182 protein-coding genes, 1 tRNA gene, 4 pseudogenes, 1 CRISPR repeat array and 1 riboswitch (2 of these 189 cut by a window edge) are annotated in these 230,686 nt (G+C 73.8%); of the genes and pseudogenes, 94 read left to right on the top strand and 93 right to left on the bottom strand.

The genetic code is table 11. The features are described from left to right. Positions 1-149, bottom strand: a pseudogene (locus ABD385_RS09370) (MarR family winged helix-turn-helix transcriptional regulator); its annotated part reaches 178 nt to the left of the window's first position; the annotation flags it as partial. 149 nt (positions 150-298) lie between these two features. Here ABD385_RS09370 and ABD385_RS09365 point away from each other — a divergent pair. From ABD385_RS09365 to ABD385_RS09350, 4 genes are all read left to right on the top strand, one after another. After that, positions 299-742: a helix-turn-helix transcriptional regulator gene (locus tag ABD385_RS09365; RefSeq protein WP_344574601.1), complete on the top strand. Its 444-nt coding sequence runs from the start codon at positions 299-301 to the stop codon at positions 740-742. 10 nt (positions 743-752) lie between these two features. Further along, complete coding sequence (locus ABD385_RS09360; protein WP_344574600.1) at positions 753-1,163, top strand: VOC family protein; 411 nt, start codon at positions 753-755, stop codon at positions 1,161-1,163. A 64-nt stretch (positions 1,164-1,227) separates the two neighbouring features. Continuing rightward, positions 1,228-3,609, top strand: a complete 2,382-nt coding sequence (locus ABD385_RS09355; protein WP_344574599.1) for an ATP-binding cassette domain-containing protein — start codon at positions 1,228-1,230, stop codon at positions 3,607-3,609. Positions 3,610-3,737: 128 nt separating this feature from the next. Beyond that, positions 3,738-4,142 (top strand): VOC family protein, encoded by a 405-nt coding sequence (locus tag ABD385_RS09350; protein WP_344574598.1) that lies wholly within the window; start codon positions 3,738-3,740, stop codon positions 4,140-4,142. 50 nt (positions 4,143-4,192) lie between these two features. Here ABD385_RS09350 and ABD385_RS09345 read toward each other — a convergent pair whose 3' ends face one another. From ABD385_RS09345 to ABD385_RS09335, 3 genes are all read right to left on the bottom strand, one after another. Further along, the gene (locus ABD385_RS09345; protein WP_344574597.1) at positions 4,193-4,864 is read right to left on the bottom strand and encodes a hypothetical protein; all 672 of its coding nucleotides are present in this window, start codon (positions 4,862-4,864) and stop codon (positions 4,193-4,195) included. A 314-nt stretch (positions 4,865-5,178) separates the two neighbouring features. Beyond that, positions 5,179-5,577: a DUF6114 domain-containing protein gene (locus ABD385_RS09340; protein ID WP_344574596.1), complete on the bottom strand. Its 399-nt coding sequence runs from the start codon at positions 5,575-5,577 to the stop codon at positions 5,179-5,181. A 1-nt stretch (position 5,578) separates the two neighbouring features. Continuing rightward, positions 5,579-6,196: a DUF6230 family protein gene (locus ABD385_RS09335; protein ID WP_344574595.1), complete on the bottom strand. Its 618-nt coding sequence runs from the start codon at positions 6,194-6,196 to the stop codon at positions 5,579-5,581. A 523-nt stretch (positions 6,197-6,719) separates the two neighbouring features. On the opposite strand from ABD385_RS09335, the gene ABD385_RS09330 reads away from it, so the two are divergent. Genes ABD385_RS09330 through ABD385_RS09320 form a run of 3 tightly spaced genes read left to right on the top strand, consistent with a single transcriptional unit; the run spans position 6,720 to position 9,172 of the window. Then, entirely contained in the window at positions 6,720-7,670 is a 951-nt protein-coding gene (locus tag ABD385_RS09330) for a hypothetical protein (protein ID WP_344574594.1), read from the top strand. A gap of 19 nt (positions 7,671-7,689) precedes the next feature. Beyond that, a complete protein-coding gene (locus ABD385_RS09325) occupies positions 7,690-8,349 on the top strand; it encodes a hypothetical protein (RefSeq protein WP_344574593.1) in 660 nt (219 codons plus the stop codon). Further along, positions 8,330-9,172 carry an inositol monophosphatase family protein gene (locus ABD385_RS09320; RefSeq protein ID WP_344574592.1) on the top strand — a complete coding sequence of 281 codons (843 nt, stop codon included), beginning with the start codon at positions 8,330-8,332 and terminating at the stop codon, positions 9,170-9,172. The genes ABD385_RS09325 and ABD385_RS09320 overlap by 20 nt, the downstream gene beginning before the upstream one ends. A gap of 20 nt (positions 9,173-9,192) precedes the next feature. On the opposite strand, the gene ABD385_RS09315 is transcribed toward ABD385_RS09320, so the two are convergent. Further along, on the bottom strand, positions 9,193-10,380 hold the full coding sequence (locus ABD385_RS09315) for an ArsB/NhaD family transporter (protein ID WP_344574591.1): 1,188 nt from the start codon (positions 10,378-10,380) through the stop codon (positions 9,193-9,195). A 130-nt stretch (positions 10,381-10,510) separates the two neighbouring features. Here ABD385_RS09315 and ABD385_RS09310 point away from each other — a divergent pair, with 130 nt between their 5' ends. Further along, complete coding sequence (locus ABD385_RS09310; RefSeq protein WP_344574590.1) at positions 10,511-16,333, top strand: WD40 domain-containing protein; 5,823 nt, start codon at positions 10,511-10,513, stop codon at positions 16,331-16,333. A gap of 285 nt (positions 16,334-16,618) precedes the next feature. Here ABD385_RS09310 and ABD385_RS09305 read toward each other — a convergent pair whose 3' ends face one another. The 3 genes from ABD385_RS09305 to ABD385_RS09295 form a co-directional block, all read right to left on the bottom strand. Next, positions 16,619-18,055 carry an FAD-dependent monooxygenase gene (locus ABD385_RS09305; RefSeq protein WP_344574589.1) on the bottom strand — a complete coding sequence of 479 codons (1,437 nt, stop codon included), beginning with the start codon at positions 18,053-18,055 and terminating at the stop codon, positions 16,619-16,621. 327 nt (positions 18,056-18,382) lie between these two features. Further along, positions 18,383-19,699 (bottom strand): MFS transporter, encoded by a 1,317-nt coding sequence (locus tag ABD385_RS09300; protein ID WP_344574588.1) that lies wholly within the window; start codon positions 19,697-19,699, stop codon positions 18,383-18,385. Positions 19,700-19,717: 18 nt separating this feature from the next. Further along, positions 19,718-20,419, bottom strand: a complete 702-nt coding sequence (locus ABD385_RS09295; protein ID WP_344574587.1) for a tyrosine-protein phosphatase — start codon at positions 20,417-20,419, stop codon at positions 19,718-19,720. 146 nt (positions 20,420-20,565) lie between these two features. On the opposite strand from ABD385_RS09295, the gene ABD385_RS09290 reads away from it, so the two are divergent. Beyond that, entirely contained in the window at positions 20,566-21,273 is a 708-nt protein-coding gene (locus ABD385_RS09290; protein ID WP_344574586.1) for a GntR family transcriptional regulator, read from the top strand. A gap of 85 nt (positions 21,274-21,358) precedes the next feature. Here the strand turns inward: ABD385_RS09290 and ABD385_RS09285 are convergent, their stop codons facing one another. Then, positions 21,359-22,207: a metallophosphoesterase gene (locus ABD385_RS09285; protein WP_344574585.1), complete on the bottom strand. Its 849-nt coding sequence runs from the start codon at positions 22,205-22,207 to the stop codon at positions 21,359-21,361. Between the two features lie 186 nt (positions 22,208-22,393). Between ABD385_RS09285 and ilvA the strand changes: the two genes are divergently transcribed. Next, positions 22,394-23,644, top strand: a complete 1,251-nt coding sequence (gene ilvA / locus ABD385_RS09280; protein WP_344574584.1) for a threonine ammonia-lyase IlvA — start codon at positions 22,394-22,396, stop codon at positions 23,642-23,644. Between the two features lie 46 nt (positions 23,645-23,690). On the opposite strand, the gene ABD385_RS09275 is transcribed toward ilvA, so the two are convergent. After that, positions 23,691-24,380, bottom strand: a complete 690-nt coding sequence (locus ABD385_RS09275; RefSeq protein WP_344574583.1) for a FadR/GntR family transcriptional regulator — start codon at positions 24,378-24,380, stop codon at positions 23,691-23,693. A 353-nt stretch (positions 24,381-24,733) separates the two neighbouring features. Here ABD385_RS09275 and leuA point away from each other — a divergent pair, with 353 nt between their 5' ends. Further along, positions 24,734-26,524, top strand: coding sequence for a 2-isopropylmalate synthase (gene leuA, locus ABD385_RS09270; protein WP_344574582.1), 1,791 nt, complete (start codon positions 24,734-24,736; stop codon positions 26,522-26,524). A gap of 162 nt (positions 26,525-26,686) precedes the next feature. Here the strand turns inward: leuA and ABD385_RS09265 are convergent, their stop codons facing one another. Then, a complete protein-coding gene (locus tag ABD385_RS09265; RefSeq protein WP_344574581.1) occupies positions 26,687-27,382 on the bottom strand; it encodes a DUF4232 domain-containing protein in 696 nt (231 codons plus the stop codon). Between the two features lie 499 nt (positions 27,383-27,881). On the opposite strand from ABD385_RS09265, the gene ABD385_RS09260 reads away from it, so the two are divergent. After that, positions 27,882-28,280, top strand: coding sequence for a DUF3592 domain-containing protein (locus tag ABD385_RS09260; RefSeq protein ID WP_344574580.1), 399 nt, complete (start codon positions 27,882-27,884; stop codon positions 28,278-28,280). A gap of 119 nt (positions 28,281-28,399) precedes the next feature. Then, a complete protein-coding gene (locus ABD385_RS09255; protein WP_344574579.1) occupies positions 28,400-28,834 on the top strand; it encodes a helix-turn-helix domain-containing protein in 435 nt (144 codons plus the stop codon). Positions 28,835-28,907: 73 nt separating this feature from the next. Here the strand turns inward: ABD385_RS09255 and ABD385_RS09250 are convergent, their stop codons facing one another. Then, on the bottom strand, positions 28,908-29,510 hold the full coding sequence (locus ABD385_RS09250) for a ClpP family protease (RefSeq protein WP_344574578.1): 603 nt from the start codon (positions 29,508-29,510) through the stop codon (positions 28,908-28,910). A 1-nt stretch (position 29,511) separates the two neighbouring features. Further along, entirely contained in the window at positions 29,512-30,150 is a 639-nt protein-coding gene (locus tag ABD385_RS09245; RefSeq protein WP_344574577.1) for an ATP-dependent Clp protease proteolytic subunit, read from the bottom strand. 255 nt (positions 30,151-30,405) lie between these two features. Here ABD385_RS09245 and ABD385_RS09240 point away from each other — a divergent pair, with 255 nt between their 5' ends. Beyond that, on the top strand, positions 30,406-31,137 hold the full coding sequence (locus tag ABD385_RS09240) for a hypothetical protein (RefSeq protein ID WP_344574576.1): 732 nt from the start codon (positions 30,406-30,408) through the stop codon (positions 31,135-31,137). 260 nt (positions 31,138-31,397) lie between these two features. Here the strand turns inward: ABD385_RS09240 and ABD385_RS09235 are convergent, their stop codons facing one another. The 4 genes from ABD385_RS09235 to ABD385_RS09220 form a co-directional block, all read right to left on the bottom strand. After that, a complete protein-coding gene (locus tag ABD385_RS09235) occupies positions 31,398-32,237 on the bottom strand; it encodes a dioxygenase family protein (RefSeq protein ID WP_344574575.1) in 840 nt (279 codons plus the stop codon). Positions 32,238-32,712: 475 nt separating this feature from the next. Next, a complete protein-coding gene (locus ABD385_RS09230; protein WP_344574574.1) occupies positions 32,713-33,708 on the bottom strand; it encodes a LysR family transcriptional regulator in 996 nt (331 codons plus the stop codon). A gap of 489 nt (positions 33,709-34,197) precedes the next feature. Then, complete coding sequence (locus ABD385_RS09225) at positions 34,198-34,731, bottom strand: GNAT family N-acetyltransferase (protein ID WP_344574573.1); 534 nt, start codon at positions 34,729-34,731, stop codon at positions 34,198-34,200. A gap of 60 nt (positions 34,732-34,791) precedes the next feature. Further along, positions 34,792-35,496 (bottom strand): hypothetical protein, encoded by a 705-nt coding sequence (locus ABD385_RS09220; RefSeq protein WP_344574572.1) that lies wholly within the window; start codon positions 35,494-35,496, stop codon positions 34,792-34,794. Between the two features lie 535 nt (positions 35,497-36,031). Between ABD385_RS09220 and ABD385_RS09215 the strand changes: the two genes are divergently transcribed. From ABD385_RS09215 to ABD385_RS09185, 7 genes and pseudogenes are all read left to right on the top strand, one after another. Next, positions 36,032-36,853 (top strand): HipA family kinase, encoded by an 822-nt coding sequence (locus ABD385_RS09215; protein ID WP_344574571.1) that lies wholly within the window; start codon positions 36,032-36,034, stop codon positions 36,851-36,853. Further along, positions 36,850-37,245 carry a DUF3037 domain-containing protein gene (locus tag ABD385_RS09210; protein ID WP_344574570.1) on the top strand — a complete coding sequence of 132 codons (396 nt, stop codon included), beginning with the start codon at positions 36,850-36,852 and terminating at the stop codon, positions 37,243-37,245. The genes ABD385_RS09215 and ABD385_RS09210 overlap by 4 nt, the downstream gene beginning before the upstream one ends. A gap of 222 nt (positions 37,246-37,467) precedes the next feature. Continuing rightward, a complete protein-coding gene (fabG, locus tag ABD385_RS09205) occupies positions 37,468-38,229 on the top strand; it encodes a 3-oxoacyl-ACP reductase FabG (protein ID WP_344574569.1) in 762 nt (253 codons plus the stop codon). A 43-nt stretch (positions 38,230-38,272) separates the two neighbouring features. Next, positions 38,273-39,043 (top strand): SDR family oxidoreductase, encoded by a 771-nt coding sequence (locus ABD385_RS09200; protein ID WP_344574568.1) that lies wholly within the window; start codon positions 38,273-38,275, stop codon positions 39,041-39,043. A 138-nt stretch (positions 39,044-39,181) separates the two neighbouring features. Further along, a pseudogene (locus ABD385_RS09195) lies at positions 39,182-40,148 on the top strand (aldo/keto reductase). A 78-nt stretch (positions 40,149-40,226) separates the two neighbouring features. Next, positions 40,227-40,940, top strand: coding sequence for a uracil-DNA glycosylase (locus ABD385_RS09190; RefSeq protein ID WP_344574567.1), 714 nt, complete (start codon positions 40,227-40,229; stop codon positions 40,938-40,940). A 68-nt stretch (positions 40,941-41,008) separates the two neighbouring features. Further along, entirely contained in the window at positions 41,009-41,587 is a 579-nt protein-coding gene (locus ABD385_RS09185; protein ID WP_344574566.1) for a hypothetical protein, read from the top strand. 23 nt (positions 41,588-41,610) lie between these two features. On the opposite strand, the gene ABD385_RS09180 is transcribed toward ABD385_RS09185, so the two are convergent. Further along, positions 41,611-42,228: a TetR/AcrR family transcriptional regulator gene (locus ABD385_RS09180; protein ID WP_344574565.1), complete on the bottom strand. Its 618-nt coding sequence runs from the start codon at positions 42,226-42,228 to the stop codon at positions 41,611-41,613. A gap of 237 nt (positions 42,229-42,465) precedes the next feature. Between ABD385_RS09180 and ABD385_RS09175 the strand changes: the two genes are divergently transcribed. Further along, positions 42,466-43,677, top strand: coding sequence for an FAD-dependent monooxygenase (locus tag ABD385_RS09175; protein ID WP_344574563.1), 1,212 nt, complete (start codon positions 42,466-42,468; stop codon positions 43,675-43,677). 70 nt (positions 43,678-43,747) lie between these two features. After that, positions 43,748-44,671: a Gfo/Idh/MocA family protein gene (locus ABD385_RS09170; RefSeq protein WP_344574562.1), complete on the top strand. Its 924-nt coding sequence runs from the start codon at positions 43,748-43,750 to the stop codon at positions 44,669-44,671. A 40-nt stretch (positions 44,672-44,711) separates the two neighbouring features. On the opposite strand, the gene lnt is transcribed toward ABD385_RS09170, so the two are convergent. The 3 genes from lnt to ABD385_RS09155 form a co-directional block, all read right to left on the bottom strand. After that, positions 44,712-46,292: an apolipoprotein N-acyltransferase gene (lnt, locus tag ABD385_RS09165; protein ID WP_344574561.1), complete on the bottom strand. Its 1,581-nt coding sequence runs from the start codon at positions 46,290-46,292 to the stop codon at positions 44,712-44,714. A gap of 192 nt (positions 46,293-46,484) precedes the next feature. Further along, positions 46,485-48,452: an ABC transporter ATP-binding protein gene (locus ABD385_RS09160; protein WP_344574560.1), complete on the bottom strand. Its 1,968-nt coding sequence runs from the start codon at positions 48,450-48,452 to the stop codon at positions 46,485-46,487. Positions 48,453-48,700: 248 nt separating this feature from the next. Then, entirely contained in the window at positions 48,701-50,326 is a 1,626-nt protein-coding gene (locus ABD385_RS09155) for a sensor histidine kinase (protein WP_344574559.1), read from the bottom strand. A gap of 164 nt (positions 50,327-50,490) precedes the next feature. On the opposite strand from ABD385_RS09155, the pseudogene ABD385_RS09150 reads away from it, so the two are divergent. The 3 genes and pseudogenes from ABD385_RS09150 to ABD385_RS09140 form a co-directional block, all read left to right on the top strand. Beyond that, positions 50,491-51,015, top strand: a pseudogene (locus tag ABD385_RS09150) (CRISPR-associated endonuclease Cas1); the annotation flags it as partial. Beyond that, the gene (gene cas2e, locus ABD385_RS09145) at positions 51,012-51,362 is read left to right on the top strand and encodes a type I-E CRISPR-associated endoribonuclease Cas2e (protein WP_344574558.1); all 351 of its coding nucleotides are present in this window, start codon (positions 51,012-51,014) and stop codon (positions 51,360-51,362) included. The pseudogene ABD385_RS09150 and the gene cas2e, both read left to right, overlap by 4 nt. Positions 51,363-51,802: 440 nt before the next feature. Beyond that, a CRISPR array of direct repeats spans positions 51,803-53,175; the repeat unit is 29 nt; unit sequence CCGCTCCCCGCGCCTGCGGGGATGAGCCC. Positions 53,176-53,340: 165 nt separating this feature from the next. Further along, positions 53,341-53,838: a DinB family protein gene (locus tag ABD385_RS09140; RefSeq protein WP_344574555.1), complete on the top strand. Its 498-nt coding sequence runs from the start codon at positions 53,341-53,343 to the stop codon at positions 53,836-53,838. Positions 53,839-55,905: 2,067 nt separating this feature from the next. Here the strand turns inward: ABD385_RS09140 and ABD385_RS41325 are convergent. Beyond that, positions 55,906-56,121: pseudogene (locus ABD385_RS41325) on the bottom strand (hypothetical protein); the annotation flags it as partial. Between the two features lie 985 nt (positions 56,122-57,106). Here ABD385_RS41325 and ABD385_RS09135 point away from each other — a divergent pair. Continuing rightward, complete coding sequence (locus tag ABD385_RS09135; protein WP_344574554.1) at positions 57,107-57,556, top strand: hypothetical protein; 450 nt, start codon at positions 57,107-57,109, stop codon at positions 57,554-57,556. A gap of 359 nt (positions 57,557-57,915) precedes the next feature. Here ABD385_RS09135 and ABD385_RS09130 read toward each other — a convergent pair whose 3' ends face one another. Further along, the gene (locus ABD385_RS09130; RefSeq protein ID WP_344574553.1) at positions 57,916-58,404 is read right to left on the bottom strand and encodes a glutathione peroxidase; all 489 of its coding nucleotides are present in this window, start codon (positions 58,402-58,404) and stop codon (positions 57,916-57,918) included. A gap of 417 nt (positions 58,405-58,821) precedes the next feature. Continuing rightward, entirely contained in the window at positions 58,822-60,456 is a 1,635-nt protein-coding gene (locus tag ABD385_RS09125; protein ID WP_344574552.1) for an FAD-dependent oxidoreductase, read from the bottom strand. Between the two features lie 294 nt (positions 60,457-60,750). On the opposite strand from ABD385_RS09125, the gene ABD385_RS09120 reads away from it, so the two are divergent. The 7 genes from ABD385_RS09120 (at position 60,751) to ABD385_RS09090 (ending at position 66,062) form a co-directional block, all read left to right on the top strand. Further along, entirely contained in the window at positions 60,751-61,878 is a 1,128-nt protein-coding gene (locus ABD385_RS09120) for a SchA/CurD-like domain-containing protein (RefSeq protein ID WP_344574551.1), read from the top strand. An 88-nt stretch (positions 61,879-61,966) separates the two neighbouring features. Continuing rightward, positions 61,967-62,407: a cupin domain-containing protein gene (locus ABD385_RS09115; RefSeq protein WP_344574550.1), complete on the top strand. Its 441-nt coding sequence runs from the start codon at positions 61,967-61,969 to the stop codon at positions 62,405-62,407. Next, positions 62,404-63,672, top strand: coding sequence for a beta-ketoacyl-[acyl-carrier-protein] synthase family protein (locus ABD385_RS09110; RefSeq protein ID WP_344574549.1), 1,269 nt, complete (start codon positions 62,404-62,406; stop codon positions 63,670-63,672). The genes ABD385_RS09115 and ABD385_RS09110 overlap by 4 nt, the downstream gene beginning before the upstream one ends. Further along, complete coding sequence (locus tag ABD385_RS09105; protein ID WP_344574548.1) at positions 63,669-64,919, top strand: beta-ketoacyl synthase N-terminal-like domain-containing protein; 1,251 nt, start codon at positions 63,669-63,671, stop codon at positions 64,917-64,919. Before ABD385_RS09110 ends, ABD385_RS09105 begins: the two co-directional genes overlap by 4 nt. A gap of 12 nt (positions 64,920-64,931) precedes the next feature. Next, positions 64,932-65,195 carry an acyl carrier protein gene (locus tag ABD385_RS09100; RefSeq protein ID WP_016573738.1) on the top strand — a complete coding sequence of 88 codons (264 nt, stop codon included), beginning with the start codon at positions 64,932-64,934 and terminating at the stop codon, positions 65,193-65,195. A 1-nt stretch (position 65,196) separates the two neighbouring features. Further along, the gene (locus ABD385_RS09095; RefSeq protein ID WP_016573737.1) at positions 65,197-65,673 is read left to right on the top strand and encodes an SRPBCC family protein; all 477 of its coding nucleotides are present in this window, start codon (positions 65,197-65,199) and stop codon (positions 65,671-65,673) included. Between the two features lie 56 nt (positions 65,674-65,729). Next, entirely contained in the window at positions 65,730-66,062 is a 333-nt protein-coding gene (locus ABD385_RS09090) for a TcmI family type II polyketide cyclase (RefSeq protein WP_344574544.1), read from the top strand. A gap of 115 nt (positions 66,063-66,177) precedes the next feature. Here ABD385_RS09090 and ABD385_RS09085 read toward each other — a convergent pair whose 3' ends face one another. After that, positions 66,178-67,209, bottom strand: coding sequence for a methyltransferase (locus ABD385_RS09085; RefSeq protein WP_344574543.1), 1,032 nt, complete (start codon positions 67,207-67,209; stop codon positions 66,178-66,180). Positions 67,210-67,265: 56 nt separating this feature from the next. After that, on the bottom strand, positions 67,266-68,366 hold the full coding sequence (locus ABD385_RS09080) for a right-handed parallel beta-helix repeat-containing protein (protein ID WP_425585375.1): 1,101 nt from the start codon (positions 68,364-68,366) through the stop codon (positions 67,266-67,268). Positions 68,367-69,155: 789 nt separating this feature from the next. On the opposite strand from ABD385_RS09080, the gene ABD385_RS09075 reads away from it, so the two are divergent. Continuing rightward, entirely contained in the window at positions 69,156-69,356 is a 201-nt protein-coding gene (locus tag ABD385_RS09075) for a hypothetical protein (protein ID WP_344574542.1), read from the top strand. A gap of 57 nt (positions 69,357-69,413) precedes the next feature. Then, positions 69,414-69,815 (top strand): DUF6126 family protein, encoded by a 402-nt coding sequence (locus ABD385_RS09070; RefSeq protein WP_344574541.1) that lies wholly within the window; start codon positions 69,414-69,416, stop codon positions 69,813-69,815. A 72-nt stretch (positions 69,816-69,887) separates the two neighbouring features. Here ABD385_RS09070 and ABD385_RS09065 read toward each other — a convergent pair whose 3' ends face one another. Continuing rightward, the gene (locus ABD385_RS09065) at positions 69,888-70,691 is read right to left on the bottom strand and encodes a CDP-alcohol phosphatidyltransferase family protein (protein WP_344574540.1); all 804 of its coding nucleotides are present in this window, start codon (positions 70,689-70,691) and stop codon (positions 69,888-69,890) included. 123 nt (positions 70,692-70,814) lie between these two features. Between ABD385_RS09065 and ABD385_RS09060 the strand changes: the two genes are divergently transcribed. The 6 genes from ABD385_RS09060 (at position 70,815) to ABD385_RS09035 (ending at position 75,980) form a co-directional block, all read left to right on the top strand. After that, entirely contained in the window at positions 70,815-71,819 is a 1,005-nt protein-coding gene (locus ABD385_RS09060; RefSeq protein WP_344574637.1) for a zinc-dependent alcohol dehydrogenase, read from the top strand. A gap of 64 nt (positions 71,820-71,883) precedes the next feature. Continuing rightward, positions 71,884-72,282, top strand: a complete 399-nt coding sequence (locus ABD385_RS09055) for a 6-pyruvoyl trahydropterin synthase family protein (protein ID WP_344574539.1) — start codon at positions 71,884-71,886, stop codon at positions 72,280-72,282. Between the two features lie 19 nt (positions 72,283-72,301). Continuing rightward, complete coding sequence (locus tag ABD385_RS09050; protein ID WP_344574538.1) at positions 72,302-73,414, top strand: glycosyltransferase family 4 protein; 1,113 nt, start codon at positions 72,302-72,304, stop codon at positions 73,412-73,414. Further along, complete coding sequence (locus tag ABD385_RS09045) at positions 73,411-74,298, top strand: class I SAM-dependent methyltransferase (protein ID WP_344574636.1); 888 nt, start codon at positions 73,411-73,413, stop codon at positions 74,296-74,298. The genes ABD385_RS09050 and ABD385_RS09045 overlap by 4 nt, the downstream gene beginning before the upstream one ends. Continuing rightward, positions 74,298-75,329 carry a lysylphosphatidylglycerol synthase transmembrane domain-containing protein gene (locus ABD385_RS09040; RefSeq protein ID WP_344574537.1) on the top strand — a complete coding sequence of 344 codons (1,032 nt, stop codon included), beginning with the start codon at positions 74,298-74,300 and terminating at the stop codon, positions 75,327-75,329. The genes ABD385_RS09045 and ABD385_RS09040 overlap by 1 nt, the downstream gene beginning before the upstream one ends. Before the next feature lie 210 nt (positions 75,330-75,539). Further along, entirely contained in the window at positions 75,540-75,980 is a 441-nt protein-coding gene (locus tag ABD385_RS09035) for an SPW repeat protein (RefSeq protein ID WP_344574536.1), read from the top strand. Positions 75,981-76,093: 113 nt separating this feature from the next. On the opposite strand, the gene ABD385_RS09030 is transcribed toward ABD385_RS09035, so the two are convergent. Continuing rightward, entirely contained in the window at positions 76,094-76,363 is a 270-nt protein-coding gene (locus ABD385_RS09030; protein WP_344574535.1) for a hypothetical protein, read from the bottom strand. Positions 76,364-76,573: 210 nt separating this feature from the next. On the opposite strand from ABD385_RS09030, the gene ABD385_RS09025 reads away from it, so the two are divergent. From ABD385_RS09025 to ABD385_RS09015, 3 genes are all read left to right on the top strand, one after another. Beyond that, positions 76,574-77,653, top strand: coding sequence for a methyltransferase (locus ABD385_RS09025; RefSeq protein ID WP_344574534.1), 1,080 nt, complete (start codon positions 76,574-76,576; stop codon positions 77,651-77,653). 202 nt (positions 77,654-77,855) lie between these two features. After that, the gene (locus ABD385_RS09020; protein WP_425585379.1) at positions 77,856-79,703 is read left to right on the top strand and encodes an alkyl/aryl-sulfatase; all 1,848 of its coding nucleotides are present in this window, start codon (positions 77,856-77,858) and stop codon (positions 79,701-79,703) included. 57 nt (positions 79,704-79,760) lie between these two features. Continuing rightward, positions 79,761-81,800, top strand: a complete 2,040-nt coding sequence (locus tag ABD385_RS09015; RefSeq protein WP_344574532.1) for an ATP-binding protein — start codon at positions 79,761-79,763, stop codon at positions 81,798-81,800. Positions 81,801-81,817: 17 nt separating this feature from the next. Here ABD385_RS09015 and ABD385_RS09010 read toward each other — a convergent pair whose 3' ends face one another. The 5 genes from ABD385_RS09010 to ABD385_RS08990 are packed head-to-tail and all read right to left on the bottom strand — an operon-like array spanning position 81,818 to position 85,674. After that, positions 81,818-82,855, bottom strand: coding sequence for a serine hydrolase domain-containing protein (locus ABD385_RS09010; RefSeq protein ID WP_344574531.1), 1,038 nt, complete (start codon positions 82,853-82,855; stop codon positions 81,818-81,820). Next, on the bottom strand, positions 82,855-83,790 hold the full coding sequence (locus tag ABD385_RS09005; RefSeq protein ID WP_344574530.1) for a DUF6895 family protein: 936 nt from the start codon (positions 83,788-83,790) through the stop codon (positions 82,855-82,857). Before ABD385_RS09005 ends, ABD385_RS09010 begins: the two co-directional genes overlap by 1 nt. Beyond that, positions 83,787-84,779, bottom strand: a complete 993-nt coding sequence (locus tag ABD385_RS09000) for a DUF6895 family protein (RefSeq protein WP_344574529.1) — start codon at positions 84,777-84,779, stop codon at positions 83,787-83,789. The genes ABD385_RS09005 and ABD385_RS09000 overlap by 4 nt, the downstream gene beginning before the upstream one ends. Beyond that, positions 84,776-85,477: a hypothetical protein gene (locus tag ABD385_RS08995; RefSeq protein ID WP_344574528.1), complete on the bottom strand. Its 702-nt coding sequence runs from the start codon at positions 85,475-85,477 to the stop codon at positions 84,776-84,778. Before ABD385_RS08995 ends, ABD385_RS09000 begins: the two co-directional genes overlap by 4 nt. Before the next feature lie 11 nt (positions 85,478-85,488). After that, positions 85,489-85,674: a hypothetical protein gene (locus ABD385_RS08990; protein WP_344574527.1), complete on the bottom strand. Its 186-nt coding sequence runs from the start codon at positions 85,672-85,674 to the stop codon at positions 85,489-85,491. Between the two features lie 388 nt (positions 85,675-86,062). Here ABD385_RS08990 and ABD385_RS08985 point away from each other — a divergent pair, with 388 nt between their 5' ends. Genes ABD385_RS08985 through ABD385_RS08975 form a run of 3 tightly spaced genes read left to right on the top strand, consistent with a single transcriptional unit; the run spans position 86,063 to position 88,341 of the window. Continuing rightward, the gene (locus tag ABD385_RS08985) at positions 86,063-87,382 is read left to right on the top strand and encodes an MFS transporter (RefSeq protein ID WP_425585374.1); all 1,320 of its coding nucleotides are present in this window, start codon (positions 86,063-86,065) and stop codon (positions 87,380-87,382) included. Further along, positions 87,375-87,896 (top strand): MarR family winged helix-turn-helix transcriptional regulator, encoded by a 522-nt coding sequence (locus tag ABD385_RS08980; RefSeq protein WP_344574526.1) that lies wholly within the window; start codon positions 87,375-87,377, stop codon positions 87,894-87,896. The genes ABD385_RS08985 and ABD385_RS08980 overlap by 8 nt, the downstream gene beginning before the upstream one ends. A gap of 37 nt (positions 87,897-87,933) precedes the next feature. Further along, complete coding sequence (locus ABD385_RS08975; RefSeq protein ID WP_344574525.1) at positions 87,934-88,341, top strand: TOBE domain-containing protein; 408 nt, start codon at positions 87,934-87,936, stop codon at positions 88,339-88,341. Positions 88,342-88,366: 25 nt separating this feature from the next. Here the strand turns inward: ABD385_RS08975 and ABD385_RS08970 are convergent, their stop codons facing one another. Next, entirely contained in the window at positions 88,367-89,878 is a 1,512-nt protein-coding gene (locus tag ABD385_RS08970; protein WP_344574524.1) for a helix-turn-helix domain-containing protein, read from the bottom strand. Between the two features lie 205 nt (positions 89,879-90,083). On the opposite strand from ABD385_RS08970, the gene ABD385_RS08965 reads away from it, so the two are divergent. From ABD385_RS08965 to ABD385_RS08955, 3 genes are all read left to right on the top strand, one after another. After that, on the top strand, positions 90,084-90,926 hold the full coding sequence (locus ABD385_RS08965) for an FAD binding domain-containing protein (RefSeq protein ID WP_344574522.1): 843 nt from the start codon (positions 90,084-90,086) through the stop codon (positions 90,924-90,926). Next, the gene (locus tag ABD385_RS08960) at positions 90,923-93,721 is read left to right on the top strand and encodes a molybdopterin-dependent oxidoreductase (RefSeq protein ID WP_344574521.1); all 2,799 of its coding nucleotides are present in this window, start codon (positions 90,923-90,925) and stop codon (positions 93,719-93,721) included. Before ABD385_RS08965 ends, ABD385_RS08960 begins: the two co-directional genes overlap by 4 nt. Before the next feature lie 199 nt (positions 93,722-93,920). Beyond that, positions 93,921-94,436 carry a molybdopterin-dependent oxidoreductase gene (locus tag ABD385_RS08955; protein WP_344574520.1) on the top strand — a complete coding sequence of 172 codons (516 nt, stop codon included), beginning with the start codon at positions 93,921-93,923 and terminating at the stop codon, positions 94,434-94,436. Positions 94,437-94,520: 84 nt separating this feature from the next. On the opposite strand, the gene ABD385_RS08950 is transcribed toward ABD385_RS08955, so the two are convergent. Then, positions 94,521-94,943: a TOBE domain-containing protein gene (locus ABD385_RS08950; RefSeq protein WP_344574519.1), complete on the bottom strand. Its 423-nt coding sequence runs from the start codon at positions 94,941-94,943 to the stop codon at positions 94,521-94,523. Positions 94,944-95,360: 417 nt separating this feature from the next. On the opposite strand from ABD385_RS08950, the gene ABD385_RS08945 reads away from it, so the two are divergent. From ABD385_RS08945 to ABD385_RS08935, 3 genes are all read left to right on the top strand, one after another. Next, entirely contained in the window at positions 95,361-95,756 is a 396-nt protein-coding gene (locus tag ABD385_RS08945) for a TOBE domain-containing protein (protein ID WP_248014480.1), read from the top strand. Positions 95,757-95,908: 152 nt separating this feature from the next. After that, the gene (modA, locus tag ABD385_RS08940) at positions 95,909-96,703 is read left to right on the top strand and encodes a molybdate ABC transporter substrate-binding protein (protein WP_344574518.1); all 795 of its coding nucleotides are present in this window, start codon (positions 95,909-95,911) and stop codon (positions 96,701-96,703) included. 112 nt (positions 96,704-96,815) lie between these two features. Next, complete coding sequence (locus ABD385_RS08935; protein WP_344574517.1) at positions 96,816-98,819, top strand: ABC transporter permease; 2,004 nt, start codon at positions 96,816-96,818, stop codon at positions 98,817-98,819. Positions 98,820-98,894: 75 nt separating this feature from the next. On the opposite strand, the gene ABD385_RS08930 is transcribed toward ABD385_RS08935, so the two are convergent. The 8 genes from ABD385_RS08930 to ABD385_RS08895 all read right to left on the bottom strand — a co-directional run bounded on the left by ABD385_RS08930 (position 98,895) and on the right by ABD385_RS08895 (position 105,666). Further along, the gene (locus ABD385_RS08930) at positions 98,895-99,341 is read right to left on the bottom strand and encodes a nitroreductase family deazaflavin-dependent oxidoreductase (protein WP_344574516.1); all 447 of its coding nucleotides are present in this window, start codon (positions 99,339-99,341) and stop codon (positions 98,895-98,897) included. 177 nt (positions 99,342-99,518) lie between these two features. Then, the gene (locus ABD385_RS08925) at positions 99,519-100,973 is read right to left on the bottom strand and encodes a SulP family inorganic anion transporter (protein WP_344574515.1); all 1,455 of its coding nucleotides are present in this window, start codon (positions 100,971-100,973) and stop codon (positions 99,519-99,521) included. A gap of 16 nt (positions 100,974-100,989) precedes the next feature. After that, entirely contained in the window at positions 100,990-101,592 is a 603-nt protein-coding gene (locus ABD385_RS08920) for a carbonic anhydrase (protein WP_344574514.1), read from the bottom strand. A 105-nt stretch (positions 101,593-101,697) separates the two neighbouring features. Next, the gene (locus ABD385_RS08915) at positions 101,698-102,111 is read right to left on the bottom strand and encodes a hypothetical protein (RefSeq protein WP_344574513.1); all 414 of its coding nucleotides are present in this window, start codon (positions 102,109-102,111) and stop codon (positions 101,698-101,700) included. 236 nt (positions 102,112-102,347) lie between these two features. Beyond that, on the bottom strand, positions 102,348-103,601 hold the full coding sequence (locus tag ABD385_RS08910; RefSeq protein WP_344574512.1) for an MFS transporter: 1,254 nt from the start codon (positions 103,599-103,601) through the stop codon (positions 102,348-102,350). After that, entirely contained in the window at positions 103,598-104,155 is a 558-nt protein-coding gene (locus tag ABD385_RS08905) for a glycine-rich domain-containing protein (protein WP_344574511.1), read from the bottom strand. The genes ABD385_RS08910 and ABD385_RS08905 overlap by 4 nt, the downstream gene beginning before the upstream one ends. Further along, complete coding sequence (locus tag ABD385_RS08900) at positions 104,152-105,393, bottom strand: phenylacetate--CoA ligase family protein (RefSeq protein WP_344574510.1); 1,242 nt, start codon at positions 105,391-105,393, stop codon at positions 104,152-104,154. The genes ABD385_RS08905 and ABD385_RS08900 overlap by 4 nt, the downstream gene beginning before the upstream one ends. A gap of 117 nt (positions 105,394-105,510) precedes the next feature. Continuing rightward, a complete protein-coding gene (locus tag ABD385_RS08895; RefSeq protein ID WP_344574509.1) occupies positions 105,511-105,666 on the bottom strand; it encodes a hypothetical protein in 156 nt (51 codons plus the stop codon). A gap of 363 nt (positions 105,667-106,029) precedes the next feature. Between ABD385_RS08895 and ABD385_RS08890 the strand changes: the two genes are divergently transcribed. Beyond that, positions 106,030-107,763, top strand: coding sequence for a hydrogenase maturation protein (locus tag ABD385_RS08890; protein ID WP_344574508.1), 1,734 nt, complete (start codon positions 106,030-106,032; stop codon positions 107,761-107,763). A 77-nt stretch (positions 107,764-107,840) separates the two neighbouring features. Here ABD385_RS08890 and ABD385_RS08885 read toward each other — a convergent pair whose 3' ends face one another. Beyond that, positions 107,841-108,293, bottom strand: a complete 453-nt coding sequence (locus ABD385_RS08885; protein ID WP_344574507.1) for a winged helix-turn-helix domain-containing protein — start codon at positions 108,291-108,293, stop codon at positions 107,841-107,843. 1,154 nt (positions 108,294-109,447) lie between these two features. Between ABD385_RS08885 and ABD385_RS08880 the strand changes: the two genes are divergently transcribed. The 3 genes from ABD385_RS08880 to ABD385_RS08870 all read left to right on the top strand — a co-directional run bounded on the left by ABD385_RS08880 (position 109,448) and on the right by ABD385_RS08870 (position 112,928). Then, complete coding sequence (locus ABD385_RS08880) at positions 109,448-110,404, top strand: serine/threonine-protein kinase (RefSeq protein ID WP_344574506.1); 957 nt, start codon at positions 109,448-109,450, stop codon at positions 110,402-110,404. Between the two features lie 159 nt (positions 110,405-110,563). Continuing rightward, positions 110,564-112,015, top strand: a complete 1,452-nt coding sequence (locus tag ABD385_RS08875; protein ID WP_344574505.1) for an amino acid permease — start codon at positions 110,564-110,566, stop codon at positions 112,013-112,015. A 34-nt stretch (positions 112,016-112,049) separates the two neighbouring features. Next, positions 112,050-112,928 (top strand): GNAT family N-acetyltransferase, encoded by an 879-nt coding sequence (locus ABD385_RS08870; RefSeq protein ID WP_344574504.1) that lies wholly within the window; start codon positions 112,050-112,052, stop codon positions 112,926-112,928. Between the two features lie 26 nt (positions 112,929-112,954). On the opposite strand, the gene ABD385_RS08865 is transcribed toward ABD385_RS08870, so the two are convergent. The 4 genes from ABD385_RS08865 to ABD385_RS08850 all read right to left on the bottom strand — a co-directional run bounded on the left by ABD385_RS08865 (position 112,955) and on the right by ABD385_RS08850 (position 116,407). Continuing rightward, the gene (locus tag ABD385_RS08865) at positions 112,955-113,842 is read right to left on the bottom strand and encodes a DUF2268 domain-containing putative Zn-dependent protease (protein WP_344574503.1); all 888 of its coding nucleotides are present in this window, start codon (positions 113,840-113,842) and stop codon (positions 112,955-112,957) included. Between the two features lie 101 nt (positions 113,843-113,943). Next, positions 113,944-114,684, bottom strand: coding sequence for a class I SAM-dependent methyltransferase (locus tag ABD385_RS08860; protein WP_344574502.1), 741 nt, complete (start codon positions 114,682-114,684; stop codon positions 113,944-113,946). Between the two features lie 100 nt (positions 114,685-114,784). Then, on the bottom strand, positions 114,785-115,324 hold the full coding sequence (locus ABD385_RS08855; protein WP_344574501.1) for a GNAT family N-acetyltransferase: 540 nt from the start codon (positions 115,322-115,324) through the stop codon (positions 114,785-114,787). Between the two features lie 66 nt (positions 115,325-115,390). Continuing rightward, the gene (locus ABD385_RS08850) at positions 115,391-116,407 is read right to left on the bottom strand and encodes a hypothetical protein (RefSeq protein WP_344574500.1); all 1,017 of its coding nucleotides are present in this window, start codon (positions 116,405-116,407) and stop codon (positions 115,391-115,393) included. Positions 116,408-116,610: 203 nt separating this feature from the next. Here ABD385_RS08850 and ABD385_RS08845 point away from each other — a divergent pair, with 203 nt between their 5' ends. Continuing rightward, complete coding sequence (locus ABD385_RS08845) at positions 116,611-116,844, top strand: hypothetical protein (protein ID WP_344574499.1); 234 nt, start codon at positions 116,611-116,613, stop codon at positions 116,842-116,844. Positions 116,845-117,036: 192 nt separating this feature from the next. Here ABD385_RS08845 and murJ read toward each other — a convergent pair whose 3' ends face one another. The 4 genes from murJ to ABD385_RS08825 all read right to left on the bottom strand — a co-directional run bounded on the left by murJ (position 117,037) and on the right by ABD385_RS08825 (position 122,535). Next, positions 117,037-118,812 carry a murein biosynthesis integral membrane protein MurJ gene (gene murJ, locus ABD385_RS08840; RefSeq protein WP_344574498.1) on the bottom strand — a complete coding sequence of 592 codons (1,776 nt, stop codon included), beginning with the start codon at positions 118,810-118,812 and terminating at the stop codon, positions 117,037-117,039. A gap of 396 nt (positions 118,813-119,208) precedes the next feature. Further along, positions 119,209-119,715 carry a DinB family protein gene (locus ABD385_RS08835; protein WP_344574497.1) on the bottom strand — a complete coding sequence of 169 codons (507 nt, stop codon included), beginning with the start codon at positions 119,713-119,715 and terminating at the stop codon, positions 119,209-119,211. Between the two features lie 118 nt (positions 119,716-119,833). Beyond that, positions 119,834-120,025: a hypothetical protein gene (locus tag ABD385_RS08830; RefSeq protein ID WP_344574496.1), complete on the bottom strand. Its 192-nt coding sequence runs from the start codon at positions 120,023-120,025 to the stop codon at positions 119,834-119,836. A 98-nt stretch (positions 120,026-120,123) separates the two neighbouring features. Next, complete coding sequence (locus ABD385_RS08825; protein WP_344574495.1) at positions 120,124-122,535, bottom strand: SpoIIE family protein phosphatase; 2,412 nt, start codon at positions 122,533-122,535, stop codon at positions 120,124-120,126. A gap of 282 nt (positions 122,536-122,817) precedes the next feature. On the opposite strand from ABD385_RS08825, the gene ABD385_RS08820 reads away from it, so the two are divergent. Continuing rightward, entirely contained in the window at positions 122,818-123,609 is a 792-nt protein-coding gene (locus tag ABD385_RS08820; RefSeq protein ID WP_344574494.1) for a VOC family protein, read from the top strand. Positions 123,610-123,627: 18 nt separating this feature from the next. Here the strand turns inward: ABD385_RS08820 and ABD385_RS08815 are convergent, their stop codons facing one another. Beyond that, positions 123,628-126,429: an ABC transporter substrate-binding protein gene (locus ABD385_RS08815; RefSeq protein ID WP_344574493.1), complete on the bottom strand. Its 2,802-nt coding sequence runs from the start codon at positions 126,427-126,429 to the stop codon at positions 123,628-123,630. Between the two features lie 530 nt (positions 126,430-126,959). On the opposite strand from ABD385_RS08815, the gene tdh reads away from it, so the two are divergent. The 3 genes from tdh to ABD385_RS08800 all read left to right on the top strand — a co-directional run bounded on the left by tdh (position 126,960) and on the right by ABD385_RS08800 (position 130,222). Then, positions 126,960-127,988, top strand: coding sequence for an L-threonine 3-dehydrogenase (gene tdh / locus ABD385_RS08810; protein ID WP_344574492.1), 1,029 nt, complete (start codon positions 126,960-126,962; stop codon positions 127,986-127,988). Between the two features lie 72 nt (positions 127,989-128,060). After that, on the top strand, positions 128,061-129,254 hold the full coding sequence (locus tag ABD385_RS08805) for a glycine C-acetyltransferase (protein ID WP_344574490.1): 1,194 nt from the start codon (positions 128,061-128,063) through the stop codon (positions 129,252-129,254). Between the two features lie 59 nt (positions 129,255-129,313). Then, positions 129,314-130,222, top strand: coding sequence for a LysR family transcriptional regulator (locus ABD385_RS08800; protein ID WP_344574489.1), 909 nt, complete (start codon positions 129,314-129,316; stop codon positions 130,220-130,222). 63 nt (positions 130,223-130,285) lie between these two features. Here the strand turns inward: ABD385_RS08800 and ABD385_RS08795 are convergent, their stop codons facing one another. Then, entirely contained in the window at positions 130,286-131,326 is a 1,041-nt protein-coding gene (locus ABD385_RS08795) for a PHP domain-containing protein (RefSeq protein WP_344574488.1), read from the bottom strand. A 685-nt stretch (positions 131,327-132,011) separates the two neighbouring features. Here ABD385_RS08795 and ABD385_RS08790 point away from each other — a divergent pair. The 8 genes from ABD385_RS08790 (at position 132,012) to ABD385_RS08755 (ending at position 142,014) form a co-directional block, all read left to right on the top strand. After that, the gene (locus tag ABD385_RS08790) at positions 132,012-132,227 is read left to right on the top strand and encodes a type A2 lanthipeptide (RefSeq protein ID WP_016576071.1); all 216 of its coding nucleotides are present in this window, start codon (positions 132,012-132,014) and stop codon (positions 132,225-132,227) included. 233 nt (positions 132,228-132,460) lie between these two features. Then, positions 132,461-133,267, top strand: coding sequence for an HlyD family efflux transporter periplasmic adaptor subunit (locus tag ABD385_RS08785; protein ID WP_344574486.1), 807 nt, complete (start codon positions 132,461-132,463; stop codon positions 133,265-133,267). Continuing rightward, positions 133,264-135,543 carry an NHLP family bacteriocin export ABC transporter peptidase/permease/ATPase subunit gene (locus tag ABD385_RS08780; RefSeq protein ID WP_344574484.1) on the top strand — a complete coding sequence of 760 codons (2,280 nt, stop codon included), beginning with the start codon at positions 133,264-133,266 and terminating at the stop codon, positions 135,541-135,543. The genes ABD385_RS08785 and ABD385_RS08780 overlap by 4 nt, the downstream gene beginning before the upstream one ends. A gap of 1 nt (position 135,544) precedes the next feature. After that, positions 135,545-138,412 carry an NHLP bacteriocin export ABC transporter permease/ATPase subunit gene (locus ABD385_RS08775; protein ID WP_344574483.1) on the top strand — a complete coding sequence of 956 codons (2,868 nt, stop codon included), beginning with the start codon at positions 135,545-135,547 and terminating at the stop codon, positions 138,410-138,412. A gap of 91 nt (positions 138,413-138,503) precedes the next feature. Then, positions 138,504-138,962, top strand: coding sequence for a cyclic nucleotide-binding domain-containing protein (locus ABD385_RS08770; RefSeq protein WP_344574482.1), 459 nt, complete (start codon positions 138,504-138,506; stop codon positions 138,960-138,962). A 144-nt stretch (positions 138,963-139,106) separates the two neighbouring features. Continuing rightward, complete coding sequence (locus tag ABD385_RS08765) at positions 139,107-140,177, top strand: ABC transporter substrate-binding protein (protein ID WP_344574481.1); 1,071 nt, start codon at positions 139,107-139,109, stop codon at positions 140,175-140,177. Continuing rightward, entirely contained in the window at positions 140,177-141,217 is a 1,041-nt protein-coding gene (locus ABD385_RS08760; RefSeq protein ID WP_344574480.1) for a FecCD family ABC transporter permease, read from the top strand. The genes ABD385_RS08765 and ABD385_RS08760 overlap by 1 nt, the downstream gene beginning before the upstream one ends. After that, entirely contained in the window at positions 141,214-142,014 is an 801-nt protein-coding gene (locus ABD385_RS08755; protein WP_344574479.1) for an ABC transporter ATP-binding protein, read from the top strand. Before ABD385_RS08760 ends, ABD385_RS08755 begins: the two co-directional genes overlap by 4 nt. A gap of 71 nt (positions 142,015-142,085) precedes the next feature. Here the strand turns inward: ABD385_RS08755 and ABD385_RS08750 are convergent, their stop codons facing one another. The 4 genes from ABD385_RS08750 to ABD385_RS08735 all read right to left on the bottom strand — a co-directional run bounded on the left by ABD385_RS08750 (position 142,086) and on the right by ABD385_RS08735 (position 147,811). After that, complete coding sequence (locus ABD385_RS08750; RefSeq protein WP_344574478.1) at positions 142,086-143,078, bottom strand: L-tyrosine/L-tryptophan isonitrile synthase family protein; 993 nt, start codon at positions 143,076-143,078, stop codon at positions 142,086-142,088. Further along, entirely contained in the window at positions 143,072-144,409 is a 1,338-nt protein-coding gene (locus ABD385_RS08745; protein ID WP_344574477.1) for a cytochrome P450 family protein, read from the bottom strand. Before ABD385_RS08745 ends, ABD385_RS08750 begins: the two co-directional genes overlap by 7 nt. An 89-nt stretch (positions 144,410-144,498) precedes the next feature. Then, a complete protein-coding gene (asnB, locus tag ABD385_RS08740; protein ID WP_344574476.1) occupies positions 144,499-146,382 on the bottom strand; it encodes an asparagine synthase (glutamine-hydrolyzing) in 1,884 nt (627 codons plus the stop codon). Positions 146,383-146,449: 67 nt separating this feature from the next. Continuing rightward, entirely contained in the window at positions 146,450-147,811 is a 1,362-nt protein-coding gene (locus ABD385_RS08735) for an MFS transporter (protein ID WP_344574475.1), read from the bottom strand. 295 nt (positions 147,812-148,106) lie between these two features. On the opposite strand from ABD385_RS08735, the gene ABD385_RS08730 reads away from it, so the two are divergent. From ABD385_RS08730 to ABD385_RS08720, 3 genes are read left to right on the top strand one after another with little or no spacing between them, the layout of a single operon-like run. Further along, positions 148,107-148,475 (top strand): hypothetical protein, encoded by a 369-nt coding sequence (locus tag ABD385_RS08730; protein ID WP_344574474.1) that lies wholly within the window; start codon positions 148,107-148,109, stop codon positions 148,473-148,475. Beyond that, entirely contained in the window at positions 148,472-150,946 is a 2,475-nt protein-coding gene (locus ABD385_RS08725; protein WP_344574473.1) for a heavy metal translocating P-type ATPase, read from the top strand. Before ABD385_RS08730 ends, ABD385_RS08725 begins: the two co-directional genes overlap by 4 nt. Continuing rightward, positions 150,943-151,413: a copper chaperone PCu(A)C gene (locus ABD385_RS08720; RefSeq protein ID WP_344574472.1), complete on the top strand. Its 471-nt coding sequence runs from the start codon at positions 150,943-150,945 to the stop codon at positions 151,411-151,413. Before ABD385_RS08725 ends, ABD385_RS08720 begins: the two co-directional genes overlap by 4 nt. An 85-nt stretch (positions 151,414-151,498) precedes the next feature. Here ABD385_RS08720 and ABD385_RS08715 read toward each other — a convergent pair whose 3' ends face one another. After that, positions 151,499-152,191: a sigma-70 family RNA polymerase sigma factor gene (locus ABD385_RS08715; RefSeq protein WP_344574471.1), complete on the bottom strand. Its 693-nt coding sequence runs from the start codon at positions 152,189-152,191 to the stop codon at positions 151,499-151,501. Positions 152,192-152,240: 49 nt separating this feature from the next. Between ABD385_RS08715 and ABD385_RS08710 the strand changes: the two genes are divergently transcribed. After that, a complete protein-coding gene (locus ABD385_RS08710) occupies positions 152,241-152,495 on the top strand; it encodes a zf-HC2 domain-containing protein (RefSeq protein ID WP_344574470.1) in 255 nt (84 codons plus the stop codon). 234 nt (positions 152,496-152,729) lie between these two features. On the opposite strand, the gene ABD385_RS08705 is transcribed toward ABD385_RS08710, so the two are convergent. Together ABD385_RS08705 and ABD385_RS08700 are read right to left on the bottom strand one after the other, a co-directional pair. Further along, entirely contained in the window at positions 152,730-153,518 is a 789-nt protein-coding gene (locus tag ABD385_RS08705; RefSeq protein ID WP_344574469.1) for a PE-PGRS family protein, read from the bottom strand. Positions 153,519-153,586: 68 nt separating this feature from the next. Further along, positions 153,587-154,882 (bottom strand): extracellular solute-binding protein, encoded by a 1,296-nt coding sequence (locus tag ABD385_RS08700; protein ID WP_344574467.1) that lies wholly within the window; start codon positions 154,880-154,882, stop codon positions 153,587-153,589. Between the two features lie 210 nt (positions 154,883-155,092). On the opposite strand from ABD385_RS08700, the gene ABD385_RS08695 reads away from it, so the two are divergent. Next, the gene (locus ABD385_RS08695) at positions 155,093-155,767 is read left to right on the top strand and encodes a class I SAM-dependent DNA methyltransferase (RefSeq protein WP_344574466.1); all 675 of its coding nucleotides are present in this window, start codon (positions 155,093-155,095) and stop codon (positions 155,765-155,767) included. Positions 155,768-155,844: 77 nt separating this feature from the next. On the opposite strand, the gene ABD385_RS08690 is transcribed toward ABD385_RS08695, so the two are convergent. The 12 genes from ABD385_RS08690 to ABD385_RS08635 all read right to left on the bottom strand — a co-directional run bounded on the left by ABD385_RS08690 (position 155,845) and on the right by ABD385_RS08635 (position 168,539). Beyond that, a complete protein-coding gene (locus ABD385_RS08690; RefSeq protein ID WP_344574464.1) occupies positions 155,845-156,363 on the bottom strand; it encodes a MarR family winged helix-turn-helix transcriptional regulator in 519 nt (172 codons plus the stop codon). Positions 156,364-156,410: 47 nt separating this feature from the next. Further along, positions 156,411-157,316, bottom strand: a complete 906-nt coding sequence (locus tag ABD385_RS08685; protein WP_344574463.1) for an alpha/beta fold hydrolase — start codon at positions 157,314-157,316, stop codon at positions 156,411-156,413. Positions 157,317-157,477: 161 nt separating this feature from the next. Beyond that, positions 157,478-158,128: an isochorismatase family protein gene (locus tag ABD385_RS08680; protein WP_344574462.1), complete on the bottom strand. Its 651-nt coding sequence runs from the start codon at positions 158,126-158,128 to the stop codon at positions 157,478-157,480. Further along, positions 158,125-158,880: an SRPBCC family protein gene (locus tag ABD385_RS08675; protein ID WP_344574461.1), complete on the bottom strand. Its 756-nt coding sequence runs from the start codon at positions 158,878-158,880 to the stop codon at positions 158,125-158,127. Before ABD385_RS08675 ends, ABD385_RS08680 begins: the two co-directional genes overlap by 4 nt. After that, positions 158,880-159,482 carry a (2Fe-2S)-binding protein gene (locus tag ABD385_RS08670; protein ID WP_425585373.1) on the bottom strand — a complete coding sequence of 201 codons (603 nt, stop codon included), beginning with the start codon at positions 159,480-159,482 and terminating at the stop codon, positions 158,880-158,882. Before ABD385_RS08670 ends, ABD385_RS08675 begins: the two co-directional genes overlap by 1 nt. After that, the gene (locus ABD385_RS08665) at positions 159,479-161,887 is read right to left on the bottom strand and encodes a xanthine dehydrogenase family protein molybdopterin-binding subunit (RefSeq protein WP_344574460.1); all 2,409 of its coding nucleotides are present in this window, start codon (positions 161,885-161,887) and stop codon (positions 159,479-159,481) included. Before ABD385_RS08665 ends, ABD385_RS08670 begins: the two co-directional genes overlap by 4 nt. Further along, positions 161,884-162,759 (bottom strand): FAD binding domain-containing protein, encoded by an 876-nt coding sequence (locus ABD385_RS08660; RefSeq protein WP_344574459.1) that lies wholly within the window; start codon positions 162,757-162,759, stop codon positions 161,884-161,886. The genes ABD385_RS08665 and ABD385_RS08660 overlap by 4 nt, the downstream gene beginning before the upstream one ends. A 43-nt stretch (positions 162,760-162,802) precedes the next feature. Then, a complete protein-coding gene (locus ABD385_RS08655) occupies positions 162,803-164,251 on the bottom strand; it encodes an MFS transporter (RefSeq protein WP_344574458.1) in 1,449 nt (482 codons plus the stop codon). A 115-nt stretch (positions 164,252-164,366) separates the two neighbouring features. Continuing rightward, the gene (locus ABD385_RS08650; RefSeq protein WP_344574457.1) at positions 164,367-165,635 is read right to left on the bottom strand and encodes an FAD-dependent monooxygenase; all 1,269 of its coding nucleotides are present in this window, start codon (positions 165,633-165,635) and stop codon (positions 164,367-164,369) included. 54 nt (positions 165,636-165,689) lie between these two features. Further along, positions 165,690-166,739, bottom strand: coding sequence for a 2,5-dihydroxypyridine 5,6-dioxygenase NicX family protein (locus tag ABD385_RS08645; protein ID WP_344574456.1), 1,050 nt, complete (start codon positions 166,737-166,739; stop codon positions 165,690-165,692). A 385-nt stretch (positions 166,740-167,124) separates the two neighbouring features. After that, the gene (locus tag ABD385_RS08640; RefSeq protein ID WP_344574455.1) at positions 167,125-167,352 is read right to left on the bottom strand and encodes a ferredoxin; all 228 of its coding nucleotides are present in this window, start codon (positions 167,350-167,352) and stop codon (positions 167,125-167,127) included. Continuing rightward, positions 167,349-168,539, bottom strand: a complete 1,191-nt coding sequence (locus ABD385_RS08635; protein ID WP_344574454.1) for a cytochrome P450 — start codon at positions 168,537-168,539, stop codon at positions 167,349-167,351. Before ABD385_RS08635 ends, ABD385_RS08640 begins: the two co-directional genes overlap by 4 nt. 139 nt (positions 168,540-168,678) lie before the next feature. On the opposite strand from ABD385_RS08635, the gene ABD385_RS08630 reads away from it, so the two are divergent. Together ABD385_RS08630 and ABD385_RS08625 are read left to right on the top strand one after the other, a co-directional pair. After that, complete coding sequence (locus ABD385_RS08630; RefSeq protein ID WP_344574453.1) at positions 168,679-169,299, top strand: TetR/AcrR family transcriptional regulator; 621 nt, start codon at positions 168,679-168,681, stop codon at positions 169,297-169,299. 157 nt (positions 169,300-169,456) lie between these two features. After that, a complete protein-coding gene (locus tag ABD385_RS08625; RefSeq protein ID WP_344574452.1) occupies positions 169,457-169,888 on the top strand; it encodes a hypothetical protein in 432 nt (143 codons plus the stop codon). A gap of 78 nt (positions 169,889-169,966) precedes the next feature. On the opposite strand, the gene ABD385_RS08620 is transcribed toward ABD385_RS08625, so the two are convergent. After that, positions 169,967-170,365 (bottom strand): hypothetical protein, encoded by a 399-nt coding sequence (locus ABD385_RS08620; protein ID WP_344574451.1) that lies wholly within the window; start codon positions 170,363-170,365, stop codon positions 169,967-169,969. 174 nt (positions 170,366-170,539) lie between these two features. On the opposite strand from ABD385_RS08620, the gene ABD385_RS08615 reads away from it, so the two are divergent. Together ABD385_RS08615 and ABD385_RS08610 are read left to right on the top strand one after the other, a co-directional pair. Then, entirely contained in the window at positions 170,540-171,622 is a 1,083-nt protein-coding gene (locus tag ABD385_RS08615) for a hypothetical protein (protein WP_344574450.1), read from the top strand. Positions 171,623-171,690: 68 nt separating this feature from the next. Beyond that, positions 171,691-171,778, top strand: a riboswitch (ZMP/ZTP riboswitch). A gap of 27 nt (positions 171,779-171,805) precedes the next feature. Further along, complete coding sequence (locus ABD385_RS08610; RefSeq protein WP_344574449.1) at positions 171,806-172,675, top strand: bifunctional 5,10-methylenetetrahydrofolate dehydrogenase/5,10-methenyltetrahydrofolate cyclohydrolase; 870 nt, start codon at positions 171,806-171,808, stop codon at positions 172,673-172,675. A gap of 6 nt (positions 172,676-172,681) precedes the next feature. Here ABD385_RS08610 and ABD385_RS08605 read toward each other — a convergent pair whose 3' ends face one another. Continuing rightward, a complete protein-coding gene (locus ABD385_RS08605) occupies positions 172,682-173,098 on the bottom strand; it encodes a hypothetical protein (RefSeq protein ID WP_344574448.1) in 417 nt (138 codons plus the stop codon). Positions 173,099-173,389: 291 nt separating this feature from the next. Between ABD385_RS08605 and ABD385_RS08600 the strand changes: the two genes are divergently transcribed. Together ABD385_RS08600 and ABD385_RS08595 are read left to right on the top strand one after the other, a co-directional pair. Then, complete coding sequence (locus tag ABD385_RS08600) at positions 173,390-174,823, top strand: DUF5685 family protein (RefSeq protein WP_344574446.1); 1,434 nt, start codon at positions 173,390-173,392, stop codon at positions 174,821-174,823. Positions 174,824-175,353: 530 nt separating this feature from the next. Next, complete coding sequence (locus ABD385_RS08595; protein ID WP_344574634.1) at positions 175,354-175,866, top strand: GNAT family N-acetyltransferase; 513 nt, start codon at positions 175,354-175,356, stop codon at positions 175,864-175,866. A gap of 45 nt (positions 175,867-175,911) precedes the next feature. On the opposite strand, the gene ABD385_RS08590 is transcribed toward ABD385_RS08595, so the two are convergent. The 3 genes from ABD385_RS08590 to ABD385_RS08580 form a co-directional block, all read right to left on the bottom strand. Further along, the gene (locus ABD385_RS08590) at positions 175,912-177,000 is read right to left on the bottom strand and encodes a cytochrome P450 (RefSeq protein ID WP_425585372.1); all 1,089 of its coding nucleotides are present in this window, start codon (positions 176,998-177,000) and stop codon (positions 175,912-175,914) included. 336 nt (positions 177,001-177,336) lie between these two features. Beyond that, entirely contained in the window at positions 177,337-177,537 is a 201-nt protein-coding gene (locus ABD385_RS08585) for a hypothetical protein (RefSeq protein ID WP_344574445.1), read from the bottom strand. 110 nt (positions 177,538-177,647) lie between these two features. Next, complete coding sequence (locus ABD385_RS08580) at positions 177,648-177,992, bottom strand: cupin domain-containing protein (protein ID WP_344574444.1); 345 nt, start codon at positions 177,990-177,992, stop codon at positions 177,648-177,650. 70 nt (positions 177,993-178,062) lie between these two features. Between ABD385_RS08580 and ABD385_RS08575 the strand changes: the two genes are divergently transcribed. After that, positions 178,063-179,019 carry a GlxA family transcriptional regulator gene (locus ABD385_RS08575; protein WP_344574443.1) on the top strand — a complete coding sequence of 319 codons (957 nt, stop codon included), beginning with the start codon at positions 178,063-178,065 and terminating at the stop codon, positions 179,017-179,019. 39 nt (positions 179,020-179,058) lie between these two features. Here ABD385_RS08575 and ABD385_RS08570 read toward each other — a convergent pair whose 3' ends face one another. Continuing rightward, complete coding sequence (locus tag ABD385_RS08570; RefSeq protein WP_344574442.1) at positions 179,059-180,099, bottom strand: alcohol dehydrogenase; 1,041 nt, start codon at positions 180,097-180,099, stop codon at positions 179,059-179,061. Between the two features lie 597 nt (positions 180,100-180,696). Between ABD385_RS08570 and gad the strand changes: the two genes are divergently transcribed. Both gad and ABD385_RS08560 read left to right on the top strand, forming a co-directional pair. Then, a complete protein-coding gene (gad, locus tag ABD385_RS08565; RefSeq protein ID WP_344574440.1) occupies positions 180,697-182,145 on the top strand; it encodes a glutamate decarboxylase in 1,449 nt (482 codons plus the stop codon). Between the two features lie 189 nt (positions 182,146-182,334). Beyond that, on the top strand, positions 182,335-183,066 hold the full coding sequence (locus ABD385_RS08560) for a DUF4389 domain-containing protein (RefSeq protein ID WP_344574439.1): 732 nt from the start codon (positions 182,335-182,337) through the stop codon (positions 183,064-183,066). Here ABD385_RS08560 and ABD385_RS08555 read toward each other — a convergent pair. The 3 genes from ABD385_RS08555 to ABD385_RS08545 form a co-directional block, all read right to left on the bottom strand. Continuing rightward, positions 183,053-183,814 (bottom strand): GNAT family N-acetyltransferase, encoded by a 762-nt coding sequence (locus ABD385_RS08555; RefSeq protein ID WP_344574438.1) that lies wholly within the window; start codon positions 183,812-183,814, stop codon positions 183,053-183,055. The genes ABD385_RS08560 and ABD385_RS08555 overlap by 14 nt on opposite strands. Before the next feature lie 215 nt (positions 183,815-184,029). After that, positions 184,030-188,403 (bottom strand): type VII secretion protein EccCb, encoded by a 4,374-nt coding sequence (gene eccCb / locus ABD385_RS08550; protein WP_344574437.1) that lies wholly within the window; start codon positions 188,401-188,403, stop codon positions 184,030-184,032. A gap of 57 nt (positions 188,404-188,460) precedes the next feature. Beyond that, entirely contained in the window at positions 188,461-188,901 is a 441-nt protein-coding gene (locus tag ABD385_RS08545; RefSeq protein ID WP_344574436.1) for a hypothetical protein, read from the bottom strand. A gap of 282 nt (positions 188,902-189,183) precedes the next feature. Between ABD385_RS08545 and ABD385_RS08540 the strand changes: the two genes are divergently transcribed. After that, positions 189,184-189,627 carry a hypothetical protein gene (locus ABD385_RS08540; protein WP_344574435.1) on the top strand — a complete coding sequence of 148 codons (444 nt, stop codon included), beginning with the start codon at positions 189,184-189,186 and terminating at the stop codon, positions 189,625-189,627. Between the two features lie 111 nt (positions 189,628-189,738). Here ABD385_RS08540 and rodA read toward each other — a convergent pair whose 3' ends face one another. The 7 genes from rodA to ABD385_RS08505 form a co-directional block, all read right to left on the bottom strand. Next, on the bottom strand, positions 189,739-190,935 hold the full coding sequence (rodA, locus tag ABD385_RS08535; RefSeq protein WP_344574434.1) for a rod shape-determining protein RodA: 1,197 nt from the start codon (positions 190,933-190,935) through the stop codon (positions 189,739-189,741). A gap of 169 nt (positions 190,936-191,104) precedes the next feature. After that, a complete protein-coding gene (locus ABD385_RS08530; RefSeq protein ID WP_344574433.1) occupies positions 191,105-191,917 on the bottom strand; it encodes a class I SAM-dependent methyltransferase in 813 nt (270 codons plus the stop codon). A gap of 295 nt (positions 191,918-192,212) precedes the next feature. Then, positions 192,213-193,862: an APC family permease gene (locus ABD385_RS08525; protein ID WP_344574432.1), complete on the bottom strand. Its 1,650-nt coding sequence runs from the start codon at positions 193,860-193,862 to the stop codon at positions 192,213-192,215. A 183-nt stretch (positions 193,863-194,045) separates the two neighbouring features. Continuing rightward, on the bottom strand, positions 194,046-194,258 hold the full coding sequence (locus ABD385_RS08520) for a hypothetical protein (protein WP_344574431.1): 213 nt from the start codon (positions 194,256-194,258) through the stop codon (positions 194,046-194,048). Positions 194,259-194,401: 143 nt separating this feature from the next. Continuing rightward, positions 194,402-195,040, bottom strand: coding sequence for a C39 family peptidase (locus ABD385_RS08515; protein WP_344574430.1), 639 nt, complete (start codon positions 195,038-195,040; stop codon positions 194,402-194,404). A gap of 71 nt (positions 195,041-195,111) precedes the next feature. Beyond that, entirely contained in the window at positions 195,112-195,828 is a 717-nt protein-coding gene (locus ABD385_RS08510; protein WP_344574429.1) for an MBL fold metallo-hydrolase, read from the bottom strand. Positions 195,829-195,922: 94 nt separating this feature from the next. Further along, a complete protein-coding gene (locus tag ABD385_RS08505) occupies positions 195,923-196,453 on the bottom strand; it encodes a nucleotide triphosphate diphosphatase NUDT15 (RefSeq protein WP_344574428.1) in 531 nt (176 codons plus the stop codon). Between the two features lie 136 nt (positions 196,454-196,589). On the opposite strand from ABD385_RS08505, the gene ABD385_RS08500 reads away from it, so the two are divergent. After that, complete coding sequence (locus ABD385_RS08500) at positions 196,590-197,627, top strand: DUF5954 family protein (RefSeq protein WP_344574427.1); 1,038 nt, start codon at positions 196,590-196,592, stop codon at positions 197,625-197,627. A 195-nt stretch (positions 197,628-197,822) separates the two neighbouring features. Here the strand turns inward: ABD385_RS08500 and ABD385_RS08495 are convergent. Then, a tRNA-Met gene (locus tag ABD385_RS08495) sits at positions 197,823-197,896 on the bottom strand. A 215-nt stretch (positions 197,897-198,111) separates the two neighbouring features. Between ABD385_RS08495 and ABD385_RS08490 the strand changes: the two genes are divergently transcribed. Further along, a complete protein-coding gene (locus ABD385_RS08490) occupies positions 198,112-199,323 on the top strand; it encodes an FAD-dependent monooxygenase (protein WP_344574425.1) in 1,212 nt (403 codons plus the stop codon). Between the two features lie 78 nt (positions 199,324-199,401). On the opposite strand, the gene ccrA is transcribed toward ABD385_RS08490, so the two are convergent. From ccrA to ABD385_RS08475, 3 genes are read right to left on the bottom strand one after another with little or no spacing between them, the layout of a single operon-like run. Then, complete coding sequence (ccrA, locus tag ABD385_RS08485) at positions 199,402-200,751, bottom strand: crotonyl-CoA carboxylase/reductase (RefSeq protein ID WP_344574423.1); 1,350 nt, start codon at positions 200,749-200,751, stop codon at positions 199,402-199,404. A 42-nt stretch (positions 200,752-200,793) separates the two neighbouring features. Continuing rightward, positions 200,794-202,602: an ABC transporter ATP-binding protein gene (locus ABD385_RS08480; RefSeq protein WP_344574422.1), complete on the bottom strand. Its 1,809-nt coding sequence runs from the start codon at positions 202,600-202,602 to the stop codon at positions 200,794-200,796. Continuing rightward, positions 202,580-204,388: an ABC transporter ATP-binding protein gene (locus tag ABD385_RS08475; RefSeq protein ID WP_344574421.1), complete on the bottom strand. Its 1,809-nt coding sequence runs from the start codon at positions 204,386-204,388 to the stop codon at positions 202,580-202,582. The genes ABD385_RS08480 and ABD385_RS08475 overlap by 23 nt, the downstream gene beginning before the upstream one ends. A gap of 373 nt (positions 204,389-204,761) precedes the next feature. Here ABD385_RS08475 and ABD385_RS08470 point away from each other — a divergent pair, with 373 nt between their 5' ends. The 6 genes from ABD385_RS08470 to ABD385_RS08445 form a co-directional block, all read left to right on the top strand. Next, positions 204,762-205,790, top strand: coding sequence for a GDP-mannose 4,6-dehydratase (locus ABD385_RS08470; RefSeq protein ID WP_344574420.1), 1,029 nt, complete (start codon positions 204,762-204,764; stop codon positions 205,788-205,790). Positions 205,791-206,230: 440 nt separating this feature from the next. After that, positions 206,231-209,086, top strand: coding sequence for a helix-turn-helix transcriptional regulator (locus ABD385_RS08465; protein WP_344574419.1), 2,856 nt, complete (start codon positions 206,231-206,233; stop codon positions 209,084-209,086). Positions 209,087-209,165: 79 nt separating this feature from the next. Then, positions 209,166-211,991: an AAA family ATPase gene (locus ABD385_RS08460; RefSeq protein WP_344574418.1), complete on the top strand. Its 2,826-nt coding sequence runs from the start codon at positions 209,166-209,168 to the stop codon at positions 211,989-211,991. Between the two features lie 3 nt (positions 211,992-211,994). Continuing rightward, entirely contained in the window at positions 211,995-214,703 is a 2,709-nt protein-coding gene (locus ABD385_RS08455; RefSeq protein ID WP_344574417.1) for an AAA family ATPase, read from the top strand. A gap of 333 nt (positions 214,704-215,036) precedes the next feature. Further along, positions 215,037-215,756, top strand: coding sequence for a LuxR C-terminal-related transcriptional regulator (locus ABD385_RS08450; RefSeq protein WP_425585371.1), 720 nt, complete (start codon positions 215,037-215,039; stop codon positions 215,754-215,756). 351 nt (positions 215,757-216,107) lie between these two features. After that, a protein-coding gene (locus ABD385_RS08445; RefSeq protein ID WP_344574416.1) for a type I polyketide synthase crosses the window boundary here: on the top strand, positions 216,108-230,686 show its 5' portion. Its footprint extends 13,894 nt past the window's final position; only the first 14,579 of its 28,473 coding nucleotides appear in the window; it begins with the start codon at positions 216,108-216,110; the stop codon falls past the right edge of the window.

Below are 230,686 nucleotides of genomic sequence, written 5' to 3'. Positions count from 1 at the left end.
ACCACCCGCCGGTCCTCGGCGTCCCGCTCCCGCACGATCAGCCCGTCCTTCTCCAGCCGGTCGATGCGCAGGGTGACGCCGGCGGACGACACCAGGCCCGAGTCGGCGAGCTGCCCCGCGGTCAGCCGGTACGGCCGGCCCGCCGCCTTCCCCGTCCCCTCACCCGACCCACGGGCCCACGGGAGCCCGCAGGTCATCCACGGCGTCCCGACCCCTTGACACCTGAAAATCCTCTCCCTGAGGCACCGCCACCGAGTGCGCCCGGTGCGGGGCCGCCCCCTGTGGCACGATTTTTCAGGTGACCGAAAGAAACCCTCCGCCGCAGCGCCTGCGGGACCTCGCGCTGCTGCGCCGGGTCCGCGACCGGATCGACCGGGAGTACGCGCGGCCGCTGGACGTCGAGGCCCTCGCCCGTGGCGTGCACATGTCGGCCGGACACCTCAGCCGCCAGTTCCGCCTGGCCTACGGCGAATCGCCGTACAGCTACCTCATGACGCGGCGCATCGAGCGCGCGATGGCCCTGCTGCGCCGCGGCGACCTCAGCGTCACGGAGGTCTGCTTCACGGTGGGCTGCGCGTCGCTGGGCACCTTCAGCACGCGCTTCACCGAACTGGTCGGGATGCCGCCCAGCGCCTACCGGCGGCAGGCCGCACGGTCGACGGCGGGCCTGCCGTCGTGCGTGGCGAAGCAGGTCACCCGACCGATCAGGAATCGAGAAGCGCCGCCCACGGGCCGCGGCTAGCGTGACGGCCATGGACATCACCATTCACGTCAGCTCCCTCCCGCACGACGACCCGGACGCCTCCCTCGCCTTCTACCGCGACGTCCTCGGCTTCGAGGTCCGCAACGACGTCGGCCAGGGCACCATGCGCTGGATCACCGTCGGCCCCGCCGGCCAGCCCGACACCGCCATCCTGCTGGCGCCGCCGGCCGCCGACCCCGGCATCACCGACGACGAGCGCCGCACCATCGCCGAGATGATGGCCAAGGGCACCTACGGCTGGATCCTGCTGGCCACCAAGGACCTCGACGCCACCTTCGCGCAGGTCCAGGCCAGCGACGCCGAGGTCGTCCAGGAACCGACCGAGCAGCCCTACGGCGTGCGCGACTGCGCGTTCCGCGACCCCGCCGGCAACCTGATCCGGATCCAGGAACTGAGCTGAGCCGCCCGGCCCCCGCCGCCGTCCCGACGGCCCCCGCACCGCACAGAGGGAGACCCGAACAGCCATGGCCAAGAGGACGGACCCGCAGGCGCCCGCACCGCACGCCGCCGACCGCCACGACCTGATCCGCGTGCACGGAGCGCGCGAGAACAACCTCAAGGACGTGGACGTCGAACTCCCCAAGCGCCGGCTGACGGTGTTCACCGGCGTCTCCGGCTCGGGCAAGAGCTCGTTGGTGTTCGACACCATCGCCGCCGAGTCGCAGCGGCTGATCAACGAGACCTACAGCGCCTTCGTGCAGGGCTTCATGCCGACGCTGGCGCGTCCCGAGGTCGACGTCCTCGACGGCCTGACCACCGTGATCACCGTCGACCAGCAGCGGATGGGCGCCGACCCCCGCTCGACCGTCGGCACCGCCACCGACGCCAACGCGATGCTGCGGATCCTCTTCAGCCGGCTCGGCACGCCACACATCGGACCGCCCAGCGCGTACGCGTTCAACGTCCCCTCGGTCCGGGCGTCCGGCGCGATCACCGTCGAGCGCGGCAACAAGAAGGCGGTCAAGGCGACCTTCCACCGCACCGGCGGGATGTGCCCGCGCTGCGAGGGCCGCGGTGCCGTCTCCGACATCGACCTCGGCCAGCTCTACGACGAGACCGCCTCGCTCGCCGAGGGCGCGCTCACCATCCCCGGCTACACCGCCGGCGGCTGGAACTACCGCCTCTACGCCGAATCGGGCCTCGTCGACCCCGACAAGCCGATCCGCAAGTACACCAAGAAGGAACTGCACGCCTTCCTCCACCACGAGCCGACCCGGATGAAGATCGCGGGCATCAACATGACCTACGAGGGTCTGCTCCCGCGGATCCAGAAGTCGATGCTCGCCAAGGACAAGGAGGCGATGCAGCCGCACATCCGGGCGTTCGTGGAGCGCGCGGTGACCTTCACGACGTGCCCCGACTGTGACGGCACCCGGCTCAGCGAGGGCGCCCGCGCCTCGAAGATCAAGCGGATCTCCATCGCGGACGCCTGCGCGATGGAGATCCGGGACCTGGCCGTCTGGGTCCGCCGACTCAAGGAGCCGTCGGTGGCGCCGCTGCTCGCGAAGCTCCAGCACACCCTGGAGTCGTTCGTCGAGATCGGCCTCGGCTACCTCTCGCTCGACCGGCCCGCGGGCACGCTCTCCGGCGGCGAGGCCCAGCGCGTCAAGATGATCCGCCACCTCGGCTCCCCGCTCACCGACACCACCTACGTCTTCGACGAGCCGACCACCGGCCTGCACCCGCACGACATCCAGCGGATGAACGACCTGCTGCTGCGGCTGCGGGACAAGGGCAACACGGTGCTGGTCGTGGAGCACAAGCCGGAGACGATCGCCATCGCCGACCACGTGGTCGACCTCGGCCCGGGCGCCGGCTCCGACGGCGGCAGCCTCTGCTTCGAGGGCACCGTCGAGGAACTGCGGGCCAGCGGCACCGTCACCGGCCGGCACTTCGACGACCGCGCCGGCCTGAAGGAGACCGTGCGCGAGCCCACCGGCGTGCTGGAGGTCCGCGGCGCCACGGCGCACAACCTCAAGGACGTCGACGTCGACCTCCCGCTCGGCGTGCTCACCGTCGTCACGGGCGTCGCCGGGTCCGGCAAGAGCTCACTCGTGCACGGGTCGATCCCGGCCGGCGAGGGCGTCGTCTCGGTCGACCAGAGCCCGATCCGCGGTTCGCGGCGCAGCAACCCGGCGACCTACACCGGTCTGCTCGACCCGATCCGCAAGGCGTTCGCCAAGGCCAACGGGGTGAAGCCGGCCCTGTTCAGCGCCAACTCCGAGGGCGCCTGCCCCACGTGCAACGGCGCCGGGGTCATCTACACCGACCTGGCGATGATGGCCGGCGTCGCCACCACCTGCGAGGACTGCGACGGCAAGCGGTTCGACGCGTCCGTACTGGAGTACCACCTCGCCGGCCGGGACATCAGCGAGGTGCTCGCGATGTCGGTGGCCGAGGCCGAGGAGTTCTTCGGCGACGGCGCGGCGCGCACCCCGGCCGCGCACCGGATCCTCGACCGGCTCGCCGACGTCGGCCTCGGCTACCTCAAGCTCGGACAGCCGCTCACCACGCTGTCGGGCGGCGAGCGGCAGCGCCTGAAGCTGGCCGTCCACATGGCCGAGAAGGGCGGCGTCTACGTCCTCGACGAGCCGACCGCCGGCCTGCACCTCGCCGACGTCGAGCAACTGCTGGGCCTGCTGGACCGGTTGGTCGACGCCGGCAAGTCGGTGATCGTCGTCGAGCACCACCAGGCGGTCATGGCGCACGCCGACTGGATCATCGACCTCGGCCCCGGCGCCGGCCACGACGGCGGCACGATCGTCTTCGAGGGCACCCCCGAGGAGTTGGTCGCGGCCCGCGCCACCCTGACCGGGGAGCACCTCGCGGCGTACGTGCGGGGCTGAGCGGCCGCAGGCGACGGCGGACGGCGGCCGTGCCACGGGCGGCACGGCCGCCGTCCGCCTATGGGGGAGCGGAAGGGAGGCGGGCGTTCCGCCGACGGTCCGCCCGGTGCGTGGATACGATCGCCCGCATGGACGTCCTGTACCCCCGGTTGCTCGTCGCGGACTTCGACACCGCGGTGCGTTTCTGGACCGAAGCGCTCCGCGATCTGCTGGGCATCGAACCCGTCAAGGTGATCTCCGCGGCCGGGTACGCCAATTGGGACCTGCGCGGCGAAGCGGTCCTCGTGCTCTACGCACGCGGGACCATCGCCCGGGCCATCGGCACCGAGGACCTGCCGTCGGCGGCGCCCGCTCAGGACGGCGCGATGCTCGTCCTGCGGGTCGACGACGTCGATGCTGCGGCGCGTTGCCTGGGCGGGCACGGCGCCGTGGTCCTCGCCGCGCCCCAGGACCGTCCCGAGTGGGGTGCTGACCTGCGCACCGCGCACCTGAGGACGCCGGACGGCACGCTGGTGGAGCTCCAGTCCTACTAGCGCGTCGGTGCGCGGCGCCCCGGGGTGCGGGCGGCCGTCGGCGGGGCGGGTCAGCCGGTGACGGTGATGGCGGACGCCGGGGCGGTGGTGTCGGTGACCTTGTAGGTGGCGTTGAACTTCGAGCTGGTCGCGGACGTCGGGCAGCCGAAGCCGCCCACCACCGTCACCGGCACCGACGCGTCGGTGAACTTCAGCGTGGACGGCGCGCCGTTGGTCCAGGTGCCGTTGACGGTCGCCGCCGCGGTCGGCGCGGCCGTCACCGTGCAGCTCGCCAGACCGCTGGTCTTGAGGACGAAACCGGCCGTCGGCATGGTCAGTCCGGCCGTCACCGTCGGGCCGTTCTGCATGGCGACGGACCAGTTGCCGGTCGTGGTGACGGTGGCGCTGACGCCCGGCATGCTGGTGGTGCAGGAGCCGTAGGTGGGCGCGGAGACCGCGCTGCTGACCGGCCCGGCGGCGTTGGTGTTCGCGGGCGCGGTCGGGACCGTGCCGCTGGCGCCGGAGGTGGAACAGGTCACCGTCACCGAACCGGCGGAGAACGTGGCGGAGCCGGTGAGCGTCGCGCCGAAGGCGTGCCCGGCGGGTGACACGGTGGTGGACGCCGCAGCGGTCCGGGCGCCGGGCGAGGCGGCCGCCGGGCCGGTCACGGCCAGGGTGAGCCCGAGGGCCGCCGCGAGACCGGCCGACGCGGTGAGCACGGTGCGGGGGAGGTGCTGTGCCATCACTGTCTCCTTCGTGCGGGTGTGCGCCCGGGGGCCCGGGCCGTCTGAGGGGGAGGGGAGGGGAGGTGCCGTGGTGGTGTGCGGGGGTGCGGGTGTGCGCGATCCGCAGGGTGTCGGGACGCGGAGGGAGGGGGCGCGGACGGCACGCCGTTCGGCGAGGGAGGGCGGGGACGGCTCGGCGCCGCGCGGGCGGGGCCGGGCCGGAGCGGTGTCGCGGGCGGGGGCGGCGGACGTCCTCCGCGCGGGCCGTCCGGGCGACCGGCGGGCAGCCGTCCGGACGGCGTCCTGACAGAACGGCCGTGGGCCCCGCCGCCCTAGGTGGACACGGCCGTCCCCGGGGCGTCGGGCGGCGGTCCGGCGTCCACCGGTTGCCAGGCGAAGATCAGCGCCCCGCCGAGGATGCCGAGGACGGTTCCGACCAGGAACCCGCCCAGGTTGGACATCACCAGGGCGGCCATGGCGCCCAGTACGGTCAGGACGCCCGCCAGGCCCCGGTAGTGCGGGGCGAACCACGCCGACAGGCCCATCAGGATCATCACCAGGCCCATCAGCACGGACGGGACGCCGGCGATGCCCTGTTGGAGCATGATCTTCAGCGGGGCCAGCGGCAGGGCGCAGATCTCCGCCCCGGCCAGCACCGCCGCCAGCCCGCCCCAGAAGGGACGGCCCCGGCGCCAGCGCCGCCAGCCGGCCAGGGCTCGGGCGGCGCCCATCTCAGAAGCATTCCTTCGTGCCCTTGGAGACCTTCATGCTGAGGCCGGACAGCCGGAACGTGCCGGCGTTGGTCGCCCAGGCGGTCTGCCGCAGGTGGTTGATGGTGACGTCGTCGGCCTGCTGCGCGAAGAGGTCCTGGAGGCCCTGCGCGTCGGCCGGCCCCTTCGTGAGCGTGGAGGCGTCCCGGCCGATCTCGATGTGGTGGAAGTTCGCGTCGCCGGACAGCTGGGTGGCGTCCACGAAGAGGTCGGTGGCCCGTACGGGAGTGCTGTTGCCCGCCGTCAGGTTGAGCGAGATGTCGCCGAGGACCGGCAGGTGGGTGACGACCGACTGGCACAGGTGGTGCAGTTCGGCGGATTTGATGGCGGTGACGGCGACGGGCAACAGGTCGCCGCGGGCGTTGGCGTCCACGCTGCCGTACTGGGCGAAGCCGTCGCCCGTGAGGCTGTCGGCGGACACCTTGAACTGCTGCCCGGAGACGGCGAACGAGGCCGCCAGGGCCCCGTTGGCCAGGGCGATGCCCAAGGCGGCGGTGCCGGCGACGGCCGGGACGGTCAGCACGGCGAACCGCCGCCAGCTGATGCGTCCCGTGACGTGTCTGCCGTGTGTGTCCTTCACGACGTGTCCCCTTCGAAGAGTCCGGTGGGCCGCGCTGTCGAACGTGTGGGGGCGTAGCGGGCTCCGCGTGCAGGGCACGGCGCCGCCGCGGGTGGGGCGGGGCGGGGCCGTGCGGAGGTGCGGGGCCGCGGCGGCGAACCGTGCACGCCGGTGGAGCATCGGGTGCGTCGTACGCGGCGGGGGTGGTGCGGGCACGCGGCGCCAGCGGGCGCCGCGTGCGTCGGTGGTGCCGAACTACGGGTGTTACCCCGGGTGTTACCGGCGAGTTGAATGTAAATCCGCCGCTGTCCGCTGACAAGGACGCGCGTGCGACGGTTTTCCGTCGACTGTGCGTGCCAGTGGCGCGAAAGGACCGGCCGCGGCGTGCTCGACGGCCGCCGGCGTGCGGCCCGCGCGGTCCTCGTGCGCCCCGGTCCCGCACCGCAACTCCCCGACCCCGGAAGGATCTTCCGACCGTCGGGTAGCCCTGGCCAGAGCCCTCCGGTTCCTCCTACGATGCAGGGAACGGGGAGGGGGACTCAACGTGGAACAGCGTGTGGGGCGGGTGGAGTTCGTCGTTGCCTGGGCCATCAGGAACCTGGACGGACTCATCGCCGTGGGGCTCGGCCTGACCATCGGCCTGATGGACGTCCTCGGCGACGTCATCAGCGACAAGGTCTCGTCCGGTGCGACGCTGCTGGTGCTCGGCACGCTCGCGGTCGGGTCGATGACCGAACGGCTGCGCCGCAAGTCCGACATCCACGAGGCGTACGCGGAGACCCGCCGCGCCCTGGAGGACCTCGCCATGGTCCGCTCCCTGTCGGGGGACCAGGTCGGCGACGCGCTGGAGCGGGCCCGCGCGCAGACCAACCGCTGGTACTTCAAGGGCGGCACCGGCACCTACCTGCGGGCCGTCACGCTGCCCCGGTGCGTCGAGGCCGCCACCCGCCAGCGCGCCCAACTCAGCATCAAGATCGACATCATCAACCCGGCGGAGGAACAGACCTGCGCCGCCTACGCCCGCTTCCGCCAGACCTTCGCCCGCCGCCGCAACGACGACGCGGCGTACGCCTGGACCGCCGACCGCACCCGCAAGGAGGCGTACGCCACGGTCCTGGCCGCCTGTTGGTTCCGCCAGCGGCTCGACACCCTGGAGATCAGCGTCCACCTCTCCTCGGGCGTCCCCACCCTCCGCTTCGACCTCTCCGAGACCTGCCTGATCATCACCCAGGACGACCCGAACCGCGTCAACCTCCTCGTCGCCCGCGACCAGCCGCTCTACGACTACTACGTCACCGAGCTGCACCAGAGCCGCGAACAGGCCGTCCGCCTCGACCTGCGCGGCGTCGCCCCGTTGGGCGACGAACCGACCGTCGACGAGGTCCGCGCGGTCTTCGACGACGTCGACCTGCCCCTGCCCTCGGTGTTCAGCGACGCCGACGTCGCGGAGATCGTCGAGAAAGCCCTGCACGCTGAGGACCCCTACCGGAGGTGAGACGCCTCGGGCGCGGCTCATGGACTACGACACGCTCGACCGACTGCTCCGGCCCGGCACCCCGCGGGAGGCGCCCCGCGCCAGCGTCACCGGCGCCCTGGAGGACATCGCCTGCGGCAAGCGGGAGTTACGCGCCGTCCGCCACCCGCTCGGCTTCCTGTGCCTGCCGCTGGTCCGCGACGGCGCCCACGGCGTCTGCGTCCACCTGTTCGGCACCGGCACCCCCGCCGACCCCACCGCCTCCCCCATGCACGCCCACAGCTGGGAGCTGCGCAGCTACGTCCTCTACGGCCGGGTGGGCAACCTCCCGGTCGCCGTGACGGACGAGGCGCGCACCCCCACCCACCGGATCTTCGAGGTCTTCAGCGCCCCTTCGGGCGTCGACGAACTGCGGCCCACCCCCCGGCTGGTGCACTGCGCACCAGGCCCCGCCGCCTCCAGCGGCAGCGGCGAGACGTACAGCCTGCCGGCCGGGGAGTTCCACGCCACCGTCGTCACCCGCGGACAGCCGGCCGCCACCTTGGTGCTCGGGCGGTCGCTGCCCGGCCACACCGACCTCTCCCTGGGGCCCCTGCACGGCCGCGGTCACCGTACGGTGCGCCGGCTGTGCGGGGCGGAGCACACCGAACGGACCGTCCGCACAGCACTCAGGAGGATCCATGCCGAGCAGCGCGAGTGACGTGGACGGCGCACCCTACGCGAGCGAGACGCGGGTGGCCGTCGCCGCGGCGGAGGAGGCCGGCGCCCTGCTGCGCGGCCGGTTCGGCGCGGCCCGCGCGGTGCGCGTCAAGGACGCCGAGGGCGACGTCGTCACCGACCTCGACCTGGCCGCGGAGAAGCTCATCCTCGCCCGCCTCCAGACGCACTTCCCGCACGACCGGATCCTGTCCGAGGAGGCCGGCCTCCTCGACGCAGTGGGGCGCCGCACCTGGCTGGTGGACCCGCTCGACGGCAGCAACAACGTCGCGATCGGCCTGACCGCCTACGCCGTCGGCATCGGGCTGTGCGTGGACGGCGCGCCGGTCGTCGGCGTGGTGCACGAACCGGTCACCGGCTCCACCTGGCGGGCCGTCCGCGGCCAGGGCGCCGCCTGCGGCCCCGACCCGCTGTCCGGGCCGCCCGGTGCGGTGCCGCGCAGCGGTCCGGTGGTGGCCTGGACCCAGGGCCACGCGGTGCGCCGCACCGACCCGGTGGCCGCGGGGCTGCGGGGCCACCTGGAGCGCCGCACCCGGCGGGTGCTCCAGCTCTGGGCGCCGCTGCTGGGCTGGAGCATGCTGGCGCGCGGCGCGATCGACGGCTTCGTCGGCTACCGCGCGGAGGGCATCGACTTCCCCGCCGGCGCCCTGCTGGCCGTCGAGGCGGGCGTGGAGTTCCGCACCCTGACCGGCGGCCCCTTCACGGTGGGCTCCACCGGCCCGGACACCGACCGCAGCTTCGTCGCCGCCCGCGGCGACACCCTGACGTACCTGCTCGACGTGGTCGCCGGCGCGCGGGCGGCCTGAGCGGGCCGGCGCCGCGCCGCTCAGCCCACCGCCAGTGCCGCCGTCGCCGCCAGCGTCGCCGTCACGGCCAGGACGAGCCCGGTCCCCATGAACCGCCGCAGCGGGATGACCGTGCCCTGGCCGCGGCACCGCTCGAACCACAACAGCGTCGCCAGCGACGCCCACGGCGTGACCAGCGGGCCGACGTTGGTGCCGATCAGCAGCGCCAGCAGCTGGTGGTGGTTGCCGACCGGCACCGCCGCCTCGCCCGCCATGTAGACCGGCAGGTTGTTGAGGACGTTGGACAGGCCCGCGCCCACGCCCGCCGACCGCAGCATGCCGCCCAGGCCGCCGTCCGGCCCGATGGCCGCCGTCAGCAGCGCGTGCAGCCCGTGCGCGTTCACCGTCTCGACGACCAGGAACATCCCCGGCACCAGCACCAGCAGCCGCCACGGCACCAGCGACCACCGCAGTTCTGCGGGGCGCCGCACCGCGAACGCGACGACCACGATCAGCATCGTGGTCAGCGACGCCGACCACAGCGGCACGTCCGCGACGAGGATCGCCACCAGGAAACCCGCACACGCCAGCGCACACACCCGGAACAGCACCGGATCGGCCGGCGCCCGCCGCTCGGGCGGCAGGTACCCGTCGGAGCCCCGCCGCCCGCGCCGCCAGTAGAACACCCACAGGCACGCCATCGTCGCGGCGACGGCGGCCAGTTGGGGCAGGCCCATCGTGGCGGCCATCGCGGTGGGGGAGAGGCCGACCCGGTTCGACGCCAGCAGGTTGGTCAGGTTCGACACCGGCAGCAACAGGCTCGCGGTGTTGGCCAGCCAGACCGTCGTCATCGCCAGCGGCACCGGCGCGATGCCCACCCGCCCGGCCAGCGCCAGCATCACCGGCGTCAGCAGCACCGCCGTGGTGTCCAGGTTCAACGCGATGGTGGTGACCGACGCGAAGAGCACGCACAGCCCGAACAGTCGCGGATAGCTGCCGTTCCCGGTCCGCGCCACCCAGGACGCCACCGCGTCGAACACCTCGGCCCGGCCGGTCAGCTCGGCCATCACGATGACCGTCGCCAAGAAGGCCAGCAGCGGCCCGATGCGCGCCATCGCCTCCCCGGCGGGCGCGGTCGGCAGCAGCCCCGTGGCCACGCACACCAGGCCGCCGGCGAGCAGCCCGCCGGCGAGCCAGTCCAAGGGATGCAGACGCTTGAGGAATCGCACGTCCGACAGCGTCGCACACGCGAGCGGAGGGGGCGGGGCGCGGGGGAGATCACCGAGCGTCGCCGGACGCCGCCGGCGTGATCCTTTCAACCGCCTGTCCCGCCACCCCCCGAACTCCTACGATGGGGACATGGCGACTGACGGGGAACTGCTCGGCCGGACACGTGACTTGGACTTCTTCATCAGCTACTCGCCCGCCGACGAACAATGGGCGTCGTGGATCGCGTGGACCCTGGAGGAAGCCGGGTACCGCACCGTCATCCAGGCGTGGGACTTCGTCGCCGGCACCAACTTCATCGATTTCATGGACCGTGGCGTCAGCGAATCCGTCGCCGTCATCGCCGTCCTCTCCGGCCACTACGGCCGCTCCACCTACGGCCGGATGGAATGGCAGGCCGCGCTCCGCGCCGAACCGGAGGAGCCGGAGCGCAAGCTGCTCACCGTCCGCGTGGAGGACATCCCCATCGAGGGCCTCCTCGCCACCATCACCTACGTCGACCTCGTCGGCGTCGCCGACGCCGCGACCGCCCGCAGCATGCTGCTCACCCGCGTCGGCCAGGCCGTCGACGGCCACGCCCGGCCCGGCCGCCGCCCCGGCTACCCCGGCTCCGCCACCCCCACCGCATCCGTCCACCTGCCCGGGCCCGCCACCCCCGCCGACGACCGGCAGCGTCCGCTGGGCCGCACCGGCTGGTCCGGCCGCCGCCGCCCGGCCCGCGCGCCCCGCTACCCCCAGGCCCCCGGCGCGGCCCGCGACCAGGGCGCGCTGACCGTCCTGCACCTCGCCGGCCCCGACTTCGGCCGCGGCCGCGAACCGGAGGCACTGCGCCGGGAGATCCGCGGCGACCTCGTCGAGCTGAAGGACGCCGGCGCCCCCGCGCCCGACCTCCTCGTCGTCACCGGCGACCTCACCGCCTCCGGCAGCCCCCGCGAATGCGACCAGGCGCTCAGCTTCCTCACCGGACTGCGCTCCCAGCTCGACCTGCCGCCGCAGCGCGTCGTGGTCGTCCCCGGCAACCAAGACGTCAGCCAGGCCGCCTGCCGCGGCTACTTCCACACCTGCGAGGCCGACGAGATCCCGCCGCAGCCCCCGTACTGGCCCAAGTGGCGCCACTACACCCGCCTCTTCCGCGGCCTCTACGAGGGCCTCGACACGGTCTTCGACAGCGACCAGCCCTGGACCCTCTTCCCGGTGCCCGAACTCCACACCGTCGTCGCCGGGTTCAACTCCTCCATCGCCGCCAGCCACCGCCCCGACGACCAGTACGGCTTCCTCGGCCGCGACCAGGCCGCCTGGTTCGCCGAGGCGCTGCGCGGCTACGAGGAGGAGGGCTGGCTGCGCATCGGCGCGCTCCGCCACCCGCTCACCGGCCGCCGCCGCCCCCAGGACGCCCCCGGCGGCCCCGGCACGCTCCGCGACGTCGACACCTTCACCCGCCTCGCCGCGCCCCGCCTCCACTTCGTGCTGCACGGCCCCAGCGGCGGCCCCCGCACCACCGGCGGCGAGCCGTCCCACGACCACCTGCCGCTCCACGACGGCAGCCTCCCGCTGTACGGTCCGGCCGCCCCCGCCGGGTTCGAGCTGCTGCGCGTCACGGCCGACGGCGTCACCCGCTGGACCGGCGACGGCGGCACCGAACCGGCCGTCTTCCCGATCAGTTGGCACGGCGCCGGACGGATCTTCGGCACGCCCGGCGAGCCCGCTGCCCCGCCCGCCGCCGCCCCGCCCGCCGACAACCGCGCCGTCGACGAGCCCGCCGACTCCCTCGCCGAACGCGTCAAGGACGTCTGCCGCGCCCGGCAGGAAGGCGTCCGCCTCCGCGACGTCCCGCGCGGCGCCCCCGACGACCTCACCCAGATCATGGTCACCTGGAGCGACGAGGGCGTCGTCCGCCAGCAGCGCATCGCCGTCCACCCCGGCACCCCCACCGACGCCGAACTCGACCGCTTCCTCGCCCAGGCGCACGCCACCGACACCGGTTCCGAGGCCGAGCTGGTCCACGACGGCCCGCCGCCCGAGCAGTCCCTGCGCGAACGCGCCGGGCGCCGCGGCGTCCGCGTTCGCAGCTTCCTGGAGTTCCAGGGCCTGCTCGACCTGCGCGGCTACGTCACCGCCCAGACCGCCCGGCTGAGCAACGACGACCGCTACGCCCCCGACCTCTACCTCCCGCAGCGCTACCGCGACGCCGAACGCCCCGACACCGACGAGCGCGACCACCTCGTCGAGGCGATGCTCCAGCTCCTGGAGACCGACCACGGCCGCTTCCTGCTGCTCCTCGGCGACTTCGGCCACGGCAAGACCTTCGCCCTGCGCGAACTCGCCCGCCGCATCCCCGAACGCCTCCCGCACCTCACCCCGCTGCTCATCCCGCTGCACACCCTCGACCGCGCCCACAGCCTCGAAGGGCTCGTCGCCGCCCACCTCGCCGGCCACGACGTCGACACCATCGACCTGCGCGCCCTGCGCTACATGCTCGGCCAGGGCCGCGTCGTGCTCCTCTTCGACGGCTTCGACGAACTCGTCAACCGCGTCAGCTACGACCGCGCCGCCGACCACCTCCAGGTCCTCCTCAACGCCGCCGTCGACAACGCCAAGATCGTCGTCAGCAGCCGCACCCAGCACTTCAAGTCGCAGGACCAGATCCTCACCGCCCTCGGCGAACGCGTCGGCCTGCTCCCGCAGCGCCGCATCCTCGCCGTCGAGGGTTTCGTCCCCGAACAGATCCGCGCCTACCTCGTCAACCGCTACGGCGACGAGGAGACCGCCGAGCGCCGCTTCGCGCTCCTCGGCAACATCCCCGACCTGCTCGCCCTGTGCGCCAACCCCCGGCTGCTCAGCTTCGTCGCCGACCTCGACCCCGACCAGCTGCGCGCCGTCGCCGGCGCCGGCCGCGCGCTGAGCCCCGCCCGGCTCTACGAGGACGTCTTCACCGCCTGGCTCGCCCACGAGGAGCGCCGCGGCCAGGGCGGCCCCGGCGCCGCCCCCGGCCTCACCCTCGACCACCTCTGGGCCGCCGTCACCGCCCTCGCCCGCCGCCTGTGGGAGACCGGCCGCAGCGGCCTGCACCTCGACGAACTCACCGACACCGTCGCCACCGCCCTCGCCGGGCTCGCCGGCACCACCCTCACCACCCAGGAGAGCGCCCAGGCCGTCGGTGCCGGAAGCCTGCTGATCCGCACCGACGACGGCCTGTTCCAGTTCATCCACGGCTCCGTCGTCGAATGGCTCGTCGCCCGCGCGGCCGCCGACCGCCTCGCCGACGGCGACAGCACCCTGCTCGCCGCCCGTCCGCTGAGCGCGCTGGCCGTCGAGTTCTTCTGCGACCTCGCCGACCACGACCTGAGCACCGCCTGGGTCCGCACCGTCCTCAACGCGCCCGGCCCCGGCGTCAGCGACGCGGCGCGCGCCAACGCCGTCCGCGTCATCGACCGGCTGCGCGTCCCCGCCGGCGCCGACCTGCGCGCCGCCCGCCTGTCCGGCGAGGACCTCTCCGGCCGCGACTTCTCCGGCGTCGACCTCACCGGCGCCGACCTCACCGACACCCGCCTCATCGGCGCCAACCTCTCCGGCGCCGTGCTGCGCGACGCCCGCCTCAACGGCGCCCGCCTCGACCACGCCGACCTGTCCGGCGCCGACCTCTCCGGCGCCGACCTGCGCGGCGCCCGCCTCACCCGCGCCGACCTGCGCGGCGCCCGCCTCACCCGCAGCCGCTGGCACCGCGCCGCGCTCATCGACCCGCTCACCGACGCAGGGGTCCGCGCCGCCCCCGAACTGCGCACCGCGGCCCTCGCCCCCGGCATGCCCGTCGAGGTCGGCTTCCGCCCCGCCGCCGTCGGCGTCCCCTACGGCTTCGACATGCGCACCAGCCGGCTGCCCGAACCCCTCTCGTACAGTCCCGAGGGCGAACTCCTCGCGGTGGGCAGCGAAGACGGCGGCGTGCTGGTCTGCGCCGCCGACACCGGCCGCGCGATGCGCACCCTGCACGGCCACGAAGGCCGCGTCTACGCCGTGAAGTTCCGCTCCCGGATCCTCGCCACCGGCGGCGCCGACGGCACCGTACGCCTGTGGGACCCGGTCTCCGGACGCCAACTGCACCGCCTCGACGTCCACCCCGGCGGCGTCTGGCCGGTCTCCCTCGACGACGCCGGGAGTGTCGTCGCCACCGGCGACGCCGACGGCCTGGTCACCCTCTGGGACGCCGCCACCGGCGAACCGCTGCACCAGCTCCCCGGCCACGCCGCCCCCGTCTACACCGCGGTGTTCAGCGCCGACGGGCGCACCCTCGTCACCGGCGACGCCGCCGCCAACCTCCGCATCTGGGACACCCGCACGGGAAAGTGCACCGGCCGTCTCGACGGCCACGAGGGCGCCGTGTTCCGCGCCCGGTTCAGCCCCGACGGCACCCTGTTGGCCACCGGCGACCACGGCGCCGACGGCCACGGCACGGTCCGTATCTGGCACGTTGCCGAACGCCGTCTGCTGCACGCCTTCACCGGCCACACCGGCCGGGTCTACACCCTCGACTTCCACCCCGAGGGCACCCTCCTCGTCAGCGGCGACACCGACGGCCAGGTCCGCCTGTGGGACCCCGTCGTCGGCGCGCCCGCCGGAGCCCTGGAACGCTGCACCGGCGCGGTCTACCAGGTGATGTTCGGCAACGGCGGACGGCTCCTCGCCGCCTGCGACAGCGACGGCACCGTCCGCCTGTGGCGCGTCGCCCTCTCCGGCGGCCACCGCGCCATCAGTCTGCTGCGCCAACAGCCCGTCGAGCACCGCGGCTCCGCCTGGGCCTGCCGCTTCCGCCCGCACGACAGCCAACTCGTCACCGTCGGCAACGACGGCGGCGCGCAGATCTGGAACGCCGACACCGGCCAGGGCCAGCGCATCCTGCGCGGCCACGGCCGCCGGGTCAACACCGTCGCCTTCAGTGCCGACGGCTCCCGCCTCGCCACCAGCGGCAACGACGGACTCGTCCGCCTGTGGGACGCCCGCACCGGTCGCCGCACCGCCGAACTCACCGGCCGCGGCGACCGGTTGATCTCCGGGGTCTTCAGCCCCGCCGGCCCGATCCTCGGCACCGCCAGCAACGACGGCGACGTCTACCTGTGGAACGCCCTGACCGGCGAGTACCTGCGCGAGATCGACGTGGAGACCGACCACACCTGGGCCGAGGCGTTCAGCGCCGACGGCACGCTGCTGGCCACCGCCAACGACGACGACTCCGTCCGCCTGTGGTGGCGCGCCACCGGAGCGCACGTCGTCACCCTCTCCGACCACCGCGGCCGGGTGCGGTCCATCGCCTTCCGCGGCGACGGCACCGCCCTCGCCACCGGCTGCGACGACGGCCGGGTCCGGCTCTGGAACCAGGAGGACGGCGGCCTGACGGCCGAACTCGACGGCCACCGCGACCGCGTCTACGCCGTCGCCTTCGGCTCCGACGACGACTGGTTGGCCAGTGCCTCCTGGGACGGCACCGCCATCGTCTGGCGCGACGGCGCCCCGCACCACGTCCTGACGGAACACCGCGGACGGCTCTGGGCGGCCGTCGCCCATCCCCGACTGCCGCTGCTCGCCACCGCCGGCGACGACCGCGTCATCCGCCTGTGGGACGCCCGCACCGGTCGCTGCACCGCCCGACTCACCGGCCACACCGGACGCATCTTCTCCCTCGCCTTCAGCCCCGACGGCACCCGTCTGGCCAGCGGCGGTGAGGACGGCACGGTCCGCCTGTGGAACGTGCCCGCCCCGGACGGCCCGCCGCCCACCCCGCACGCCACGCTCATCGGCGTCCCCGGCGGCTGGGCGGCGCTGACCCCCGAGGGCGGCTACAAGTACGAGGGCGAGGTGGCCGGCGAGTTCTGGCACGTCGTCGGCATGGCCCGCTTCACCCCCGGCGAACTGGACGAGTACCTCCCCGGCGTCCACCGCCTGTCGCTCGACGCGGAGTTGTGACGCCGCGGGGGCAGCACGCAGGCCGGGCAGGCAGCCGGTACCGCACCCGCCGTCGGCGCCCGTCCGATCCCTCCCCGGCGGCAAGGACCCTGCGGGGTAGCGAAGACGGGCCCGTTCGCCTCGCGGTCCACCGGCGCACGCCCTAGCGTCGGAGCCAGCCCGCCGGGACAGGACGGACGGGACGAGGCCGGGGCGCACTGCCCTCGCACGTCGGTGCGCCCCGGTCGCCCGGCCGCCGGTACCGGCCGTCACTCCAGGCCCCCGGGCCCCGTCGGGCAGCACACGTCACTTCGGCGCGCCGAACCAGTGCCCGAGCGCCGCCTCCGGTCCGTCCGGGCTGCCGGCCCAACACACGTACCCGTCCGGTCGCACGAGCATCGGCCGGGTGCCCTCGGCCCGGCACACCCGGTCCACCCGGTCCGACCAGAGGTCCGCGACCTTGGCGAACCCGTCGTCCGGGTCGAGCAGGACCCCGCGCCCGGACCGCAACAGCTCGTGCCACCGGACCGGCCCGCCGCCCGGGTCCGGCGCGGGCAGCCCGACCAGCGGCTCGTCCTCGGCGCCCGGCATCGCGTAGCGCAGGCCCATGCCGGACAGCATGTCGTCCAGGTGGTACTGGACGTCCCGCAGGTGCGTCATGCCCGCGAACAGTTCCCTGGCGGCCGTCACGTCCGGGGCGCGGGTGCCCTCCGAGTCCATCAGCAGGCTCTGTGCCTGGACGTTGCGCAGCACGCCCGCCCCGACCGGGTGCCGTTCCGCGTGATAGGTGTCCAACAGTCCCTCAGGGGCCCAACCGTGCACGGCGGCGCCGAGTTTCCACCCGAGGTTGAGCGCGTCCTGGATCCCGGTGTTCATGCCCTGCGCGCCGATCGGAAGGTGCACGTGGGCGGCGTCGCCGGCCAGGAACACCCGCCCGTGCCGGTACTGGGCGACCTGGCGGGCCGCGTTGGTGATCCGGCGGGCGTAGCGCAGTTCGAGCAGTTCCACCCGGGAGCCGAAGGCGCCGCGCAGGCCGTCACGGATCTCGTCCGCGGTGACCGGGACGTCCCGGGGCAGTGACCGGCCCGGCCCGCCCATCGCCAGCCGGCGCAGCGGCCGGCCCTGCGGATCGGTGCCCAACGGGAACACGTGCACCCAGTGCCCGTCCGGACTCCAGGTGTGCGTCGGGAGCTCGTCGCCGCCCAACCGCACGTCGGCGGCGACCGTGGTCGCCGTGCCCGGCCTGCCGGGGAACGCGGCCCGCAGCAGTGACCGCACCGTGCTGTGGCCACCGTCGGCGGCCACGAGGTACCGGCAACGGATCCGGGCACCGCCGGCGAAGGTCGCGGTGACCCCGTCCGCGTCCTGGGCGAGGTCGGTCAGTTCGTGGTCGCGCCGGACGCGGCTGCCGCGTGCGGCGAGGTGCGCTTCGAGGAACCCCTCGATCGCCACCTGGGGTATGGACCGCCAGGGCAGGCGGTGCCGGCCTCGGGTCAGCGTCAGGGTGATGCCGGCGAAGTGCGCGGTGCCGGCGGGGTAGTCGCCGGTGGCCAGCAACGGTTCCAGCAGTCCGCGCTGGTCGAACGCCTCCTGCGTGCGGGACTGCACGCCGCCGGCCTTCGACAACTCGCTGCGCCGCGCGAGCTTGTCGACCAGCACGGCCGACACGCCCGCCACCAGCAGCTCGTTGGCCAGCGTCATGCCGGTCGGACCCGCGCCGACGATCAACACATCGGTGTCCATGAATTCCCCTCCGGACCTCTCGATCAAGACGCCTGCCAGCCTCCGCCCACCGCGCCCGCCGAGCCACCAACCGGCCACCGCACGGCGCCATCCGACACCACCCCCCGCCCCCTCGGCGGAATCCGACCACACCACCCGCTTTCGCCGGCGCGCGCTCGGGGAAGCGGACGGCGTGCGGCGGCCCGTGCCCCGCTAGGCCATCTCGACGCTCAACTGGCAGCCCAGGTCATGACGGTGATGGTGCCAGCCGGCGCCGGACCGCCCGGGCGCGCAGACCTGCCCGTGCGGCGGCGCACCACACGGCGCCGCCGCACGGCCCGGCACCGGCTACGTGTCCGCGTTCCCCCGTAGGCGCGGCACCAGGACGGCGGCGACGGCGGTGACCGCGGTGCAGACCAGGAACAGCGCCAGGTAGTTCGCCCCGCCGGAGAAGGGATCGTGGCCGACGGCGAGCAGGGCCGGGGCCAGGGCCGGACCGATCGCCATGGGGAGGTTCTTGGCCAGGGCGAACGCGCCGAGGTACCGTCCGGCGTCCCGCTCGTCGGGCAGCACCTGGGAGACCAGGCCGAGGTCGACGGCGTAGTAGGCGCCCAGGGCGCCGCCGAAGACGGCACCGTAGAGGTAGACGGCGGTCAGGTCCGCGGTGACCGCCTTGACGGCGAGCATGGCGCCCATCAGCAACGTCGCCCACAGCAGCACGGACCGGCTGCGCCCCGTGCGGGTGGCCCACCTGCCGGCGAGGTAGGCGGTCAGCCCGGAGCACAGGGTGGTGAGGAGGGTGGTCGCGCCGACCAGCCGGGCCCCGGCCTCGGCGTTCAGGTGCAGGCGGTCCTGGACGTAGTAGAGCGAGTACGCCGAGATCATCGCGTAGCCGAAACTCACCAACAGGCGTTGGGTCCACAGGATGCGGAAGTCGTGCGCCGCGCGCGGCAGGACCAGCAGGGACGCGGCCAACGAGCGGGCGCTCACCCGCGGCCGGTCGCCGACGGCCAGGCGACGGTCGGCCAGTACCAGGCACAGCAGTGCGGCGGCCACCAGCGCCAACGCCCCGCACACCGTGAACTGGAGCGTGACCCGGCCGCGCAGCGTGGTGGCCAGGAGCATGGCGGGCACCACGCCGCCGATGTTGCACATGGAGAAGGTGCCGGCCACCCGCGTGCGACGGTGCGGTGGGTACTGGTCGACGACGACGGCGGTGAGGGCCGCGGCCAGTGTCTGGTAGCCGGCCACGGCGACCATCCAACTGAGCGCGAGGGCCGTGGTGTTCGGGGCGAGGGCGAGCAGGAACAGGCCGAGCAGGCCGGTCGCCGCGCCGGCGAGGATCCAGGGCCGGCGCCGCCCGAAGCGGCTGGTGGTGTGGTCCGAGAGGTGGCCCGCGAGCGGCGTGACGAGGATCGTGGTGACCCCGCCGAGCGCGGTGACCAGGCCCAGCACCGTGGTCTTGTCGTGCGGTGCGAGCTGTTGGATGCGTTGGCCCAGGCCGAGGACCAACGGCAGGGAGACGGCGGCCGCGTAGCACAGTTCGGTCAGGCCGATCAGCGTGGTCACGCCGCGCCGGGGCGCGGCCGGGGCCGGTCCGGCGGGCGCGTCCGGTGCGGTGCCGGGGGCGTGGTGGGGCGACGGGGCGGGGATCGAGGCGCTCATGGTGGTGTTCCGGTCCGGTCAGGCGGCCAGGGCCGCGCGCAGTCGGCCGACGTGGTCCCGGGGCAGGCCGTGTCGGGTGAGGAGGGCTTCGGCGCCGCCGCGTTCGGCCAGGGCGTCGAGGAAGGCGGTGATGGCGTCCTCGGGGGCGTCCAGCAGCCCGCCGACGGCGGCCGCTCCGGCGTAGCGCCGGTCGGCCGGCACGCCGTTGGCCGGGGCCAGTTCCAACGCCGCCAGGACCTCGGGCATGGCGGCCGCGGTGGCGGTGTAGTCGCGGATGATGTCCGCGCGTCCGACGCCCACCAGGTCCAGGACGAGGGCCACGGTGAGGCCGGTGCGGTCCTTGCCCGCCGCGCAACTCACCACGGCGGGCAGGCGGTCGGCGAGTTCGGCGACGACCGAGGCGAACCAGGCGGTGCGGTGGTCGAGCAGCAGGGTGTAGAGCCCGCCGAGCGTGGTGCCGGGGGGCAGGGCCGCCAGGTCGGTCGGGGACCCCTGGCCGGGCAGGTTGCGCACGGTGGCGCCGAGCGCGTCGGCGGCCGCCCAGTCGGCCTCGGTGCGCTCGTCCGGGCCGCGCAGGTCGACGACGCAGCGCAGTCCGGGAGCGGCGGCGGTCAGTTCGGCGGCGGTCAGTCCGGTCGGGCGGGCGGAGCGGTAGAGGAGGCCGGGGCGCAGGCGCGGGCCGGCGTTGTCCGCGACGTCGCGGAAGTTCACGAGAGGCATGGAGTCATCTATATGACTTTCCCGTCGTGGGGCGTCAGCCCTGGTGAGCGACGTGGGGATGAACGGCTCGGGAACACTCTCCCCGCCCGGTTCCGGGGCGCCGCCCGGCGCTCCGCGCGGCCCGCGCGGAGCCGTAGAGTGGCGTCGTGCCCAGAGAAGCCCGCTACCGCGCGATCGCCCGTGAGCTGGCCCAGCGCATCGAATCCGGCGACCTGCCCCCCGGCTCGCGACTGCCCACCGAGGAGGCGCTCGCCGACCGGTACGCCGTGCACCGACTGACGGCCCGTCAAGCCATGGTGGAGCTGCGCACCACCGGACTGGTGGAGACCCGGCACGGCAGCGGCAGCTACGTGCGCGCGGTGCAGCGCCGGTTCGAGGTGGCGATCGATCCGGAGACCCGACTGCACCGCCCCGGCGTGGCCGACGCCGTCGCCGCCCGCTTCACCGGCGGTGAGGAACTGCGCGCGGCCGGGCTGCGCGAGGACCCGGCCGGCGCCAGGGCCCTGGGGCTCGTCGGCGACGAGGTGTGGGAGGTCGCCACGCTGCTGCGGATGGACACGGTGCCCTGCGTGGCCAGTCGGTACGTCCTGCCGCCCCGCCTCGCCGACCTCGCCTTCGCGCCGGAGGAGGGCCTGTTGGGCGCGCTGCGGCGCCTGGGCCACGACGTCCGCTACCGCAGTCACACCGTCTCCGCCGACCTCGCGGGACTGGAGGACCGGGACGCGTTCCAGGCCGAGCCGGGCAGTGCCGTCCTCGTGCGCGAGGGGCTGCTCGTCGAGGACGAGCAGCCCCTGTGCCGGGTCGTGCGGCGGTGCCGGGGTGATCTGGTGGCCTTCACCACCCACTACGAATGACGCCGTCGCCCGCCGCCGGCGCTGCCGTGCCGGGGCGGGCGGGTGACCGCGAGGGGTCGCCGCGGCCGGTCGGTCCCGCCGGCCCTCAGTGCTCGCTCAGGTGGGAAACCAGCTGTTGCAGCGGCAGTTGGTAGACCGGCGGACCCTGCCGCAGCGGCACCAGCACGGTCCGCACGTCCGTCGCGGTGATCTCCACCTTGGTGCATGCCTGGAACGGCACGGCAGTGATCACGCCCGCCGGGGACAGCGGGTCCGCGGCGTAGGCGCTGCCCGGCCCCACCCACACCGGCACCCCGGCGAACTGGCCGGCGGCCGCGCTGTGGGTGTGGCCGGCCAGGACCAGTCGCACGTCGCTGCCCCGGACCACCTCGGCCAGGCGGTCCGGCTCGCGCAGGTCGATGTGCGGCGACAGTCGCGGGTCGTCGAAGCCGGGGGTCAGCCCGCCGAGCGGCGGGTGGTGCATGACCAGCACCGTGCCGTCCGCCGCCGGCTCCGCCAACCGCTCGGCCAGCCAGGCGAGTTGGGCGTCGTCGAGTTCCCCGTGGTGCCTGCCGGGCGCCGAGGTGTCCAGCACCACGAGGCGCAACCCGCCGACCAGCACGACGTGGTCGTACGGTTCCGTGGTGGGTGCCTGCCCGAACAGCCCGGCCCGCAGGGCGCCGCGGGCGTCGTGGTTGCCGGCCGCGTAGACGACCCGGGCGCCGAGCCGTTCCGCGGCGGCGTCCACCGCCTGCCCCAGGAGCCGGTAGGAGACCTCGTCACCGCTGTCGGTGTTGTCGCCGGAGAGGACGATCGCGTCGAACGTCGTGCCCGAGGCGACGGCCGAGTCGAGCGCGGCGGTCAGCCCGGCCCAGGGGTCGGCGGAACCGTGCAGCAGGCCCTCGGGCACGGCATGGACGTCTGTCAGGTGCAGCAAGGAATAGGAAGCAGCCATGGCCACACGCTGACCGGTCGAGTTGACCGCCCGAAGTCATCTATATGAATTCTCCGATCCTGGCGACGAGCCGGTGTCGTGCGTCGGAGGAGCGGTCACCGCGCCGCGCTGCGGGCGCACCGCGCACCCTGTCCGCATCGTGGTCGACGCGAAGGGGCCGCCGTTGCGCCGCGTTACGATCCGCGGATGTCAGGCACGTTGAACGCAGGCAGTATCGAACAGGCGGCGCGACGGCTTGCGCCGGTGGTGCGGCGGACGGCGTTGGAGGAGAACCAGCGGCTCTCGGAGCTGCTCGGCAGCCGGATCCTGCTGAAGCGGGAAGACAGTCAGCTCTGCCGTTCGTACAAGGTCCGTGGCGCCTTCAACCTGGTCTCGTCGCTCACCGACGAGGAGCAGCGGCGCGGTGTCGTCTGTGCCAGCGCCGGCAACCACGGCCAGGGCGTTGCCTTCGCCTGCCGCCGGCTCGGCATCCGCGGCCGGGTGTTCGTGCCCTCCAACACGCCGCGGCAGAAGCGCGAGCGCATCACGGCGTTCGGCGGCGACATGGTCGAACTCGTCGTGGTCGGCAGCACCTACGACGAGGCCAGCGCCGCGGCGCACTGGGACAGCGAGCGCACCGGCGCGGTGTACGTCCACCCCTTCGACGACGTGCGGACGATGGCCGGGCAGGGCACGGTCGCCCGCGAGATCACCCAGCAGTGCGACACCGCCGTCGACACGGTGGTGGTGCCGGTCGGCGGTGGCGGCCTGATCAGCGGAGTCGCCGTCTGGCTGCGCGCGCACGCGCCGCGCACCCGGATCGTCGGCGCCGAACCGGCCGGCGCCGCCAGCATGCGGGCCGCCTTGGCGCACGGCGGGCCCGTGGCGCTGTCCGAACTCGACTCGTTCGTCGACGGGGCAGCCGTGGGCAAGGTCGGCGAGCGGGCCTTCCCGCTGGTCAAGGAGTTGGTCGACGAGGTCGTCGCGGTCGACGAGGGCGCGGTGTGCACCGAGATGCTCGACCTCTACCAGAGCGACGGGATCATCGCCGAACCGGCCGGTGCGCTGGCGAGCGCGGCGGCCCGGCAGGTGGTGTCCGACACGGGACCGGGCACCGTGGTGTGCGTGGTGTCCGGTGGCAACAACGACGTGAGCCGCTACGCCGACGTGGTGGAACGCTCGCTGGTGCACGTGGGACTGCGCCACTACTTCCTGGTGACGTTCCCCCAACAGCCGGGCGCGCTGCGGCACTTCCTCGACGAGGTGCTGGACAAGGGCGAGGACATCGTGGCCTTCGAGTACGTCAAGAAGAACAACCGGGAGACCGGGCCGGCCCTCGTGGGCATCGAGCTGGAGCGTCCCCAGGACCTCGACAGCCTGCTGCGGCGCATGGGGGACAGCCCCCTGTCGATCGAACGGATCGCGCCGGGCTCCCCGTGGTTCTCCTTCCTGCTGTGAACCGCGCGGACCGCCGCGCCCGCCCCGGCGTCCCGCCCGCCGCGCCTCAGAGGCGGTACAGGCGGGCGAGGGTCCCCTCCAACTCGGCCTGCAACGTCCTGCTGGCAGTGTCGGCGTCGCCGCGTTCGACGGCCGCCATCAGGGCCTCGTGGGCCTCGTCCCCATCCTGGGGTTCGTGGGTCCGCAGGTCGAGGATGTCCATCAGGTCGATCAGGCCCGTGCGGAGCGCGGGGACGAATTCGGCGAAGAGCTCGCTCAGCACGGGGTTGTGGGCGGCGGTGACGACCGCGGTGTGCAGCGCGATGTCGGCGTCGACGAAGGCCGCGTCATCGCCGGCCGCCGCGGCCCGGCGGGCCTCCAACGCGGCCCGCATGGCGACGAGGTCGACCTTGGTGCGGCGCTGTGCCGCCAGGCGCGCGGCCTGCACCTCGACGAGCATCCGGACCTCGTAGACGTCGGTGACCGCGGCGCGCCGCAGCCGGGTGGGCCAGTCCTCCTCGGGCTCGGTGGCGATCACGAAGACGCCGGCGCCCTGCCGGGCCTGGACCAGCCCGGCCCCGGCCAGGGCGCGCAGCGCCTCGCGCACGGTGGAGCGGCCCACGCCCAACGTCTTGGCCAGGGCGGTCTCGGCCGGCAGTTTGGTCCCCACCGGCCACTGTCCACCGGTGATCTGGTCGCGCAGGTGCTGGGTGGCCTGCTCGACCAGGGGACTGGGACGGAGGGCGCCGAGCGGCATTCCGCCATCACCTCTCAGGTTGTCTGATGATTCGGGTGCCGAGTCTACTCCGGGCAAAGCTGCCGCCGAGCGCCGGCGGAGGTGGCTGGCGGTGCGCGCCGCGATGCTTCGCGGTGAGGCGCGGGGGCGGGGCGGGCGCAGTCCGGTCCGGCGCCCACCGGCCCTCGATCCGCCACCAGCGATCAGCCCCTCAGGTTGTCTGAGGAGTTGGAAGCGGCTACTGTGCTCGCCATGCTGCTGATCGACGTGCTCCTCCTCGGTTGCCGCTGCGGGGCCTGACACGACCGGCACCCCGCAGCGGGGTAGCAGGCTGCGCCGGTCGTCAGCCGGCCGACCGAGGGAAGTTCTGCCACATGGGCCCCAGTGAAACCACGACGTTCCCCACTCTGCGCACGCCGTCCGGCGAGATCCCGGCAGGTGCGCCGCGGTGGAATCCGCAACGACCGAGCGCGATGCCGCACCACCGCTACCGTCCGGTGCACGACCGGGTCGCAGTGCCCCTGACGGAACGCGACTGGCCGTCCCGCCGGATCGAGCGCGCCCCCCTGTGGGTTCCGGTGGACCTGCGCGACGGCAACCAGGCGCTGGCGGAACCGATGGACACCGCACGCAAGCGCCGGATGTTCGACCTCCTGGTCGCCATGGGGTTCAAGGAGATCGAGGTCGGCTACCCGTCCGCCAGCCAGACCGACTTCGACTTCGTCCGCCATCTCGCGGACAGCGGCGCGGTCCCCGACGACGTGACCGTCTCCGTCTTCACGGCGGCCCGCCGGGACCTCATCGACCGGACCGTCGCCTCGATCGAGGGGCTGCCCCGTACCCTCGTCCACCTCTACACCGCCACCGCACCGACCTGGCGGGACGTGGTGCTGGGCCGGTCCCGCTCCGAGGTGCACGCACTGATCCTGGAAGCGGCCACCCACCTGCTGCGCCGGGCCGAGGAACGGCCGGGGGCGGACATCCGGTTCGAGTTCTCGCCGGAGGTGTTCAACCTCACCGAACCGGACTTCGTCCTGGACGTCTGCAACAGCGTGACCGAACTGTGGGACGCCTGCGCCAGCCGTCCGGTGGTGCACAACCTGCCGGCGACGGTCGAGGTGGCGACCCCGAACGTGTACGCCGACCAGATCGCCTACATGGACGCCCACTTGGCCCGGCGCGAAGCGGTGATCCTCTCCGTCCATCCGCACAACGACCGCGGCACCGGCGTCGCCTGCGCGGAACTCGCCCTGCTGGCCGGTGCGCAGCGGGTGGAGGGCTGCCTGTTCGGCAACGGCGAACGGACCGGCAACGTCGACCTGGTCACCCTGGCCCTGAACCTCTACACCCAGGGCGTGAACCCGATGATCGACTTCTCCGACATCGACGCCGTCCGCGAGGTGGTGGAGCACTGCACCCGGCTGCCGCTCCACCCGCGTCACCCCTACGGCGGCGAACTCGTGCACACGGCCTTCTCCGGAACCCACCAGGACGCCATCGCCAAGGGCATGGCGCACCACGCGAAGCAGGCCGCCGACCGCGGGCTCGACGTCGCGGACGCGCCCTGGGCGGTCCCGTACCTGCCCATCGACCCCGGGGACGTCGGCCGCACGTACGAGGAGGTCATCCGCATCAACTCCCAGTCGGGCAAGGGCGGCATCGCCCACCTGCTGCGGACCCAGCACGGCCTGGACCTGCCCAGGACGATGCGTCCGGACTTCTCCCGCACCGTGCAGCAGGTCTCCGACAGCAGCGGTCGGGAACTGTCGCACAAGGACCTGTGGGAGCTGTTCCGCACCACCTACCTCAGCCCCGCCGAGGACGGCCCGGTCCGGCTGGTCTCCTGGAACACCACGGAAACCGCCCCGGGTGAGCACCGGTTCACCTGTGTCCTGCACGTCGACGAGGAGGAGCGGCACTGCCAGGGCTCCGGGAACGGGCCGCTGGCCGCACTCGCCGACGCCCTCGGAACCGTCGGCATCCCGGTCGACATCCTGCACTACGCGGAGCACGCCACCACCACCGGGCCGGGCAGCCACGCGGTCTCCTACGCCGAGTGCCGGGTCCGCGACGTGACCTGTTGGGGAGCGGGTTGGGACACGTCCCTCCTGGCTGCCTCGGTCCACTCCGTCATGGCCGCCGTCAACCGCGCCGCGATGAGCTGACCGGGTGCGCCAACACCGTTGAGGGCATTGCTCGTTGGGGCCTTCGACGTGGGAATGTTCCTGCTGCCTGGCGACCGTCAGTACGACGGCCGGGGGCGTGACGCCAGGCAACGGCCTACGGGCTGCCGTACCCGACCGGATACGGCAGCCCGCCGGCTGGCGTTACTGGTCCGTGCCGTCACCGGGGACGGTGCCGTCGGGGCTGGTGTGCCAGTTGGTGACGATCGGCTGGTCGACCTTGATGGGGCCGGTGTTGACGCTCGCGGGGTTGGGGTCGGAGTTGCCGATGGCCGCGATGAGGAAGGTGAACTCGACGCTGTTGTTGTCCTTGGTGGTCTTGGGGTTGATGCCGGCGTAGGCGGTCTTGGAGCCGCCGAGTTCGATCGCCGGGCCGACGGACTGCTCGGCGGGATGGGCTTCGATGCCGGCGGAGCCGAAGGAGATCGAGGGCAGGCCGCTGGGAATGGTGCAGGTGATGCCGGACTTGGCGCGGGCCGCGAGCAGGATGTAACCGCCTGCCTGGGACTTGGAACTCGCGCTGAACGTCAGGTCGTTGGCCCCGCAGGTCTGTCCGTGGCCCTTCTTGCCGCCCGACGGCGCCGATCCGGTGCCGGCGGAGGAACCCTCCTTCGCGGTCCTGCCGTTGCCGCTGCCGGAGGTGGCCTGGTCGGAGGGGCCGCTGCCGGAAGCGTCCTTGCCGGTGTCGCTCGACGCGGCGCTGGTGGCCTTGCCGGCGGCGGAGTCGTCGGAACCGCTGCCGTCGGCCGGACCGCAGGCGGTGACGGTCACCGCGAGTGCCGCACCGGCGGCCGCGGTGAGCGCTACGCGTCGGAGTCGGGCGGTGTAGGTGCGGTTCACGGTTGTTCCTCGTTTCGTTCGGGCACGCACAAGGGCCGGGCCACAACAGTCCCGTTGCCCCGTTCATCGGATGACTCCATCTTCTCCCACGCCGCTACCAATTCGCTAACGCGCCACTGATGCCCACTCAGGTCACCGTTAGAAGGGACTTTTCGACGCCGAGTGCCTGATCCCGATTAGGGCGCTTCTTTCAAAGCATCTGGTCACTAGTCCGATGTGTCGTCAACTGAGGCCCAATCGGCATGGCTTGAGCCGTCGATTCCGAATTGGGCTCCGAAGTCGTGATCACCACCACCATCGCCGTCTGATCGGCAAAATAAATCCGAAAGAAACGGTCCAGCACAGCCATAACGCCCATGAAGCGTGCGATTCGCCGGGCGTGCGCCTTTCTCGGGGCTTGGACGTCCAGGGAACCGCACGTCCTCGACGCAGCGTCCCCTTCCCCAAGGGGAGATGCCCGAAGAGAAGAGTCGCGCAAGCCAGGGAAGGAGAGCCCACGGTGTGGATCGCGTTGGCGCTACTGGCAGGTCTCACCGTCGTCGGTTTTGGCGCTCGTGAGGCCATGGCCCAGCGCCGTCTCCAACGCGAAGGGATCACCGCCAGGGGCCTGGTGGTCCGCCACCACGAGAGCAACTCGGGAAACGAGGGCGGCCCTTCCTATTTCGCGGTGGTCGAATTCGTCGATGCGCAGGGCACTCGTCACGAGTTCCAGTCCAAGTCATCGGGGGTCAAGGGCCTTCCGGTGGGCGGTCGGGTCCCGGTGCGCTACCTTTCCGACGCCCCGAAGGCCGCGCGCATCGACCTCGCCACGAGGCGGCTCTGGGACGTCGCGTTTCCGCTCGCAGCCGGCAGTCTGTTCACGGGCATCGGCATCTGGATGCTCGCCACCGGCCGTTGAAGCGGCGGCGCCCGGTCGGCCGGCACACGGCGCGCTCGATGAGCGCCCGACCGCACGGCTTCACCCAGGGCAGAACGCCGCTGCCTTCCCCCGGCGCCCCGGATCCCTAGGCTGAAGAGGTGACCACTCATGCGCCGAACGAAGCCCGCGTCCTGCCCCTGCGCACGCAGCCCTCGCCGCCCGATTCCGGTGGGGTGAACGGTGCCCCGCAGCGGTCGGCGGGAGCCCAGCGGACGCCCGCACCGAGGGAGCCGCTGTGGCGCGACCTCGTCGGCGACGTGCTGCGGCGCGAGCGGCTCGCCCAGGAACGCACGCTCAAGGACGTCGCGGAGGCGGCCCGGATCTCGATGCCGTACCTGTCGGAACTGGAGCGCGGACGCAAGGAAGCCTCCTCCGAGGTGCTCGCGGCCGCCGCCCGGGCCCTCGGCCTCGGCCTCGGCGACCTGCTCTCGCGCACCCAGGACCAACTGGCCCGCCACCCCCGGAGCAGCCGGACGGGCCGCGGCCGGACGTCCCCCACCGCGCAGTACGACGGCCTCTGCCTCGCCGCCTGACCGCGCCGACGGCCGGTACGTCGGGGCGCACCACCGTCGTACCGGCCGGCTCACCGTCCGCGGCCGCGCGCGGTCAGACGAACGCGAGCCGCCGGCTCAACACCTCGTCGGCCAGCCCGTAGGCGACGGCCTCCTCGGCGGTGAGCACCTTGTCCCGGTCCATGTCCGCACGCAGCGTCGCCACGTCGTGGTGCGTGTGGCGGGACAGGACCTCCTCCACCTGCGCGCGGATGCGGGCCATCTCCTTGGCCGCGAGGCTGAGGTCGGAGACCGTCCCTTGCTGCCCGCTGCTGGCCGGCTGGCCGAGCAGCACCCGTGCGTGCTGGAGCGCGAACCGCCGTCCGGGATCGCCGCCGGCCAGCAGCACCGCCGCCGTCGACGCCGCCTGGCCGACGCAGAACGTGGAGATCGGCGCCTGCACGAACGTCATCGTGTCGTAGATCGCCATCAGCGAAGTGAACGATCCACCAGGCGAGTTGAGGTAGATCGAGATCTCCCGCTCCGGGTTCGCCGACTCCAGGTGCAGGAGTTGCGCGATGACCACGTTGGCGACGCCGTCGTCGATCTCGGTGCCGAGGAAGATGATCCGCTCGTTCAGCAGCCGGCTGAAGACGTCGTAGGACCGCTCGCCCTGCGCGGTCCGCTCGACGACGTAGGGAACCGTGTACGACCCCATGTCACAACCCCATCCGTGGACGCGACGCGGCCGGGCGGATGTCGGCGAGCGACTCCACCACCCGGTCCACGATCCCGTACTCCTTGGCCTGTTCGGCCGTGAACCAGCGGTCCCGGTCGCCGTCCCGCCTGATCGTCTCCTCGCTCTGCCCGGTGTGTTCGGCCGTGATCCGCTCGATGGCCCGCTTGGTGAACTCCAGGTTCTCCGCCTGGATCTCGATGTCCGCGGCGCTGCCGCCGATGCCCGCCGACGGCTGGTGCATCATGATCCGCGCGTTCGGCAGCGCGAACCGTTTGCCGGGCGTCCCCACCGCGAGCAGGAACTGGCCCATGCTCGCGGCGAACCCCATCGCCAGCGTCGAGACGTCGTTGGGGATGAGCCGCAGCGTGTCGTAGATGGCCAGGCCCGCGGTGACCGAACCGCCGGGGCTGTTGATGTACAGGCTGATGTCGGTGCGCGGGTCCTCCGCCGACAGCAGCAGCAACTGCGCGCACACCCGGTTGGCCGACACGTCGTCGACCTGTGTGCCGAGGAGGACGATCCGTTGGGCGAGCAACTGTGCCGCGAGGTGGTCGTCGAAGCGGCTGGGCGGTGTGTCGCCCTCCTCCGCGCGCAGCGGCAGCGTGGCGAGTGGTGTCATCGGGTCTCCTTGTCGAGGCGGGTCTGCCGTCGACTCCACTCTTGACCTCGAACGGCCCCCGGATGCGGTTTCTCTGCCCGCAGCAGATTCGCCACGGGCAGAGCGGCGCCGGGGGCCGCCGTCAGGCTCTCCGCTACGCGAGAGCGCGAGGTTAGCGGGGTGTTAGCGGAGCGGCAGCCCCGCGATAGCGGTCCCGAGCAGAGTGGGTGTCGCACCGAGGAAATCTCGTCACCAACTGCCCCCGGGGGACCCCCAATGACTTCCCACACCGTTGCCCGCACCGCCCGCCGGCGCCGCACCCTGCGGGTGGCCGCGGCGGCCCTGACCGCGGCCGCTGCGCTGTCCCTGACCGCCTGCTCGGGTTCGGACGCCGGCGGCAGCAAGGCCGCGGGGCAGACGGCCACCGCCGGGGCCGACGGCGCGGGCTCCTCCGCCGCGGCGCCGGCCGACTCCCAGGCGGACTCCGGCGCGAAGGGCGACGCCAAGACCGGCGGCAAGGACGAGGCGAAGTCGAGCGCTGCGGGAGCGCAGTCGGGTGCCTCGCGTGCCGGCAAGGGCACCTCGCAATCCCCGACCCGCACCGTGAAGTTGGTGGACGGCAGCAAGGCGGAGGTCTACGACCTCGGCAAGCAGCGCTACCGCGCCAAGATCATCAGCCGTGGTTCGGTGCTGGCCACCCTGGAGACCACCGCGCAGGAGATCGACGCCGGGCTGGACGCCAACGACATGTTCGTGGTCCTCACGATGGGCGGCGAGGTCCACTCCTGGATGGGCGGTGGGCAGCAGGGCCCCGGCACGTTCCACCTGGCCGGTGGTTGGACCGCCAAGGTGACGAAGCTCGGCGAACTGCGCTACCGCGCGCAGATCATCGGCCACGACGGCTCGGTGGACGCCACGTTGGAGACCAAGGGCCACGACGTCGGCCTCGACGCCAACGGCATCCCCATCGTGCTCAGCACCGGCGGCATCATCAGCGCCCACGAGTGAACCCCGGCCCGCCCCGGGGCGGCGGACCAGCCTCGGGCAACGCCGTCGGCCGCGCACCCTGGCGCTGCCCGGACCCGGTGCCCGCAGATCGTCTACAGCTGCTGACGCGCTCCGCACGGCACGTGCACCCCTGAAGCAGCGACGGGCCCGCACCCGGACCAGCCGACCGGCTGACCCGGGTGCGGGCCCGCGTGCTGCCTCCCCGTCGTGCGGCCGGGCCGGCCGGGTCGGGTGGCCGGTGCCTGGCGCGGGACCGGTGGTCACTCGCGGCGCCACAGCGCCGAGACGTGCGGCGGTTCCCAGCCGGCCATCGACGTGTGGGCCTGTACGCAGCGGTAGGTGCCGCCCTGGTAGCCGACCCGGTCGCCCACGGCGTAGGAGCGGCCGGGCGCCCAGGCACCGCTCGGCGGATCGGTGGGCGGATCGGTGGGGTCACCGGGCCCCGGTGTCCCGTCGACGTCCAACACGAAGTCGAACGTGCCCTCCTTGCCGTTGCCGGCCCCGCGGACGTTCATCAGCAGCGCGGCGTCGAAGAGGGCGTCGGTGGCGTTCCGCGGCTCGCCGGGGAAGTACAACTGGCTGGTCAGCACGGGCCCTCCGGGTGCCTGTGCCTTGACGTGGAGGTGCCGAGTGCGGCCCGGGTACAGGCCCGGCACGATCGTGGTCAGCGAGAACGCTCCGCGGGCATCGGTGAACTGATGGCCGCGCAGCGTGTAGCCGGCCATGTCGTAGCTGCCGGCGTCGTCGGCCTGCCAGAAGTCGAGCAGCACACCGGCGAGGGGGGAGCAGTGCCGGCCGAAGACGTACCCGCTGACGGTCAGCGCGGTGCCGGGCATCCCGGCGTCCACCAGGTTCGTCCGCAGCGGGGAGTCGGGCTTGAAGTAGGGGCCCTCGATCTGGTCGTGGGTGGGGCCGTCCCCGTCGTCGCAGGCGGGCGTCACGGACAGCGGACGTCCCTGGCCGGCGGAGTCGCGGGCGAGCGCCCTCGTGCCCGACGACAGCAGCGGGACCGCGGCGCCGGCGGCGACGGCCGCCTTCAACAGGCTCTTGCGGCTGATCGGCCGGCCGGCGCCGGCGTCGCGGTGCGGAGGGGGTGTCATGGCGATTCCTCGGTCTTCTGAGTAGGGAAGGAAGAGGGTCGGGGCGTGCCTGACGGGTGACTGGCGCTGCGCGGAGGTGCGGACCGTGCGCACGACGACCGGCCGACACCGAGGCACCGCTGCGCACACCGCGCCATGCCGTTCGGAGGGCCGCCCTGGACGCGATCACCACCGACGACGGTAGGGGCAGCGGCGGTGGTTCAGCGAGATACCGCTCGATCCCCCTGGGCGGCGTTATGGAGCGGAACGAGCCTGCGGCGGTTTCCGCCCGCCCGCGATGCACGCCGGGGTGCGCTGGGCATCGTTGCGCCGTGGCCCGTCACGTGCCTCACAACGGCCACAGGAACCTCAACGAGGCGGTGGGGAAGGCGACTTGTTCGTGCCTGAGCAACGGGGAAGGGGTGTCTGAGACCGGATGGTCGGGCTGCTCCGCGGGTCGGGGCGTGGCGAGCGGCGCCGTTACTCGCCGCGGACGTCAGACGGCCCCTTCCTCCAACGCCACGGCGCAGCAGTCCGCCGGCCGGATCCCGTGGCCCGCCCGAGTCCGCCAGTCCGTGTAGGTGTCGCAGCGCGCCGCCGTACGCGCGTGGGCGCGCAGTGCCTGCGCCAACACCGTCGCCGCGACGTCGGGCCGCTGGTTCGCCGGGTGCCAGCCCAGCAAGTGCCGCCAGTGCAGGGGCGTTCCGGTGAGGGGGCGGGTGGTCAGGCCGGGGGTCGGCGGGAAGGTGGCCCGGCACAGGCCCACCGCGCGCCCCACCTGCACCAGGTGCGCGCAGGAGGCGGTGTCCGTCTCGTACATCCGGCGGGGGCTGAAGCCGGCCCGGGCGCAGGCCACGGTGAAACAGTCCCCGAAACAGCCGTCGCCCGGCACGCACGCCCACTTCTCATCGGCCAGGGCGGCCAGGTCGACCTCCCGTTGGTGGGCGAGCGGATGAGCGTCGGCGAGCATGACGAAGATGGGATCGACGGCGATGTCGCGCCAGACCAGGTGCGCGGCGCCGGGCGGGGGCGCCGACCCGCAGGCCCCGGCGAGGGCGAAGTCCGTGCGCCCGTCGGCCAGCAGCTCGGCCAACTCGCGCTCGGACCACGAGACGTGCGTGGTCACCGTGGTGTCCGGGGCGGCGTCGGCGAGCCGGTCCACCAGCGCGCCCAGCAGCGGACCGTGCGTCGCGCCCAACCGCAGCCGCTCGGTGTCCCGCCTGGTGAGCGCGAACCGGGCGGCCTCCCGCTGGAGTTCGCTCACCGCCGGCAGTACGACCCGGGTCCGCTCCAGCACGAGTTCCCCGAGCGCCGTGGCCCGCACGCCGTACCGCCCGCGTTCGAAGAGCGCGCCGCCGAAGGCGCGCTCGATCCGTCTGAGCTGTGCGCTGAGCGCGGGCTGCGCGAGCCCGAGCGCCGTCGCCGCTCTGGTCAGACTGCCCGCGTCGGCGATCGCGCGGAGGATCCTCAGATGTCTCAACTCCAGTTCCATGAAGGGAGCTTGCGCAATGCACGGACAGCGGGCAAGTAGTTGTTGAAAGTTCAGGCGTCGAGTCCGCGTGCGTCGCTCTCCAGCGGTGACGCCCGGCACCTGGCCGAATCCGCGCGTCGTGCGACCACCGTGAACGGCGTGCCGCCGCCCGCTCCCGGACGCCGCGGGCGCTCCCGCCGATCCGGGCGGCGGGCGATCCCGGGCGACGACGAGGGCCCTCGCCGCGCCACGACGAGGGCCCCGGTTCCCGCCGCCGGGCGGGCGGCGCGGGCTCCGACTCAGACTCCCGCGATCGACCGGATCCAGGAGCGGTACGCGGTCACGTTGCTGTACGCCGTGTTCGCCATGAACACGACCATGCTCGCGCAGGGATGCGTGACCGGAGCACTGACGCTTCCCCATAACGCGGAAGCTATGGAGCACCGCCCGACCGGACGAGGAGCGCGCTGCCGCAGCCTGCCTGTCCGGCTGCCTGTCCCCCTGCCCGGCTCACGCCTGGTACTCGGTGAGGTCGATGGCGTGCACGCGCAGCGGATGGCCGTGCACCGGGTGGGTCGTCTCGCGCTCCAGCACCATGCCGAGCTTGCGGATGACGTTCTCGGAGGCCGTGTCGCCCGCCCGGCTGATGCTGATGACGTGGTCGAGGCCACGGTCCTGGAGTGCGAACTCCAACGTGGCCTGGGCGGCTTCGGACGCGTATCCCTGGCCCCAGAACTGTTGGCCGAGCCGCCAGCCGATCGCCACGGCGGGCCCCACCTCCGGCAGGAAGTCAGGTACGTACAGTCCGGTGAACCCGGCCAGTTCCCCCGAGGCGAGCAGTTCGACGGCGAACAGCCCGAAGCCCTCCTCGTCCCACTCCTCCTCCCATCGCTCGATGGCCTCCGCCGTGTGGTCCAGGTCGTGCACCGCGCCGTCGTCGACCCAGTGCATGACCCGAGGGTCGGCGTTGATGTCGGCCATGGGCACGAGGTCGTCGTCGTCCCAGCGACGGAGCAGGAGGCGGGGGGTGCGGATCTCAGTCATGGGCCCCATCCTGCCGAAGGCGGGGACTCGTCGGAAATCGGGCCTGCGCCGCGCCGCGGGTCAGGTGCGGGTGCCCGAGGGGCCGAGCACGGTCCGCGAGGCGCGGGACTGGGCGCGCAGGACGTACGGCCCCGCCCACAGGCCGAGGAGGACCTCCGCCACGCCCACGCCGGCCGCGACGTGCGTGGTGTGGCTGCTCAACGGGACGAACACGAACCAGGCACCGTCGAAGGCGGGAGCCACGTACTCCCAGAGGTACGGCAGGGCGATGCCCAACGAGCCGTGGACGAGCAGGGCGAACGGGAGCAGCGCGAGGAACCCGAGGAAGGTCGGCGCCAACTGGGCCCAGCCCAGGTCGCGCCAGGTGGTCGGGGTCCGGAGCACGGACAGGGCGCGCTGCACGAGCGGCGGGGTGGAGCCTGAGGCGGACCGGAGCGTTGGCCCGGTGGTGCCGGATGCCGCCGCGACGGTCGGGGACATCCCGAACCAGCGACGACCGAGCTCGATTTGGCGACTCGTCAGAAAATGCAGCGCGCGGGCCGCCACGGGCACCAGTGCGAAGCCCAGCCAGACGCACAGCAGGCACATTGCGAGCAACAGTAACCAGGACGTCACCGCGGAGAGTAGGCCGAGGCCCAGCAGGACCAGTCCGCGCCACGGTGCCAGCAGGCGGCCGGACAAGGTCGGCCGCCAGCGCTCCGCCTCGGCCTGCTGCGCCTGCGCCACCGAGCCCGACTCGGTCCCGTACGCGAGGTGGTCTGCCATGTCCGCTGTCCCCGTTCCTGGTTGCCCCTTGCGGAAACGCCCGGTCCGGCGCACCGCTGCACGAGGAGTATTGCGGAAGCGGCATCACGGGATCACTGGGGCTAGCCCCACCTTTTCGGTCGGATGCCCGCCCGTTGCAGAAGGCATCCGAGCTCCGGGCGGTCCGGGTCGGCGTGCGCTCCTCGGAGTGCTCCTGCTGTCGTCGGCCGCGCACTCTGCGGCCTCGCGTCCTGGCCGCTCATCCGGGGGGCGCTGCGCACCCGGAGGCGGGGGAGTGCCTGGGGTGATCGCGCGGTGGCTCCTGCACTCACCCTCGCCCATCACGCTCGGTTACTATGCTCTCTTCATGCCGGAGGCCGGAAACGAAGGTCGAACGTCCTCGACGGGCCGCTCGGGCGAGCGGGGCGGGTCGTGCGCCAGCCGATTCTCCCCGGGTTCTCCCCGGGGCTGGTCGGGGCGGTGGTTCCGGGGCGTGTGCCACTGTGAAGCCGGCCGTTGACTCTAAGGAAAATGACCCGTGGGGCCTAGGAAAGCGTTGAGGGAGGTGGTTGCGACCCGCTATGTCACGCCCTTGCGTGAGGGTGGGTCGCTCCCGGGGATCGTCGAGGGGGACGACCTCGGTACCTACATCATGAAGTTCACCGGCGCCGGGCAGGGCCGCAAGACGCTGGTCGCGGAGGTGATCTGCGGGGAGTTGGGGCGGCGGCTCGGGCTGCGGGTGCCGGAGTTGGTGCAGATGGAGCTCGACCCGGTGATCGGGTTGAGCGAGCCGGACCAGGAGGTCCAGGCGCTGCTGAAGGGCAGCGGGGGGCTGAACCTGGGCATGGACTACCTCCCGGGGTCGCTGGGCTTCGATCCGCTCGCCTTCGAGGTGGGCGCGCGCGAGGCGGGCCGGGTCGTGTGGTTCGACGCGTTGATCAACAACGTGGACCGGTCCTGGCGCAATCCCAACATGTTGGTGTGGCACGGTGAGCTGTGGCTCATCGACCACGGTGCGGCGATGATCTGGCACCACAACTGGCCGACCGCGGAGCGGGCCTCGGCCCGGCCGTACGACGCCTCCGACCACGCGTTGGCCACGTTCGGGCCGGACGTCGCGGCGGCGGCCGAGGAGTTCGCGCCGTTGATCACCGAGGAACTGCTGACCGAGGTCGCCGCGGAGGTGCCGGACGCGTGGCTGGAGGGCGAGCCGGGCTTCGACGCACCGGACGAGCTGCGGCAGGCGTACGTGCGCACGCTGCTGGCGCGGGCGCGGACCGTCAGCGAGCGCCTCACCATCGGGGAACCGACGAAGGACAAGCCGTCCCAGGCACCGCAGTGGCTGACCGGCAAGGCGCCGCGGAGGGCCGTGAAGTGAGTGGACTGCACAACGGGCGCGACGTCTTCGAGTACGCGCTGCTGAAGGTCGTCCCGCGGGTCGAGCGCGGGGAGATGATCAACGCGGGAGTGGTGGTGTACTGCCGCGCGCGGCGGTTCGTCGAGGCCCGCACCCACCTGGACGAGGCCCGGCTGCTGGCGCTGGACCCGACGGTGGACGTCGCCGGCGTGCGCGCCGCACTGTGCGCCGTGGAGGGCATCTGCGAGGGCGGCGCGCGGGCCGGCCAGGCGTCCGGCGAGGACCCGGGGCAGCGCTTCCGCTGGCTGATCGCGCCGCGCAGCACCATCGTCCAACCGGGCCCGGTGCACACCGGACTGACCGCCGACCCCGCCGTGGAGGCCGAACGGCTGCTGGAACTGCTGGTGCGCTGAGCGCGCGGGCGCGCGGTGCGCGGGGCGGGCCTCCCTTCCGGGGAGCCCGCCCCGCGCGTCGTTCGCGGCCAGTGTGCGGTGGTGGGGCGTTGACAGGGGGTGGTCGGGCTTCTAGCGTCAGCCCTGCTGAGGCTACTAAGCGGTTGCTCACCCCGATCGGATCGGGGCCGACCGCCGGTCGAGGTGTTCGAGGTTTTCGACGATCGAGGGTGAGGAGAACCCATGTCCACCACCGAGCAGCGTGTCGCCATCGTGACGGGCGCGGCCCGCGGCATCGGCGCGGCCACCGCCGTCCGCCTGGCCGCCGAAGGCCGCGCCGTCGCCGTACTCGACCTCGACGAGGCGGCCTGCAAGGACACCGTCGAGAAGATCACCGCGGCCGGCGGCAAGGCCCTCGCGGTCGGCTGTGACGTGTCGGACAGCGACCAGGTCGCGGCCGCGGTCGAGCGCGTCGCGACGGAACTCGGCGCGCCCACCCTCCTCGTCAACAACGCCGGCGTGCTCCGCGACAACCTGCTGTTCAAGATGACCGACACCGACTGGGACACGGTCATGAACGTGCACCTGCGCGGTGCGTTCCTGATGTCGCGGGCCTGTCAGAAGCACATGGTGGACGCGAAGTTCGGGCGGATCGTCAACCTCTCCTCCAGCTCGGCGCTCGGCAACCGCGGCCAGGTCAACTACTCGGCGGCCAAGGCCGGTCTGCAGGGCTTCACCAAGACCCTCGCCATCGAACTCGGCAAGTTCGGCGTCACCGCGAACGCCGTCGCCCCCGGCTTCATCGCCACCGACATGACCGCCGCCACCGCCGAGCGGGTCGGGATGGACTTCGAGGACTTCAAGACCGCGGCCGCCACCCAGATCCCGGTGCAGCGCGTCGGCAACCCCGACGACATCGCCAACGCGGTCGCCTTCTTCACCGGTGAGGCGGCCGGCTTCGTCTCCGGCCAGGTCCTGTACGTCGCCGGCGGCCCGCTCTGCTGACCGCCCGACCGACCGCAGGAGCACCGGAGCAGGAGGACGCGACATGACAGCGCAGGACAGCGGGCTCCCCGAGCCCTCCGGCAAGGTGGCCCTGATCACCGGGGCCAGCCGCGGCATCGGGTACGGCATCGCCGAGGCCCTGATCGCCCGTGGGGACCGGGTCGTCATCACCGGGCGCAACGAGGACGCCCTGAAGGAGGCGGCCGGGAAGCTGGGCGCCGAGCGGGTGCTCACCGTCGCCGGCAAGGCGCACGACGAGGCGCACCAGGCCACCGCCGTCGAACGGGCCATGGAGACCTTCGGCCGGGTCGACTACCTGGTCAACAACGCCGGAACGAACCCGGTGTTCGGCCCGATCGCCGACCTCGACCTCAACGTGGCGCGCAAGGTCTTCGAGACCAACGTCGTCTCGGCGCTGGGCTTCGCCCAACGCACCTGGCACGCCTGGCAGAAGGACAACGGCGGCGCCATCGTCAACATCGCCTCGATCGCCGGCGTCGCGCCCTCACCGTTCATCGGCGCCTACGGGATGAGCAAGGCGGCGATGGTGAACCTCACCCTCCAACTGGCCCACGAGTTCGCACCGGTGGTGCGGGTCAACTCCATTGCCCCCGCGGTGATCAAGACGAAGTTCGCCGCGGCCCTCTACGAGGACCGCGAGGAGGAGGCGGCGGCCGGCTACCCGATGGGGCGGCTCGGCGTCCCCGAGGACATCGGCGGGGCCGCGGCCTTCCTGCTGTCCGAGGCGGCCGGCTGGATCACCGGGCAGACGCTCGTCGTCGACGGCGGACTGTTCCTGAACGCCGGGGTGTGACGCCCCGGGGGGCCGCCGGTGCGGGCGGCCCCCGACGGGCTTGCCTTCGTGTGCACTCCAAGCGGCAGAGTCCGTGGTGCCGGTCCCGGCCGGGGACCGGCACCACCCGCGTCCAAGGACCTGCCAGGGAGAGAAACCATGCACCACCGCACGCTCGGCGGCGACGACGGACCGCGGGTCAGCGCCCTCTGCCTGGGGGCGATGCCGTTCGGCACCACCGTGGACGAGCGGACCGCGTTCGCCCTCCTGGACCGCTTCGCCGAGGCCGGCGGGACGTTCGTCGACACCGCCAACAACTACGCCTGCTGGGTGCCCGGTGCGACCGGCGACGAGAGCGAGACGGTGCTCGGGCGCTGGTTGCGCAGTCGCCGCGCGCGCGAGCGCACGGTGCTCGCCACCAAGGCCGGCGCCCGGCCCGACCCGGCCCGCGGCCCCCACTGGCCCGCCAACGCCGAGGGACTCGGCGCCGGCGCCCTGCGCACCGCCCTCGACGGCAGCCTGCGCCGCCTGGGCACCGAGGCGGGTGGACCTCTTCTACGCGCACGTCGAGGACCGCACCGTGCCGCTCGCCGAGACCGTCGAGGCGCTGGCCGGGTGCGTCCAGGACGGCCGGGTCGGCACGCTGGGGGCCAGCAACCACGCCACCTGGCGGCTCGCCGAGGCCCGACAGCACGCCGCCGCGCGCGCACTGCCCGGCTTCTGCGCCGTGCAGCAGCGGCACACCTACCTCCGGCCGCGCCCGGAGCCGGCGGCCGGCCTCCAGCGGGAGACCGACGAGGAACTCCTCGACTACGCCGCCGCGCACCCCGACCTGACCCTGCTGGGCTACTCGCCCCTGATGGAGGGCGCCTACACCCGCCCCGACAAACCGCTCCCCGAGCGCTACGACCATCCGGGGACGGTGGTCCGCAGCCGGGTGCTGGCCGAAGTGGCGGCCGAGTGCGGGGCCACCGCGAACCAGGTGGTGCTGGCGTGGCTGATGGGCGGCCCGGTGCCGGTGGTGCCGGTGCTCGGGGTCAGCTCGGTGGCCCAGCTGGACGAGTGCCTGGCCGCGCTGGACCTCGCCCTGGACCCGTACCAGCGGGCCCGACTGGACACCGCCTGAGACGTCGGGGACGCTGTCGGGCGGGTCGGCGGACGGCCCGTTTCGGGGACTGTCAGTGGTCGCCGGTAGGTTCTCTCGATGAGAACGGAACGCACACCGGAGGTTGTTGACGTGGTCACCGACATGCTGCCCGAGTCCTGGCGCGGGGTCCTGGGCGAGGAGTTGGAGAAGCCCTACTTCAAGGAGCTGATCGACTTCGTCGAGCAGGAGCGGGCGGCGGGGCCGGTCTACCCGCCCCACGAGCAGGTCTTCGCGGCGCTGGAGGCCACGCCCTACGACCAGGTGAAGGTGCTCGTCCTCGGCCAGGACCCGTACCACGGCCCCGGCCAGGGGCACGGCCTGTGCTTCTCCGTGCAGCCCGGCGTCAAGACGCCCCCGTCGCTGCGGAACATCTACAAGGAGATGAAGGAGGAGCTGGGCCACCCGGTTCCGGACAACGGCTATCTGATGCCGTGGGCCCAGCAGGGCGTCCTGCTGCTGAACGCCGTGCTCACGGTCCGCGAGGGCGAGGCCAACTCGCACAAGGGCAAGGGCTGGGAGAAGGTCACCGACGCGGTGATCCGCGCGGTCGCCTCCCGCCCCGACCCGGCGGTCTTCGTCCTGTGGGGCAACTACGCCAAGAAGAAGCTGCCGCTGATCGACGAGGAGCGGCACGCCGTGGTGCAGGGCGCGCACCCCTCCCCGCTCTCCGCGAAGAAGTTCTTCGGCTCCCGCCCCTTCACCCAGATCAACGAGGCGATCGCCGCCCAGGGCCACACCCCGATCGACTGGCGCATCCCCGACCTGGGCTGACCGGCCGCCCGGCAGGTCGCGCACACCGCGCGGAGCGTCCCGGTGGCGGTTAGCGTCGGGAGGAGCCGGTGGTGGCGGGCGACGACGGGAAGTGCGCGGTGGTGGAGCAGCGGCCGGAGGCGGAGCCCGAGGACGGCGTGCCGACCCGGCTCGGCCAGGCGATCATGCTCCACCGCGCCGGCGACCGCGAGGAGGCCCGCAACCGGCTCGCCGCGCTCTGGCAGGAACTCGGCCCGCGCGGCGACGCCTTCCACCGCTGCGCCCTCGCGCACTACTTGGCCGGCACCCAGGACGATCTCCGGGACGCCCTGGACTGGGACCTGCGCGCCCTGGCGGCCGCGGAGGGCTTCGTCACGGAGCGCCCCGCCCGGGCCCGGCCCGCCGCCGCACCGGCCGGTGGCGCACCGGCCGGTGGTGCCGGCCCGCGCCACCCGCTCGCCGCGCTCCGGGCGTTCTTCCCCGCGCTCCACCTCAACCTCGCCGCCGACTACGCCGGACTCGACCGCCCGGCGGACGCCCACGCCCAGCTCCGGCGGGCCCGCGCCTCGGTGCGGGCGCTCGCCGACGGCGAGCACCGCCGGCGCCTCACCGCGGCGATCCTGCGCCTGGAACTGCGGATCGAGGGCGCCCCCGGGGCCTCCCGGTAGCGGCGGCCGCGCGGGCCGCCGCCTCAGTTCCGCAGCATCCCGTCGAGCAGTTCCGCGCACGAGGCACGCAGCGCGTCCCGGGTGGGCGGTGCGGGGTGGAACTGCCCCGCGACGCAGGAGAACAGCACCCCGTCGCACCAGGCCACCAGTGAAAGCGCGTGCCGTTCCGGCGCCGTGGACCCGGCCGCCGTCAGCAGCGCCACCACCGGCTCCCGGAAGGCCCGGCCGGCCCGGTCGTAGACCGCCCGCAGCTCCGGTCGGCGGGTGGCCTCCAGCGCCAGCTCGTAGCGGGCCACCAGGAGCCCGCGGTGGTGCGAGAGGTAGCGGTGCAGGGCGAGCGCCAGCGCGTCGGCCAGGGCTGCCGGGGCGGCGGCCGTCGGGTCGGCGGCGCCCGGCAGCTCGTCCGGGGCGAGCACCGCCGCCTCGCGGTCGGCCAGCCGCCGCACCGCGGTCTCCAGGAGCGCCGCCCTGGTCCGCGCGAGGTTGGACGTGGAGCCCTGCGGCAGCCCGGCCGCCTCGTCGACGGCCCGGTGCGTCAGCCCCCGCATGCCGCGCGCGGCGAGCAGGTCCAGCGCGGTGTCGGCGATCAACCGGTGGCGGGGGAGCGGGTCGGACGAAGCGGCGGCCTTCCGGACGTTCATGCAGGTGAGCCTACTGGCGCCGGGCAACGGTGACTACGTCCGTAGTGCGGCTGCCCCGCGTCTGCCACACGAGTACCCGAGGATGGCCCCGCGGCCACCCCACCCACCATCTCACTACAGGTGTAGTCTCCTTGGCATTCGGCATTCGACACTACAGGTGTAGTCGCGCCGGGGCGGGTGGCTCGGGGCAGGGCTCGGGGGCACGGCACCCGTCCGCGGCTATCGAGAGGCGGCACCATGCGGCAACGCACCGCGATCGTGATCGGCGGCGGAATCGGCGGGCTCACCGCCGCGGTGGCCCTGGACCGGCGGGGCTGGCGGGTCACCGTCCTGGAACGGGCCGCCGCCCTGGAGCCGGTCGGCGCGGGCATCGGACTGGCCCCCAACGCCCAGCGCGCCCTGGACACCATCGGCGTGGGCGACACGGTCCGCGCCATGGCCGCCCGCCACCTGACCGGCGAGATCCGCCGGCCCGACGGGCGCCTCCTGGCCCGCACGGACAACGCGGCGGCCGTCCGGCGGTTCGGCGGGCCGGTCGTCATCGCCCACCGCGCCGACCTCATCGCCCTGCTCGTCGGCCGGCTGCCCGCCACCGCGGTCCGCACCGGCACCCCCGCCACCCTCGTGGACCCCGGCGACCCGCTGCGCGACGACCGGCCGGCCCGGGTGCGGACCACCGCCCCGGACGGCGCGACCACCGACCTGACGGCGGACCTCGTCGTCGCCGCCGACGGCATCCACTCCGCCGTCCGCCGCACGCTCTTCCCCGACCACCCCGCACCCCGCTACGCCGGCTTCACCACCTGGCGCTTCGTGGTGCCCGCCGCCGGTGCCGCCGGGCTGGCCGCGCCCGACGCCGCGCACGAGACCTGGGGACCGGGCGGCCTGTGGGGCACCCTGCCGCTGCACGACGGGCGGATCTACGCGTACGCCACCGCGGCGGTCCCGCCCGGCGGCGGACGGCCCGGCGTCGACCAGCGCGCCGAACTGCTGCGCCGATTCGGCTCCTGGCACCGACCGATCCCCGAACTGCTCGCCGCCGTCGGCCCGGACGCCGTCCTGCGCAACGACGTGCACGCCGCGGCCGCCCCGCCGCCCGCCTTCCACCACGGCCGGGTCGCGCTGCTCGGCGACGCGGTGCACCCGATGACCCCCAACCTCGGCCAGGGCGGCTGCCAGGCCGTCGAGGACGCCGTGGTCCTCGCCCACGAGGCCGCGCCGGACGCCGCCCTCCCCGCCGCGCTCGCCGCCTACACCCGGCAGCGGCTGCCCCGCACCACGGCCGTGGTCCGCCGGTCGGGACGGATCGGCCGACTCACCACCTGGCGGTCCCGACCCGCCTGCGCACTGCGCGGCGCCCTGGTCGCGGCCACCGCCCGGCTGGCCCCCGACCTCGCGCTGCGCGCTCTGGACGGCATTGCCGACTGGCGGCCACCGACCGCCCCGTAAGCTGCGGAGACCGGACGCCCGGCCGCCCGAGACCCGGGCACCGGGACCGTGGGAACCAAAGGAGAGACGCGTGAAGGTCGGCTGCATCGGACTCGGCGACATCGCACGGAAGGCGTACCTGCCCGTGCTGGGCGCACGGCCCGGGATCGAGCTGCACCTGCAGACCCGCAACCCGGTCGCCCTCCAACAGGCCGGCGACGCCTACCGGCTGACCGCCGCGCACCTCCACGCCGACCTCGACTCGCTGCTGGCCGTCGGCCCGGACGCCGTCTTCGTGCACGCCGCGACGGTCGCCCACCCGGAGATCGTGACCCGGTTGATCGAGGCCGGGGTGCCGACCTACGTGGACAAGCCGATCGCCTACGACCTCGCCGACACCCGGCGGATCGTCACCCTCGCCGAGGAGCGCGGCGTCAGCCTGGCCGTCGGCTTCAACCGCCGCCACGCCCCCGGCTACGCGCAGTGCCGCGAGCACCCCCGCGAACTGATCCTGATGCAGAAGAACCGCACCGGCCTGCCCGAGGACCCGCGCACGCTCGTCCTGGACGACTTCATCCACGTCGTGGACACGCTGCGGTTCCTCGTGCCGGGCGAGATCGACCACGTCGACGTCCGGGCCCGGGTCCGGGACGGACTGATGGACCAGGTGGTGCTCCAACTCTCGGGCGACGGGCGCCTTCCCGGGCACGACGGGTTCACCGCGATCGGCATCATGAACCGCCGCAGCGGTTCGGCCGAGGAACGCCTCGAAGTGTCCGGCCAGGACACCAAGCGCGAGGTCGTGAACCTCGCGGAGGTCATCGACCACAAGGGACAGCCCACCGTCCGACGGCGCGGCGACTGGGAACCGGTCGCCCGACAGCGCGGCATCGAGCAGGTCGTGCTCGCGTTCCTCGACGCGGTGCGCACCGGCGAGACCGTGAGCGCCACCGACGCCCTGAAGACCCACGAACTCTGCGAACACATCGTGCGCGAGGTGACGCAGGGGACTTGAGGGCGGGGCACGCACCCGCCGCCCGACCGTGCCGTCACCGTCACCGCTGCCGCCCCGCCCCGGCCTCCCTTCCCGCATCGACCTCGCCCTCCCCGGAGCGGACGGCCGCCCGCCGCCGGCCGGCTCGCCCCGCCGTGGTGAGGCCGTAGGCGAGGAGGGCGGCGATCGCCCCGTAGACCGCCCAGTCGCCCCACCGGGTGTACGGGCTGGTGCCGCTGGCCAGTGGGATGTCGTAGACGGTGGCGGCGCTGCGGTCGGTGCCCAGGCGGGTGCCGATCGGTTCGCCGCGCGGGCCGTAGGCCGCGCTGACGCCGGTGAGCGTGGCGTGCACCATGGGGCGCCAGGTCTCCGCGGCCCGCAGGGCGCCCAGGGAGGCGTGCTGCGCCGGTGCCCAGCTGTCCTGGAACGTCGCCGTGGAGGACTGGGCGACCAGCACCTGCGCCCCGTCGGCGGCCAGATGGCGGCTCATGTCCGGGAACGCCGTCTCGAAGCAGACCAGGGGCCCGATCCGCAGCCCGGCCGCGGTGGGGACCGTCATCACCACCTGGTGGGTGCCGCGCCGGCGGTCGCTGGTGGCCGCCTTGCCCACCTTCGTCGCCCAGCCCAGCACCGAACGGGCCGGTATGTACTCGCCGAAGGGCACCAGCCGCATCTTCGCGTAACGGTCCCCGGTCGGGCCGTCCGGGCCGATGAGCACCGCGGTCTTGGCGATTCCGGACCCGTCGGAGCCCGGTGCGTCGGCGTTCACCAGCAGGTCGGCGCCGGTGCGTCGGGAGAGCGCGGCCAAGCGGGCGGCGAGCGCCGGATGGTCCGCCGGGTCCTGGTAAAGGCTGCTCTCGCCCCACACGACCAGGCGCACCCCGCGCCCGGCGAGCGCCGCGGTGAGCGCCGCGCTGCGGGCCAGCCGTTGGGTGGGGGTGCCGGTCGGGCCCGGCTGGACGACCGCGATCCGCACCGCCCCGGCGGGCCGGGGGAGTGGCGCCCACAGCCAGACCGCGGTACTGGCCAGCGCGCACACCAGCAGTCCCGCGACGGCCGGCCGTCGGGCCGTCGGGACGGCGAGCAGCCCGGCCAGCGCGGTGTTCACCGCCACGATCAGCAGGCTGATCAGCCACACCCCGCCGAGCGACGCCAGCCGCAGGGCGGGCGGCACCTGCCACTGGCTGGCGCCCAGCAGCCCCCAGGGCCCGCCCAAGTACTGCCAGGACCGCACCAGTTCGACCATCAGCCAGCCGGACGGCACCAGCACCAGCGCGGCGGCCGCCCGCCCCGGGCCCGGCCGCCCGCCCAGGAGCGCCCGCACCAGCACGCCCCAGGGCGCCCACAGCGCACCCAGCAGCAGCGCCAGGACCACGATGAAGACGTGCAGGCTCGGCAGCAGCCAGTGGTGCACCGCCACCATGAACCCGGCGCCGCCCCACCAGCCGTACAGCGCCGCCCGCCGGGCGGTCCGCGCCGACCGGACGAGCAGCAGCCACGGCACCAGCGCCACGTAGGCCAGCCACCACCAGGACGGCGCGGGGAAGGCGAGGGCGGGCACCGCACCGGCGAGTGCGGCGGCCGGGCCGCGCGCCCAGAGGGAGCCGAACCGGTGCGTCCGGTGGCCGAGCGGTACGTCCATCCGGGCTCCCTCTCGCCGTGTCGGTCCCCGTGCCTGCCGTGGTGCCCCGCGGATATCTCTTGCCACGTTCAAGGGTTGTCAGGCGTCGCGGCTCCCGCCACTTCTCGTGCACCCGTCCTGCCGCCGCCGATCCGGGCGCGCCGCGGCCCCCGTCCAGGGGGACGGGGGCCGGCGCCCGTGGGCGGGCGGGGGTCAGTTCACCAGCGAGGGTTCGGCGGACAGGTCCGGGTCGGCGTCCGGTGCGCCGCCGGCGCCCTCCGGGGAGTCGCCCGCGGCCGTGGTGTCGGCGGCTCCGGTCGACGCGCCGGCGAACTGCGTCCGGTACAGCTCGGCGTACCGACCGTCCGCCGCCAGCAGCGTGTCGTGCGTGCCGCGCTCGACGATCCGGCCGCCCTCGACCACCAGGATCAGGTCGGCGGCCCGGACGGTCGACAGCCGGTGCGCGATCACCAGCGCGGTCCGCCCGTCCAGCGCCTCGGTGAGCGCCTCCTGGACGGCCGCCTCCGAGGTGTTGTCCAGGTGGGCGGTGGCCTCGTCGAGGATCACCACCCGGGGGTGGGCCAGCAGCAGCCGGGCGATGGTCAGCCGCTGCCGCTCACCACCGGAGAGCCGGTAGCCGCGCTCGCCGACGACGGTGTCCAACCCGTCGGGCAGCGAGGCGATCAGCGCGTCCAGGCGGGCCCGGCGCAGCGCGTCCCACAGCTCCTCCTCGACCGCCTCGGGGGCGGCCAGCAGCAGGTTCTGCCGGATCGACTCGTGGAAGAGGTGACCGTCCTGGGTGACCATGCCCAGGGCGTCCCGCAGCGAGGCGGCAGTCAGTTCGCGGACGTCCACGCCGGCCAGCCGGACCGCCCCGGAATCCGGGTCGTACAGCCGCGGCAGCAGCTGGGCGATGGTCGACTTGCCGGCGCCCGAGGAGCCGACGAGGGCCACCATCTGGCCCGGTTCGGCGCGGAACGACACGTTGTGCAGGACCTCCTCGCCGCCCCGGGTGTCGAGGGTGGCGACCTCCTCCAGGGAGGCCAGCGACACCTTGTCGGCGGACGGGTAGCCGAACCGCACCGCGTCGAACTCCACCGACACCGGGCCCGCCGGCACTGGCCGGGCGTCCGGCCGCTCGGTGATCAGCGGCTTGAGGTCCAGCACCTCGAAGACCCGCTCGAAGCTGACCAGTGCGCTCATCACCTCGATGTGCGCGCCGGACAGTGCGGTCAGCGGGGCGTACAGCCGGGTGAGCAGCAGGGCCAGCGAGACGATCGCGCCCGGCTCCAACTGGCCGCGCAGGGCCAGGAACCCGCCCAGTCCGTACACCACGGCCAGCGCCAGCGCGGAGACCAGGGTGAGCGCGGTGACGAAGTACGTCTGCACCATCGCCGAGCGCACGCCGATGTCGCGCACTCGACGGGCCCGGGCGGCGAACTCCGCGGACTCGCGGGCCGGCCGGCCCATCAGCTTCACCAGGGTCGCGCCGGGCGCGGAGAACCGCTCGGTCATCTGGGTGCCCATCGCGGCGTTGTGGTCGGCGCCCTCCCGCCGGAGCGCCGCCAGCCGCCGCCCCACCAGACGGGCGGGCAGCACGAACACCGGCAGCAGCACCAGCGCGATCAGCGTGATCTGCCAGGACAGGGTGAGCATCACGCCCAGCGTGAGCAGCAGCGTCACGATGTTGCTGACCACGCCGGACAGGGTGTCGCTGAACGCCCGCTGGGCGCCGATCACGTCGTTGTTGAGCCGGCTGACCAGCGCGCCGGTGCGGGTGCGGGTGAAGAAGGCGATCGGCATCCGCTGGACGTGGTCGTAGACCGTGGTGCGCAGGTCGAGGATGAGCCCCTCGCCGATGCTCGCCGACAGCCAGCGGGTCAGCAGCCCCAGCCCGGCCTCGGCCAGGGCGATGGCCGCGATCAGCCCGGCGAGCTCCAGGACCAGCCGGGTCGATCCGCCGCCGACGATCGCGTCGACCACCCGCCCGGCGAGCAGCGGGGTGGCCACCGCGAGCAGTGCGGTGACGGTGCTCAGCACCAGGAACCACACCAGCATCCGGCGTCGCGGCCGGGCGAAGGCCGCGATCCGGCGCAGCGTCCCCCGGGAGAGGCGGCGCTTGCCCTGCTGAGCGGTCATCGTGCTGTGCAGCGAATGCCAGGCGGTGACTTCCATGTCCATCGCGGCCTCCTGAGTGCCGGTCGTCACGGGATCGCCGTGCGTGACCGGCGACAAGAAAGAACCTAGAACCTCAACCAATCTTGAGGTCAAGGCATTCCGTTCGATCCCGATCACCGTCACCCCTGGGAGTTACCCGGACGGTGTCTCCGGTCCGCGGGACGGCCCGGCGCGAACACCGCCAACACCGACCGCGCGGACGACGACGGGCCGGACGACGAAGCCAACGCACCCCCGAAGAACGCGAGTTCCTACGGCAGGAGGGGATGTTCCCACACCACCCGCGCACTCGGCCCGCCGTCGCCGCCCGCACCGTCCTCGTCGTCCTCTCCGTCCTCTCCGTCCGCGCCGGTCACCGTCAGCCGCACGCCGTCCGCACCGTCGGCCAGTGTGACGGTGGCGTCCACCACGACCCGGGCCGTGCCCGCCGTCCCCACCACCTCCGTCAGCGCCCGCCCGACCGCGGCCACCAGGGCCCGGGCGCACTCCGGGCCGACCCTGGCGTCCACCGGCCCGACGAACTGCACCGACGGCCGGTGGCCCAGCGCCGCCACGGCCGCGCCGGCCTCCCGCAGGATCCGGGTGCGCGGCCCGGCCGGCGCCTCCGGCGGCCCCTGCTGGAGCGCGATGATCGCGGTGCGTATCTCCTGGACCGTCGCCTCCAACTCGTCCACGGCCTGCCCCACGCCCTCCTTGACCTCCGGGAGGACGGCCGTGCGCCGTGCGCTCTCCAGCAGCATCCCGGTGGCGAACAGCCGCTGGATCACCAGGTCGTGCAGGTCGCGGGCGATCCGGTCGCGGTCCTCGTAGACCGCGAGCCGCTCCCGGTCGCGGTGGCGGTCGGCCAGGACCAGCGCCAGCGCCGCCTGCGACGCGAACTGGGTACCCAACGTCCGCTCCAGATGGGTGAAGCGCGGGCCGCCGGAGGCCCGGCACAGCGCGAGCGCACCCAGCACCCGGCCACCGCCGCGCAGCGGCAGCAGCATCGTCGGCCCGTAGTGGCGGGAGAGCGGGGAGATCGAGCGGGGGTCGCCCGCGAAGTCGTCGGAGAAGACCGCCAGCCCGCTGCGGATCTGGTGCAGCACCGGGCTCTCTGCCGGGATCGTGCCCCCGTACGTCTCGGCGCGCACGGCCTCGGACAGCACCGTGGAGATCGCCACCACCTCCATCGCGCCGTCGGCCTGCGGCAGCAGCACCGCCCCGGTCCCGGCCTCGGCCAGCTCCCGGCCCTTCTCGGCGACCACGGTCAGCGCGTGCTGCTTCGTGGAACCGGTCTCCGGCCCGGCCAGCAACGCCGTGGTCACCGACGCCGCGCCGTCGATCCAACGGCGGCGCTGCCGGGCGGCGGCGTGCATCCGGGCGTTGCCCATGGCGATCCCGGCCTCGGTGGCCAGCACCCGCACCAGTTGCAGGTCCACCTCGCCGAACCGCCCGGCACCCGCGGCGGCAGCGCCCGGCTTCCCGGCCAGGACGAGACTGCCGAACAGTTCGCCCCGCACCTTGATCGGCACCCGGAGCGTGCACGACGCCGCGGACCGGCCCTCGGGCGCACTGCCGTGGACGATCCGGTCGCGCAACCCGTCGCCGTCTTCGTCGAGCACCTCCACGGCGGCGTACCGGGCGCCGGTCAGCGACCCCGCGGTCTCGGCGATCCGGTGCAGCACCCGGTGCACGTCCAGGTCCGAACCGATCGCGACCATCGCCTCCAGCAACTGCGGCAGCCGCGACAGCGGTCCGCCCGCCACCTCCCGCAGACTCCGCGCGGTCCGCTCCGCGAGCTCCGCCGCCGTGCCCTCCCCCGAGCCCTCACCCGTGCCCTCCGCCGCGGCACCGTCATCCGGCTCGGTGGGCTCGGGGAGCTGCGACGGCTGCGGCATGGCGGCTGCTTCTGGTCTGGCGGGAACGGACACGGAACGGCTGCGACCAGTCTAATTCGCCCGGAAGCGGGCCATCGGCTGAGCGCCGGACCACGGGGGCCGGGCCGGTGGCGCGCACCCGGTCCGACCGTCCGGGGGCGGGACACCGGGGGCACGTCGTCCCCGCACGCGCAGGGGTAGCGGGGCAGCTCCTCCGCTTCCCCGAGGAGGATCCGGCCGGGTGCACCCGCCGCCAGCTCCTCGGCCGTGAGGGCGATCGGGTCAAGCGTTGTTACGCGGAGCAGGCCGCCCGCACCGGTGTCACCTGGCGCGGCCGCCGGTTCACCCCCGGCGACTTCGACTCCAGGGACGGCCCAGGGCTTAGTAAGACGGACATGGGCATTCCCGTCGCCTTCGAGGTTGCCGCAGAGGGCCCGGAAGACATCGGTTCCCGAACTCGGCGTGCGCTGCGTGACCGCATCAACAGTGCCGGGTTGCTGGACCGGTGCGTGCGTGACATCCAGGGGCTGCTCGCGCCCGCGGGAGTCGATCTCCCGGACGACGGTGACCGCGTCGCCCTTCTGTCCGACCGGGGTGCCGAGGTGGCCGCCGGCCGCAACTACGGCGATCACGGAGACAGTCGGGGTGGCACGTCGGCTCAGGAGGTCGGTATGCAGGATGCCCTCGCGCGAGACGGCGTCATCTGGTGACGGTCATCGTCCTCACGCACTGCCCGGTTGGTCTGCGGGGCTTCCTGACCCGCTGGCTCTTGGAAATCTCTCCGGGTGTCTTCCTGGGCAGCCCGTCCGCCCGCATCCGCGACGCCCTGTGGGACGAGGTGCGCCAGTACGCCGACAACGGCCGCGCCTTGCTCGCCTACTCCACCAACTCCGAACAGGGATACGCCTTCCGTACCCACGACCACACATGGCATCCCGTCGACCATGAGGGCCTCACCCTCATCTTCCGCCCTTCCAGCCGCCCGTCGCGCCCATCACCTTCCTCAGGCTGGAGCAAGGCCTCCAAGCGCCGTCGCTTCGGAAACCAGGCACCATAGCTCTGCCATCAACGGCTCCGCCTGCCGGACATGTTCGCGCGACGTGCCCGCACCGACAGGGCCGGTGCGGTTGAGGATCACTACATCGCGACTCCAGCGAGTTCACCTTCGGGCACTTGGCATCTCGTACGCGCCAGGTCTGCTGCGCCCGGCGAATGCTGGACGGCGGGAATCGGCCGCGCTGTCCTTCCTGCCGTTCGTGGCGAACCGCCTGACGGGCATGGGGTATCAGGCACGGCACTGTAGGAGGGGGAGTCGGGCGTCGACGGGGGTGTCTTTGGGGCCTTGGCCATTTCCCCCGAGGGCCCTCGGCATGAGCGCGTAGCCTGTGGCGTGGAGACATCTCTAACGGAACGGGTCCCTGTTTATCCCGTATGTCCTTTTCTCTCATCCTTGCTGAAACAAGCGACGCCCCTTGATAAACGCGCAGCTCACGAAGACCGCTCCCCGCGCCTGCGGGGATGAGCCCTCTCTGGCCCTAGGCGGACTTGGGAGCGGCAACCGCTCCCCGCGCCTGCGGGGATGAGCCCTCTGGGCCCGCCTCTGGAGGCAACCGTGGGCGCCGCTCCCCGCGCCTGCGGGGATGAGCCCGTCCGCCACGATTCCCGGGCGACCGTCAGTAGCCGCTCCCCGCGCCTGCGGGGATGAGCCCGAGGGTCAGTCCATTTGTTGAAGAAGGCGTTCCCGCTCCCCGCGCCTGCGGGGATGAGCCCGTCACCTTCATGTTCCGACCGTAGCGGCCTGCCCGCTCCCCGCGCCTGCGGGGATGAGCCCGACGGCGCAGCCTGGTTCGAGAACACCGACAACCCGCTCCCCGCGCCTGCGGGGATGAGCCCTTATTAGGACGAGAGGCTGCCTGCTGGGTGTGCCGCTCCCCGCGCCTGCGGGGATGAGCCCGAGGGTCAGTCCATTTGTTGAAGAAGGCGTTCCCGCTCCCCGCGCCTGCGGGGATGAGCCCGTCACCTTCATGTTCCGACCGTAGCGGCCTGCCCGCTCCCCGCGCCTGCGGGGATGAGCCCGACGGCGCAGCCTGGTTCGAGAACACCGACAACCCGCTCCCCGCGCCTGCGGGGATGAGCCCTTATTAGGACGAGAGGCTGCCTGCTGGGTGTGCCGCTCCCCGCGCCTGCGGGGATGAGCCCAGCACCGCCCCCACCCTCGGCCTGACCGGTTTCCGCTCCCCGCGCCTGCGGGGATGAGCCCATCGGTGTACACATGCGATTTCGGAGCCTCGACCGCTCCCCGCGCCTGCGGGGATGAGCCCCTGCTGGCTGGTTGCGCGCACGGGCCTGTCGACCGCTCCCCGCGCCTGCGGGGATGAGCCCAGGTCGGGCATCGAATCGAGCGGAGAGAAACGCCGCTCCCCGCGCCTGCGGGGATGAGCCCGATCAGTCCCGCGTGCGGGACTCCGAGCCAACCCGCTCCCCGCGCCTGCGGGGATGAGCCCAGGTCGGGCATCGAATCGAGCGGAGAGAAACGCCGCTCCCCGCGCCTGCGGGGATGAGCCCCTGCCCCGGAGTTGAGGGCGAGCCGTGCGGGCCCGCTCCCCGCGCCTGCGGGGATGAGCCCATGGGGAAGGGGGACAAGGACGCCGCCTCCTGCCGCTCCCCGCGCCTGCGGGGATGAGCCCCCGTCATCCATCACGATCGGCGAGGGGTATCCCCGCTCCCCGCGCCTGTGGGGATGAGCCCAGGCTGGCCTTGGTGTCGGTGCGGGAGATCTCCCGCACCCCGCGCCTGTGGGGATGAGCCCATCCGGCAGATCATGCGCCGCTCCCCGGACGGCCGCTCCCCGCCCCTGCGGGGATGAGCCCGCCTCCCCGGAGTGCGCGCCGTACTTCATCTCCCGCTCCCCGCGCCTGCGGGGGTAGCTCGGAAGTCGGGCTCCGCGCCCGCGGGGGGCCCTGGACTGGCTCAAGGGCGGCATCCCGAAAAGCGCAGTGAGCCGGATGTCAGTGGTACCGCATAGGGTCCGGCCCATGGCTGGCACTGAACTGACGACGCTGCTCGGCGTCCTGAACAGCAAGCGCGAGCACGTCTTGGACATCCTGGAAGGCCTGGACGAGGAAGCGCTCCGGCGCCCGGTTCTACCGTCCGGCTGGACATGCCTTGGACTGGTGCACCATCTCGCTCTGGACGACGAGAAGTTCTGGTTCCGCGCGGTTGCTGCGGGTGAGCAAGCGGCGATCGACGAGATCCTCGGGTCCCGGGAGAACGCGTGGCATCTCTCCACGGAGAAAACAGCCGAGGAGGTCTTCGCTCTCTACCGAAAGGAAGGGGAACTCGCCGACACTTTCCTGGCCAGCGCCGATTTGGAGGCGGCCCCGAGCTGGTGGCCCGACTTCTTCGGTGACTGGCGCCTCTACAGCCTGCGCGAGGTCATCCTGCACGTGATCACCGAGACCGCCACCCACGCCGGCCACTTGGACGCCGTGCGCGAACTCATCGACGGAAGGCAGAGGTTGGTTCTCACCTGACAGGAGAGCCACTTCACTCTGCCGACCAGGATCGTCGAACGTGAAGTCCAGAGCTCATCTCATTCTGAAACGATCAGTTAGGCGACTGGGCGTCGAACTTGCTGACTTCCGGGTCCTGGCTCCCTGTGTCAGCTGCGATAACGACTGGTCGGTTGACCTGGGGAAGGTGAGCATTCCGGATTTGCGAGAGATCGCACGCGCCATCGTTCACAGGATCGACATGCTAGAAGTTATCCAACAACAGCGGATCGCTGATAATCTCCGCTTCGCTGAGGTGGATGACCTGTAGCCCCCCGGTGCATCGATGCCGGGCGCGTTCCTCGAGTGAGGCCAATAACTATCTGGCCCCCGCTCCTTTGTGTCGAAACGCGGCGGAGCGAGAGGGGAACGCGGTAAGTCACCCCGCCCCCCCCGATCCCTGGCAATTTCGGTTTCCCGGGGCGAGTTTCCGAAGCAAGTTCCCTGAGGAAGTGGGCGACCTTGGCGTTCGGAGGGAAAGTGCAATGACGCCGTGAGTGCAGTGCAGAATGACGTCAAGCGGCTGGCCAACGGTGAAGAAACCACTTCCGGTCGCAAGCAACAGACGGCGGACCGTAGGGCGCTCCTGAAGGAGATGCCCAGCGATCTTAGTACGTAGGGGCGACGCGAATACACGCAGGATGAGGTTGATTTCCGGTGGGGGAAGTGGCACCCAGGCTCCGCCCAGCCGATCAACCCCGAGACGTTCTCCCCAGCCACGTACGTGCGCAAGAAGAGGGACGAGCCGGGGCTGCTTCCAGAATGCCGGATTCCGCCCTGTCGGTGTTCTCGGACTCCTGAGAGAATCGGCATGGCGGGCACGGCCCCGACCGTTCGGCGGGCGGGCCATCGAATCCCACCTATGACAGGGAGGACGCAATGGCGCTTTGTGCAGCACCACCCGAAATAGGTACCGAGGCTGACCCGCTTCTGATCCCGGCGTCTGGCCCGTTGTGCCCGGTGTGCCAGTCGGATATGACCTATACCGAGACTGACGAGAACATGGTCACCTGGATCGTTTGCCAGGCGCCCGGTTGCGGAGCGCGCTCCTGCTGAACCGCCTGCAACATGCCCCGTCTGTGTGTGGCTTCCGTGGTGCATCGACGGGGCGACTGTTCGATTCAACTGCCCCTTCAATTCAGCTACGGTGAGTGCATGAGTAGTCGCGACAGTGATCACATCCATCGCATTCTCAAGGCAGCGAAACAGGGCTGGAGCACTGGCGAGCCCGTTGAGTGCGAACGGTGTGGTGAACCGCTCGGTTTCACTGGACGTGAGCGTCCTGGGGGGCCGTCCATGGTGGTCGTCACGAGCTACTGCCAGAACGGTTCATGCCCCAGCAGGCCCGGTGAACAGCCACCATCCATCGGGGAGTAGGCGCTGCTCGCTCGCCTGTCCGCGCGTGGCCCCTGTGGCGCATGGGTGGGGGCTCTTGTCGTGATGTTCACCTGTACGCGGGCCATGGCGCGGGTGTGGGTACCCATGAGCCTGTGTGGCTGGGCCCGTTGATCCCTCCGTCAGCCAGCACGCAGGGCTAAGCAGCAAGGCCGGTCGGCGACAACCCTCAGCGGTCAGCAGGTCAAATGCCCTGCCACCAGCGACAAAAGTGGCCTGCTCCGACGTATCGGGGTGGGCGCCGGCTCTTCGGAACCTGCGGCGATACCTGCCCCGTCCGGCCGCCCCAGATGCACCAGGACACAACAGTGCTCCCTACGAACTCACGGACCTCGACTCTCTCATTGGCGAACTCGACGAACGCATCGTCGAGACCGGACTGCCCGGCGCCGCGGGGATCACCCTCCTGTGCTCCGAAGCGTGTACGGCATTGGATTGCGCTCGGTGCCGTGCCGCTCGGCATGCGTCTGCTGAGGGTCGGTACCGTTTCGGCCCCTGAACCGGGCCGCTGAACCAGGGGGGCGAGGGCGCCGTCGGTGCGCGTGAACCCGGCCTCAATCGTCCGGCGGATGCCCTCCAACTCCAAGGCGACCGCGGCCGGGTCCGACAGGGACGGGTGTGTGCGCACGCCCTCCGGCCCCCGTGCCCGCCCTGGCCCAGACCGACCTGTGCGAGCAACTGCTCGACCGCGGGCAGGGCCATGACGCGGGCCAGACCGCCGGCGCCGGCAGCCCACGGCAGTGACGCGGGCATGCCGGACGCGTCCACGATGCCGGGCAGGGCGGCGGCGAGGGCTTGCTCGGTGGGGGCGGCCTGCGGTGACGTAGTCCGCGATCTGCAGGGCGTCGCCGGCGTTGCTGCCGGAGCCAGTAGTCCTGAGTGCAGTACAGGCCGGCATGGTGCGTCGCGCCGCAGGTGCCGGATCTGGGTGAGGAACGCATCCGCAACTTCTCAACGAAGTGCGAGGCCTGGGTGGTCATGCACGGGTTGGCGTACGACATCCCCTCGGCTGCCTTGGCGAACACGAAGTCGAGCCGGCGGTCGGGTAGTTGCTCGGATGGTACGAGCTGACGTCGATGCCGCTAATGGGCATGGGCCTCCAAAGCGAAAGACCCCGACTTCGTGGAAGCGGAGCGGTGATTCCCTCATGGCCGTGACCGTGTGAAGTTGATCGAATGCTTAAAGTGATTTCGGGTGAGGGTGGGTGATGGCCCCCGTCAGGCCAGGGGGGTGACATGAGGTGCATCGTTCATGCGTGTGGAGTGGTGTTGGCGGGTGCTGTGCTTGCGCTGGGCGTGACGCAGTCCGCCTATGCGGCAACGGGCAACTGATCGTCAACGGGAAGAGCTACGGAAAACCGAAGGGCTGCTACGCGTCGGACCGGTGGGCACTTCACATCGTGAATCGCACCAACTCACCCGCATTTTTGTCTTCGGTTGCAGCGGCAGCGGCAGCGGCAGCGGTTGTCGTGGGCGTGTGGAACGGGTGGTGCGACCGGGGCGGAGCGTCGTCAGCGAGTTCGGGTAGAGCGTCCTAGTTCAGAATTGAGCGGCGTCGACTCGGTGTGGGCCATCCAACGTCTGCCTTCAGGGCGGATGTTGGGTGGTTTGTGTGTGGTGGTCGGTGTTCGCCCGGGATGGCCCAGTAGCAGGTTGGCCGTGTGGGCCATATCGGCCATGGAGTGATGGCGGTCAGTTTCAGCGTGGACTGTGTTCTTGATCAATGCCGTGCGGAGCTGGCGCTGCTCCGGGTCACCCGAATGGGCTAGTTGCATATGGCGCGTACATAGGTGCTTGGTCACTCTGATGGCGTAGGTGAAATCGCCAGATCCGCAGAGAGCGGAGGAGGACGTGCAATGTCGGACGCCGACAAGCAATTGATTGACGCACTACAGGCGAAGAACAAGGAGCTTGAGGACAGAATTGCCCAGCTGGAGAAACAGCAGGGTGCTCCGAGCCAGTCGAGCCAGCCCAGCAAGCCGGCAGCGAAGACACCGACCAGGCTCAAGGCCGGCGATGCGACCGGACACATCGGTCGGCTGGCCAGTGACACGGTCCTCGTACGCCTCACGGACGCGGACGGAGAGGGCATCGAGGGACAGACGGTCAGGTTCTATGTCGGCGGCAAGGAAGTCGGTTCGGATCTCACCGATGCCAATGGTGAGATAAGGACCAACTCCGGGCAGCACATCGGGCAGCCTCTCAACTGGGTCAACGCGCTCGGAAATGGCTATACGGCCGAATTCGAAGGCTCCAAGGAATACAAGCCTTCGCATACCCAAGCTGGTGTCGGAGTCGGTGCATGACGTGAGGCGGAAGCCTCAGCTCCACACGGCCACGGTCCGTCTGTAGTTCCGCAGCTACAGGCGGACCTGGTCTGCCTCGTCGCGGTGCGCGGTGTTGTCATCCGCGGATCCGTCGGTGACATACAACGACGGTTGCCGGTATCGGCAGTTCGTCGGGCTGGGATGAGCAGGGGCGTGCACGCACGTGCACGAGAGGCAGGGACAGTGTCCACCGTGCTGGTCCCGATCACTGGGCGACTGAGGGACTGAGGGACTGCGGGACTGCGGGACTGCGGGACTGAGGGACTGGGGGGTGTGTACTTCTACCGCTGCCGGGCACACGGCCGTGTGCCGTGTGCCCGCCGGCGGAAACTCGCAGATCAGGCCGGCAGTGTCGCCTCGATCGCGGCGACCAGTTCCGCTGCCTCCGGCTCGGTTCGTGGCCGGAAGCGGCCGGCCACCGCGCCCGAGGGGTCGATCAAGAACTTTTCGAAGTTCCACTGGACGTCGCCGGCCGCCCCCTCGGCGTCCGCGGTGCCGGACAGTTCGGCGTACAGCGGGTGCCGCTGCTCGCCGTTGACGTCGGTCTTCTCGAACAGCGGGAAGCTGACGCCGTACGTCGCCGAGCAGAACGTGGCGATCTCCTCGGCCGTGCCGGGCTCCTGGCCGGCGAACTGGTTGCTGGGGAAGCCCAGCACGCTGAAACCACGGTCGGCGAACCGCTGCTGGAGCTGCTCCAGCCCCGTGTACTGCGGGGTCAGCCCGCACTTGGACGCCACGTTCACCACCAGCAGGGCCTTGCCCCGGTAGTCGGCGAGGGAGGCGGGCTCACCGGTCAGGGTGCGCAGCGGGATGTCGTACAGGCTCATGCGGGGGTTCCTCCATGCGGTTCCGCGGACGGGGCCGTCCGTCATCGGCCCCAACAACCGTTCCCGGTCTGTTCTTCCCGGCATCGTCGACCGGCCAGGTGGCCACCGGCCGCAGTGCCCCGGCCCGCCACTCCCTGAGCAACTGGTCGAAGATCGGGGTGTCCTCGTCGACCGGGCGCCGGGCGGTCGGCGGCGGCAGGCGGGGCGGTTGCTGCGGCACCGAGACGCGCTGGAAGGGGTGGCCCGGGGTCTTCTTGACGTCCATGCCCGGACTCAACACCAATTCGCCCGGTGAGTTGCGGGACCGGGCCGCGGCGCACGCCAGATGCCCCTGGGCCGGTGACGGTCAGAAGATACGTTCCAGGGGCCGGCGGGGCGGTGCACGCCCCACCGGCCCCTGGGCGGGGCAGGATCGGATCAGGCTCGGCGGAGCAGGCCGCCGAGGACCTCGCGCAGTGCCCCCTCCGGGTCGGCCACCCGGCCGTCCGCGCGCCACGCCACGAAGCCGTCCGGCCGTACCAGCACCGCGCCCTCCGCCGTCGTCCCGTGCACCTCGGCCCAGTCGGTGCCGTCCTCCGGGATGAGGTCGGCGTCGGTGCCGATGCCGATCCGGTAGTGGTCCAGCCGGACCGACCAGTGCGCCGCGGCGGCCTCCGCAGCGCCGCGCCACGCCTTGCCGTCCTCGGTGCCGGTCAGCAGGACGAACGACCGCTCGTAGAGGTCCAGGGTGGAGCGCCGCGTGCCGTCCGCGTGCAGCCACAGGTGCGGGGCCCGGGTGCCCGGCTCGCCGGTCAGCCGCATCCGCTCGGGCACGACCGGGAGGTCGGGGTCGGCGCCGAGGACCGCGCCCCGCGGGTAGCAGTAGCCGAGGGCCACGGTCAGCACCCCGCGCTGCCGGCCGCCGCCGGCGGGCGCCGGGTCGTAGCCGGGGTGGCTGTGCTCGGCGGACCGGGCGGAGGCGCGGGCGCTGGTCACCTCGGCGACCGGCCGGCGCTCGTCCTCGTAGGTGTCCAGCAGCGCCGGGGAGGCGGCCCCGTCGAGGACGGCGGCGAGCTTCCAGGCGAGGTTGTGCGCGTCCTGGATGCCGGTGTTCGAGCCGAACGCCCCGGTGGGGGACATCTCGTGGGCGGAGTCGCCGGCGAGGAAGATCCGGCCAGCGGAGTACCGCTCGGCGACCCGCTCCGCGGCGTGCCAGGGCGCCTTGCCGGTGATCTCAACCGCCATGTCCGGCACGCCCGTTGCCCGCCGGATGTGGTCGATGCACCGCTCGTCGGTGAAGTCCTCCAGGGTCTCGCCCCGGTCGGGGTGCCAGGGCGCGTGGAAGACCCACTGCTCGGCGTTGTCCACCGGGAGCAGCGCGCCGTCGGCCTCCGGATCGGTCAGGTAGCAGGCGATGAAGCGCCGGTCGCCGACCGCGTCCGCCAGCTCCGGGGCCCGGAAGGTGATGCTGACGTTGTGGAAGAGGTCCCCGGGGCCCGTCTGGCCGATGCCCAGCCGCTCCCGCACCGGGCTGCGGGGGCCGTCCGCGGCGATCAGGTAGTCGGCGCGCAGGGTGGTGTGCTCACCGGTGTCCCGGGCCTTGACCACCGCACTCACTCCGTCGGCGTCCTGGTCGCAGCTGAGCAGCTCGGTGCTGAACCGCAGGTCGCCGCCGAGTTCACGGGCGCACCGCAGCAGCTCCGGCTCCAGGTCGTTCTGGCTGCACAGACACCAGGCGGACGGGCTGAACTTGGCCAGCCCGCCGCCCGGGTCGATCTCGCGGAACAGCCACTCCTGGTCGTCCCCGGTCAGCGAACGGGCCTGCAGGATGCCGTGGTTGTCGGCGAGCACCGAGGCGGCCGCACGGATCCGTTCCTCGGCGCCGGCAACCCGGTACAGCTCCATCGTGCGGACGTTGTTCCCCCGTCCGCGTGGATGCCGTGAGGTGTCCGCGTGCTTCTCCACCAGGACGTGCGGGACACCCAGGCGCCCCAGGAACAGCGAGGCGGACAGACCCACCAGGGACCCGCCCACGATGAGTACCGGCACCCGGTCTTCGACCTTGGGATTCATGTGCGTGCTCCAGCTGCAGCGGCGTGTACGGGAGATGGAGCAACGCATGCCCGGCCCGTCGCCCCTTCCATCACGGTTCACCTGCATGGCTCACACATCTCGCGCCGACCGTGGGTCTTGGCCACGATCGAAGCCGGACCGCCCCCCGCGACACGCCGGGCCGGAGGTCCGCCCATCCGGCTCAGTCGCCCGGAGCGCATCGGGAGTAATCGGAAGGCACCGGCAACACCCGGCGCGCGCCGGAACTGACGACGCACCACAGGGGCCTCGTGCCCTGGAGGAGATGCGTAGACGATGACAACGCTGTCGGAACGAATATCGCAGTCCGCCTTCGACGGTTCCAAGCTCCGGGTCGTGCTCATGCTGGATCTGGAGGAAGGGGCCCAGCAGCAGTTCCTGGAAGCCTACGAACAGCTGCGCAACCAGGTGGCCTCCGTGCCCGGGCACATCAGCGACCAGCTGTGCCAGTCCATCGAGAACCCCTCGCAGTGGTTGATCACCAGTGAGTGGGAGAGCGCCCCGCCGTTCCTCGCCTGGGTCAACAGCGAGGAGCACGTCAAGATGGTCCAGCCGCTGCACAGCTGCGTGCGCGACACCCGCTCCCTGCGCTTCAGCGTCCTGCGCGAGACCTCCAACGTCGCCGCACGCGCCCCCGAGCCCGCCAGGAGCCGGCTCCAGGCGAACCCCCGGGTCGGGGACGGCGTCGTGCGGCACGCCCTCACCTTCACCGTGAAGCCGGGCAGCGAAGCGATGGTGGCCGACATCCTCTCCGGCTACACCTCGCCCGCGGCGCGGGTCGACGACCGGACCCGGCTGCGCCGGACCTCGCTGTTCATGTACGGCAACCGCGTCGTGCGGGCCATCGAGGTGCAGGGCGACCTCATCGCCGCACTGCGCCACGTCTCCCAGCAGCCCGAGGTCCGGGCCGTCGAGGAGGCCATCAACCCGTACCTGGAACAGGACCGGGACCTCAACGACCCCAATTCCGCCCGGGTGTTCTTCACCCGCGCCGCGTTGCCGGCGGTGCACCACGTGGCGGCCGGCGGTCCGGAGTCCGAGGACCCCGAGGCCCTGTCCCGGCACGCGCTGTACTACCCGGCCAAGCCCGGCTTCGGTATGACGCTGGCCAAGATGCTGGCCCGCCAGGACGAGGAGGCCGCCGACGACCCGGCGTCCGCGGTGCACGGCAGCACCATCTTCCAGCGCGACGACACCGTCGTCCGCCTGATCGACCTGCGGGCGCCCATCGACCGCGACCCGCTGGTCTCCCTCGGCGCCCGTGGCCCCCGCAAGCTCGCCGTGCTGCGGCGGCTGCTCGACGGCGACGTGGCCGGCGGCCTGTCCACCGACCGCGAGCTGGCCCACTTCCTGGCCCGCGCCGACATGGACCTCATCACCGACCGTCGGGCCCCCGACGCCTGACCGTCCGCTCGCCGACCGACCGGCCGCCGGGCCGTCGCCGGGCCGCACCACCCCATCCGCCGGCATCACGCCACTGGAGGAACCAGCCATGACCACGCACCGCCCACGCATCGTGGACCTCAGCGAGACCCAGCCCAACCGCCGGCGCGGAGGTGACCTGCGCGCGATGCTGACACCCGGCGTGGTGGGCGCCACGAGCGGCTTCATGGGCATGGCACTCGTCCAGCCCGGCGAGCGCATCGGGGAGCACTACCACCCGTACTCCGAGGAGTTCGTCTACGTCGTCCAGGGCGCCTTGGAGGTCGACCTCGACGGCGAGACCTTCGCGCTCCGGCCGGACCAGGGGCTGATGATCCCGCCCTACATGCGGCACCGCTTCCGCAACGTCGGGGACGTCGAGGCCCGGATGGTCTTCCACCTCGGTCCGCTGGCCCCGCGCCCGGAGCTGGGCCACGTCGACACGGAGGGCGAGGCGGCCGAGCGGAGCACACCGGCCGCCCCACCCGAACGGACGGAGCCGGTGTCATGACCCGCCGCGTGGCGGTCACCGGCGTCGGCATCGTCGCCCCGGGCGGCGTGGGCGTCCCGGCCTTCTGGGACCTGCTCTCCGCCGGGCGGACGGCCACCCGTGGCATCACCCTCTTCGACCCGACCGGCTTCCGGTCCCGGATCGCCGCCGAGTGCGACTTCGATCCGGCCGAGCACGGGCTGAGCGAGGAACAGGTGGCCAAGTCGGACCGGTACGTGCAGTTCGCACTGGTCGCCGCGGCGGAGGCGCTGCGGGAGGCCGGCCTGGACGTGGCGCGGGAGGACCCGTGGCGGATCGGGGTGTCCCTGGGCACCGCGGTCGGCGGCACCACGCGCCTGGAGCACGACTACGTGGCGGTCAGCCAGTCCGGCCGCCGCTGGGACGTGGACCACCGACCCGCCGGACCGCATCTGCACCGCGCCTTCTCGCCCAGTTCGCTGGCGTCGGCGGTGGCGGAGCAGATCGGCGCGCACGGCCCGGTGCAGACCGTCTCGACGGGCTGCACCTCCGGCCTCGACGCCATCGGTTACGCCTTCCACACCATCGAGGAGGGCCGTGCCGACGTCTGCGTCGCCGGGGCGTCGGACTCGCCGATCTCCCCGATCACGGTGGCCTGCTTCGACGCCATCAAGGCGACCTCCGCGAACAACGACGACCCCGCCCACGCCTCCCGGCCGTTCGACGCCCGGCGCGACGGGTTCGTCATGGGGGAGGGCGGCGCCGTCCTCGTCCTGGAGGAACTGGAGCACGCCCGGGCGCGCGGCGCCACCGTCCACTGCGAGATCCGCGGCTACGCCACCTTCGGCAACGCCTACCACATGACCGGCCTGACCCAGGAGGGTCTGGAGATGGCCGAGGCGATCAACCGCTCACTGGCCCACGCGCAGCTCGACCGCACCCAGGTCGACTACGTCAACGCCCACGGCTCGGGCACCCAGCAGAACGACCGGCACGAGACCGCGGCGGTCAAGAAGTCGCTGGGCGACCACGCCTTCAAGGTGCCGATGAGCTCCATCAAGTCGATGGTGGGCCACTCGCTGGGCGCCATCGGGGCGATCGAGATCGTCGCCTGCGTCCTGGCGCTGACCCATCAGGTGGTCCCGCCGACCGCCAACTACGAGACCCCGGACCCGGAGTGCGACCTCGACTACGTGCCGAAGACCGCACGGGAGGTGCCGCTGCGTTCGGTGCTCTCCGTGGGCAGCGGATTCGGCGGGTTCCAGTCAGCCGTGGTCCTGACCAAGCCGGGTGGGAGGCCGAGATGAACTCCCCGCAAGAACGTTGTTCCGTCGTCACCGGCATCGGTGTGATCGCCCCGAACGGGGCCAACACCGAGGCCTTCTGGAAGGCCACCAAGGAGGGCATCAGCGTTCTCGACACGGTCACCCGCGAGGGGTGCGAGGAACTGCCCCTGAAGGTCGCCGGCGAGGTCCGCGACTTTGATCCGGGCGAGCTGATCGAGGAGCGCTTCCTCGTCCAGACCGACCGGTTCACGCACTTCGCGATGGCCGCGGCCAACCTCGCGCTGGACGACGCCCTGCTGGGCCGGGCCGACTACAACCGTTCGCCGTTCGCGGTGGGGGTGGTGACCGCGGCCGGCTCCGGCGGCGGCGAGTTCGGCCAGCGGGAGTTGCAGCACCTGTGGGGCCAGGGCTCGCGCCACGTCGGCCCGTACCAGTCCATCGCCTGGTTCTACGCGGCCAGCACCGGCCAGATCTCCATCCGCGGCGGCTTCAAGGGGCCGTGCGGCGTGGTGGCCAGTGACGAGGCCGGGGGACTGGACGCGTTGGCGCACGCCACCCGCACCATCCGCCGCGGCACCGCGGCGGTGGTGGTGGGCGCCGCCGAGGCCCCGCTCGCCCCGTACTCGGTCGTCTGCCAGCTCGGGTACGAGGACCTCAGCCGGTGCGCCGAACCCGACCGCGCCTACCGTCCGTTCACGGATGCGGCGTGCGGGTTCGTGCCCGCCGAGGGCGGCGCGATGCTGGTCGTCGAGGAACGGACGGCGGCCGAGGAGCGTGGCTCCCGGCCCCGGGCCGTGCTCGCCGGCCACGCCGCCACCTTCACCGGCGCCGCCCTCTGGGAGCGGTCCCGGGAGGGGCTGGCCCGGGCGATCGAGGGCGCGCTGGCGGACGCCGGGTGCGCGCCCGAGGAGATCGACGTGGTCTTCGCGGACGCCCTCGGGGTGGCCGCGGCGGACCGGGCCGAGGCGTCGGCGCTCGCCGACGCCCTGGGCCGGCATGCGTCGGAGGTGCCGGTGACCGCGCCCAAGACCGGCATCGGCCGGGCGTACTGCGGCGCACCCGTCCTGGACATCGCAGCCGCGGTGCTCTCCATGGAGGGTTCCGTCGTGCCGCCGACCCCCAACGTCGTCGACGTCAGCGTGGACCTCGACGTGGTGACCGGGAAGTCCCGGCCCGCGGAGCTGCAGACGGCGCTGGTGCTGAGCCGGGGACTGATGGGCTCCAACGCGGCGATGGTGCTGCGTCGGTGCGAGAAGTCCCCCTCCTGAGAGGAGATTGCCATGACCGCTCAACTGACCCTCGACGAACTGGCCGCGCTGATGAAGTCGGCCGCCGGCCTGACCGTCGACCCGGAGGAGATGGCGAACCGGCCCGAAGTGACCTTCGCCGAGTACGGGCTGGACTCGCTGGGCCTGCTCGGCATCGTCGGCGAACTGGAGAACCGCTACGAGCGGTCGCTGCCCCCGGACGCCGAGCGCGCCAAGACGCCGCACGACTTCCTCGACCTCGTCAACACCGACACCGTCACCACGACAGGAGCCTGACATGCCCGGCCACACCGAGAACGAGATCACCATCGCCGCCCCGCTCAGCCTCGTCTGGGACATGACCAACGACCTGGAGAACTGGCCGCAGCTCTTCAGCGAGTACGCGTCGGTCGAGGTGCTCTCCCGGGAGGGCGACACGACCACGTTCCGGCTGACCATGCACCCGGACGAGAACGGCCAGGTCTGGAGCTGGATCTCCGAGCGGACCCCCGACCGGGGCGCGCTGACCGTCCGCGCCCGCCGCGTGGAGACCGGCCCGTTCAAGTTCATGGACATCTTCTGGAAGTACAAGGAGATCCCCGGCGGCACGTCGATGCACTGGACCCAGGACTTCGCCATGAAGCCCGAGGCCCCGGTCGACGACAAGGGGATGACCGAGCACATCAACCGCAACTCGCGGATCCAGATGGAACTCATCCGGGACCGGATCGAGCAGCGGGACCGCGAACTCCGCGCGGCCGCCCCCGCCAACTGACGTTGCGTCAGCCCGACCCCGTATCGCCGCCCGGCGGCAACGAAGGGAACCCCCCGATGCACCACGCTCTGATCGTCGCCCGGATGAAGCCGGGCTCGGCTCCCGACATCGCCGAGGTCTTCGCGGCCTCGGACCGCACGGAGCTGCCCCAGCTGGTGGGCGTCAACCGGCGGAAGCTGTTCCAGTTCGGTGACGTGTACCTGCACCTCATCGAGTCCGACCTCCCGCCCGGACCGGAGATCGCCAAGGCCCACCAGCACCCGGAGTTCCAGGCCGTCAGCCAGAAGCTGTCCGCGTACGTCAGCGCGTACGACCCGGCGACCTGGCGCAGTCCGAAGGACGCGATGGCCCAGGAGTTCTACTGCTGGGAGCGGGCCGGCACCGGCTGATCCGGACCGGCACACGGTGGTCGGCCTCCCCGCCAGGTCCTGCGGGGAGGCCGCCGTCGCGCCGACCGCCAGCGGCCGGCTCCGTCCGGGCTCGCTCTCGGTTCAGTCGGCCGGTTCAGTCGGCCGGGACCGTGCACTCGAAGGCGTGCAGGTACGGGTTGACCACCAGGATGTCGTGGACCAGCAGCCCGGCTTCGGCCATGTGGCGCACCAGGCTCTCCTTGGAGTGCTTGGCGCCGCCCACGTTCAGGAGCAGCAGCAGGTCCATGGCGGTGGTGAACTTCATCGACGGGCTGTCGTCGACGAGGTTCTCGATGACCACGACCCGGGCACCGGGCCGGGCGACCTCGACGACCTTCCGCAGGGTCCGGCGGGTGCTGTCGTCGTCCCATTCGAGGATGTTCTTGATGATGTAGAGGTCGGCCTCGACGGGGATGTCCTCGCGGCAGTCGCCGGGCACGATCCGCGCCCGGTCGGCCAGCGGACCGCCGTCCCGCAGCCGGGGGTCGGCGTTGGCCACCACCGACGGCAGGTCGAGCAGGGCGCCGCTCAGCGAGGGGTACTTCTCCAGCAGGCCGGCCAGCACGTGGCCCTGCCCGCCGCCGATGTCCGCCACCGACGACACCCCGGTGAGGTCGAGGAGTTCGGCGACGTCGCGGGCGGACTGCTTGCTGGAGGCGGTCATCGCCCGGTCGAAGACCTGCGCGGAGTCCTTGGCGTCCTGGTGCAGGTAGTCGAAGAACCCCTTGCCGTAGAGGTCGTCGAAGACGTTCCGGCCGGAGCGCACCGCGTCGTCCAGCCGCGGCCACGCCTCCCAGGTCCACGGCTCGGTGCACCACAGCGAGATGTAGCGCAGGCTGTTGGGGGAGTCCTCGCGCAGCAGCCGCGACATGTCGGTGTGGGCGAATGTCCCGTCCGCGGTCTCCTCGAAGATCCCGTAGCAGGCCAGCGCCCGCATCATGCGTTCCAGGGGGCGCGGCTCGGTGCCCACGGACGCGGCCAACTCCTCGACGGTGGTGGGCTGTTCGCCCAGCGCGTCGGCCACGCCGAGCCGCGCGGTCGCCCGGACGGCTGCCGCGCACGCGGCGCCGAAGATCAGTTCCCGCAGCCGCATCGAGGGCTGGGGGGTGGGGCTCACGGTGGTCATTCCGCCTCTTTCTCCCGTTGACGTTGCGATGGGGGTGCTGCCGGGCGCCGACGCGGTCACCGGCACAGGCCGACCGGCTTGGAGGTCCGGCAGGTGTTGCGGACGAAGACGTTGCCCTGGCCGGCCGGGTCTTGGTTGATCAGGTCCGCCGGGGCGTTCCGCAGCGCCACGTTGTCCCGGATGAGGTTGCGGTCGTTGGTGGACTTGACGAAGCTCGGGAAGAGCACCACCCCGCCCGAGAGCGGGGAGTCGCCGACGTTGTCGCGGACCAGGTTGTGCTGGACGAGCGCGTCCTCGGTGCCGGTCAGGACGACACCGGACCCCTGGAGGAACGGCAGGCGCTTGGTCGCCGGGCAGTGCTTGTTGTTCCGCGAGACGTCGTTGTCCCGCACGGTGAGCGCACCGGCCTTGGGACGGCCCTCGTCGCCGACGACGAAGATCCCGGCGCAGTTCCCGACCACGTTGTTGTGGGCGATCAGGAGGTTGCGGACCCGCCGGGCGGTGAGGCCGATGCGGTTGCCGCCGAGCCGGTTCTCGACGATCAGGGTGCCGCGGGTGTCCAGCGCGCCGCCCTCCTCCGTGACCGCGTTGGCCAGGAAGATCCCCGCGTCGCCGTTCTCCGTCGCGGTGTCGTCGTGGAGCAGGCTGTGCACGGACTTCTCCAGCCCGATGCCCCACTGGCCGTTGTGCCGCGCGGTGACGTGGCGCACCGTCAGCCCCTCGGTGCCGGAGGCCCACACGCCGTTCCGTCGGAACCCCTCGACGGTCAGCGACCGCAGGTGGACGTCGGTGACCGGGCCGCCGGGGCCGGCGGTGACGCAGATGCCGTCACCGGTCTGTCCGCAGGCGTTCTCCGCCCGGGTGACGGGCGGGGCGAGCACGGCTTCCCCGTCCACCCCGCGGAGCATCAGGTGCGACTTGTTGATCAGCACGCTCTCGCGGTACACACCGGGCAACAGGACCACCGTGTCGCCCGGCCGGGCCGCGTCCACCGCCTGCTGGATCGATTCCCCGGGACGGACGACGTGCACCCGGTCGTCCCGGTCCGCTGCGGCCTGGGACGGCGGGGCCGCGCCGAGTGCGCCGGCCAGGGCCGCCGCCGCGCACCCCAAGTACGTCATCCGCCGTGCCCCGTGGGTCATCTGTCGAAGCGCCATGAGGCGAAGCTATGGGCGATCATCAAGGCCCGCCACCGGTGGTAGCCCGTTGACCACGGTGCGTGCAGGCGTCAGCTTTCCAGGGCCGGGGCGCCGGGGCGGGCGACGGGGGAACGCGGGGCGGACGACGGCGTTGCGGGGTGCCCGGCGCCCGCCCCGGGATCAGCCGCCGGGCCGGGCCCGCGATCGGACGGAGCGTCAGCCGGGCCGTCCGGCGCGACCTCGGCCAACAGGGCCGCGAGGCTGGCCGGCAGGAACCACGGACGGAGGCGGGGGACGGTCACGGATGCTCAACGCCGGCCGCACCCCGACGACACCCGACCGGGGCGCTCCGGTCCGCTTCATCACTCCAACGGCCGCCACCGGGGTGGCACCGCGGACCGTCGGGCGACGGCCGCCGCGATGCGGTCCGGGGCGACGGCGCGCCCGCCCCCGCAGGCGGCCCTCCCCGCCCCTTTCGGGGCACCTCGTGCGGCGTGCCGGAGGGGGCCACTACCCCTCCACGTCGGTGACGCTGGTGGCGGCCGCCGCCCGGGGGGCCCGGTGCCGGTCCGGGCGGCGCCCCTGCCCGGCCGGCCGCCGCCGATCGCGGGCACTGGTCGACAGCGGCTCCCGGGGCCCGGGAGCGCGCGGCAAGTGCGCGGTCCGGGCCGTCGATTCGGTGGCGGCACCGGACCCACCGGTGGCGCCCCGCCCGTTCAATCCGGTGGGTCCGTCGTCTACAGTTGAGGAATTCCCCTGTTCAACGATCATCGCGATGGCCGGTCGGCCTGAACGCGGAGGGCATGCGTGGGCGGTTTCGCCGAGTCGGTACGGGAACGGGTGCGCGCCGCGCGGGCCGCCGTAGAAGCGGCCCGGGCCGCCGACGACCCCGCCGCGCTGGCCGTGGCGGAGGACGAACTGGACGACGCGCTGCGGATCGCGCACGGCGTCGGGGTCGACCCGGACCGCGGCGCGGGCAGCACCGGCCAGGGCGGGGCGACGCAATGACCGCCGCGGCACCGCGCCGCCGGCGCACGGCCTCCGGCTCCGGAGCCGGGTGAGGCGATGTCCGGCGCACCGCGACGCAAGGGACCGCCACCATGGCGTGCGGTCCGCTCCCGCACCTGCATACCCCTCGCCTCGGCACGGGCCTGCCGCGGCCGCGGCCACCCCGGCCGGGGCCCGCTCCGCCCGCCCCGCGGCCACGGGCGGACCTGCCCGGAGATCGCCGCCCGGCACCGGCACTCGCTGCGCTGCGGGCTCCACCGGGCCCGGGCCACCGCGATCCGCCCGGGCACCCGGCTGGCCCGGCTGCCCGGCACCGTCCTGGTGACCCATCGCGCCGCGGCCCACGAGGCGACCCGGCGCAGCCTGTGGATACGGGTGCTGTTCTCCGTCGCCGTGACCCACCTGGTGCTGGCGTTCCTGGCGCTCGTCGTCTACCTCGGACGGCACGCCGGGATCTGAGGCACGCGCCCCGGCACCTCTGACGCACCCCGCCCCGGCCCTCCGGCCTTACCCCGTCCCCGGCCTCCGGCCTCACCCCGCCCGCGGCGCGGACTCCCCACGGTCCTGGCGCCCCGCGGCCATGGCGTCCACCGGCCGTACCGCCGCCACGCCACCGGCAGGGCGCACCCCGGCCCGCCACAGCCACCGCACGTCCCGCCCGAACGACCACCCCAACAGGGCCAGCGCCGCCGCCACCGCGCCCCGCTCCAGCGGCCGCGGCGCGAGCCCGGCGCCCGCCGCCACCAGCACCACGCCCTGCACCGCGGCCACCGCCTTGCGCGCCGTGCTGGGCGGCAGCGGCGTCCGCAGCCACGGCAGCACCCAGGACGCCGCGACGAAGAGGTAGCGCAGCGCGCCGATGGCCAGCACCCACGGCCCCAATGGGACCGCCACGTAGACGGACAGCACCAGGATCAGGAACGCGTCGACCTCCATGTCGAACCGCGCACCCAGTGCCGTGGCCGTCCCGGTGCGCCGCGCCACCCGGCCGTCCACCGCGTCCAGGACCAGCGCGACCACCGCCAGTGCGACCAGCACCGCCACCGGCGACCGGCGGCCGAAGGAGTCGGCGACCAGCGCCGCGACCCCGCCGACGAGGGTGGCCCGGGCCAGCGTGACGCGGTTGGCCGGCCCGAAGGACGGCAGCCAGGAGGCGCGCACCGCCCGGGTGAGCGCGGCCCAGGTGGCCAGCGTGCAGGCGCACCCGGTCAGCCAGCCCGCCGGGCCCAGCCCGACCGTGCGGCACAGGGCCCCCAACAGCACCACCTGCGCGAGCGGGCCGGCCACCCGGTCCGGTCCGAACGGCCTTGTGCCGCACCGCCCTTGTACGGCCATCACGCCTCCCGGGACACTGTGGCGGAGCCGGAGGACGCCGCGTATCGTGACGGCGTCGCCATGATCCCCGGCGTGCGCCCCTCAGCATTCACGACGCATCGCCGCACCGTCCAGGAGGATTCGTTGCCGCGCGTCGCCCAGAGTTTCTGGCTCAGCGCTCCAGGCCGCGGCGAGCTCCGCACGGTCGACCTGCCGCGACCGGTCGCCGGCGAGGTGCTGGTGCGCACGCTGTACTCCGGGGTGAGCCGGGGGACCGAGAGCCTGGTCTTCCGCGGAGGCGTCCCGCACAGCCAGTACGCGGCGATGCGGGCGCCGTTCCAGGAGGGGACGTTCCCGGCGCCCGTCAAATACGGCTACCTCAACGTGGGCGTCGTCGAGGAGGGACCGGCCGACCTGCGCGGCCGCACGGTCTTCTGCCTCTACCCGCACCAGACGCACTACGTCGTCCCGGCGGACGCGGTGACCCCCGTGCCGGACGCCGTCCCCGCGGGGCGCGCGGTCCTCGCCGGCACCGTCGAGACCGCGGTGAACGCCGTCTGGGACGCCGCACCGATGCTCGGCGACCGGATCGCGGTGATCGGCGGCGGCATGGTCGGGGCCGCGGTCGCCGCGCTCCTGGTCCGCCACCCGGCCACCCGGGTGCAGTTGGTCGACGCCGATCCGGCGCGCGCCGCGACCGCCGCGGCGCTGGGCGTCCCGTTCGCGCTGCCCGCCGACGCCCGCGGCGACTGCGACCTCGTCGTGCACGCCAGCGCCACCGAGGACGGCCTGGCCCGGGCCCTCGAACTCCTCGCTCCGGAAGGGACCGTGATCGAACTCAGCTGGTACGGCGACCGCCGGGTCAGCGTGCCGCTGGGGGAGTCCTTCCACTCCCGCCGACTGACCGTCCGCAGCAGCCAGGTCGGCGCCGTCGCCCCGGTCCGGCGCGGCCGGCGCACCCACGCCGACCGCCTGGCGCTCGCGCTCGACCTGCTCGCCGACCCGGCCTTCGACGCGCTGATCACCGGGGAGTCCCGGTTCGACGAACTGCCGTCGGTCCTGCCCGAGCTGGCCTCCGGCGCGCTCCCGGCGCTCTGCCACCGCATCCGCTACCCGGCGCCCGGCACCCCGGCCCCCGGTGCGGTGTGACGCCGCACCGCCCACGACTCTCGTCCGAGCCCGACCGTCGGCGACACCTCCTGGAGGAACACCCGTGTTCAGCATCACCGTCCGCGACCACCTGATGGTCGCGCACAGCTTCCGTGGCGCGGTCTTCGGACCCGCGCAGCGCCTGCACGGCGCCACCTTCATCGTGGACGCCACCTTCCGCCGACCCGAACTCGACGACGACAACATCGTGGTCGACATCGGCCTCGCCACCCAGGAGCTCGGCGGCGTGATCGCCGAGCTCAACTACCGCAACCTCGACGACGAACCCGCCTTCGCCGGCACCAACACCTCCACCGAGGCGCTCGCCAAGGTGATCGCCGACCGGCTCGCCGACCGGGTGCACGCCGGCAACCTCGGCGCGGGCGCCCGCGACCTGAGCGGCATCAGCGTCACCCTGCACGAATCCCACGTGGCCTGGGCCAGCTACGAGCGGACGCTGTGAGCCGGCCCCGGCGCACCCGGTGACCGACCGCGCCCCGGCGGGCGCGCGGGTGGTGCACGCCGTGCTGCCCGGCGACGTCGCCGACGACCGGGCCCCCAGCGGCGGCAACCGATACGACCTACGGGTCTGCCGCGACCTGCCGGCCCTCGGCTGGCAGGTGCGCCGGCACCAGGTGCCCGGCGACTGGCCGCAGCCGGACGCCGCCGCCACCACCGCACTGGCCCGCCTGCTGGCGGGCCTTCCGGACGGCGCGGTGGTGCTGTTGGACGGCCTGGTGGCCTGCGGCGTGCCCGACGTGCTCCGCCCCGAGGCCGCCCGGCTGCGGCTGGCCGTCCTGGTCCACCTGCCGCTCGCCGACGAGACCGGGCTGGCCCCGGGAACGGCCGCGGAGCTGGACGCCCGCGAACGGCGCGCCCTGCACGCGGTCCGCGCGGTGATCGCCACCAGTGACTGGGCGGCGCGTCGGATCCGCAGTCACCACGGGCCGGGGCTGCCGCCGGTGACGGTCGCCCGGCCCGGCGTCGACCCCGCCCCACTCGCGCCCGGGACGGACGGCGCCGGCGGGTTGTTGTGCGTGGCGTCGGTGACCCCGCGCAAGGGCCACCGACGCCTGGTGGACGCGCTCGCCACCGTCACCGACGCCCCTTGGACCTGCGCCTTCGTCGGCAGTACCGGTCAGGATCCGCACACCGCCGACCAACTCCACGTCCAGCTGGACCGGTTGGGCCTGTCCGGGCGCATCGCCTGCACTGGGCCGCGGACCGGCGCCGCACTGGCCGCCCACTACGCAGCCGCCGACCTGGTGCTGCTCGCCTCGTACGCCGAGACCTACGGCATGGTGCTCACCGAGGCGTTGGCGTGCGGCGTACCGGTGGTGGCGACGGCGGTGGCCGGAGTGCCGGAGGCCGTCGGGCGGGCGCCCGACGGGAGCGTGCCCGGGCTGCTCGTTCCCCCCGACGAACGGGGTGCCTTGGCGGCGGCACTCCGTGCCTGGTTCGACGATCCCGCATTGCGGCGGCGACTGGCGGTCTCCGCACGGGGACGCCGTGCCATGCTGGAGGGGTGGGAGATGACGTCGCACAGTCTGGCCGGCGCGCTGGAACGGCTGCGGAACGCGCCGTGGAGTCCGTGACCGGGGCGGTCGGCAGACCGCGGTTCTGTCCGCAGTGGCTGGAGTTGCGGGAGCGGGCGGACGACGCGGCCCGCGTCCCGGAGTTGCTGCGCCCGCTGGGCGACCGGCTCGCCGCGGTCCCCGCTCCGGAACGCTTCGGCGGCACCGGCGGCCTGGTGATCCGCGATCTGGGCTGCGGCACGGGGGCGATGGGGCGCTGGCTCGCGGTGCGACTGCCCGGCCCCCAGCACTGGGTCCTCCAGGACCACGACGAGGTCCTGCTCGCCCGGGCGGCCGGTCGGATCCCGTCGACCGCCGGTGACGGACGGCCCGTCACCGTCACCACCCTGCACGCCGACCTCGCCGACCTGACCGCCGCCGACCTGGCCGGGACGTCCCTGGTCACCGCCTCGGCCCTGCTCGACCTGCTGACCCGCGACGAACTGGAGACCGTCGCCGCGGCCTGTACGGGTGCCGGCTGCCCGGCGCTGCTGGCGCTCTCGGTCACCGGCCGGGTCGAACTCACCCCGGCAGACCCCCTCGACGCCGCGCTCTCCGCCGCGTTCAACGACCACCAGCGCCGTACCACCGACGGTCGCCGGCGACTGGGGCCGGACGCCGTCGCGGCGGCCACCGAGGCGTTCACCCGGCGCGGCGCGCGGGTGGTGAACCGGCCCAGCCCCTGGCGGTTGGGCGGGCCGGAATGCGCGCTGACCGAACGGTGGCTGCGCGGCTGGGTGAGCGCCGCACGGGAGGCGCGCCCGGAGCTGGCGGCCGCGGCCGACGGGTACCTGCGGCGCCGCCTGGACGCGTGCGCGGCGGGGGAGCTGGGCGTCACCGTGCACCACGCCGACCTGCTGGCGCTGCCCGGTCCGGCCGGCGTCCCGGGCCCCCGATCAGGCTGATGGCGCGCCGGATGTGGCCCTGGCTGCGGACGCTCGGGGGACTGGTGATCCTGGCGCTCCTGCTGTGGCATGTGGGTTCCGGCGCCCTCCTGGACGGGCTGCGTCGGATCGACGTGGCCACGCTGCTGGTCGCCGTGGGCATCGGCGTGCTGACCACCGTGTGCAGCGCGTGGCGGTGGTGCCTGGTCGCCCGCGGCCTGGGGCTGCGGCTCCCGTTGGGGCAGGCGGTGGCGGACTACTACCGGGCGCTGTTCCTCAACGCGGCGCTGCCCGGCGGCGTGTTGGGCGACGTGCACCGCGCGGTGCGGCACGGCCGGGCCGCCGGGGACGTGGGCAACGGCGTGCGCGCCGTCGTCCTGGAGCGCGCCGCGGGGCAACTGGTGCTGCTGGTGGTCGGTGCGGTGGTGCTGGCCGTGCAGGATTCGCCGGTGCGCGCCGCGGTCGTCGGGGCGCTCACCGGACCGACGGCCGGCTGGGTGCTCGCGGCGCTGGTGGTCGTCGGCCCGGCGGCGGTGCTGGTGGCCCGGGCGCGTCGTCGCCGGGCCGGTGCGGTCGACCGGACCGGCGGTGGGTGGCGGGCCGCGGTGGTCGAGGCCGGGCGGGCCGTGGCGGGCCGGGAGCGCTGGCCGGGCGTCGTCGCGGCGTCGTCGGTCGTCCTCGTCGGCTACGTGGCCACGTTCGTGCTGGCGGCCCGGGTCGCCGGGGTGCGGGCGCCGGCCGGCGAGCTGGTGCCGCTGGTGGTGCTGGCGCTGCTGGCCATGGCGCTGCCGCTGAACGTCGGCGGCTGGGGCCCCCGGGAGGGCGTCGCGGCCTGGGCCTTCGGCGCCGCCGGGCTGGGCGCCGCGCAGGGGTTGGCCACCGCCGTCGTCTACGGCGTGCTCGTGCTGGCCGCGAGCCTGCCCGGCGTGGGGGTGCTGCTGGTCCGCCGGGGCGCCAGGCTGCGCTCCGCCCGTCGCGGGGCGCGCGAAGCCACCGGCGGCGGGCGGCGGGGCGGGGTGCTCGTGGGGGCCGCCGACGGCCGGCGGCGCTAGCGACGGCGCGTGGCGGGTGGTGGTGCCGGTGCGGGTCCGTGCGTGGGACGCTCCGGGGCCCGTCGGGGGCGCCCGCGTCCCGGATGACCGGATCCGGTCAAATTACCCGGCCCGACACCTACACATAAAGGCGACATAAGAGCAAAATAAGGGTGAGTGGCTGATGCCACGTGATGCGGCCCCGACGCGTGACTGAAGGAGGCGAGTCGTATGGCCGACGTCTCACACCACAGGGGAGACCTCGCTGGTCACCCCGATGTTTCCGAGATGCGGGCCCGGTTCGAGCGGACGCTCGGTGGCCGGGACGTGGTGTTCGTCGACGGGCCGGTGTTCCTGGTCGGTCTGTACTGCGCGGCGTCACCGTGGATCGTGCACTACACGGCCTCGCAGCCGGCGCTGATGACCCACAACCTCATCGTCGGCATCGCGATCGCCCTGCTGGCGATCGGGTTCACCGTCACTCCGGAACGCATGTACGGCCTGAGCGGCGCGATGTGCGCGATCGGTGCCTGGCTGATCGTGTCGCCCTGGATCGTCGGGCGCGGTCCCGACGCGGGGGTGATCTGGAACAACGTCGTGATCGGCGCCCTCACCCTGGCGCTGGGTGCGGTGTGCATCGCCGTGGCATCGAGGAGCCGCCGCGTCACGTGAGGTGTGCCCCACGGGGCGTGTGCAGGACCACCGGCCCGCTTGCCCTTCGAAGTCCACGAGCGACGGCAAGCGGGCCGGGCACGTCCGGCGGCGTGACGGGCGGCCCCGTCCGGCTACCGGTCGCGGTCGAGGGCCGCGGACCGGGGCGGCGTGAAGCGCTGTCCGGCCAAGCCGGCCAGCACCAGTCCGCCGGCCAGCAGCAGACCGTGCGCGAGGGCCACGCCGGTGACCAGGACCGCGATCGCGGTGGCCAGTATCAACCAGACCGCCCAGCGTCGGAACGGGGTCGTCGGCGCGGGTACGCGGACGGGTGGGTAGGGGGCGGCCTCGGGCGGGAACTGTTCCGCGAGGTCGCGGAGTTGGCGGTGGTCGTCGGGGGACAAGGAGCGTCCCTCCTCTCCCGGGTGGTGCTGCCGGTCGCGCCGTACGGGCAGGGTGCTGGATGGGGCGTTGCTTCGGAGATCGGGCCGACTTAGGGTTGCCTAAGCGTTGAGGCCCGTGCGGGGTGTGCAACGGCACACAGGCGTTGTTGTGCCCTTCCGGGCCCCGTGCGTAACGCCGTTGACCGGACATCACCGGAGAGGAACCCCGCCATGGTGGACGACCAGTCGCAACAGCACCGCCCGTACCTCGTGTCCCAACCACACCGGCCCGCGGACGAGGACCGGGACGCCCTCGTCCGGCTCACCTACGGCGCCATGGCCAGCCACGTCGCCGGCGCCGCCGTCCGGCTCGGCGTCCTGGACCGGATCGGCGACGGTGAGCGCACCGCGGACGACCTGGCCACCGCGTGCGCGGCGCAACCACAGGCCATGGCGCGGTTACTGAGGGCGCTGACCGCCCTGGGACTGCTCGCCGAGCCCGCGCCGGGCCGGTTCGCCGCCACCGCGGTCGGCGCCCAGCTGCGCACCGACGCCCCGGGTTCGCTCGGCGCCCTCGTCCGGATGTTCACCGACCCGGCCCTGCTGCGCGCCTGGGGCCACCTCGACGACAGCGTCCGCACCGGCGCACCCGCCTTCGACACCGTCTTCGGCACCGACTTCTTCGGCTACCTCGCCGAACGACCGGCCCTCTCCGCCCAGTTCAATGCCGCGATGAGCCAGAGCACCGCGCACACCGCCGAGCTGCTGCCGGCGGCCTTCCCCTTCGACCGCTTCCCCACCGTGGCCGACGTCGGCGGTGGCGACGGCACCCTGCTGGCCGGGGTCCTGCGGGCGCACCCGACGCTGCGCGGCATCCTGTTCGACCGCGCCGAGGGGCTCGCCCAGGCCGGCAGCCGGCTCGCCCGGGACGGCCTGGCCGACCGCTGCTCCCTGGTGACCGGCGACTTCTTCGCCACCGCCCCCGACGGCGCCGACCTCTACCTCCTCAAGAGCGTGCTGCACGACTGGACCGACGAGCAGTGCCGGCAGATCCTCGGCCACCTCCGCCGGGTCGTGCCCGACGCGGGGCGGCTGCTGATCGTCGAGCCGGTCCTGCCGGCCGTCGCCGACGCCTCGGGCGACGTGATCCGCTACCTCAGCGACCTCAACATGCTGGTCAACGTCGGTGGCCGGGAGCGCACCCGGGACGACTTCGAGCGGCTGTGCCGCAGCGCGGGCTTCGCCGTCCGCGCCGTCACGCCCCTGCCGCAGCCCAACCGCTTCTCGGTGATCGAGGCGGAACCGGTCTGACCTGGTCCAGTCCAGTCCAGCCCGGCCCGCCCCGGTCGCCCGGTGCCACCGGAACCCGGCGCGGGCCGGGCCGTACCGCGCGCTGCCGGGCCGCGTCGGCGCCCACGCGTGCGGTGGCCCGACTTCTTCGGTTAAATCGAACGTGTGGGCCATGCGCCCGTGATGGCCCGCGGTCTGCGAGAGGTGGCGCGCCGTGACCGCTGTGACCGTGGACGACGCCGGGCCCGTCGACGACCACGAGGACTTCGCCGACGCCGACCGCGGCTTCATCGCCCCGCTCGACCCGCCCAGGATCACCGCGGCCGACGGCCGGGTGGTCTGGGACGCCGAGCGGCACGCCTTCCTGGCCGGGAACTGCCCCGCGTCCGCGGACGTGAGCCTGTGGCGCCAGGGGCGGCTGGTGAGCCGACAGGGCCTGTACGAAGTGACCGAGGGCATCTACCAGGTCCGTGGCCTGGACCTGTCCAACATGTCGCTCATCGAGGGCGACCACGGCGTCCTGGTCGTCGATCCGCTGCTGTCCACCGAGACCGCCGCCGCCGGACTGGAGCTCTACCGCAAGTACCGCGGCGACCGACCGGTCACCGGCCTGCTCTACACCCATGCGCACGCCGACCACTTCGGCGGCGCCCGCGGCGTCCTGCCGGCCGACCACCACCCGGTGCCGGTGCTGGCACCCGCCGGATTCCGGGAGAGCGCGGTCGGCGAGCAGCTGTACACCGGCCCGGCGATGGCCCGGCGCGCCGTGTACATGTACGGCACGCAGCTGCCCGCCGCCCCGGACGGCCAGATCGGCTGCGGCCTGGGCACCCTGCCCTCCGCCGGCACTCGGAGCTTCGTCCCGCCGACGGTGGACGTCACCCGCACCGGCCAGGAGGAGATCGTCGACGGGGTCCGCCTGGTCTTCCAGCTCACCCCGGGCGCCGACGCCCCCGCCGCGATGAACTTCGCCGCCCCGTCCCACCGCGCGCTGTGCACCGCGGAGAACGCCGTCCACACCATGCACAGCGTCCTCACCCTGCGCGGCGCCGTGGTCCGCGACACCCGGCGCTGGGCCCACTACCTCAACGAGGCGCTGGCCCTCTTCGGCGCCGACAGCGAGGTCGCCTTCGCCTCGCACCACTGGCCGACCTGGGGGAACGCCCGCATCCGCCGTCTGCTCGCCAACCAGCGCGACCTCTACGCGTACCTGCACGACCAGACCCTGCGGCTGCTCAACGAGGGCCGCACCGGCGCCGAGATCGCCGAGGAACTGCGGCTGCCCCCGGGCCTGGAACGGCTCTGGGCGCACCACGGCTACTACGGTTCGCTCAGCCACAACGTCAAGGCGATCTACCAGCGTTACCTCGGATGGTTCGACGGCAACCCGGCCCACCTGTGGGAGCACCCGCCGGCCGAACAGGCCCGGCGCTACGTGGAGACGCTGGGCGGCGTCGCGGCCACCGTCGACGCCGGCAAGCGGTACGCCGCCGCCGGCGACCTGCGGTTCGCCGCCACCCTCCTCAACCACGCCGTCTTCGCCGCCCCGCAGGATCCGCGCGCCCGCCGGGAACTCGCGGACGTCTACCAGCAGCTGGGCCACGGCTGCGAGAACGGCACCTGGCGCAACTACTACCTGACCGCCGCCATGGAACTGCGCGGCACTCCGGCCGCCGCCCGCCCCGACACCACCGGACCGGACGCCCCGGCCCCCGACCTGGTCCGGGCCCGCAGCGTCGACCAGCTCCTGGACTCGCTCGCCATCCGCGTCGACGGACCGCGGGCCTGGCACGCGCACCTGACCCTCGCCCTCCACCTCGCCGACGAGGACCGCACCTGGCACCTGACCCTCTCGAACGGCGCGCTCACCCACCTCAGCACCCCCGGCGCCCCCGCCCCCGAGAGCCGGCCCGACGCCACCCTCACGCTCACCAAACCCCAGCTCCACGAGCTGCTCGGCGGCCGCGTCCCGACCGCGGTCACTCAGGAGGGTGAGGCCGGTGCGGCGCTGCGTGAACTGCTCGGCCTGCTCAGCGCCCCGGACCCCAACTTCCCCATCGTCACGCCCTGAACCTGCCCGCTGGCAGGGCGTACGCGCAGGGCCCGCGGCGTGGGGCAAACTGGGCCGGTGGCGAGCAACATTCCCGAGGAATCGACGAGCTTCGTCGGCCGGCGAGCCGAACTTCGGCAGTTGAACAGCGAGTTGACGCAGCATCGGTTGATCACCCTGACCGGGCCCGGTGGCGTGGGCAAGACCCGGATCGCGATGCGGGCCGCCCAAGCCGCCGCGGCGCGGTTCACCGACGGGGTCCACTGGGCCCCGCTGTGGCCCTTACAAGGCGACCAACTGCTGGTCGCCGCCGTCTGCGACGCCGTCGGGCTGGCCGACCACTCGGCCCGGACCCCGGTGGCCGCGCTCTGCGAGTGGCTCGCCGACAAGGACCTGCTGCTGGTGCTGGACTCCTGCGAACACCTCGTCGCGGCCTGCCGGGACCTGGTCGGCGACCTGCTCACCGCGGCCCCCGGCGTCACCGTCATGGTCACCACCCGGCAGCCGCTGGCGGTCGCCGGCGAGTGGATCACCGAGATCGGCCCGCTGCCCTGCACCGGGACCAACGACGCGCTCACGCTGTTCACCGAGCGCGCCGGCACCGCGGCCCCCGGCCTCCGGCTCGCCGACCCGCTCAACGCCGATGCCGCGGCCCTCATCTGCCGGCGCCTCGAAGGCATCCCGTTGGCCCTGGAGCTGGCCGGCGCCCAGCTCGCGCACCGCCCGCTGGCCCAGGTCGTCGAGCGGCTCGGCTCCCGCCTCGACGCCCTCGACGGCACCGGAATGCCCTGGACCCCGCGCCACCGCACCCTGCGCACCGCCATCGGCTGGAGCCACGAACTGTGCGCGCCGCTGGAACGGCTGCTGTGGGCCCGACTGTCGGTCTTCCGCGGCACCTTCGACGTCGGCTCGGCGGCGGCGGTCTGCGCCGACGGGCCCCTCACCTCCGACGGGGTGCGCACCGCGCTGGCCGGCCTGGCCGCCAAATCCGTGGTCAGCCGCGAGGGGAACCGCTTCCGGATGCTGGACACCCTGCGCGAATACGGCCGGATGTGGCTCGCCGAACTGGACGAGACGGTCACCGTCGCCGACCGCCACGCCGAACACTTCGTCGGCTTCGGCCGCCGCGCCGAACTCGGCTGGCTCGGCCCCGACCAGGTCACCTGGTACGGGCGGGTCGCCGAGTCGTACGTCGACCTGTGCACCGCGCTGGACCACCTGCTCGGCAGCGCCCCGGCCCGCGCCCAGGAGCTGTCCGCGGCCATCGGCTTCTTCTGGACCTGTTGCGGCCACCTGCACGAGGCCCGCGACTACCTGGAGCGCGCCCTGGCCGCCCAGGCCGCCCAGGACGCCGAGGGCACCGCCCGGACCCGGGCCCTGTGGGCGCTCGGCGTCGCCGTCCTCCTCCAGGGCGAACTGCACACCGCCGAGTCCCTGGGGCGGGAGTGCGCGCGCACCGCCCGGGACAGCGGCGACCACGACGCGGTGCTCGCGGCCGGCTACCTGATCGGCCTCACCCACCTGATGGCCGGCCGCCCGCTGACCGCCCACACCGTCGCCGGCCAGGTGCTCGGCCCGCCGCCGGACGACCCGTTCGACTCCGCCGCCCGGCTGCGCTGCCACCTCGTCCGGCTGTTCGCCCTCACCGCCCTGGGGCGGCTGCACGAGGCCCGCGACGCGGCCACCGTGCTGCGCCACGGGTGCGTCGAACGCGGCGAGTACTGGTCCCGTTCCTACACCGACTACCAGCTCGCCCTGATCGAGCTGTTCCAGGACCGGCCCGAGGAGTCCGCGGGCCACGCCCGTGCCATGCTCGCCGCCAAGCGGCGCATCGGCGACAACTTCGGGATCGCCCTCGGCCTGGACCTGCTGGCCGCCGCGGTCGCCGCCCAGGGGGACGGCGCGTCGGCCGCCCAGGTCTACGGCAGCGGCCAGGCGTTCTGGCGCACGGTCGGGCACCCGCAGCGCGGCACCCCCGAACTCCGCGCGGTGCGCGAACAGTGCGAGCGGCGGGCCCGCGCGGCGATCGGCGACGCCGCGTACGCCGCCGCCTTCCAACGGGCTGCCGAGCAGAACCCGGAGCTGCTGCTCGCCCGGATCCTCGCCGGCGACTTCTGAGCGCCGCGCCGGCGGCCCTACCCGTCGTCGCCGGCCAGTGTGTACAGCAGCTCGTAGGCGGTGGTCACCAGCCGGCAGCTGCGACCGCGGCGGGTGGCCAGTGCGACCAGTCCGGTCCCTGAGGCCGGGTGGAAGCCGAGGAACGCCTGCTGCCCGAAGGTCGCGCCCACGTGGAAGAGCAACGGGCCGCGCGCCGCCGGGTGGTGGTACCAGGTCAGGGTGTGGGTGTTGTGGTGCCGCCAGCCGCGCCGCAGCAGCGGGGTCCGCACCGCGCGCAGCGCCCCGGCCAGCGGACTGCCCTCCGGGTACAGGTGCGCTTCCAGGTAGGTGAGCAGGTCGTCGGGGGTGGAGCGGACCGCGCCGGCGGCGGCGAAGGCCCCCATGTCGGTGCTCTGGACGGGGGTGGTGCCGTTGGTGCGGTGGCCGACCGCTTCGGTGCCGGTGGCGCCGGGCGCCAGGGTGGTGCCGGTGAGGCCGAGCGGCTTCAGCACCCGGGTGGCCAACAGGTCCGGGTAGGCGGTGCCGGTCGTGTGGCCCATGGCCGGGTCGAGCAGCGCCAGCCCGAAGTTGGAGTAGCGCCAGCGGGTGCCGGGCCGGTGCCGGGGCCGGGTGCGGGCGAAGGTGCGCAGCAGCCGCTCGGTGTCGTAGCCGCAGTAGCCGTTCTCGTAGGGGCGGACCAGCGCGCCGATCAGCAGGTCGGTGGGGACGCGGGGCAGCCCGGAGGTGTGGGTGGCCAGGTGGCGCAGGGTGATCCGGCCCGACCACGGGTGGCGCAGCGGCAGCCGCGGCAGGCGGGCGGTGAGCGGATCGTCCAACCGGAGCACGCCGTTGGCCGCGAGGTCCGCGAGCAGCAGCACGGTGAACGTCTTGGACAGCGAACCGAGTTCGTAGCGCAGGTCCTGACGGGAGGTCGGCGGCGCCAGCGCGGTGCCGCCGCTGACCACCGTGCGGCGGCCCTGCCGGGTGACGGCCAGGACGACGTCCGGGGCGTCGACGGTGGTCAGCGCGTACGCCAGCCGGTCCGCGAGCGCCGGGCTGCCGGAGGGGGACCGCATCAGCCGACGGTGGACGTCAGCGCGCGGGAGGTGGCCATGGCCGAGGCGAACGCGGCGACCAGGGTGGGGTGGTGCACCTGGTCGAAGACCAGGTCCGGATCGCCCTCGGGCATCGCGTGCCGGATCGGCATCGCCCCGGACGCGTCCTGGGCGGCGGCGTAGAGCTCCCACAGTCGCGCGTCCAAGGCGGGGCGGGGCAGACAGGCGTCCACGACCAGGAGTTCACCGAGCAGGTCCCAGTGTTCGAGGTCGGCCCAGTCGTCCAGCCAGGCCGGCAGGTACCGGGTGAGGTAGGCGGCGACGTCGGGCGGGATCCGGTCCGGTGCCTCGCCCCAGTTGGTGAGGTGGAAGACGGTGTGGGTGACGTCGTACGCGATGTGCAGCTGCACCGTCCAGGGCTCGGGCAACTGGCCCAGCCAGGTGCGCGCCAGTGCCTGGTCGGGGTCGGTGCTGGGGGTCAGTCCGATCTTGCGTTCGGCGTTGAGCACGCCCAGGCGCCGGTTGGGCGCCATCTCCAGCGCGGTCCACGTAGCGGTGCGCCGGGTCACCGCCAGGGCCGCCTCCAGACCCGGGTGGCGGTGGCCCAGTTCGTGGAACGGCGCGTAGACCTCCAAGGGCACCGGGGAGTGCGGTTCCTCCTGTTGGAGGGCGGCCAGGACGTTGCCGCCGTCGAGCAGCTCCCGCCAGGCGAAGTCCAGCAGTGCACCGGCCCGGGTGCGCTGCCGGGAGCCGGCCACGCCTTCCCGGAACAGCACCTGCATGTTGATGGCGAGTTCGCCGATAGGCTTGAGCCGTTCGATCGTCGCGCTGCCCGTGGCGCGGTCCTCGGGCGTCAGCCGGAAGAAGTCGCGGTGCGCGTCGAGCCAGCTCAGGGCCCGGTCGCCGACCTGGTGGAGCAGTGCCGGGGAGGCCAGGGACGCAGCCGTCGCGGTCACAGCGCAGCCTCGCTTTCGTAGGGGGTCGGTCCGGCCACCGCCGCCGTCTTCCCGGCCACCAGTGGGCCGGCGTCGGTCTCGGCCTCGTCCGAGGCGATCCGGGCGAGGGTGCCGGCGAACGCGGTCACCAGGGTGGAGTGGTAGCAGGCCCAGAACGCCTCGGCCGGATCGGTCGGGCGCGGCGCGGCACCGGTCTCGGGCACGCTGCCGTCGGCGGCCTGCGCGGCGGCCAGCCGCTGCCAGGCGGTCGCGTCGTACGGGGCCGCGGGCAGGCAGGCCGCGACCGCCAGCAACTCGCCCACCAGGTCCCAGAGTTGTTCCTCCTGCCAGTTCTCCAGCCAGGAGGGCAGCCAGAGCCGCAGGTAGCCGGCGGCCGCGGGGGCCAACCGCCGGCGGTTGCGGCCCCAGTCGGTGAGGTGGAAGACGTCGTGGGTCAGGCCGTACGCCGCCTTGCGGTCCAGCGCCCAGGGTTCCGGGAGCAGTCCGAGCCCGCTGTGCGCGAACTCGGCGTCGAAGTCGGCGTGTTGGGCCAGGCCGATCCGGCGCTCGGCGTTGAGCACTCCGAGGGTGCGGGTGTGGTCCTCGCGGGCCACCCGCCAGCCGCGCAGCCCGGTCGTGGTCAGCACCAGTTCCTCGACGGCCGGGTGCCGCAGCCCGGCCTGGGCGAAGACCCCGTAGATCTCCACCGGGTAGGTGGCGTACGGCTCCCCGCGGATCAGCTCGGCGAACAGCGCACCCGCGCGGGTCTCCCGCCAGGCGAAGGCGAACAACCGGTCCGCCGCTTCCCGGAGTTCCGCGCACGGGTGCGAGGCGGCGATGAGCTGGGTCAGTTCGGCCAGTTCGCCGAGGGGTTTGAGGGTGCGGTTGGGGTCGGCGTCGGTGGTCGTGTCCGGTGGTAGGCGGAAGAAGTCCCGCATCGTGGTCAGCCAGCCGAGGCTGCCCGCGACGAGCCGGTCCAGCAGGTCCGGGTCGCCCCGGCCGGCGGTCACCAGCCCCGCCCGAAGAACCGCTGCGCGGCCACCACGTGCAGGGCCACCCGTGGGTCGCCGCCGCCCATCTGTCGGACGAAGGCCAGGCCGGCGTCCAGCCCGAGGGTGGGGGGCACGTCGGGGAGCCGGGCCAGCCAGCGGCCCACCCCGGCGGCCTGCAGCCAGTCGCGGCGGCGTACGGCCCGGACGAATCCGCGGGCCAAGTCGTCGGTGCGTGCGGTCAGTTGCTCCTCAAGGTCGGCGGCGAGGCCCGGGAGGGCCAGGGCCGCGAGTTGGGACACCCGGTGGGCGAGCTGCGGCCAGGGGTCGGTGCCGGTCCACTCGGTGCGGGCCTCGGGGGGCCGGGGCCAAGGCCGGGCGTGGGAGGGGAGGTAGGCGTGCGTCGCCTCCACCAGCCCGCGGTAGCTCCATGCCGATACGTCGGAGGCGTCCGCGCCCGGCGGGAAGGTCGCCAGTGTCTGCCGCACCACCGCTTCGTCGTCCGCACCCACCGGCACCGCGCGGTGCTCCAGTGCGTACGGCGCGAGCGCGTCGGCGCCCAGGACCCGGACCGCGGCCGGGGCGAGCGGGTCGCCCTGTCGCAGGATCCGGGAGAGCGCATAGGGGTCGCCCCCACCCTGGAGGGCGAGGGCGACCCCGGTTGCGGCATCGGCGATCACAGCGCTGAGCGGGACTGCTCCCTGCGTCTGTTCAGCCAACACGATTCCCCTTAGCGAACGCCGGACTTCGGGCGGGGGTTGGGGGTCGAGAGCAGCAGCAGGCCGAGCAGCAGCAGCCCGCCTCCGCACTCGCGGGTATCGCGGTAGACACCGTCGGGCTCGGCGGGGCTGAGCAGCCCCTCGACCTCGGCGGACAGGGCAGCGGTCTCGATCGGTGCGGTGCGATCCGTAACCATGCGATCAACTCCTTCGACGAATGGGCTTTCAGGCTGACATTCGCCAGAAACCGCCGCAAACCGGACTAATCCAGTGGTGAGGGTGCGTCGAGGACGCGCCGATTGGCCCCCGTTGGCGGAGGTGGCGTGCGACTTCTCGGTAACTAGGTGACGAGGAAGGGGAGTTGGGGCGGCGGTGTGCGGTGCCCGGTGACCGGTGGGTGCGCGCGGTCGCGGCAGGCCGAAGTTCGGGTGGACCGCTCACCGGACTGCTCTGTTCGGTGACATTTGCCCCGGGGCCCGCTGGTCCGCCCGGTGCGGGCGACCCGCTCCGCCCGTCGTGCCCCGTAGGGCCCCGAGGTCTGGTCCGCGGTCCCGGACAGGCTTAGATTGGAAGCGGAAAACTTGGTTGCGGCCAAGCAAACACCTCCCGTTCGGGCTGTTCGGCACGGTCTGGGCCTACCTCAGACTGCGGGACACCGGCATCCGCACCCCGGCCCGGCCCGACTGGTGGGGCAACCTCACCTTCGCCGCCGGACTCGTCTCCGTACTCGCCGGCATCACCTACGGCATCCAGCCGTACGCCGGGCACACCATGGGCTGGAGCAACCCGGTCGTGCTCGCCGCGCTCGCCGGCGGAGTGGCCCTGCTGGTCCTCTTCTGCCGCGTCGAGACCCGGGTCGCCGAGCCGATGTTCCGGCTCCGACTGTTCCGGATCCGCGCCTTCACCGCCGGGAACGTCGCCAGCCTGCTCGCCTCGCTGGGCCGCGGCGGCCTGATGTTCGTCCTGATCATCTGGCTCCAGGGGATCTGGCTGCCCCGGCACGGCTACGGCTTCGCCGAGACCCCGCTGTGGGCCGGCATCTACATGCTGCCGCTGACCCTGGGGTTCCTGGTGGCCGGCCCGGTGTCGGGATGGGCCTCGGACCGCTTCGGCGCCCGCACCTTCGCCACCGGCGGGATGCTCCTGGCGGCCGGCAGCTTCGCCGCCCTCCAGGCCCTGCCGGTCGACTTCGCCTACCCGGCGTTCGCGGTGATCCTGCTCCTCAACGGCATCGGCATGGGACTGTTCGCGGCGCCCAACCGGGCCGCCGTGATGAACAGCCTGCCGCCCGACCAACGCGGGGTCGGCGCGGGCATCAGCACCACCTTCCAGAACTCCGCCATGGTGCTGTCCATCGGCATCTTCTTCTCGCTGATGATCACCGGCCTGGCCGGCTCGCTGCCCACCACGCTCACCAGCGGCCTCACCGCCCAGGGCGTCCCGGCCGCGGACGTCGCCCGGATCGCCGCGCTGCCCCCGGTCGGCGTCCTCTTCGCCTCCCTGCTCGGCTACAACCCGGTCCAGACGCTGCTCGGCCCGCACGTGCTGGCGCAGCTCCCGGCCGGCCACGCCGGATACCTCACCGGCCGGGAGTTCTTCCCGCAGCTGATCTCCGCGCCGTTCGCCGACGGACTGGCCGTCGCCTTCGACTTCGCCATCGCCGCCTGCCTCATCGCCGCCGTCGCCTCCCTCCTGCGCGGCGGCCGGTATGTCCACGACGACCGGGCCCGCGCGGACGCCCGGCCCCGGCGCCCGGAGCCGACCCCGGCCGCGGTCCCGCCCCGGACCGCCGCACCGCCGCCGGTCCCCGCACCGCCGCCGGTCCCCGCGCCGCCGACCGCCGACCCGCCGCCCGGCGGCGCCCCACCCCCGGGCCGCACGCCACCGGGAGCCCCCCATGACTGACCGCCCCGCTCCCGGGAGCGAACCGCCGGGCGGCCCGGCGGAACTGGCCGGGCGGCTGCGCACGGTGCTCCAGCAACTGGTGCCGCTGCTGCGCAGCCAGAGCCCGCACCCCGACCTCACCCCCAGCCGGCTGGCCGCCCTGGCCGCGCTCGCCGCCCACGGCCCGCTGCGGATCGGCGAACTCGCCGCGCGGATGAACATCACGCTCTCCACCACCTCCCGCATGGTCGACCAACTCGACGGCAGCGGCTGGATCGCCCGCCGCCCCGACCCCGCCGACCAGCGCGCCAGCCTGATCAGCCTCAACGACGCCGGCCGGGCGCTGCTCAACGCGGTGCGGCGGGAGACGGCCGGCGTCCTCGCCGAGGAGATCGGCCGGCTCGACGCCGCTCGGCAACGCCGGCTCCACGGCGCACTGCCGGCACTGGAGGAGCTGACCGAGGCGCTGCGCCGGCGCCCGCCCCAAGGGCGCGGCGCCGGCGCCGACCGGCGGGCCGGCCACGACCGGATGTGACGCCCGGGTCGGTTCTCGGGTCCTTTAGAGTGCCGACGTGCCCTCGTACAGCATTGGCCAGGCAGCGCGGCTGCTGGGCGTGAGTTCGGAGACCGTTCGTCGCTGGGCCGACGGCGGTCAATTGCGCATGGACCGGGACGGGGTGGGAAACCGCGTGATCGACGGGGTGGGGCTGGCCGCCTTCGCCAAGGAACGGGCCGCCGGCGCGCACCCGGTCCCCGGCGAGGCCCGCACCTCCGTCCGCAACGCCTTCGCCGGCATCGTCACCGCGGTCACCCTCGACGACGTGATCGCCCAGGTCGAGGTCCAGTCGGGGCCGCACCGCGTGGTGGCGGTGGTCAGCCGGGAGGCCGTCGAGGACCTCGGCATCGAGGTCGGCGTCGAGGCCACCGCCCGGATCAAGTCCACCCACGTGCACGTGGACCGGCCGGACGAGCGCGGCTGAGCCCGGCCACCGGCCGGCCCGCCGCTCAGCGGCACAGCAGTGCCGCGTGCAGGTCCAGTTTGTGGTCGAGCCGGGACAGGTCACGGCCGGTCAGGGCCTCGATCCGCTGGACGCGGTAGTGCACGGTGTTGACGTGCAGGTGGAGGATCTCCGCGGTGCGCGCCCACGACCCGTGCTGGGCGAGGAACACCTCCAGCGTCTCCATCAGCATCCGGTGCGAGGCGCTGCCCCCGCGCGAGAGCGGGCCGAGCACCCGGCTGCTGAACGCCGTCCGCACCTCGTCCGGTACCCCGGAGAGCAGGGAGCCGAGCGTGGACAGCTCGTCGACGGAGGACACCCCGGCGCCGCCCGGGGCCGCCGCGCGGGCCGCGGCCAGGGCGTAACGCGCCTGCTCCAGGCCCGAGTTGAGGTCCGCGACGGTCACCGGACCGCTCACCCCGGCGTGCAGCGGCGCCTGCGGGCGGCAGGCGTGCAGGGCCGACCACGGCTCGTCCAGGGCCGGCGCCGACTCCTCGTCGCCGGTCACCACCGCGGCCGCGTCGCCGCCCGGCAGCAGCCCGACCGCGAACGGCGGCCCGGGGGAGTGCCGCAGCGCCTCGGCCAGCGCCCGGGCCACCTGCTCGGGCTCCGTGCCGTCCGCGGCGGCCACCACCACGCGGAACGGGCCGTCCGCTGGCAGCCCGCAGGCGTGCAGTGCCGCATCGAACGCGGTCCCCTCGGCGGCGCCCGCGGCGACCAGGGCCAACAGGGCGTCCGTCGCCCGGCGCGCGGCCGTCCCGCGCGCCGCTTCGTGGTGCCGGTACTGCGCGATGACCTCGGCGATCTCGTGCAGCACCCGCGGCGGCGCGTCGTCCGCGCCGCGCAGGTGCAGGAACCAGGCGTCGTACGGTCCCGGGTCCCCCTCGATCCGCAGCGTGTTGCCGACGCCGGCGGTGAGGTACCGCCGGGCCTGTCGGGCGGTCGGCTCCAGCGCGTCGGGGGTCCGGGCGAGGGTCCGGCCGGTGGCGGTCAGCAGATAGCAGGCCGGGCCGCCCAGGTGCGCGAACGCCCGGTCCAGCAGCGCGTCGGGCGCAGCGTCCCCGGCGAGCAGCCCGGCCAGCTCGTTGCGCACGTTCTCCGGAAGGGCGTAGTGGCCGGCCGGACGGCGGCTGAGGTCGCCCCACCGGCGCAGGTACACCGCCTCGGTGATGGCCCGGAAGGTGGTGCGCGCGGCCACCGCGACCAGGGCGACGCGGTGCGCACGACAGGACTCCACCAGCACGGCGGGGACCTTGCCGTGGGTCTCCTCGCCGGCCAGCAGCGCGGCGGCACCGGAGTCCGCGAGCGCCGCCACGAAGCGGTCCACCTTCTCCCGGTCGTCCCCCGGGGCCCACCACACCAGCCCGCTCAGCACCAGCTCTCCCGGTTGGAGGAACCGGGCGGGGTCCTCCAGGTCGGTGGCGGTGACCCCGCTGACCTCTTGGGTGAGCAGTGGCTCCTCGCCCCACAGGAGGGTCAGGTCGAGCGCATCGAGCTGGAGGAGATCGTGGACGTGCATGTGGTGGCTCCTTGGACGGCTACCGGGCGAAGGACCCGGCATCTCACATTCACGAGGCGAATGTGGGTCCTGGCATCGTAAATGCCAGGGGTTCCAGTCGATATACCTCTTGGTGAATCATCCAGTTCCGGACCCTGACCTTGGTGCCTTTTCCGTGCTGCGGACCAGTCGTGCGGCCCGCCTGCCGCTTGCTTCACTCGGCGTCATGGACCTGAACACCGTGCTGGAGGTGCGGGACGGCCGGCAGCGCGCCCCCTGGCGCACCGGCGACGCCTGGCTGGGCGGCGGCACCTACCTCTTCTCCGAACCCCAACCGCAGCTCCGGCGCCTGGTGGACCTGAGCCGGATGGGCTGGGAGCCGCTGACCCGGCTCCCGGACGGTTCCCTGGAGATCGCCGCCACCTGCACCATCGCCCAGCTCTCCCGCTTCGCCGCGACCTTCCCGGTGCCGGCCGCGCCCCTCTTCGAGCAGTGCTGCCGCGCCTTCCTGGCCTCGTTCAAGATCTGGAACATGGCGACCCTCGGCGGCAACCTCTGCAACGGCCTGCCGGCCGGACCGATGATCTCGCTGACCGCCGCGCTCGACGGCAGCTGCCTGCTCCAGGCCCAGGACGGTCGCCGGCGCCGGGTGAAGGTGGCCGACTTCGTCACCGGCGCCGGGCGCAAGGACCTCGGCGAGGGCGAACTCCTGCGCTCGGTGACCCTGCCCGCCCGCGCACTCACCTGCCGGACCGCGTTCCGGCAGGTCTCCCTCTACGGACTCGGCCGCTCCGGCGCTCTGGTCATCGGCACCCTCGACCCCCTGGACGGTTCGCTGGCGATCACCGTCACGGCCGCCACCGTCCGTCCGTTCCGCCTCTGGTTCCCCACCCCGCCCACCGCCGCGGTGCTGCACGGCACCCTCGACGGGGCCGTCACCGAGCCCGAGTGGTTCGACGACATCCACGGCCTGCCCGCCTGGCGGCGGCACATGGCGCTCCGCCTCGCCGAGGAGGTCCGGGCCGAACTCACCCCCCATTCGCCGTCCGCCAGGGAGGCTGTCCGATGAGCTACGCCCTTCACGTCAACGGCCGGGACTTCGACGCCGAACCGCGCCCCGGCCAGTGCCTGCGCACCTATCTGCGCGACCGCGGCTGGTTCGGGGTGAAGAAGGGCTGTGACGCCGGGGACTGCGGGGCGTGCACCGTGCACGTCGACGGCGAGCCGGTGCACAGCTGCCTCTACCCGGCCGTCCGCGCCGACGGCCGCCGGGTCACCACCGTCGAGGGCCTGGCCGAACCGGACGGCGAACTGCACCCCATGCAGAGCAAGTTCCTCGGCGCCCAGGGCTTCCAGTGCGGCTTCTGCACCGCCGGCTTCCTGATGACCACGTCCACACTGGACGAGGACCAACTCACCGACCTTCCCCGTGCGTTGAAGGGCAACCTCTGCCGCTGCACCGGCTACCGGGCGATCGAGGACGCGATCCGCGGCGTCACCCACGTCGAGGAGCCCTGCCCCGGGCAGTCGGTCGGCCGCAACCTGGGTGCCCCGGCCGGCCCCCAGGTGGTCACCGGAACCGCCCGCTACACCTTCGACATCGAGGTCGAGGGGCTGCTCCACATGAAGCTGCTGCGCTCCCCGCACCCGCACGCCCGGATCGTCTCCATCGACACCAGCGACGCGCTGCGCGTCCCCGGCGTGCACCTCGTCCTCACCCACCGCGACGCCCCCGAGCGGCTGTTCTCCTCGGCCCGCCACGAGCACCCCACCGAGGACCCCGACGACACCCGGGTCCTGGACGACGTGGTCCGCTTCGTCGGACAGCGGGTGGCCGCCGTGGTCGCCGACAGCGAGGGCGCAGCCGAGGAGGGCTGCCGCCGGATCGCGGTCGAGTACGAGGTGCTGCCGCACGTCCTGGACCCGGAGGAGGCGATGCGCCCCGGCGCCCCGGTGGTCCACTCCAAGGACTCCGAGACCTGCCGGATCTCCCGTCCCGACGACAACGTCGTCGGTGAGGTGCACGGCGAGATCGGCAGCGTCGAGCAGGGCTTCGCCGAGGCCGACGTGATCTACGAGGAGACCTTCCGCACCCAACGGGTGCAGCACGCCAGCCTGGAGACCCACGGCGCCGTCGCCTACTTCGAGGAGAAGGAGGACGGCGACGGCGAGCGGATCGTGGTCCGCTCCAGCACCCAGGTGCCCTTCCTCACCCGACGCGCCCTGTGCGCCCTGTACGACCTGCCCGAGGAAGGGGTGCGGGTGGTCGCCGGCCGGGTCGGCGGCGGCTTCGGCGGCAAGCAGGAGATGCTGGCCGAGGACGTCGTGGTGCTGGCCGCGATGCGGCTGCACCGGCCGGTGAAGCTGGAGTTCACCCGCGCCGAGCAGTTCTTCGGCGCCACCACCCGGCACCCGTTCACCATCGGCATCAAGGCCGGCGCCAAGCGCGACGGCACCCTGACGGCCCTTCAGCTGCGGGTGGTCTCCAACACCGGCGCGTACGGCAACCACGGCCCGGCGGTGATGTTCCACAGCGTCGGCGAGTCCATGGCCGTCTACCGCTCGCCGCACAAGAAGGTCAACGCCTACTCGGTCTACACCCACTGCGTACCGGCCGGGGCGTTCCGCGGCTACGGACTGGGCCAGGTCACCTTCGCTGTGGAATCGACCATGGACGAACTCGCCCGCCGCCTGGGCATCGACCCGCTGGTCTTCCGGGAACGCAACATCATCGGCCCCGGGGAGCACATGATCAGCCCCGGTGGCGAGGAGGAGGACCTGCACATCGCCAGCTACGGCCTGGACCAGTGCCTGAAGGTCGTCCGCGACGCGATCGCCGAGGACCGCAGCGCCGCGGACGCCCCCGACGGCTGGCTGGTCGGCGAGGGCACGGCGATGTCGATGATCGCCACCGGTCCGCCCGGCGGGCACTACGCCGACGCCACGGTGGCCCTGTTGGACGACGGCACGTACGACATCGCCGTCGGCACCGCCGAGTTCGGCAACGGCACCACCACCGTCCACAAGCAGATCACCGCCGGCGCGCTCGGCACCACCGTCGACCGGATCGTCATCCGGCAGTCCGACACCGACGTGGTCCGGCACGACACCGGGGCCTTCGGCTCGGCCGGCACCGTCGTGGCCGGCAAGGCCGTGATGCGCGCGGCCAACGGCCTGGCCGAACGGATCCTGTCGTTCGCCGCGGAGTACGCCCGCACCCCGCGCAGCCAGTGCCAGTTGCTGACCGACGCCGTGGAGTGCGCCGGGCGCACGGTCTCGCTCAAGGAGCTGCACCAGGCCGCCCGCGAGCGCGACGTGGAACTGGTGGCGGCCGGACACTGGGGCGGCTCCCCGCGTTCGGTGGCCTTCAACGCCCAGTGGTTCCGGATCGCCGTGGACCCGGACACCGGCGAGATCAAGATCCTGCGCAGCGTCCACGCGGCCGACGCGGGCAAGGTCATGAACCCGATGCAGTGCCGCGGCCAGGTCGAGGGCGGGGTGGCCCAGGCGCTCGGTGCCACCCTCTTCGAACAGGTCCTGGTCGACTCCGGCGGCAAGGTCCTCACCCCGGCGTTCCGCCGCTACCGGCTGCCCGCCTACGCCGACGTCCCGCGCACCGAGGTGCACTTCATGGAGACCTCGGACTCCATCGGGCCGCTCGGGGCGAAGTCGATGAGCGAGAGCCCGTTCAACCCTGTCGCCCCGGCCTTCGGCAACGCGCTGCGCGACGCCACCGGGATCCGCTTCACCGAGGTGCCCTTCCTCCGGGACAAGGTGTGGCAGGCCCTCGCCGAGCACCGCGAGGCCGGCGGCGCGGGCGGCTGGTCCGCCCGGGCGCATCCGTCGCGGGAGGGCTCGGTGTGACGGATGCGGCCGCCCGTGCGGCGGCGGCAGGTCCGGGGCGGCACTGCGGGGGCCCCGGACCTGCCACCCTCTTGCCCCCATTCGCCTCACTTACGCGAGGGAAACATGTGTAAGCGGATGGCATATGTGATTGAGTCATGCGCCGCTGGGGCATCACAGGGAGGCAGCCGCCGCGCGGATCGTCTCCAGGGGGACACCAATGAGTCGACTCAGCCCGCCGCCCCGCCCCGTCGCCGTCCGCGGCCCGTCCGCTGACGCCCCGCCCGCCGTGCGAAGCTTCCTGATCGGCGGCCAGCTGCACCGCCCGCTCACGCTGACCGTCGCCGACCTGCGGGCGCGCTGGCCGCAGCGGCACGCCCCGGTGGTCTTCGACTGTGCCACCAACGGGCCGCAGCACCACACCTTCGACGGCCCGCTGCTGCGGGACGTCCTGGACGAGGCGGGGCCCGCCTTCGACGCCCGGCGGCGCAAGGACCGCTCCCGTTTCCTGCTGACCGTCACCGGCGGCGACGGCCACCACACCGTGCTGTCCTGGGCGGAGATCGACGCCGACTTCGGCAACGCCCCGATCCTGCTGGCCACCGCGCTGGACGGGGAGCCGCTGGACGCCGCGGGCAGCCAACTGGTGGTGCCGTCCGACCGCTGCGGCGCCCGGTACATCAGCGCCATCACCCGCATCTGGGTGGGCCCCTGCCCCGAGCCGCGGGAGCGGTAGGCGGGCGCGGCCGCGGCCGCCGGCGGGCCGCTCCGCGCGCCGGCCGCGGCGCGGGGCGGTCGGCCCACCCTCAGGGGCCTTGGCTCAGCCCTCGGCGGCCAGCGCGACCTCGGTGGACTTGATCAGCGCGGTCACTTCGGAGCCGGCGGCCAGCCCCAGGTCGGTCGCCGCGTCCTTGGTGATCGCGGCGGTCAGTTCCGCGCCCGGCACGGCCACCTTCACGCCGGCCATCGCGCCGCCGGTGGTCACCGCGACGACGGTCCCCGGGAGCCGGTTGCGGATGCTGAGCCCGTCGACCGGGCCGGTGGTCAGCGCGACCTCGGTGGACTTCACCAGCGCCCGCACCGGTGCACCGACCGTGATGCCCAGGTCGTGCACGGCCTCCACGGTGATTGCGGCGGTGAGCGTCTGGCCGCCGGAGAGCCGCACCACGACGGTCGACATCACCTCCCCGGGGGTGACGGTGAGGACCGTGCCGGAGAGCTGGTTGCGGATGCTGAGGCTCATGGGGAACCACTTCCTCGGTGCGAGAGGTACGGGACGTGTGGGGGCGCGCCTACGGGGAAGACCGAGCGGTGCGGCGGAATGCCACGGAGCCGGACGCCGGTGGGACTCGATGTCGTACGGCGACATTCGGGACGGTCGGACGCGGCCCGGTGAAGGGGAATGCCGTGCGGCTCGAATGGCTACGGAAATATCCCTCTTGTTCTTTCTGTCCCTCGCACTGTAATCCGCTCCGGGCTTGGATTCCGCGCGGGATTCGGCCTGCTGGGTGCGGGTGACGAGCGGGCCGCCGCGCCGGGCGGCCGGATTTCCGATGGCCGGAACTCGCGCTTGTCCCTTCCTCCAATTGGCCTTGCATCTGCTATAGAGGAATGCCAAAAGGATTGTAAATACGAGCCAATACCTCATATGTTGTCGCACATGCAGTCCTACACAATCGGCCAGGCGGCGCGTCTGCTGGGCGTCAGCCCGGACACCGCCCGCCGCTGGGCGGATGCCGGGCGGGTCGCCACCCACCGCGACGAGAGCGGTCGCCGCCTCATCGACGGCCGCGACCTGGCCGCCTTCTCGATCGAGGTGGGCCAGTCCGCCGGCGGCGAGGAGGACGACGCCTACACCTCCGTCCGCAACGCCTTCCCGGGCATCGTCACCGCCGTCACACTCGGCGACGTCGCCGCCCAGGTCGAGATCCAGGCCGGCCCGCACCGTCTGGTGTCCCTGCTCACCCGCGAAGCAGTGGAAGAGCTCGGCCTGGAGGTCGGAATGCAGGCCGTCGCACGGGTGAAGTCCACCAGCGTGCACATCGACCGCACCTGACCCCCCAGGCTCCCCCACGCCACCCTCCGGCGGTCCGCCCCCAACGTCCCCCGGACCGTCGGCCACCCAGCGGCGTCGCCCGTCCACGGCGCGGCTATGTCCCCATCCGCTCGGGCGACCCGCTCGCCCCGCGCAGCAAGGAGTCCCGCACCATGTCCCCCTTCCTCACCGGACGCCGCACCGCCACCGCGCTCGTCGCCGCCGCCCTCCTCATGCCGCTCGCCGCCTGCTCCGGCGGCAACGACAACGCCAAGAAGGACGGCGGCAGCAGCGCCGGCAGCACCACCAAGCTCACCGTGCTCGCCGCGTCCTCGCTCACCGACGTCTTCCAGAAGGCCAGCGCCGTCTACGAGAAGGAGCACCCGGGCACCAAGGTCACCTTCTCCTTCGCCGGCTCCCAGGAGCTCGCCGCCCAGGTCAAGCAGGGCGCCCCGGCCGACGCCCTGGTCACCGCCGACACCAAGACCATGGACGGGCTCAAGGCGGACACCGGCGCCCCCACCATCATCGCCAAGAACCGCCTGGTCATCGCCACAGGCAAGGGCAACCCCAAGAAGATCGGGGCGCTCAAGGACCTCGCCGACAGCAAGCTCAAGGTCGTGCTGGCCGCCCCCGAGGTGCCGGTCGGCCGGTACAGCAAGAAGGTCCTGGACGCCCAGAAGCTGACCGTCAAGGCGGTCTCGCAGGAGCCCAACGTCCGGGCCGTGCTGAGCAAGGTCGAACTCGGCGAGGCGGACGCCGGCATCGTCTACAAGACCGATGCCGCCACCGCGCCCACCAAGGTCGACGCCATCGACATCCCCGACGCGCAGAACGCCGTCGCGTCCTACCCGGCGGCCACGCTCAAGTCCTCCCAGCACTCCGCCGCTGCCGCGGCGTTCGTGAAGTGGCTGAGCACTCCCGAGGCGCAGAAGCTCCTCCAGCAGGCGGGCTTCCAGAAGCCGTGACCCCGTGCGGGGTGGGGGCCGCCCGGCTCGGGGGAGCGGGCGGCCCCCACCCCGCCGCCGCGTCCGTCGGCGGCCGCCCGGAGCCGCCCCCGCCCCGATCCCAGGACTCCCGATGAGCCGCCTCAGCACCCCCGCCGCCGCGCCGGTCGGCCGCCGCCGCGTGCCCGGTGCCCGCACCCCCGCCGCGCTGGCCGTCCCCGCGCTGCTCGCCGTCGCCTTCCTGCTGATGCCGCTGCTGGGCATCCTCGCCCGCACCAGCTGGGGCGACCTGGGCACCCACCTCACCAGCCCCGGCGTGCTCGAAGCACTCCGACTGTCGCTGCTGGTGTCGTGCTGGGCGCTGGGCCTGTCGCTGCTCCTGGGTGTCCCGCTGGCCTGGCTGCTGGCCAGGGTCGACTTCCCGGGCAAGGTGCTGGTCCGTTCGCTGGTGCTGCTGCCGATGGTGCTGCCGCCCACCGTCGGCGGTGTCGCCCTGCTGCTCGGCTTCGGCCGCCGCGGGCTCCTCGGCCCCTGGTTGGAGAACACCTTCGGCATCGTCCTGCCGTTCCACACCTCGGGCGCGGTGATCGCGGCCACCTTCGTCGCGATGCCCTTCCTGGTCATCAGCCTGGAGGGCACCCTCGCCGGCCTCCGCCCCAGCTACGAGGAGACCGCGGCCTCCCTCGGCGCCTCGCCGGTGCGCGTCTTCTGCACCGTCACCCTGCCGATGGTCGCCCCCGGCCTGGCCGCCGGTGCCGCGCTGACCTGGGCCCGCGCGCTCGGCGAATTCGGCGCGACGATCACCTTCGCGGGCAACCTGCCCGGTACCACCCAGACCCTCCCGCTCCAGGTCTACCTCCTCCTCCAGGACTCCCCGGAGGCCGCCACCTCCGTCTCCCTGCTGCTGCTCGTCATCGCCATGGCCGTGCTGGTGTGCCTGCGCGGACGGTGGACCGGCGGGCCGGCGGACCGGTCCGCCCGCGCCGGGCGGCGCGCCGACGGCGCCTCCGCCGGGCCGGACGGGACCGGCGCGCAGCCGGCGGACGGCGCCGCGGGCGACGGCCGTCAGGAGCCGTCCGCGCCGATGCCGTCCCCCGCGGAGCGCTGGCCGCTGCACGCCGACGTCACCGGCTTCACCGAGCTCTCCCTCCAGGCCGCCCCGGGCACCACCATCGCCGTCGTCGGCCCCAACGGCGCCGGCAAGACGACCCTGCTGCGGGCCCTGCTCGGACTGACGCCGCGGGCCCGGGCCGCCCTCCAGCTGGGGGAGACCGACGTCACCGCACTGCCCCCGCACCGCCGGGGCGTCGCCTGGGTCCCCCAGGACGGGGCGCTCTTCCCGCACCTGAGCGCACTGGCCAACACCGCCTACGGGCTGCGCGCCCAGGGCGTCCCCCGCGGCGAGGCCCGGCGCACCGCGCAACAGTGGCTCGACCGGCTCGGCGTCGGCCCGCTCTCCCACCGCCGGCCCGCGCAGCTCTCCGGCGGCCAGGCCCAGCGCGTCGCCCTGGCCCGGGCGCTGGCCGCCCGGCCGCGGCTGCTGCTGCTCGACGAGCCGCTGGCCGCCCTCGACCAGACCACCCGGGCGCACGTCCGGCACACCCTGCGCGGCCACCTCGCGGGCTTCGGCGGGGTCTGCCTGATCGTCACCCACGACCCCGTCGAGGCGGTCTCGCTCGCCGACCGGGTCCTCGTCCTGGACGGCGGCCGGGCCTTGCAGGACGCCCCGCCCGCCGAGGTCACCCGGCAGCCGCGCTCCCCGTGGGTGGCCCGGATGCTCGGCCGCAACGCCTGGCCCGGCACCGCCGCCGGCGACGGGCTGACCCTCGCCGAGGGCGGCCACCTGGTCGCCGCCGACCCGCTCCCCGACGGCACCCGCGCGCTCGCGGTGATCGCCCCCGAGGCGGTCGCGGTGCACGTCGAGAAGCCCGTGGGCAGTCCACGCAACGTCTGGCCCGGCACCGTGCGGGAGATCACCGCCGCGGGCAGCCGGCTACGGGTCGTCATCGGCTCGCCCGCAGCGCCCGATCTCGTCGCCGAGATCACGCCGGCGGCGGCCCTGGAACTCGGGCTCACCGACGGCGCCGCCGTCTGGACCAGCGTCAAGGCCACCGAGGTGACCCTGGTGACGCTCTGACGGGCGTCGGCCACGGGCCTGGGCGGGGTGGCACGCGCCTTCGCTGATCGCCGGTCGGCGCGGGGCGCGCGGGCGTCAGTGCGGGGTCGCCGCCGGTTCCAGTACGAAGACCGGAATGTGACGGTCCGTCTTCTGCTGGTAGTCGGCGTAGTCGGGGAACGCCTCGACCGCCCGGGCCCACCACGCGGCCCGCTCCTCGCCGGTGACCTCACGGGCCGTCATGTCCTGGCGGACCGGGCCGTCCTGGAGCTCCGCCCGGGGGTCGGCGAGCAGGTTGTGGTACCAGACCGGGTTCTTGGGCGCGCCGCCCAGGGAGGCGACCGCGGCGTACGCCCCGTCGTGCTCCACCCGCATCAGCGGGCTCTTGCGCAGCTTCCCGGACTTGGCGCCGCGGGTGGTCAGCACGATCACCGGCAGTTCGCGCAGCGTCGTGCCCCGGGTGCCGCCGGATTCCTCGTACAACGCGACCTGATCGCGGACCCACGCGGTGGGGCTCGGCTCGTACGTTCCGTGCAGGGGCATGTCGTCCACCTTCTCGTCGACCTCTTCCGGTACGAGGGGAACGGCGGAACGGGCCGGATCATTCCGCCGGCGCCGCGACGAGCGTCCGCCGCGTCGCCTGGGGCCGTCGCGCCCGGCCGGGAACGCCGTTGTCCCCGGCCGGGCGCGCGCCCCGCGGCGCCGCCGCGGGCGCCCGGTTCAGGAGACCAGCTCGACCGCCCGGCTCCGGTTGCGGCGGTGCTGCTCGGCCCAGTTCGCCAGCGCCGCCTCGCAGGCGTGGTCGACGTGCCGCAGCCCGCTCAGGTCGAGTTCGACGTCCCGGTCGGCGGGCAGTGCCTCCAACTGGTCGAGGAGCTTGGGCAGCCGCAGGAAGGTGGCGTTGCCGACGGCCCTGACCCGCACCGGGCCGGGCACGCTGGGCACGTGCACCTCCAGGTGCGCCTGGGAGGTCTCCCAGGCGGTCTTGGCCACGGCCAGCAGCAGGCCGATCAGCACGCCCTCGAACATGTTCACCGTCACGATCGCGAGCGCGGTGACGCACAGCACCACCGCCTCACCGCGGTGTGCCCGCCACAGCGGCCTCAACTCCCGCAGCGGGATCAGCTTCCACCCCGCGTGCACCAGCACACCGGCCAGCGCCGCGACCGGCACCACGCCCAGCGCCGCCGGGAACGCCGCCGCGAACAGCAGCAACCACACCCCGTGCAGCACCCGCGACGCCTTGGTCCGGGCACCCGCCTGGACGTTGGCGGCGCTGCGCACGATCACCGCCGTCATCGGCAGCGCGCCGAGCACCCCGCACAGCGTGTTGCCGGCGCCCTGGGCCATCAGCTCCTTGTCGTAGTCGGTCCGCGGCCCGTCGTGCAGCCGGTCCACCGCCGCCGCGCTGAACAGCGACTCCGCGGAGGCGATCAGTGTGAACGCCAACACCGTGCCCAGCACGCCGAGTTCGGTCAGCCGGCCGATGTCGGCGAACCCGGGCGGCTGGATCGCGTCCAACAGTCCGCTGACCTGCACCCGGGCGATCGGCAGGTCCAGCGCCCAGACCGCGGTGGTGGCCAGGGCGACGGCCGCCAGCGGCGCCGGCAGGACCCGTGCCGCGGGCCGCCAGCGGGGCCACAGTACGAGGACGGCGACGGTGCCGGCCCCCACGGCGAGCGCGGCGAGCGCCGGACCGGAGCGTGCGGTGTCCCACGCCAGCTGCGGCAACGACCCGATGTTGGCCAGTCCGCTGCCCGGTGCCTTGGCGTCGGCCAGGGCGTAGAGCTGCCCGGCGATCAGGACCAACCCGATGCCGGCCAGCATGCCCTGCACCACCGCGACCGAGATCGCCCGGAACCAGCGCCCCAACTTCAGGGCACCCATGGCCAGTTGGAGCAGACCCGCGGCCAGCACCAGGGCGCCGAGCACGCCCAGTCCGTACGCCTTGACGGCTTCGAAGACCAGCACCGTCAGGCCGGCGGCCGGACCGCTGACCTGGAGGCTGCTACCGGGCAGCAGCCCGGTGACCAGACCGCCGACGATGCCGGTGACCAGGCCGAGTTCGGCCGGGACGCCGGAGGCGACCGCCACCCCCACGCACAGCGGGACGGCGACGAGGAAGACCACGAGGGAGGCGGTGAAGTCCGCCCGGAGGAAAGGGAATCGCTTCATCACGTACGGGCCGCCTTCACAGAGGGAGGAACGCGTCGGTGGTCGGCCGGTGCACGGAGACCGACCCGGTGTGCACCTCGTAGAACCAGCCGTGCAGCCGGACCTCGTCGGCGTCCAGCCGCTCCCGGACGCACGGGTAGTCGCCCAGTCGGTCCAGTTGCTGGCGCACGTGACGCTGCACGGCCGCGGTGACGGCCGGCCCGTCGTCGCCCGGTAGTTCGTCGGAGAGTTGGAGCGCCAGCCAGTCGCGGACGGCGGGCGCACCGGTCAGGTCCTCGCGGCGGGCCCGGGCGCCCACCGCACCGCAGTGCGAGTGCCCGCAGACCACGACGTCGGCGACCTTGAGCACCCGCATCGCGTACTCGATGGTGGCGGCCTCCGAACTGGCCGCCATGCCTTCCTGGTAGGCGGGCACGGCGTTGCCGGCCGTGCGGAGTTCGAAGAGTTCCCCGGGCCGGGCCCCGGTGATCAGGGACGGGATGACGCGGGAGTCGGAGCAGGTGATGAACAGGGCGAGGGGGGACTGGCCGGCGGCGAGCCGACCGAACGTCTCCTGTTCTTCCCGCTGTGCGGCGATCCGGGCGGTCAGGCCCCGGGCGTGCTGGATGAAGGTCTCCACGAGGAGGTCTCCTGCTGAAGTGTGATGCCACCGTGGGGATGGCGAGGACGTGCGGCACTCGCGTGGCGGTGCCCGGCGCGCGGCCGTGGCCCGCCGCGGGGCCGCTCAGCAGCGGAAGACGCAGTGGAGCAGGGGGAGTTCGGAGGGTCTGGAGGCCGCCGCTGCGGGGTCGCCGGCCGGCACCCGGCCCGTGGCTCCCTCGCCACCGTCCGGACCGCTCAGGTGCGGCGGCAGCGGACGTCGGTCCGGTGGCACGCCCTCCGCGGCCGGTGCCAGCCGCCGGGGGCGGCTGCGCTCGGACTCCCGCTTGGAGTGCTTCTCCTCCTCGGAGTTGGCACTCGCCGCGGCCGGCTTGCTGGTGGCGCCGGAGGCGGCGGCCGGGCGTGCCGAGGCGAGCGCGCACGCCGGCGCCGCCGCACCGAGCAGGAACGTCAGGACGACGAGGACCGCGGTCAGCGACAGCCGGCACCAGGCCGCAGTCCCGGGGCGTGCCCCCGGTATGCCGGTGTCCTTCCGCATCGTCGTCCTCCGCTTCGCCCCGCGTCTGGGGGCAGTTGGGTCGTTCGGCAGGGGGCCGGCCGCGCGCGTGGCGCGGCGGGCGGCGGCTGTGCACGGTCCTGGTCGGCGGGGCGCGGTTCCGGTCCGGTGCGCTCGGCGTCGACCGTGGTGGCGGGAGCCGCGCTCCTCATAGTGCAGCATCCAGGTTTCCAGTATGAAAACGAGAAATGACGCCATGTTGCGTGCTTTCTCAGGGGTTAACGGGCGCCGCCGGCTCCCCGGGCACCCAGCGCGGCCACAGGGACCACCACCGCCGCCAGCACCCCGCAGACCAGCGCCAGCACCGGGAAGCCACCCGCGGCGAGCACCGGTCCGGAGGCCATCCCCCCGGCCGCGCCGGCCAGCGCGATCCCGACGTCCACCAGCCCCTGGGAGGCGGCCCGGCGCGCCGGCGGCAGTGCTTCGGTGACCCACGCGGTGCCGCTGACCAGCCCGAAGTTCCAGCCCAGGCCGAGCAGTACGAGCGCCCCGGCGAGGCCCGCCACCGAGTGCGGCGGGGTGAGCATCGCGAGCAACCCGGCGGCCAGCAGCGTCACTCCGGACGCCGCGGCCACCCGCTCGGGCCCGACCCGGTCGACCCACCGCCCGGTGAGCGGGGACGGCAGGAACATCGCCCCGACGTGCAGCGCGATCACCAGGCCGGCCGCCTGGGCGTCGTGGCCGTGCGCCCGCAGATGCACCGGGGTCATGGTCATCAGCGCGATCATCACCAGTTGGGTCAGCAGCATCACCGCGGTGCCGGCCAGCAGGCCGCGCCGCGGTCCGCCCTTCGGCCCGGGGGGCGAGGGCGCCACGGCCCGGCCGTCCGGTGGCGCGTCCGGGCCGACGGCCGGCGCTGCCGGTGCCGGTGCCGCGGGCTGCGGCGGCGGTTCGGGCCGCAGCAGAGCCGCCAGGACGACGGCCGCGGCGCCGAACGCCGCGGCGGCCAGCAGGAACGGACCGGCCAGTCGGGGCACGCCCCAGGCCAGGGCCAGGTCCCCGGTCGCGGTGACCAGGTTGGGGCCGGCCACCGCGCCGAGCGTGGTGGCGAACAGCACCGTGCTGACCGCGCGTCCGCGCCGCTCGGGCGGGGCCAACTCGGCGCCCGCGTAACGGGCCATCAGGTTTGTGGCGGTGCCCGCCCCGTAGACCAGCAGGGACGGGAAGAGCAGCAGGACGCTGCCGAGCGCGGCGGCGGCCACCACGCCCAAGCTGCCGAGCACTCCGGCCCCGTACCCGAGGACGAGCCCGGCCCGGCGGCCCCGGCGCTGGGAGAGCCGGCCGATGCCCGCCGCGCCCACCGCCGCGCCGGCGGTGAACAGGGCGCTGGGCACCCCGGCCAGCCCGGTCGAGCCGAGCATGTCCTCGGCGAGCAGCGCCCCCACCGTGATCCCGGCCGCCAGTCCCGCCCCGCTGAGCACCTGGGAGAACACCAGGACGGCCAACGGCCGCCGGGCTGCGGCACCGGTCATGCGGGCAGCGGCTCCAGCGCCGCTATGTCCGCGAGGGACATGCCCATCCGCTGGTGCAGGAAGCGGACGATGGTCCAGTGCGCCAGCGCGTCCTCGTCGAACGGGCCGAACTCCCGGCAGTACAGCGGGATCCAGCGCAACGCCTCGTCGAGCGCCCGCGCGCGGCCCGGCTCCTGCTGGTACGCCTCGTAGCCGATGCTGCGGTGCTCGATGAAGAACCCGCCCGGGAGCCGCTCCTCGCACAGCGCGCGGTACTCCCGGGTCTGCAGGATGAGGTAGTGCCAGACCTCGTCGACGTCCTGCTCGACGGGCAGGAACAGCCCGCCGAGCCGGTCGCGGTAGCGGGAGACGAGGTAGAGGTAGCGCAGGCATTCGGTGACGCGGCGCGCCACGAGGTCCCGCGGGGCGTCGGTGGTCTCCTCGAAGTGGGCGATGACTTCGGCGTGCAGCGCGGCGCCGAGCAGGTCCCGGAGGTCCTCGGCGGTGCGCGACCGGTGCGGGGCCGCCGTGGCGGGTGCGGTGGCCGCGGTCGCCGGCGCGGTCCGGTGGGTCATGCCTCTCCTCTCGCCAGCCAGGAGTACTTCCCGGACCGGCCGATGGGGATGTGCGGTCGGTGGTCGAGTCGGCAGCGCCGGCCGGTGAGTTCGGCGACGCCCCGTTCCAACGCGGCGGACTCCGCCGGTGCCAGGGGCGCGCCGCTGAAGGTGGTGTAGGCCAGTCGTGCCTCGGTGGCGCCCGCCAGCCGTAGTTGGTGGACGAAGATCTGCGCGGTCGCCTCGCCCACGCACCGGTCGAGGTCGCCCTGGGCCACCGGACCGTGCCGGGCGTCCAGGAGTTCCTTGTGGCGGCCGGCGAACTGGGCGATCCGCTCCGGGTCGGGGGTGCCGTCCGTGGTCCGCACGCAGTCCCCTGACCGGTAGCGGATCAGCGGCATGTAGGGGTTGCGCACGCTGGAGACGATCAGGTGGTACAGGGTGCTGCCGGGCGCGACCGGGTGGAGTTCGACGCTCATCTGGTCCAGGTGCGGGCGGTAGTGGCCCCGCCGGTCGCTGGAGTAGAGGTAGCCGAGTTCGGTGCTGCCGAACAGGTCGATGATCGGGCAGGCGAAGTGCTGGTGCAGGAAGCGCCGGACGTTCACCGGCGTGTATTCGTAGGCGTGGATGATGCTGGCGGGGGGCGGGAAGTCGTCCCACAGCCCCCACTCGCCGACCTTCCGCACCAGGTGCGCCAGGTGGTATCCGGAGCAGTCGAGGTGGTACCAGCCCTGTGGGTGGGCCTCGGCGGCGGTGCGGATCTCGTGGAGCATCCGGACCACGTCGTCGCGGCTCCACAGTGCCGGGTCGAGCCGCAGGTTGAGGTAGCTGGTGCGGTCGTCGAGCCGGCGGTCGGCGAGGCTCGGCACGGGGTCGGGGGCGGCCCCGCGCTTGGCGGCGTTGACCCGTGCCACGTGCTCGGTCGCCAGGACGGTGGTCAGCGAGACGCGGCGGCACCCGGCCTCCCAGGTGGCGGCCAGGTCGGCGTGTTCGCTCCACAGGCGGTAGTAGGAGCGCAGCAGGAAGTACGGGGGCCGGATGAGCTGCATCCGGGCGTGGTTGGTGCCCGTGGAGAGCACGAACTCGGCCTCGCCGGACTCCAGCGCGGCGGCCAGCCGGGGCGTCATCCAGTTGTCGGGGAAGCCGCGGGCGATCTCCGGCTTGTCGAGCACCGGGAAGTGGCCCTTCGCCAGTGCTGCGCGGTAGATCGGGATGTCACGGATCTGCTCGATGAACTCGGCGGTCGGCTGGCCTTCCATGGGTTCCCTCGGAGGTGTGCGCGGACGGGGTCCCGCCCGGGACGTGGGGGTGTGGTGGACCGGTCGGCGGGCCGGCGGCCGGACGGTCGCCGGCCCGCCGGGTCCGTCACCCGGGTGTCAGGAGATGCAGCCGCTCTTGGGCGCGGCGCTGATGCAGCCGGCCTTGGGCGCGGCGCTGATGCAGCCGTTCTTCGCCGTCTGCCCGGCGGAGTTGGCGGCCACCCAGCTCTGCCAGACGTCGTCCTGGGCCATCTTCTTGATGAGCTGCTCCATGGGGACCTCCATAGGTGTGGGGAAGGGGGGCGGCGCCGGGCGGTGCGGTGATGGCCCGCGCCGACGCCGACTCCTCGAAAGTAAAAGGCTGGCCAAGTGAATGTCAATGAAAGGCAATGTCGAGCGGGCGGGGAGGGAGGCCGGCGCGCCAACTTTGGCGGAATGCCGTCACAGCACCCGGCCGTGGAACCATCTGACGCCCCCTCAATTCGGTGCGGCGTCGGCCCGACACCGCGGCCCGCCGCCCGGTGGCACCGGCCCGGGTGCGTTCGGGTGACCTCCCCAGCGGGTCCGCCGCCGGCCCGCCACCGACGGGGAACGATCACGACCGTCCACCGCATCCCCCACCCCAGGGAGCCCGCTGTGCGCATCCTGCTCCTCGCCGGCGCGTTCAACAGCCTGACGCAGCGCGCCTACGCCGAACTCGCCGACCGCGGACACCACCTCGGCGTCGAACTGGTCACCCGCGGGACGCCGCTCGCCGCGCTGGTGCCCCGGCACGCACCCGACCTGATCGTCGCGCCGATGCTCACCACGGCCGTCCCCCGCGAGGTCTGGTCCGCCTGGCCGTGCCTGATCGTCCACCCCGGCCCGCTCGGCGACCGCGGGCCCTCGTCGGTCGACTGGGCCGTCCACCTGGGCGCCGAGCGGTGGGGCGTCACCGTCCTCCAGGCCAACGACGAGATGGACGCCGGCGACGTCTGGGCGACCGTCGAGTGCCCGGTCCCCGAGGTCGGCAAGAGCGACCTGTACCGCAACGAGATCGCCGACGCCGCCATCGAGGCGCTGCTGACCGCCGTCGCCCGCTTCGCCTGTGGCACCCACCGCCCGCAACCGCAGCACGCCCTCCCCGCCAGTCGGCTGCCCGGTCGCCCCCGGCCCCCGCTCCGCCAGGCCGACCGCCGCATCGACTGGTCGACCGACCCGACCGAGACCGTCCTGCGCACCCTGCGGGCCGCCGACTCCCGCCCCGGCGTACGGGACGAACTCCTCGGCGGCACCTGGTTCCTGCACGGCGGCCACCCCGAGGGCGCCCTCACCGGCCACCCCGGGGAACTGCTCGCCACCCGGCACGGCGCGCTCTGCCGCGCCACCGTCGACGGCGCCGTCTGGATCCCCGAACTCCGCCCGGCCCGGGCCCCGGGGGAGCCCACCCCCGTCAAACTGCCCGCCACGCTCGCCCTGGGCGACCGGCTCCCGCCGCTGCCCGAAGTGCCGGCCCCGCTGGAGACCGGTGATGGCCCAGCCACCTGGACCGACATCCGCTACCACGAGGACGGACCGGCCGGATTCCTGCGCTTCGCCTTCCCCGGCGGCGCGATGAGCACCGACCACTGCCGCCGGCTGCTCGCCGCCTACCGCTACGCCTGCACCCGCCCCACCACCGTCCTGGTCCTCGGCGGCCAGCGGGACTTCTTCTCCAACGGCATCCACCTCAACGTCATCGAGGCGGACGCCGACCCCGCCGCCGAATCCTGGGCCAACATCAACGCCATCGACGACCTGGTGCGGGCCGTGCTGACCACCACCGACCGGGTGGTGATCGCGGCCCTCGGCGGCAACGCGGCGGCCGGCGGGGCCATGCTGGCGTTCGCCGCCGACGAAGTCTGGTGCCGCTCCGCCGCCGTCCTCAACCCGCACTACCGGCTGATGGGCCTGTACGGCTCGGAGTACTGGACGTACACCCTGCCGCGCCGGGTCGGCGCCGAGACGGCTGCGGCCCTGATGGCCCGGGCCCTACCGGTCACCGCGGCGCACGGGCAGCGGCTGGGCCTGGTCGACCGGATCGTCGACTGCGCCGCGCAGGAGTTTCCCGACCACACCGGACGGCTCGCCCGTCGGCTCGCGCAGTCCCCCGGCATCCACGCCCGCATCGCCACCAAGAAGGCCGATCGGGACGGTGCCGAGGCCCGCCGGCCGCTCGCCGCCTACCGGGCGGACGAACTCGCCCGCATGCGGCGCACCTTCGAGGATCCCGACGCCCCTTACCACGCGCTGCGTCGCGCCTTCGTCCGCAAGGAGCCCGCCACCGGCACCCCGGAGCACCTGAATGCCGGTCCCGGGTACGGCGGGAGCACCGCGCGCGCGGTCGGCTGACGGTGCGCACCGGTGCGGAACGGGCCGGTGACCGTACGCGTGCCGGCCACCGGCCCGCACCGGCTACCCGGCCGGATTCACGGTGTGGGCAGGTACTTGTACCCGACGCCGAAGACGGTGCTGATCAACTTCCGCCGGCCCGGCCCCAGTCGCCGCCGGAGCCGGGCGACGTGCACGTCCACCGTGCGGTCGCTGGACCGGCAGTCCGGCCAGACCGCGGCCATCAGCTGCTGCCGGGTGAAGGCCCGCCGCGGGTTCAGCACCAGGTGGGCCAGCAGGTCGAACTCCAGCCGGGGGACGTCGATCTGCCGGCCGTCGATGGCGACGGTGCGGGCCGCGGTGTCGATCTGGATCGGGTCCGCCGCGGCCGTCCCGACCGGGTGCGCACCGGTGTCCGCCGCGGACGGCTGCGCGCACGGCGGGGCGAGGATGATGTGGAGCTTGTCGGAGGTCAATCGATGCACCGCCACGGGCTCCAAATCGTGCAAGGTGAGTTGCCACTTGCCGTCGGGGAGCCGGTCGACCGCCAAGGGTGGCCCTCCGCCGGGGCCGACCTTTGCCGGCCGGCCGAAATCGGCGTCCGGTCGCAACGCAAGGGGGGTCGTCGACGCGTTCATAAACATGATCTGGGCCCATTCCTCTTGCAAAGCAGGCGTGTTCGGACAGACATGGCGGTGCTCGACGTGCGGCGTGCGGTTCGGTCACGCCGCACTCGCTGCGCAGGCCGGTGTGGAGCCGGGCAGGCGCACCGGCACTCGTGATGCGGGTGCGTCCAGCGGGCCGATCGCCCTTCCGTCCCTGTTAGGAGGGGCGTTCGCGCCCGTGCCCGTGCGCGGTCGTGACGTGAACAACCGTCACGTCACCGGTCTGACCGAACGCTACATGTGATCGCGCGCTTCCGGATAGTAGCTTCCGCTAATCACGGTTGCTCTTGAGCCGATTTCGTGTTTGCCGACGTTCGCATCCGGTGTGACCAGGTACGTCGCGCCGAAGAGGGGCGGGAAGCGATGCATTGTGCATCGATTTCTTTACTACTTCCTTATGAATCCCTCTCCGTCTCCGGCCGGCACGGTGCTGCCGCCCGCACCCCGCGCGGCCGAACTCCCCGAAGGCATTGCGGTATTCGCCGGGTGTCCGGCGACGCGGTCCGCGCGGGCCGGCCCGGCGGGTGCGGACCGCTCCGCCCCGACGGCCCCGACGGTGGCACCTCGGCCGGATCCGCATCCGGTCCCGGTCGGCGGGGAGTTGGTGAGCACCCTCACACGGCGGACCGTGGTCCTGCCGGCCGGAGCGTGGCCGGAGGCGACTGGCGCGACGGCTCAAAGCGTCGAGTTCCGCCGGCGGTGTGGTAGCGCCGTTCGCCTTCGCCCTCGTGGGACGTGGCGCGGGGGCCGCACGAGGGCGTCGGCCGGGTCGTTGCGCGCCGGCGTCCCGATGGCGTGACTGGTCGGCCGACGGGAGTGAATATGCCAGTCATAAGCGCCTGGCGGACTGGTTTGCGTTTCAAACTCCGCACGGCGAAAAGGTGCGGAACCAGATATTCCAGACGACTGTTTTCGAAAAGAGGAGGAAATGAGTAGGGTGTGCCCCGCTGCCGACTGACCAGCGGCGGCGGTCCAGCCGAATTCGGCATGGACGGAATGCGTAGGTACCGCAAGGTACCCGCGTGCACCGGGAGGGGAACATGCCGGGTGGCTCATTCGAGGGGCACTACGTATGGAGTCCAGCAGCCGATGACCGGGCGCTGGCGCGAGCGTGTATGGATGTCCGTGCCGGACGCTACTTGAGCGCTCACGAGGTACTGCGGGAGACCCGCCAGGATTTCGAGCTGCGGGCCCACCGCTCGTTGGTGCTGGCCTCCGAGGCGGCCGGCACCGACCTGGCGGAACGCTGGCTCGCCGAGGAACCGGGACCGGACGCCGCCCTGTTATGGGCCCGGGTGGCCATGCTCCGGGCGCTGCGCATGGCCGACGCCGGCGACCGACGGGCCGGCGCACTGGACCGCATCGCGCGCGCGGCCTGCGAACGGGCCGCGAAACTGGCGCCCGAGGACCCCACCCCCTGGGTGGCCCAGCTCTCCCTGGCCCGTCTCGACCGCCCCCACGACCCCGCTCCCCAGGGGCTGTTGACCGCACCCACCGGGCCCTGGTACCTCTTCGCGCACATCCTCCGGCTCGACCCCTGGCACCGCGAGGCGCACCACCGCTTCCTGTCCTTCTTCTTCACCCGGTACGGCGGTTCGTCCAGTGCGAGCTGGGACGTCGCCGCCTTCCTGAGCCAGCGCGCCGCGGCCTCCTCACCGCTCCGGCTGCTGCCCCTGGTGGCACTCGTCGAGGACTACAACCCCGCCGCGCTGTTGGCCGACCGCACCTGGGAACAACCGCAGTGGATCACCGCCGCGACCGGCGTCCACCGCAACTGGTTCCCCACCGTGGCCGGCTACCGCTTCACCCCGGTCGTGGACCTGGCCTACCTCGCCCATGCGTTGTTCATGGCGAAGTGCGAATTCGAGGCCCGGGAAGTCCTCACGGTCATGGGGCCCTATGCGTCACGCATGCCCTGGAGTGTTTTCGGTGATCCGGAAGAACAACTGACCAAAGCCAGAAGGGCGTGCGGACTCCCCGTTCCGCACGATCCGTGACGCACTGACCGCATCCCCGGCCGAACCGTTGTCCCCGCCAGCAGAAAGGTTTCGGTTGTGCCCGATCGTACGTCCACCCCAACCCGCGCCAAAAACCGCTCGAATATCCGGAACGGGCCGGACCCCGCCGCGCTCGATGATGATGCGACCCTGCATGCCATGGGTTATCCGCGGAAACTCACCCGCAGATTCCGCGCTTTCGACAATTTTGCCATCTCCTTCACCATCATCAATATCATCTCCGGCATCTTCTCCTCGTTCGGCTTCGGCCTGAACGCCGGCGGCCCGCGCATCCTCATATTCGGCTGGATCGCGGTCTCCCTCATGGTGCTGTTCGTCGGCGCCGCCATGGGCGAGATCGCCTCCGCGTTCCCGACCAGCGGCGCCCTCTACTTCTCCGCCGGCAAGCTCGCCAAGCGCCACCAGGGCGCCTGGTCCTGGTACACCGGCTGGCTCAACTTCGTCGGCCAGGTCGGGGGCACCGCCGCCACCAACTTCGCGGCCGCCACCTTCATCCAGGCGTTCATCGCCATGCAATGGCCCTCGTACGTGCCCACCGCACCGCAGACCGTCGGCATCACCGCAGCAATTTTGCTGGTGCAAGCCCTCGCGAACACCTACACCGTGCGGCTGGTTGCAGTGCTCAACCGAATTTCCGTGTGGTGGCTGTTGGTCGGCATGGTGGTGATCGTCGTCACTCTCACGCTGATTCCGACGCACCACCAAGAGCCGTCCTTCGTGACCCACTTCGCCAACAACACCGGCTTCACGAACGCCATTTACGGTGGAATGCTCGGCCTGCTCGTCACCAGCTGGACGTTCACCGGGTTCGACGGCAGTTTCCACATGTCCGAGGAAACGGTGAAGGCGACCGTCAATGCCCCGCGCGGGATCATGCGGGCGATCAGCTGCTCCGCCGTCGCCGGGCTGATCCTCATGCTCGCGCTGGTCTATGCCATTCGCGACTACGGCCACGCCGCGAAGGCCGATGCCCCGCCGGTGCAGATTCTCGTCGACGCGCTCGGCGTGCAGACCGCGAAGTTCCTCCTGCTGATCGTCATCGGCGCCATGCTCTTCTGCGGGCTCGCCAACATGACCAGCAACACCCGCCAGATCTTCGCCTTCTCCCGCGACGGCGCGATGCCCGGCTCCCGCTGGTGGCACTCGGTCTCCGACCGCACCCGCACCCCCGTCAAGGCCGTCTGGCTCGCCGCCGTCTCCTCGCTGGTCCTGGTCGTCCCCGGCTGGTGGTCGCACACCGCCTTCACCGCGGTCGTCAGCATCAACGTCGTGGGCCTCTTCCTCTCCTACGGCGTGCCCATCTTCCTGCGGCTGCGCCTCGACGACTTCCCGTCCGGCCCGTGGAACCTCGGCCGCTGGGGCAAGCCGGTCGCCGCGATCGCGGTCCTGTGGATCGTCGTGAGCAACCTCCTCTTCATGCTGCCGCAGCAGTACCCGGTCACTCCGGAGTCCTTCAACTACGCCCCGATCGCCCTGGCGGTGGTCCTCGTGATCGCCACGATCTGGTGGTTCGCCACCGCCCGCCGCCGCTTCCAGGGCCCGGTCAGCTACGGCAGCCCCGACGAGGTCGCCGCGATGGACCTGATCTGACCGAAGAGCCACCAGCAGAAAGGGACGCACCCCGATGCGACCGACCCCCCGCACCGCGCCGACGGACGCCGGCGAACTCAGCGTCGCCGCCGCCCCGTTGGACCACTGGCACGAGATCGTCGACTGGACCGCCGACGAGGGCTGGAACCCCGGCGACGGCGACCTCCACAGCTTCCACCCCACCGACCCCGACGGCTTCCACCTCGGTCGCCTCGGCGACCGCACGGTCTCCGCCGTCTCGCTCGTCAACTACTCGCCCGCGTACGCCTTCCTGGGCTTCTACCTCGTCGCTCCCGACCTGCGCGGCCGGGGACTCGGGCTCGCCACCTGGCGCACCGCCCTCCCGCACGCCGGGAGCCGGACCATCGGCCTGGACGCGGTCCCCGCCCAACAGGAGACCTACCAGCGGGCCGGCTTCGCCCCCGCCCACGACACCCTCCGCTACACCGGCCGCCCCACCCCCGGCGCCCCGACCTCCCCGGACACCCACCCGGTCACCGCCGCCCACCTCGACGCGATCGCCGCCTACGACCGCCGCTGCTTCCCCGCGGACCGGCGCGGCTTCGTCACCCGTTGGCTGACCGCGCCGGGCCGCACCGCCGTGGTCCACCTCCGCAACGGCGAGGTCACCGGGTACGGCGTGCTCCGCCCCGCGCACACGGGCCACCGCATCGGCCCGCTCTTCGCCGACACCCCGCAGGCCGCCGAGGCCCTCTTCGACGCCCTCACCGCCCACCTCGACCCGGCCGACGAGGTCACCGTCGACATCCCCGAACCCCACGCGGCGGCACGGACGTTGGCCACCGCACGCGGCCTGACGCCCCGCTCGCACACCGTCCGCATGTACACCGGCCCGGTCCCGTCCACGGACCCGTCCCGCACCTTCGGCGTCACCAGCCTCGAACTGGGCTGACCGGACACCTCACCGCGCCGGCGCGCTCAGGCACCGTGCGGCACGCCGGCGTTGGTGAGGACCTCGTCCGACGACAGGGCCACGCTCTGCGCGGCGGTCAGGCCGGAGGCCGCCAGGTGGGCGTCGGCGATCCGCAGCCCGGTCGCGTACCCGGCGAAGTCCGGCAGCCCCACCGGCTCGCACCCCATGAGCCGGGCGGTGGCGTCGCCGAAGACGTACGGCGCCAGGTTCTGCATCCCGGCCACGTCGATCGCGGCGGTGACCTGCTCGTACGCACGGTCCAGCGCGGCGCCGGTCAACGCCGTCGCCCACGGGCCCATCGCCCGCTCGCCGGCCAACTCCCGCACGAACGCCTCGGCCAGTCCCTCGGCGACGACCTGTTCCCCCACCGTGACGGTCATCGGGTTCCACGTCACGTTGGCGTAGCGCACGTTGTGGTGGAGCTCGTGCGCGGCGGCGTGGTCGATCTTGGCCAGGCTGGTCTCGGTGGGCCACATCAGCAGGTGGATCGCGCCGGGGAAGCCGCCCAGTCCGAGGTAGCCGGCGCTGCGGACGGTCAGGTGGTGGTCGTCGGGATCGCCGAGCACCACCACGACGTGCACCGTCTCGGCGTGCCGGACGCCGGGCGCCGCACCGCTGATCCGCTCCCACGCGGCGGTCAGCGACTCCTGGACCCGGTCCCAGACCTGCGCCTGCTGCATCCGGTGCAGGGCGGCCACGTACCGCGGGTCGTCGCGGTCCAGGCGGAAGCCGGAACCCTGTTGGTGGATCTGAGCCTGATCCACGTCGCCCAGTACGGCCATCGGGCCCCGGAGCGGGCTGAGCATCTCTCGCAGGGCGTCCGGCCGCTGGGCGGGTGGGCGCCGCAGCAGGTCGAGCATCGCGGACGCCGTGTCATGAACAACGATCTCCATGCTTGGGGACCGTAGGGCCTCCTGTTACCGGAGGGTCAAGCCGAGCCGCGGCCCCGGCGGAGTGCCGGCGGCGGAGGAGCAGGGAGCGCGGACGTTCGCGCTCACGGGCGTTCGGCGGCAGCGATCAGGAAGTTGGGCAGGTGGACGTAGCTTTCGATGCCCGGTGCGGTGTCCTGCGCTGCGCGCGCCGTGCGGGGATCGAGGCCCGGTTCGGCGAGTTCGCGGAGGTGGCAGCCGAGGGCCGCGAGTTCGTTGAGGTACGTCGAGAGCGGGCGGTGGAAGTCCTGGGCGTGGGTCTGGGGGATGGCGTACTCCTCCAGATAGCGGTCCGTGCGGTAGGCGCCGTGTGCGCGCCAGGTGGTCAGGAGCTGTTCGAAGGCCGGGTGGTTGACGGAGAAGACGAACACTCCGCCGGGCCGCAGGGCCTCCACGCAGGCCCGCATCGCCGGCTTCCAGTCCGGGACGGCCGCCAGCACCATGCTGCACACGACGGCGTCGAACGGGCCGCCGAGGTCCGGCAGTCGGGTGAGGTCGGCCTGGACGTAGGCGATGCCCTGCTTCAGGGCGCGTTCCTTCTCCCGGGCGTAGCCGCACATCGTGTCCGTGGGCTCGATGCCGGTCACCTGCGCCCCACGGGCGGCGAGCATGCGGCTGAAGTAGCCGTGCCCGCACCCCGCGTCCAGGACGCGGAGTCCGCGCACGTCACCGAGCATGCGCAGGAGCGCCGGGTTGATCAGGTGGCGCTTGGCGAAGTCGCCGTCGGGTTCCATCGCCTCCAACGCCGTACGGGGGATGTCGTTCCACTGTCGGATCGCCGCGTCGTTCGTCGGGTGAGTGGTCACCGGCCGGAGCGTAGTCCCGAGCGGGCTCCGGCCGCGGCGGCAAAAGCGGCCGAATTGCCGGCCGACCGGGTGGCTCGGCCGAGCGCCCCCGGGGAGCGCGTCAGCGCGGCGCGTCCTGGCCGATGCGGTACACCACGTTCGGTCGCAGCGGCCCTTCCGGGGCGGCGGGGTCGTCGAAGTCGTACTCCGGAACCCGGGTCATGCCGATCCGGCCCATCACCGCCTGGGAACGGTGGTTGGTGGCCGTCGTCACGGCGAGGACCTCGGGAAGGCCGAGGGCGTCGAAGCCGTGGGTGAGGACCCGCCGCGCGGCCTCGGTGGCGTAGCCCTGCCCCCAGGCGGCGCGGGCCAGCCGCCAGCCGATCTCCACGCCGGTGAACGGCAGGTCGTCGTCCACCACGTCCAGGCCCGCGAAGCCGATGAACTCGCCCGTGGCGCGCACCTCCACCGCCCACCAGCCGTACCCGCGCGCGTCGAACTCGGCCTGGAACCGCGCCACGGAAGCGTCGCTCTGCTCGCGGGTGAGCAGGTCGCCGAGGTGCTCCCGGACCTCGGGATCGGCATTCATCGCCGCCCACGGTGCGAGGTCGGCGGCACGCCATTGACGCAGGACGAGGCGGTCGGTGTGCAGTTCGCTCATGCCGCCAGTCAACGTGAGCCGGGCGGCCGGGGCAATCCGTTTCCGCACGGCGACGAGCGAGAGGGGTCAGGCGGTGGAGGTCGCCGGGCCCCCGGCAGGTCGGGGAGCGGTGCGGGACGACCGCAGGCGGTCGTGGAGGGCCGCGAAGGCCCCACAGGTGAGGGGGAACGTCAGCGCTGCGGTGACCAGGATGCCGACGATGACGGGGGCGAGGATGCCGGCGTAGTAGCCGGCGAAGAAGTTGCCCGTGGCCCCTTCGAGGAGGGCCCGCACGAGGGGGCGCAGCGGCAGGGCGAGTTCCACCACCAGCCGGAGCACCCCGGCGGTGAGCGCGGCCAGCGGCAGCGCGAGGGCGAGGACGCGGGCCCCTCCGGTGCGCGTCCACGTCAGCGACCAGGAACGGCGCAGGGCCGCCCGGGCACCGAGGCCCTCCGCCGCGGCGGCCGGGGCGAGGGAGAGCGCGAGCCGCACCAGCACGGCGACGAGCACGGCCGCCGCCGGGGAGGCCGCGACGAGCGTGTAGGGCAACGAGCCGCGCTCCAGGGGCTCCGGGGTGTCGAGCTGGTAGCCGGTGAGGCCGTGCGCCACCGCGCTGACGAGCAGCGGCAGGGGCCACACGATCAGGCCGCGCAACGCGTAGACGGCGAGCACCCCGCGCAGCGTCCCGGATGCCGCGGTGCGCGACCGGTCCTCCGCCGAAGGCGCGTCGGCCCCCGCTGCGATCGCCCGTGAGCACACGCCTTGCAGGGCCGCGCTGCCGGTGCAGAGGAGGAGCAGGAAGAGCGGGAGCGCACCGAGGGCGACCCGCACCAGTTCGGTGGGGTCGTGCAGGTAGGGGTCCTCAAGCTGGTGGTACCGGATCTGTTCGGTCCGCATGTGCGTGAAGACGGGCCAGGCGAGTGCGAACGTCACGGCCGTCATCAGCAGCCCGGCCAGTCCGGACAGGCTGACGACGCGCACCGTCGCAGCCGCCACGGCACCCCGGTGCCGCCGCAGGACGGCGAACGCCGTGGCGGTGACCCCGCGTTGCGGACGCGCCTCCGTCGGCTGCGTGGTGCGGTCGGGTGGCGTGCGGTGCGTCATGGTGCGTGCCTTCTGTGCGTTCCGGGGCCGTTCCCCGTGGAGACGCGGGGTGCAGCGGGCGCGGTTCTCCGGACGTGCCCTTCACCTCGCCGGAACGTCCGCTCCTCGGCGCCGGCGGACGTTTCCGCTCGGTCACGGCACTCGGCCACATTCACTCGTGTGAGTGCTGCACCGTAAATCGAACACGTGATGCAATTTGAGGCATGACGCACTACGCATTCCCCGACGACCTCGTCCAGGCCCAGACCGCCTGGTACGCCGCCTATCAACAACTCGCCGCCGAGGACAGTCCGGTACGTGCGACGGTGCTGCGCCGTCGACTGCAACGACTGTCGGTGCAGATCGCCACGCACCCCTACTGGGCCGACATCCCCGACCAGGCGCCGGCTGCCCGGATCGCCTTGAAGGAGATGAGCTGGGCGGAGGAGCAGTCATGAGCGCTGAGTGCGCGTCGCTCGGAACCGCCGCCGAGCGCGGTCGGCCCAAAAGTAGCGGCGGAGGCGGCGGAAGGGACGGGCCGCAGGTGGGGGAGTGAGGGGAGGGAGGTGGAGATCTGCCGCCGACAGCGGTGGGTGCGGCCGGGAGCCGGCCCCGGCCCGGTGCCGTTCGGTGGTGGGCGGCTCAGCGGCTCAGCGGCCCCGTCGGCTGCGGAGCAGGGCGAACATGGCGTTGAGTTCGGGCAGTTCGAGGAGGCGGGCGAGGGCGAGGAAGAGGGAGAAGAGGACGGTCGCGCCGACGACGAGGGCGGTCAGGGAGCCCAGGACGTGGGTGCCCAGGGCGTGGAGCAGCGCGGTGGACGCGGCGCCGGCGGCCAGCGCGGCCGGGGCGGCGGCGGTGCACAGGCGGGCGTAGGTGCGCAGGACGCGGGCGCCGTCCAGGTCGCCGCCGAGGCGACGGCGCAGCCGGCGCCAGGCGACGGCGATCCCGACGGCGAAGGCCAGGCCGTAGGAGGCGGCGATGCCGGTGACGGCCCATCGGGCGGGCAGGAGGGCGAAGCACAGGGCGGAGGCGGCGGCGTTGACGAGGGCGACGACGAGGGTGTTGTAGAAGGGGGTGCGGGTGTCCTCGTAGGCGTAGAAGCCGCGCAGCACGACGTATTGGGCGGAGTAGGGGATGAGGCCCAGGCCGAAGGCCATCAGGGCGTGACCGACGCCTTCGGCGCCCTGGGCGTCCGAGCTGCCGTAGAGCAGGGTGGCCATCGGCAGGCCCAGGGCGAGGAAGGCGAAGGCGCAGGGGACGATGGCGACGGCGGAGGTGCGCAGGCCGTAGGAGATGTCGTCGCGGACGGCGCCGGCGTCCCCGGAGTGGGCGGCCCGGGAGATGCGGGGGAGGACGGCGGTCATGACGGAGACGGTGATGATCGCCTGCGGCATCTGCCAGATCTGGAGGGCGAAGTTGTACGCGGTGATGCCGGCGCCGCTGTGGCCGGCGCGTTCCGCGGCGGCGCCCGCCTTGGTGGCGAGTTGGGTGACGACGGTCAGGCCGAGCTGGTTGGCGAGCACGAACAGCAGCGTCCACTTGGCCAGGCCGACGGCCTTCCCCAGGCCGTGTCCGCGGAAGTCGAAGCGCGGGCGGAGCCGGACGCCGGCCTTGCGCAGATAGGGGAACATCGCCAGTGCCTGGACGGCCAGCCCGAGCAGGGTGGCCAGGCCGATGAGCCGGACCCCTTCGGGAGTGATGGTCGTCGGGCTGACGCCGGAGCGGGCGAAGCCGCCGAAGGCCCAGACGAACGCCCCGAATCCGGCGATGGTGACGACGTTGTTGAGGACCGGGGTCCACATCATCGCGCCGAAGCGCTCACGGGCGTTGAGGATCTGGCCGAGCACGACGTGGATGCCCAGGAAGAACATGGTGGGCAGGCAGTAGCGGGCGAACGCCACCGTCAGGGCCATCCGTTGGGGATCGGCCGCGATGTCCGGGGACATCATGCGGACGAGCAGCGGCGCCGCCAGCACGCAGAGCGTCGTGGCGCCCGCGAGCAGCACGACGACGAGCGTCAGCAGCCGGTTGGCGTACGCCTCGCCGCCGTCCTTGTCGTTCTTGACGGCGCGCACGAGCTGGGGCACGAACACCGCGTTCAAGGCGCCGCCGCCGACCAGCGTGTAGATCATCGTGGGCAGGACGTTGGCGACTTGGTAGGAGTCGTTGAGGGTGCCGACGCCGATCGCGGCCGCCATGACCAGCGTGCGCAGGAAGCCGGTGACGCGGGAGACGATGGTGCCGGCCGCCATCAGGGCGCTGGACCTGGCCAGTCGGGCGGCGCCGCCCTTCGGTTCGGACACGGACGCGGACGCGGTGGGGGCGGCGGGGGCCGGCCCGTCGTGCAGGCGCAACGGCAGGGTGTCGTCCGGCAGATGGCTGCGAGCGCCTCCGGGTCCGTCGGGCTCTTGGTGCGGCGCGGTCATGCCGGTGCCTCCTCGTCAGGACGGGCCCCGCGGCCCGTCGTGGTGGGACGGACACCTTCGCACCCCGGTGCGGTCCGTCGCGCACGAGCCGTCGCGGACCGGAGTCTTCCCGCCGCGATCGTGCGCACCGCCCGTCCCGGCCGCCCGGCGAGCGGTGCGGGAGGCGCACCGCGGGCCCTGTATGATCATGAACGAACTCCGGCCCTGCGGGCGGGAGTCACGCGTCCGTGGTCCAAGGAAAGACGCCCACCATCCGGTGGGAAATGCAGGTGCAAGGCCGGCCGGGCGCTCCACGAGAAGAGGTCCCTCCCCGCGATGGGGAGGGACCTCTTTCCGTTGGTGCCAGGCGGTTCGCGAGTCAGCGGGCCCAGGAGCCGGCCGGCAGGGGCCAGGGCGTCAGGGGCCGACGGTGCCGTCGACGCCCTCGCGGAGGAGGTCCGCGTGGCCGTTGTGCCGGGCGTACTCGTGGATCAGGTGCAGCATGATCAGGCGGAGCGAGACGTCCTCGCCCCACCGGGGCTGGTAGGCGGTGACGTCGAGGGACTCGGCGGCCCGCTCGATGCGGCGGGCGTGCGCCACCTCGTCCTGCCAGGCGGCGAAGGCCGCGGCGCCGGTCGCCTCGGCGTCGTCGAACGCGGCCTGGAAGTCGCCCTCGTCGGACCAGACCAGGGGGATGTCCTCCCCGTTGACCACGCGGCGGAACCACGTGCGTTCCACCTCGGCCATGTGCCGGACCAGGCCGAGCAGGGAGAGCGTGGACGACGGCACGGCGCGCTGCCGCAGTTGCCCGTCGGTCAGCCCCTCGGTCTTCTTCGCGAGGGTGGCGCGGTGGAAGTCGAGGTAGCCGCGCAGCGTCTCCCGCTCACCGGCGCGACGGGGCGGATCGAGGCGTTCGATTGTCATGTACGGAGAGGCTACCGGTGTGGCGGACGCGGCGGATCGGCGCTCGTCCCGGCGCAGGTCGCGACCCGGGGCCGGTGTGCCCCGGGCCGAACTGGCAGGTGACGTGGACGTGCCGTGGCTACGGCAGGTACCGCTCCAGGGCGGCCCGCCCCTTCTCGTCGATCAGCCGCTGTGCCCACTGCAGGCTCTGCGGAGTGGGCTCCCGCCCGGACGCCCTGACCAGGTCCTCCGCGTCGAAGGGCCGCTCGCTACCCGTGTACAGCTCCGCCGGTCGCCGCTCGCCCGGGGTCCTACTGCCATTGGTCGTCACAGGTCCTCCTTCGTCCGCGCCCGCCGAGTGCCGGGACCTCGCTGGTTCCATCATGGGACCGGCGCCGGCGACCCGCACGGCGTGCCCGGACCGCCCGCTCAGCCCACGGGGCGCGGGGCCCCCGGGTAGTCCGGCGGGAACGCCTGTTCCGCCCAGATCGTCTTGCCGGACGGCGCGTACCGCGTCCCCCAGCGCTGCACCAGCTGCGCGACGATGAACAGTCCCCGGCCGCCCTCGTCGTCGCTCGCGGCGTACCGCAGGTGCGGCGAGGTGTGACCGGTGTCGGAGACCTCGGTGACCAGCGCCAGGTCCCGCAGCAGGCGCAGGTGCACCGGGCCCGAGGCGTGCCGCACGGCGTTGGTGACCAGCTCGCTGACCACCAGCTCGGTGGCGTACGACAGCTCGGTGAGGTCCCACGACGCCAGCTGCCGGGTGGCCAGCTCGCGGGCGGCGGCCACCGCGGCCGGCTCCGCGGGCAACTCCCAGGCGGCGACCTGCCGCGCGTCCAGCTCCCGGGTGCGCACCAGCAGCAGCGCCGCGTCGTCGGGTGCCGCCCCGCCCGGCAGCAGCGCCGCCACCGCCCGGTCGCAGAGCTCCTCCAGGGGCCGCCGGTCGTCCCGTAGGACGTCGCCCAGGAGGGCCAGTCCGGCGTCGACGTCCCGGTCGCCGCAGCGGAGCAGCCCGTCGGTGAACAGGGCCAGCATGCTGCCCGCGGGCAGCTCGGTCTCCCACGACTCGAACGGCAGGCCGCCCAGGCCCAGCGGCGGGCCGGCCGGCAGGTCCGGGAACGTCACCTCGCCCCCGGGGTGCACGACCGCCGGCGGCGGGTGCCCGGCCCGGGCCATCGCGCAGTGCCGCGACACCGGGTCGTAGACCGCGTACAGGCAGGTCACCCCGGTGGCCGCGTCGTCCGGACCGGGTTCCTCGACGATGCCCGCTGCGCGGTCCTCCGGGGTCTGGCCGACCAGGTCGTCGAGGCGGCCCAGCAGTTCGTCGGGCGCCAGGTCCAGCCTGGCCAGCGCCCGTACGGTCGTCCGCAGCCGGCCCATGGTGGCCGCCGCCTGGAGGCCGTGCCCGACGACGTCCCCCACCACCAGCCCGACGCGGGTGCCGGACAGCCCGATGACGTCGAACCAGTCGCCGCCCACGCCGGCCCGGTCGTCGCTGGGCAGGTACCGGTAGGCGGTGTCCACCGCGGAGTGCGGGGACAGGCGCTGCGGGAGCAGGTTGCGTTGCAGGGTGAGGGCCGCGGCGTGCTCGCGGGCGAACCGGCGGGCGTTGTCGATCGAGACCGCGGCCCGGACGCCCAGTTCGTCGGCCAGGTCGACCTCGCCGCCGTCGAAGACCGCCGACGCGGCCCCGCGGTCGAAGGTCACCAGCCCCATCGGGGTGCCGCCGGCCCGCAGCGGCACCACGAGGGTGCGCTCGGTGCGGATCATCCCGCCCGACGACAGGCTCCGGTACGGCAGCGTGCCGCGCCGGTACGCGACCGGGTACGGGGGGTGCGGCGGCCGGTCCGGCGGGTCGTCGCGGGAGCGCGCGGCCACCCGGACCAGCTCCGGCACCCCGCCCTCGGCCGGATCGGGGTCCCCGCCGGCCAGCACCGAACGCAGCAGGTCGACGGTGACCGTGGTCGCGAAGGCCGGCACCGCGACCTCGGTCACCTCCCGGGCGGTGCCGACCATGTCCAACGTGGTGCCGATCCGGCGGCCGGCCTCCACCAGGAGGTTCAGCCGGCGCTGCGCCTGGTAGCGGTCGGTGATGTCGAAGGAGTCCTCGCACACCCCCAGCACCCGCCCGTCCGGGTCCTGCAGCCGGTAGTAGGAGCAGGACCAGACGTGCTCGGTCCCCGGGTCGGTGGGCTGCTCGCCGACGAAGTGCAGGTCGAGGAAGGGCTCACCGGTCGCCAGCACGTGGTGCATCACCGCGTCCAGGCCGTGCGGGTACCCCTCGGTCACGAACTCACCCGGATACAGCTCGTTCGCCCGCTTGCCGCTCAACTCCCGCAGCGGCAGCCCGATCTCCCGCCCGTACGAGGAGTTGAACCACGTCAGCCGCAGGTCGTTGTCGTAGATGGCCAGGCCCACCGGTGACTGGGTGGCCAGCCCGTGCAGCATCGCCTGGCGCGCCTCCCACTGGCGCAGGGCGTCGAGCCCCGTCGCCACCAGCACCCGGGCCGGACCGGGGCCGGCGGCGGGTGGCGCGTCGGTGAGCGGGCAGATCGTCACGGCCACCGGCAGCCGGTGGCCGTCCGCGTGCCGGGCGGAGCGGGTCCCGATGTCGGTGAGCGCCCCGGCACCCGGCGCCGGGTCGTCCGGGTCCGGCTCCGGAAGGAACGTGTCGACCGGACGGCCGATGATCTCCGCCGGCGCGTACCCCAGCAGCTTCCGGGCCGCCGCGCTCCAGCCGATGACCCGTCCCCGGGCGTCCAGTACCGCGGTGGCCGCCCTGGTGACGTCGAGGGGACCACGGAAGTCGGCGCTCGTCGCCGCCGCGTTCCATGCGTTCATGGCATCTACCCAGCCCGGTTCAGTACCTCCAGCATCGAGCCCGCCACCCACCCGCACAACCGGCCCTGCCCCGAGTGGGCGACCGGTGGGGCGGGCCTTCCCTTGGTGCGGGGCGGGGCGGTCGCTGGCACAGTGGGAGGGGCGCCGGGGACCCGGCCGCGGGTCACGCGCTGCCGCGCCCGCCCGTCGGACGGGCCGGGGCGCTGCCGTCGAACTCCCGCGCTCCCGGCCCAACGCCGGGAGTTCTCGACGACGGGACCCAGCGACAGGAGGCAGATGCCCATGCCGTCCCCCCGCCCGACCACGCCGGTCCCCGGTGCGCCCTGTTGGGTGAGCCTGATGACCAGCGACCTGCGGTCCGCGCAGCGCTTCTACGGGGCCGTGCTGGGCTGGCGCTTCCGGCCGGCCAGTCTGGGCGAGGAGTTCGCGGTCGCCCTGCACGACGGGGAGCCGGTCGCCGGAATGGGGGCGTTGGCCCCGGATTTCCAGGTGCCGGTGGCCTGGACGGCGTACTTCGCGGTGGCGGATGCCGACGACACCGCCGGCCGGATCCGCGAGCGCGGCGCCACGGTGGCCGTCGGACCGCTCAAGCTCGGCCCCGGACGGGCCGCCCTCGCCGCCGACCGGGACGGCGCCACCTTCGGCTTCTGGGAGGGGCAGACGCTGTCCTGGTCGGTGGGGACCGGGCACGCCCCGGCGATCCTGGAACTGCGCACGAGGGACGCGTTCGCCGCGGCGATCTTCTACGCCGAGGTCTTCGACTGGGCGTCCGAGAAACCAGGCGGCTGCCAGGTGACGTACGAGCACGACCAGGTCATCGTGCACGACGGCACGCACGTGGTGGCGGCGCTGCGCGGCGGCGCGGTGGAGGCCGCCCCGGACCCGCGGGTGCGGCCCCAGTGGCACGTGCACTTCCGGGTCCCGGACGTGGCCGCGGCCAGCGAGGCGGCGGTGGCCGGCGGCGGGACCGCCACCCCGCTGACCCCGACCCGGGACGGCAACGGGAGCCGGGCGATGGTGCGCGACCCGGACGGCGGACTGTTCACCGTGACGGGGCCCGCGGCGCCGGCCTGAGATTCGGCGCGGCGCCGGTCACGCGCCCCTCTCCGGGTGGAGCGGCGGGCACCACGCGGACTGGACGCGGCCGCCGATCCGACCGCAGTAGCCGGCCTGGGTGGGCTTGCCGACGTCGTCGATGCGCTGCACCGACAGCAGCTTGTCCAACGGGACCTGACGGTCCACCTCACCGCCGAAGCTGATGATCCCGCTCTCCCCGTCGAGCGCTCCGTCCCCGTGCACCCCACTGATCGCGTGCCACACCGCGGGCGGCGTCAGCGGCATCCCCGGGGCGTCCTCGCGCAGCTGCTTGACCGCGTTGACGTACAGCTTCACCGCGTCGAAGCCGAGTGCGGCGTGGCCGTCGAGGGACGAGTTGGGGACCTTGACGCACTCCTCGGGGAAGAGCCGGGACATCTCCGCGTACAGCTCGCTGGAGTCGGCGCAGTGCGCCGAACCGAGGGTGAAGTCCAGGAAGTCGTAGGGGATCCCGGGGTACTGCGCGCGGCGGACCGGGTCGGCGGCCAGCCGGGCGACGTCGTCGCCGCCGATGACGGTCGGCGGGGCGGAGTTGCAGGACTCGTTGATCCCGCCGAGGAAGGTCTCGAAGTCCTCCGCGCGCCCGGCGTAGAACACCAGCCCCGGGTAGGAGCAGCTGCGCTGGCCGACCGAGCCGGCACCGGGCGCGGTCGAGGACGGCTCGCCGCCCGGGGGCGGCGGCGGGCTGAAGGCGGTCCGCTCGACCGTGAAGCCGCGGGCCCGGAACTGCCGGGCGACGTCGTCGCTGAGCGTCTGGCTGTAGGTGTCGGTGGGGTCGGCGGAGCTGATGACGCGCACCTGTCGGGTGGGCTTGGTCCGGCCGGTGACGAGGTGGTCGGCGTAGGCCGCGGCGACCTCGGCCTCCCGGCTGTTCTGCGGGGACACCTGGAAGTACAGGGGTGACTGGCGCACCAGGGAGTCCGCGGAGAGGGTGGTGGCGACCATCGGCACGCCGGCCTCGGTCAGCTTGCGGATCGTGGCGTTGGTGGCCTCGCGGCTCTGGTCGAGGCCGGTGACGCCGACGATGGACGGGTCCCGGGCCTGCAACCCCTGGAGGATCTGCACGACCCGGGTGCCGTAGCGCATGCCGGAGCCGGCGTTGGCGGGGAAGATCCGCAGGATCGGTTCGGTGCTGCCGGTGGTGCGCAGCTGCCGGGACTGGGCGCTGGCCGCGCCCTGGAGGGCCTCCCGTCCGTAGGCGAGCTGGGCGGTGGACTTGCCGGTGGTGCTGAGCAGCGCGGAGAGGTGGACGAGCGTGACCAGCGGGCGTTCCGGGGACGTCTGGTGGATCTGGTCGGCGCGGGCGTTCTGGTCGGCGATGGTGCGCAGGGTCTTGTTCAGCTCGGCGTCGGGGGAGTGGAAGGTGAAGCCGTGCCGGGAGACGCCGATGCACTCGCCGGTCTCCACGGTGTGCAGGGTGTCCGCGTCGTCCTGGAAGCGCCCGAGGCCGCAGTGCGCCGTGCGGTACGCGCCCTCCCGGTCCCAGAGCAGCCCGGCCGTGCCGAGCAGGGTCGCGAGCACGCAGCAGGCGACGGCGACGGAGACCACGCGCCGGGCCCACAACGGCGGCTCGGGCAGCCGCAACCGCGCGTCCTGCGCCACTTCTTGACGTCGCGTCAGTTCATATCGGGCCTTGGCCGCCGGGTCGTCGGAGGGCGGCATCAGTGCGGGCACGGTGACCGGGAGGTACCAGGGGGCGCGGTTGCGGGCCCGGCCGGTGTGCAGGAAGGTGTCCCGCCAGCCGCCGTAGAGCCGGTCGGAGAGTTCCCACAGCGAGCTGTGGCCCCAGTCGGCGCGGAGTTCGGTGTCCTCCGCGGGCGGCTCGCCGCCGCAGCCGATCAGCAGCAGCGGATCGAAGGCGCCGGTCTCGTTGCGCACGTCGATGACGGTGCGCAGCAGGTGAGGGCCGCAGTTGTCGGCGGCCGTGCCGGACAGCACGGCGACGCAGTACGCGGTCCGGCGGGCGGAGCGCGGCCGCCACGGGCGGCGCCGGAACGCGATCCGCAGGTCCTCCAGGAAGGCGTTGACCATCAACTTCCGTAGTTGCTCCGGGTCCTCGACCTGGTTGTGCGGGACGGTCAGCCGCTCCGCGAAGCCGATGAAGGTGCCCGGGTCGCGCGGGGCCAGGTAGGGCTGGTTGAGCAGCCAGCGGTACTCGCGGCCCAGGCCCCGGCGGACCCGGAACCACGCCAGGGGGAAGACGTGCACCGCGAACAGCCAGACCCACCACGGCACGTTGCCGTCCACCGCGAGTTCGGTCTCCGGCGCCCGCAACAGGCCGAACAGTCGACGGCGCCGGAACTCCCGCTCCCGCAGCCCCTGGAGGAGGCTGTTCTCGGTGCCCTCGACGTCGCCCGCGCCGTTGGCCCCACTGCCGGCGCCGGTCTGCAACAGCCAGTTGACCAGGCCGAACCGGCGGAACCTGACCCGCCCGTCGGCGCCGTTGACGCTGCGCGCGAACCCCTGCGCCAGGCGTTCCAACGTCCGGCGCACCGCCTCCACCGATCCCGGGTCGGTGCACGCCGGCTCGGCCGCCAGGTCGTGCAGGCAGTGCGGTACCCGGCGAGGGTCGGCGTGCGAGAGGAAGTAGCCGATGCCGCGGGCGAGTTGGGCGTGGTCGTCGCCGGCGACCAGGCACAGGACCGGTAGGCCCTCGCGCCCCTGGGCGACGCCGCGGTGCCGCACGGGCTCCGGACACTCCCGGCGGCGCGGCCGGCGGACGAGGTCGGCGATCAACCGCAACAGGTGTCCGGCTCCGTGGAAGACGGGTATCTGGGAATCGCGTTCGCTCGGCGCCATGGTGCCCCTGAGGCTGGTTCCGAATAGGGCCGGCATTGTGCCACCGCCGCGCGGCCGGAAGCTACGGTTCTGCTCCGCTGCGACGGAACGTCCCGGTGCGTCGGGTACGAACCCCGCGTCCCGCCGCCGAGCGCCCCGACGACCGGCCCCGACGACGCCCTGGCCCGGCACTCCGGCCGCGCACCGCCCGGCTCCCGCGGTCCGCGGGCACCCGGCCCGCACGGCCCGCCCGTGCCGCAGGACGGCCCACTCCCGACCCCCACGACGTCCCGGGCGCCCGACGGGGCGCGGAATCCGGCCACCTGACCCCCGGGCGCCGTGGCGCTGACCGCATGCCGAGGGCCCCCGGGCGTTGGCGCGACCGCCGTGGGGCGCGGTGCAGAAGGGGCGTAAAGGGGAACTGTGGGCGCGGTTAAGAAATCCTCGATGGACCGGACGGCCGCCGTAGGGAAGATTTCTGGCCGGAGATCGGCGGCCCTTACCGGGCCCCCGGTGCCGTCCAGTCATCTTTTTCTACGGGAGCCGTTGCGGTGAAGGCACTGGTCAAGCAGAAGGCGGAGCCGGGACTCTGGCTGATGGACGTGCCGGAGCCGGAGGTCGGCCCGGGCGACGTGCTGATCAAGGTGTTGCGGACCGGTATCTGCGGCACCGATCTGCACATCCGCGCCTGGGACGGCTGGGCGCAGCAGGCCGTCAGCGCCCCGCTGACGGTGGGCCACGAGTTCGTCGGGGAGGTCGTCGGGACCGGCCGGGACGTGGCCGACATCAAGGCCGGCGACCTGGTCAGCGGCGAGGGCCACCTGGTCTGCGGCAGCTGCCGCAACTGCCTGGCCGGCCGCCGCCACCTGTGCCGCGCCACGGTGGGCCTGGGCGTCGGCCGGGACGGCGCGTTCGCCGAGTACGTCGCGCTGCCCGCCACCAACGTGTGGGTGCACCGGATCCCCGTCGACCTCGACATCGCCGCGGTCTTCGACCCGTTCGGCAACGCCGTGCACACCGCGCTCTCCTTCCCACTGGTCGGCGAGGACGTACTGATCACCGGTGCCGGGCCGATCGGCATCATGGCGGCGGCGGTCGCCCGGCACGCCGGCGCCCGCAACGTGGTGATCACCGACGTCAGCGAGCAGCGCCTGGACCTGGCCCGCAAGGTCGGCGTCAGCCTCGCCCTCAACGTCGCCGACACCTCGATCGCGTCCGGCCAGCGCGAACTGGGCCTGCGCGAGGGCTTCGACGTCGGCCTGGAGATGTCCGGTCGCCCCGAGGCGCTGCGCGACATGATCGGCAACATGACGCACGGCGGTCGGATCGCCATCCTGGGGCTGGCGTCCGAGGAGTTCCCGGTCGACTGGTCCCGGATCGTCACCTCCATGATCACGATCAAGGGCATCTACGGCCGGGAGATGTTCGAGACCTGGTACGCGATGTCCGTGCTGCTGGAGGGCGGTCTCGACCTCGCGCCCGTGATCACCGGCCGCTACCCGTACCAGGACTTCGACGCCGCTTTCGCCGACGCGGCGAGCGGCCAGGGCGGCAAGGTCATCCTCGACTGGAGCGCCTGACCCCGCCCGCTCCCTCCCCACGACGCCGCCGCCCGCCGGCCCGACCCGCGCACCCCTAAGGAGACACCCCAGATGTTCGACGCCGTACGCGACGACCTGCGCATCGCACTCGACGAGATCCGGGCCGCCGGCCTGCACAAGCCGGAGCGGGTGATCGGCACCCCGCAGTCCGCCACCGTCGCGGTCACCGCCGGTGGCCGCCCCGGCGAGGTCCTCAACTTCTGCGCCAACAACTACCTGGGCCTGGCCGACCACCCCGAGGTCGTCGCCGCCGCCCACGAGGCCCTCGACCGCTGGGGCTACGGGCTGGCGTCGGTCCGCTTCATCTGCGGCACGCAGGAGGTGCACAAGGAACTGGAGCACCGGATCTCGCACTTCCTCGGCCAGGAGGACACGATCCTGTACTCCTCCTGCTTCGACGCCAACGGCGGCGTCTTCGAGACCCTGCTCGGCCCGGAGGACGCGGTCATCTCCGACGCCCTCAACCACGCCTCCATCATCGACGGCATCCGGCTCTCCAAGGCCCGCCGCCTGCGCTACGCCAACCGTGACATGGCCGACCTGGAGCAGCAGTTGAAGGAGGCGCAGGGCGCCCGGCGCACCCTGGTCGTCACCGACGGCGTGTTCTCCATGGACGGCTACGTGGCGCCGCTGCGGGAGATCTGCGACCTGGCCGACCGCTACGGCGCGATGGTCATGGTCGACGACTCGCACGCGGTCGGGTTCGTCGGGGCCGGTGGCCGCGGCACCCCGGAGCTGTGCGGGGTGCTGGACCGGGTCGACATCATCACCGGCACGCTCGGCAAGGCGCTGGGCGGCGCCTCCGGCGGTTACGTCGCGGCGCGCGCCGAGATCGTCGCCCTGCTCCGCCAGCGCTCCCGCCCCTACCTCTTCTCCAACTCGCTCGCGCCGGTGATCGCGGCCGCCTCGCTCAAGGTCCTGGACCTCCTGGAGTCCGCCGACGACCTGCGCGAACGCCTGCACGCCAACACCGCGCTGTTCCGCTCGCGGATGACCGAGGAGGGCTTCGCGATCCTGCCCGGCGAGCACCCGATCGCCCCCGTGATGATCGGGGACGCGGCGGAGGCGGCCCGGATGGCCGAACTGCTGCTGGAGCGCGGCGTGTACGTCATCGGCTTCTCGTACCCCGTGGTGCCCCAGGGCGCGGCCCGGATCCGCGTCCAGCTGTCGGCCGCCCACTCCACCGAGGACGTGCACCGCGCGGTGGACGCCTTCGTGGCGGCGCGCGCTGCGCTGGGGAGCTGACCGGCCCGACCGGAGGCGGCCGGGGGCACGATCCGGCCGAACCCTGCGAAACTGGCTCCATGATCGAAGCACGTCGGCTGCACATCCTCCGTGCGCTGGCCGACCACCGCACGGTGACCGCCGCGGCCGCCGCGCTGTACCTCACGCCCTCGGCGGTCTCCCAGCAGCTGGCCGCGCTGGAACAGGAGACCGGCCACCGTCTCGTGGACCGCGGTGCCCGCGGCGTCCGGCTGACCGCCGCGGGCGACATCCTGCTCGGCCACGCCAACGCCGTCCTCGCCCAGCTGGAGCGGGCCGAGGCGGAGCTGGCCGCGTACGACGAGGGCGAGGCGGGCACCGTGACGGTGGCCGCGTTCGCGACCGGCATCGCGCTGGTGCTCGCCCCGGCCCTCGCCGAACTGGCCGGGTCCGCGCCCGGCATCCGCGTCCGGGTCCAGGACGCGGAGGGCGACGCCAGCCTGCTGATGGTGCTGGACCGGCAGGTCGACGTGGCGGTGGCCGTCGAGTACCGGGGCGCGCCGGACGCGGACGATCCCCGGCTCACCCGCGTCCCGCTCTACGCCGAGCCGTTCGATGCGGTGTTGCCGCCGGGGCACCCGTTGGCCTCGGTGGCGGCGGTGCCGTTGGCCGGGCTCGCCAAGGATCCCTGGATCGGCCCCTATTCCGGCAATCCGTGTCATGACGTGGTCGTGCTGGCCTGCGAGTACGCCGGGTTCCGGCCGCGCCTGACGCACTCCTCGGATGACTTCCGGGCGGTGGTGGCGCTGGCCTCGGCGGGCGTGGGGGTGGCCCTGGTGCCCCGCTCGGCGCTGCGCGGGATGGACCTCGGGGGCGTCGTGGTGCGGCCGGTCGACGGGGTCGCGCCCACCCGCCGGGTCTTCGCCGCGGTCCGGCGGGGCGCGGCGGAGCACCCGCTGTTCCGCCCGGTGCTGGCGGCCCTGCGCGCGACCGCGGCCGACCTGGGGTGAGCCGCCGGGGGCGGTGGGGCGGCGGCACCGGGCCGACGGCGTGCCGGGGCGTGTCGGCGGCCGTCAGGCGCCGGCGCCGCGCGGCGGGCGGCCGGTCCGGGTCCAGGTCGTCAGTTGACGGGCCGTCCAGGTGTTGATGATCCGCTCGGTGGGGACGCCGCACTCCTCGGCGCGGGCGCAGCCGTAGATCTGCCAGTCCAACTGGCCGGGTGCGTGCGCGTCGCTGTCGACGGCGAAGAAGGTGCCGGCGTCCAGGGCCTGGCGCAGCAGGCGGCGCGGCGGGTCGAGGCGGTCCGGGCGGCAGTTGATCTCCACCGCGGTGCGGTGCTCGGCGCACGCCGCGAAGACCTCCGCGGCGTCGAACTCCGACTCCGGGCGGAGCTTGCCGGTCAGTTGCCGCCCGGTGCAGTGGCCGAGCACGTCCACCAACGGGTTGCGGACCGCGGCCAGCATCCGCCGGGTCATCGGCCCGGCGTCCATCCGCAGTTTCGAGTGCACCGAGGCGACCACGACGTCGAGTTCGTCCAGCAGCTCCGGTTCCTGGTCGAGCGAGCCGTCGTCGAGGACGTCGCACTCGATCCCGGTCAGCAGCCGGAACGGCGCCAGCCGGGCGTTGACCTCGGCCACCACGGCCAGCTGGTTCCGCAGCCGCTCGGCGGTCAGTCCGCGGGCCACGGTGAGCCGGGGGGAGTGGTCGGTCAGCGCACACCAGGCGTGGCCGAGGTCGCGGGCGGTGCGGGCCATCTCCTCGACGGGGCTGCCGCCGTCCGACCAGTCCGAGTGCAGATGGCAGTCGCCGCGCAGGGCCCGGCGCAGAGCCCGACCGGCCTCTCCCTCGACCAGTGGGCCGCCGGCCTCCTCCTCCAGGCGCGCCAGATAGGCGGGCCGCTCCCCGGCGAGCGCCTCCTCGACGACCCGGCTCGTCTTGGGCCCCAGGCCCTTCAGCCGCCCCAGCGTTCCGTTGCCGGCCCGCTCGCGCAGGGCGCCCGCGGGCAGTGCGGTCAGCGCCGCCGCCGCGGTGCGGAACGCCTGCACCCGGTACGTCACCGCCCCCTGTCGCTCCAACAGGAACGCGATCCGCTCCAGCGCCGCTACGGGATCCACGTACCCACCGTGCACCGGGCGGGGGGCGCCTGCCACCGCGGCCGGCCCGGCGAACGGCGTCTACCGCAGTTATGCGAATATGTCCGTTCTCTGGATGCTCGATCCGTTTCCATCGGAATGACGGGGCGATAGCGGTGATGATTCCGGTCATTAGTGCCCCGGAAGTCGAGGGCAATCATGTTCGGTTAAAACCTGTGCAACATCCAGGTCGTGCGGCGGAAACGCGCAGCGGACTTCGCGTCGTCGCGGGGTGCTAGTCGCGTGCTAGTCGGGCGTTAAGTCGGGCCGCCTTCAGGAAATCTGCACACCGAATGCGCAGCCGGCACACGGGCCGCGGTTTCGTGCGTCCGCGGCGTCGCCCACCTCGGCGACTTGCTTCCGGAATGTCCCATTCCGCAGGGGCGGCAACGAGGGTCCGGCGGAAAGGAAACCGGAGAAGATGTGAAGATGCTTCGACCATGCCATGGACGCGCACACACGACCGGCTATTTCGCTGGGTGGATACGTCCGGATCGCCGCTCATCCGATTAGCAGCGCAACCCGCCTGCATGCTTTGATCCATCGCACTGCGGGAGTCACCGGGGTTTCCCGATTTCGGGACCCGGACTACCGTGGCCGCGGCCGGGCCACCCACCGGACGACCCGTACGCGGCTTTTTCTTGATATTGATCCGAAGGGAAACATCATGAACAACGCCCAGGTGCAGACCCAGGAAATCTCCGACGCCGACCTGGACAACGTGTCCGGTGGCCTCGTCGGCGGTGTCGTGAACACCGTCACCACCACCGTCGGCTCCGTCGCCCCGGTCACCGGTGTCCTCAACACCGCCACCGGCCTCGTCCAGCAGACCACCGGCCTGGACGTCCAGGGCGTCGCGGGTAACCTGACCGCCGGTCTCTGACCCAGAGCCGACCCTGCGCCGCCACGCGGCACAGCCGGCATCCAACGGTCGCGACGGCAATCGGCGCCCCCTCCCTGCCGATCTGCCGTGTCGAGTGCCCCGGACAACCCGGTTCCGACCGGGTCCCGGGGCACCCGGCTGTTCGTGACCGGAAGCCGCCGGAGTGGGAACCGTGCGCCCCCGGCGCACGTCTGTACCCCCGTACCAGCCGCTGCAGTTGAGGGAAGAGTGTCGTGCAGTTCCGTCAACAGGCCCTTTCCAAGCTGCAATCGCCGGAGGAACTGGACCTGCCGGTGCGCTTCGCCCGCCCGCAGGGCTGGCTGGTGCTGACCGTCACCGTCCTCGTCATGGTCGCCGCCGCCGTCTGGGCGGTCACCGGCACCGTCACCGCCAGCGTCAGCGCCCCCGGCATCCTCACCCACGGCCACGGCAGCTACGTGCTGCAGAGCCCGGTCGCCGGGCAGGTGACCGAGGTCCTCGCCGAGGAGGGCAAACAGGTCGCCGCCGGCGCGCCACTGGTGCGGATGCGCACCGCTCAGGGCACCACCACCGTCGTCCGGGCGCTCGCGGCCGGCCGGTTGACCAACCTGGACGCCACCATCGGCGCGGTCGTCACCACCGGCGCCGACCTCGCCTCGGTGGAGCGCACCACCGGCGCCCGCGACCCGCTCACCGCCACCCTCTACGTCCCGGCCGAGAACGCCGCCACCCTGCCGGTCGGCGCCGCCGTCGACCTCACCGTGGCCGCCGCCCCCACCCAGCGGTTCGGGGTGCTGCGCGGCCACGTCGCGGCCGTCGGCCGGGCCACCCAGAGCCGCCAGCGGATCTCCGCCTTCCTCGGCAGCGCCCAACTCGGCGAGCAGTTCTCCCGCGCCGGCCAGCCGGTCGCGGTGCTGGTCCGGCTCGACCCCGCGCGCACCGCCTCCGGCTACGCCTGGTCCACCTCCGACGGGCCGCCGTTCGCACTCGACTCGATGACCCAGGCCACCGCCGCCGTCCACCTGGCCGCGCAGCACCCGATCGATTGGCTGCTCTCGTGACCGCCCCCGACGCCTCCGCCGCGCCCCCGCAGCACCTCCCGCCCGCCGGCCGCGGCCGCCACCGGCCCGAGGGCGCCCCGCCCGCCCGTCGCCGCAGACCGCCGGCCGCCGCCCCCAAGGCGAAGAAGGCCGTGCGCACCCCCACGGTGCTCCAGATGGAGGCGGTGGAGTGCGGCGCCGCCTCCCTGGCGATGGTCCTGGCCCACTACGGACGGCACGTTCCGCTGGAGGAACTGCGGATCGCCTGCGGCGTCTCCCGTGACGGCTCCCGCGCCAGCAACCTCCTCAAGGCCGCCCGCAGTTACGGCCTGTCGGCCAAGGGCATGCAGATGGAACCCGCCGCCCTCGCCGACGTCGCGGCACCGGCCATCCTCTTCTGGGAGTTCAACCACTACGTCGTCTACGACGGCCCGGGCCGCCGCCTCGGCCGCCGCGGCGTGCACGTCAACGACCCCGACAAGGGCCGCCGCTTCGTGCCGGTGGAGGACTTCGACACCAGCTTCACCGGCGTGGTGCTGGTCTTCGAGCCCACCGAGGCGTTCCGCAAGGGCGGTCGCCGCCCCAGCGTGCTCAGCGCCCTCCCGGCCCGGCTGCGCGGCACCACCGGGACCCTGCTGGCGGCGCTGCTCGCCAGTCTGCTGCTGGTCGGCGTCGGCGCCGCGCTGCCCGCGCTCAGCCGCACGTACATCGACATGTTCCTGATCGGCAACCAGACCTCGCTGCTGGGGCCGCTGTTCGCCGCGATGACCGCGATGGTGGTGCTCACCGCCGTCCTGACCGGCCTCCAACAGGCCAACCTGCTCCGCGGCCGGATCATCTCCTCCACCCTCAGCAGCGCCCGCTTCCTGCGCCACCTGCTGCGCCTACCGGTCACCTTCTTCGCCCAGCGCTCGCCCGCCGACCTCGTCCAGCGCCTGCAGTCCAACGACGCGGTCGCCGAGACCCTCGCCCGCGACCTGGCGGCGGCGGCCGTCGACGGCGTGGTCGTCGTCCTCTACGCCCTGCTGCTGTGGAGCTACGACCCCCAACTCACCGTCATCGGCGTGCTCATCGCGCTGCTCAACGTCGTCGCCATGCGGATCGTGGTCCGGTTGCGCGCCACCCACACCCAGAAGCTGCGCGCCGACACCGCCCGCCTGACCAACACCTCCTACACCGGCCTCCAGCTCATCGAGACGATGAAGGCCACCGGCGGCGAGAACGGCTACTTCCGCCGCTGGGCCGGGCAGCACGCGGCCACCCTGGAGGAGCAGCAGCGGCTCGGCGTCCCCAGCGCCTGGCTGGCGGTCGTCGCCCCCACCCTCGCCACCCTGAACAGCGCGCTGATCCTGTGGATCGGCGGCCTGCGCGCCGTCGAGGGCCACATCTCCATCGGCCTGCTGGTCGCCTTCCAGGCCCTGGTGACCCGCTTCACCGCGCCGATCACCCGGCTCAACGGCGTCGCCGGCCGGATCCAGGACTTCGCCGCCGACGTCGCCCGCCTCAAGGACGTCGAGAGCTTCCCCGCCGACGCCCACTACTCCCGCCCGGACGCGGACGCCGGCACCCGCCGCCTCAAGGGGCACGTCACCCTGGAGGACGTCACCTTCGGCTACAGCCCGCTCGACGCGCCGCTGCTGACCGGCTTCTCGCTGGCCGTCGGCCCCGGCCAGCAGGTCGCCCTGGTCGGCGGCTCGGGCAGCGGCAAGTCCACCGTCTCCCGACTGATCTCCGGCCTCTACGCCCCCTGGGAAGGCACCATCCGGATCGACGGACAGCGCCTCGCGGACATCCCGCGCAGCGCGCTGGCCGCCTCGGTCTCCTTCGTCGACCAGGACGTCTTCCTCTTCGAAGGCACCGTCCGGGACAACGTCGCGCTGTGGGACCCCTCCATCCCGGACGACGCGGTGATCGCCGCCCTCCAGGACGCCGCCCTCTACGACGACGTCATAGCCCGCCGCCCCGACGGCATCCACAGCCGCGTCGAGCAGGACGGCCGTAACTTCTCCGGCGGTCAGCGGCAGCGCCTGGAGATCGCCCGGGCGCTGGTCCGGCGCCCCAGCATCCTCGTCCTCGACGAGGTCACCAGCGCGCTGGACGCCGGGACCGAGGCGGTCATCATGGACAACCTGCGGCGCCGGGGCTGTGCCTGCGTCATCATCGCCCACCGGCTGAGCACCGTCCGCGACAGCGACGAGATCGTGGTCCTCGACCACGGTGCGATCGTCGAACGCGGCCGGCACGCGGAACTGGTCGCCGCCGGGGGCGCCTACGCCGAGCTGGTCAAGGAGCACTGACGTGGCATCCGTCCCCCCGCCGCCGGACGCGGCACCCGCCACGGAACCGGCCGCCGACGCGGTCACCCACGCCCTGGGCGGCCTCGGCACCCCCGTGGACCACACCGGCCTGCGCAACGTCCCCCTCGAAGGCCCGCACGTCCTGTGGCTGGTCACCGGCGGCACCCTCGACCTGTTCGCGGTCGACGCCACCCACGAGGGCCCCTGGCACTTCCTCGGCCGCCTCGAAGCCGGCACCCTGCTGCTCGGCCCCGTCGAAGGCGCCCAGCACACCCTCGTCGGCCGCCCGTCCCCACACTGCGGGCTGCGCCGGATCGCACTGCGGGAACTGCCCCACCCGGAGCACGGCGGCCACGTCGACCCCGGCGCGTACGGCTACGCCGACGCCCACGGGGCGCCGGCCGCCGGCCCCCTGGAGCACGCCTTCGCGCTCGGCACCGCACGCGGACTGGGCGTGCTGTTCGAGGCGCCGCTCGCGGGCCGGCCCACCGACGAGGCGGTCGCCGACGACGACGTGCTGTGGATGCCGGTACCGCCCGGCAGCGTCCAGTACGGCGCCTCCTACAGTGCCGAGGCCGCCGCCGACCTGCTCGTCGACGGCGCACTGTGGCAGCGGATGGTCAACCAGCAGTACCGGCTGCTGTCCGCCGTCGACCGCTGGATCGAGCAGCTCGAACGCGCCCACGAGGACCGCGCGGCGGCCGGCATCAAGGCCGGCGAGGTCGTTCGGGAACGCGCCGACCGGGCGCTGCTGGCCTCGATCGGCAAGGACCGCTCCGGACGCGCCGGCGCGGGCCGCGACCGGGCCGGCGACGACCTCACCTTCGCGGTCTGCCAACAGGTCGCCCGGGCCGCCGGCATCCCACTCACCGAGCCGCCCAAGGGCGCCGCCGCCGGCGACCGGATCAGCCCGGTCGAACGCATCGCTCTGGTCTCCCGTATCCGCACCCGCGCGATCCGCCTCGACGGCCCCTGGTGGCGTACCGACGTCGGGCCCCTGGTGGGCCATCGCGCGAAGTCCGGCGCGCCGGTGGCCCTGCTGTGGCGGCGCGGCCGCTACGAAGCGGTCAACCCGTCGTCCGGGCTGCGGATCCGGATCGGCAAGGACAACGCACAGGAGTTCGAACCGCGTGCGGTGATGTTCTACCGGCCGCTGCCGGACCGCCGGCTGACGCTGTGGCGGCTGATGCGCTTCAGCCTCCGGGGCAACCGCACGGACCTGCGTAACCTCGCCCTCAGCGGGCTGGTGACGGTCGCCCTCGGCGCCCTCGTGCCGATCGCCACCGGCAAGGTGCTCGGCGTCTTCGTGCCGGCCGCCGCCCGCGGCCCGATCGTCCAGGTCGCGCTCGCCGTGATGATCGCCGGTGTCGTCGCGGCGGCCTTCACGCTGCTGCAGAACCTCACCGTGCTGCGCATCGAGGGCCGCATCGAGAGCGTGCTGCAACCCGCCGTCTGGGACCGGCTGTTGCGCCTGCCCACCTCGTTCTTCGCCGCCCGCTCCACCGGTGAACTGGCCAGCGCCGCGATGGGGATCAGCGCCATCCGCCGGGTGCTGGCCGGGGTCGGACCGGTCGCCGTGCAGGCCGGCACGGTCGGCGCGGTCAACCTCGCGCTGCTGCTCTTCTACAGCGTCCCGCTGGCGCTCGCCGCGTTCGCCGTGCTGCTCGTCATCGGCGCGGTCTTCCTCGTCCTGGGCCTGTGGGAGCTGCGTTGGCAGCGCCGGCTGATCACGCTCGGCAACAAGCTCAACAACCAGGCGTTCCAGACCCTGCGTGGACTGCCCAAGCTGCGGGTCGCGGCGGCGGAGTCCTTCGCGTACGCGGCCTGGGCCCGGGAGTTCGCCCGCTCGCGGGAACTCCAGCAGCAGGCCGGCCGGATCAAGAACCTCACCACCGTCCTCAACGCCGTCTACCTCCCGCTCTGCTCCCTCGCGCTGTTCGTGCTGCTGGCCGGCCCGGCCCGCGGCACCCTGTCCGCCGGCGCCTTCCTTACCTTCAACACCTCGGTGACCATGCTGCTCACCTCGGTCACCCAGCTCACCGGCGCGTTCGTCTCGGCCGCCGCGGCGCTGCCGATGTTCGAGCAGATCAAGCCGGTGCTGGACGAGGCGCCCGAGGTCCGCGGCGGCAGTTCCCAACCCGGTGCGCTCGCCGGCGCCATCGAGGCCCGCAAGCTCTCCTTCCGCTACGGCGAGGACGGGCCGCTGGTCCTCGACGACGTCTCGTTCCAGGTGCGGCCCGGTGAGTTCGTGGCGATCGTGGGCCCGAGCGGCTGCGGCAAGTCGACCCTGCTGCGCCTGCTCATCGGCTTCGACCGGCCGACCACCGGCAGCGTCCTGTACGACGGCCAGGACCTCGCCGCGCTCGACCAGGCCGCCGTCCGCCGGCAGTGCGGGGTGGTCCTGCAGAACGCCCAGCCGCTCACCGGCTCGATCCTCGACTGCATCTGCGGCGCCGAGGCGTTCACTCAGGAAGAGGCGTGGGCGGCGGCCGAGATGGCCGGGTTGGCCGAGGACGTCAAGCGGATGCCGATGGGCCTGCACACCATGATCGCCGGCGGCGGTGCCATCTCCGGGGGCCAGCGGCAGCGGCTGATGATCGCCCAGGCACTGGTCCGGCGCCCCCGCATCCTCTTCTTCGACGAGGCCACCAGCGCCCTCGACAACGAGACCCAGCGGATCGTCATCGACAGCACCCGCGCGCTCAGCGCCAGCCGGGTGGTCATCGCGCACCGCCTCTCCACGGTGCTGGACGCCGACCGGGTCGTGGTCATGGACGAGGGCCGGATCGTCGAACAGGGCGCCCCGGCCGCCCTCCTCGCCGACACCGGCGGCCGGCTGCACGACCTGGTCCGCCGTCAGATGGCCTGACCGGGTCCCGCTCGCCGGACCGGCCATTGTCGAAATCCACCGATTCGCCGCATATCGTGCGAGGCACTGGAGAGCGGCGGATGGAGAGAAGATGCCCACGGTCAAGCACCTGTTCGATGCGATGCCGCCGGACCGGCGCCGACGACTGACCGAACTCGCCCGCGAGGTGGCGCTGCCCCGCGCCACCCGGCTGTTCGAGGAGGGCCGCCGGGCCGACCGGTTCTGGATCCTCCGCACCGGCCGGGTCACGCTCGACCAGCGGGTCCCCGGCCGCCAGGCGGCGGTCGTCGAAACCCTTGGCCGGGACGAAGTCCTCGGCTGGTCCTGGCTGTTCCCGCCCTACCTCTGGCACTTCGGCGCGGAGACCGTCGGCCCCGTGGAGGCGCTCGAATTCGACGCCTCCCTCGTCCGCGCCCTGTGCGAGGACGACCCCATCCTGGGTCGCGCCGTCTACCGCTACGTCGCCGAGACCGTCGCCGAACGCCTACAGGGCACCCGCACCCGCCTGCTCGACCTCTACGGCCCCCAAGGCAGCAGCGCCGGGCCCTGAGCGGCGTGCGGCCGGTTCCCGGGACGACCTGCGGACCTCCCGGGAACCGGATGCGGTGCCCGCCCGACTACCTGTGCCGGGCCACGAGGGTGGCCCGCGCCCGGCGAACCCGCCGGAGCGGCACAGCGGTAGGGGAGTAGGCCCATGCGCCCAGGGAAATGGTGCGGACTCGCGGCGGTCGTCGCACTGACCGCCACGGCGTGCGGTGGAGGCGGCGGCGAACGCGGTGCGGGGGCGGACGGCGCCCCGCCGGACCGTGCCGGCTTCCCGGTGAAGGTGGCCGACTGCAAGGGCACCGAGACCACCTTCACCGGCCCGCCCCGGAAGATCGTCACCAGTAACGCCGCCGCCCTGGAGATGCTGCTGCGGCTCGGCGCCGGCGACCGCGTCATCGGCACCGGCTTCCCGCCCGGCAAGGGGACCCTGCCCGGCGACCTGGGGGCCCGGGCCGCCGCGGTGCCGGTGCTCGGCACGGCCGTCATCCCGAAGGAGAAACTGCTCGGATCGGGCGCCGACCTCTACATCGACTCCTTCGCCGCCATGGGTGGCATGGGCGGGGCGGGCGACGCCCCGAGCGAGGCGGAGTTCGCGGCGGCCGGCATCCGCCACGTCTACCTGGCCTCCACCGCCTGCGCCTCGACGGCCGCGGGGCCGCAGCGCGACCTGACCGGCGTCGAGGGCGACCTCACCCGACTGGGCGCCGTCACCGGCACCGCCGCCCGGGCCCGCGCACTGGTGGCCGGGATGCGGGCCAAGGTCGACGCCGTGCACAAGGCGCTCGCGGACGTCCCCGCCGGCCAGCGGCCTCGTTACTTCTTCTTCGACTTCGACGCCGGAACCAAGCAGCCGATGGCGCTCTGCGGGAAGCAGGTCGCCAACGCGGTGATCACCCAGGCCGGCGCCCGCAACGTCTTCGCCGACTGCGACGGCGACTTCAAGCCGGTCTCCTGGGAGGACGTGGTCGCCAAGAACCCCGACTGGATCCAACTCGGCGTCCGCGACCGCGGCTCCGCGGCGGCCAACGCGGAGGCGTTCGACCAGGCGGCCCGGTTCCTGAAGACCTTCCCCGCCACCAAGGGCCTGGCGGCCGTCCGCAACGACAAGTTCCTGCGGATCGGCTCGGAGCCCACCACCCTCCCCGGCACCCGCACCGCGGACACCGTCGAGCAGATCGCGCACACCCTGTACCCGACGCGCTTCCCGGCGGCCCGCTAGTGGGGCCACGGGCACACTCCCCCCGCACCGGACCGCTGGCTCTCCTCCTCGCCGTCGCCCTGATCGCGGCGCTGACCACCGCGGTGTCCGTGGGCGCCACGGACATCGCGCCCGGACACGTCTGGTCCGTGGTCCTGCGCCGACTCCAAGGGGCCCCGCCCCGGCCCGGCACCGACGAGCTGATCGTGTGGCAACTGCGCGTGCCCAGGGCCCTGTTGGCGGCCTGCGTCGGCGCCGGCCTGGGCCTGGTCGGCACTGCCACCCAGGCGCTGGTGCGCAATCCGCTCGCCGACCCGTACCTGCTCGGCATCTCCAACGGCGCCTCGCTCGGCGCGGTCGCCGCGATCGTGCTGGGCGCCGGCGCGGGGGGCGCACTGGGCCTCGGGATGTCGGCGGCCGCCTTCGCCGGGGCGCTCGCCGCCTTCGCCCTGGTGTGGGCGATGGCGCGGCGCGGCGGCGGGTTCTCGCCGCTGCGGCTGGTGCTGGCCGGCGTCGGCATCGGCCAGTTCCTGTCCGGCTTCACCAGTTACCTCGTCCTCCAGGCCGGCGACGAACAGCAGACCCGCGGCGTGCTGTTCTGGCTGATGGGAAGCCTCAGCGGGGCCACCTGGGGCGCGCTGTGGCTGCCGGCCCTCGCGGTCGCGGTCGGGCTGCTGGCGCTCCAGGCCCGCGCCCGGGCGATGAACGCCCTGCTGATGGGGGACGAGACGGCGGCCGGGCTCGGCGTCGACGTGACCCGGCTGCGGCGGGAACTCTTCGTCGTGACGAGCCTGTTGACGGGCGTCCTCGTCGCGGTCTCCGGGGCCGTCGCCTTCGTCGGCCTGATGGTGCCGCACCTGTGCCGCCTCGTCGTCGGCGGCGACCACCGCCGCCTGCTCCCGACGGCCGCGCTCACCGGGGCGTTGCTCCTGGTGGTGGTCGACGTGGTGTGCCGCACGGCGATGGACGGCCAGGAACTCCCCGTGGGTGTCGTGACGGCCGTGATCGGAGCCCCGGCCCTGCTGTTCGTCCTGGACCGGCGGCTGGAGGCGGAGCGATGAGGATCGACATCGAGGAGCTGCGGGTCAGCTACGCGGGCCGGGACGTGGTCGCCGGGGTCCACCTCATGGCCGCGGCCGGGGAGATCGTGGGGCTGGTCGGCCCCAACGGCAGCGGCAAGTCCACCGTCCTGCGGACCGTCTACCGCCACCTGCGGCCCACCGCGGGCCGGGTCCTGCTGGACGGGACCGACCTGCGCACCCTGTCCCCGGGGCGGACCGCCCGGCACGTCGCGGCGCTGCCGCAGGAGCGGGCCGCGGACTTCGAACTGACCGTCCACGAGGTGGTGGCGATGGGCCGGACGCCCTACAAACGGGCATTCGCCGGCGAGGACCGCACCGACCGGGAGGCGGTGGCCGGGGCGCTCGCCGCCGTCGGCATGGCCGGCCGGGGCGCCCTCCGCTTCTCCACCCTCTCCGGTGGTGAGCGGCAACGCGTCCTGCTGGCCCGGGCGTTCGCCCAGGACCCCGACGTGCTGGTGTTGGACGAGCCCACCAACCACCTCGACGTCCGCCACCAGGTCGAGCTGCTCGCCCTGCTCCGGGACCGGGCCCGGACCACCGTGATCTCGCTGCACGACCTGAACGCCGCGGCGTCGCTCTGCGACCGGCTGCACGTCCTGCACGCCGGTCGCCTGGTGGCCTCCGGTCCGCCCCGTGCGGTGCTGACGCCCGAGCTGCTGGCGGAGGTGTTCGGCGTGCGCGCCGCGGTCACCGAACACCCGTTGACCGGCGACCCGTTGATCGCCTTCGACCACCGGTGGGCCCCGGACCGGCCGCCGGCGCGGGACCGTTCGTAGGAGCCGCCGCCCGCCGACCGGGCCCGCGTCCGGAGGTCACCGCGGACCTCCGGACGCGGGCCCGGTGCCGTTCACCCCGCGGTCGGGCCGGTCGCGAAGTGACTGGGGCGCCCGCCGCGCAACACCAGGCGACCCCGCTGCTCGGCGTCCGCCCGGCGAAGCAACTCCCGCCGCCCGTCGGCGTGTTCCAGCACGCAGGCGTGCCAGGGCGTCAGCCATGCGTCCGGTGCGGCCAGCAACCGGATGCCGAACTTCGCCGCCCCCCTCGGCTGCGGATGGATGGACAGCCGCACCGCCCCCGGATGGTGGCCGGCGATCAGCTCGCCCCAGGCACGGCTCCGCCGGATCACGCCGTAGGCGCGCGCCCGGCACTCGCGCTGGAGCGCCGAACGGGTGCCGGGGTACGTCGCCTGGTCGGTGTCCTCGAAGAGGAACCGGGTGATCCCCTGGTACAGCCGCCGGGCCGTCTCGTCGGCCCGCGTCTCGGCCCGCAGCGTCGCGAGCGCCGGCGCGTGCTCGGCCTCGATCCGGGCCCGCTTCTCGTCGTACGACAGGTCCCCGTACGCCGCGCGCAGGTCGAAGACGCCCAGCCGGGTCGCGAGCCCCTCGTCGTGGACCAGTGCCCGCAGCGCGTCCCCGTAGGCGTCGATGGTGGCGTCCGGCACCCGGATGAGGTCGCTGAAGACGTGCCCGTCCGAGCAGATCAGCATCCGCGCACCGGGCGGGTACACCGCCGCGATGCGGGCGCACAGCCGGTCCAGGAAGCGCAGCGAGAGCCGCTCGCCCTCGTCGGGCAGCGGGCCGAGCACCTTCGCGGGGTTGGGCGACTTGCAGGGGAAGCCGGGCAGGGTGAACAGGACCGGGCGGCCCGCCGCGACCCAGTGGGCCAGCTGCCGCAGCTGGTGGGGGAAGGCGTCCGGGGCGTCCTCGTGGGGGTCGTCCAGGGTGCGGCGGTAGGGGAGCAGGACGCGGAGGATCTCCGCGCAGGTGCGGCGGGTCGACGGGGCCAGGGCGGGGGCGTCGCCGCCGGCGGGGAGGTCCGGGGTGGCGTGCGGGGTCAGCATGCCGCGGCCGGTGCGTCGGGCGCGTCCGCGGCGGGCGCGGGGCGGGCCGCGGTCATCGGGCAGCCGGCGGCCGGCGGATCGTACGTCACCGGGAGGCGGTCCACGCCACGGGCCAACACCGCCCCTATCCACCCGAGTTCGTCGTCCGGGACGGCCGGTCTCAGGCCGGGCAGGCGCCGCACCAGGGTGCCGAGCGCGATCTGCAGTTCGGCGCGGGCCAGGGCCGCCCCGGGGCAGAAGTGGATGCCGTGGCCGAAGGCGAGGTGCGGGTTGGGCGAGCGGTCGAAGTCGAGGGCGTCGGCGTCCGTGAAGCGCCGGGGGTCGCGGTTGGCCGCGCACAGCGACACGATCACCGAGTCGCCGGCCGGAATCCGGGTTCCGTGCAGCTCGCCGTCCTCGGCGAGGAACCGCCAGGTCGTCAGCTCGAACGCGGCGTCGTACCGGAGCAGTTCCTCGACGGCGCGGGGCAGCAGCTCCGGGCGGGCGGCGAGCGCGGCGAGGTGCTCGGGGTGGCGCAGCAGGGCGACCAGGGCCGTGCTGATCTGGTTGGTGACCGGCTCCTGCCCCGCGACCAGCAACTGGAAGATCATCGAGTCCAGTTCCTCCGGGGTCAGCTCGCCCGCGTCGCGCGCGAGCACCAACCGGGACAGCAGGTCCGACTGCGCCGCCCGTCGTTTGTGCACGACCAGGTCGGCGATGTACTGCTGGAGCCCGCGCAGCCGGGCCTCGTAGGCGGGGCGGCCCGGGTCCGTCGGTCCGACGGGCTGCACCACCTTCCCCCAGTCACGGTCGAAGCGCGCCGCGAACTCCGCCGGCAGGCCGATCGCTTCGGCCAGCACCCGGAACGGGAAGTGCGCGGCGAACTGGGCCACGAGGTCCGCCCCGCCGGCGGCGAACCGGTCCAGCAGCGCGTCCGCGATCTGCTGGAAACGGGGCCGGAGCGCCTCGACCCGCTGCGGGGCGAAGGCGTCGGTCACCATCCGGCGCATCGCGGTGTGCCGCGGCGGATCCTGGTGGAGCAGGTGCACCTGGAGCTGGGAGTGCTGCGGCTCGGGCATGATCGAGGCGCGCGCCCGCCACGCCGCGTTGCCGCGCGAGTGGTGCTTGCCCAGGCGCGGGTCGGTGAGCGCCTGTTGGGCCGCGTCGTAGCCGGTGACGAGCCAGGCGCACACCCCGCTGGGGAAGCGGACGCGGTGCACGGGACCGCGGTCCCGCAATCGGGCGTAGAGGGGGTAGGGGTCGCGTTTGTAGTCGGCGCCGTACAGCGGAACGGGGTCCGGGGCGTCCGCCGGGGCGGTGGCGTCCGGGGTGTGCGGGGTGGTGGGGCGCATGGGTCTCCTCCGTGCGGGGTGGGTGGTCTGTCTGGTCCGGGGCGGATGGCGGATGGCGGGCGGCGGGTGGCCCGGTGCGGGCGGGCGGCTCACACGGTGATCTCCGGTCGGTACCGGTCGAGCCACAGCGCGAGGTCCACCACCCGCTCCAGCCGCAGCCGGTGGCCCCACTCCAGCCGCTCCGGGTCGGTGGCCAGACCGGCCGCGACGACCCGCGCGTCGACCAGGTCGCGCACCCGCCCGCCGTCGGCGTCCAGTGCCTGGCGCGCGAGGTGCTGGAGTCCGCGGTTGTAGTCGGGGTGGTGGGTGGCCGGGTAGTGGTTCTTGGCCCGCCACCGCACCGACTGCGGGGCGAGCCCGGCACCGGCGGCGCGCAGCAGGCTCTTCTCCCGCCCGTCGTGCCGGTGCATCTCCCAGGGCGCGTTGACGGCGTACTCGACCAGCCGGTGGTCGCAGTACGGCACCCGCACCTCCAGGCCCTGCGCCATGCTGAGCCGGTCCTTGCGGTGCAGCAGCTGCCGCAACCAGCGGGTCAGCGACAGGTGTTGCAGCTCGCGGTGGCGGCGCTGCGCCGCGTCCTCCCCGTCGAGGTGCGGGACGGCGGCCAGCGCGGTGCGGTAGGTGTCGCGCTGGAACTCGCCGATGCGCAACGTCGCCGCCAGGTCGGGGTGGAGCGGCACGGCCGCCTCGTCGCGGGTGACCCGCAGCCACGGGAACGTCGCCGCGGCCCGCGCCGCGGGGTCGTGGAACCACGGGTAGCCGCCGAACACCTCGTCCGCGGCCTCGCCGGAGACCGCCACCGTCGAGTGCTCCCGGATCCGGCCGAACAGCAGGTAGAGCGAGGTGTCCATGTCGCCGACGCCGATCGGCGAGTCGCGGGCCGCGACCACGGCCGCGCGGTGCTCGGGGTCCAGCAGCGTCTTCGGGTCCAGGACGACGGTGTCGTGCGCGGTGCCGATGAACGCGCCCGCCTCGACCGCGTACGGTGCGTCGTGGCCGGTCCTGAGCACGTCGCCGGTGAACCGTTCCGCCTGGTCGCTGTAGTCCACGGCGTACGAGCGGAGCCGGGCTCCGGGCCCCTCGCGGCGCCGGAGTTCGTCCGCGAGCAGCGCCGTCACCACGGTCGAGTCGAGCCCGCCGGAGAGCAGGCTGCACCGCGGCACGTCGGCCTCCCACTGGGACCGGACCGCGTGCTCAAGACGGTCGCGGACCCCGGCCGTGGTGGCGGCGAGGTCGGCGTCCTCATGGGGGCGCGCGGTGAGCTGCCAGTAGAGCCGCTCGGTCAGTCCGTCCCGGTCGAAGACCAGCAGCCCGCCGGGCGGCACCTCCCGCACGCCCGCCCACAGCGTCGCCCCGGTCCCGAACACCAGGCCGTACGCCTCCCGGAGGCCCTGCGCATCGACCCGCGGCGCGCAGTCGGGGTGGGCGAACAGGGCCTTGGGCTCGGAGCCGAAGACCAGCCCGCCGTCCGGGGTGCGCGCGTAGTACAGCGGTTTCACGCCCAGCCGGTCGCGCACCAGCAGCAGCCGGCCGGCCGCCGCGTCCCACACGGCGAACGCGTACATGCCCTCCAGGCGCCCGGCGATCCCGGCGCCCCACTCCTGATAGCCGCGCAACACCACCTCGGTGTCGCTGCGGGTGGTGAACTCCCGCCCGCGGGCGCGTAGTTCGGTGCGCAGTGCGTGGTGGTTGTAGACCTCGCCGCTGTAGCTGAGGACGACCCCGGCGGGGGCCGGGCCGCCGCCGGCCAGTGGTGCGCCCGGGGCGTCCGGGGCGTCGGCGGTCATCGGCTGCGCTCCGCCCGCGAGGTCCAGTACCGCGAGCCGACGATGGCCGAGCGCCGCGTGCGGGCCGTGCCAGACACCGTGGCCGTCGGGCCCGCGGGGGGCGAGGGTCGCGGTCATCCGCTCGACGACGTCGGGGCGTCGACCGGGGTCGGTGCCGAACGAGATCCAGCCGGTGATGCCACACATGGCACTGCCTTTCGGGAGGGGACGGGGAGGGGCGTGGGGGAGGGGAGGGGCCGGTGGGGCGCGGCGGTCACGGTGGGGGAACGGGGGCGTGGCGGATCGCCGTCGCCCCGTCCGGAGCCGGGCGTCGGGCCAGCAGCAGCGTCGCCAGGAGCGCCGCCGCGGTGGCCAGCACCGGCCCGGTGCGCGGGTCGCCCAGGCCGGCCAGGGCGGTGGCCGCCGCCGGGCCCAGCGTGAAGCCGGCGCTCCGGGCGAGTTGCACGGTCGAACCAGCGGTGGCCATCCGCGCCGGCCCCGCCGCGTCGAGCACCAGCAGTTGCACCGGACCGCCGTACAGCCCCATGCCGAGCCCCGCTACCGCCAGTCGCCACCCGACCTGGAACGGCGGCCAGGCACCGGCCGTGGCCAGCAGTCCGAAGCCCACGGCGACCAGCGCCGCGCCGACCACCGCCACCGGCCGGGCCCCGAGGCGGTCGGCGAGGCGGCCGCCCACCGGGCCCGCGACGGCCATCGCGGCGGGGAAGGCGAGCAGCGCCAACCCGGTGGCCGACGCCGAGACGCCTTCCGTGCGTTGGAGCTGCACGGCCAGCAGGAAGTGCACCGCGGCGAAGGCCGCGGCGAGGGCGAGCACCGCGGCGTGCGCCCCGCCGGTACGGGTCGACCGCAGCGTGCCGCGCACCTGCCGGCCGCCCGTGCCGCGTACCCACAGCACGCCCGGGACCAGCGCGAATGCGCACAGCACCGGGCCGCCCCACCCCTCGGGCAACAGCGTCAGGCCGAGCAGCAGCGCCCCGACGGCGGCACCGGCCAGTGCGGCGTCCCGGCACTCGGCACGGCCCGGCGCGGTCGGCCGGCCGCCGGGGGCGAGCCCGCGCCGCGCCAGCCACCAGGCGACCAGGCACAGCGGCAACTTCACCAACAGGACGGTCCGCCAGCCCCAGTGGTCCAGCAGCACCCCGCCCAGTGCGGGACCGGTGACCGCGCCGAGCGGACCGAGCGTGGCCGGCACGCTCATCGCCCGCCCGCGCCGCTCGGGGCGCACCGCCCGGACCGCCAGCAGCGGCATCAGCACGAACAGCACCGCGCCGCAGGCACCCTGGAGCAGCCGCGCGCCGAGCAGCACCGCCGCGACCGGCGCGGCGGCCGCCGCCGCACCGCACAGCCCGAAACCGGCCAGCGCGCCGAGCACCACCGGCCGCAGCGGCGCCCGGTCCAACCACCGCCCGGCCGGCAACAGCAGTGCCACGACCGGGAGTTGGTAGGCCAGCACCGCCCATTGCGCGACGGAGACCGGGACCGCGAAGCCGGCCGCGATGCCCGGCACCGCCACCGTCATCACACTCATGTCGAACATGGCCAGGAACGAACAGATCCCGGCGACGGCCACCAGCCCCCACCGTTCGTCGTGCCCTCCCACTCGGTCCCGTGGCATCGGGCCCCCCTCTCCTTGACACACGGCAGACACACGGCAGACACACCGCAGGCACCCCGCGCCGGTCCGGCACGGCGGTGTCTGAGAGGTCGGGCGCAGGGCCGTGCCAGTTCCCGGCGAAGCGGGGGAAATTCCCGCGCACCGGCGGCGCGGCGGGGCGAAGTGGGCGGCGGCCAAACCCAGTTAGTCGGCCCGGAGGCCCACCGGGTTCCGGCGCCCGGACGGGACGAACCTCACGCGCCGAACGGCCCCTGATCGGCCGTCCACCCCCACGCCCACCTGCCACGATGACGCGATGACCACCCCCGTGCTCTCCGCTCCACCACCCGACCGCGTCCGGCGCCCCGGGGCCGCGGACCGGCTCCTTCCGATCCGGCGCGTGCTGCCGGCGCGTTCGGTCCTGGGCTTCGTCGCGCTCCTGGCGCTGCTCTTCGCCCTGTCGTACGCCGTCGGCGGCGCCGTCGGGCCGGTCGCCCCCGGCCTGCATCCCGCCGACCGCCCGCGCAGCGGGACCCCCGACGCACCCGGCGGCGGTTCCGGCGGGATGCCCGGCATGGCGGGGATGAGCGCGCGGGGCGTGCCACCGGTGGTGCCGGCGACCGCGGTCAGCTCCGCCGCGGGTGGCCCCGGGGCCGTCGTCGCGACGCGGGGGGCACGGCGATGACCCGGCCCGAGCAGGCGCCCCGAGCCACCGCGGCCGGCACGGCGGGCGGGACGGAGGCCGTCGCGCCCGCCGCCGTCCCGCCCGCCGACCGCACCACCACGCTCGCCATCGGCGGCATGACCTGCGGTGCCTGCGTGGGCCGGGTCGAGCGCAAGCTGGGTCGGCTGACCGGCGTGACCGCCTCGGTGAACCTGGCCACCGCGCGGGCCCGGATCGTCCACCCCGCGGCGGTCTCCGTGACCGACCTCGTCGCCACGGTGGAGGCCGCCGGCTTCACCGCGCAGCTCCCCGAAGCGGCCCCCGCCGCCGCCCACCTGGACGAGGCCGGCCCGCCCGCCGCGGCCCGCGTCCCCGCCACCGATGCCGAAGGCCACGCCGACGGCCGGCGCGACGCCCACCCGCAGGACGGGGACGGAGACGGAGACGGCGCGGGCGCCGAGCGCCGCCGGCTGCTGTTGACCGCCGCGCTCGCCCTGCCCGTACTGGCCCTGTCGATGGTGCCCGGCTGGCAGTTCCGCAACTGGCAGTGGCTCTGCTTCGTGCTGACCGCCCCCGTGGCCGTATGGGGCGCGGCGCCCTTCCACGTCCGGGCGCTGCGCGGCCTGCGGCACGGCGCCGCGACCATGGACACCCTGGTGTCCCTGGGGGTCGCCGCGTCGTTCGGCTGGTCCACCTACGCGCTGTTCCTCGGCGGCGCCGGCGCGCCCGGCATGACGATGCCGTTCAGCCTGCTGCCCGCGGCCGGCGACGGCACCGCCCACCTCTACCTCGAAGCCGCCGTCGGCGTCCCGCTGTTCGTCCTGGCCGGGCGCCGGATGGAGGCCAGGGCCCGGCGCGGCACCGGCGCCGCGCTCCGCTCGCTCGCGGAACTCGCCGCCAAGGAGGTGTCGGTGCCCGGGCCGGACGGCGCCGAACGCCGCATCCCCATTGCCCGGTTGCGGGTCGGCGACCGGTTCCTGGTCCGGCCCGGCGAACGGGTCGCCACCGACGGCACCGTCCGCACCGGCAGCTCGGCCCTGGACCTCTCCCTGATCACCGGTGAGAGCCATCCCGTCGAGGTCGGCCCGGGGACGACGGTGGTCGGCGGCGCGGTCAACTCCGGCGGGCTGCTGGAGGTCCGGGCCGACGCGGTGGGCGGCGACACCCAACTCGCCCGGATCACCCGGCTCGTCGAGGACGCCCAGACCGGGAAGACGCGCGCCCAGCGGCTCGCGGACGCGGTGGCCGCGGTCTTCGTGCCGGCGGTGCTCACCATCGCGGTGACCGTCCTGGGGTTCTGGCTCGGCGCCGGGGCCGATCCGCAGGCCGCGGTCACCGCTGCGGTCGCCGTGCTCGTGGTGGCCTGCCCGTGCGCCCTCGGCCTGGCGACCCCGACCGCGCTGCTGGCCGCCACCGGCCGCGGCGCCCAACTCGGCATCCTGGTCAGCGGCCCGCAGGCACTGGAACGCCTGCGCCGCATCGACACCGTCGTCCTCGACAAGACCGGCACCCTCACCACCGGGCGGATGACCGTCCGCGACGTCACGCACCGGCCGGACGGCCGCGACCCGGACGAGGTGCTGCGGCTCGCCGCCACCGTGGAACAGTGCTCCGAGCACCCCGTGGCCCGCGCCGTCGTCGGCCACGTCCGGGACCACCGGCCCGCCGTCCGGCTCGAACCGGCCGCCGCGGTGCGGGACTTCACCGCCACCCCCGGCTTCGGGGTGTGCGGGGCGGTCGACGGGCGCATGGTGACCGTGGTCCGCCCGCCCGACGACCCCGACGGACTCCCGGCGCCGCTGCCGGAGGCGGTCCGCGCCGCCGGGGCCGCCGGCCGCACCGCGGTGCTGGTGACCGTCGACGGTGACCCGGAAGCCGTCCTCGCCCTCGGCGACGCGCTCCGTCCCGACGGCTACCGCGCCGTGGACCACCTGCGCCGCCTGGGCGTGCGACCGGTGCTGGCCACCGGCGACCGCGCGGCCACCGCCCGGGTCGTCGCCCGACAGCTCGCGATCACCGAGGTCCACGCCCAGGCCCTTCCGCACGACAAGGCCGCGCTGGTCACGACCCTTCAGGAACAGGGCGGCCGGGTCGCGGTGGTCGGCGACGGGGTCAACGACGCCGCGGCGCTGGCCCTCGCCGACCTCGGCATCGCCATGGGCGGCGGCACCGACGCGGCGATCGGCGCCGCCGATGTCACCCTCGTCCGCGAGGACCTCCAGGCCATCGCCGACGCGGTGCGGCTGGCCCGCCGCACGCTCGGCACCATCCGCGCCAACCTGTTCTGGGCCTTCGGCTACAACCTCGTCACCGTGCCGCTCGCCGCGGTCGGCCTGCTCAACCCGATGCTCGCGGCGGCCGCCATGTCCGCCAGTTCGCTGCTCGTCGTCGGCAACAGCCTGCGGCTGCGCGCCTGGCAGCCGCCGGGCGCCACCCGCGGGTCCGCCGCCGCAGCCCGCCGCCGCACCAACGGAACGTGGGAGTCCGTATGAACCGCGCACGTCTCGCCGCCGGCGCGGTGCCGCTCCTCACCTGCCTGGCGACCCTCGGCACGCTCACGGCCTGGACCGTCACCGGCAACGCGGGCACCCCCGCCCGGATCACCGCAACCGACGGTCGGGTCCTGATCCCCGCCGGTCACGACGCCACCGCCGCCTTCTTCACCCTCCGCAACTCCGGTACGGCCGACGACGTCCTCACCGGCGTCACCGGCCCGCCGGGTCACCGCGCGATGCTCAGCCGCGACGTCGCGGTTGGCCGCAACGCCCACTCGATGGCCATGGTCGCGGGCGTCACCGTGCCGGCCCGCGGCACGCTGACCATGTCGCCGACCACCCTCGACGTCATGGTCAGCCCCCCGCCCCGGCTGGCCCCCGGTGACCGCCTCACCTTCACCCTCCACTTCCGCGACGGCCCCGCGTTGACCGTCGAGGCCCGTGCGGTACGTCCCGGCCAGTAGGGGCCGGCGCACCCCGCTCCGCCGCCGGGGCCCCGGGCAGGTCACCGACCTGCCCGGGGCCCCGGCGGCCGTCGCGCCCGGCCGGTCAGGCCAGGGCGGCGGCGAGCCGACGCGGCTGCCGGTCAACCGGCCCCGGTCTGCGCTGCGTCGCGTCGCACGGGGCCGCGCCCGCCGCCCGCTGCCGGCCGACCCCGGCGGCGGGCACCGCGCCCGCGTCGCCGGCCCCGGACCCGGCCTCCGCCTCGGCCAGCAGGGCGATCAGCGTCTCCCGGGCCCGGGCCACCCGCGAACGCACCGTCCCCACCGGGCAGCCCATCACCCCGGCCGCCGCCGCGTACGGCAGTCCCAACAGCTGCGTCAGCACGAACGCCTCGCGCCGCTGCGCGCTCAACGCCGCCAACAACTCGGCCAGGGCGATGCCCTCGTCGAAGCCCGGCACCCCGCGCGGCTGGACCCGCTCGGCTGCAGACTGCCAGTCGTCGGTCGCCGACAGCCGCGGCCGCACCGCATGGGTGCGGATCCGGTCGGCCACCACCCGGCGGGCGATCGTCAGCAGCCAGGTCCGCGCCGACGACCGGCCCTCGAACCGCGGCAACCCGCGCAGCGCCCGCACGTAGGTGTCCTGCACCAGGTCGTCGGCGGCCTGCGCCTCCCCACTGAGGTGCGTCACGTACCGCCGGACGTCGAGCTGGGTGGCCCGCACGAACTGCTCGACGGCCCGTTCGTCGCCGTCCCGGGCGGCCAACGCCCAGCCGGTCACCGTCTCGTCGTCACGCATGCCGGAACCGCCCCTCGCCGGTACGGACCAATTCGGGGAGGATGGGGGCATGCTCTGCTCGCGCATCCGTACGGCACTCTCCGCCCGCCTCGACGGGGAGGCGCTGCCCGCGGGGGTCACCGCCCGCCGGCTCGACGACCACCTCGCGGGCTGTCGGGACTGCCGCCGATGGGACGCCCGCGCACGGGCGCTGACCGTCGTCCTGGGCGACGCCACCGCGCCCCCGCAGGTCGCGGCCGACGCCGACCCGGCGGCCGTCGAGGCACTGCTCGACCGCCTCCGGCCGGGACGACGGGCGGGCTGAGCGGCCGGGGCGCGCCGGGCGTCCGCCGCGGTCCGCCCGTTGACTGGGAACGGACGCGGGCGGCGGTGCCACCGGCATCCGGACAGGATTCGTCATCTGGAGTCCTCTGGAGTCCTTCGCGTGATCCGGTCGCCGCGCGACGGCGCGGGCGACCGGTGACATCGGAGCCGGGGCGCCGGGCACCAGGCCATGGCCCGCCCGCCGTCCTTCCGGCTCGGGAGTTCGACCGTGCTGTCAGCCGACAGCCGGTTCACGCGGGGGACCCCGCAAGGACATCGCATGGGCCAGCAGCAACTGGCGCACCGCGCACCGCGGCTCCTGCCGGGCGGGCCGCGCCACCGGGCGGCCGGCGGGCAGCACCGCCCGCAGCACCAGCAGCAGCGGCGCGAACAGCCGGGCGGACACGCTCCGCACGAGCCGGAACGCGGCCCGTTCGCCGCCCCACAGCCACCACGCGCTGAGCAGCGCCACCAACAGGTGCGCGGCGAGCATGCCGCCGGCGCTGCCGTGCATGCCCAGGTGCGACATGCCGGCGTGGGACATGTCCATCGACGCCGCGGGATCCATCGACCCCATCGAACCGCCGGCTCCCATGGCGGCCATGGGGTCCGTCGCACCGGCGGACCCGGTCGTGCCGAGGTGGCCCATGGGGGCCAGTGCCCGCGCCGCGTCGAGGTCGGCGGGGGACATCCCCTGGGCGCCGCAGAGCCAGGTGTTCGCCCACGCCCGGGTCAGGGATGCCCGGTCGGGGCCGGCCACCGCCTGCCCCAGGGAGAACGCGCTGTGCAGGGCGGCTTGGGCGCCGACGGTCAGCAGACCCACCACGACGGGACCGCGTTCGCGTCCGGCCAGGCACCAGGCACCGGCCGCCGTCGCCGCACCGGCGGCGAGCAGCATCCAGCCGGGCACCACGGCGTCCGACATCACCGCGTGCCCGAGCGCAGCCAGGAGCACGCAGACCACCGCGAACACCGCGGCGCGCAGCCCCCTGAGAACGTGCCCCGCATCCATGACAGGCACCATCGTCGCACCTCGCCCCCGGAACGGGACCGGGAGGGGCGCAAGTGGTGCACGACGGGGCACCGGCGTGCCTACTGGGCGGTGTCCTGCGGTCGCGCGGCCTCCGCCGCTTCCGCGGTCGTCTGGAGCGTCTTGAGCAACGCCCGCGGGTTGCCGCCCGGTTTGACCGCCGCCCCGATCCGCTGCCGCAGGGTGTCGCGGACCTTCGGCCAGGTGGCCCGCCCGACGGGATGGAACTCGGCCCGGGGCATCTGGTCGATGAACGGCCGCAGCGCCCGCCCGGCGGGTTGCGCCCGCAGCGCCTCGGAGCCCGAGACGGTGACCGGCAGCGTCCCCTGCCCCCGCGCGAACTGGGTGGTCGCCCGCTCGCTGTAGAGGAAGTTGAGGAACGCCGCGCACTCCCGGCGGTGGCCGTTCCGCTTGAACGCCATCAGCCAGTCGCTGAGCCCGACCGGCGGTGCCGCGCCGCCGTCCTTCATCGGGAAGTCGGCGTTGGCGTAGGCCACCTTGGCCTGGTCGGCCGCCTCGATGAGGACCGGATGGGCCAGCATCATCCCGACCTCGCCCTTCAGGAAGGCGGCGTAGGCGGGGGTGCGGCTGAACGTGGCCGGGTCGTGGCCGGCCAGCCCGGGGGCGACCAACTGCTCCTTGACCCAGAGGAGCGCCTCGGCGTTGGCCTCCTTGGTGAAGTCGTAGCCGGCCTGCCCGCCGTAGCCGCCGCCGGTGCCCAACATCCAGGCCAGCGCCTCGTCCTCGGCCGCCTCGGGGCCGAACTGCAGGCCGTAGGGGACGGCGACGCCCACCGCCTTGAGCGCCTGCGCGGCGGAGCGCAGTTCGGCCCAGGACGTCGGCGGTCCGCTCAGGCCCGCCCGGGCGAAGTGGCCGGTGTGGTAGAAGAGCCGCGGCGTGCTGGCGAGGAACGGAATGCCGTACTCGGTGAAGTTGATCTCGCCGGCCCGGGCGAAGGACGTGAGGAAGTCCGCCTGCGCCGAGAGGCTGAACAGGTCGTCGGCGCTGTAGAGCCGCCCGGCCTCGGCGTAGTCGGCGAAGACGTAGGACTGCGCGATGTCCGGTTCCCGGCCCGCCGCGGCCCGTTCGGCGAGCGTCCGGTCGATCTTCTCGATGGGGACGAGTTCCAGATCGATCCGGACGTCGGGGTGCTCCTTCTGGAACGCCGCGACGAACTCGTGCCACCGGTCCACGATCGGGGAGCCCACGGTCTTGCCGTAGCTCGCCGCCATCACCGTGATCCGGCCGGGTTCGCCGGACGCCGCACCGGACCCGCACCCGGCGAGCCCGAGCGCCGCCGCGCCCGTCATGCCGGCGGTACGCGAGAGAAAGACCCGTCGACGCACTGCTGCTGTCACCTCATACCTGCGTTGCGGAGCGTGGACCAGTCCACCGGACGCGTGGCGGCGCCCCCGTGGAGGCGGGCGGTGCCGGGGCCGGTGGACGGGCCCACCGTACGCGGTGGTTGACACATTGTGTCATGTGGACATTGTGTGACGGTCAGGCGCATCGGCTCCCGCACTCCCCGCCGGACCACGCCGCCGTCCCGTCCGCTACCGTCCTGCGCCATGACCGCATCCGCTCCGAACGCCCCGACCGAACCGGACTTCCTGCGCTCCACCCGGGCCGCCTACGACACCGTCGCCGTCGCCTACGAACGGCTGCTGCGGACGGCGCTCGCCGAGATGCCGATGGACCGGGCCCTGCTCGGCGCCTTCGCCGACCTGGTGCGGGCGGACGGCGCCGGCACCGTCGCCGACCTCGGGTGCGGTCCCGGTCGGATCACCGGTCACCTGCACGCCCTCGGGCTCGACGTCTTCGGGGTCGACCTGTCGCCCGAGATGGTGGCGGTGGCCCGCGCGACGCACCCGGAAATCCGGTTCGAGGAAGGGACGATGACGGGCCTGGAGCTGGCCGACGGGGGGCTCGCCGGCGTCGTCGCGTGGTACTCGATCATCCACACCCCGCCGGAGCTGCTGCCGGCCGTCTTCGACGAGTTCCACCGCGTCCTCGCCCCGGGCGGCCACCTGCTGCTCGCCTTCAAGGCCGGCGACGAGCTGCGGCACCTGGACCACGCCTACGGCCACGACCTCGCGTTGGACGTCTACTGGCTGACCCCGGAGCGGGTCGCCGACCTGACGGTCGGGGCCGGGTTCGCGGTCGGGACGCGGGTGCTGCGGGAGCCCGAGGGCCACGAGAACGGCCCGCAGGCCTACCTGCTGGCCCGCAAGCCGGCCGCCTAGCGACTGGCACGGGCGAGGGGCGCCGGGCGGCCCGCGGCGCCCGGCGCCCGCGAGCCGCTACCCGGCCGGGGTGCCGGTCAGGAACCCCCGGCCAGGCCCTCCCAGTGGTCGGCCAGGGACGTCAACAGGTCCATCACGTCGGCGCGTCGGTCGTCGTCGTACGGGGTCAGCAGGCGCGCGTCCAGCTGCCGGGCCCGGTCGTGGGCGCCGCGCAGCGTCCGCTCGCCCTCCGCGGTGAGGTACAGCAGTTTGCGCCGGCCGTCGGCGGTGTCGGTGCGGCGCACTATCAGGCCCCGGCTCTCCAGCCGACGGGCCACGTCCGCCATCGTCGAGGTGTCCAGCGCCACCGCCGAGGCCATCGACCGCTGATCCCGGCCCGGCGTCGCGTCCACCGCGGTCAGCACCGCGAACTGCGGCCCGGTGAGCGTCGGATCGACCGCGCGCACCCACACGGCCAGGTACGCCTGGTAGAGCCGGCGCACCTGATAGCCGGGGGCCGCCATCAAGGCGGGCGGAATCGTCACCCCGCACTCGGTGGTGCGGGGAGCTGGAGCCGCGGGGGAGCCGGGCGCGGTGGGTGTGGTCTCGTCAGCCATGGAGGCAACTCAATCACGGTGCGCCGCGCCGGTCCCACGGATGGTCATCATGTTCGCGCCAGCATGCGGCGCAGCGCCGCACGCAGCGCGTCAAGTGCCGCCGGCGGGTTGTCCCAGAAGAGCATGTGGCCGGCGTCCGGGACCGCGGTCACCGTCGCCGAGGGCAGCGCCGCCCGGGCCTGGGCCGCCCCCGCCGCCGTGACCACCGCACTCTGCGCGCCGTACAGCAGCGTCGTCGGGCCGGTGACCGCGGGCCACCAGGCGAAGAAGTCCTCGGACTCGAAACCGCGGTGGGTGGCGGCGATCGCCCGCCGGTCGCAACTGGACAGCCAGCGCGCCCGCAACTCCTGCTCGCGGCGCGGCCAGCGCGGCCACGACCGGGCCACCTCGTCGGCGTCGGTGCCGCGCTCGGCCTGCGCCAACTGCCCCAGGAACGCCGCCAACGCCGTCGGGTACGGGTCGCGGCCCGGCCCGCTCATCGGCGGATCGGCCAGTACGCTGCCGCCGAGCGCCACCGCGGAGCGCGCCGCGACCACCGCCGCGATCCGCGCCCCCATGGAGTGCCCGAAGAGCAGCGGCCGGGTCAGCCCGAGCCCCGCGATCACCGCCTCGGTGTCCTCGGCGTACGCCGCCAACCCGTAGCCGCACCCGTCGTCACCGCCGTCCTCCGGCTCCTCCTCGCTGCCGTCCGACAGTCCGCGCCCGCGCACGTCGACCACCAACGGCCGCACGAGATCGGTGAGTTCGCGGGCGACGAAGTCCATGGTGACGGCCGGACTGGTGATCCCGGGCAGGACGACCAGCGCGGGTCCGTCGCCGCCGTAGTCCAGCACGTGCAGCCGGGTGGCCCCCGAGCGGACCCACCGACTGGTGGCCGGCACGTCGGCCAGGTCCGCGAGGGCGGATTGCTGCACGCACCGGACGGGTGCGGCGGACCGGGGGGACTGCGACATGGTGACACCTTCCTGACGGGGCGAGGTGGGGGAGGGGGCGACGGGGCGGCGGGGGCACGGCGGCCCGGGGCAAGAGGTCACGAGGGCCGGGCGGGAGGCGACGGCGGGACCGGAGCGGTGGGACCGGAGCGGTGGGACCGGGCGGCCGGGGCCGGATTGGCTCAATCGCGTACCGATCCCGCCAGATAGCCGACGGCGTCGGCCAGCGCGACCACGTCGCCGTACTTGGCCTGGATGTCGAAGAGGGCCGCCGCGTGCGGGCCCGCCGCCCGGTCCCCGACGCACTCCCGCGGGACCAGCACCGGGAAGCCCGACTGCACCGCATCGACCGCCGTGGCCCGCACGCAGCCACTGGTGGTCGCGCCGCACACCACCGCGGTGTCGCAGCCCAGTGCGGTCAGGGTGGCCGCCAGCGAGGTGCCGAAGAAGGCCGACGCGCCCTTCTTGAGGACCAGCGCGTCGGACTCCCGCCGGGGCAACCGCGGATCGAGCGCGACCGCCTCGCTGCCCTCCAACAGCGCGCCCAACCCCGGCGCCTTGCGCAGCCAGGTGACGTGGCCGCCGGCCACCTCGGCGGGGGCGTAGGCGATCGCGGTGAACACCACCGGCACGTCCGCCGGCCGGGCCGCCTCGATCAGCCGCGCGGTGGCCGCGACGACGTCGCTCAGATCCGCCCCAGTGGGAAAGCGGTCCTCGGTGAACCCCCGGGTCAGGTCGACGACGACGAGCGCGGGCCGCCGCCCGCGGCGCACCGCGGCGCCGAACCCGGCCCGCTCGTAGGTGCGGTCGGTGGCCGCCCCGTAGTGGCTCATGCGCGCCCCCGCCGCAGCGTCGTGAGCTCCCGCCGCATGCCGGCCAACCGTCCCAGCAGCCAGCCCTGGCACGCCCCGACCGCGAACGCGGCGGCCAGCGGACCGTACTTGGCCAGCGCCGGCCCGACCGCCGGCCCGAGGAGGACCGACAGCCCGTCGAGGTCCTGTGGCGCGGCGGCCCCCGACGACCGGGGCACCCCCGCCGCAGCCGCCGCCGGAACGGCCGCCGGTGCCGCTGAAGGGGCGGGTGCGGGCGTCGGTGCCGCTGAAGGGGCGGGTGCGGGCGTCGGCGCGGTGGCGCCGTCGCGGTCGGCCGCCAGCAGCCCGCCCAGGTTCCGGGCGAACTGCTCCAGGATCCGCGTCGAGACGGTGCCGATCGCACCCTTGCCGAACTGCGCCAGCTTGCCGCGGATCACCAGGTCCGTGACCAGCTCCAACCGCGCCCCCTCCGGCGCCTCGGCGACGGTCAGCGTCACCTCCGCCTCCGCGTCGCCGTTGCCGTGCGCATCCGCCCCGCGGGCCTGCACCCGCAGCCGCCGCCGGTCGGCGTCGGCCTCCAGGAAGCGCACGGTGCCCGCGTAGGCGGCGGTGATCGGGCCGACCTTGATCCGGACCCGGCCCTGCCAGGCGTCGCCGTCGCGGCCGTCGAGCACCGCGCCCGGCATGCAGGACGCCACCCGCTCCACGTCGTTGACCAGCGCGAACACCGCGTCCGGCGGGGCCGGCACCGGCACCGTGTTGCTGAGCTGCATCACTTCTCCTTCCGGGGGGCCGACGCCGCGGCCCGTTCGGCGCGCCGGGCCGCGGCACAGTCCTCGATGGCCTCGACGAGCGGTTGGTATCCGGTGCACCGGCACAGGTTGGCGGCCACCACCTCGCGGATCTCCTCCGTGTCGGCGTCCGGCCGCTCGGCGAGAAACCCCTCGGCGAGCATCAGGAACCCGGGAGTGCAGAAGCCGCACTGCAGGGCGTGGTGGGCCCGGAACGCCCGTTGCAGGTCGCTCAGTTGGCTGCCCGCCGCGTCCGGCGGCCTGGCCGACAGCGATTCGACGGTGCGGATCCGCGCCCCCTCGGCCTGCGCGGCGAACATCAGGCAGGCCCGCACCGGCCGGTCGTCGAGCAGCACCGTGCAGGCTCCGCAGATGCCGTGCTCGCAGCCGACGTGGGTACCGGTCAGCCGCAGTTCGTGGCGGAGCACGTCCACCAACGTGCGCCGCGCTTCGGTGATCACCTCGTGCCGTTCGCCGTTCACATCCAGCACCATCAACTGCAGTTCCCGCTCCGCCGGCGGGGGGACGTCCACGGGCGCGGCGGTGTCCGGGGTGGCGGCGGGCGGCTGGGGGCGGTTCGTCATCGGGCGCTCTCCTGGTAGTGCCGGCGGTGCAGGGCGCGGTGCACCGTCTCCGGGGTGATCGGGATGTCGTCCAGCTCCACGCCGGTGGGGCGCAGGGCGTCGTTGACGGCGTTGAGCACGGCAGCGGGGGCGCCGATGGTGCCGCCCTCGCCCGCGCCCTTGGCGCCGGTCTCGGTGAACGCGCACGGCGTCTGGAGGTGGTGGATCGCCACGTCGGGGATCTCGTGCGCGGTGGGCACCCGGTAGTCCATGAAGCTGGTGGCCGACGGCTCGCCCTGGGCGTCGTAGGTCACCTGCTCGAACAGCGCCCCGGCGATGCCCTGGGCGATCCCGCCCCGGCACTGGCCCTCCACCACCTGCGGGTTGATCGCCACCCCGCAGTCCTCCACGCAGACGTAGCGCAGGATCTCCACCCGGCCGGTGTCCGCGTGGAGTTCGACGACGACGCCGTGCGTGGCGTTGGAGAACGTCCCGTCGTTGAAGACGTCGAAGGCGGCGGTGGCGGTGAGCCCCGGCTCGATGTCCTTGGGCAGCAGGTCGACCCGCAGGTAGGCGACCTCGGCCAGCTCGCGGTAGTCGAGCGCGGTGCCGGGCGCGCCCCGGCGCACCACCTCGCCGCGCCCGAGGACGGTCTCCTCCACGGGGACCTCCCAGCGGGCCGCCGCGATCGCCCGCAGCTTCTCGCCGAGCCGCCCGGCGGCCAGCCGGACGGCACTGCCGCCGACCGCGATCGACCGGCTGGCGAAGGTGCCCCATCCGTAGGCGACCCGGTCGGTGTCGCCCTGGTGGAGCCGCACCCGGTCCAGTTCCAGGCCCAGCCGCTCGGCGACGATCTGCGCCATGGTCGTCTCGTGGCTCTGCCCGTGGCTCATCGTCCCGGTGGTGACGGTCACCGCCCCGCTGGGGTCCATCCGCACCTCGGACAGGTCGAAGCCGGGCACGACCGCCATCTTCCGCTGGGCGAACGCGGCCGAGCCGTAGCCGGTGCGCTCGCTGAAGCAGGAGTAGCCGATGCCCAGGTGCCGGCCCGCGGCCCGGGCCGCGCGCTGCCGCTCGTACCAGCCCTCGGCGCGCAGCGTCCGCTCGCACAGGTCCAGTGACTCCCGGTAGGAGCCCGGGTCGTAGGTGATGCCGTTGACGCCGGTGTAGGGGAAGTCGGTGATCAGGTTGCGGCGGCGGATCTCCACCGGGTCGAGGTCCAGCTCCCGGGCCGCGCGCTCGAAGAGCCGCTCCACGACCATCACGTACTGCGGCCGGCTGACGCCCCGGTACGGCGCGGTCGGCGCCTTGTTGGTGGCGACGGCCCGGCCGCGCACCCGGTAGGCGGGCACCTTGTAGACGCCCGGCATCTCCGCCGCGGCCATCAGCGGTTCGATGCCGGCGGTGAACGGATAGCAGGAGTAGGCGCCCATGTCGCACACCACGTCCGCGTCGAGCGCCAGGATCCGGCCGGCCGCGTCGAAGGCGGCCCGCACGTCGTAGTGCTGCTCGCGGGCGAGGAACGACGCCGAGAGGGCGTCCTTGCGGTCCTCGATCCACTTCACCGGGCGGCGCAGTCGGAGCGCGGCCGCCGCCGCAGCGAGCTCCTCCCGCCCCACCACGCACTTCAGCCCGAAGCCGCCGCCCATGTCGGGCACCACCACCCGCACCGCCCGCTCGACCAGCCCCAGGCACCGCGAGGCCACCGTCCGCACCTGGTGCGGGACTTGGCTACAGGTGTGCAGGACCAACTGCTCCTCCCGGTCGTCCCAGTGCGCCAGGACGCCCCGGGTCTCCAGTGGCAGCGCGTTCTGCCGGCCGGTGCGGGCCTCGACCCGGACGACGCGGTCGGCGGCGGCGAAGACCTCGTCGATGCCTTCGGTGGCGAACAGCCGGACGTCGACCAGGGTGTTCCGGGCGGCCTCGGCGTGCAGCAGCGGCGCGCCGTCGGCCAGCGCCGCCGCCTCGTCCGTCACCGGCGGGTGGACGGCGTAGCCGACCCGGGCCGCCTCGACCCCGTCCTCGGCGGCGTAGGCGTCCCGTGCCACCACGATCGCCACCGGTTCGCCGACGTAGCGCACCCGGTCGCGGGCCAGCACCGGCATCGCGGTGGGCACGAACTCCTCGACAGGGCGCGCCAGTTGGGCGGTGATGTCGCCCAACCCGAGGTCGTCTGCGGTGTACGCGGCGACCACGCCCGGCACCGCGCGCACGCCGTCCAGATCGATCGCGGTGACCTCGCCGTGCGCGACCGTGCTGCGCACGAACTGCGCGTGCAGCGTGCCCGGCAGGGTGATGTCGTCGACGAACCGCCCGCGCCCGGTCAGCAACCGGGGGTCCTCCCGACGCGGCACGGACCGGCCGATCAACCTACCGCCGTCCTCGTATGCACCGTCCTCGCGTCCACCGTCCTCGATGCGCCTCATCGCGCCCCCGCCCCCTTCTGCTCCGTCGCTCCGTCCGCCTGGACACAGGCCCGTTCGACCAGGGCCCGGACGAGCTGCCGGCGGTAGGCCGCGCTGCCGCCGGCGTCGTCCGGGGGGTCGGCGGCCGCGGCGGCCGCGGCCGCACAGTCGGCGAACGACCCGCCGTCGGCCAGCACCGCCTCGGCCGCCGGCACCCGCACCGGCACCGGCGCCACCCCGCCCAGCCCTACCCGACCGCCGCGCACCCGGCCCCCCTCGACATCGAGGTCGACCACCGCCGACACCAGCGCGAAGTCCCCCTTGCGCGCCGCGAACTCGGTGAGCGCGGCGTGCGGCGCGGGCCGCGGGAAGACGACTTCGGTCAGCAGCTCGTCGGGCTCCAGGGCGCTGGTGTACGGACCCAGGAAGAACTCCCCCGCAGGGACGCGCCGTTGGCCGCCGGGCCCGCTGACGACGATCTCGGCGCCGAGGGTGACCGCGAGCAGGCACCACTCGGCCGTCGCGTCGGCGTGCGCGAGGCTGCCGCCGACCGTGCCGCGGGTCCGGATCGGCAGGTGGCCGATCCAGCCCATGGCCCGGCGCAGCACCGCGAACCCCGGTCCCAGCAGCGCGTCGGGGGCGGTCTCCACGGTGTGATGGGTCGTCAGGGCGCCGAGGTGCAGGGCACCGTCGGCGCCGGTCGTGAGGTGGTCGAGTTCGCGCAGGCCGCCGATGTCGACGAGGTGGTCGGGGCGGGCCAGCCGGAAGTTCATCATCGCGACCAGGCTCTGGCCGCCGGCGAGGACCTTGGCGTCCTCGCCCAGTTCGGCCAGGAGCCGGGTGGTGCCGTGGACGTCGCGGGCCCGGTGGTAGCGGAAAGGGGCGGGTTTCATGCGGATCCTGTTCGTGTCGTGCGGCCGTTCCCGGCGGGCGTGGTCAGGAGGGGCGCCGGCGGGGCGCGGTCAGGGCGGTGCCGGGCGGGTCCGCCGCACCGGTGGCGGTCGGCGCGGCGGAGCGGACCGCCGCGGTGCGGTCGGCTGCCGGCTCGTCGTCCAGCGCCCGGCCCTTGGTCTCGGGCGCGGCCACCGCGGTCCAGCCGACCGCGGCCAGCACCGCCAGCCCCAGCACGCCGAACGTCAGCGGCAGCCCCAGCACCGGCCACAGCACCGAGCCGAACAGCAGCGGCGCGAAGCCGGTGAGCACCCGGCTGACCGAGGAGGCCCAGCCGAAGCCACTGGCCCGCAGCCGGGTCGGGTACAGCTCGGCGACGTACGCGTACAGCGCCGGGATCGCCAACTGCATCAGGAAGCCGAACACCGCGAGGGCCGCCACCGCCGCCGCGGGCTCCCGGCGCACCAGCGCGAACAGCACCAGCGCCAGCGCGGCCAGCGGCGCCGACAGGCCGATCAGCCACTTGCGGCCGATCACGTCCACCAGCGCGGTGGACACCAGCACCCCGACGATGCCGACGCCGCTCATGACCGTGGTGCCCGTGAACGCGGCGGTGTTGCCCAGCCCCTGGTCCGTGAGGATCGACGGCAGCCAGCTCAACGCCGCGTAGTAGACCATCATCACGGCCGCGAACAGAAGCCAGGCGGCCGAGGTGATCCGCGGGCTGAACGCCCAGATCCGCACCAGCTGTTCGCCCACCGCCCGCGGCCCGCGCGCCCCGGACTCCACCACCGGTGCGGGGATCGCGTAGGGCTCGGGCGCCGCCCCGGTACGGGCCACCAGCGCGTCGATGACCGCCCGCGCCGCCGCCTCCCGGCCCTGCCTGGCGAGGTGCACCGGCGACTCCGGCACGCCCCGGCGGACGCAGAACAACAGCAGCGCCGGCACGCTCATCACCGCCAGCATCCACCGCCAGTTGTCCGCCGCCGGCAGCAGCCCCGTCGAGACCAGCCCGCACAGCGTCACCCCGATCGGCCACCAGGCGTCCAGCGCGGTCAGCACCCGCCCCCGGTACCGGCGCGGCGCGAACTCGCCGACCAGCGCGTAGTCCACCGGGATGCAGCCGCCGAGCCCCACCCCGGCGGCGAACCGCAGCACCAGGAACACCGGGTACGTCGGGGCGAAGGCGCCCAGTACCGAGAACGCCGCGAAGATCAACAGGGTGACGCTGAACGCCTTCTTCCGGCCGATCCGGTCCGCCACCGTGCCCCAGGCCACCGCACCCACGGCCATCCCCACCAGGTTGGCGGTGGCGACCAGCCCGCGGTCGGCCGGCGCCAGGTGGAAGTGCTCGCCCAGCAGCGGCATCAGGAAGCCGTTGAGGGCGATGTCGTACGCGTCGAAGAGGTAGCCGAGGCCACCGATGACGAAGACCTTGCCTTGGACCCCCCACTTCCAGGGGAGTTCCTGGACGATCTGATCGCCGGTTTTCACATGCGCTCCAGGTGGGTGTGCGGACCGGGCGCGGACGGCCGGCCCGCGCCCGTGCGGACACCGGGGAGGGGACCCGGGGGCGCCGGGGCGGGGACCCGGCGGGCCGGCAAAGGCGTCAGCGGGCGAACGGGTAGGAGAAGGCCACCTGGTCCGGGTCGTTGAGCGGGGTACCGCGCCACAGCCAGTCGTAGGACAGGTCCGACTCGCCGTCGAAGCGGCGCAGCTGCGCGTCCCGGGCCCGCTGCTCGGGACCGTCGGGGAAGTGGTAGAAGGTCTTGTTCTGCCACGACGCCTCCTGCACCATCCCGGCGTGCCTGGCCCGCCGGTCGACGTACCGGCGCAGCGCGTCCGGCACCCCCGGGAGGGTGACCGCCCCCAACTCCTCGGCCAGCACCGCGGCGTCCTCCATCGCCTGCGAGGCACCCTGCGCCTGGTAGGGGAGCATGGCGTGACAGGCGTCGCCGAGGAGTGCCACGTGCCCGTCGGTCCAGACGGGGTCGCGCCGCCGGTGGTACAGGGCGAAGCAACTGACGTTCTCCTTGGCCTTGGAGAGCATCGCCGCCACCCGGTCGTCCCAGCCGGGGAAGGCGTCCACCAGGTCCTGCGGGGAGGCGGCGACGGTCCACTTCTCGGCGACCTCCTCGGTGCACGGCACGCATGCCACCACATTGAGGTACGCGCCGCCCCGAATCAGGTAGTGGACGAGGTGCCGCTCCGGGCCGTACCAGATCGTGCTCTGGAAGCGGTCGACCAGCCACCGGGTGGCCGGGTCGGCGGCGATCAGCTCGCCGGGGATCAGCGCCCGGTAGGCCATCTCGCCGGAGAACAGCAGGGTGTCGGGGGCGCCCATCAGCTCCCGCACGCGCGAGCGGACGCCGTCGGCCCCGATCAGCACGTCCCCGGCGAACCGCCGCCCGTCGTCGGTGGTCACCACCGGCCGCTCGGGCCGGGTGCGGTCCAGCTCGACGACCCGGCTCGCGGTGTGGATCGCCACCGCCGGGCCCGGACCGGCCGGATCCAGACAGGCATCCATGATCACCCGGTGCAGATCGGCCCGGTGGTAGTGCCAGTACGGGGCGTTGAACCGGTCCTTGCAGTGCTGACCGAGCGGGGTGAGCGCCACGACGCTGCCGTCCTGCCAGCGCCGCCGCACCTGGTCGAGCGGTTCGGTGTGGATGGCTTCGAGCTGCCGGCGCAGGCCCAACCCGAGCAGCACCCGGCTGGCGTTGGGCGCGGTCTGGATGCCGGCACCGACCTCGCCGAGCTGCGGTGCCTGCTCCAGGACGGTGACCCGCAGACCGCGCTGGCGCAGGGCCAGCGCCGCGGTCAGGCCGCCGAGACCGCCGCCGGTGATCGTGACTTCGTAGGACTGACTGGGCGCCACTCTTCCTCCAAGGCGTGGTGCGCGCACGGCGGGACGGCGGATGCGGCCGGTCGGTCAGCCGCCGGCGGGTCCGAGGTCCACGGCGAGCCGGCCGTCGACCACGACCTCCGTGCCGTCGACCGTCACCGAGCAGCCGCGCATCGCGATGTCGAGGTGGGCGTAGGACTCGCGGCCCAGGACCGGGTGCGGGCCGGTCGACCACAGGAAGTTGCCGGCGAAGGCCCGGGCGTCCATGCCCATCAGCTCGTCCTTGCCGTACATCGCGGTGGCGAACCAGTCGGCGGTGCGCATCAGCCCCCACCCCATGTGCGACAGGCTGCGCGCCCAGGTGTCCCGGGAGTCCGCGAAGAACGTGGCGAGCAGGTCGGCCTCGGCGCCGCCGCTGACCTTCTCGATGTGCCCGTCGACGATCCGCAGCGTCACCGGCTCGCGCACGTACTCCTTGAACGGCAGCAGGATGTCGCCCGGCGCCAGCACGATCTGCCCGTCGGAGAGTTCCGGCCAGCACAGCACCATGGTGCTCGGCCAGTGGTCCCACCGGCCCGGATCGTCGGCGAAGCCGCACTGGAACTCCGGTCGGGAACCGTCGAGTTGGACGGTCAGGTCGGTGCCGGCGGCGGAGCGCACCCGCATCTGCGCCGACCGCTTCAGCAGCTCGACGCCGCGCAGCACCTCGGCCTTGTCCTCCTCCTTGGGCAGGTTGCGGATCAACACCTCGGGCGCGTCGCAGACGAAGAGGATCCGGGTGCCGGCGCGCAGGATCTCCTGCTGGACCGGGGCGTGGATGAAGCCCTCGCGGGTCAGGTCGACCACCAGGTCGGCCGACTTGAGCAGGGCCTGGGCGGTGGTGTCGTTGAGGACGGAGGTCAGGCCGGGGCCGGCGCCGGTGTGCGTGCTGGGCATCGGCGCGGGCGTCCCGCCGGGCACGGTGGCCGCGATGACGTGCGCACCGCACGCCTTGGCCGCGCCGAACGCCGCCGCGACGTAGTCGCCGCGGCTGTCCGGTTCGGCCAGCACCACGACGTGTTCGTCGGCGCGCAGCTTGCACAGGCGCAGTTGACGGGTGAAGACGTCGAGCAGATCGACGGACGAGAGGTCGAACACGAGGACCCTCCGGAGTACGAGTTCGGGGGCTGGGTGGTCGTTGACGCGTGCGTACCGGCGGGGGAGCGGCGTCGCCCCGGGTCCGGCGGGGCGCTGCCGGCCCGTCGCCTTGGGCCTTCGGGCATGCGCTGAACTGCGGAGATGCGAGGGTGCGGGGCATCCCGACAGAGATAATCCGAACACGTACGATCTCGGCTTGGCAAGGGGTGCGCGCCGAGTTGGCCCGCTCTGATCCTTGATTGACCGTCAGTACGCCCCTCCGGCCGGCCCGATGGACGCCCGGATGCCCGGACGCCCGGGCCCCGGGCAGCCGAACGCCCGGGCGCATGAAGCGGGGCACGACCCCCGGCCGCGCCCCGCCCCCCGTTCCCCTCTTCCCCGCCCCCTACGGCCGGGGCCCGATCACCCGTCCGGACGCGTCCCGCACGGTGATCGCCATCGCCGGACACACCTCGGCCGCGTCCAGCGCCCGCTCGTCCTCCGCGACCTCCTCCTTGACCGCCCGGGCGTGTGGCCCGTCCAGGATGAACAGGTCCGGCGCGATCGCCGGGCAGGAGCCCGAGGCGATGCACAGCCCCGGGTCGACCTCCACCTTCCACCCCACCGTGCTCACCACCCCACCGGCAGGACCCGCGGACCGCGCACCAGCATCTCGGTCTTCCACCCCACGTCCCCGGCCACGTGCAGCCCGGGGAACCGGGTGATCAGCGCCGAGAGCGCCTCCTGGAGCTCCAGTCGGGCCAGCGGGGCGCCCAGGCAGTGGTGCACGCCGTGCCCGAAGCCGAGGTGCTGGTTGCCGGTCCGTCGGAGGTCCAGCTTCCCCGGGCCGTCGAACCGCAGGGCGTCGCGGTTGGCCGCCCCCATGGCGACCAGCACCGGCTCGCCGGCCCGCACCAGCGTGCCGCCGACATCGATGTCCTCCGTGGCGTACCGCGGCTGACCGGCGCCGCTGCCCAGCGGGACGAAGCGCAGTAATTCCTCGACGGCGCCCCCGATCAGCTCGGGCTGCGCGCGCAGCACGGCCAGTTGGTCGGGGTGGTCCAGCAGCGCCAGGACGAAGTTGGGGATCTGGGTGGCGGTGGTCTCGTGGCCGGCGACCAGGATGCCCACGCACAGGTCGACCAGCTCCAGCTCCGTCAGCCGGTCGTTGACGTCCCGCGCGTCGATCAGCGCGGTCATCAGGTCGTCCTGCGGCTCCCGCCGGTGCTGCTCGATCAAGTTGCCCATGTAGGCGCGGAGTTCGTCGCGGTTGGCGTCGAACTCCTCGGCGGTCAGGGAACTCGTCGACAGCGCGGCGTCGCTCCAGAGCCGGAACTTCGGCCGGTCCTCGGTGGGCACGCCGAGCAGCCGGCAGATCACCGCGACCGGGATCGGCAGGGCGTACCGGTCGACGAGGTCGGCCGGCGGCCCGGCTTCCTCCAGGTCGTCCAGCAGCTCCCGGGTCAGCTCCTTCACCTGCGGCCGGAGCTTTTCGACCTGACGGACCGTGAACGCCTTCGCCACCAGGGTGCGCAACCGGGTGTGGTCCGGCGGATCCATGCTCAGGATGCCGCTGTTGCGGCTGCCCTCGGACTGCCGGGGCTCGTCGTGCCGGACGCCCTCGGCCCGGCTGAACCGCTGGTCGCCCAGGACGAACCTGGCCTCCGCGTACCGCGTGACGAGCCAGGCCGGCTCGCCGTACGTCATCTGGACCTTGAGCAGACCGGGGCGGTGGCGCGCCTTCTCGTACTCCGCCGAAAGATCAAGGCTCTCAGCGATGTTGAAGGGGTAGGAGAGGGGTGCTGTTTTGGCCGTGGTCACGGTGACCTCCTTGGTGTAAGCACCTGCTTACATACCGTAGGACGTGCGCTCTGGGTGGTCAACGATGGATTGTGGCCTTCGTCCTGACCGGCCGCGGCGGGCCACGACGATCATCGGACCGACGGGAAGGAGAGCGACGATGCCGGAGGCAACGAGGAGAGCGGTGGAGGTGGCCCCCTGTGGCAGCACCGCCGGCGAGCACCGCCGGGACGCCCAGGGCACCCGGCGCCTACTGCTGGACGCCGCCTCGCAACTCTTCGCCGAACGCGGCTACGAACGCGCCACGGTGCGCGACATCGCGTCCCGGGCCGGCGTCAACCAGGCCCTGCTGTTCCGCTACTTCGGTTCCAAGAAGGCCCTGTTCGGGGAGGTGATGGCGCGCGGCGGCCACGAACAGCTGCGCGCCACCCCGCCGGAGCGACTGTTCGAGGTGGCCCTGCGCGGCATGCTCGACGAGGGCGGTGGCCCCGGCGCCGACCGCTCCCTGGAGGTCTGCCTCCGCTCCATCGGCGGCAGCGACGAAATCGGCGAGGCGCTGCGGGGACTTGGCGACGAGTACGCCGACGTGCTGGCCACCCTCGCCCGGGCCGAGGACGGTGCGCTGCGCGGCGACCTGGCGCTGTCCTGGCTCCTGGGCATCGGCCTGATGCGGGTCGTGGTCGGCAAGGAGCCGTTGGCCAGCGCCGATCCGGACACCGTCTGCCGACTCGCGGGGGAGGCCCTGGCCGCCCTGTTGGAGGGGGCGCCGAAGGCGGAATAACGTCGTCCGGGCGGGCTGCGGTGCTGCCGGTGCGGGCCGGCTGGTGCTGCGTTCCGGTGACCCTCCGGCGGGTCGCCACGCGGGGTTGGGTGGCCGACTTATTGTCGCGCTTGCAGGAGAATGTTCCTTTTCTGCCCAGCTGAGTAAAGGTGGAACAATGCTTCGTTCGATTCCCCGCGGGCTCGCGGTGGCCGGCATCGCCGCCGCCCTGGTGGTCCCGACGGCGGGCGCCGCGACCGCGGCCTCCAGCAGCTCGCAGGCCGCGGTGTGCTCCGGCCACAGCCAGTGCCACCAGAAGGGGCGGCAGGCCCACGGCGGCAGCCACGAAGGCCGCAAGGGGCACCGCGTCGTGCGCGAAGGTCGGCACGGGCACGGCCGGTACGACGACGACTACGGGCGCACCGCCGACAAGCGCCGTTACGACGACGACGATGACATGGGCCGGGGCGACGAGGAGTACGGCCGCCGCGGTGACGCCGAGCGCCGCAAGGACGACTCGCGCCGCCGGGCCAACGAGGAGGAGGGGCGCCGCGCCGAGGGCCTGGGGCGCACCGGCCTGCTCGGCCTCGACTTCCTCGGCCTCCTCTAGGCGCTCCGCAGCGTCGCCACCGCGGTGGGCCCGGGTCCGGTACCCGGGCCCCTCTGCGTGGGGGCGACGCCCCGGCCGTCACGGGTGGGCGAGTGGCCGGAACCCGTGGTGCACCGGCGCCAGTTCCGTCGCGTACGGGGCGGTCGGCCCCGGGATCGACCGGCGCGGCGGCAGCACGTCCGGGGCCCGGTGCGGCCGCAGCGCGGTGAGCGCGAGTTCGGTCTCCTCCATCAACGCCCGGTACGACACCAGCCGTTGCCACTCGGGATCGGCGACGCCGGGCACCGTCGCGGACCGTTCCGTCCAGATCCTCACCAGTCCCGCGTACAGGGGCGTCTGCCGGACGACTTCGGCGTTGATCCGCGGCGCTGCGGCGAGGGCGTCCATGCCGGGCCGGTCGGGCTGGTCCGCCGGCACGCCGGGGACGAAGGCGGTCTGGCCGTGGCCGGCGACCGTGACGGACGAGGGAGCACTCATGGCCGTAGAAACGACGCGTCCCGGCGATCGGTCACTATGCGTGCCCCGGTCGGCCCCGGGTAGTCCCTCTCATAACATCCCAAAGTGCTGCGCACGATACAGGGAATATCACCTCTTGCAGTGATCTCTCATTGAGAACCGGACCAATACCGGCCAAAAACCGTTGTCGCTGTCATGGAACCGAGGGAGTTGTGGGAGCGGCACGCGGTACTCGCGCAGGCGTTCTGCATCAGCGATGACGAGGTCCGCCGGACGCAAGGGCTCCTCGACGAGGCCGAGGCCCGCCGCTCGCGGACCCTGGCCGCCTTCGCGGTGACCGTCGGCAGCGACGAGGTCGTAGCCGACCTGCTCGGCCTCGACGCCCGCGAGGTGCGCCTGGCCCGCCGGACCGTCGGCAAGGACGACGCCCGTGCGGTGGCCAAGAGCCTGCTCGACGAGTCCGCCCGCGAGCGCCGCGCCGCGCGCCGGGCCGCTGGCCCGGCGCGGCCGGCGCCGCCCGGTGCGCCCCGCCCCGCCTCACCGGCCGCCGCCGCGGCTGCCGCGGCGGCCGCGGCCGCGATCGGCAACGGCTGGCCCCGCGCCACCACCGCCGGCAGCGCGACCTCGGTGCCCGCCGCCCCGGTCATGCCACCGGAGAGCGCCTCCCGGATCCCCCCGTGGTCGGCGCCGCCCGCTCCCACCCCGGCACCCGCAGCGGCGCCCGCACCCACACCCGCACCCGCGCCGGTCACCGAACCGGCCTGGTCGCCGGCGCTGGACGCGGTCCTCGTGCACAGTCACCACAGCGGCGCCGACCTCAGCGCGCTCGCCGCCGAACTGGGCCTGGACGTGACCATCCTGGCCGCCCGGGCGCACCAACTCGCCGTCGGGACCCACACCTCCCGGCCCGCCCCGTCGGACCGGATCGGCCGTCACCGCCGGATGGCCGACGGCCCCGGCGCGGCCTCCGCGGACGCCGGTCAACTCGCCCGCGCCGAGGTCCCGACGGCCCCGCCGCAACCCCCGTACGAGCCGCACGCCGCATGGGCGTCGCCGGCCCATCCCGCGCCGTGGACCGCGCCGCAGGGCACCTACGGCGCCTGGGCACCGCAGGACGCCCAGGCGGCCTGGGCGCCCCAGCCGCCACCGATGGCCGGGGCGCCGGCCTGGGATCCCAGCGCCGTCACCGTCGCCCAGCACGACTGGGACGGCATCCTCAGCCAATGGGAGGCGGCCACCTCGCCGCACGCCTCCAGCCCCGGCCAACCGCCCCCCTGACGCCGGGCGGCCCGCGCCGTCGTCCGCGAACACCCGTTCCCGTCCTGGTCCGGCCCTCGTTTAAGGTGGGGGCGAGCCGTGACTGGCGCTTGGGTGGAGTACCACCGTGGAGCGGCTCGACCGGTGTGGTCAATGCCGTGCGCCTGGGCGATTCCGTACGACGTACGACGCTCAGGAGGCGCCATGTCGCAGACCACGTCCCCCACCGCCCGCCTGATGGACGGCAGCGCGCTCGCCCGCCGTCTGGGCGCGGAGACCGCCGAGCGTGCCGCGGCGCTCACCGCGCGCACCGGACAGGCGCCCTGTCTGGCCACGGTCCTCGTGGGCGAGGATCCGGCCTCGGTCACCTACGTCCGGATGAAGCGCAACCGGTGCGCCAAGGCCGGCATCCAGTCGCGGCACGTGGCGCTCCCGGCCGACACCGGCACCGCCCAACTCGTGGACACCATCGGTGGGTTGTCGGCCGATCCCGGTGTGCACGGCATCCTGCTCCAGCATCCGGTCGGCCCGCACGTCGACGAGCGCGCGGCGTTCGAGGCGATCGCGCCCGAGAAGGACGTCGACGGCGTCACCGCGCACTCGTTCGCCGCGATGAGCCTGGGCATGCCGGGCTTCGCCTCCTGCACCCCCGGCGGCATCATGCGCCTCCTGGACCACTACGACGTCGAACTTAGCGGCAAGCACGCCGTGGTCGTCGGCCGCAGCGCGATCCTCGGCAAGCCCGCGGGGATGCTGCTGCTGGCACGGAACGCCACCGTCACCTACTGCCACTCCCGCACCACCGACCTCGCCGCCCACGTTCGGGAGGCCGACGTGCTGATCGCGGCGGTGGGCCGGGCCCGTTTCCTGCACGGTGACCAGCTCAAGCCCGGGGCGGTCGTCGTCGACGCCGGCTACAACGTCGGCAACGTCGGCGACGTGGACTTCGCCTCGGCGGCGGCCGTCGCGAGCCTGATCACCCCGGTGCCGGGTGGGGTCGGCCCGATGACCATCGCCACCCTCCTCGCCCAGACCGTCGACGCGGCGACCCGGCTGTCGGGGGCCGCGGGCTGACGCCGCTCACCGCACCGTGACCGTGACCCGCCAGGCCACGACCACGTGCGGGCAGCGGGAACCGGACGCCGCACGGCAGGACCGACGTGCGGTGAGGGCGGTGCCGCCCGGGCCGCCGGCCGTGAAGCGCGCCGTGACGCCCCCGGTCGGCGTCCGCCCGAGCGCCGACCGCCGGAGCACCGCGGGGTCTTCGGCGGCCGGCGCGCTCCAGGCGAAGGTGGTGCCGCGGTCGCGGACGCCGGTGAGTCGGACCTCGACGGCGTCACCGGGATGCACGGTGACGGCCCGGCCGGCGTCCCGGTCGGTCAGCTCGATGCGGTGGGCGGTCGGGACGGGGGTGGCCTGTGCCGTGGCGCAGGCCGTTCCCGCGCTCAGCACCGCAACCGCGACGCACACCGCGGTCAGCTGCCTCATCTCCTTCATGACGCTCCAATATCCTTGAGGGGGTTGCGAGTTGGGCGCCGGGCGCGGTCGCGGCCCGGCCGCCCGCGCGACGGCGCGGTCATGCTTCCACCCGGGGTGCGGCGGCGGTATCAGCAGAAAGGGGGAAACGGGGGACCCGGGCAGCGGTTCCGGCTCCGGTCGGGGCGCCGCGACGGCCTGGATGACGTTCGGCGCGCAGGGTGTGTGCGCAGGTCAACGGCCCGATGGGTAGCATTCCCTGCCGCCGCTGCCATCGGCGCGTGCTCATGACACACGGGGGGTTGTTCTTACATGTTCGGAATCGTCAGGCCCTGCACCCATCGCCTGTCCCAAGGTCTCAAGACGGAGTGGATGGCCCACCTGTGCGGTCTGTGCCTCGCACTGCGCGCCGACCACGGCCAGTTCGCCCGGGTCGTCACCAACTACGACGGACTGATCGTGTCCGTGCTGACCGACGCCCAGTCCGGCCGGGCCGAGCTGCGCCGCCGCACCGCCGGCCCCTGCCCGCTGCGCGGCATGCGCACCGCCTCGGTCGCCCGAGGTGAGGGGGCGCGCCTGGCCGCCTCGGTCTCCCTGGTCCTCGCCTCGGCGAAGATCCGTGACCACGTCGCCGACGGGAACGGCATGCTGCGCCGCCGCCCGATGGCCGCCGCGGCGCGCCGGGTCGCCGCGGGCTGGGACCGGGCCGGTGCGCGCAGTGGCGCCCGGCTCGGCTTCGACACCGCCGTCCTCGTCGACGCGGTCGACCGGCAGGTGGGCATCGAGCAGGCGGCCGGGCCCGGCACGCCGTTGACGGTGATCACCGAGCCGACCGAGACCGCGACCGCCGCCGCCTTCGCGCACACCGCGGTCCTGGCCGGCCGGCCGGGCAACGCCGCGCCGCTCGCCGAGGCCGGCCGGCTCTTCGGCCGACTCGCCCACCTCCTCGACGCCGTGGAGGACCGGACCGCGGACGCCGCCGAAGGTGCCTGGAACCCGATCACGGCCACCGGCGCCGCCGTCGCCGAGGCCCGCCGGCTGTGCGACGACGCGCTGCACGGCATCCGACTCGCCCTGCGCGACGTGGAGTTCACCGACTCCGCACTGGCCCACGTGCTGCTGGTGCACGAGCTGCGGCGCTCGGTGGACCGCGCCTTCGGCACGTCCTCCTGCTCCCACCAGGCCCCCGGGGCGATGCCCGGTCCGCACGGCCCCCAGGGCGGGAACCCGTACGCCAACACCCCGTACGGCCAGGACCCGTACGGCAACAACCCCTACGGGAACCCGTACGCCAACGGCGGCAACGGAGCACCCCCGTACGGACCACCGCCGGCCGGCGGCCCGTACGCCAACGGGCAGCAGCACCTCAACGCCCCGCAGACCCCCTCCGGCGGTGGGCCGGTGCCACCCGGTGGGTCGGGCGGTGGCCACGGCGGCGGTCACGGGGGGCACGGCGGGGCGGGTGGTGGGGACGGCCAGCTGCCGCGGTTCACCTCCCCGGAGCCGAGGAAGCCCCGCGGCTTCTGGACGGGCTGTGCGCTCGCCATCGGGCTGTGCTGCACCTGCAAGGTCTGCTGCGCATCGGAGTTCGAGGGCCCGTGGTCCGGCAAGAAGCGCGAGGGCTGCTGCTACAGCTGCGATTCCTGTGACTGTTGCGACTCCTGCAACTGCTGTGATGGTTGTGACTGCTGCTCCGGGTGCTGCGACGGCTGCGATTGTTGCGATGGCTGCTGCTGCGACTGCTGAGGGACGGCCCGGGCCGGAAAACCGTTGGTGGGACCCTCGCCGCGCGTGTTAGCGTCGGCCCGCCGTGCCGGCCCAGGCACGCGACCAGGACGACCCGGACCGAAGGAGAGATGAGTTGATGACTGTCACGGAGACCACCGCCACGTGCGGTGCCCGGACCATCCTCCTCTCCCGGGCCCCCGGTCTGACCTGAGCACCCCGCCTGCCGGCGGCCGCCCGACCGCGTGACGGTCGGGCGGTCCAGCTCGGGCACGCCTCGGGGCCCCTTCCCCCCAAGGGTCTCTCCGTTGTCCCCACCTTCCCGCGTCGATCCCGCGATCGACGCCTCCTTCGGCCTGCTCCGCGCCCCGTCCCGGCGGCGCGCCGGCTCGGACGCCCCCGCCCGGCACCTGCCGCGACGGGCCGGCGCCCCGGCGTTGCGCCCGCGGACGCCCGACCCGGGCTACGGTCCGGTCCGTGCCGCGCGGGACGCCTGCGACGTGCCGCCCGCCGACCGGCTCACCCCCTCCACTGCTGCGAACGGAACCACCATGAACACCACCTGGACCACCCGCCCCGAGACCGCCGAGGACGCCGCCGCGATCCGTGAGATCAACCTCGCGGCGTTCCCCACCGCCGATGAGGCCGACCTGGTCGATGCCCTGCGCGCGGACGCCGATGCCTGGATCGACGGCCTCTCCCTGGTTTCCGCCGGGCCGGACGGCACCCTCGCCGGGCACGCCCTGCTCACCCGTTGCCACGTCGACGGCCGGCCCGCGCTGGCCCTGGCCCCCTGTGCGGTGCTGCCGGCCCACCAGCGCCAGGGCGCGGGGACGGCCGCCATCCGGGCCGCGCTCGCCGCCGCCCGGGCGCACGGCGAGGGCCTGGTGGTGGTGTTGGGCCACCCCGCGTACTACCCGCGGTTCGGCTTCGTTCCGGCCTCCGGCTTCGGCATCCGGGCACCGTTCGAGGTCCCCGACGAGGCGCTGATGGCGCTTGTCCTGGACGCGTCCCGGCCGGTCCCGAGCGGCGTGATCCGGTACGCCGGGGCGTTCGGCCTCTGACGGGGCGTCGGGCGCCCCGGGCCGGCCGCGGCGGGCCCGGGGCGCCTACGCGTCCCAGGTGACAGGGAGGCGCTGCACCCCGTGCATGCTCGGGTCGGTGCGCAGCGGCACCTCCTCCGGCGGTATCGCCAGTCGCAGCGAAGGGAAGCGGGTGAGCAGCGCGGGGAAGGCCACCCGCATCTCGACGCGGGCCAGTTGCTGCCCCAGGCACTGGTGGATGCCGTGGCCGAAGGCCAGGTGGCCGGTGGCCTTGCGCCGCAGGTCCAGGCGGTCGGGGTCGGGGAAGCGGTCCGGGTCGCGGTTGGCGGCCTGGACCGCGAGGGTGACCGACTCCCCGGCCCTGATCAGCTGTCCGTCCAGTTCGACGTCCTCCAGCGCGGCCCGGAGGCCGGTGTGGGTGATGGTGAGGTAGCGCATCAGCTCCTCGACCGCCTGGTCGGCGAGCGCGGGATCGGCGCGCAGCGCGTCGGCCTGTTCCGGGTGGGTCAGGAGGGCGAAGGTGCCGAGCCCGATCATGTTCGAGGTGGTGTCCAGGCCGGCGCCCAGGAGGAAGCTGCCGATGCCCGCCAGTTCCTCGTCGGTGAGGTCGCTGGTGGTCAGGTCGCCGAGCAGGTCGTCGGTGGGCCGGGCCCGCTTGACGAGCACCAGTTCCCGGACGAACTCCTGGAGCGCGGCCATGGCGGCGTACTGGTCCTCCAGCGAGCCGCCGGTGCCGGACGCCGCCATGGCGTGGTGCTGGAAGCGGTCGCGATCGGCGTAGGGCACGCCCAGCAGTTCACAGATCATCAGCGCCGGGACGGGGTGCGCGAACGCCGCGACGAGGTCGACCTGCGGGCCCTGGCGCTCCATGGCATCGAGGTGTTCGGCGGTGATCTGCTCGACCCGCGAGGTCAGTTCGCGCATCCGGCGGACCGTGAACTTCCCCATGAGCAGGCGCCGGTAGCGGGTGTGGTGGGGCGGGTCGATGCCGGTGAGGTCGCCGACCGGGGCCGGCGGGAGCGTGACGTCGGCCGTGCCCGGGAACGGCAGGTGCGCCAGCTCGTAGCGGGAGCTGAACCGGGGGTCGGCGGCCACCGCGCGGACCGCGGAGTGACCGGTGGCCAGCCAGCCGAGGTGCCCGTCCGGGTACCGCATGCGGCGTAGCGGCTGCTCCGCCCGCAGCGTTGCGAACTCGGCGGGCGGGGCGAACGGGCACCCCGCGGGACGGGTGACCGGCAGTGCGGCGAGCGGCTCCGACCGGGGCCGTGCGGTGCCCGCGGGGGCGGGCGCTCGGGGCGCCGACGGGGCCGGGGACGGGGCCGCGGAAGGGCCCGCGTTCGGGGTCGCGGACGGGGCCGGGGGAGTCGAGGAATCGTGCGGCATGGGGCAAGTCCTCCATCGCAAGGCGCAGTTGAGTGATCGCGTGGGCGATCGGGGCGGGCACGAAGGCCACGGCGCCATGATGGCACACTTTTGGCGCCATTGGTGGCGTCAGTGGTGGCATTGCTTGGCGCCGGTGTCGTCGCTGCTGGTTGCCCGGCCGGCCCCGGACGCAAGGGCGCCGCCGTCCGGGCGGTGGCCCGGACGGCGGCGTCGGAGGACGTTGCCCCGCTGCTTCACGACGTCGGCCCGGCCGGCGGGGCGTCGGTCGATGTCGGGTGGTCGGGCCGGCCCGTCTCCCCACTCGCGCATCAAGTCGCCCTGCCGGCCCGCGTCTTCACCCGGTCGACCGCGACTACCCCGTGGTCGCGGTGGGCCGGGTGGTCCGCATCCGGGAGCCGTTCGCCGTGCGGCGGTCGTCCCTACCCCTCCGGGTAGAAGACGAAGAGCGTGCAGCCGGTTCGTGACTGGGGAACGTGCCAGGACCCGGCGGGTGCGTGGAGGAACGTACCGGCCGGGTAGTCCCGTTCGCCGTCGTTGAAGACGCCCGAGACCACGAACACCTCCTCCGGGCCGGGCGCGTGCACGTCCACCCCCTCCCAGCACGAGCCCGGGTCCAGCTCCACGACCTGTGCCTGGGCGCCGTTCGCTCCGCTCCACAGCGGGCGCAGCCGGATCCCGGGGAACAGTTCGCGGGTCGGCGCCTGGGCCACCGAAGTCCACGCGTAGCCGGCCATCGCATCGTCCGTGTTCTCTTTCGTTGCCATGCGCCCAGCCTCACGGAACGGCGCCGACCGGCCGAGTGTCAGAAAAGACATCCTGCGGTACTTTCTTGACATGCCTGCCGCCCACCGCGTGGTCGCCCTCGTCCGCCCACCGCAGTCGACCTTCGAACTCGGCTGCGCGGCCGAGGTGTTCGGGATCGAACGGACCGGAATCCAGGTCCGCTACACCTTCGGGGTGTGTACGGAGAAGCCCGGTCCGGTGGCCACCCTCGCCGGGTACGACATGTTCGTGCCGGACGGACTGGCCGCGCTCGACCGCGCCGACACCGTCGTCGTCCCCGGGTGGCTCCCGCCCGAGGAACCGCCCGCGCCCGCCGTCGTCCGCGCCCTGCGCCGGGCGCACGACCGCGGTGCACGGCTGGTCAGCATCTGCTCCGGGGCCTTCGCCCTGGGGCACGCCGGGCTGCTGGACGGGCGACGGGCGACCACCCACTGGGCGCGCGCCGACCAACTGGCCGCGCTGTTCCCGGCCGTCCGGGTGGACCCGGACGTGCTGTACGTGGACCACGGTGACGTCGCCACCAGCGCGGGGGCCGGGGCCGGCATCGACCTCTGCCTGCACCTGGTCCGCACCGACCACGGGGCCGGCTACGCCGCCCAGGTCGCCCGAAGCATGGTCATGCCGCCGCACCGGGAGGGCGGTCAGCTCCAGTACACGGCGCCGGCCCACCCGATCCAGCTGGACGGCTCGTTGGCGCCCCTCCTGGAGTGGATGACCGCGCGGCTCGGCGAACCGCTGCCGGTCGAGGAACTGGCCGCGCGCGAAGGGGTGTCGGCGCGCACGCTCGCCCGCCGGTTCGCCGACCAGCTCGGGGTCAGCCCGGGACAGTGGCTGCTCGCCCGTCGCGTCGCCGCGGCCCGGGAGCTGCTGGAGTCCACCGACCTTCCGTTGGAGGCGGTCGCCCGCCGGGTCGGGCTCTCCTCGCCCACCAACCTGCGGCGACGCTTCCTGCGCGCCGTGGGGACGACTCCCGGCGCGTACCGCAGGGCGTTCCGCGCCGGGACGTGACGGTCGACGTGGGGGCGGGCGTGGGAGCGGGCGCCGGCGTCAGCGCGCGCGTCCGGCTTCCGTGTGGGTGAGCACCATCCGGAATCGGGCCGTACCGGCGAGCATCTTCCCGTACGCCTCGTTGGCGTGCTCCAGCGGCATCGTCTCGATCATCGGCCGGATGCCCTGGAGCGCACAGAACTCCATCGTGTCCTGGACGTCCTGCGCGGTGCCGGACGGATGGCCCCGCACCACCCGGGCCCGCATCAGCAACTGCGTCGGACTGATCGCCAGCGGTTCGGTGTCCGCACCGATGACCACCAGCTCACCGCGGTGCGCCAAGCCCTCCACGGTCGCCGAGATGGCGGCGGAGTTGGACGCGGTGGCCAGTACCACCTTGGCGCCGCCGAGGGATTGCAGGGCGCTGGCGACGGAGGTCCCGGCGGTGCTGTCGACGTAGTGGTGCGCGCCCAACTGCTTGGCGAATTCCGCCTTGTCGGCACCGCGGGCGAGGGCGACCGTCTCGAAGCCCATCGCGACGGCGAACTGCACGCCCAAGTGCCCCAGGCCGCCGAGGCCCAGGACGGCGACCAGGTCGCCCGGCCGGGCCGTGCTGCGCCGCAGCCCGTTGTAGGTGGTGACCCCGGCGCACGCCATCGGGCCGGCGTCCGCCGCTGCCAGGCCGTCGGGGATCCGCGCCAGCGCGTCGGCCGGGGCGATCACCGTTTCGCCGAACCCGCCGTCGTACGCCCAACCCGGCACCTTCAAGTGCTCGCACACGATGAAGTCGCCCTGCCGGCAGGGGGTGCAGTGGTGGCAGCTGCCGCCGAACCAGCCCACCGCGACTCGGTCGTCGACCTTCCAACGGCCGTTCGTGCGCTCGCCGACCTCCGCGATCCGGCCGGCGATCTCGTGGCCGGTGACCAGCGGGAACCGGACGCCCGGCAGCGCGCCGTCGACGAACATGGCGTCGCTGTGGCAGATCCCGCAGGCGTCCACGGTGACCCGTACGTGCCCCGGGCCCGGCCGCGGCACCTCACGCTCGACGATCTCGAAGGGCGCGCCGGCGGCGCCGACCTGCGCGACTCGGTAGCTGCTCATCTGGAACTCTCCCGCCTGCCGGAGCCGGTGCGGGGCGCCGCCGCCGGGCCCCGCGGACCCGCCTCGTCCGCGGGTCCGCGCCGTCGCGGCCGCCGGCGGACCTGCGCGTCGGTTCCCGCCCCGGCTTCCCTGTGTGTCTCCCGTATGGGTCTCTTGCGCGTGCGTGCGGCTCGGCCGACTGCCGGCGCCGCCGCGTGCTGGGGCAACGGCCTCCTTCCACCAGCACACCAGCTCACGGCCGATCACGCGCGCCGAGCGGGGGTCATGGTGCGTGGCGGGTCGGGTGCGCAGGGTGGCGGGGCGTACGGACATTGGCCCACTTTGCCTGTTTCGTTCGGTCCGGGTGGTGGTCGCGAGGACGGCGGGAACTGGACCCGTGCGGGCCGTCCGACGGGGAACGAGTACTGCTGCCCGCTCCGATTCCGCGGGGGACCGCCCCCTGCCGCCCGTCGCACCACCGTGGCGCAACCCGCCACCCCCGCACAGTCACAGCCGTTACCCTGGCCGCCGCGCGCGGACCGGCCCGGCCGGGCGGGAGGGCCGACCGGACCGTCCGCCGCACGGTCCGGTACGTACCCCGAGAAGGACACGCTCACCATGCCACTCAAGCGCCCGCACCAGCACCGCGACGCCAGCCGCAACCTCGCCGTCAACCCGGTCTTCAGCCAGCAGCCGGTCCACGTCCCCCGGTACGAGCTGCCGGACGACGGCATGGACCCCGACACCGCGTACCAGATCGTCCACGACGAACTCATGCTGGACGGCAACGCCCGGCTGAACCTCGCCACCTTCGTCAGCACCTGGGCCGAACCGCAGGCCCAGCGCCTGATGGCCGAGTGCGCCGAGAAGAACATGATCGACAAGGACGAGTACCCGCAGACCGCCGAGATCGAGGCGCGCTGCGTGCACATGCTCGCCGACCTGTGGCACGCCCCCGACTCCCATGCGGCGGTGGGCTGTTCGACCACCGGGTCCAGCGAAGCGGCGATGCTCGCCGGGCTCGCGCTCAAGCGCCGCTGGCAGCACCGCCGGCGCGCCGAGGGCAGGTCCACCGAGCGTCCCAACATGGTGATGGGCATCAACGTCCAGATCTGCTGGGAGAAGTTCGCCAACTACTTCGAGGTCGAGCCGCGCTACGTGCCCATGGAGGGCGACCGCTTCATCCTCTCCCCGGAGGAGGCCGTCGAACTCTGCGACGAGAACACCATCGGCGTCGTCGCCGTCCTCGGCTCCACCTTCGACGGCGCCTACGAGCCGGTCGCCGAGATCTCCGCCGCCCTCGACGGCCTCCAGGAGCGCACCGGCATCGACGTCCCGCTGCACGTCGACGGCGCCTCCGGCGCGATGATCGCGCCCTTCCTCGACCCCGAACTCGTCTGGGACTTCCGCCTCCCGCGGGTCGCCTCCATCAACACCTCCGGCCACAAGTACGGCCTGGTGATGCCCGGCGTCGGCTGGGCGCTGTGGCGGGACGCCGACGCGCTCCCCGAGGACCTGGTCTTCCACGTCAACTACCTGGGCGGCGACATGCCCACCTTCGCACTGAACTTCTCCCGGCCCGGCGCCCAGGTCATCGCCCAGTACTACAACTTCCTGCGCCTGGGCTTCGAGGGGTACCGCGCCGTCCAGCAGACCAGCCGGGACGTCGCCACCCGGGTCGCCGCCGCGATCGCCGACCTGGGGCCGTTCACCCTCCTCACCGACGGCAGCCAGCTCCCCGTCTTCGCCTTCCGGATGAGCGACGACGTCACCAACTTCACCGTCTTCGACGTCTCCGCCGCGCTCCGCGAACGCGGCTGGCAGGTCCCGGCCTACACCTTCCCGGCCAACCGCACCGACCTGGCAGCCCTGCGCGTCGTGATCCGCAACGGTTTCGGCCACGACCTCGGCGACCTGTTCCTGGAGGACCTGCGGCGGATCCTGCCGCGCCTACAGGCCCAGCAGCGTCCGCACCGCGACGCCGCCGACGCCGGCGGCTTCGCCCACGGCGCCGAAACCAAGCAGGCCGGCCGCCCGGCCATCCCGGGGCAGAAGGTCCGCGACTGACCCCGGCCGGCCCGCCGCCCCGGCCCGCCACCAGCCGGCCGGGGCGGCGGGCCGCGGCCGACGGCGACCCCGCCGCCCCGGAAACGCCAGGTCACAGGCCCTCCCCAAACCGGCCGGACTCGGTCACGCTGGGGGGAGCGGGCACGCTCCGGCCGGATGGGGCCACGAGGGCGGAAGGGGCTGACGACCATGTCGACGAGCGCCGAGGAATACCAGCCGGTCCGGGTCGAGGCGGAACTCGACGAACCGCTCTCCCGCTGGCTCTGGGCGGTGAAGTGGCTGCTGCTCATCCCGCACCACGTCGCGCTGACCGCCCTGGGCATCGGATTCCTCGTCGCCACCGCGCTGGCGCTCCCCGTGCTCTTCGTCACCGGCCGCTACCCCCGGTGGCTGTTCGCCTTCACCACCGGCGTGCTGCGCTGGGCCTGGCGCGTCGTCTACTACTCCTACGGGGCACTGGCCACCGACCGCTACCCGCCCTTCACCCTGCGCGCCGCGCCGGACTACCCCGCCCGCCTGTTCATCGACCGCCCGACGCACCTGCCCCGCGGCCCGGGGCTGCTGCTCTCGCGGCTGCGCGCCTTCCCGCAGCTCCTGCTGGTGGTGCTGGTCGCCCTGGTCTTCCGGCTGGTGTGGTGGATCGGCGGGCTCTCCGCCGTCCTGGCGGTGGTCGCCCTGACGATCCTGATCCTCACCTCGCCCGCCGCCACCCTCCTGCGGACCGGGCACTACCCGCGGCGGCAGTTCCGCTCGCTGGTCGCCTTCGACCGCTGGGTGATCCAGGTCCTGGCGTACCTCTTCTTCCTGACCGACGCCCTCCCGCCGCTCCGCCCGGAGAGCGGCCGACGCTCCGGCCGGCTGCGCGACCGCCTGCGCCACCGGCCGCCGCGCCGGCACGCCCCGGCGGTCAGTGCCCGGTGATCCGCCCGGCCACGCAGGGGTCCTCGTTGCGGTAGCCGAGGCGGGTGTAGAGCCGGTCGGCCGGCGCGTTGTCGGCCAGCTGCCACAGCGTGCAGCACCCGTACCGGCGGACCGCGTACCGGGTGAGCCACGAGGTCAGCGCCGCGCCCAGCCCCTGGCCGCGCTGGGCCGCGTCGGTGGCGACCGACGCCATCAGCGGCGCGCCGCTGTCCCGCAGCGTGCTCAGCGCCCCGCAGGCCACCAGCCGCCCGTCCGCGCCGCGGATGCCGGCCCACAGGCTGACGTCCGCGGAGCCGGGCCCGGTCGAGTGCGCCGGGCTGTGCACGTTGAGGAAGGCCAGCAACTCGTCGTGGTGCGTCGCGGCCAGCTCCACCACCCGCTCCTCGGCCGGATGGACCGGCGGCTCGACGAGCGTCCACCGGAACACCCACGGGATCGGCTCGGCCACCGGCAGATGCCGGGCGAGCAACGCCTCGGTGCCCCGCGGACCGGTGAACTCCCGCACGGTCTGGGGGAGTTGATGGGACGCGCGCAGGACGAGGCCGGCCGCAGCGGTGGGCTCGCCGACGCTCCAGACATGGCCGCGCGGCTCGTCGAGCCAGGCCACCGCACCGTCGCCGGACCAACTGATCCGGCCGTCCGGGCGCGGCCGGGCGGCGCCGAAGCGCAGGAGGGCGGAGCCGGCCTGCTGTTCCAGGCCCTGGGTGAACAGGTCCGCGGTCCGGGGAAGAAGAGTCGTCGCCTGCATCGCTCTCTGGGGGAAGAAGTCGCTCGGGGAAGGACGGACGGGCAGGATCCGTGCAGGGCACGGCCGCAACCGTCGTTCTGGGGATGGGGTTATGGGGAGTCCGGCGGCCACCGTCGTCGCGCGCGGCGAAACGCCCGGCCGGCCGGGCATCCCACTGTGGCACACCGCCCCCGGGAGGGGGCAAATCCTCCCCGCCGGACCGCTACCGACAGCCCCTAACCCTGCGGTAACCAGGCAGTTTGCACCAGTCGCGGCTCGCGGCGGCGGCCGATGAACCGGGCCCGGCCCGGTGGCAGCCGCGCCGGGCGGTGCGGCCCCACCAACGCGCCCTCCGCCGCGTCGCCGGAGAACAGCAGGGCCTGCGCGCCCAGCTCCGTGACGCGTAGCACCAGCGGCTCGTAGAGCGCCCGGCCGGCGCCCGCGGTGCTCCGCGCCAGGATCAGGCGCAGGCCCACGTCGCGGGCGAACGGCAGGTACTCCAGCAGCGGCTGGAGCGGGTTGCCGCCGCGGGTCGCCACCAGGTCGTAGTCGTCGATGATCACGAACGCGTCCGGTGCGTCGTACCAGCTGCGGTTGCGCAGTTGCTCCGGGGTGACGTCGGGCCCCGGCACCCGCCGCCCCAGCGACGCGGCGAGCCCGGCGATCGCCGCTTCGAGCCGCGGGGCGGCGGTGCAGTAGTCGGTGACGTGGTCGTCGGGCAGGGCGTCGAGCAGGGTCCGGCGGTAGTCGCCGACCACCATCAGGGCCTCGTCGGTCGGGTAGCGCGCGGCGAGCCGGCCGAGCAGCAGCCGCAGCAGCGACGACTTGCCCGACTCGGTCTCGCCGTAGACCAGCAGCAGCGGGTCCGTCTCGAAGTCGATGCGGACCGGAGCCAGGTCGGTCTCGTCGATGCCGAACGCGATGCCGGGGTCGCCGGCCGCCGGGGCCGGCAGGTCGGCGGCCGGGAACACCGCGGGCAGCACCCGCACCGGCGGCGCCACCGGCCCCGGCCACTGCGCCCGCACCGTCGACGCCAGCTCGCCCAGTGCGGGGCCCAGGTCGTCGGTCCCGGCGACGCCGTCGATCCGCGGCAGTGCGGCGAGGAAGTGCAGCCGCTCCGGCGACAGCCCGCGGCCGGGCCGGCCGACCGGCACGTTCGCCGCCTCCCGGCGGCCGAGCTCCGAGTCGATGGGGTCGCCCAGTCGCAGTTCGACCCGGTTGAGCAGTTGGTCGCGCAGTGCCGGGCGGAGCTCGTGGTACCGGGCGGCGCCAAGCACGAGGTGGACGCCGAAGCCCAGGCCGCGGGCGGCCAGGTCGAGGAGGGTGCCCTCCAGCTGTTCGTAGTCCGACCGGAACGTGAGGTAGCCGTCGATCACCAGGAAGACGTCGCCCCACGCCTCGTCCGGGAACTCCCCGGCCGCCCGGCGCCGCCGGTACGTGGCGACGGAGTCGATGCCATGGGCGCGGAAGAACTCCTCCCGACCCTCCAGGATCCCGCTGACCTCGGCGAGCGTGCGGCGCACCCGGTCCGGCTCCAGCCGGGTGGCGACCCCGCCGACGTGCGGCAGGCTGGCCAGGTCGCGCATGCCGCCGCCGCCGAAGTCCACGCAGTAGAACTGCACTTCACGGGGGGTGTGGGTGAGCGCGAACGCGGCGATCAGCGCGCGCAGCGCGGTCGACTTGCCGGACTGCGGGCCGCCCACGAACACCCCGTGCCCGGCTCCCCCGGAGAAGTCCAGGTACATGACGTCGCGGCGCTGCTCGAACGGCTTGTCCACCAGGGCCACGGGCACCACCAGCTTGCCCAGCGCCGTGTAGGCGGCCGGGTGCAGGCCGCGCTCCGGGGTGGTCACCAGCGGGGGCAGCAACTGGTCGACGGTCGCCGGTACGTCCAGCGGCGGCAGCCACACCTGGTGCGCCGGCGGGCCCTGGCCCGCCAGGCGCCGGACGAGGACGTCCAGCACGCGGTCGGCGAGGGCGTCCGCGTGGTCCTCGTCCGCCCCGGGCCCGGCGGTCGCCCCCGGCGCCCGGTAGACGCCCGACACGTACGCGGCCGAGAACCGCAGCGTGGCCTCGCCGTCGTACCGCAGGATGCCGCTGCCCGGCGTCGCGGGCAGGTGGTAGGCGTCCGGCACCCCGATGGCCGCCCGGGACTCGGCCGCCGAGAACGTCCGCAACCCGATCCGGTACGACAGGTACGTCTCCACGCCGCGCAGCCTGCCCTCCTCCAGGCGCTGCGAGGCGAGCAGCAGGTGGACGCCCAACGAGCGCCCGATCCGCCCGATCTGGACGAACATCTCGATGAAGTCCGGCTGGGCGGTGAGCAGTTCGCTGAACTCGTCGACCACGATCACCAGGGACGGCAGTGGCTCCATCGGCAGTCCGGTGGCGCGGGCGCGCTCGTAGTCGGTGAGGTTGGCGTAGTTCCCCGCGGAGCGCAGCAGTTCCTGGCGGCGTCGCAGTTCGCCGCTGATCGCGTCCCGCATCCGGTCGATCAGCGCCATGTCGTCGACGAGGTTGGTGATCACCGCCGCGACGTGCGGCAGCTCCGACAGGCCGGCGAACGTCGCCCCGCCCTTGAAGTCCGCCAGGATGAAGTTGAGGTGCTCGGAGGAGTGCGTGACGGCGAGCGCCATCACCAGGGTGCGCAGCAGCTCGGACTTGCCGGAGCCGGTGGCGCCCACGCACAGCCCGTGCGGCCCCATCCCGCCCCGGGACGCCTCCTTGAGGTCCAGGAGGACCGGCTGCCCCTGCTCGTCGACGCCGATCGGCACCCGGAGCCGGTCCTCGGGGCGGCGCGGCCCCCAGTGCCGGGTCGGATCGAGGGCGCCGGCGTCCTCGATGGCCAGGAGGTCGGTGAACGGCAGGGCGTCCCGGGCGGCGGGCGACGGGACCGGAGCCGGCTCCGACGCCGCGAACCGGGCCCAGCCGCCGCGTACCTGGGCGCCCAGCTCCGCCGCGGCCGTCGCCAGGTCGTGCACCGACGCCGCCCCGTCCGTGCGCGGCAGCGCGACGTGCACGTACCGCTTCTCGGCCCGGTCGTTGCAGAGCGCCACGCCGGGCGTGGCCGGGGTGAGCCGGGCGGCCAGCTCGGGCTGGATCAGTGACTCGTCGGGGGAGCTGAGCGCCAGCTCGAAACGGGTCAGCATCACCTCCAGCAGCGGCCGGGGGACGGCCGCCCAACGGGACGTGCTCACCATCAGGTGCACGCCGTGGCGCAGACCGGTGGTCCCGATGCCGCGCAGGGCCGCCGCGAGGTCCTGGAAGCTCTCGGCGAACTCCGCCCACCCGTCGACGACCAGGAAGAGGTCGCCGACCGGCTGGTCGGCGAGCAGCCCGCCGGCCCGCGCCCCGCGGTACGCCTCGATGGAGTCGATCGCCGGCAGCACCTCGAAGTCGTGCTCCCGGCGGCTGTTGAGGGCCACCGCCCGGGCGACCGTCCGGTGCACCCCGTCCGGGTCCTGGCGCTGGGCGAAGCCCCGGACGTGCGGCAGGTGCTTGAGCCGGCGCAGTCCGCCGCCGCCGAAGTCGAGGCAGTGGAACTCGACCTCGTGCGGGGTGTGGGTCAGGGCCAGCGAGGTCACCAGCGTCTGCAGCAGCAGCGTCTTGCCGCTGCGCGGGCCGCCGGCCACGGCCACGTGCCCGGCGCCGCCGGACAGGTCCACGAAGTGGGTCTGGACCCGGCGGCCCTCGGCCCGGTGGGAGCGCCCGATCGGCGTGATCAACCGCCCGTTGTTGCGCCACTCCTCGGCCGTGAGCCCGCGGTCGGGGGTCACCGCCAGCGGCGGCAGCAACTGGTCGACGGTGGCGAGGGGCGAGGGGCCGTCGGTCTCGGCGAGCCCGGGGAACGGCCGGTGCGCGTGCGGGGACGCCTTCGAGAGCCGGAGGTGGCTGCCGCCCTGGATGTCGCTGCCGAAGAAGGTGGGCTTCTGCTCGTGGGTGCGGGCCACCGTGTCGGACACGTACTGGTACAGCTCCTGCGCCGTGACCCAGCCGTCCTCGTCGAGGTCGGCGCGGCCGGTGTGCAGGCCGTCGATCAGGGCACGGGTGAACACCGAGCTCCACGCGGCCGGCCCGCCGCCCGGGGTCTCGTCCTCCAGCGCCTCCTGGACGGAGTTGGCCGCGGTGATCACGTAGCTGCCGCGGTGGTCCACGAACTGCCGGGGGATGTCGTCGAGGCCCGGGTCGCCCTTCGACGTGCCGAACGCACCGGAGAAGCAGCAGTCCAACAGTGCGATCTTCTGCTGCGCGCGGCTGTACTCCATCGACTCCTTGATGAACTCCGCCGAGACCGAACTGGCCCGGATCATCTCGCGGTTGGTCCGCACGGTCGCGAAGTGCAGCCGCCCCCGACGGTCCTTCAGGCCGTGGCAGGACAGGTAGACCAGCGCGAGGTCCACCTCGCGGTCGGTGAAGAGCCGCTCGACGGCCTCCTCGATGACCGCCTTGGACTCGTCGACGAGCACCTGCACGGCGTCGAACTGGCCGATGTCCGGGTCTTCGAGGAGCGCCGCGAGCTTGCGGGCGTCGTGGACGGGGGAGCGCAGTTGGGGCAGCGAGTCGTCGAGGTAGCGCTCGGTGGCGATCAGCAGGGCGCGGCGGTCACCCACGGGTCCCTCCCGCGGGCCGCGCTGCCCGGCCTGCCGCGGCGCGGTCCGGGCGGGCCATCACGCGTCCCCCGTGGGGCCCTCCAGCGCCGTCGGCCCCGCCGCTCGGCCCGGTGCGGCGTCGGGGGCGTCGGCCACCACCCGAAGCCACGCCTCCACCGCCGCGTCCGTGGTCTTCTTCGACGCCCCCTGGATCTCCAGCCGGTTCTCGCCGCTGACCAGGACGGCCCTGCGGGCTCCGCTGCGGCGCAGCACGTCCTGCACGATGCGGGTGACCGACCGCAGGACGGCGACCGAGAAGCCGCCGCTGAGCACCAGCGTGCCGAGCGACGTCAAGAACGCGCTCTTGCCACCGGTCGCACCGGGCGCCGTCGCGCGCACCACGTCGGGCAGGTCGAGCTGGAGCAGCTCCTCCTGCAACTGCCGCGTCAGCGCGTCGAGTTCCTCGTCATCGGCGTTCTCGTCGTCCACGACGACGGTGACGTCCCCCGTGATCATCATGAGCCACCTTTCGCGTCATCGCAGGATTCTAGGGGCAGCCGCGCCTGAAGGGGGGCGTGGAATGTCTCAACACTGCTCCAGTGCACGGCAGTTGGGGCCGGCGGCGCGCTGCCCCCGAGACGCCTCGGGGTTGCCCGTACGGGTTGCCCCGCACGGCTCCCTGACGCACGGCGTCGACGGAGTCGTCCGCCAGGCCGATGAACGGCGGCCGGGGCGGCCGGATGCTGGAGGGGAACGCAGGCAGGGGCGCCGCCCCTTGAGACAGGCAGAAGGGAACCCACCATGAACGCCCGGAGCCCGCGCCCCAGCGCGGTTCCCACCGAAGCACTGCAACACCCCCGCAGCATCAGGGCCTTCCACGGCATGAAGCTGCTGGTCGGCGTCTACCTCGCGCTCAGCGTGCTCACCCTGGCAGCCGTCTTCCTCCTCCGCGACGACACCGCCGTCGTGAACGACGCGGTCTGGGTGCGCACCGGCATCGTCGTCGTCAGCGCGCTGCTGACGTGCGCCTTCACCGTCCGGGCGGCCCGTGGCTCACGGGGCGCCTACCGCCGGCTGCGGGTCGTGGCCACCGTCATGGCGGCGGCCATCGCCGTCCTCGTCGCGGTGCCCGGCCCGTTCCCGGCGTGGCTGAAGGTGGAGCAGGGCGTCTGCGGGCTGGCACTGCTGGGCGTCATAGCGGTCGCCAACGGGCGTCATCTGCGGGCCCTGTTCGCCGCCGGGTAGCCGGCCGGCCCGGACGGGGTCGGTCACCGGGCCGGGCCGCGGCGGACCACCCCGGACGCCAGGACGCTGCTGACGGATCTCCGCGACCACGGAGATCCGTCAGAAAACGCCCTAGGCCGACATCACCCGCTGGGCCCTTATCGACTGGAGCAGCCCGATGCCCACCCACCCCGCGAACATCGACGACCCGCCGTAGCTGACGAACGGCAGCGGCAGGCCGGTGACCGGCATGATGCCGAGGTTCATCCCGATGTTCTCGAACGCCTGGAACGCCAACCAGCCCACGACCCCGGCCGCGGTGACCGTGCCGTACAGGTCCGGGCAGTTCCGTGCGATCCGGCAGGCCCGCCACAACACCACCCCGATCAGCGCGATGATCAGGCCGGCGCCGAGGAAGCCCAGTTCCTCCCCGGCGACCGAGAAGACGAAGTCGGTCTGCTGTTCGGGCACGAACTGGCCGTTGGTCTGGGCGCCGTGGAAGAGCCCGGAGCCGGTCAGGCCGCCGGCGCCGATGGCGATCCGCGCCTGACTGGTGTTGTAGCCGACGCCGGACGGATCGAGCGCGGGATCGGCGAACGCGGCGAACCGGTTGATCTGGTACTGGTCCAGCAGGTGGAACTGCCAGACCGCCAGGCAGCCGACCAGCCCCAGGCCCAGCAGCCCCAGGATCCACCGCTTCGGTGCGCCCGCGACGACCAGCATGCACAGCACGATCGCCGCGATGCCCAGCACCTGCCCGAGGTCCGGGGTGAGCAGGATGAGCAGCGCCGGGAAGCCGCCCAGGGCGAGCGCGCGGACGATGCCCCGCCGGTCCGGGCGGGTCAGGTCGCCGGCGTCCACCCGGGAGGTCAGCGCCACCGCCATCGCGATGACGACGGCGACCTTGACGAATTCGGCGGGCTGGATCGACATGCCGCCGCCGATCACGATCCACCGTCGGGATCCGTTGATGGTGGCGCCGACCGGTGTCAGCACCAGCGCCACCAGCAGTACGGTCACGGCGTACAGCAGGGCCGCGGTGTCGCGCAGTCGCCGGTGGCCGTACCAGAGGGTGACCGCGCCGAGGGCGAGCCCGATCCCGGTGTTGACGAGGTGGCGCACGACGAAGAAGTAGGGGTCGCCCTGGTTGAGTTGCATCCGGCCGCGGGTCGCGGAGAAGACCAGTACGGCGCCGATCGCGGAGAGCGCGAAGGCCGCGCCGAACAACACCCAGTCGAGTCTGCGGGCCAGGGATCCCCGACCGAGGATCCGACCCCAGACCGATTTGGCGCGGGTGGTACCGCGCACGGGAAAGCTGACGGCGCTCACCGGGACCTCCTGTCCGGACGGAGCCACGACAGGCAGACAGTACTCCCCAAACTTGCGCAAGTATGAAAGCGTACGGTGTGTCGGTGCAGACCGCTCGACGACGGGGAGCCCCGGCCGCGCCACCGGCCGCGAGCGGGTCCACCCGACCGGTGTCGGACCGCCGTTGCCGCTACGTCCGGACCGGGCGCCGGAACAGGGCCGTCCACAGAAAGGCTTCCCCGAACGCAGGGGATGCGGCGGGCTCGTCCCGCATCCGGCGCAGTTCGACCTCGGCCAGGTCGGCGAAGAGTGCCCGCAACGCCTCGGGGGTGTAGGCCAGCCCGCCGTGCAGGCCGGACCCGCGGTACAACTCGGCGTCCGGGAGTTGGGACCCCATCGCCCCGGCCGCGAAGCAGGTGAGGCCGAAATGGCCGCCGGGTGCCAAGGCCCGGTCCAGGAGGGCGAGGTAGCTGATCCGGCGGTGCGGCGGCAGGTGGTGGAAGCACCCGGAGTCGTAGATCAGCTCGTACCGGCCGTGCAGCCCGTGCTCGGCTGCCGCTTCCGGGCCGGCGAGGGCGGTGAAGGCGTCCCCGCAGTGGAAGCGGATCGCGGCCCCGGCCGCGCGGGCGCGGTCCTCGGCCCAGTCGAGGGCGGCGGGGGAGAGGTCCACGGCGTCCACGTCGAAGCCCCGGGCGGCGAGGTGCAGGGCGTTGCGGCCCGGGCCGCAGCCCAGGTCCAGCGCACGGCCGCCGGTGACCAGTCCGCGGTCGAGGTACCCCACGAGGTTCTCGTCCGGCTTCGCCGCGAAGAACGGCACCGGACGGTCGCGGTCCGCGTAGAAGGCGTCCCACCAGGCCCCCGCGCCCGCCGTCCAGCGGTCGGCCGCCGGCGCGAACAGCCCGTCCATCAGCCGGAGCACGTCCTCCACCGTGCGGACGTGCCGCGCCGCGCCCCGCTCGCCACCGCCCCGCTCCGGCTCCCCGAATCCGTCCACGGTGTCCATGCGCCCTCCCGTACCCGTCGCTCGTCCGGCGCCCCCGTCCGGCGCCGCCCGACCCCTGGAAGCTACCGGGAAGTGCGGCGGAGGCCCGGGGCGGCAGGATCGGCCCGACCGTTCCACGGCCCGTCTGACGCACCGCCTGGGGCCCGCCGCCCGCGCCCGTCGCCGCGCTGCGGGCCCGTCGCCCCGTGCCCCGCGCCGTCCCGCCACGGGGGCGGCCCCGGCCGCGCCGGGCCCGGTTTCCGTACGGGTTCCGGGCCCGGGCCCACCGGCCCTACGGGAGCCGGGGCCGAGGCGCTCAGACCCCGGGGACCACCTCCACCGACCCGATGTACTCCCGGGTCCGCTCGTCCGGCAACCGGACCGCCTGCGCCCAGAAGTAGATGACCAGGCTGAACGCGGCGATCAACGCGATGTCCCACCACAGCGGCAGGGCGTCCGTCGCGCCGCACGCCACCTTGGACGCCGGGCCGGTGCTGCAGAAGCCGCCCTGCCAGGAGATCACCCCCATGCCCAGCAGGTACACCGGCAGCCACTGCGCGTGCTTCCAGTCCAGGTGCGGCGCCTTGGGGTTGAGCTTGAGCAGCGCCGAACCGCCCAGCACCAGATAGCCCAGGACGATCGCCACGCCCAGCCGCCACAGCGTGTCCCAACCGGCCCAGTAAATGATCAAGTTGGCGACGACGAAGGCCACCGGCGCCCAGAAGAGCCCGCCGGGCAACCGGTACGGACGCGGCCGGTGGGGATCCTGCTTCCGCAGGCACCCGAAGGCGAGCGGGGCGCCGGCGTACATCAGCACGCTCGCCGACGTCACGAAGCCGACCAGCTTCTGCCAGGTGGGGAACGGCAGGAAGACGACGAGCCCGATCACGAAGGCGACCAGCAGGCCGAACCACGGGACGCCGCGCCCGGTGGTGCGCTCGAAGACCACCGGCACGTAGCCGTTGCGGGACAGCCCGTACGACACCCGGGAGGTGGCCGTCACGTAGATCAGCCCGGTGCCGGACGGCGAGATGACCGCATCGACGTAGAGCAGCGCCGCCAGCCAGCCCAGTCCGACGGAGGTGGCGAGGCCGGCGAACGGCCCGGCCTTGCCGGCGAACGTCAGGTCGGCCCAGCCGCCGTGGGCGAACGCGCTGTGCGGGAGCGCCCCGATGAACACGACCTGGAGCGCCACGTACACCAGCACGCCGATCAGGATCGAGCCGATCACCGCCCGCGGGATGTCGTGCGCCGGATTGCGGCTCTCGCCCGCCAACTGGTCGGCCTGCTCGAAGCCGAGGAGCGCGAAGATGATGCCGCTGGTGCTGATCGCCGAGAGCACCCCCTTGGCACCGAAGGGCGCGAAGCCCTGGTAGCCGAAGTTTCCGGGGTGGAAGGCCGCGGCGCCCATCACGACGATGGTGACGACGGGGACGGCCACCTTCCACCAGGTCGCCACGCTGTTGGTGTGGGCCAGCCACCGGACGCCGAAGAAGTTGACGACGACGAAGAACGCCATGAAGGCGACCGCGAGTCCGTAGCCGGCGCCGGTGAGGTGGTTCTTGCCCGTCTGCACCCAGGGGGCGTGCACGCTGAGGTAGTTCAGGGACGCCATCACCTCGATCGGTGCCACGGTGACCGCCTGGAGCCAGGAGAACCAGCCGAAGGAGGCGCCGGCCGCGCTGCCGAACGCGTAGTGCGGGAAGCGCGCGGTGCCGCCCGCGACCGGGTACATCGCCCCCAGTTCGGCGTGGACGAACGCCAGCACGACGATGGCCACGGCCCCGATGCCCCAGGAGACCAACGCCGCGGTGCCGGCCGCCTGCGCCGCGAACAGCGCGCCGAACAGCCAGCCGGATCCGATGATGGACCCCTCCGAGGTCCAGATCAGCCCGATCAGTCCGATCTCACGCCGCAGGCCGGGGTTGCGCGGTGCGGCGGGTGCGGGCGGTTGGTGCATCTCCATGGGGCGTGCCCTCGTTCTGCTGCGTCGGGTGCGTCCGGTGACGAAGCGCCCGACGGCCTGCGGAGGCCCATGTGGGCGTACGTACCTTTTGCCCCAATATTTCAGGAGGGTTGCGGAGAGGCCGGGCACGCCGCGCCGGGCGCGCCACGGTCCGGCCGGCGGGGAGATCCGCCGGGGCCGGCGCTACGGGCCGGCCGGCGCGGCGGGCCGGGGCGGTGCCGGTGTGGCGGCGGCACCGCCGCTGTCGCCGCTCGACGGGGCGACCTCCACACCGGTCTCGTCGAGACCGGCGGCCCAGGCGACCCCGGCCACGCTGACGGCCAGCGCCAGGACGAGACCGATGGCGCCCAACGGGACGCGCCGCCGTCGCTCCGGTGGTTTTCCGCTCTCCCGCACGCCACCACCCCCTCCGCCGTTCCTGCCCCTCCCCATGTTCCTTGGCCCGCAGGGGAGTTGACCATCACCCACACGGGGCGGGGATGCCGCGCCGGCTCACCGCACGGCTCGGCGGCGTGCAGGGGCCGCAGTCGGTCGCTCGCTCACCGCTCCTCGTCCCGGAGCCCCAGGACGACGCCGCGCCCGGCGTACACCCGTTCCCACCGCTCCCAGTCGACGTGCGCGAACTCCTGGAAGTGGCCCGGGAGTCCGGACGGGTTGTGGATCACCACGTGGTCCGGTGTGACGCCGACGGCCAGCACCAGGTGTCCGCCCCGGTGCGGCGGCCGGGGGTCGGCGTCCCGGACGCTGGGGTGGACCGAGAGCAGCAGGAGCCGGCCGGCGCCGACCAGCGCGGGGATCTCCGTCCGGGGAAGGTCGGGCCGGGACTCGGCGACCAGCCCCCAGCGGCGGGTCGCGTAGGCGGCGAACGGGGCGTAGACCAAGCCGTCCAGACCGTCCCCGCGGCGCACGTAGGCGCCGGCGTCCAGGCATTCGGCGGCCAGCTCCATGGCGGTGGGCGCGGACCCCCGCCAGTACTCCAACGCCATCCGCAGGCAGGCCATCCCGCACAGGCGCCAGGACCACCAGGCGTACTCCTGCGGGTCCGCGGCCCCGTATTCCGGCCAGCGGGGGTCCTCGGCCGTCGGCAGCGTCCCGGCCAGGATCGCGGGGACGAGTTCCGGCGAGGCCCACTGCGCGTGGTAGGGGACGGGATGGATGACGGTGGCGTTCGCGGTCATGGTGCAGGGTACCGACGGGCATCGTGGCCCGTCGGGAAGGGGACGCCGCGGACCCCGGCACCCAGGGGTCGTCATCCGGCGCGCGGCGGCTCCCAGACCGAGCAGTCGTGCGCGAAGAGCACCCGGCGCGGCGCGAAGTCGGCGAGCCGGTCGAGCCAGCGGCGGTAGCCCGGCAGCGGCGGCTCGACGCCGTCCGACGCGGCCTGTCGGGCCAGGTGGTCGGCGGCGTAGTGCGACGCGAAGTCGTGGGCCTGCCCGGCCAGCACCACCGTGCCGTCGGGTCGGTGCACGACCAGCGACTGGTGCCCGTCGGTGTGGCCCGGCGTCGGGACGACCCGCACGCCCGGCCAGATCTCCGCCTCGCCGGCCAGCTCCTCGTAGCGCGCGCCGGGGAAGTCGATCAGCTCGTCGACGGTGTAGTCGCCGCGCCGCGCGGTGGCCAGCTCCACGGCCTGCACCACGACGGGCTTCCCGGCCAGGAGGGGGTTGCCGCCGCAGTGGTCGAAGTGCAGGTGGCAGTTGACGACGACCGCGACGTCGGCCAGGGACGCACCGGCGGCGGCCAACGCGGCCTGGAGCGGGCGCCGCCGGGGCCGGTAGTGCGCCTCGGTCTCCGGGTCGGCGGCTCCGATGCCGGTGTCGAAGAGCAGCAGTCCCCGTTCGTGCGCCACCAGGTAGGCGAGCACGGGCTCCACCCGTGGCTCCGGGCCGCCGACCTCCGCCGCAGGTCGGACGAAGTAGCCGAGGTCGAGCCGGTGCACCGCGGTGTGCGTCGAGGGCGTCTGCATGCCCCCATCCTCGCCGGGCCGGCCCGCCACCCGCAGCCGAATTCGCCCGGCCGTCACCGCCGGGCCCGGGGCCGACGGTGACCGGTGCGGCCCGTCAGGTCGTCCCGACGCACATCACGTCGAGCCGGTGCGCCGGCGGGGCGGCGATCGCCAACTCCGGGCGCCACACGGTGAGGATCTGCGCGGACGGCGTGAACAGCGGCCCGGGCAGCGCGGTGGGGGAGTGCCACTCCCAGCGGCTGACGTGCTGCGGCTCCGCCGCGTGCGGCGTCCCGTCGTAACGGGTGACGAGGGAGGCCATCGTGATGCGGTTCAGGCCGTCGACGTCGTCGTGCAGCATGGCGAAGATCCGCACCTCGTCCGGATCGGTGTGCAGTCCGGTCTCCTCCTGGAGCTCCCGGGCCGCGGCGGACCGCACGCCCTCGCCCGGATCGACCTTCCCGCCGGGCAGTTCCCAGGTCCCCGCGCGGTGCAGGCCGAGCAGCACCCGCCCGTCCGCGTCCAGCACGATGACGCCGACCCCGAACGCCGCGTGCGCCTGTGGCGGTCGGTCCCCGCGCTGCCGGCTGGTGACCGCACCCGCACCCGTACCCGCACCTGTCCCCGTGCCCGTTGTGCTGCCCATCCCGTCCCTCTCTCGGCTCTTGCACGACCTGCCCCGATGCCGGGACGGCAACACTTTCCCGCACATTCACCCGCAGGTGTGCGGCACCTCCACCGTTCCGGCCGAATCCGCGACGCGCGCCGACCACAATGCGCTCATGACCGATGACTGGAAGCGACAGATCGACCGGCTCCACCGGGAGTTGGTGCGGCGCGACGACCCGACCGAGTGGGTCGTGGAGGCCGACGCCGTGGACGCGTCCCGCCGCTATCCGGACCTCGCGCTCCGCGGGCCGGTCTTCGGGGTGGCCGTCCGCCCCTCGGTCGACCCCCCGCAGGACACCGAACGCACCGGGGACTGGCGGCTGTTGAAGCCCGTGGCGGACGACACGCCGCAGGGTGCCCGGGACACCCTCAACTCCCACCTGTGGTTCACGGCCAAGGACGACACCGACGACCCGGCCGTGCGGCGCGAACTGCTGGCCGCGGTGGCGCGCCTGGAACACGAGCCGCTCGACGACCTGACGGTCTGCGGCGCCCGCTACCGGATCGTCCGCGGGGACGAGTTCGTCCGCACCGGCCGCGCCGGTCTGGAACCGCCCCGGCCCACCGACCCCGAACCGGCCGACCGCACCTGGGAGGGCCGCAGCGACCCCCCGTCCCCGGACCTGGACTTCGTGCTCGTCCCCGGCCGGGAGACCAGCCCCATGGCCGCCGCCATGAAGGTGGCGCTCCAGGGCTTCGCCTACCCGGGGGAGGGCTTCCCCACCGCCGTCCGCGAGGAGTCCGAACGCGCCCGCACCCACTATCCGGACGTCGTCCTGCTGCCGGTCGGCTTCGGCGTGGCCGAACGCCGTTCCGGAGGCTGGCAGCCCAGGGGCGCGCTGATGCCGACCCCGCACGCGGCGCGGCGGCTGCTCGCCGACGCCATGGTCGAATTCTGGCCCGGGCTGTACGAGTTCAGCGACGCCGAACGCGAGCAGTACGCCCGGGCCGCCGAGGAGTTCAAGGCCGCCGGCCGCGCCAACGACGTGCGGGTGGGCGAGCGGGCGTTCCAGATCTGCCGCATCGAGCGGATGGTGCGCACCGGCCCGAACGGCCCGGAACCGCCCCGCCCGTCCGACGTCGACGACTACGGGCCGACGCAGATCCACCCCACCATGGACGAGGACGGCACGCTCCACTACGACAGCTGAGCCGGCCGGGCCGGCGGGCCGGTGGAGGCCCACGGGGCGCGCCCGGCGGGTGCCCGGCCGATGACCCGAGCCGGGAAGTTACCGTTATCCCCTTTTGGGCGCGTCACCTGGTGGGAGTGCGTCCCCCGGCGCCGCTGACGGGCCCGGAACGCGCTGAAGGCCCGGTGGGATCCACCGGGCCTTCACCGTCTTCAGTAGCGGGGACAGGATTTGAACCTGCGACCTCTGGGTTATGAGCCCAGCGAGCTACCGAGCTGCTCCACCCCGCGTCGGCACGCTGAACTCTACGGCAACGGCGGGGGCCGGGTCGAATCGGCGCTTCCGCCCGGTCCGACGGGCCCGCCGGACCGCCTTCCGGAGGCCGGGGATCTTCGGCGGGCCCAGGGCGCTTGTCGACGGATCTCCGTGACGTGCTGCGGGTAGGAATGAGCGCGCGACGCCGAGCGGCCTCGCAGTCGTGACCCAGAGAGGAACGCCAGCCACCATGAGTACCCCGAGCGTCCTGATTTCCGGTGCCAGCATCGCGGGGCCGGCCCTTGCGTCCTGGCTGGCCCGGGCCGGCTGGGACGTCACCGTCGTCGAGCGCTTCGACGAGCTGCGCGACGAGGGGCAGAACATCGACGTCCGCGGCACCGGCCGGGAAGTCCTGCGCCGGATGGGCCTGGAGGAGGCGGTGCGGGCCGCCCACACCCACGAGACGGGCCTGGACTTCGTCGACGACCGGGGCCGGCCGGTCGCGCGGTTCGCCGCCGGCACCGACGACACCTCGGGCGGCACCGCCGAACTGGAGATCCTGCGCGGGCGCCTCGGCCAGATCCTGTACGACCACTCGTCCGCCGAGGCCGGCTACGTCTTCGGTGACCAGATCACCGCGCTGCACGACGACGGGCACGGCGTGGACGTGGAGTTCCGTCGCGGACCGGCCCGCCGGTTCGATGCGGTGGTCCTCGCCGAGGGGCTCCGCTCGCGGACCCGCGCGATGGTCTTAGGGGACGCCAAGGTGCACGAACTCGGCGTCTACAGCGCCTACTTGACCATTCCGCGCACCGACGCCGACAACGACCGGTGGCGGTGGCTGATCTGCGACCGGGGTCGCGCGGTGACCCTGCGGCCGGACGACGTCGGCACGATCCGCGCCGGGTTGAACGTGCTCAGCTCCGTGCGCGGCCTGGACCGCCTCGACCGTGCGGGGGTCGTCACGGTCCTGCGCGCGACCTTCGCCGACGTCGGCTGGGAGGCCCCGCGGGTCCTCGACGCCCTCGACGACGCGCCCCTGTACTTCGAAGCGCTCGGGCAGGCGCGGCTGCCGCGCTGGAGCAGCGGCCGGATCGCGCTCCTCGGGGACGCCGCCTACTGTGCCTCGCCGATGAGCGGCATGAGCACGACGCTGGCCCTCACCGGCGCCTACGTCCTGGCCGGTGAACTCCTCCAACAGGCCGATCCGCAGACAGCGTTCGCCCGTTACGAGGCGACCATGCGCCCGTTCGTCGAGAAGGCCCAGCAACTGCGGCCGGGCGTGCCGCGGATGGTCTACCCGCACACCCGGCGGCAGCGCTCGTTGGTCTGGGCCGGCCTGCGGACCGCCACCAGTCCACTGGCCAACCGGTTCGGCGACGTCGCGGGTGCGGTGTTCAGCCCGCCCGCGGACGCGTTCCGGCTGCCGGACCACCCGGTGGCGGCGCGGCACGAGGGGTGAGCACGGGGGCGGGGCCCTTCCGCCGGGCAGGTGCGTGGTGCGCGGCGGAGGGGCCCCGGGGCGGCGGAGCCGGCGCGGTCAGCGGAACCGGTTGATCGCGTCGATGTGCCGTGCGCGGAGTTCCTCGTCGCGCACGCCCAGGCCCTCGGTGGGGGCCAGGCACAGCACGCCGACCTTGCCCTGGTGGACGTTGCTGTGCACGTCGTGGACGGCGAGCGCGGTGTCGGCCAGCGGGTAGGTGCAGGAGAGGGTGGGGTGGATCCTGCCCTTGGTCACCAGGCGGTTGGCCTCCCACGCCTCGCGGTAGTTGGCGAAGTGGGTGCCGACGATGCGCTTGAGGTGCATCCACAGGTAGCGGTTGTCGAACTCGTGGCGGAAGCCGGAGGTGGAGGCGCAGGTGACGATGGTGCCGCCCCTGCGCGCGACGTAGACGGACGCCCCGAAGGTCTCCCGGCCCGGGTGCTCGAAGACGATGTCCACGTCCTCGCCCCCGGTCAACTCCCGGATGCGTGCGCCGAACCGCTTCCACTCCCGCGGATTCTGGGTGTCGTCGTCGCTCCAGAAGCGGTAGTCCTCGGCCGAGCGGTCGATGACCGCCTCCGCGCCCATGGCCCGGCACACCTCGGCCTTGCGCTCGTTCGAGACCACGCAGACGGGGTTGGCCCCGCCGGCGAGGGCGAGTTGGGTGGCGTACGAGCCCAGACCGCCGGTGGCGCCCCAGATCAGCACGTTGTCGCCCTGCTTCATGCCGGCGCCGTTGCGGGAGACCAGCTGACGGTAGGCGGTGGAGTGCACCAGACCCGGCGCGGCGGCCTCCTCCCAGGTGAGGTGGTCGGCCTTGGGCATCAGCTGGTTGGCCTTGACCAGGGCTATCTCGGCCAGGCCGCCGAAGTTCGTCTCGAAGCCCCAGATCCGCTGGGCCGGGTCGAGCATGGTGTCGTCGTGGCCGTCCGGGCTCTCCAGCTCCACCGACAGGCAGTGCGCCACGACCTCGTCGCCGGGCTTCCAGACGTTCACCCCGGGGCCGGTGCGCAGCACCACGCCGGACAGGTCGGAGCCCAGGATGTGGTACGGCAGGTCGTGGCGGGAGGCCAGCGGCGAGGTACGCCCGTAGCGCTCCAGGAAGCCGAAGGTCGGCAGCGGCTCGAAGAGGGAGGACCAGACAGTGTTGTAGTTGACGGAGCTGGCCATCACCGCGATCAGGGCCTCGCCGGGCCCCAGTTCGGGCACCGGAACCTCGTCGACGCGCAGCGACTTGCGCGGGTCCTTGTCCGCGCTGGGCATGCCGCGGAACATCTCGGTGTCCTCTTTGTGGACCGTCACGGCCCGGAAGGACTCGGGAACGGGAAGCGCGGCGATGTCCTCGGGCGTGCGGTCGGGTGCGTTGATCGCGGCGAGCAGTTCGCTCAGGGCATGGCTGTCGGGCATGGCGGAAGGGCCCCTTCGGGGTCGGGTCGCAGGGTGGATGGGTCAGCGGGACGCGGCGTCCTCCAACCCGGCGCGGTGGTCCACGGCCGCGTGCAGGCGGGCGTAGGGGCCTCGCGCGGCCAGGAGTTGGTCGTGGGTGCCCTGTTCGACGACACGGCCGCTGTCCATGACGAGGATCAGGTCCGCGTCGCGGATGGTGGACAGGCGGTGTGCGATGACGAAGCTGGTGCGGCCCGCGCGCAGCGAGCGCATCGCGCGCTGGATGAGGGCCTCCGTGCGGGTGTCGACGGAGCTGGTCGCCTCGTCCAGGAGCAGGATGGCGGGCCGGGCCAGGAAGGCCCGCGCGATGGTGATGAGTTGCTTCTCGCCCGCGCTGACGTTGGCCGACTCCTCGTCCAGGACGGTGTCGTAGCCGTCCGGCAGGGTGTGGATGAAGCGGTCGGCGCAGGTGGCGCGGGCGGCCTCCTCGACCTCCGCGCGGGTGGCGTCGGGGCGGCCGTAGGCGATGTTCTCGGCGATGGTGCCGGAGAACAGCCAGGCGTCCTGGAGCACCAGGCCGAAGTGGGAGCGCAGGTCCTCGCGGGTGAGGGTGGTGATGTCGGTGTCGTCGAGGAGGATGCGCCCGGCGTCGGTGTCGTAGAAGCGCATGAGGAGGTTGCCCAGGGTGGTCTTGCCGGCGCCGGTGGGGCCGACGACCGCCACGGTCTGGCCGGGTTCGACGGTGAGCGAGAGGTTTTCGATGAGCGGGGTGTCGGGGGAGTAGCGGAAGTCGACGTCTTCGAACCGGACGTGGCCGCGGACCGCGGGCAGCCGCGCCGGGGGGTCGGCGTCGGGGGTCTGCTCGTCCGCGTCCAGCAGCTCGTGGATCCGCTCCGCCGAGGCGAGGGCCGACTGCAGGCGCGCGGCGATGCCGGCGACCTCGACGATCGGCTGGCTGAACTGCCGGGAGTACAGCACGAACGCCTGGACGTCGCCGATGCTCAGGGTCCCGGCGACCACGCGCAGCGCGCCGACGACCGCCACGGCGACGTAGCCGAGGTTGGCGACGAACATCATCGCCGGTTCGATCGCGCCGGAGACGAACTGGGCCCGCGCGCCGGCGCGGTAGAGGGCCTCGTTGTGCTCGTCGAAGACCCGCTCGGCCTGCTCGCGCCGCCCGAAGCCCTTGACCAGCGCGTGGCCGGTGTAGACCTCCTCGACGTGGGCGTTGAGGGATCCGGTGGCGGACCACTGGCGGGCGAACCGCGGCTGTGCGCGCTGGCTGATCCGCGCCGCGAGCAGGACGGACACCGGCAGGCAGGCCACCATGATCAGGGTCAGCAGCGGCGAGATGATGAGCATCAGCACCAGCATGCTCAGTACGGAGAAGACCGCCGTGATCAGTTGGCTGAGGGTCTGCTGGAGGGTCTGCTGGAGGTTGTCGACGTCGTTGGTCACCCGACTGAGCACGTCACCCGCCGGGTGGCGGTCGAAGTACCGCAGCGGCAGGCGGGCGAGCTTGGCCTCCACGGACTGCCGCAGCGTGAAGACCACCCGCTGCACGACGGCCGCCACCAGCCGGCCCTGGAAGAGGGTGAGCAGGGCGGCGGCGACGAACAGCGCGAGCGCGATCAGCAGCACCCGGGAGATCGCGTCGAAGTCGACCCCGGTGGCGCCGTGGGCGTGCCGGATGCCGTCGAAGACGAGGTCGGTGGCCCGGCCGAGGAGGATCGGGCCCGCCGCGTTGAGCACGACGCCGCCGATGCCGAGGGCGACCGCCACGGACACCAGGGCGCGGTGGGGTCGCAGCAGGCCCAGTGTGCGGCGGGCGGTGCCGCGCCGCACGCGGCTAGCGCTGTCTGCCGCGACCATGGACGGCCTCCTGAGGGGTCGGGGCGGTTGCGGCGCCCTGGGCGGGATCGTCGAAGTCGCCGAAGCTTGAGGAGAGTTGGGACCGGGCGATGTCCTGGTAGGCGGCGCTGCTGCGCAGCAGTTCCTGGTGCGTCCCGGTGGCGGCCACCCGGCCGCGGTCCAGGACGACGATGCGCTGGGCGTCCTGGACGGTGCTGACGCGCTGGGCCACGGTGAGCACCGTCGCGCCGGAGATCACGGGTGCGAGGGCGGCCCGCAGTGCGGCGTCCGTGGTGTTGTCCAGTGCGGAGAAGCAGTCGTCGAAGAGGTAGACGTCCGGTCGGCGCAGCAGGGTGCGGGCGATCGCCAGTCGCTGGCGCTGTCCGCCGGACACGTTGGTGCCGCCCTGGGCGATCGGCGCGTCGAGCCCCGCGGGCAGGCGCTCGACGAAGTCCCGGGCCTGGGCGATCTCCAGTGCGTGCCAGAGCTCCTCGTCGCTGGCGTCGGGGTTGCCGAACCGCAGGTTGCTGGCGATGGTGCCGGAGAAGAGGAACGCCCGCTGCGGGACGAAGCCGACGGTGCGGCGCAGCGTCTCGGCGTCGAGCTCGCGGACGTCGACGCCGCCGACCTGGACGCGGCCCTCGGTGGCGTCGAAGTGCCGCAGCACCAGATTGAGCAGGGTGGTCTTGCCGCTGCCGGTGCTGCCGAGGATCGCCACCGTCTCGCCGGGGCCGGCGCTCAGGTCGATCCCGCTCAGCACCGGCTCCGCCGCGCCCGGGTAGCGGAAACCGGCCCCCTGCAGGGAAAGTTGGCCGGTTTTGGGCGCAGTGCGGACCGGCCGGGGCGGTTCCGCCACGCTCGGCTCGGTGGTCAGCACCTGCTGGATGCGCTCGGCCGAGACCCGCGCCCGCGGCATCGCCAGGCACACGAAGGTGACCATCACCACCGACATCGTGATCAGTGTCAGATAGCTCAGGAACGCGCTGAGCGCCCCGAACCGCATCGCCCCGGCGTCGATGCGGTGGGCCCCGAACCACACCACCGCGGCCATGAAGGCGTTCAGGACCAGTAGCACGACGGGGACGATGGTGGCCAGGAGCCGACCGACGTGCAACGAGACGTCACACAGTTCGGAATTGGTTCGGCCGAACCTCTCGCTTTCGTGTCCGTCGCGCACGAATGCCCGTACGACGCGCACTCCCGTGATGCGTTCGCGCAACAGTCCGTTGACGCGGTCCAAGTAATTCTGCATGCGGTCGTAGAACGGGTCGGTGCGGCCGAGAATGAGGCCGAAGGAGATTCCTACCGCCACCATCAGTACCACCAGGAGCAGTGCGAGCGGAATGTCCTGCTGGAGGGCGAGTGCAATGCTGCCCAGACACATCAGGGGCGCGGACACGACGACGCCGAACGCGGACAGCGCCAGCATCTGCACCTGTTGGACGTCGTTGACGGTGCGCGTCATCAGTGACGGGGTGCCGAACTGCCCGACCTCGCGGGCCGAGAAGTCCAGCACCCGGCGGAAGACGGCCGAGCGCAGGTCGCGGCCCATCGCCATGGCCGTCCGCGCGCTGAGCGACACCGCCCCCATGGACGCCGCGATCTGGAGCAGCGCCAGCGCCACCATGGCCAGGCCCAGTTGGATGATGTAGCCGCTGTCGGACTTGAGGACCCCGTTGTCGATGACGGCGGCGCCCAGCGACGGGAGGGCCAAGGTGGCCAGGATCTGGAGCAGTTGCAGCAGTGCCAGCAGGGTGACGGCGCGCCGGTGGGGGCGCAGTCGGGTTCGGAGGGTTCTGAGCAGCACCGGGCAACGCTCCAGGTGAGGGTAGGTCCGGTCGGTGGCGCCGGAAGAGGCGCCCACCGGGCCTGGACGGGGCACGTCCGGACAGTGCAGCGCACCGCGCACCGGAAAATCCGTAGTCTCTCGGGGCAGTTCATGTGGGGCCGTTCCGATCCGTGTCCCGTCCCGAACTCGACCGGCGCGAACCGGTGGTGGAGACTCCGGAATTCCGTAGTGTTGCCGGAATTGCTTGACGCCGCGACCGGCCGCTTGGAAGCGTTCACTTACCCGGCGTCTGGACCGCGGCGCATTCGACGCCATTCGACGCCGAGAGGTCAAGTAGCAGACTCGGCTCTGCGTTTGGGCGGTCTGTTTCTCAGTGAAGGAAAGGAATGAGATGTCCAAGCGTGCGCTGATCACCGGAATTACCGGTCAGGACGGCTCCTACCTGGCCGAGCACCTGCTCGGACAGGGCTACCAGGTGTGGGGACTGATACGCGGTCAGGCCAATCCCCGGAAGTCGCGGGTCAGCCGGCTGGTCTCCGACCTGTCCTTCGTCAACGGCGACCTGATGGACCAGGCCAGCCTGGTGTCGGCGGTGGACACGGTGCAGCCCGACGAGGTCTACAACCTCGGCGCGATCTCGTTCGTGCCGATGTCCTGGCAGCAGGCGGAACTCGTCACCGAGGTCAACGGCATGGGCGTGCTGCGCATGCTGGAGGCGATCCGCATGGTCAGCGGCCTGAACGGCTCGCGGACCGCCGACGGCGGTCAGATCCGCTTCTACCAGGCGTCCTCGTCGGAGATGTTCGGCAAGGTCGCCGAGACCCCGCAGTGCGAGACCACCATCTTCCGGCCGCGCAGCCCGTACGGCGTCGCGAAGATCTACGGGCACTTCATCACCCGCAACTACCGCGAGTCCTTCGGCATGTACGCGGTCTCCGGCATGCTCTTCAACCACGAGTCCCCGCGCCGTGGCGCGGAGTTCGTGACCCGGAAGATCTCCCTCGCGGTCGCCCGCATCAAGCTCGGCTACCAGGACAAGCTGTCCCTCGGCAACCTCGACGCCGTCCGGGACTGGGGCTTCGCCGGCGACTACGTCCGCGCCATGCACCTGATGCTCCAGCAGGACGAACCGGGCGACTACGTGATCGGAACCGGCCAAATGCACTCGGTCCGTGACGCGGTCCGCATCGCCTTCGAGCACGTGGGCCTGGACTGGGAGGACTACGTCAGCATCGACCCGTCCCTGGTGCGTCCGGCCGAGGTGGAGATCCTCTGCGCGGACGCCGACCGCGCCCGCGCCAAGCTGGGCTGGGAGCCCGGCGTGGACTTCCCGGAACTGATGCGCATGATGGTCGATTCCGATCTGCAACAGGTCTCCCACGAGCGGGAGTACGGGGATCTGCTGGCCGGTATCTGGTAGTCCGGCCGGGCACGCGGGGCATCTCGGCGCGCGGAGCGCGGTCCGGGTGCCCCGTCTCGTCGGCACCACGGCGGCCTGCACCGGAAGACCGTGCGCGGACGCTGCGGATATCCCCGCCGCCCGCCCCGTCAGAGGGGCGCGCTGCACACCGGGCCGGCTCGGCCCACCACGTCCCGGCGTCACTGCCAGGGGAAAAGGAGCCAATGTCACGAGCGCAACCACCGCCGCTGCAAGATCATCTCCCTGGGGAATGGTCTGCCGCGGCGGCGTGTTGCACGCCACATAATCTGAAGGTCATGTACTCTAACGCACCTCAGACATCACTCTTTAGGGTGATTTACGGATCGATGTGATGATGCCCCGTCACATCCGTTGTGTCTCCGAGGTGCGAGGAGTCCATGGTGCGGAGCCGGAGCGTAGATCCTGATATAGGCCGCACCTTGGTCGGTCGGGCCGATGTCGTGCGGGAACTCGACCGTTGCACCCGCGAAGCGTTCTCCGGACGTGCGCGCTCGGTCGTCGTGACCGGTCCGGCCGGGATCGGCAAGACCGCCCTCCTACGTGCCTTCCTCAAGGGGGACGCCTGTCGGGACGCCGCGGTTCTCCAGGGCAGCTGCGTGGTGGGCGGATCGCGCTCGTCGTTCAGCGGTTTACGCGCGTTGCTCGGCCCCGGCGCCCGGCGCGCCCTCCTGTGCGGCGCCGCCCACCCCGCCGTTCCGGCACTCGCCCCCGGCGCGCTGGACGGTCGACCACCGCACGCTCCGGACGTCCAGCACGCGTTCCACGCGCTGTACCGGTACGCGGCCGACGCGCTCGACCGCCGCCCGCTCGTCCTGGCGCTGGACGACGCCCGGCACTGCGACGAACTCTCGCTGCGCTGGCTGGAGTTCCTGCTGCGACGGTCCGACGACCGCCCCCTCCTCGTCGCCCTCACCCGGCAGTCCGAGGCCACCGCGCTGACCCGTGGCGTCCCGGCGCACCACGCCCTGGCGGACCTGGTCGCCCACTGCCGCACCACGACGCTGCGCCTGCACCCGCTGACCGAAAAGGACGTCGGGGAGGCCGTGCGGGAGTTCTTCCCGGTGCCCGCCGCCCCCGTCTTCGTCACCCGCGCCCGGGCCGCGAGCGGGGGCAACCCCCGCCTCTTGGGCCGAATACTGCGCGAGTTGCGGGCGGCCGGAGCCGGACCGGGGGTGGGCGGCGCCGACCGGATCGCCGAGACCGCCGAGCGCGTCCTGGCGGGTTGGGCGCGCGAACTCCTCGACCGGCAGCCGCCCTGGGTCGGCGAGGTCGCACGGGCGGTGGCCGTCCTCGGCGAACGGGGTGCCGACCACGTCGGTCCGCTCGCCGCCGTACCGGCCGATGCCGTCGAGGACGCCCGACGGGTGCTGTGCGAGGCCGGGCTGGTGCCCGGCAACGGCCAACTGGCGCACAGCGCGGTGCGCGCGGCGGTGCTGGCGCCCCTGGACCCCCAGGCGCTGGCCAGCCTGCACGCGCGGGCGGCGCTGCTCCTGAGCGACGCGGGCCGGCCCGCCGAAGAGATCGCCGACCACCTGCTGCGGCTGCCCGCGATCGGCGAACCCTGGGTGCCGGGCGTCCTGCTGGAGGCCGCGGCCCGCGCCGAGGAGCGCGGCGCGCCGGAGACCGCGGCCCGTTACCTGTACCGCGTGCTGGAAGTGGACCCCGACAGCGTCGACATCCGCGTCCGATTAGCCCGGGTCCTGGCCGACACGGACCCGCCCGAGGCGGTCGGCCTGCTGCGGGAGGCGCTGGCGCCGAGCGTCGACGTGCGCACCCGGGCGCGGATCGCCGCGCAGTTCGGCACGACCGGCCTGGCCGTGCGCGAGTGCTCCGTCGCCCTGAAGATCCTCGAAGAGGTCCTGGACGCGCTGGACGCCGAACTCGGCCCCGACCCCGCGCCGGCCGACCGGGAGCTGCGCACGCTCGTCGAGGCGGTGTTCCTGATCGTCGGCTCGCACGGCCGCAGCACCCTCGCCGCCACCCGCAAGCGGGCCGCGTCGATGGCCCTGCCGGAGGGCGACACCCCCGCCCAGTGCCAGAAGCTGGCGGCCATGGGCATACTGACGGCGTTCGACGGCGGGCCGCCCGAACCGGCCGTCCAGCAGGCGCTGCGCGCCACCGCCAGCCCCCATCTGCGCCTCAAGAACTGGACGCTGATCAACTCGGCGCTCGTCCTCGGCTTCGCCGACCGCACCGAGGAGGCGGTGCACTCCCTGGACCGCGTCCTGCGCCACGGCCGGAAGAACTCCGCCATCTGGACCTACTCCCTGGCCCTGTCCATCCGCGCCGTCCTCAAGCACGGCGTGGGCGCCCTCCCGGACGCCCTCGCGGACGCCAGGACGGCGGTCCGGCTCAGCAGCTCGGAGCGGTGGAGCGGGACGCTGGTCATGCCGCGCCTGGCCCTGGCGGGCGTCCTGGTGGACCGGGGCGAGGCCGCGGACGCCGAACGGCTGCTGGCCGCTACCGAGCCCGCCTGGCGCGAGCAGTACGTGTGGACCTACCACCGCTACCTGATGGTCCTGGGGAGGGCCCGTCACGCCTTGGGGGACCCGGAGGGCGCCTTGGCGCTGTTCCGCGAGTGCGGCAGGTCGCTGGAGGAGGCCGAGGTGCGTCAGGCGGCGTTCCTGCCCTGGTGGATGGAGGCGGCCGGCGTCCTCGCGGAACTGGGCCGCGCGGCGGAGGCCCAGGAGCCGGCCGCGCACGGTACGCGGCTCGCCCAGCAGTGGGGCACCCCGCGCGCGCTCGGGCTGGCGGCCCTGGCGCGCGGGCTGGCCACCCCCGGCGAGCGCGGCGTGGAACTGCTGGGCGAGGCGGTCCGGGAACTCGCCGCCTCGCCGGCCCGCGTCGAACACTCCCGGGCTGAACTCGCCCTGGGAAGGGCCCTGTTGGCGCGGGGTGACCGGCGGGAGGCGCGCGAGCACCTGCGCACCGCGGCCGGCTTGGCCCAGCGCTGCGGGGCCCTCGCGCTGGGCCAGGACGCCCGCGACGCCCTGGTGGCCGCCGGCGGCCGCATGCGGAAGCTGACCGCCTCGCCGCTGGACCTGCTCACCGCCATGGAACGCAGGGTCGCCAGTCTCGCCGCCGGCGGCGCCGGGAACCGTTCGATCGCGCAGTCGCTGTACGTCAGCGTGCGCACGGTCGAGATGCACCTGACGAGCGTGTACCGCAAGTTGGGGATCGCCGAGCGGGCCCAGCTCGCCATGGTCCTGCGCTCCTCGGGGGAACGCGGAGCACGGGCGCCGGACCCGGCGCCACCGGCAGGCGGACGGGATTGAGGGCGAGCGGACCGGGATGGGGCCTGTGGCGAGACCGAACGGTGCACAGTCATACGCTGGAGCTACCTGGGCGGCGCGGTTGCGCATCGACCCGGCCCTGCTCGAACGGGAGGCGGAGCAGGCGCAGTTGAAACAGACGGTGGCCGAGCTGGGCGAGGGCCAACCCGCCGTCGTCGTGGTGACCGGCCGCCCCGGCTTCGGCCACAACGCCCTGCTGCGCTGGGCCGGCCGGCTGGCCGAGAAGCGGTCGGTGCGCGTCCTGCGCGCCACCGGCTCCCTGACCGAGCGCGAGCTGCGGCACGGCGCGGTGATCCAACTCCTCAGCCAGGTGGGACCGGAGGCCGAACGCCCGCTCCAGGTGCTGCGCGGCAACCCCGAGCCGGCCGGTCTGCCCGGCCTCCAGGAACTCCTGCACACCGTCCGCCGCACCCCCACCCTCGTGACCGTGGAGGACGCCCAGTGGTTGGACCCGGATTCCCAGCGCTGGCTCCAGGCGCTGGTGCGGCGACTGTCCGCCGGCCTCCCGCTCGCCCTCCTGCTCGGCCGCACCGGCGTGGACGCGCACGGCCCCGACTGGCTGGCCGACACCCCCGCCGCACGGCTGACCCGCCACCTCACCGTCCCCGGACTGAGCCCCCGCGCGGTCGCCACCCTGACCAGCACGATCTTCGGCGCCCCCTGCGACGAGCCGTTCGCCACCGCGGCCGTCCAGGCGTCCCACGGCAGCCCCGCCATCCTGCACGCGACGCTGCACAGCCTGGCCGACGCCGGTCAACGCCCCACCGAGGCCCTCGTCCCGCAACTGCGCACCGTGATGACCGGCATCGTCGGGGACCGCTGCGCCCGCGCCCTGCGGGGCCTGACCGACGAGTCCATCGCCGTCCTGCGCGCGCTGGCCGTCGCCGGCGACCTGATGGACTTCACCCGGATCTGCCACCTGGCCGGGGTGCGCACCGCGCACGAGTCCCGGCTGCGCTCGGCGCTGCAGACGGCCGGCTTCACCCTCCCCGACGGCCCCTTCGAGCGCATCCGCCTGGAGGTCGCCAGGGCCCGCATCCTGGAGGACACCCCGACCGCCGAACGCGCCGGCCTGTACGCCCGCGCCGCCCGCCTCGCCTACCGCTCCGGCGCCGCCGACGAGGACACCGCCGACCTCCTGCTCCACGCCCCGCCGATCGGCGAGCCCTGGGCGATGCACACGCTGTACGGCAGTTACGGCGCCGCCGTCCGCCGCAGTGAGGACCTCGCCCGCGCCCACCCGCAGACCTCCGCCGTCGGCGAGCCCCAGGAGGCGGGCCGGGGGGTCGCCGCCGCCCGTCGCAGCGCCTTCGCCCGCGCCGTGACCTGCTTGAACCGGGCCCTCGAAGAGCCTCTGCCCCCGGTTCGGCGCGCCGAGGTCAGCCTCGACCTGGCCAGTGCCGAGGCGGTGGCCGAGCCCGTGGCGAGCGACCGCAGGCTCGCCGCCGTCGTCAACAGCACAGGAGACGGCGAGAGATGGTCCCAACTGCGTGTGCGGGCTCTGGACATGGGCCTGGCGCGCGGCGACGACTCGTGGGGGCGCTGCGTCGCCGCCCAGGCCCTGGAGACCGCCCACGGCCGTGCGCGCGACGATCTGATCGCGCTGTACTGGTACGCCATCCGCTGCCGGCCCGAGGTCCGCGACGTCCCCGCCCCCGGCGTGCCGGCCCTGCCCGAACAGCCCCTCGCCCCCGCCCCGGCGGGCATCCGCGCCGGTCAGCTCGCCACCCTCGGCCAGCACCGCGAACGGGCCGCGGAGCTGGCCCGCCGGGCCCTGGAAGGGGGGCGCGCCGTGCCCGTCATGCCGCGCCTGGTCGCCGTCAGGTCCCTGTGGTTCACCGACGCCGCCGCCGAGGCCGAGGACCACCTCACCGCCCTCGTCGCCGAGTTGCGCGGCAGCCACAGTCGTGCCGGCCTCGCCCGCGCCCTGGTGCTGAGCGCCGACCTGCACCTGCGCGGCGGTCGCGTGGCCGCGGCCGAACGCGCCGTGGCCGGCGCCGAACGGGCCCTGCCCGCCGCCGCCTGGCACCCCTACGCCGCCCCGCACTTCACGGCCGTGCGCTGCGTCATCGCCATGGAGAACGGCCGGCACGACGAGGCCCGGGCGCTGACCGCCGTTCCCACCCCGTCCGATACCGAAGCCAGCGTCCACTGGCCCCTGCTGCTGTTCATCCGCGCCCGGGTGGCGGCCGACGAGGGACGCTGGGCCGAGGCCGTCGAACTGTTCAAGGAGAGCGGACGGTGGCTGGTGCGCCGGCAGTGGATCAACCCCGTCGTGCTGCCGTGGCGTTCGCTGGCCGCCCTGGCCTGCGTCCGCCTCGGCGACCGGGTACAGGCCCGACGCCTGATCCACGAAGAACTCACCCTGGCCCGTCGCTGGGGTGCCCCCAGCGCACTGGGCCTGGCCCAGCTGTGCCTCAGAGCCGTCGACGAACCGGGGGCGGTCGCCGGCTCCGGCGTCCCCACCGGCATCCCGCGCGGGCCCAACCACCTCGCCTACGCCTGGGCCCTGGCCGACCTCACCACCGAGGAGGCCATCAAGGGCGACCGCGACGCCGCGGCCCGACTGCTGACCGAACTGTCCGACCACCGCGTCGCCCGCACCTCCAACCGCCTGGCCGAACGCGTGCGCTCGCTGGCCGACTGCCTGGAACCGACCGCCGCCTCGGGGGAGTCCCTGTCCGAGGAGGAATGGGGCGTTCTGTCGACCGTCGAGCGGGAGACCGCCGAGCTGGCCTGCCGCGGCCTGGGCAACCGCCAGATCGCCGAGGAGCTCTCGGTGAGCCGGCGCACCGTCGAACTGCGGCTGAGCAGCACCTACAAGAAACTCCACCTCGCTTCACGCGAGGAACTCCGGGCACGGTACCGGCCGATGGAAGGGGCATGACCGATGCTGTACGAGCGGGAATCCGAACTGGCCCGGATCGACGTCGCGGTGCGCCAGGCACGGGAGGGCCGCCCCTCGGTGCTCCTGCTGACCGGCCCGTTGGGCATCGGACGGTCCACGCTCCTCCAGGAGGCCGGTGCCTCACCCCCGGGCGGCTTAACGGTGTTACGCGCCAATGCCGCCCCCATGGAGCAGGACTTCGCCTACGGCATCGTCCACCAGCTCCTCGGCCCCCTCCTGGCCGAGGGCCTGCCCGTCCTCGGCGACCACGAAGCCCCCGACTCCGAAGCGGTGCTGCACGGCCTGCGGTCGCTCCTGGCCGACGCCAGCGCCACCACCCCCGTGCTCCTCCTCGTCGACGACCTCCAGTGGGTCGACCTGCCCTCCCTGCGCTGGCTCGCCTACCTGGTGCGGCGCGCACACGGGATGCGGATGGCCCTCGTCTGCACCCTGCGGGACGGGGACCCGCGGGCCGAGCACCCGCTCGTCGGCGACCTGGCCGACGCCGCCGACATCCTGCACCTCGCCCCGCTCTCGCTCGACGGCACCCGGACCCTGATCCACCACCACGTGGGCGAGGCCCCTGCGGAGTGCTACGCCCGGGCCTGCCACGACACCTGTGGCGGCAACCCCCTCTTCCTCCAGTCCGTCCTGCGCGACCACGCCCTCGACGGCCACCGCCCCACCCCCGAACAGGCTGAGCGGGTCCGCACCGTGCGCCCCACCCAGCTCCGCGACCGCCTGGCCGGGTGCCTGCACGCCCAACCCGATCCGGTACGCGACCTGGCAGCGGCCATCGCGGCGTTCGGCGATCACGGCGAACCCGACCTCATCCAGCACCACGCGCGGCTGGACACCATGAGCTACCAGCGGGCCCTGCGCGCCCTGCGCCGCCTCGGCCTGCTCGCCCGCCAGGAGACGCCGCGCTTCCTGCACCGCGTCGTGCGCGACGCCGTCGAAGCCGGCCTCACCATCGCCGCGTGCGAACACTCCCGGGTCACCGCGGCCGAAATCCTGCACCAGGCGGGCCGGCCGGCCGAGAACGTCGCGGATCTTCTGATGGCGGTCACCGCCACCCACCGTCCGTGGGCCATGGGGGTCCTACGGGCGGCCGCGGAGGCCGCCGAGCGCCGCGGTGCGGCGGACGCCGCCGCCCGCTACCTGCGGCGCGCGCTGCTGGAGAGCACCGCCGGCGACGGCGAACGCGCCCACCTGCTGCTCGAACTGGCCAAGGCCGAACGCGGCACCGACCCCGCCGCCTGCGAACGCCACGTCAGCCAGGCCGTCCGCCTGCTGTCGTCGGCCACCGACCGGGCGGCCGCCACCCTGCTCATCCCGCCCAGCCTGCTGGGCGAGGCCACCCCCTCGGTGGCGGACCTCCTGCGCAACGTCTGCGAGGACTTCGAGCCCACGGGACCCCACCAAGGGGGCGCCTGCGAGATAGCCCTGCGCCTGGAAGCGCGCCTGTGGCACGCCGGGCTGGAGAACCCGGCCGAGCTGGCCGGCGCGGGGGACCGCCTGCGCTCACTGGGCACCACGCCGCCCTTGGAGACCAGCGGTGCCCGCGAGTTGGCGGCCGTCCTGATCAACGCGGGGGTGCTGTCCGGCACCCTGCCGGCATCGGACGTCGCCGCCCTGGCCGGACAGATCCTGGAACGCGAGCCGGTGGCCTCCGCGTACCCCCGCACCACGCTCCCGTTGGTCGCGTTGGCCCTGTTCGCCGCCGATGCGGTGGAGGGCATGAACACCCGTCTGTCCGGCGAGCAGCACGCCGACCGCCCGAACGCGGGCGTGCACGCCGAGAATGCCCTGATCCAGCTGGCCTGCGGACGCCTGACCCAGGCCGCCGAACAGGCCGACCGGGCCGCCCGCCTGGCCGACGCGGAGTGGCGCGCGCCGGCCGCGGTGGTCCGGGCCGCGGTGGCCATGGAATCCGGCAACACCCCGTTGATCGAGTCCCTCTTGGAGGACTCCCAGAAGCGCTGGCCGGCCAGTCTCGCCATGACGGCGATGCGGCACCTCCTGGTGGCCTCGCTCGACGTCCGCCGCGGCCGTGACGCCGACGCCCTGGGGTCTCTGCTGGCCTGTGGACGCCAACTGGAGGCGGCCGAGTGGCGCAACTCCACCCTCTTCCCCTGGCGGCCCCGCGCCATCGTCCTCCACCAGCGCCTGGGCGAGGTCGGCCCGGCCCTGGCCCTGGCGGAGGAGGAACTCGCCTGGGCGCACCAGTGGGCGGCGCCCGCGGCGCTGGGCCGCGCCCTGCGCCTGCACGCCCTCCTGCCCGGCGGCGGGGGCGTCCCCGCCCTGCGCGAGTCCGCCGCCGTCCTGAGCAGATCGGCCAACCGGCTGGAACTCGCCCGTACTTTCCTCCAGTTGGGGATCGCGGGGGAGGGGAGCAAGGAGGCGAAGGTGATGTTGCGCGAGGCCGTTGACCTGAGCACTGCCTGTGGCGCACCCTGGCTGACCGAGCGCGCCCGCGCGGCCCTGGGAACCGCCGGCCCGAGCCAGGAGGCGCCGCTCACCGATGGTGAACGCCAGGTCGTCGCGTTGGTGGGCCGGGGGCTGACCAACCAGGAGATCGCCGAGCAGCTGGGCGTGAGCACCCGCGCCGTGGAGAAGCGGCTGACGTCGTGCTACCGCAAGTTGGGCGTGGCGGGGCGTCGCGAGCTGCTGGGTGGCCGGAGCGCGTCCCAGGCGTTCGCGGCGCGTTGAGTGCGCCGGTACGGGCGCCCCTTCGGTACGGGCGTACCGGCGGTAAGGGGTGCGGAGTGTTCGGGCGCCGAAAGTTCGGGGGCGGACCGTACCGTGCGGACCGTCGGACCACAGGATTAGGGATGGGGGCCGGGTGAGCGTTGACGCTCGTCCGGACGGTTCCTTAGTGTCGATTGTGCAGGGGAGTTCGAAATTCCATCCCGGCTGATGTCGGGCCGCCCGATCCCCTGCCTCGCCTCAATCTCTGGATTCTCCTTCTCACTCGTCTCTTGAAATTCTGATGTGCCAGCGGGGGTTGGAAAGGATGTCGGTCCCTTGAGGTTCTCTGCTCTGGTGGAATCTCTGCAGTTATCGGAAGATCCCGGCTCGACCGGTTCGGTCGGCGCGGCGGTCCGGGGGGAGGAGCGGTCGAGCGTCTGCATTTCCGTGCTCGACCCCGCTCTGACGATCCGTCAGGCCAATCAGGACTTCTTCCGGCAATTCGCGAGCCCCGCCACGTCCCCAGCAGATGTCATAGCCCCGCTCCCCTCTGATTCCTCGACGACGGCCCCCGACGTCTTCGGGCGCAATTTCCGCGACCTGGTCCACCCCAGCGTTCGGCAGCCGCTCATGCGGCAGTTCGAGCGGCTCCTGGAAGGCCGCCGGGACCGGTTCGCCACGCCCGTGATGGCGCTGCGACCCACCGGTGACGTGTTCAACGGCAGCCTCACCGCCGCCGCCGTACGCGGCTACGGCCCCGACCCGTCCGCGGTGCTCGTCGTCATGCGGTCCGGCCGGAACTCCTCCGACGACGACGCCGTCGTGGCGCCGAAACGGAAACTGCTCAGCGAGATCGACGCGCGAATTCTGGAGGGAATCGCGGCCGGTCTGTCCACGATTCCGCTGGCCTCACGGCTGTACCTCAGCCAGCACGGCGTGGAGTACCACGTCACCGGTTTACTGCGGAAACTGAAGGCCCCCAACCGGGCAGCCCTGGTCTCCCGTGCCTATGCCATGGGCGTGCTCACGGTGGGCACCTGGCCGCCCCGCGTCGTGGACGACTTCATCAAGTAACACCGCCCCGCATTTCACTGGTTCGCCGTGCGGGCGCGGGCCACGGGCTGCCTTTGGCGCCCGGTCCGTTCGGAAGGCGAGCCGAGAACACACCTGGTGCCGGGAGCGCCGCCGCGCATGCGCGGCGCCCCGGCCCGTCCGCGTGCGGCCGACCCCGCGCCCCGCCAAATCTACGGAATTCCATGACCACCCCCGTAGAGACTGGGCCCGTGGCGTGCGGGAAGTCGAGCTGCCTCGTGCAGGGCACGCAGATAACTCCGTCGCCGTGGTGCAGCCGTCCCCAGTACCAGCTGCCCGCAGCGAAATCCTCTGCTGTCCGACGGTCTTGAGATGGGTTGGAACGTGGCGAACATGGATCAGGAACAGAAGCTCCGCGACTACCTCAAGCGGGCCAGCGCCGACCTGCGGCGCTCCCGGCAGCGGGTGGGCGAGTTGGAGGCGGCGGCCCGCGAGCCGATCGCGATCGTGGGCATGAGTTGCCGCTTCCCGGGGGGCGTGCGCAGCCCCGAAGAGCTCTGGTCCCTGCTCGCCGACGGTGGGGACGCCATCACCACCGCCCCCGACGACCGCGGTTGGGAGCTGCAGACCGAGGACGCGGGGCAGTACTCCGGTGGATTCCTGCGCGACGCGGCCGAGTTCGACGCCTCCTTCTTCGGGATCTCGCCCCGCGAGGCGCTCGCCATGGACCCGCAGCAGCGCCTGCTGCTGGAGTCCTCCTGGGAGGCGTTCGAGCGGGCCGGCATCGACCCGGCGGTGGTCCGCGGCGGCCGGACGGGCATGTTCGTCGGCGCGATGCCGCCGGAATACCGGGTGGGCCCGGACGACGACGTCCAGGGCTTCGGCCTGACCGGCACGGCCACCAGCGTCCTCTCGGGCCGACTCGCCTACTTCTTCGGGACCGTGGGCCCGGCCGTCACCATCGACACCGCCTGCTCGTCCTCCCTCGTGGCCCTGCACCTGGCCGCGCACTCCCTGCGCCAGGGCGAATGCTCCCTGGCACTGGCCGCGGGCGTCACCGTCATGTCCAGCCCCACCACCTTCGTGGAGTTCAGCCGCCAAGGCGGGCTCGCCGCCGACGGGCGCTGCCGCTCCTTCGCCGACTCCGCGGGCGGCACCGGCTGGGGCGAGGGCGTCGGTGTCCTGGTCCTGGAACGCCTCTCGACGGCCCGCCGCAACGGGCACGAGGTCCTCGCCGTCATCCGCGGCTCCGCCGTCAACCAGGACGGCGCCTCCAACGGCCTCACCGCCCCCAACGGCCCCTCTCAGCAGCGCGTCATCGAGCAGGCGCTGGTCAGCGCGCGGCTCTCGGCCGACGAGGTCGACGTCGTCGAGGCGCACGGCACCGGCACCACCCTGGGCGACCCCGTCGAGGCCCAGGCCCTGCTGGCGACCTACGGCCAGGGCCGCGACGCCGCACACCCCCTGCTGCTGGGCTCCGTCAAGTCGAACCTCGGCCACACCCAGGCGGCGGCCGGCATGGCCGGCGTCATCAAGATGGTGCTGTCCCTGCGGCACGGCCAGCTCCCGCGCACCCTCCACGTGGACGCGCCGTCCTCGCACGTCGACTGGACCCAGGGTGCCGTGCGCCTGCTCACCGAGCAGGTCCCCTGGCCGCAGGGCGAACAGCCGCGCCGGGCCGGCATCTCGTCGTTCGGCCTCAGCGGCACCAACGCGCACACGATCCTCGAAGAGGCCCCGGCCGTCCCGGCCCCCGAGGCCGGTCAGGAGGACCCGGCGCAGCCGGCCGCGGACGAGACCGTCGAGCCCGGCGTCGTGCCGTGGCTCGTCTCCGGCCGCACCCGGGAGGCGCTGCGCGCCCAGGCGGCACAGCTGCTCGCCCACCTCGCCTCCCGCCCCGACCTCGCGCCCGTGGACGTGGCCCACTCCCTGGCCACGGCCCGCTCCGGCCTCGAACACCGCGCCGCGTTCACCGCCGCCGACCTGGACCGGGCGCGCGCCGCCCTCACCGCGCTCGCCGACGGCACGCCGGCCCCGGGCCTGGTGCAGGACACCGCCCGCACCCGGGCCAAGCTCGCCTTCCTCTTCGCCGGCCAGGGCTCCCAGCGGCCCGGCATGGGCCGCGAACTCGCCGTCCGCTTCCCCGTCTTCGCCGCCGCCCTCGACGAGGTCCTCAGCCACCTCGACCAGGGGCTGGAACGGCCCCTGAAGGACGTGCTGTTCGCCGCCGAGGGCACGCCCGAGGCCGCCCTGCTCGACCGGACCGGCTACGCCCAGCCCGCGCTCTTCGCGCTCGAAGTGGCGCTGTACCGGCTCGCCGAGTCCTTCGGCCTCACGCCGGACTTCCTCGCCGGCCACTCCATCGGGGAGATCGCCGCGGCACACGTCGCCGGCGTCTTCACGCTGGCCGACGCCGCCGCCCTGGTGCTCGCCCGCGGCCGCCTCATGCAGGCGCTGCCCGAAGGCGGCGCCATGGTCTCCCTGGAAGCCACCGAGGACGAGGTCCGGCCCCTGCTGACGGACCGGGCGGAGCATGTCTCGATCGCCGCGGTCAACGGCCCCACCGCCGTCGTGGTCGCCGGCCGCAGCGACGCCGTCGACGCCGTCGCCGCGCACTTCGACGCGCTCGGCCGCAAGACCAAGCGACTGCGCGTCTCGCACGCCTTCCACTCGCCGCTCATGGAACCCATGCTGGCGGAGTTCCGCGCGGTCGTCGCCCGGCTCACCCCGCAGGCACCCGTCATCCCGGTCGTCTCCGGCCTGACCGGGACCCTCGCCACGGTGGAGCAACTGACCTCCCCCGACTACTGGGTGGACCACGCCCGGCACGCCGTACGGTTCGCCGACGCCCTGGACTGGCTCCACGGCCACGGCGCCGCCACCTACCTGGAACTGGGCCCCGACGGCGTCCTGTCCGCCATGGCCCAGACGTGCCTGGCCGCGACCGAGACCGCCGACGGCGCCCCCGCATCCGCCGACGCCGCCGACGGCGTGCCCGCCACGCTCGCGGTGCTGCGCCCGGGCCGCCCCGAGGCCGAGACCCTCACCGCCGCACTCGCGGGCCTGCACACCCGCGGCGTGACCGTCCAGTGGGAGCCCTACTTCCAGGGCACCGGCGCCCGCCGCACCGAGCTGCCCACCTACGCCTTCCAGCGCCGCCGCTACTGGCCCAAGAGCCTGCCCGCGACCGGCGGTGACGTGCGCGCCGCCGGCCTGGGCGCCGCGCACCACCCGCTGCTGACCGCGGCCGTGTCCGTCGCCAACTCCGACGGCCTGCTGCTGACCGGACGGCTGTCCCGACGCACCCACCCCTGGCTCGCCGACCACGCCGTGCGCGGCACGGTGCTGCTGCCGGGCACCGCCTTCCTGGAACTGGCCGTGCGCGCCGGGGACGAGGCCGGCTGCGGCCGGGTGGAGGAACTCACCCTGGCCGCCCCGCTGCCGCTGCCCGAGGACGGCGGCGTGCAGGTGCAGGTCTGGGTGGGCGGCCCCGACGACTCGGGCCGCCGCGCGGTCAGCGTCCACTCCCGCCCCGACGGGCCGGAGGAACTCCCCTGGACCGAGCACGCCTCCGGCACCCTCGTCGCCGGCGAGCACCACGCCGACTTCGACGCCACCGTCTGGCCCCCCGCCGACGCCCAACCGCTCGACCTCGGCGGCTTCTACGACCGCCTCGCCGACACCGGCTTCGGCTACGGCCCCCTCTTCCAGGGCCTGCACGCCGCCTGGCGCAGCGGCGAGGACGTCTACGCCGAGGTGACCCTGCCCGACGCGAACGGCTCCGCCGCCGAGTCCGCCGCGTCGTTCGGGATCCACCCCGCCCTGCTCGACGCCGCGCTGCACGCCGCCGCCTTCGCCGACCTGGGCGACGCGGCCCGCGGCGGCCTGCCCTTCTCCTGGCAGGACGTGACCCTGCACGCCAGCGGGGCGACGACGGTCCGGGTGAAGCTGTCCCCGGTCGGTGACGATGCGATGGCGCTCGCCGTCGCCGACACCACCGGCGCCCCCGTCGCCTCCGTCGGCTCGCTCGTGCTGCGCGCCGTGCCGGACGAGCGCTTCGGCGTCACCGACTCCCTGGTCCGGGACGCCCTGTTCGCGCTGCGCTGGACCGCACCGCGCCAGCCCGCCCAGGAGGCGCCCAGCGCGCTCGCCGTCCTCGGCCCGGACCTCTTCGGCCTGGAGCAGGCCCTCGCCTCGCCGGACCTGGTGGTCACGGCACTGCCCGGCGTGGACGCCGGGCGAGCCCCGGACGTGGTGCTCGCCCCCGTCGCCGGTGCGGCCGGCGACGGCGGCGACGGGGTCGTCAGCTCCGTGCACGCCCGCACCGCCCACGTCCTGGAGTGCCTGCGCAACTGGCTGGCCGGCGAGCAGTACGCCGACTCCCGGCTGGTCTTCGTCACCCGGGGCGCCGTCGCCACCGACGACGGGCAGGCGCCGGACCCGGTGGCCGCCGCCGTCTGGGGCCTGGTCCGCGTCGCACAGAACGAACACCCGGGCCGCTTCGCCCTGTTGGACCTCGACCCGGCCCTCGACGAGCCCGCCACCGAGCCGCTGCTGCGGGCCCTGGCCCTCGACGAGCCGCAGACCGCGGTCCGCGGCACCGCCGTGCTCACCGCGCGGCTCGCCCGCGCCCAGGCGCCGCAGACCGCCGCCCCGTGGGACCCCGAGGGCACCGTCGTCCTCACCGGGGCCACCGGCGGCCTGGGCCGCGTCGTGGCCCGGCACCTGGTCGCCGAGCGCGGCGTGCGCCACCTGCTGCTCGTCGGCCGCCGCGGCCCGGACGCCGAGGGCGCCCCGGAACTCGTGGCCGAACTGGCCGAACACGGCGCCCAGGTGGCCATCGCCGCCTGCGACCTGGCCGACCGCGCCGCCGTGGACCTGCTGCTGGCCGGAGTGGACGCCGCGCACCCCGTCACCGCCGTCGTGCACAGCGCCGGCACCCTCGACGACGGCGTCATCGAGTCCCTCACCCCCGAGCAGCTCAGCACCGTCCTGCGGCCCAAGGCCGACGCCGTCTGGCACCTCCACGAGGCCACCCGGGACCTGGACCTGGCCGCCTTCGTGGTCTTCTCCTCCCTCTCCGGCACCGTCGGCACGGCGGGCCAGGGCAACTACGCCGCCGCCAACGCCTTCCTCGACGCCCTCGTCCAACTGCGCCGCGCCCAGGGCCTGCCCGGCCTCTCCCTGGCCTGGGGCCCGTGGGAGCCCACCGCCGGCATGACCGGCGGTCTGACGGACGAGGACCTCGCGCGGATGGCCCGCATGGGCACCCCCGCGCTCACCGTGGAGCAGGGCACCGCCCTCTTCGACGCCGCCACCGCCACGGACGCCGCCGTCCTGCTGCCGACCCGGCTCGACCTGTCCGTGCTGCGCCTCCAGGGCGAGGTGCCGGCGCTGTGGCGCGGCCTGATCCGCGGGCCGGCCCGCCGCTCGGTGGTCTCCGGTTCGGAGGCGGCCGTCACCCTCGCCCAGCGGCTCTCCCGCCTGGCGGAGACCGACCGCCGGGAGGTCGTGCGCGACCTCGTGGCCGGCCAGGTCGCCGGCGTGCTCGGCCACGCCAGCACCGCCGACATCGACGCCCACCGGCCGCTGCGCGACCTGGGCTTCGACTCGCTGACCGCCGTCGAACTGCGCAACCGGCTCAACGCGGCCACCGGCCTGCGCACCGCCGCCACGGTCATCTTCGACTACCCGACCGTCGACGCCCTCGCCACGCACCTGCTGGCCGAACTCATGGGCTCCGAGGCCGCCACCGCCAGCAGCGCCCCCCGCGCCGCCGCGGACGACGACCCCATCGTGATCGTCGGCATGAGCTGCCGCTACCCGGGCGGCGTCGCCTCGCCCGAGGACCTGTGGCGGCTGGTGTCCGAGGGCACCGACGCCATCTCCGGCCTGCCCACCGACCGCGGCTGGGACCTCGACGCGCTCTACGACCCGGACCCGGACCGCATCGGCACGTCCTACTCGCGCTTCGGCGGATTCCTGCACGACGCCGCCGACTTCGACCCCGCCTTCTTCGGCATGAGCCCCCGCGAGGCCCTGGCCACCGACTCCCAGCAGCGGCTGCTCCTCGAAGCGTCCTGGGAGGCCGTCGAGCGCGCCGGCATCGACCCGACGTCCCTGCGCGGCAGCCGCACAGGCGTGTTCGCGGGCGTGATGTACAACGACTACGCCACCGTCCTCGCCGGCGGGCAGTTCGAGGGCCACCAGGGCAGCGGCACCGCCCCGAGCGTCGTCTCCGGGCGCGTCTCCTACACCCTGGGACTCGAAGGCCCCGCCGTCTCCGTCGACACCGCCTGCTCGTCCTCGCTGGTCGCCATGCACTGGGCGATGCAGGCGCTGCGCGCGGGGGAGTGCACGCTCGCCCTGGCCGGCGGCGTCACGGTGATGTCGACGCCGGGCGCCCTCATCGAGTTCTCCCGGCAGCGCGGCCTGTCCCCGGACGGCCGCTGCAAGGCGTTCTCCGACGGCGCCGACGGCGTCGGCTGGTCCGAGGGCGTCGGCGTCCTCGTCCTGGAACGCCTCTCCGACGCCCGCCGCAACGGGCACCAGGTCCTCGCGGTGGTCCGCGGCTCCGCCGTCAACCAGGACGGCGCCTCCAACGGCCTCACCGCTCCCAACGGCCCGTCCCAGCAGCGGGTGATCCGGCAGGCGCTGTCCGCCGCCGGCCTGACCACCTCGGACGTCGACGCGGTCGAGGGCCACGGCACCGGCACCACCCTCGGCGACCCCATCGAGGCCCAGGCCCTGCTCGCCACCTACGGCCAGGACCGCGACGCCGAACAGCCGCTGCTGCTGGGCTCCGTGAAGTCCAACATCGGCCACACCCAGGCCGCGGCCGGCGTCGCCGGCGTCATCAAGATGGTGCTGGCCCTGCGCCACGGCGTGCTGCCCCGCACCCTCCACGCCGACCAGGCGTCCTCGCACGTGGAGTGGGACGCCGGTGCGGTGCGCCTGCTCACCGAGGAGACGCCCTGGCCGCAGGCCGACCGGCCGCGCCGCGCCGCCATCTCCTCCTTCGGCTTCAGCGGCACCAACGCCCACCTCATCGTCGAGGAGCCGGCGGCCGCCCCCGAGCGCCGCGAAGAGCCCGCGCGCACCCCGGCCGTCGTGCCCTGGACGCTGTCCGGCAAGAGCCGGGCCGCGCTCCGGGACCAGGCCGCCCGCCTGCGGTCCTTCCTCGACGAGCGGCCCGCCCTCGACCCGGCCGACGTCGCGCTGTCCCTCGCCACCACCCGGGCGGACTTCGACCAGCGCGCCGTGGTCCTCGGCGACCGCGACGAACTGCTGCGCGCCCTGGCCGACCTGGCCGCCGACCGGCCCACCGCCACCCTCACCGACGGCGAGGTCGGCGGCGCCGGCAAGCTGGCCGTGATGTTCTCCGGCCAGGGCAGCCAGCGCCCCGGCGCCGGCCGGGAACTCGCCGCCCGCTTCCCCGCGTTCGCCCGCGCCCTCGACGAGGTGACCGCCGCCCTCGACCCGCACCTGGACCGTCCCCTCAAGGACGTCCTGTTCGCCCCCGAGGGCAGCCCCGAGGCCGCGCTGCTGGACCGCACCGAGTGGACCCAGCCCGCGCTGTTCGCCCTCGGGGTCGCGCTCCACCGCCTGCTGGGCACCTGGGGCATCCGCCCCGACGTGCTGCTGGGCCACTCCATCGGCGAGATCACCGCCGCGCACGTCGCGGGCGTCCTCTCCCTGCCCGACGCGGCCCGGTTGGTGGCCGCCCGAGGCCGGCTGATGCAGGCGCTGCCCGCCGGCGGCGCGATGATCTCCCTCCAGGCCACCGAGGAGGAGGCCGCGCCGCTGCTCGCCGGCCGTGAGCACGAGGTCTCGCTCGCCGCCGTCAACGGCCCCCACAGCCTCGTGGTCGCCGGCGACCTGGCCGCCGCCGAGGAGATCGCCGCCCACTTCGCCGCCCAGGGCCGCAAGACGAAGCGCCTGGCCGTCAGCCACGCCTTCCACTCGCCGCTCATGGAGCCCGCGCTCGACGGGCTGCGCGAGGTCGCCGCCGAACTCACCTACCACGCGCCGGATGTGACCGTCATCTCCGGCCTGACCGGGCGCCCCGCCACCGACGACGAGCTGCGCTCCGCCGACTACTGGGTGGCGCACGCCCGCGACACGGTCCGCTTCGCCGACACCGTGCACGCCGCGCACGACTGCGGCGCCGGCACGTTCCTCGAAGTCGGCCCCGACAGCGTGCTGTCGGCCCCCGCCCAGGAGGCCCTCGGCGACGCCGCGGACGTGCACGTCGTCCCGCTGCTGCGCTCCGGCCGCGACGAGGAGCGCAGCGCGGCCACCGCACTGGCCCGCCTGCACGTGCGCGGCACCGTTGTCGACTGGCCCGGGTACCTCGCCGGCACCGGCGCCCGCACCGTCGAACTGCCCACCTACGCCTTCCAGCACGAGCACTACTGGCCCGAGCCGGCCCCGGCCCGCCTCGCCCAGGCCGCCGCCGACCCGGCGGACGCCGCACTGTGGGGCGCCGTCGAACGCGGCGACGCGAGTGAACTGGCCACCCTCCTCGGGCTCCGCGACGAACAGCACGCCTCCCTCTACGCGCTGTTGCCCGCACTGTCCTCCTGGCGCCAGCTCCGGCAGGAGAAGGCGCTGCTGGACTCCACCCGCTACCAGGTCGCCTGGCGACCCGTGACGGCGACCGCCGCGCCCGTACTGGACGGCACCTGGCTGCTCGTCACCGCCGACGGCATCGACGGCGACGAGGTCCTGCACGCCCTGCGCGGCCACGGCGCCCAGTTCGAGACCCTCACCCTGGACGACGCCTGCCGCGACCGCGGCCACCTCGCGTCCCGGCTCGACGCCCTGCGGACCGAGGACCGCGCCTTCGCCGGCGTCCTGTCCCTGCTGCCGCTCGCCGACCTGCCCGGCACCGAGGTCAGCGCCGAACTGCCCACCGGGCTCGCCCTGAGCCTCGTCCTGACCCAGGCGCTGGTCGACGTCGACCTCGGCGCCCCCCTGTGGACCCTGACCCGCGGCGCGGTCGCCACCGACCCGGCCGACCCGCTCACCAACCCCCTCCAGGCCGCGGTCTGGGGACTGGGACGGGTCGCCGCCCTGGAGCACCCGCGGCTGTGGAGCGGCCTGCTCGACCTGCCGGCCACGCTCGACGCCCCCGCCACCCAGTACCTGGTCAGCGCGCTGGCCGCCCGGGGCGGCGAGGACCAGCTCGCCATCCGGGCCACCGGTGCGCTCGGCCGACGCCTGGTGCGCCACCCGCAGGCCGAACTGCCGCCCGCCGACGCCTTCACCGCGCCGCGCGGCACGGTGCTCGTCACCGGCGGCACCGGAGCGCTCGGCGCCGAGGTGGCCCGCTGGCTCGCCCGCAGCGGCGCCGACCACCTCCTGCTCACCAGCCGCCGCGGCCCCGACGCCCCCGGCGCGGCCGAACTCGCCGCAGAACTGGGAGAGTTGGGTACTCAGGTCACCGTCGCGGCCTGCGACACCGCCGACCGCGACGCACTGGCCGCCCTGCTGGCCGCCGTCCCCGCGGAGCACCCGCTGTCCGGCGTCGTGCACGCCGCCGGCGTCGGGCAGAACGCCGCCCTCACCGACACCCCGTTGGCCGACGCCGCGCAGGCGATGGCCGCCAAGATGCTCGGCGCGGCCCACCTCGACAGCCTCCTGGACGGCCACGACCTGGACTTCTTCGTCCTGGTCTCGTCGATCGCCGGAGTGTGGGGCAGCGCCGGACAGAGCGCGTACGCCGCCGCCAACGCCTACCTCGACGCCCTCGCCGAGCACCGCACGGCCCGCGGCCTGCCCGCCACCTCCGTGGCCTGGGGGCCCTGGGCCGAGGCCGGGATGGCCACCCACGAGGCCGTCACCGACGAACTGCAGCGGCGCGGACTGCGCTTCCTCGCGCCCGCGAACGCCCTGACCGAACTGCGCCGCGCCGTCCTCCACAAGGACGTCGCGGTCACCGTCGCCGACATCGACTGGGAGCGCTACCACCCCGTCTTCACCGCCACCCGCCCGAGCGCCCTCTTCGACGAACTCGCCGAGGTCCAGGCACTCGACCACGCCGAGGACGCGAGCGCCGCGCCGGAGTTCGCCGCGCGCCTGCGGGGCCTCGACGAGGACGAGCAGGCGCGGCTGCTGGCCGACCTGGTGCGCGCCGAGGCGGCCGTCGCCCTCGGCCACGACTCCGCGGACGCCATCCCGGAGCGGCGGGCCTTCCGCGACGCCGGCTTCGACTCGCTGACCGCCGTGGAACTGCGCAAGCGGCTGGCCGCCCTCACCGGCCTGGCCCTGCCCGCCACCCTCGTCTTCGACTACCCGACCCCCGCCGTCCTCGCCCGCCACCTGCGCGAGGAGCTCCTCGGCACCGGCGGCCAGGCGGCCGCGACCGCGGTCGCCGCGTCGGGGGCCTTCGACGAGCCCATCGCCATCGTCGGCATGAGCTGCCGCTTCCCCGGCGGCGTCCGGTCCCCGCGGCACCTGTGGGACCTGGTCAGCGACGGCGTCGACGCCATCACCGACTTCCCCGTCAACCGCGGTTGGGACACCGGCCTCTACCACCCGGACCCGGACAACCCCGGCACCACCTACTCCGCCCAGGGCGGCTTCCTGCACGACGCGGGCGAGTTCGACGCGTCCTTCTTCGGCATCTCGCCGCGCGAGGCCCTGTCGATGGACCCGCAGCAGCGGCTGCTGCTGGAAACCACCTGGGAGGCGTTCGAGTACGCCGGCATCGACCCGACCGCCGTCCACGGCTCCGCCACCGGCACCTTCATCGGCTCCACCTACCAGGAGTACGGACTCGGCGTCGAGGACGGCTCCGCCGGCCACCTGGTGACCGGCACCAGCCCCAGCGTGCTCTCCGGCCGCCTGGCCTACCTCTTCGGCCTCGAAGGACCGGCCGTCACCGTCGACACCGCCTGCTCGTCCTCCCTCGTCGCCCTGCACCTGGCCTGCCAGTCCCTGCGCAACGGCGAGAGCTCCCTGGCCCTGGCCGGCGGCGCGACCGTCATGACCAACCCCAACCCGTTCGTCGCGTTCAGCCGGCAGCGGGCCCTGGCCGGCGACGGCCGCTGCAAGGCGTTCTCCGACGGCGCGGACGGCATGACCCTCGCCGAGGGCGTCGGCATCCTCGTCCTGGAGCGCCTCTCCGACGCCCAGCGCAACGGCCACGAGATCCTCGCCGTCGTCCGCGGCTCGGCCATCAACCAGGACGGCGCCTCCAACGGCCTGTCCGCCCCCAACGGCCCGTCCCAGCAGCGCGTCATCCGTCAGGCGCTGGCCAACTCGGGGCTCGCCCCCAAGGACATCGACGCCGTCGAGGCGCACGGCACCGGCACCGCGCTCGGCGACCCCATCGAGGCGCAGGCCCTGTTCGCCACCTACGGCCAGGGCCGCGACGCCGAACAGCCGCTGCTGCTGGGCTCGGTGAAGTCCAACATCGGCCACACCCAGTCGGCGGCCGGTGTCGCCGGCGTCATCAAGATGGTGCTGGCCCTGCGCCAGGGCGCGCTGCCGCGCACCCTGCACGCGGACACCCCCTCCAGCCACATCGACTGGACCCCGGGCACCGTCGCGCTGCTGCACGAGGCCACCGACTGGCCCGAGGGCGAACGCCCGCGCCGCTGCGCGGTCTCCTCCTTCGGCATCAGCGGCACCAACGCCCACACCATCCTCGAAGAGGCCCCCCGCCCGCAGGGAGCGACCCCCGCGCCGTCGGTGCCCCCGGTCGGCGACGCCGTCCCCTGGACGCTGTCCGCCCGCACCCCGGGCGCGCTGCGCGCCCAGGCGACCAACCTCGCCGCCCACCTCGACGCCGAGCCGGCGCCCGACGCCCTCGACGTCGGCCACTCCCTGGTGAGCGCGCGCACCCTCTTCGACCACCGCGCCGTCGTCGTCGGCACCGACGACCGCACCCGGCGCGCGGCCCTCGACGCCCTCGCCACCGGCGGCTCCGCGCCCGGCGTCGTCCAGGGCACGGCCGACACCGACGGCAAGACCGTCTTCGTCTTCCCCGGCCAGGGCTCCCAGTGGGTCGGCATGGGCGCGCGGCTGCTCGACGAGTCCCCGGTCTTCGCCGAGCGCCTGACCGAATGCGCCACCGCCCTCTCGGAGTTCGTCGACTGGTCCCTGCTCGACGTGGTGCGCCAGGCCGACGGCGCACCCACGCTGGAGCGCGTCGACGTCGTCCAGCCGGCCTCGTTCGCCGTGATGGTCTCGCTGGCCGCACTGTGGCGCTCCTACGGCATCTCCCCGGACGCCGTGGTCGGCCACTCGCAGGGCGAGATCGCCGCGGCGGCCGTCTCCGGGGCGCTGTCCCTGACCGACGCGGCCCGCGTGGTCGCGCTGCGCAGCCAGGCCATCGCCCGCGGACTGGCCGGCACCGGCGGCATGCTGTCCGTGCCGCTGCCCGCCACCGAGGTCGAGGCGCGCCTGACGGCCTACGAGGACCTGTCGATCGCCGCGGTCAACGGCCCCCGCTCCACCGTCGTCTCGGGCGCCACCGCGCCGCTGGACGCCCTACAGGCCGCACTGGTCGCCGAGGACGTCCGCGCCAAGCGCATCGCCGTGGACTACGCCTCGCACTCCGCGCAGGTCGAGCAGATACGGGAGGAACTGCACACCGTCCTGGCACCGGTCCGCCCGCGCCCGTCCGAGGTGCCGTTCTTCTCCACCGTCACCGGTGACTGGCTGGACACCACCACCATGGACGGTGACTACTGGTACACCAACCTGCGCCAGACCGTCCGCTTCCAGCCCGCGATCGGCGAACTCCTCGGCCAGGGCCACGGCTTCTTCATCGAGGTCAGCTCGCACCCCGTCCTCACCATGGGCGTCCAGGCGATCGTCGAGGAGGCCGGCGGCACGGCCGCGGTGCTCGGCACCCTCCGGCGCGACACCGGCGGCACCGACCGCTTCCTGACCTCCCTGGCCGAGGCATTCGTCCGGGGCGCGCGCGTCGACTGGTCCGCCGTCTTCGCCGACACCGGCGCCCGCCGGGTGCCGCTGCCCACCTACGCCTTCCAGCGCGAGCAGATGTGGGCCGTTCGCGACCGGTCCGCGAACCGGGTCGAGGCGGACCCCGCGGACGCGGAGTTCTGGACCGCGGTGGAGGAGGCGGACGTCGACTCCCTCGCGTCCCGTCTGCGCCTGGACCGCGCCGCCCTGGAGCCCGTCCTGCCGGCCCTGTCCGACTGGCGCCGACGCCGCCGCGACCTGGCGGCCGTCGACTCCTGGCGCTACCGCGCCACGTGGCAGCCGCTGACCGCCCTCCCCACGGCGGCCCTGACCGGCACCTGGCTCGTCGTCACCACCGCGGACACCGCCGGCGACGACGTCACCGGCGTCCTCACCGCGCACGGCGCCGAGACCCGCACCCTCGTCCTGGACGACGCCTGCCTGGACCGCGCCACGCTGACCGCGCGCCTGGCCGACCTCGACGGCGCGGCGGACCTCGCGGGCGTGGTGTCCCTGCTGGCCGCCGCCGAGGGCGCGAGCCCGCACCAGCCGGCGCTCAGCCGCGCGACGGCGCTGTCCGTCACGCTCGTCCAGGCGCTCGGCGACGCCGGCCTCGACGCGCCCCTGTGGTGCCTGACCCGGGGCGCCGTCTCCACCGGCCGCGCCGACCGCCTCACCCGCCCCGACCAGGCCCAGATCCACGGCCTCGGCTGGACCGTCGCTCTGGAACACCCGCAGCGCTGGGGCGGCCTGGTCGACCTGCCCGACGAGCTGGACCGGCGGGCCGCCGAGCGCCTGGCCGCCGTCCTGACCGGCCGCACCGGCGAGGACCAACTCGCCGTCCGCGCCTCGGGCGTCCTCGCCCGCCGCGTCGTGCGCGCCACCCCGGCCGACCCGTCGCCGGCCCACCCCTGGACGCCGCGGGGCACCACCCTCGTCACCGGCGGCACCGGCACCCTCGCCCCGCACCTGGCCCGCTGGCTCGCCGGACAGGGCGCCGAGCACGTCGTGCTCACCAGCCGCCGCGGCCCGGCGGCCCCCGGCTCCGACGACCTGGTCCGGGAACTGGCCGAGCTGGGCTGCGAGGCCAGCGTCGTCGCCTGCGACCTGACCGACCGCGACGCGGTCGCCCGGATGCTGGAGGCGCTCGCCGCCGAGGGCCGCACCGTGCGCACCGTCGTGCACACCGCCGTCACCATCGAACTGGCCACCCTGGAGGAGACCACCCTCGACGACTTCGCGAAGGTCATGGACGCCAAGGTCAACGGCGCCCAGCACCTGGACGAACTCCTCGGCGACGACCTCGACGCCTTCGTCCTGTACTCCTCCACCGCCGGCCTGTGGGGCAGTGGCGCCCACGCCGCCTACGTGGCCGGCAACGCCCACCTCAACGCCCTGGCCGAGCACCGCCGCGCCCGCGGCGCCCGGGCCACCGCCGTCTCCTGGGGCATCTGGGCCGACGACCTCAAGCTCGGCCGCGTCGACCCCGGCCAGATCCGCCGCAGCGGACTGGTCTTCATGGACCCCGACATGGCCCTGACCGGCCTGCGGCAGGCCCTCGACGACGACGAGACGCAGCTGGCCGTCGCCGACGTGGACTGGGAGCGCTACTACCCCGTCTACACCTCCGCGCGCCCCACCCGGCTCTTCGACGACGTGCCGGAGGTCCGGCGGCTCGTGGAGAACACCGACCAGGCCGCCGCATCCGGCAGCGAGTTCGCCGACCGGCTGCGCGGGCTGGCCGCCGTCGAGCAGGAGCGGCTCCTGCTGGACCTGGTCCGCGGCGAGGCCGCCACCGCACTCGGCCACGCCTCGCCCGACGTGCTCTCCGAGCAGCGCGCCTTCCGCGACGTCGGCTTCGACTCGCTGACCGCCGTCGACCTGCGCAACCGGATCGCCACCGTCACCGGTCTCGCCCTGCCGAGCACCATGGTCTTCGACCACCCCAACCCGCGCGCCCTCGTCGCCTTCCTGCGCGAGTCCCTCGCCGGGTCCGCGACCGGCACCGGCGCCCCGACCGCGTACACCGCCACCGT

This window comes from Streptomyces lunalinharesii, from assembly GCF_039532155.1.
Classification (GTDB): domain Bacteria; phylum Actinomycetota; class Actinomycetes; order Streptomycetales; family Streptomycetaceae; genus Streptomyces; species Streptomyces lunalinharesii.
This window is presented reverse-complemented; position numbering and strand designations above follow the sequence as displayed.

Excerpts from the sequence above, each read along its gene's own strand:
- ABD385_RS09225 (WP_344574573.1), bottom strand. The coding sequence starts at position 34,731 with ATGACTGAGATCCGCACCCCCCGCCTCCTGCTCCGTCGCTGGGACGAC.
- ABD385_RS08865 (WP_344574503.1), bottom strand. The coding sequence starts at position 113,842 with ATGGAGATCGTTGTTCATGACACGGCGTCCGCGATGCTCGACCTGCTG.
- ABD385_RS08945 (WP_248014480.1), top strand. The coding sequence starts at position 95,361 with ATGCAGTCCTACACAATCGGCCAGGCGGCGCGTCTGCTGGGCGTCAGC.
- ABD385_RS08905 (WP_344574511.1), bottom strand. The coding sequence starts at position 104,155 with ATGACCCACCGGACCGCGCCGGCGACCGCGGCCACCGCACCCGCCACG.
- ABD385_RS08965 (WP_344574522.1), top strand. The coding sequence starts at position 90,084 with ATGGACCTGAACACCGTGCTGGAGGTGCGGGACGGCCGGCAGCGCGCC.
- ABD385_RS08805 (WP_344574490.1), top strand. The coding sequence starts at position 128,061 with ATGTTCGACGCCGTACGCGACGACCTGCGCATCGCACTCGACGAGATC.
- ABD385_RS09285 (WP_344574585.1), bottom strand. The coding sequence starts at position 22,207 with ATGGCTGCTTCCTATTCCTTGCTGCACCTGACAGACGTCCATGCCGTG.
- ABD385_RS08480 (WP_344574422.1), bottom strand. The coding sequence starts at position 202,602 with ATGGTCGCGGCAGACAGCGCTAGCCGCGTGCGGCGCGGCACCGCCCGC.
- ABD385_RS09130 (WP_344574553.1), bottom strand. The coding sequence starts at position 58,404 with ATGAGCCTGTACGACATCCCGCTGCGCACCCTGACCGGTGAGCCCGCC.
- ABD385_RS08930 (WP_344574516.1), bottom strand. The coding sequence starts at position 99,341 with ATGCCCCTGCACGGAACGTACGAGCCGAGCCCCACCGCGTGGGTCCGC.
- ABD385_RS08500 (WP_344574427.1), top strand. The coding sequence starts at position 196,590 with ATGACCGATGACTGGAAGCGACAGATCGACCGGCTCCACCGGGAGTTG.
- ABD385_RS09100 (WP_016573738.1), top strand. The coding sequence starts at position 64,932 with ATGACCGCTCAACTGACCCTCGACGAACTGGCCGCGCTGATGAAGTCG.
- ABD385_RS08680 (WP_344574462.1), bottom strand. The coding sequence starts at position 158,128 with ATGAGCCACTACGGGGCGGCCACCGACCGCACCTACGAGCGGGCCGGG.
- ABD385_RS08925 (WP_344574515.1), bottom strand. The coding sequence starts at position 100,973 with ATGAAGCGATTCCCTTTCCTCCGGGCGGACTTCACCGCCTCCCTCGTG.
- ABD385_RS09320 (WP_344574592.1), top strand. The coding sequence starts at position 8,330 with ATGCCGAGCAGCGCGAGTGACGTGGACGGCGCACCCTACGCGAGCGAG.
- leuA (WP_344574582.1), top strand. The coding sequence starts at position 24,734 with ATGGGCCCCAGTGAAACCACGACGTTCCCCACTCTGCGCACGCCGTCC.
- ABD385_RS09120 (WP_344574551.1), top strand. The coding sequence starts at position 60,751 with ATGACAACGCTGTCGGAACGAATATCGCAGTCCGCCTTCGACGGTTCC.
- ABD385_RS09340 (WP_344574596.1), bottom strand. The coding sequence starts at position 5,577 with ATGGGCGCCGCCCGAGCCCTGGCCGGCTGGCGGCGCTGGCGCCGGGGC.
- ABD385_RS08525 (WP_344574432.1), bottom strand. The coding sequence starts at position 193,862 with ATGGAGATGCACCAACCGCCCGCACCCGCCGCACCGCGCAACCCCGGC.
- ABD385_RS09305 (WP_344574589.1), bottom strand. The coding sequence starts at position 18,055 with ATGGACACCGATGTGTTGATCGTCGGCGCGGGTCCGACCGGCATGACG.
- ABD385_RS08510 (WP_344574429.1), bottom strand. The coding sequence starts at position 195,828 with ATGCAGACGCCCTCGACGCACACCGCGGTGCACCGGCTCGACCTCGGC.
- ABD385_RS08730 (WP_344574474.1), top strand. The coding sequence starts at position 148,107 with ATGACCACCCCCGTGCTCTCCGCTCCACCACCCGACCGCGTCCGGCGC.
- ABD385_RS09135 (WP_344574554.1), top strand. The coding sequence starts at position 57,107 with ATGTCGGACGCCGACAAGCAATTGATTGACGCACTACAGGCGAAGAAC.
- ABD385_RS08665 (WP_344574460.1), bottom strand. The coding sequence starts at position 161,887 with ATGAGGCGCATCGAGGACGGTGGACGCGAGGACGGTGCATACGAGGAC.
- ABD385_RS08595 (WP_344574634.1), top strand. The coding sequence starts at position 175,354 with ATGAACACCACCTGGACCACCCGCCCCGAGACCGCCGAGGACGCCGCC.
- ABD385_RS09240 (WP_344574576.1), top strand. The coding sequence starts at position 30,406 with ATGACTTCCCACACCGTTGCCCGCACCGCCCGCCGGCGCCGCACCCTG.
- ABD385_RS08470 (WP_344574420.1), top strand. The coding sequence starts at position 204,762 with ATGTCCAAGCGTGCGCTGATCACCGGAATTACCGGTCAGGACGGCTCC.
- ABD385_RS08625 (WP_344574452.1), top strand. The coding sequence starts at position 169,457 with ATGCTTCGTTCGATTCCCCGCGGGCTCGCGGTGGCCGGCATCGCCGCC.
- ABD385_RS08670 (WP_425585373.1), bottom strand. The coding sequence starts at position 159,482 with ATGACGAACCGCCCCCAGCCGCCCGCCGCCACCCCGGACACCGCCGCG.
- ABD385_RS08585 (WP_344574445.1), bottom strand. The coding sequence starts at position 177,537 with ATGCGCGAGTGGGGAGACGGGCCGGCCCGACCACCCGACATCGACCGA.
- ABD385_RS08600 (WP_344574446.1), top strand. The coding sequence starts at position 173,390 with ATGTTCGGAATCGTCAGGCCCTGCACCCATCGCCTGTCCCAAGGTCTC.
- ABD385_RS09010 (WP_344574531.1), bottom strand. The coding sequence starts at position 82,855 with ATGCGGTCCCCCTCCGGCAGCCCGGCGCTCGCGGACCGGCTGGCGTAC.
- ABD385_RS08960 (WP_344574521.1), top strand. The coding sequence starts at position 90,923 with ATGAGCTACGCCCTTCACGTCAACGGCCGGGACTTCGACGCCGAACCG.
- ABD385_RS08750 (WP_344574478.1), bottom strand. The coding sequence starts at position 143,078 with ATGCTGACCCCGCACGCCACCCCGGACCTCCCCGCCGGCGGCGACGCC.
- ABD385_RS08880 (WP_344574506.1), top strand. The coding sequence starts at position 109,448 with ATGCCGGGTGGCTCATTCGAGGGGCACTACGTATGGAGTCCAGCAGCC.
- ABD385_RS08605 (WP_344574448.1), bottom strand. The coding sequence starts at position 173,098 with ATGAAGGAGATGAGGCAGCTGACCGCGGTGTGCGTCGCGGTTGCGGTG.
- ABD385_RS08950 (WP_344574519.1), bottom strand. The coding sequence starts at position 94,943 with ATGAGCCTCAGCATCCGCAACCAGCTCTCCGGCACGGTCCTCACCGTC.
- ABD385_RS08530 (WP_344574433.1), bottom strand. The coding sequence starts at position 191,917 with ATGGACACCGTGGACGGATTCGGGGAGCCGGAGCGGGGCGGTGGCGAG.
- ABD385_RS08770 (WP_344574482.1), top strand. The coding sequence starts at position 138,504 with ATGCCCACGGTCAAGCACCTGTTCGATGCGATGCCGCCGGACCGGCGC.
- ABD385_RS09325 (WP_344574593.1), top strand. The coding sequence starts at position 7,690 with ATGGACTACGACACGCTCGACCGACTGCTCCGGCCCGGCACCCCGCGG.
- ABD385_RS09110 (WP_344574549.1), top strand. The coding sequence starts at position 62,404 with ATGACCCGCCGCGTGGCGGTCACCGGCGTCGGCATCGTCGCCCCGGGC.
- fabG (WP_344574569.1), top strand. The coding sequence starts at position 37,468 with ATGTCCACCACCGAGCAGCGTGTCGCCATCGTGACGGGCGCGGCCCGC.
- ABD385_RS08845 (WP_344574499.1), top strand. The coding sequence starts at position 116,611 with ATGACGCACTACGCATTCCCCGACGACCTCGTCCAGGCCCAGACCGCC.
- ABD385_RS09065 (WP_344574540.1), bottom strand. The coding sequence starts at position 70,691 with ATGGCCGTACAAGGGCGGTGCGGCACAAGGCCGTTCGGACCGGACCGG.
- ABD385_RS08545 (WP_344574436.1), bottom strand. The coding sequence starts at position 188,901 with ATGATGATCACGGGGGACGTCACCGTCGTCGTGGACGACGAGAACGCC.
- ABD385_RS09040 (WP_344574537.1), top strand. The coding sequence starts at position 74,298 with ATGGCGCGCCGGATGTGGCCCTGGCTGCGGACGCTCGGGGGACTGGTG.
- ABD385_RS08705 (WP_344574469.1), bottom strand. The coding sequence starts at position 153,518 with ATGGTGCCTGTCATGGATGCGGGGCACGTTCTCAGGGGGCTGCGCGCC.
- ABD385_RS09295 (WP_344574587.1), bottom strand. The coding sequence starts at position 20,419 with ATGCCTCTCGTGAACTTCCGCGACGTCGCGGACAACGCCGGCCCGCGC.
- ABD385_RS08895 (WP_344574509.1), bottom strand. The coding sequence starts at position 105,666 with ATGGAGCAGCTCATCAAGAAGATGGCCCAGGACGACGTCTGGCAGAGC.
- ABD385_RS08555 (WP_344574438.1), bottom strand. The coding sequence starts at position 183,814 with ATGCAGGCGACGACTCTTCTTCCCCGGACCGCGGACCTGTTCACCCAG.
- ABD385_RS09275 (WP_344574583.1), bottom strand. The coding sequence starts at position 24,380 with ATGCCGCTCGGCGCCCTCCGTCCCAGTCCCCTGGTCGAGCAGGCCACC.
- ABD385_RS08820 (WP_344574494.1), top strand. The coding sequence starts at position 122,818 with ATGCCGTCCCCCCGCCCGACCACGCCGGTCCCCGGTGCGCCCTGTTGG.
- ABD385_RS09220 (WP_344574572.1), bottom strand. The coding sequence starts at position 35,496 with ATGGCAGACCACCTCGCGTACGGGACCGAGTCGGGCTCGGTGGCGCAG.
- ABD385_RS08800 (WP_344574489.1), top strand. The coding sequence starts at position 129,314 with ATGATCGAAGCACGTCGGCTGCACATCCTCCGTGCGCTGGCCGACCAC.
- ABD385_RS08755 (WP_344574479.1), top strand. The coding sequence starts at position 141,214 with ATGAGGATCGACATCGAGGAGCTGCGGGTCAGCTACGCGGGCCGGGAC.
- ABD385_RS08955 (WP_344574520.1), top strand. The coding sequence starts at position 93,921 with ATGAGTCGACTCAGCCCGCCGCCCCGCCCCGTCGCCGTCCGCGGCCCG.
- ABD385_RS08455 (WP_344574417.1), top strand. The coding sequence starts at position 211,995 with ATGCTGTACGAGCGGGAATCCGAACTGGCCCGGATCGACGTCGCGGTG.
- ABD385_RS08515 (WP_344574430.1), bottom strand. The coding sequence starts at position 195,040 with ATGACCGCGAACGCCACCGTCATCCATCCCGTCCCCTACCACGCGCAG.
- ABD385_RS09115 (WP_344574550.1), top strand. The coding sequence starts at position 61,967 with ATGACCACGCACCGCCCACGCATCGTGGACCTCAGCGAGACCCAGCCC.
- ABD385_RS09080 (WP_425585375.1), bottom strand. The coding sequence starts at position 68,366 with ATGGCGCTTCGACAGATGACCCACGGGGCACGGCGGATGACGTACTTG.
- ABD385_RS08735 (WP_344574475.1), bottom strand. The coding sequence starts at position 147,811 with ATGCCACGGGACCGAGTGGGAGGGCACGACGAACGGTGGGGGCTGGTG.
- ABD385_RS08915 (WP_344574513.1), bottom strand. The coding sequence starts at position 102,111 with ATGCGGAAGGACACCGGCATACCGGGGGCACGCCCCGGGACTGCGGCC.
- ABD385_RS08575 (WP_344574443.1), top strand. The coding sequence starts at position 178,063 with ATGCCTGCCGCCCACCGCGTGGTCGCCCTCGTCCGCCCACCGCAGTCG.
- ABD385_RS08695 (WP_344574466.1), top strand. The coding sequence starts at position 155,093 with ATGACCGCATCCGCTCCGAACGCCCCGACCGAACCGGACTTCCTGCGC.
- ABD385_RS09245 (WP_344574577.1), bottom strand. The coding sequence starts at position 30,150 with ATGACACCACTCGCCACGCTGCCGCTGCGCGCGGAGGAGGGCGACACA.
- ABD385_RS08900 (WP_344574510.1), bottom strand. The coding sequence starts at position 105,393 with ATGGAAGGCCAGCCGACCGCCGAGTTCATCGAGCAGATCCGTGACATC.
- ABD385_RS09350 (WP_344574598.1), top strand. The coding sequence starts at position 3,738 with ATGGACGTCCTGTACCCCCGGTTGCTCGTCGCGGACTTCGACACCGCG.
- ABD385_RS08835 (WP_344574497.1), bottom strand. The coding sequence starts at position 119,715 with ATGACAATCGAACGCCTCGATCCGCCCCGTCGCGCCGGTGAGCGGGAG.
- ABD385_RS09235 (WP_344574575.1), bottom strand. The coding sequence starts at position 32,237 with ATGACACCCCCTCCGCACCGCGACGCCGGCGCCGGCCGGCCGATCAGC.
- ABD385_RS08720 (WP_344574472.1), top strand. The coding sequence starts at position 150,943 with ATGAACCGCGCACGTCTCGCCGCCGGCGCGGTGCCGCTCCTCACCTGC.
- modA (WP_344574518.1), top strand. The coding sequence starts at position 95,909 with ATGTCCCCCTTCCTCACCGGACGCCGCACCGCCACCGCGCTCGTCGCC.
- ABD385_RS08715 (WP_344574471.1), bottom strand. The coding sequence starts at position 152,191 with ATGCGTGACGACGAGACGGTGACCGGCTGGGCGTTGGCCGCCCGGGAC.
- ABD385_RS09095 (WP_016573737.1), top strand. The coding sequence starts at position 65,197 with ATGCCCGGCCACACCGAGAACGAGATCACCATCGCCGCCCCGCTCAGC.
- ABD385_RS08610 (WP_344574449.1), top strand. The coding sequence starts at position 171,806 with ATGTCGCAGACCACGTCCCCCACCGCCCGCCTGATGGACGGCAGCGCG.
- ABD385_RS08850 (WP_344574500.1), bottom strand. The coding sequence starts at position 116,407 with ATGACGCACCGCACGCCACCCGACCGCACCACGCAGCCGACGGAGGCG.
- ABD385_RS08615 (WP_344574450.1), top strand. The coding sequence starts at position 170,540 with ATGGAACCGAGGGAGTTGTGGGAGCGGCACGCGGTACTCGCGCAGGCG.
- ABD385_RS08560 (WP_344574439.1), top strand. The coding sequence starts at position 182,335 with ATGTCGACGAGCGCCGAGGAATACCAGCCGGTCCGGGTCGAGGCGGAA.
- ABD385_RS09250 (WP_344574578.1), bottom strand. The coding sequence starts at position 29,510 with ATGGGGTCGTACACGGTTCCCTACGTCGTCGAGCGGACCGCGCAGGGC.
- ccrA (WP_344574423.1), bottom strand. The coding sequence starts at position 200,751 with ATGCCCGACAGCCATGCCCTGAGCGAACTGCTCGCCGCGATCAACGCA.
- ABD385_RS08980 (WP_344574526.1), top strand. The coding sequence starts at position 87,375 with ATGACTGACCGCCCCGCTCCCGGGAGCGAACCGCCGGGCGGCCCGGCG.
- ABD385_RS08690 (WP_344574464.1), bottom strand. The coding sequence starts at position 156,363 with ATGGCTGACGAGACCACACCCACCGCGCCCGGCTCCCCCGCGGCTCCA.
- ABD385_RS08630 (WP_344574453.1), top strand. The coding sequence starts at position 168,679 with ATGCCGGAGGCAACGAGGAGAGCGGTGGAGGTGGCCCCCTGTGGCAGC.
- ABD385_RS09035 (WP_344574536.1), top strand. The coding sequence starts at position 75,540 with ATGGCCGACGTCTCACACCACAGGGGAGACCTCGCTGGTCACCCCGAT.
- ABD385_RS08910 (WP_344574512.1), bottom strand. The coding sequence starts at position 103,601 with ATGACCGGTGCCGCAGCCCGGCGGCCGTTGGCCGTCCTGGTGTTCTCC.
- ABD385_RS08745 (WP_344574477.1), bottom strand. The coding sequence starts at position 144,409 with ATGCGCCCCACCACCCCGCACACCCCGGACGCCACCGCCCCGGCGGAC.
- ABD385_RS08970 (WP_344574524.1), bottom strand. The coding sequence starts at position 89,878 with ATGCACGTCCACGATCTCCTCCAGCTCGATGCGCTCGACCTGACCCTC.
- ABD385_RS09310 (WP_344574590.1), top strand. The coding sequence starts at position 10,511 with ATGGCGACTGACGGGGAACTGCTCGGCCGGACACGTGACTTGGACTTC.
- ABD385_RS08590 (WP_425585372.1), bottom strand. The coding sequence starts at position 177,000 with ATGCGGTACCCGGACGGGCACCTCGGCTGGCTGGCCACCGGTCACTCC.
- ABD385_RS09230 (WP_344574574.1), bottom strand. The coding sequence starts at position 33,708 with ATGGAACTGGAGTTGAGACATCTGAGGATCCTCCGCGCGATCGCCGAC.
- ABD385_RS08660 (WP_344574459.1), bottom strand. The coding sequence starts at position 162,759 with ATGAAACCCGCCCCTTTCCGCTACCACCGGGCCCGCGACGTCCACGGC.
- ABD385_RS08570 (WP_344574442.1), bottom strand. The coding sequence starts at position 180,099 with ATGAGCAGCTACCGAGTCGCGCAGGTCGGCGCCGCCGGCGCGCCCTTC.
- ilvA (WP_344574584.1), top strand. The coding sequence starts at position 22,394 with ATGTCAGGCACGTTGAACGCAGGCAGTATCGAACAGGCGGCGCGACGG.
- ABD385_RS09070 (WP_344574541.1), top strand. The coding sequence starts at position 69,414 with ATGTCCGGCGCACCGCGACGCAAGGGACCGCCACCATGGCGTGCGGTC.
- gad (WP_344574440.1), top strand. The coding sequence starts at position 180,697 with ATGCCACTCAAGCGCCCGCACCAGCACCGCGACGCCAGCCGCAACCTC.
- ABD385_RS09345 (WP_344574597.1), bottom strand. The coding sequence starts at position 4,864 with ATGGCACAGCACCTCCCCCGCACCGTGCTCACCGCGTCGGCCGGTCTC.
- ABD385_RS08725 (WP_344574473.1), top strand. The coding sequence starts at position 148,472 with ATGACCCGGCCCGAGCAGGCGCCCCGAGCCACCGCGGCCGGCACGGCG.
- ABD385_RS09160 (WP_344574560.1), bottom strand. The coding sequence starts at position 48,452 with ATGGACATGGAAGTCACCGCCTGGCATTCGCTGCACAGCACGATGACC.
- ABD385_RS09355 (WP_344574599.1), top strand. The coding sequence starts at position 1,228 with ATGGCCAAGAGGACGGACCCGCAGGCGCCCGCACCGCACGCCGCCGAC.
- ABD385_RS08580 (WP_344574444.1), bottom strand. The coding sequence starts at position 177,992 with ATGGCAACGAAAGAGAACACGGACGATGCGATGGCCGGCTACGCGTGG.
- ABD385_RS09200 (WP_344574568.1), top strand. The coding sequence starts at position 38,273 with ATGACAGCGCAGGACAGCGGGCTCCCCGAGCCCTCCGGCAAGGTGGCC.
- ABD385_RS08875 (WP_344574505.1), top strand. The coding sequence starts at position 110,564 with ATGGGTTATCCGCGGAAACTCACCCGCAGATTCCGCGCTTTCGACAAT.
- ABD385_RS08490 (WP_344574425.1), top strand. The coding sequence starts at position 198,112 with ATGAGTACCCCGAGCGTCCTGATTTCCGGTGCCAGCATCGCGGGGCCG.
- ABD385_RS08620 (WP_344574451.1), bottom strand. The coding sequence starts at position 170,365 with ATGAGTGCTCCCTCGTCCGTCACGGTCGCCGGCCACGGCCAGACCGCC.
- ABD385_RS08710 (WP_344574470.1), top strand. The coding sequence starts at position 152,241 with ATGCTCTGCTCGCGCATCCGTACGGCACTCTCCGCCCGCCTCGACGGG.
- ABD385_RS09190 (WP_344574567.1), top strand. The coding sequence starts at position 40,227 with ATGAGAACGGAACGCACACCGGAGGTTGTTGACGTGGTCACCGACATG.
- ABD385_RS08675 (WP_344574461.1), bottom strand. The coding sequence starts at position 158,880 with ATGCAGCTCAGCAACACGGTGCCGGTGCCGGCCCCGCCGGACGCGGTG.
- murJ (WP_344574498.1), bottom strand. The coding sequence starts at position 118,812 with ATGACCGCGCCGCACCAAGAGCCCGACGGACCCGGAGGCGCTCGCAGC.
- ABD385_RS08505 (WP_344574428.1), bottom strand. The coding sequence starts at position 196,453 with ATGGGCAGCACAACGGGCACGGGGACAGGTGCGGGTACGGGTGCGGGT.
- asnB (WP_344574476.1), bottom strand. The coding sequence starts at position 146,382 with ATGTGTGGCATCACCGGCTGGATCTCGTTCGGCACCGACCCCGGTCGA.
- ABD385_RS09025 (WP_344574534.1), top strand. The coding sequence starts at position 76,574 with ATGGTGGACGACCAGTCGCAACAGCACCGCCCGTACCTCGTGTCCCAA.
- ABD385_RS09125 (WP_344574552.1), bottom strand. The coding sequence starts at position 60,456 with ATGAATCCCAAGGTCGAAGACCGGGTGCCGGTACTCATCGTGGGCGGG.
- ABD385_RS08935 (WP_344574517.1), top strand. The coding sequence starts at position 96,816 with ATGAGCCGCCTCAGCACCCCCGCCGCCGCGCCGGTCGGCCGCCGCCGC.
- ABD385_RS09155 (WP_344574559.1), bottom strand. The coding sequence starts at position 50,326 with ATGCCGCAGCCGTCGCAGCTCCCCGAGCCCACCGAGCCGGATGACGGT.
- ABD385_RS09085 (WP_344574543.1), bottom strand. The coding sequence starts at position 67,209 with ATGACCACCGTGAGCCCCACCCCCCAGCCCTCGATGCGGCTGCGGGAA.
- ABD385_RS09090 (WP_344574544.1), top strand. The coding sequence starts at position 65,730 with ATGCACCACGCTCTGATCGTCGCCCGGATGAAGCCGGGCTCGGCTCCC.
- ABD385_RS08540 (WP_344574435.1), top strand. The coding sequence starts at position 189,184 with ATGAACGCCCGGAGCCCGCGCCCCAGCGCGGTTCCCACCGAAGCACTG.
- ABD385_RS09360 (WP_344574600.1), top strand. The coding sequence starts at position 753 with ATGGACATCACCATTCACGTCAGCTCCCTCCCGCACGACGACCCGGAC.
- ABD385_RS09300 (WP_344574588.1), bottom strand. The coding sequence starts at position 19,699 with ATGAGCGCCTCGATCCCCGCCCCGTCGCCCCACCACGCCCCCGGCACC.
- ABD385_RS08825 (WP_344574495.1), bottom strand. The coding sequence starts at position 122,535 with ATGAACGCATGGAACGCGGCGGCGACGAGCGCCGACTTCCGTGGTCCC.
- ABD385_RS08855 (WP_344574501.1), bottom strand. The coding sequence starts at position 115,324 with ATGAGCGAACTGCACACCGACCGCCTCGTCCTGCGTCAATGGCGTGCC.
- ABD385_RS09180 (WP_344574565.1), bottom strand. The coding sequence starts at position 42,228 with ATGAACGTCCGGAAGGCCGCCGCTTCGTCCGACCCGCTCCCCCGCCAC.
- ABD385_RS08870 (WP_344574504.1), top strand. The coding sequence starts at position 112,050 with ATGCGACCGACCCCCCGCACCGCGCCGACGGACGCCGGCGAACTCAGC.
- ABD385_RS08765 (WP_344574481.1), top strand. The coding sequence starts at position 139,107 with ATGCGCCCAGGGAAATGGTGCGGACTCGCGGCGGTCGTCGCACTGACC.
- ABD385_RS09175 (WP_344574563.1), top strand. The coding sequence starts at position 42,466 with ATGCGGCAACGCACCGCGATCGTGATCGGCGGCGGAATCGGCGGGCTC.
- ABD385_RS09105 (WP_344574548.1), top strand. The coding sequence starts at position 63,669 with ATGAACTCCCCGCAAGAACGTTGTTCCGTCGTCACCGGCATCGGTGTG.
- ABD385_RS08990 (WP_344574527.1), bottom strand. The coding sequence starts at position 85,674 with ATGGTTACGGATCGCACCGCACCGATCGAGACCGCTGCCCTGTCCGCC.
- ABD385_RS09140 (WP_344574555.1), top strand. The coding sequence starts at position 53,341 with ATGGCTGGCACTGAACTGACGACGCTGCTCGGCGTCCTGAACAGCAAG.
- ABD385_RS08815 (WP_344574493.1), bottom strand. The coding sequence starts at position 126,429 with ATGGCGCCGAGCGAACGCGATTCCCAGATACCCGTCTTCCACGGAGCC.
- ABD385_RS08790 (WP_016576071.1), top strand. The coding sequence starts at position 132,012 with ATGAACAACGCCCAGGTGCAGACCCAGGAAATCTCCGACGCCGACCTG.
- ABD385_RS08685 (WP_344574463.1), bottom strand. The coding sequence starts at position 157,316 with ATGTCGCAGTCCCCCCGGTCCGCCGCACCCGTCCGGTGCGTGCAGCAA.
- lnt (WP_344574561.1), bottom strand. The coding sequence starts at position 46,292 with ATGGACGTACCGCTCGGCCACCGGACGCACCGGTTCGGCTCCCTCTGG.